Source organism: Empedobacter sp. GD03861 (assembly GCF_029840885.1).
Lineage (GTDB): Bacteria > Bacteroidota > Bacteroidia > Flavobacteriales > Weeksellaceae > Empedobacter > Empedobacter falsenii_B.
This window is the reverse complement of sequence record NZ_JAOCDJ010000004.1, coordinates 1-168,138: the sequence shown is the minus strand read 5'-3', so window position 1 is coordinate 168,138 and position 168,138 is coordinate 1. Positions and strand designations below refer to the sequence as shown.

General features: G+C 31.3%; 166 protein-coding genes, 1 tRNA gene and 1 pseudogene. 103 read left to right on the top strand and 65 right to left on the bottom strand.

Annotated features, from left to right (window positions below; all coding sequences use genetic code 11):
• On the top strand, nucleotides 1–374 hold a 374-nt coding region (locus N5D03_RS03820; RefSeq protein ID WP_347880912.1), incomplete at its 5' end, for an arsenate reductase family protein.
• A gap of 48 nt (nucleotides 375–422) precedes the next feature.
• The gene (locus tag N5D03_RS03815; protein ID WP_125350054.1) at nucleotides 423–650 is read left to right on the top strand and encodes a hypothetical protein; all 228 of its coding nucleotides are present in this window, start codon (nucleotides 423–425) and stop codon (nucleotides 648–650) included.
• Between the two features lie 32 nt (nucleotides 651–682).
• Here N5D03_RS03815 and N5D03_RS03810 read toward each other — a convergent pair whose 3' ends face one another.
• Nucleotides 683–1,489 carry a TerC family protein gene (locus N5D03_RS03810; RefSeq protein WP_125350055.1) on the bottom strand — a complete coding sequence of 269 codons (807 nt, stop codon included), beginning with the start codon at nucleotides 1,487–1,489 and terminating at the stop codon, nucleotides 683–685.
• 180 nt (nucleotides 1,490–1,669) lie between these two features.
• Here N5D03_RS03810 and N5D03_RS03805 point away from each other — a divergent pair, with 180 nt between their 5' ends.
• From N5D03_RS03805 to N5D03_RS03795, 3 genes are all read left to right on the top strand, one after another.
• Nucleotides 1,670–2,545: an EamA family transporter gene (locus N5D03_RS03805; RefSeq protein WP_280035784.1), complete on the top strand. Its 876-nt coding sequence runs from the start codon at nucleotides 1,670–1,672 to the stop codon at nucleotides 2,543–2,545.
• Between the two features lie 84 nt (nucleotides 2,546–2,629).
• The gene (locus N5D03_RS03800; protein WP_038331461.1) at nucleotides 2,630–3,643 is read left to right on the top strand and encodes a beta-ketoacyl-ACP synthase III; all 1,014 of its coding nucleotides are present in this window, start codon (nucleotides 2,630–2,632) and stop codon (nucleotides 3,641–3,643) included.
• Nucleotides 3,644–3,745: 102 nt separating this feature from the next.
• Nucleotides 3,746–4,399 (top strand): alpha/beta hydrolase, encoded by a 654-nt coding sequence (locus N5D03_RS03795; protein ID WP_125350057.1) that lies wholly within the window; start codon nucleotides 3,746–3,748, stop codon nucleotides 4,397–4,399.
• Between the two features lie 168 nt (nucleotides 4,400–4,567).
• Here N5D03_RS03795 and N5D03_RS03790 read toward each other — a convergent pair whose 3' ends face one another.
• From N5D03_RS03790 to N5D03_RS03755, 8 genes are all read right to left on the bottom strand, one after another.
• Nucleotides 4,568–6,202 (bottom strand): S8 family peptidase, encoded by a 1,635-nt coding sequence (locus N5D03_RS03790; protein ID WP_280050975.1) that lies wholly within the window; start codon nucleotides 6,200–6,202, stop codon nucleotides 4,568–4,570.
• A gap of 122 nt (nucleotides 6,203–6,324) precedes the next feature.
• Nucleotides 6,325–7,926, bottom strand: coding sequence for a S8 family serine peptidase (locus tag N5D03_RS03785; protein ID WP_038330569.1), 1,602 nt, complete (start codon nucleotides 7,924–7,926; stop codon nucleotides 6,325–6,327).
• 4 nt (nucleotides 7,927–7,930) lie between these two features.
• A complete protein-coding gene (locus tag N5D03_RS03780; RefSeq protein WP_038330572.1) occupies nucleotides 7,931–8,536 on the bottom strand; it encodes a WbqC family protein in 606 nt (201 codons plus the stop codon).
• Between the two features lie 100 nt (nucleotides 8,537–8,636).
• On the bottom strand, nucleotides 8,637–10,199 hold the full coding sequence (gene lepB, locus N5D03_RS03775) for a signal peptidase I (RefSeq protein ID WP_038330574.1): 1,563 nt from the start codon (nucleotides 10,197–10,199) through the stop codon (nucleotides 8,637–8,639).
• 26 nt (nucleotides 10,200–10,225) lie between these two features.
• Nucleotides 10,226–10,930, bottom strand: coding sequence for a 4-hydroxy-tetrahydrodipicolinate reductase (gene dapB, locus N5D03_RS03770; protein ID WP_115000386.1), 705 nt, complete (start codon nucleotides 10,928–10,930; stop codon nucleotides 10,226–10,228).
• Nucleotides 10,931–10,939: 9 nt separating this feature from the next.
• On the bottom strand, nucleotides 10,940–11,518 hold the full coding sequence (locus N5D03_RS03765) for a DUF5683 domain-containing protein (protein WP_115000384.1): 579 nt from the start codon (nucleotides 11,516–11,518) through the stop codon (nucleotides 10,940–10,942).
• Nucleotides 11,508–12,398, bottom strand: a complete 891-nt coding sequence (locus N5D03_RS03760; RefSeq protein WP_038330580.1) for a ParB/RepB/Spo0J family partition protein — start codon at nucleotides 12,396–12,398, stop codon at nucleotides 11,508–11,510. The genes N5D03_RS03765 and N5D03_RS03760 overlap by 11 nt, the downstream gene beginning before the upstream one ends.
• Nucleotides 12,399–12,403: 5 nt before the next feature.
• A complete protein-coding gene (locus N5D03_RS03755; protein WP_038330582.1) occupies nucleotides 12,404–13,177 on the bottom strand; it encodes an AAA family ATPase in 774 nt (257 codons plus the stop codon).
• Between the two features lie 415 nt (nucleotides 13,178–13,592).
• Here N5D03_RS03755 and N5D03_RS03750 point away from each other — a divergent pair, with 415 nt between their 5' ends.
• Both N5D03_RS03750 and N5D03_RS03745 read left to right on the top strand, forming a co-directional pair.
• The gene (locus N5D03_RS03750) at nucleotides 13,593–14,975 is read left to right on the top strand and encodes an arginine decarboxylase (protein ID WP_180904450.1); all 1,383 of its coding nucleotides are present in this window, start codon (nucleotides 13,593–13,595) and stop codon (nucleotides 14,973–14,975) included.
• Nucleotides 14,976–15,006: 31 nt separating this feature from the next.
• The gene (locus N5D03_RS03745; RefSeq protein ID WP_038330586.1) at nucleotides 15,007–15,981 is read left to right on the top strand and encodes a deoxyhypusine synthase family protein; all 975 of its coding nucleotides are present in this window, start codon (nucleotides 15,007–15,009) and stop codon (nucleotides 15,979–15,981) included.
• A 72-nt stretch (nucleotides 15,982–16,053) separates the two neighbouring features.
• Here N5D03_RS03745 and N5D03_RS03740 read toward each other — a convergent pair whose 3' ends face one another.
• Together N5D03_RS03740 and N5D03_RS03735 are read right to left on the bottom strand one after the other, a co-directional pair.
• Entirely contained in the window at nucleotides 16,054–16,500 is a 447-nt protein-coding gene (locus tag N5D03_RS03740) for a KTSC domain-containing protein (RefSeq protein WP_038330588.1), read from the bottom strand.
• A gap of 56 nt (nucleotides 16,501–16,556) precedes the next feature.
• Nucleotides 16,557–17,090, bottom strand: a complete 534-nt coding sequence (locus N5D03_RS03735) for a hypothetical protein (protein WP_115000382.1) — start codon at nucleotides 17,088–17,090, stop codon at nucleotides 16,557–16,559.
• Between the two features lie 192 nt (nucleotides 17,091–17,282).
• Between N5D03_RS03735 and N5D03_RS03730 the strand changes: the two genes are divergently transcribed.
• The 5 genes from N5D03_RS03730 to N5D03_RS03710 all read left to right on the top strand — a co-directional run bounded on the left by N5D03_RS03730 (nucleotide 17,283) and on the right by N5D03_RS03710 (nucleotide 24,393).
• On the top strand, nucleotides 17,283–17,843 hold the full coding sequence (locus tag N5D03_RS03730) for a hypothetical protein (RefSeq protein WP_280050974.1): 561 nt from the start codon (nucleotides 17,283–17,285) through the stop codon (nucleotides 17,841–17,843).
• Nucleotides 17,844–18,071: 228 nt separating this feature from the next.
• On the top strand, nucleotides 18,072–18,566 hold the full coding sequence (locus N5D03_RS03725) for a hypothetical protein (protein WP_280050973.1): 495 nt from the start codon (nucleotides 18,072–18,074) through the stop codon (nucleotides 18,564–18,566).
• A gap of 7 nt (nucleotides 18,567–18,573) precedes the next feature.
• A complete protein-coding gene (locus N5D03_RS03720) occupies nucleotides 18,574–19,815 on the top strand; it encodes an efflux RND transporter periplasmic adaptor subunit (protein WP_038330599.1) in 1,242 nt (413 codons plus the stop codon).
• Nucleotides 19,816–19,828: 13 nt separating this feature from the next.
• Entirely contained in the window at nucleotides 19,829–22,984 is a 3,156-nt protein-coding gene (locus N5D03_RS03715) for an efflux RND transporter permease subunit (RefSeq protein ID WP_280050972.1), read from the top strand.
• Between the two features lie 2 nt (nucleotides 22,985–22,986).
• Entirely contained in the window at nucleotides 22,987–24,393 is a 1,407-nt protein-coding gene (locus tag N5D03_RS03710) for a TolC family protein (protein ID WP_280050971.1), read from the top strand.
• Between the two features lie 57 nt (nucleotides 24,394–24,450).
• Here the strand turns inward: N5D03_RS03710 and N5D03_RS03705 are convergent, their stop codons facing one another.
• The 5 genes from N5D03_RS03705 to glsA all read right to left on the bottom strand — a co-directional run bounded on the left by N5D03_RS03705 (nucleotide 24,451) and on the right by glsA (nucleotide 29,851).
• Nucleotides 24,451–26,100, bottom strand: coding sequence for a B12-binding domain-containing radical SAM protein (locus tag N5D03_RS03705; RefSeq protein ID WP_280050970.1), 1,650 nt, complete (start codon nucleotides 26,098–26,100; stop codon nucleotides 24,451–24,453).
• A 29-nt stretch (nucleotides 26,101–26,129) separates the two neighbouring features.
• A complete protein-coding gene (locus N5D03_RS03700; protein ID WP_280050969.1) occupies nucleotides 26,130–26,837 on the bottom strand; it encodes a peptidylprolyl isomerase in 708 nt (235 codons plus the stop codon).
• A 52-nt stretch (nucleotides 26,838–26,889) separates the two neighbouring features.
• Nucleotides 26,890–27,849 (bottom strand): putative sulfate exporter family transporter, encoded by a 960-nt coding sequence (locus N5D03_RS03695; RefSeq protein ID WP_280050968.1) that lies wholly within the window; start codon nucleotides 27,847–27,849, stop codon nucleotides 26,890–26,892.
• A gap of 73 nt (nucleotides 27,850–27,922) precedes the next feature.
• Entirely contained in the window at nucleotides 27,923–28,816 is an 894-nt protein-coding gene (locus tag N5D03_RS03690) for a LysR family transcriptional regulator (RefSeq protein WP_280050967.1), read from the bottom strand.
• 6 nt (nucleotides 28,817–28,822) lie between these two features.
• A complete protein-coding gene (gene glsA / locus N5D03_RS03685) occupies nucleotides 28,823–29,851 on the bottom strand; it encodes a glutaminase A (RefSeq protein WP_280050966.1) in 1,029 nt (342 codons plus the stop codon).
• 97 nt (nucleotides 29,852–29,948) lie between these two features.
• Here glsA and N5D03_RS03680 point away from each other — a divergent pair, with 97 nt between their 5' ends.
• Entirely contained in the window at nucleotides 29,949–30,965 is a 1,017-nt protein-coding gene (locus N5D03_RS03680; protein WP_280050965.1) for a YCF48-related protein, read from the top strand.
• Nucleotides 30,966–31,212: 247 nt separating this feature from the next.
• Entirely contained in the window at nucleotides 31,213–31,629 is a 417-nt protein-coding gene (locus tag N5D03_RS03675; RefSeq protein ID WP_115000360.1) for an OsmC family peroxiredoxin, read from the top strand.
• 51 nt (nucleotides 31,630–31,680) lie between these two features.
• Here N5D03_RS03675 and N5D03_RS03670 read toward each other — a convergent pair whose 3' ends face one another.
• Nucleotides 31,681–33,531 carry a CocE/NonD family hydrolase gene (locus N5D03_RS03670; RefSeq protein WP_280045684.1) on the bottom strand — a complete coding sequence of 617 codons (1,851 nt, stop codon included), beginning with the start codon at nucleotides 33,529–33,531 and terminating at the stop codon, nucleotides 31,681–31,683.
• A gap of 173 nt (nucleotides 33,532–33,704) precedes the next feature.
• Between N5D03_RS03670 and N5D03_RS03665 the strand changes: the two genes are divergently transcribed.
• From N5D03_RS03665 to N5D03_RS03630, 8 genes are read left to right on the top strand one after another with little or no spacing between them, the layout of a single operon-like run.
• Nucleotides 33,705–34,151, top strand: coding sequence for an SRPBCC domain-containing protein (locus N5D03_RS03665; RefSeq protein WP_219033967.1), 447 nt, complete (start codon nucleotides 33,705–33,707; stop codon nucleotides 34,149–34,151).
• Between the two features lie 21 nt (nucleotides 34,152–34,172).
• On the top strand, nucleotides 34,173–34,580 hold the full coding sequence (locus N5D03_RS03660) for an SRPBCC family protein (protein ID WP_125350071.1): 408 nt from the start codon (nucleotides 34,173–34,175) through the stop codon (nucleotides 34,578–34,580).
• Nucleotides 34,581–34,592: 12 nt separating this feature from the next.
• Nucleotides 34,593–34,985: a VOC family protein gene (locus N5D03_RS03655; protein WP_125350072.1), complete on the top strand. Its 393-nt coding sequence runs from the start codon at nucleotides 34,593–34,595 to the stop codon at nucleotides 34,983–34,985.
• A gap of 3 nt (nucleotides 34,986–34,988) precedes the next feature.
• Complete coding sequence (locus N5D03_RS03650; RefSeq protein WP_280050964.1) at nucleotides 34,989–35,447, top strand: hypothetical protein; 459 nt, start codon at nucleotides 34,989–34,991, stop codon at nucleotides 35,445–35,447.
• Nucleotides 35,399–36,379: a DUF1801 domain-containing protein gene (locus N5D03_RS03645; RefSeq protein ID WP_280045680.1), complete on the top strand. Its 981-nt coding sequence runs from the start codon at nucleotides 35,399–35,401 to the stop codon at nucleotides 36,377–36,379. Before N5D03_RS03650 ends, N5D03_RS03645 begins: the two co-directional genes overlap by 49 nt.
• Nucleotides 36,379–36,843, top strand: a complete 465-nt coding sequence (locus tag N5D03_RS03640) for a DUF1801 domain-containing protein (protein WP_038330627.1) — start codon at nucleotides 36,379–36,381, stop codon at nucleotides 36,841–36,843. Before N5D03_RS03645 ends, N5D03_RS03640 begins: the two co-directional genes overlap by 1 nt.
• A 3-nt stretch (nucleotides 36,844–36,846) precedes the next feature.
• On the top strand, nucleotides 36,847–37,503 hold the full coding sequence (locus tag N5D03_RS03635; protein ID WP_280050963.1) for a DUF2461 domain-containing protein: 657 nt from the start codon (nucleotides 36,847–36,849) through the stop codon (nucleotides 37,501–37,503).
• Nucleotides 37,504–37,531: 28 nt separating this feature from the next.
• The gene (locus N5D03_RS03630; protein WP_280050962.1) at nucleotides 37,532–37,978 is read left to right on the top strand and encodes a VOC family protein; all 447 of its coding nucleotides are present in this window, start codon (nucleotides 37,532–37,534) and stop codon (nucleotides 37,976–37,978) included.
• 53 nt (nucleotides 37,979–38,031) lie between these two features.
• On the opposite strand, the gene N5D03_RS03625 is transcribed toward N5D03_RS03630, so the two are convergent.
• Nucleotides 38,032–38,613: a DUF6642 family protein gene (locus N5D03_RS03625; RefSeq protein ID WP_280050961.1), complete on the bottom strand. Its 582-nt coding sequence runs from the start codon at nucleotides 38,611–38,613 to the stop codon at nucleotides 38,032–38,034.
• A gap of 107 nt (nucleotides 38,614–38,720) precedes the next feature.
• On the opposite strand from N5D03_RS03625, the gene N5D03_RS03620 reads away from it, so the two are divergent.
• The gene (locus N5D03_RS03620) at nucleotides 38,721–39,374 is read left to right on the top strand and encodes a class I SAM-dependent methyltransferase (RefSeq protein ID WP_280050960.1); all 654 of its coding nucleotides are present in this window, start codon (nucleotides 38,721–38,723) and stop codon (nucleotides 39,372–39,374) included.
• A 105-nt stretch (nucleotides 39,375–39,479) separates the two neighbouring features.
• On the top strand, nucleotides 39,480–41,246 hold the full coding sequence (locus N5D03_RS03615; RefSeq protein WP_280050959.1) for a long-chain fatty acid--CoA ligase: 1,767 nt from the start codon (nucleotides 39,480–39,482) through the stop codon (nucleotides 41,244–41,246).
• Between the two features lie 36 nt (nucleotides 41,247–41,282).
• Here N5D03_RS03615 and N5D03_RS03610 read toward each other — a convergent pair whose 3' ends face one another.
• Nucleotides 41,283–41,669: a hypothetical protein gene (locus tag N5D03_RS03610; protein WP_125350079.1), complete on the bottom strand. Its 387-nt coding sequence runs from the start codon at nucleotides 41,667–41,669 to the stop codon at nucleotides 41,283–41,285.
• Between the two features lie 52 nt (nucleotides 41,670–41,721).
• Here N5D03_RS03610 and N5D03_RS03605 point away from each other — a divergent pair, with 52 nt between their 5' ends.
• From N5D03_RS03605 to N5D03_RS03560, 10 genes are all read left to right on the top strand, one after another.
• A complete protein-coding gene (locus tag N5D03_RS03605; protein WP_347880911.1) occupies nucleotides 41,722–43,554 on the top strand; it encodes a long-chain fatty acid--CoA ligase in 1,833 nt (610 codons plus the stop codon).
• Nucleotides 43,555–43,639: 85 nt separating this feature from the next.
• Nucleotides 43,640–44,173 carry an STM3941 family protein gene (locus tag N5D03_RS03600; protein ID WP_280050958.1) on the top strand — a complete coding sequence of 178 codons (534 nt, stop codon included), beginning with the start codon at nucleotides 43,640–43,642 and terminating at the stop codon, nucleotides 44,171–44,173.
• A 27-nt stretch (nucleotides 44,174–44,200) separates the two neighbouring features.
• The gene (locus N5D03_RS03595) at nucleotides 44,201–45,508 is read left to right on the top strand and encodes a DEAD/DEAH box helicase (RefSeq protein ID WP_280050957.1); all 1,308 of its coding nucleotides are present in this window, start codon (nucleotides 44,201–44,203) and stop codon (nucleotides 45,506–45,508) included.
• Between the two features lie 25 nt (nucleotides 45,509–45,533).
• Nucleotides 45,534–45,830, top strand: coding sequence for a Dabb family protein (locus tag N5D03_RS03590; protein WP_280048918.1), 297 nt, complete (start codon nucleotides 45,534–45,536; stop codon nucleotides 45,828–45,830).
• 200 nt (nucleotides 45,831–46,030) lie between these two features.
• Nucleotides 46,031–47,356 (top strand): hypothetical protein, encoded by a 1,326-nt coding sequence (locus tag N5D03_RS03585; RefSeq protein ID WP_280050956.1) that lies wholly within the window; start codon nucleotides 46,031–46,033, stop codon nucleotides 47,354–47,356.
• A gap of 218 nt (nucleotides 47,357–47,574) precedes the next feature.
• Nucleotides 47,575–48,336, top strand: a complete 762-nt coding sequence (gene map / locus N5D03_RS03580; RefSeq protein WP_280048916.1) for a type I methionyl aminopeptidase — start codon at nucleotides 47,575–47,577, stop codon at nucleotides 48,334–48,336.
• A gap of 6 nt (nucleotides 48,337–48,342) precedes the next feature.
• Complete coding sequence (locus tag N5D03_RS03575; RefSeq protein ID WP_125350083.1) at nucleotides 48,343–48,642, top strand: hypothetical protein; 300 nt, start codon at nucleotides 48,343–48,345, stop codon at nucleotides 48,640–48,642.
• A 217-nt stretch (nucleotides 48,643–48,859) separates the two neighbouring features.
• The gene (locus N5D03_RS03570; protein WP_038331667.1) at nucleotides 48,860–49,432 is read left to right on the top strand and encodes a YceI family protein; all 573 of its coding nucleotides are present in this window, start codon (nucleotides 48,860–48,862) and stop codon (nucleotides 49,430–49,432) included.
• Nucleotides 49,433–49,459: 27 nt separating this feature from the next.
• Complete coding sequence (gene ygiD, locus N5D03_RS03565) at nucleotides 49,460–50,278, top strand: 4,5-DOPA dioxygenase extradiol (RefSeq protein ID WP_280050955.1); 819 nt, start codon at nucleotides 49,460–49,462, stop codon at nucleotides 50,276–50,278.
• A gap of 37 nt (nucleotides 50,279–50,315) precedes the next feature.
• Nucleotides 50,316–50,834: a YceI family protein gene (locus N5D03_RS03560; protein WP_115000649.1), complete on the top strand. Its 519-nt coding sequence runs from the start codon at nucleotides 50,316–50,318 to the stop codon at nucleotides 50,832–50,834.
• 52 nt (nucleotides 50,835–50,886) lie between these two features.
• Here the strand turns inward: N5D03_RS03560 and N5D03_RS03555 are convergent, their stop codons facing one another.
• A complete protein-coding gene (locus N5D03_RS03555; RefSeq protein ID WP_280050954.1) occupies nucleotides 50,887–52,350 on the bottom strand; it encodes an alanine/glycine:cation symporter family protein in 1,464 nt (487 codons plus the stop codon).
• Nucleotides 52,351–52,581: 231 nt separating this feature from the next.
• Nucleotides 52,582–54,924 carry a UvrD-helicase domain-containing protein gene (locus tag N5D03_RS03550; RefSeq protein WP_280050953.1) on the bottom strand — a complete coding sequence of 781 codons (2,343 nt, stop codon included), beginning with the start codon at nucleotides 54,922–54,924 and terminating at the stop codon, nucleotides 52,582–52,584.
• Nucleotides 54,925–55,119: 195 nt separating this feature from the next.
• Between N5D03_RS03550 and N5D03_RS03545 the strand changes: the two genes are divergently transcribed.
• Nucleotides 55,120–55,572, top strand: a complete 453-nt coding sequence (locus N5D03_RS03545; RefSeq protein WP_038331681.1) for a transcriptional repressor — start codon at nucleotides 55,120–55,122, stop codon at nucleotides 55,570–55,572.
• 60 nt (nucleotides 55,573–55,632) lie between these two features.
• Here N5D03_RS03545 and N5D03_RS03540 read toward each other — a convergent pair whose 3' ends face one another.
• On the bottom strand, nucleotides 55,633–56,553 hold the full coding sequence (locus N5D03_RS03540) for a Dyp-type peroxidase (RefSeq protein ID WP_280050952.1): 921 nt from the start codon (nucleotides 56,551–56,553) through the stop codon (nucleotides 55,633–55,635).
• A gap of 244 nt (nucleotides 56,554–56,797) precedes the next feature.
• Between N5D03_RS03540 and N5D03_RS03535 the strand changes: the two genes are divergently transcribed.
• The 3 genes from N5D03_RS03535 to N5D03_RS03525 are packed head-to-tail and all read left to right on the top strand — an operon-like array spanning nucleotide 56,798 to nucleotide 60,257.
• Nucleotides 56,798–58,471 carry an OstA-like protein gene (locus N5D03_RS03535; RefSeq protein ID WP_236688166.1) on the top strand — a complete coding sequence of 558 codons (1,674 nt, stop codon included), beginning with the start codon at nucleotides 56,798–56,800 and terminating at the stop codon, nucleotides 58,469–58,471.
• Between the two features lie 39 nt (nucleotides 58,472–58,510).
• Nucleotides 58,511–59,068 (top strand): hypothetical protein, encoded by a 558-nt coding sequence (locus tag N5D03_RS03530; protein WP_152606083.1) that lies wholly within the window; start codon nucleotides 58,511–58,513, stop codon nucleotides 59,066–59,068.
• Between the two features lies 1 nt (nucleotide 59,069).
• Complete coding sequence (locus N5D03_RS03525; protein WP_280050951.1) at nucleotides 59,070–60,257, top strand: aspartate aminotransferase family protein; 1,188 nt, start codon at nucleotides 59,070–59,072, stop codon at nucleotides 60,255–60,257.
• Nucleotides 60,258–60,299: 42 nt separating this feature from the next.
• Here N5D03_RS03525 and N5D03_RS03520 read toward each other — a convergent pair whose 3' ends face one another.
• A complete protein-coding gene (locus N5D03_RS03520) occupies nucleotides 60,300–61,067 on the bottom strand; it encodes a methyltransferase domain-containing protein (RefSeq protein WP_280050950.1) in 768 nt (255 codons plus the stop codon).
• A 118-nt stretch (nucleotides 61,068–61,185) separates the two neighbouring features.
• On the opposite strand from N5D03_RS03520, the gene N5D03_RS03515 reads away from it, so the two are divergent.
• The 5 genes from N5D03_RS03515 (at nucleotide 61,186) to N5D03_RS03495 (ending at nucleotide 68,196) form a co-directional block, all read left to right on the top strand.
• Nucleotides 61,186–62,094, top strand: a complete 909-nt coding sequence (locus N5D03_RS03515) for a helix-turn-helix domain-containing protein (protein ID WP_280050949.1) — start codon at nucleotides 61,186–61,188, stop codon at nucleotides 62,092–62,094.
• A gap of 93 nt (nucleotides 62,095–62,187) precedes the next feature.
• Nucleotides 62,188–63,402 (top strand): MFS transporter, encoded by a 1,215-nt coding sequence (locus N5D03_RS03510; RefSeq protein WP_280050948.1) that lies wholly within the window; start codon nucleotides 62,188–62,190, stop codon nucleotides 63,400–63,402.
• A gap of 211 nt (nucleotides 63,403–63,613) precedes the next feature.
• A complete protein-coding gene (locus N5D03_RS03505; RefSeq protein ID WP_280050947.1) occupies nucleotides 63,614–66,769 on the top strand; it encodes a carboxypeptidase regulatory-like domain-containing protein in 3,156 nt (1,051 codons plus the stop codon).
• 11 nt (nucleotides 66,770–66,780) lie between these two features.
• Nucleotides 66,781–67,641, top strand: coding sequence for a glycerophosphodiester phosphodiesterase family protein (locus N5D03_RS03500; protein WP_280048907.1), 861 nt, complete (start codon nucleotides 66,781–66,783; stop codon nucleotides 67,639–67,641).
• A gap of 294 nt (nucleotides 67,642–67,935) precedes the next feature.
• On the top strand, nucleotides 67,936–68,196 hold the full coding sequence (locus tag N5D03_RS03495; RefSeq protein ID WP_125349469.1) for a helix-turn-helix domain-containing protein: 261 nt from the start codon (nucleotides 67,936–67,938) through the stop codon (nucleotides 68,194–68,196).
• 79 nt (nucleotides 68,197–68,275) lie between these two features.
• Here N5D03_RS03495 and N5D03_RS03490 read toward each other — a convergent pair whose 3' ends face one another.
• The 3 genes from N5D03_RS03490 to N5D03_RS03480 form a co-directional block, all read right to left on the bottom strand.
• Nucleotides 68,276–68,917: a DUF6266 family protein gene (locus tag N5D03_RS03490; protein ID WP_125349470.1), complete on the bottom strand. Its 642-nt coding sequence runs from the start codon at nucleotides 68,915–68,917 to the stop codon at nucleotides 68,276–68,278.
• A gap of 461 nt (nucleotides 68,918–69,378) precedes the next feature.
• A complete protein-coding gene (locus N5D03_RS03485) occupies nucleotides 69,379–70,428 on the bottom strand; it encodes a phytase (protein WP_280050946.1) in 1,050 nt (349 codons plus the stop codon).
• A gap of 6 nt (nucleotides 70,429–70,434) precedes the next feature.
• Entirely contained in the window at nucleotides 70,435–73,248 is a 2,814-nt protein-coding gene (locus N5D03_RS03480) for a TonB-dependent receptor (RefSeq protein ID WP_280050945.1), read from the bottom strand.
• A gap of 181 nt (nucleotides 73,249–73,429) precedes the next feature.
• On the opposite strand from N5D03_RS03480, the gene N5D03_RS03475 reads away from it, so the two are divergent.
• Entirely contained in the window at nucleotides 73,430–74,959 is a 1,530-nt protein-coding gene (locus N5D03_RS03475; protein WP_280050944.1) for a SulP family inorganic anion transporter, read from the top strand.
• 30 nt (nucleotides 74,960–74,989) lie between these two features.
• On the opposite strand, the gene N5D03_RS03470 is transcribed toward N5D03_RS03475, so the two are convergent.
• Nucleotides 74,990–75,481 carry a DinB family protein gene (locus N5D03_RS03470; RefSeq protein ID WP_115000407.1) on the bottom strand — a complete coding sequence of 164 codons (492 nt, stop codon included), beginning with the start codon at nucleotides 75,479–75,481 and terminating at the stop codon, nucleotides 74,990–74,992.
• 218 nt (nucleotides 75,482–75,699) lie between these two features.
• Between N5D03_RS03470 and N5D03_RS03465 the strand changes: the two genes are divergently transcribed.
• The 5 genes from N5D03_RS03465 (at nucleotide 75,700) to N5D03_RS03445 (ending at nucleotide 80,073) form a co-directional block, all read left to right on the top strand.
• Nucleotides 75,700–77,340 (top strand): AMP-binding protein, encoded by a 1,641-nt coding sequence (locus N5D03_RS03465; RefSeq protein WP_280050943.1) that lies wholly within the window; start codon nucleotides 75,700–75,702, stop codon nucleotides 77,338–77,340.
• Between the two features lie 98 nt (nucleotides 77,341–77,438).
• Nucleotides 77,439–78,608, top strand: coding sequence for a sigma-54 dependent transcriptional regulator (locus N5D03_RS03460; RefSeq protein WP_125349474.1), 1,170 nt, complete (start codon nucleotides 77,439–77,441; stop codon nucleotides 78,606–78,608).
• Nucleotides 78,609–78,618: 10 nt separating this feature from the next.
• Entirely contained in the window at nucleotides 78,619–79,047 is a 429-nt protein-coding gene (locus N5D03_RS03455; protein ID WP_038330520.1) for a hypothetical protein, read from the top strand.
• Nucleotides 79,044–79,562, top strand: coding sequence for a hypothetical protein (locus tag N5D03_RS03450; protein ID WP_038330521.1), 519 nt, complete (start codon nucleotides 79,044–79,046; stop codon nucleotides 79,560–79,562). Before N5D03_RS03455 ends, N5D03_RS03450 begins: the two co-directional genes overlap by 4 nt.
• 52 nt (nucleotides 79,563–79,614) lie before the next feature.
• Nucleotides 79,615–80,073, top strand: coding sequence for a GNAT family N-acetyltransferase (locus N5D03_RS03445; protein WP_038330524.1), 459 nt, complete (start codon nucleotides 79,615–79,617; stop codon nucleotides 80,071–80,073).
• A 36-nt stretch (nucleotides 80,074–80,109) separates the two neighbouring features.
• Here N5D03_RS03445 and N5D03_RS03440 read toward each other — a convergent pair whose 3' ends face one another.
• Nucleotides 80,110–81,159, bottom strand: coding sequence for a nucleoid-associated protein (locus N5D03_RS03440; protein WP_038330727.1), 1,050 nt, complete (start codon nucleotides 81,157–81,159; stop codon nucleotides 80,110–80,112).
• Nucleotides 81,160–81,390: 231 nt separating this feature from the next.
• On the opposite strand from N5D03_RS03440, the gene N5D03_RS03435 reads away from it, so the two are divergent.
• Both N5D03_RS03435 and N5D03_RS03430 read left to right on the top strand, forming a co-directional pair.
• Nucleotides 81,391–81,747: a hypothetical protein gene (locus N5D03_RS03435; RefSeq protein ID WP_280035867.1), complete on the top strand. Its 357-nt coding sequence runs from the start codon at nucleotides 81,391–81,393 to the stop codon at nucleotides 81,745–81,747.
• A 112-nt stretch (nucleotides 81,748–81,859) separates the two neighbouring features.
• Nucleotides 81,860–82,249 (top strand): DUF6515 family protein, encoded by a 390-nt coding sequence (locus N5D03_RS03430; RefSeq protein WP_280035869.1) that lies wholly within the window; start codon nucleotides 81,860–81,862, stop codon nucleotides 82,247–82,249.
• A 60-nt stretch (nucleotides 82,250–82,309) separates the two neighbouring features.
• On the opposite strand, the gene N5D03_RS03425 is transcribed toward N5D03_RS03430, so the two are convergent.
• Nucleotides 82,310–82,383 (bottom strand) — tRNA-Met (locus N5D03_RS03425).
• 115 nt (nucleotides 82,384–82,498) lie between these two features.
• On the opposite strand from N5D03_RS03425, the gene N5D03_RS03420 reads away from it, so the two are divergent.
• Both N5D03_RS03420 and N5D03_RS03415 read left to right on the top strand, forming a co-directional pair.
• Nucleotides 82,499–82,882, top strand: coding sequence for an START-like domain-containing protein (locus N5D03_RS03420; RefSeq protein ID WP_038330532.1), 384 nt, complete (start codon nucleotides 82,499–82,501; stop codon nucleotides 82,880–82,882).
• Nucleotides 82,883–82,893: 11 nt separating this feature from the next.
• Nucleotides 82,894–83,703, top strand: a complete 810-nt coding sequence (locus N5D03_RS03415; protein WP_280050942.1) for an aminotransferase class IV — start codon at nucleotides 82,894–82,896, stop codon at nucleotides 83,701–83,703.
• 4 nt (nucleotides 83,704–83,707) lie between these two features.
• On the opposite strand, the gene N5D03_RS03410 is transcribed toward N5D03_RS03415, so the two are convergent.
• Nucleotides 83,708–84,259, bottom strand: coding sequence for a YqgE/AlgH family protein (locus N5D03_RS03410; RefSeq protein WP_280050941.1), 552 nt, complete (start codon nucleotides 84,257–84,259; stop codon nucleotides 83,708–83,710).
• Between the two features lie 75 nt (nucleotides 84,260–84,334).
• Between N5D03_RS03410 and pdxH the strand changes: the two genes are divergently transcribed.
• From pdxH to N5D03_RS03390, 4 genes are all read left to right on the top strand, one after another.
• Nucleotides 84,335–84,982, top strand: a complete 648-nt coding sequence (gene pdxH / locus N5D03_RS03405; RefSeq protein WP_280048899.1) for a pyridoxamine 5'-phosphate oxidase — start codon at nucleotides 84,335–84,337, stop codon at nucleotides 84,980–84,982.
• 173 nt (nucleotides 84,983–85,155) lie between these two features.
• Nucleotides 85,156–85,422, top strand: coding sequence for a transposase (locus tag N5D03_RS03400; RefSeq protein WP_114998212.1), 267 nt, complete (start codon nucleotides 85,156–85,158; stop codon nucleotides 85,420–85,422).
• A 20-nt stretch (nucleotides 85,423–85,442) separates the two neighbouring features.
• The gene (locus tag N5D03_RS03395) at nucleotides 85,443–86,339 is read left to right on the top strand and encodes an IS3 family transposase (protein ID WP_114998210.1); all 897 of its coding nucleotides are present in this window, start codon (nucleotides 85,443–85,445) and stop codon (nucleotides 86,337–86,339) included.
• Entirely contained in the window at nucleotides 86,326–87,216 is an 891-nt protein-coding gene (locus tag N5D03_RS03390) for a hypothetical protein (protein ID WP_280050940.1), read from the top strand. The genes N5D03_RS03395 and N5D03_RS03390 overlap by 14 nt, the downstream gene beginning before the upstream one ends.
• A 497-nt stretch (nucleotides 87,217–87,713) precedes the next feature.
• Here N5D03_RS03390 and N5D03_RS03385 read toward each other — a convergent pair whose 3' ends face one another.
• From N5D03_RS03385 to hemW, 4 genes are all read right to left on the bottom strand, one after another.
• Nucleotides 87,714–88,292 carry a hypothetical protein gene (locus N5D03_RS03385; RefSeq protein ID WP_280035608.1) on the bottom strand — a complete coding sequence of 193 codons (579 nt, stop codon included), beginning with the start codon at nucleotides 88,290–88,292 and terminating at the stop codon, nucleotides 87,714–87,716.
• Nucleotides 88,293–88,369: 77 nt separating this feature from the next.
• Nucleotides 88,370–89,602: an ornithine--oxo-acid transaminase gene (gene rocD / locus N5D03_RS03380; protein ID WP_125349481.1), complete on the bottom strand. Its 1,233-nt coding sequence runs from the start codon at nucleotides 89,600–89,602 to the stop codon at nucleotides 88,370–88,372.
• Between the two features lie 63 nt (nucleotides 89,603–89,665).
• Nucleotides 89,666–90,475 carry a glutamate racemase gene (murI, locus tag N5D03_RS03375; protein ID WP_125349482.1) on the bottom strand — a complete coding sequence of 270 codons (810 nt, stop codon included), beginning with the start codon at nucleotides 90,473–90,475 and terminating at the stop codon, nucleotides 89,666–89,668.
• A 17-nt stretch (nucleotides 90,476–90,492) separates the two neighbouring features.
• Entirely contained in the window at nucleotides 90,493–91,620 is a 1,128-nt protein-coding gene (gene hemW, locus N5D03_RS03370) for a radical SAM family heme chaperone HemW (RefSeq protein WP_280050939.1), read from the bottom strand.
• 127 nt (nucleotides 91,621–91,747) lie between these two features.
• Here hemW and N5D03_RS03365 point away from each other — a divergent pair, with 127 nt between their 5' ends.
• Nucleotides 91,748–91,939 carry a cold shock domain-containing protein gene (locus tag N5D03_RS03365; RefSeq protein WP_038330556.1) on the top strand — a complete coding sequence of 64 codons (192 nt, stop codon included), beginning with the start codon at nucleotides 91,748–91,750 and terminating at the stop codon, nucleotides 91,937–91,939.
• 54 nt (nucleotides 91,940–91,993) lie between these two features.
• Here N5D03_RS03365 and N5D03_RS03360 read toward each other — a convergent pair whose 3' ends face one another.
• Nucleotides 91,994–92,539 carry a hypothetical protein gene (locus tag N5D03_RS03360; RefSeq protein WP_280050938.1) on the bottom strand — a complete coding sequence of 182 codons (546 nt, stop codon included), beginning with the start codon at nucleotides 92,537–92,539 and terminating at the stop codon, nucleotides 91,994–91,996.
• Nucleotides 92,540–92,580: 41 nt separating this feature from the next.
• Here N5D03_RS03360 and N5D03_RS03355 point away from each other — a divergent pair, with 41 nt between their 5' ends.
• Genes N5D03_RS03355 through N5D03_RS03345 form a run of 3 tightly spaced genes read left to right on the top strand, consistent with a single transcriptional unit; the run spans nucleotide 92,581 to nucleotide 95,236 of the window.
• Entirely contained in the window at nucleotides 92,581–92,913 is a 333-nt protein-coding gene (locus N5D03_RS03355; RefSeq protein ID WP_038330558.1) for an MGMT family protein, read from the top strand.
• A gap of 58 nt (nucleotides 92,914–92,971) precedes the next feature.
• Nucleotides 92,972–93,904, top strand: coding sequence for an ATP-binding cassette domain-containing protein (locus N5D03_RS03350; protein ID WP_038330560.1), 933 nt, complete (start codon nucleotides 92,972–92,974; stop codon nucleotides 93,902–93,904).
• A gap of 12 nt (nucleotides 93,905–93,916) precedes the next feature.
• Nucleotides 93,917–95,236, top strand: a complete 1,320-nt coding sequence (locus tag N5D03_RS03345) for an ABC transporter permease (protein ID WP_280050937.1) — start codon at nucleotides 93,917–93,919, stop codon at nucleotides 95,234–95,236.
• Between the two features lie 53 nt (nucleotides 95,237–95,289).
• Here N5D03_RS03345 and N5D03_RS03340 read toward each other — a convergent pair whose 3' ends face one another.
• The 4 genes from N5D03_RS03340 to N5D03_RS03325 form a co-directional block, all read right to left on the bottom strand.
• A complete protein-coding gene (locus N5D03_RS03340) occupies nucleotides 95,290–96,117 on the bottom strand; it encodes a hypothetical protein (RefSeq protein ID WP_260392442.1) in 828 nt (275 codons plus the stop codon).
• 105 nt (nucleotides 96,118–96,222) lie between these two features.
• Nucleotides 96,223–96,987 carry a hypothetical protein gene (locus N5D03_RS03335; protein ID WP_147279985.1) on the bottom strand — a complete coding sequence of 255 codons (765 nt, stop codon included), beginning with the start codon at nucleotides 96,985–96,987 and terminating at the stop codon, nucleotides 96,223–96,225.
• A 7-nt stretch (nucleotides 96,988–96,994) separates the two neighbouring features.
• Nucleotides 96,995–97,882 carry a glycosyltransferase family 2 protein gene (locus tag N5D03_RS03330; RefSeq protein ID WP_280050936.1) on the bottom strand — a complete coding sequence of 296 codons (888 nt, stop codon included), beginning with the start codon at nucleotides 97,880–97,882 and terminating at the stop codon, nucleotides 96,995–96,997.
• Entirely contained in the window at nucleotides 97,842–98,375 is a 534-nt protein-coding gene (locus N5D03_RS03325; protein ID WP_125349489.1) for a methyltransferase, read from the bottom strand. Before N5D03_RS03325 ends, N5D03_RS03330 begins: the two co-directional genes overlap by 41 nt.
• Before the next feature lie 89 nt (nucleotides 98,376–98,464).
• On the opposite strand from N5D03_RS03325, the gene N5D03_RS03320 reads away from it, so the two are divergent.
• The 9 genes from N5D03_RS03320 (at nucleotide 98,465) to N5D03_RS03280 (ending at nucleotide 112,564) form a co-directional block, all read left to right on the top strand.
• Nucleotides 98,465–98,857, top strand: coding sequence for a hypothetical protein (locus N5D03_RS03320; protein WP_125349490.1), 393 nt, complete (start codon nucleotides 98,465–98,467; stop codon nucleotides 98,855–98,857).
• 139 nt (nucleotides 98,858–98,996) lie between these two features.
• On the top strand, nucleotides 98,997–99,302 hold the full coding sequence (locus tag N5D03_RS03315) for a hypothetical protein (protein WP_125349491.1): 306 nt from the start codon (nucleotides 98,997–98,999) through the stop codon (nucleotides 99,300–99,302).
• Between the two features lie 98 nt (nucleotides 99,303–99,400).
• Nucleotides 99,401–103,729, top strand: coding sequence for a CusA/CzcA family heavy metal efflux RND transporter (locus tag N5D03_RS03310; RefSeq protein ID WP_280050935.1), 4,329 nt, complete (start codon nucleotides 99,401–99,403; stop codon nucleotides 103,727–103,729).
• 1 nt (nucleotide 103,730) lies between these two features.
• A complete protein-coding gene (locus N5D03_RS03305; protein ID WP_125349493.1) occupies nucleotides 103,731–104,867 on the top strand; it encodes an efflux RND transporter periplasmic adaptor subunit in 1,137 nt (378 codons plus the stop codon).
• A 148-nt stretch (nucleotides 104,868–105,015) separates the two neighbouring features.
• Entirely contained in the window at nucleotides 105,016–105,693 is a 678-nt protein-coding gene (locus N5D03_RS03300; protein WP_280050934.1) for a response regulator transcription factor, read from the top strand.
• A gap of 3 nt (nucleotides 105,694–105,696) precedes the next feature.
• Nucleotides 105,697–107,034, top strand: coding sequence for a HAMP domain-containing sensor histidine kinase (locus tag N5D03_RS03295; protein ID WP_280050933.1), 1,338 nt, complete (start codon nucleotides 105,697–105,699; stop codon nucleotides 107,032–107,034).
• 72 nt (nucleotides 107,035–107,106) lie between these two features.
• The gene (locus tag N5D03_RS03290; protein WP_115000065.1) at nucleotides 107,107–108,357 is read left to right on the top strand and encodes a TolC family protein; all 1,251 of its coding nucleotides are present in this window, start codon (nucleotides 107,107–107,109) and stop codon (nucleotides 108,355–108,357) included.
• Nucleotides 108,358–108,361: 4 nt separating this feature from the next.
• On the top strand, nucleotides 108,362–109,453 hold the full coding sequence (locus tag N5D03_RS03285; protein ID WP_280050932.1) for an efflux RND transporter periplasmic adaptor subunit: 1,092 nt from the start codon (nucleotides 108,362–108,364) through the stop codon (nucleotides 109,451–109,453).
• A gap of 3 nt (nucleotides 109,454–109,456) precedes the next feature.
• Nucleotides 109,457–112,564, top strand: coding sequence for a CusA/CzcA family heavy metal efflux RND transporter (locus N5D03_RS03280; protein WP_280050931.1), 3,108 nt, complete (start codon nucleotides 109,457–109,459; stop codon nucleotides 112,562–112,564).
• A gap of 91 nt (nucleotides 112,565–112,655) precedes the next feature.
• Here the strand turns inward: N5D03_RS03280 and N5D03_RS03275 are convergent, their stop codons facing one another.
• A complete protein-coding gene (locus tag N5D03_RS03275) occupies nucleotides 112,656–114,095 on the bottom strand; it encodes an NAD(P)/FAD-dependent oxidoreductase (protein ID WP_280050930.1) in 1,440 nt (479 codons plus the stop codon).
• Between the two features lie 254 nt (nucleotides 114,096–114,349).
• On the opposite strand from N5D03_RS03275, the gene N5D03_RS03270 reads away from it, so the two are divergent.
• The 10 genes and pseudogenes from N5D03_RS03270 (at nucleotide 114,350) to N5D03_RS03225 (ending at nucleotide 128,891) form a co-directional block, all read left to right on the top strand.
• The gene (locus N5D03_RS03270) at nucleotides 114,350–114,967 is read left to right on the top strand and encodes a hypothetical protein (protein ID WP_125349499.1); all 618 of its coding nucleotides are present in this window, start codon (nucleotides 114,350–114,352) and stop codon (nucleotides 114,965–114,967) included.
• Entirely contained in the window at nucleotides 114,951–116,060 is a 1,110-nt protein-coding gene (locus tag N5D03_RS03265) for a pyridoxal phosphate-dependent aminotransferase family protein (protein ID WP_280050929.1), read from the top strand. Before N5D03_RS03270 ends, N5D03_RS03265 begins: the two co-directional genes overlap by 17 nt.
• Entirely contained in the window at nucleotides 116,053–116,676 is a 624-nt protein-coding gene (gene bioD, locus N5D03_RS03260; protein WP_125349501.1) for a dethiobiotin synthase, read from the top strand. Before N5D03_RS03265 ends, bioD begins: the two co-directional genes overlap by 8 nt.
• 6 nt (nucleotides 116,677–116,682) lie before the next feature.
• On the top strand, nucleotides 116,683–117,678 hold the full coding sequence (gene bioB, locus N5D03_RS03255; RefSeq protein ID WP_125349502.1) for a biotin synthase BioB: 996 nt from the start codon (nucleotides 116,683–116,685) through the stop codon (nucleotides 117,676–117,678).
• Nucleotides 117,666–118,937 carry an adenosylmethionine--8-amino-7-oxononanoate transaminase gene (bioA, locus tag N5D03_RS03250; RefSeq protein ID WP_125349503.1) on the top strand — a complete coding sequence of 424 codons (1,272 nt, stop codon included), beginning with the start codon at nucleotides 117,666–117,668 and terminating at the stop codon, nucleotides 118,935–118,937. Before bioB ends, bioA begins: the two co-directional genes overlap by 13 nt.
• A gap of 325 nt (nucleotides 118,938–119,262) precedes the next feature.
• Nucleotides 119,263–120,732, top strand: a complete 1,470-nt coding sequence (locus N5D03_RS03245; protein WP_280050928.1) for a histidine kinase — start codon at nucleotides 119,263–119,265, stop codon at nucleotides 120,730–120,732.
• Between the two features lie 136 nt (nucleotides 120,733–120,868).
• Nucleotides 120,869–123,391 carry a zinc-dependent metalloprotease gene (locus N5D03_RS03240; RefSeq protein WP_052217814.1) on the top strand — a complete coding sequence of 841 codons (2,523 nt, stop codon included), beginning with the start codon at nucleotides 120,869–120,871 and terminating at the stop codon, nucleotides 123,389–123,391.
• Nucleotides 123,392–123,400: 9 nt separating this feature from the next.
• A pseudogene (locus tag N5D03_RS03235) lies at nucleotides 123,401–126,741 on the top strand (SusC/RagA family TonB-linked outer membrane protein).
• A gap of 12 nt (nucleotides 126,742–126,753) precedes the next feature.
• The gene (locus N5D03_RS03230; protein ID WP_219035281.1) at nucleotides 126,754–128,073 is read left to right on the top strand and encodes a RagB/SusD family nutrient uptake outer membrane protein; all 1,320 of its coding nucleotides are present in this window, start codon (nucleotides 126,754–126,756) and stop codon (nucleotides 128,071–128,073) included.
• A gap of 56 nt (nucleotides 128,074–128,129) precedes the next feature.
• A complete protein-coding gene (locus tag N5D03_RS03225; protein WP_280050927.1) occupies nucleotides 128,130–128,891 on the top strand; it encodes a LytTR family DNA-binding domain-containing protein in 762 nt (253 codons plus the stop codon).
• Between the two features lie 37 nt (nucleotides 128,892–128,928).
• Here the strand turns inward: N5D03_RS03225 and N5D03_RS03220 are convergent, their stop codons facing one another.
• From N5D03_RS03220 to N5D03_RS03210, 3 genes are all read right to left on the bottom strand, one after another.
• Nucleotides 128,929–129,192, bottom strand: a complete 264-nt coding sequence (locus N5D03_RS03220; RefSeq protein ID WP_280050926.1) for a hypothetical protein — start codon at nucleotides 129,190–129,192, stop codon at nucleotides 128,929–128,931.
• Nucleotides 129,180–130,274: a hypothetical protein gene (locus N5D03_RS03215; protein ID WP_280050925.1), complete on the bottom strand. Its 1,095-nt coding sequence runs from the start codon at nucleotides 130,272–130,274 to the stop codon at nucleotides 129,180–129,182. The genes N5D03_RS03220 and N5D03_RS03215 overlap by 13 nt, the downstream gene beginning before the upstream one ends.
• Before the next feature lie 121 nt (nucleotides 130,275–130,395).
• Nucleotides 130,396–131,235 (bottom strand): aldo/keto reductase, encoded by an 840-nt coding sequence (locus tag N5D03_RS03210; protein WP_280050924.1) that lies wholly within the window; start codon nucleotides 131,233–131,235, stop codon nucleotides 130,396–130,398.
• Between the two features lie 168 nt (nucleotides 131,236–131,403).
• Between N5D03_RS03210 and N5D03_RS03205 the strand changes: the two genes are divergently transcribed.
• From N5D03_RS03205 to N5D03_RS03180, 6 genes are all read left to right on the top strand, one after another.
• Nucleotides 131,404–131,706, top strand: a complete 303-nt coding sequence (locus N5D03_RS03205) for a hypothetical protein (RefSeq protein ID WP_125349511.1) — start codon at nucleotides 131,404–131,406, stop codon at nucleotides 131,704–131,706.
• A 16-nt stretch (nucleotides 131,707–131,722) separates the two neighbouring features.
• Complete coding sequence (locus N5D03_RS03200) at nucleotides 131,723–132,211, top strand: hypothetical protein (protein ID WP_125349512.1); 489 nt, start codon at nucleotides 131,723–131,725, stop codon at nucleotides 132,209–132,211.
• Nucleotides 132,189–132,527, top strand: coding sequence for a helix-turn-helix domain-containing protein (locus tag N5D03_RS03195; RefSeq protein WP_125349513.1), 339 nt, complete (start codon nucleotides 132,189–132,191; stop codon nucleotides 132,525–132,527). The genes N5D03_RS03200 and N5D03_RS03195 overlap by 23 nt, the downstream gene beginning before the upstream one ends.
• Before the next feature lie 62 nt (nucleotides 132,528–132,589).
• Nucleotides 132,590–134,242, top strand: coding sequence for an alpha/beta hydrolase-fold protein (locus tag N5D03_RS03190; RefSeq protein WP_125349514.1), 1,653 nt, complete (start codon nucleotides 132,590–132,592; stop codon nucleotides 134,240–134,242).
• Between the two features lie 25 nt (nucleotides 134,243–134,267).
• Nucleotides 134,268–134,576 (top strand): hypothetical protein, encoded by a 309-nt coding sequence (locus tag N5D03_RS03185; RefSeq protein WP_280050923.1) that lies wholly within the window; start codon nucleotides 134,268–134,270, stop codon nucleotides 134,574–134,576.
• 200 nt (nucleotides 134,577–134,776) lie between these two features.
• Nucleotides 134,777–135,355: a dienelactone hydrolase family protein gene (locus N5D03_RS03180; protein WP_185144145.1), complete on the top strand. Its 579-nt coding sequence runs from the start codon at nucleotides 134,777–134,779 to the stop codon at nucleotides 135,353–135,355.
• Between the two features lies 1 nt (nucleotide 135,356).
• Here N5D03_RS03180 and N5D03_RS03175 read toward each other — a convergent pair whose 3' ends face one another.
• Nucleotides 135,357–136,508, bottom strand: coding sequence for an FAD-dependent monooxygenase (locus N5D03_RS03175; RefSeq protein ID WP_280048884.1), 1,152 nt, complete (start codon nucleotides 136,506–136,508; stop codon nucleotides 135,357–135,359).
• A gap of 96 nt (nucleotides 136,509–136,604) precedes the next feature.
• On the bottom strand, nucleotides 136,605–137,987 hold the full coding sequence (locus N5D03_RS03170) for a dipeptidase (protein WP_038334410.1): 1,383 nt from the start codon (nucleotides 137,985–137,987) through the stop codon (nucleotides 136,605–136,607).
• 111 nt (nucleotides 137,988–138,098) lie between these two features.
• On the opposite strand from N5D03_RS03170, the gene N5D03_RS03165 reads away from it, so the two are divergent.
• The 3 genes from N5D03_RS03165 to N5D03_RS03155 all read left to right on the top strand — a co-directional run bounded on the left by N5D03_RS03165 (nucleotide 138,099) and on the right by N5D03_RS03155 (nucleotide 139,569).
• Nucleotides 138,099–138,413: a DUF4286 family protein gene (locus tag N5D03_RS03165; protein ID WP_280050922.1), complete on the top strand. Its 315-nt coding sequence runs from the start codon at nucleotides 138,099–138,101 to the stop codon at nucleotides 138,411–138,413.
• A 311-nt stretch (nucleotides 138,414–138,724) separates the two neighbouring features.
• Nucleotides 138,725–139,162 (top strand): hypothetical protein, encoded by a 438-nt coding sequence (locus N5D03_RS03160; protein ID WP_280048881.1) that lies wholly within the window; start codon nucleotides 138,725–138,727, stop codon nucleotides 139,160–139,162.
• The gene (locus N5D03_RS03155; RefSeq protein ID WP_280048879.1) at nucleotides 139,159–139,569 is read left to right on the top strand and encodes a hypothetical protein; all 411 of its coding nucleotides are present in this window, start codon (nucleotides 139,159–139,161) and stop codon (nucleotides 139,567–139,569) included. Before N5D03_RS03160 ends, N5D03_RS03155 begins: the two co-directional genes overlap by 4 nt.
• Before the next feature lie 41 nt (nucleotides 139,570–139,610).
• Here the strand turns inward: N5D03_RS03155 and hemL are convergent, their stop codons facing one another.
• The 4 genes from hemL to N5D03_RS03135 form a co-directional block, all read right to left on the bottom strand.
• Nucleotides 139,611–140,894 carry a glutamate-1-semialdehyde 2,1-aminomutase gene (gene hemL, locus N5D03_RS03150; RefSeq protein WP_280050921.1) on the bottom strand — a complete coding sequence of 428 codons (1,284 nt, stop codon included), beginning with the start codon at nucleotides 140,892–140,894 and terminating at the stop codon, nucleotides 139,611–139,613.
• 62 nt (nucleotides 140,895–140,956) lie between these two features.
• Nucleotides 140,957–144,424, bottom strand: a complete 3,468-nt coding sequence (locus N5D03_RS03145; protein ID WP_280050920.1) for an AAA domain-containing protein — start codon at nucleotides 144,422–144,424, stop codon at nucleotides 140,957–140,959.
• A gap of 51 nt (nucleotides 144,425–144,475) precedes the next feature.
• Entirely contained in the window at nucleotides 144,476–145,267 is a 792-nt protein-coding gene (locus N5D03_RS03140; RefSeq protein ID WP_260391973.1) for a DUF4846 domain-containing protein, read from the bottom strand.
• 25 nt (nucleotides 145,268–145,292) lie between these two features.
• Entirely contained in the window at nucleotides 145,293–145,670 is a 378-nt protein-coding gene (locus N5D03_RS03135) for a VOC family protein (RefSeq protein ID WP_125349524.1), read from the bottom strand.
• A 70-nt stretch (nucleotides 145,671–145,740) separates the two neighbouring features.
• On the opposite strand from N5D03_RS03135, the gene N5D03_RS03130 reads away from it, so the two are divergent.
• Together N5D03_RS03130 and N5D03_RS03125 are read left to right on the top strand one after the other, a co-directional pair.
• On the top strand, nucleotides 145,741–146,277 hold the full coding sequence (locus N5D03_RS03130; protein ID WP_280050919.1) for a hypothetical protein: 537 nt from the start codon (nucleotides 145,741–145,743) through the stop codon (nucleotides 146,275–146,277).
• A 204-nt stretch (nucleotides 146,278–146,481) separates the two neighbouring features.
• The gene (locus tag N5D03_RS03125) at nucleotides 146,482–146,955 is read left to right on the top strand and encodes a hypothetical protein (RefSeq protein WP_280050918.1); all 474 of its coding nucleotides are present in this window, start codon (nucleotides 146,482–146,484) and stop codon (nucleotides 146,953–146,955) included.
• 31 nt (nucleotides 146,956–146,986) lie between these two features.
• On the opposite strand, the gene N5D03_RS03120 is transcribed toward N5D03_RS03125, so the two are convergent.
• Nucleotides 146,987–147,544, bottom strand: coding sequence for a hypothetical protein (locus N5D03_RS03120; protein WP_280050917.1), 558 nt, complete (start codon nucleotides 147,542–147,544; stop codon nucleotides 146,987–146,989).
• On the bottom strand, nucleotides 147,544–149,538 hold the full coding sequence (ligA, locus tag N5D03_RS03115; RefSeq protein WP_280050916.1) for an NAD-dependent DNA ligase LigA: 1,995 nt from the start codon (nucleotides 149,536–149,538) through the stop codon (nucleotides 147,544–147,546). Before ligA ends, N5D03_RS03120 begins: the two co-directional genes overlap by 1 nt.
• Nucleotides 149,539–149,658: 120 nt before the next feature.
• On the opposite strand from ligA, the gene N5D03_RS03110 reads away from it, so the two are divergent.
• The 7 genes from N5D03_RS03110 (at nucleotide 149,659) to N5D03_RS03080 (ending at nucleotide 153,366) form a co-directional block, all read left to right on the top strand.
• Nucleotides 149,659–149,913, top strand: a complete 255-nt coding sequence (locus N5D03_RS03110) for a hypothetical protein (protein WP_280050915.1) — start codon at nucleotides 149,659–149,661, stop codon at nucleotides 149,911–149,913.
• Nucleotides 149,891–150,088, top strand: a complete 198-nt coding sequence (locus N5D03_RS03105) for a hypothetical protein (protein ID WP_280050914.1) — start codon at nucleotides 149,891–149,893, stop codon at nucleotides 150,086–150,088. The genes N5D03_RS03110 and N5D03_RS03105 overlap by 23 nt, the downstream gene beginning before the upstream one ends.
• 585 nt (nucleotides 150,089–150,673) lie before the next feature.
• Nucleotides 150,674–151,378: a phosphoadenylyl-sulfate reductase gene (locus N5D03_RS03100; RefSeq protein WP_280050913.1), complete on the top strand. Its 705-nt coding sequence runs from the start codon at nucleotides 150,674–150,676 to the stop codon at nucleotides 151,376–151,378.
• Between the two features lie 83 nt (nucleotides 151,379–151,461).
• Nucleotides 151,462–152,022, top strand: a complete 561-nt coding sequence (locus N5D03_RS03095) for a Crp/Fnr family transcriptional regulator (protein WP_280050912.1) — start codon at nucleotides 151,462–151,464, stop codon at nucleotides 152,020–152,022.
• Between the two features lie 74 nt (nucleotides 152,023–152,096).
• Entirely contained in the window at nucleotides 152,097–152,423 is a 327-nt protein-coding gene (locus tag N5D03_RS03090; RefSeq protein WP_125349392.1) for a multidrug efflux SMR transporter, read from the top strand.
• A complete protein-coding gene (locus tag N5D03_RS03085) occupies nucleotides 152,423–152,944 on the top strand; it encodes a GNAT family N-acetyltransferase (protein ID WP_280050911.1) in 522 nt (173 codons plus the stop codon). The genes N5D03_RS03090 and N5D03_RS03085 overlap by 1 nt, the downstream gene beginning before the upstream one ends.
• Before the next feature lie 95 nt (nucleotides 152,945–153,039).
• A complete protein-coding gene (locus N5D03_RS03080) occupies nucleotides 153,040–153,366 on the top strand; it encodes a DUF493 family protein (protein WP_038334352.1) in 327 nt (108 codons plus the stop codon).
• Between the two features lie 500 nt (nucleotides 153,367–153,866).
• Here the strand turns inward: N5D03_RS03080 and N5D03_RS03075 are convergent, their stop codons facing one another.
• The 6 genes from N5D03_RS03075 to N5D03_RS03050 form a co-directional block, all read right to left on the bottom strand.
• Complete coding sequence (locus N5D03_RS03075) at nucleotides 153,867–154,358, bottom strand: 3'-5' exonuclease (protein WP_038334348.1); 492 nt, start codon at nucleotides 154,356–154,358, stop codon at nucleotides 153,867–153,869.
• A gap of 3 nt (nucleotides 154,359–154,361) precedes the next feature.
• Entirely contained in the window at nucleotides 154,362–155,276 is a 915-nt protein-coding gene (miaA, locus tag N5D03_RS03070) for a tRNA (adenosine(37)-N6)-dimethylallyltransferase MiaA (RefSeq protein ID WP_280050910.1), read from the bottom strand.
• Between the two features lie 95 nt (nucleotides 155,277–155,371).
• Nucleotides 155,372–155,833, bottom strand: coding sequence for a MaoC family dehydratase (locus tag N5D03_RS03065; protein ID WP_038334338.1), 462 nt, complete (start codon nucleotides 155,831–155,833; stop codon nucleotides 155,372–155,374).
• Nucleotides 155,834–155,996: 163 nt separating this feature from the next.
• Nucleotides 155,997–156,350, bottom strand: coding sequence for a YkvA family protein (locus tag N5D03_RS03060; protein ID WP_115000587.1), 354 nt, complete (start codon nucleotides 156,348–156,350; stop codon nucleotides 155,997–155,999).
• A 101-nt stretch (nucleotides 156,351–156,451) separates the two neighbouring features.
• On the bottom strand, nucleotides 156,452–157,096 hold the full coding sequence (locus tag N5D03_RS03055) for a peptidylprolyl isomerase (protein WP_115000585.1): 645 nt from the start codon (nucleotides 157,094–157,096) through the stop codon (nucleotides 156,452–156,454).
• A 60-nt stretch (nucleotides 157,097–157,156) separates the two neighbouring features.
• On the bottom strand, nucleotides 157,157–157,372 hold the full coding sequence (locus N5D03_RS03050; protein ID WP_038334324.1) for a hypothetical protein: 216 nt from the start codon (nucleotides 157,370–157,372) through the stop codon (nucleotides 157,157–157,159).
• Nucleotides 157,373–157,483: 111 nt separating this feature from the next.
• Between N5D03_RS03050 and N5D03_RS03045 the strand changes: the two genes are divergently transcribed.
• From N5D03_RS03045 to N5D03_RS03025, 5 genes are all read left to right on the top strand, one after another.
• A complete protein-coding gene (locus N5D03_RS03045) occupies nucleotides 157,484–158,185 on the top strand; it encodes a DUF1826 domain-containing protein (protein WP_115000583.1) in 702 nt (233 codons plus the stop codon).
• Nucleotides 158,186–158,354: 169 nt separating this feature from the next.
• Nucleotides 158,355–158,594, top strand: coding sequence for a hypothetical protein (locus N5D03_RS03040; protein ID WP_038334320.1), 240 nt, complete (start codon nucleotides 158,355–158,357; stop codon nucleotides 158,592–158,594).
• Nucleotides 158,582–159,310, top strand: coding sequence for a hypothetical protein (locus tag N5D03_RS03035; RefSeq protein WP_115000581.1), 729 nt, complete (start codon nucleotides 158,582–158,584; stop codon nucleotides 159,308–159,310). The genes N5D03_RS03040 and N5D03_RS03035 overlap by 13 nt, the downstream gene beginning before the upstream one ends.
• Nucleotides 159,311–159,395: 85 nt before the next feature.
• The gene (locus tag N5D03_RS03030; protein WP_115002063.1) at nucleotides 159,396–159,725 is read left to right on the top strand and encodes a translation initiation factor; all 330 of its coding nucleotides are present in this window, start codon (nucleotides 159,396–159,398) and stop codon (nucleotides 159,723–159,725) included.
• Nucleotides 159,726–159,790: 65 nt separating this feature from the next.
• The gene (locus N5D03_RS03025) at nucleotides 159,791–160,663 is read left to right on the top strand and encodes a nucleoside phosphorylase (RefSeq protein ID WP_115000579.1); all 873 of its coding nucleotides are present in this window, start codon (nucleotides 159,791–159,793) and stop codon (nucleotides 160,661–160,663) included.
• 71 nt (nucleotides 160,664–160,734) lie between these two features.
• Here N5D03_RS03025 and recN read toward each other — a convergent pair whose 3' ends face one another.
• The 8 genes from recN to era form a co-directional block, all read right to left on the bottom strand.
• Nucleotides 160,735–162,393, bottom strand: a complete 1,659-nt coding sequence (gene recN, locus N5D03_RS03020) for a DNA repair protein RecN (RefSeq protein ID WP_280050909.1) — start codon at nucleotides 162,391–162,393, stop codon at nucleotides 160,735–160,737.
• Complete coding sequence (locus N5D03_RS03015) at nucleotides 162,394–163,302, bottom strand: DUF4835 family protein (RefSeq protein WP_280050908.1); 909 nt, start codon at nucleotides 163,300–163,302, stop codon at nucleotides 162,394–162,396.
• A gap of 8 nt (nucleotides 163,303–163,310) precedes the next feature.
• Nucleotides 163,311–164,510: a bifunctional phosphopantothenoylcysteine decarboxylase/phosphopantothenate--cysteine ligase CoaBC gene (gene coaBC / locus N5D03_RS03010; RefSeq protein ID WP_280050907.1), complete on the bottom strand. Its 1,200-nt coding sequence runs from the start codon at nucleotides 164,508–164,510 to the stop codon at nucleotides 163,311–163,313.
• A complete protein-coding gene (locus N5D03_RS03005; protein ID WP_019973784.1) occupies nucleotides 164,510–164,833 on the bottom strand; it encodes a DNA-directed RNA polymerase subunit omega in 324 nt (107 codons plus the stop codon). Before N5D03_RS03005 ends, coaBC begins: the two co-directional genes overlap by 1 nt.
• Nucleotides 164,834–164,860: 27 nt before the next feature.
• Nucleotides 164,861–165,742, bottom strand: a complete 882-nt coding sequence (bamD, locus tag N5D03_RS03000; protein ID WP_038334250.1) for an outer membrane protein assembly factor BamD — start codon at nucleotides 165,740–165,742, stop codon at nucleotides 164,861–164,863.
• A gap of 81 nt (nucleotides 165,743–165,823) precedes the next feature.
• Nucleotides 165,824–166,330 carry a ferritin gene (locus tag N5D03_RS02995; protein WP_280050906.1) on the bottom strand — a complete coding sequence of 169 codons (507 nt, stop codon included), beginning with the start codon at nucleotides 166,328–166,330 and terminating at the stop codon, nucleotides 165,824–165,826.
• 12 nt (nucleotides 166,331–166,342) lie between these two features.
• Nucleotides 166,343–167,221 carry a 4-hydroxy-tetrahydrodipicolinate synthase gene (gene dapA / locus N5D03_RS02990; RefSeq protein ID WP_280050905.1) on the bottom strand — a complete coding sequence of 293 codons (879 nt, stop codon included), beginning with the start codon at nucleotides 167,219–167,221 and terminating at the stop codon, nucleotides 166,343–166,345.
• Nucleotides 167,222–167,447: 226 nt separating this feature from the next.
• Nucleotides 167,448–168,113, bottom strand: a complete 666-nt coding sequence (gene era, locus N5D03_RS02985) for a GTPase Era (RefSeq protein ID WP_280050904.1) — start codon at nucleotides 168,111–168,113, stop codon at nucleotides 167,448–167,450.
• Nucleotides 168,114–168,138 lie beyond the last annotated feature (25 nt).

The following is a 168,138-nucleotide window of genomic DNA, read 5'->3' as shown; positions in this document are numbered from 1 at the left end:
AACTATATTTAATTTCTAAAAGAGTATTTATGTACACAATATTACATAATTCGCGTTGCGGAAAAAGTAGAGATGCAGTAAAGGTTTTGGAAGAGTCTGGAAAAGATTTTGAAATAAGAGAATATTTGAAAGAGCCTTTGACGAAAGATGAATTGAGAACTATTTTAACAAGACTAAATCTAAAACCAATTGATATAGTAAGGACAAATGAAGAAGATTGGAAAATAAATTTTAAAGGAAAAGAACTTTCTGATGATGAAGTTTTGAATGCTTTGGTTGAATATCCAAAATTGATTCAACGTCCAATAGTGACAGATGAAAAAAGTGGAGTAGTAGGTCGTCCAAAAGAATTGGTAGAAAATTTTATTAAATAAAAATGGTTTGATAATTGTAAGTATTTCTAAGACTAAACATAAAAAGCTATGAAAATTTTAGATGCATTAACAAAAAATCAAACGGAGAAAGGAACTAAAATAGGTTTATTAACAACAGCCGCTACAACGGGAGTAACGGTAGCTAAATTTTTAGGAAAACGTTCAATATATGGAATAATTGGTGGAGTAGCCGTAACATTGGCTGCAGAATATATCCGAAAAAAATATGAAAAGAAAGTTGAAGCTGAAAACGAAACTATTTTAGAGAATAAATAAAAAAAGAGTTTTGAAAAAAACTCTTTTTTGTATTATATATTTTTGTTTTGTTCTTCTGCATCACCAACCATATTTCGAACAATTCCTGGATTCGAATGTTTTTTCTTCATTTTCAAATTCAAGAATTCGACTAAAACAGAGAAGCCCATGGCAAAATAAATGTATCCTTTCGAAATGTGTTGATCAAACCCTTCTGCTAATAACGAAACGCCGATTAATAATAAGAATGATAAAGCCAACATTTTAACCGTTGGATGATCGTTCACAAATTTAGAAACCGCACTTGCTGAAAGCATCATAACTGCAACAGCAATAATTACAGCCGCAATCATAACTTCAATATGTTCTGCCATACCAACTGCTGTAATTACAGAATCTAATGAGAAAACAATATCTAAAATTAAGATTTGTACGATAGTTCCTGCAAAAGAATGGACTTTCACTTTTCCTCCAGTTTCTTCAACACCTTCTATTTTGTGGTGAATTTCTACAGTCGATTTATAAATCAAGAATAATCCTCCGATTAATAAAATCAAATCTCGACCAGAGATTGCTAATTTTTCTAACCATTCGGTTGAAGTAATGCCAATCCATTCGCCAATATTGAATAGAGGAGTGGTAAGACTCATGACCCAACTTAATGAGAATAAAAGGATCACACGTGTAAACATGGCTAAAAATAAACCAAGCTGTTGTGCTTTCTTTTGTTGATGTGCAGGCAATTTTCCTGACAAAATAGAAATAAAAACAATATTATCAATTCCTAAAACGATTTCTAACATTGTTAATGTAAATAATGCAACTAATGCATCTGGTTGTAAAAAAATACTAAAATCCATCGATTAATTTTGAAGTTTCGAAAATACAACGAAGAATAAGAATTAAAGTTTGAGTAATAATTATTTGATGTTAATTTAACATTAAAACTTTTACAAAATTATTTACAGATTAAAGATTAAATCAATCAAATCGTTTTAACAATATAGAATTAAACTTTACTTTTGCGAAAAAGACTTAGAATGATTTCAAAAGTTCAACTTCGGTTGCAGTTTCTCGTACTTCTTTGGGGATTTACAGGAGTTTTCGGAAAATTAGTTACAATGAGTGCGTTGCCAATGGTTTGGTATCGTGTTCTTATTGGGGCTATTGCTGTTTTTATATATATGAAATTCAGAAAAATGGATTTCAAAGTAACTAGAAACGAATTGTTGAGATTACTTGCTATCGGTGGAATTGTAGGAATACATTGGTTTACATTTTATTTGTCGATTAAACTTTCTAATATCTCAATTGCGTTGAGTACGTTGTCGATGGGCGCACTTTTTAGTGCGATTTTAGAACCTATTTTTTTTAAACGAAAAATTAATCTGCTCGAAATAATTCTTGCTATAATCGTTTCCACTTGTGTAGCTGTTATTTTTAATGCATCACCAGAAGATTATAAATTGGGAATTATCATTGGTATTTTGTGTAGTTTTCTATCGGCATTGTTTGCAGTGCTTAATTCGAGATTACCAAAGTCAATCAAACCAACTAAAGTTACTTTATACGAAATGATTGGTGGAGTTATCACACTTTCGATGGTAATGATTCTTTTTCAGCCAGAAGCTATTTCTGAAGTTGTAAATATAAGTTGGTCAAACTTAGGATGGTTGACTTTGCTTGGTGTCATTTTTACAGCTTTTGCACAAATAGAATCAGTTGATTTGCTGAAACATGTTAGTGCTTTTACGTTGATGTTGAACGTAAATTTAGAACCAGTTTATGGCATCATTTTGGCAAGTCTTATTTTTGGAGATTCAGAACATATGAATCCTATATTTTATATTGCTACAGGGGTAATGGTACTTTCTATCATTATGAACGGAATATTAAAAACAAGATTTTCTAAATAATTTATTGTCAAAAAGACGCATTTGTTTTAAAGAATGCTTATCATTTAATATCTTTGCTTCAATTGAAAAGTAAACCATAATCACATGATACACTCTATTATTACAGGTGTTGGGCATTATGTTCCCGAAAGAGTTGTTACAAACTTTGATTTAGCTGAAGTGATGGATACCAATGACGAATGGATTCAGGAACGTACAGGGATTGTCGAAAGAAGACATATCGAGCCAGGTTCTAAGATTTCGTCTACAGATTTGGGAGTTATTGCGGCTAAAAATGCGTTAGAAGATGCAGGAATCACTGCTCAAGATATTGATTTTATATTATTTGCGACTTTATCTCCCGATTATTATTTTCCTGGAAATGGTGTATTGGTGCAAAAAGAGTTAGGTTGTCGTACAATTGGGGCAATGGATATTCGTAACCAGTGTTCTGGCTTTGTATATGCGTTATCAACGGCTGATGCTTTTATAAAAGCAGGAGTTTACAAAAATATTTTGGTGATTGGAGCAGAAGTGCACTCATTCGGATTGGATATGTCGGATGAAGGTCGTGGCGTTTCAGTAATTTTTGGAGATGGAGCAGGAGCAGTAATTGTTTCTGCATCGGAAGAAGAAGGACGTGGAATTTTATCGACTAATTTACATTCAGAAGGAGAATTTGCCGAAGAGTTAGCAGTTACTTTCCCAGGAACAAAAACAGGTTGGTCGGATGAATTATTGAAAGAAGGTAATACGTTAACTAAAAAAGAGATTTATCCATATATGAATGGAAACTATGTTTTCAAGCATGCGGTAACTCGTTTTCCAGAATCAATTATCGAAGCTTTATCGGCTGCGAATAAAAAGCCAGAAGATTTAGATTTATTTATTCCACATCAAGCGAATTTGCGTATTTCTCAATTTGTACAAAAACAATTGGGATTACCAGATGAGAAAGTTTATAACAACATTATGCGTTACGGAAATACTACGGCAGCATCTATTCCGATTGCATTGAGTGAAGCAAAACAAGAAGGTAAAATCAAAAAAGGTGACTTAGTAATGATGACTGCTTTTGGAGCAGGATTTACATGGGGGTCTGTTTTGATGAACTGGTAAGTATAAGTTTGAATTTAGATTTACGAATTTAGAATATAGAAAAAACCTTCACTTTTTAGTGAGGGTTTTTTGGTTATATTTGATTGATTTAAAAAATTATTAATGAAATATTTATTGATTCTCATAATTGGTTTAATGAGTTGTTCGCAACATAAAATATCAAAAAATGTAAAGGATCAAGATTATATCTTTTTTCTCCATAATAAATATTTAGAAACGCATAACGATGGAGATTATGATACAGTCTATAAAACTAAAATTGAGTATTCTAAAGTTTTGAATTCATTCAAGAAAGACGGTTTTATTGTGATTAGTGAGAAAAGAAAGCCGAAAACAGACGGAATAAAATATGCAAAAAAGGTTGTTAATCAAATTGATAGTTTGATTAATACAGGTGTTAAACCTAATCATATTACGGTTGTAGGAACTTCGAAAGGTGGTTACATAGCGCAATATGTATCAACTTTTAAAAATAATCCTCAAATCAACTATGTATTTATTGGTTCGTTTCAAGAAAGTGATTTAGAAGAAATGCCTGATATAAAATTTTCTGGAAATGTTTTAACCATTTACGAGAAGTCTGATGTCTTTGGTGTTTCAGCTATAAAACGTAAAGAAAATTCAACCAATAAAATCAATCATTTCAAAGAAATTGAATTAAATAATGGCTTAAAACATGGTTTTCTTTATAAAGCTCTTGATGAATGGATTGAACCAAGTAAAAAATGGGCGAGGAGAAATTATGATTTTAAATAAATGATTCACTAATAATTTTCCCTAAAAATCAATCGAACTGACAATTTTTATTCAATCTGTATAAGAAATATCTTATACAAAAAAAGGTTAGACTCTAAAAAAATAGAATCTAACCCAAGTTTATTTTGTTACTTAAATACTATAAGAAATGGTGATATTAAGATTTCCTTACTTCAATTTTTTAGCAACATACATTTTTTCTGCTAATTGAACAGCTTTGTACGCATCAACAACACCGCCTGTTACAGAAATATCTGTTAAAGCAGGATTTTTGTTGACAGATTCTAACAATATTTGTTTGATATCTGTTGCAGTTAATTTAGGATAATGTGCCCAAACCAAAGCCGCAACTCCTGCTACAACTGGAGAAGCCATAGAAGTTCCACTTTCGTTTTTGTATTCCCCATCTTTATTAGGAACAGTAGAATATATTTCATTTCCTGGTGCAAAAACATCTACAGACTTTTTACCAAAATTAGAGAAACTTGCTCTTAAATTGTCATTATCCATTGTGTTTGCTCCAACTGTAATTACATTTTTAGAAACTTCTGCACCTTTGTTATCATAAACAGTAGGGAAGTGAATTTCGTCATCAATATTTACGTTTTCATTTCCTGCAGCTTTAATCAATAAAAGACCTTTTTTCTCAGCATATTTAAATGCATCCCAAACAATTTGTTTATCTGGAGAATAAGCTTTTCCAAAAGACATATTTAAGATTTTTGCTCCATTATCTGCTGCATAACGAATGGCATTCGCAACATCTTTATCGCGTTCGTCTCCATTTGGAACTGTACGAACTGACATGATTTTTACATAACCATTTCCTGCGATTCCATCCATTCCAATTCCGTTCCCAGATTTTGCCGCAATAATTCCAGAAACGTGCGTTCCGTGCATAGAATCAGGGCCGTCTACATCATTATTTCCGTAAAAACGTTCTGATTTATCAGCATAATTATCACCAACAATTGGACGAGGATCTAATTCTGTATTCAAGTTAATTTCAACTTGTTCTTTGTAATATTTTGTTCCTTCTGAAATTTCATTTCCAACTTCTGTTAAGAAATCTTTCATCGATTTTCCTTCCCAAGCTTCTTTCGGAACCATACCAAAAATAATCATCCCTTGTTGTGCTTCTTTAGAAACAGGTTTAAAAGACATCATATTTTTTTCATTCAAATCTTTTTCGCCCCATTCTTTAATCAAAGCAGGAAATGCAACAGAGAAAATATCATTCATCTGTACATATTGCGCAGCATTTTGTTTTGCTTCGGCTAATTTATTTTCGAACTCAGGTTTTATTTTTTGATATTCTTCAAATTCTTTTGGGAATTTTGTTTTGTTAGAAGCTGCATCTTTACTTTTTTCGAATAAATCGCGGTATTTTACAAAAAGACGTGTTAACTCTAATGTATCTCCATCAACATTTTTACCATCTTTTCCTCCAATAAAATTCCAACCGTGAATATCATCAACATAACCATTCTTGTCATCATCAATTCCATTTCCAGCAATTTCTTTGGTGTTTGTCCAAATATTATCTTTTAAATCTGGATGAGTAATCTCAACTCCAGAATCTAAAACACCAACAATTAACTGTGAAGGTTTACGTTTTTTTGATTCTAAAAATTGTAAAGCTTTTTGAGTATTTACACCATAAACACCACTTTCTTCGAAAGATTCGTGTTGCCAATATTTTTGATCAACTTTAGGCAATGGTAGAGCAGTTGTCGTTTCTTGTGCGAACGATGCCACACCAACAAACATGGCAACTGATATACTTAATAAGAATTTTTTCATAATTGATTTATCTATATGTCGAGAAACAACCGAAATTGTTACATCTAAAATTATCTCGAGTTTAAACGCAAAAAAGGCTCCAAAATTTGAAGCCTTTTTATAATGTTGTGTTAAATTTAAAATTATTTCAATTTACGTTGTTTGTAAATTTCTTCAGCTTTTTGTACAGCTTTGTAAGAATCTACAACACCTCCAGCAACAGAAATCTCTTTTAATTGCTCATTTTTATTAACTGTTTCCATTAAGATATTACGAATATCTTCTGCAGTTAATTTTGGATAATGTGACCAAACCAATGCTGCAACACCAGCAACAGCAGGTGAAGCCATAGAAGTTCCGTTTAAGAAACGATATTGATCAACCCCTGGATATGTTGCATAAATCTCTTGTCCTGGTCCAAAAACATCTACCGATTTTTTACCATAGTTAGAGAAACGAGCTTTTAAAGCATTTGGATCTTTAGTAGAAGCACCAACCGTAAGAACAGATTTAGAAACAACATTTCCATTTCTGAAATTAGTTGGATAATGTACATGAACATCAATATCTTCGTTGCTATTTCCAGCCGCTTTAACGATTAAAACACCTTTATCAGAAGCATATTTGAACGCATCCCAAACTAAATCTGCATCAGGAGAATAAGGTTTTCCGAAAGACATATTCAAGATTTTTGCTCCATTGTCAACTGCGTAGTAAATTGCATTTGCAACATCTTTATCGCGTTCGTCTCCATTTGGAACTGTACGAACCGACATAATTTTTACATTATTTCCTCCAGTCGTTCCTTCAGAACCGATATTATTTCCTCTTACAGCACCGATAATTCCAGCAACGTGAGTTCCGTGAGAAGACTCAGGTCCGTTAGAATCTCCGTTTCCATAAAAACGCTCTTTCTTATCATTTGGATTGTCAACATCTTTACGATCAACCAAATCTAAATTTAAGTGAGAAGATAAAGCATCTCCCTTCGCAGCACGACGAGCAGCTCCTAAATAGGTATTCGAAACTTCTTTCATCGTTTTCCCAACCCATTGCTCTTCTTTCAATTCACCAAAAATCCATAAAGCTTCTAAGATTTGAGAATCTGTTGGTTGGTAATTTTTTAAAATATCTTTAGTTAATTTAGTATCTCCAAATTCAAGAACCATTTTATTTACACCACCTTCAACTGCATTCAATTTAGATTGAGCAACTTGTTGGTTATATTTTGCTTTTCCTACAGCGCTTAAATATTCTTTTTCAATTTTTTGAAATTCAGCATATTCAGTAGGATTTTTTACAATAGCTTCATGATTTTTCTTTTGATCGAAAGTTGCGTATTTAGATGATAAAGCTTTGTAAACACGTGTTAATTCAGTGGTATCATCATTGTAATTGATTCCTTTTGCTGTTCCTAAAAAAGACCATCCATGTACGTCATCAATGTAACCATTTTTGTCATCATCGATTCCGTTTCCTGGAATTTCTTTTGGATTTGACCACATATTTGCTTTCAAATCTTCGTGGAAATTTTCAACACCACTGTCTAAAACTCCTACAATAATTGTATTAGCTTTTCTTTTGTTGTCTTTTAAGAATTGTAAAGCTTGATCAGTATTTACACCATAAACACCTGTTTGTTCTACACCTGCATGATACCATTTTTCTTTTGGTACCTCTGTTGTTTGTGCTTGAGCAAACCCTAATGTAAAGGCAAATCCTAAAGCAATAAATAATTTTCTCATGTTGTTATTTTATTAAGTTTTTTAAATATACTGCGGCACTTGGTCCTTCGCTAAAAAGTAAATCTAAGATACTCAAACCTTCTATAAACTCAAATTTATCATCAAAAACTTGTGCATATTCTGGTAAGTTATATTGAGGTGCTTTTTTAGCAGAAAATTGATTTCTGAAATCATTTTCAGGATTCAGATCTTGATAGGTTTCAGTTTTAGAAATATCCAAATCTAAGCTTAATTTCTTGTTGATGAAATCAATTGTTTTTAGATTAAAATCTAAAAGAAATTTCTCTTTTTGTTCTAAAATTGGAATAATTTCATCTTCATAATATTCAAAATATGGAGAACTTTGATAAGCTGATTTTAACGATTTGATGTGTTCTTTTTGCCAATCATATTCATAAGAAGGTTGCAAATCTTTGAACAAACGTGTTCCGTTGTGTAAAATTGGAATATTCAACATTAATTTACCATTTGCGCCCAAAATATACATGCGGTTACGGTAAGTTTGCTTTTGAAAATTTTCTTGAACTTCGATATCCAAAGTTTGGCTTTTTACCATTTCTGCATAGTAATCAATCGGTCCAAAATAAAAAGCTGCAAACGTATTTTTCATTCTATTATTTTATATGGAAATGTGCATTACAAGTAGCTTATAATGCACATTTATAGTGTTGTTAATTTTATAATTTAGAGGATTTTAATCACTCTTTTTATTAATATTTGTTCTTCTTTTTCTCTTTACGAGCTTTTACAATATCATATCCAATCCAACCAATTAAGGCAATTAGAACATAAATTCCGTAAGAAGTTTTGTCAGGATTATCATTATTAATTGATGTAAAGAAACGATTCCAAATAAATTTCTTAGGAGCAGCAGGCTCGAACATTCCGTTCATATTTGCCCAAATCATAATTGGACGACCAATAATATGATCTTCTCCAACATAACCAAAGAAACGTGCATCTAATGATTGATTTCTGTTATCACCAACCATAAAATAGTAATTTTGTTTGATTTCGTATTTATTTGTTTTTTGATCATTGATAAATACATCAAACTTACCGTTTGTAGAATCAACTCTTAATGTATTGTTTTCATAGCGACGAATAATGTTAATATATTGCGCTAAAGTCTCTTTGTTAACATCAACTACATCACCTTTTTTCGGAATGTATAAAGGTCCGTATTGATCAGGATTCCAGTTTTTGTTTACTGGAAAAATAGTGTTTGTACTATCAATTTTTCCATTTACAATATGTTCCGTTTTTTCACCTACAGGTTGTAAAATAGGTTCAACAGAAACTACATTTGCATTAGATTTCATTGCTGTAACATGAGCATCAGTCAAAGCTGCAAATTGATAAATAAATGTTCCGTCACCTTGTTTTGCAGCATTATAATCTGTACTTATGATTCCGAAATTATCGTATAATAATTTATCACTGAAAGGAGTTTTTACAACAACTGTATAAGCATGCTGAACTTGTGCATCTTTTTTCGGAATGAATTTTTTATCGTTTACATATAAAACTCCATTACGAATCTGTACAGTTTCTCCTGGTAAACCAACTAAACGTTTTACATAAGCATCTTTACGATCGATCGCATTGTAAATAGAATCTGTAGGATAGTTGAAGACAACAATATCATTCGATTTTAAATCTCTCCAACCTGGAATACGCATATAAGGTAGGCGAGCTTTGTCGATAAAACCATCTCGGTAAATAAATTCTGAGAATGGAATTCCGATTGGTGTCATAGGAACACGCGCTCCATGACTTACTTTTTCTACAAATAAAGCATCACCAATTTTGATTGTATTTTCCATCGATCCTGTTGGAACAATCATTGGTTGAATAAACCAGTTATGAACCAAAGTTGCTAAAACAAGGGCAAAAATTAAGGAAGAAACAAATGTTGGTTTGCGTTTTTCTGGACCTAAATATTTTGGATTATCAGAATAATTAACCGCAAAAATGTATAAACCTAAAGTCAAAACCATAATGACTTTGTCTTTTGTTTCAATTTTTCCGTAAGAATCTCCTAAATCAACAAAGAATACTAACCAAAAAATAGGACCAACAATTGGCAAATAAAATAGAATAATCCACCATTTTGGACGATGGATAATTTCTAAACCTTTCCAGATATTTAGAAAAGGAATATAAGCTTGAATTGCTTGCTTTCCAGCATTTTTATATAATTTCCAAGTTGCAGCTCCAAAGATTATATTGGCAATAATAAAACCAATTAACCAGTAAATTAGTACATGCATAAGTTTTTGATATTTAGTATTTTAATTTAGTTCAGTTCAAGTACATCTTTCATTGTGAAAACACCTTGTTTATTCCAAATCCATTCCGCAGCAATCACGGCACCTAAGGCAAAACCTTTGCGAGAATGCGCCGTATGAGAAATCTCAATAGTATCTACATCAGAGTTATATTGTACGATATGTGTTCCGGGAACATCCTCGATTCTTTTTGCTTCAACTGGAATAATGTCTTTTGCTTTTTCGTCCATCGACCAAGAATTATATGTTGAATTGTCAATAATTCCTTCTGCAATTGTAATCGCTGTTCCAGAAGGTGCATCAAGCTTTTGTGTATGATGAATTTCTTCTAGATTAATTTGGTATTCGTTACGATATTTATTCATCATTCGAGCTAAAATAGAATTTAATTCGAAGAATAAATTAACGCCCAAACTAAAGTTAGAAGCATATAAAAAAGCGGTGTTATTTGAAATTGCTAAATGATTAATTTCTTCTTGTTTATCTAACCATCCTGTTGTTCCACAAATTGTTGCGATTTTATTTTCAAGTAATACTTTAAGGTTGTCGTAAGCGAATTCTGGTCTCGAAAATTCTATTGCAACTTCAACATTATTTAATTCTTCCGCAAGTGGAGTACGAGATATTTTAAGTACAACTTCGTGTCCGCGTTGAATTAAAATTTCTTCAATGGCTTTTCCCATTTTTCCGTATCCTATTAATGCAATTTTCATCTGTACTTTCTAAAATTTTAAGTTAAATGCCAATCCTAAAACTGGCTCTAATGTCATTTCATCTTGAATGACTGTTGGTTTGAATGACATTTCTGTGTCATTACGAACTGTGAATAAATGCGCATCAACAGTAGCATCTACAATATTTAATAAATAAGCTAATGCAGTTAAAGCGACACTATAATCGCGTTTGCGTTTGTAATCATCTTGAATAACTGCCAATTGCTCCGCAGATAAAATTCCTGTGAATTCGTTTGGTGTTCCTTCTCTTACCGCAATATAAGCTTTTCGGTATTTTTTGTACAAATTATTGTAATAAATCGTGAAACCTGTTCCTGTACCTACTAAACCAAGCGCAATAGGTGCTTTTAACCATTTTTTGTTATACAATTGTCCAGCACCAGGTAAAATAGCCGAATACAAAGAGGCTCTAATTGGACTTTTCTCCATTAATGCTTCTTTAGTTACGCTCATTGTATCGTTTACAATAGCATTATTTTCGACAACGACTAAAGAGTCCGTTTTAACTTGACCGAAAGCAAACGTCGAAGAGATCGTTAATCCAAGTAAGAATGCTTTAATTTTCATTTAAAAATTTTCTTAATCGTTCAAACTCATCATCAGAAGTAAAATTCAAAATGATTTTACCTTTTCCATTATTTGCACGTTTTATTTCAACTTTCGTATTCAATGAATTTGAAATAGAACTTAATGCTTCTTTGTACTGAGAAGGTAATTCATTTGTTGCTTTTTTCTCAGGTTTACCTTCTTTTATCGATTTGATTAAACGTTCTGTATCGCGAACAGATAAATTGTTTTTGACAATTTTTTCGTAAATATCAAATTGTAAATCAGTATCATCAATAGCCATCAAAGCGCGACCGTGTCCCATTGAAATCATTCCGTCACGAATTCCTGTTTGGATAATTGGGTCTAATTTTAATAAACGCAAATAATTGGTAATAGACGTTCTGTCTTTCCCAACACGTTTACTTAATTCTTCTTGTGTTAACTTGATTTCATCAATCAATTGTTGGTAAGAAAGCGCAATCTCGATCGCATCTAAATCTTGACGCTGAATATTTTCGACCAATGCCATTTCCAGCATTTCTTGGTCATTTGCTAAACGTACATAAGCTGGAATTGTTTTTTTACCAGCTAATTGTGAAGCGCGAAAACGTCTTTCACCAGAAATCAATTCATATTCACCAGTTGGTTTTTTACGAATCGTAATCGGTTGAATAACGCCTAATGTTTGAATAGACGAAACCAATTCCTCTAAAGCTTTTTTATCGAAATTAGTTCGTGGCTGCCAAGGATTCGCGGTGATTTTTTCTAAATCTATTTCCAAAATGTTTCCAACCAATTTCTTTGCACCTTCATCTTGTGCTGTTTTTACAGTTGGTTCATCCTTTAATAGAGCAGATAATCCACGTCCTAAGCGATTATTTTTGTTTGGCTTTGCCATTTTATTTAAACTGTATCGTTGTTGTTAATTAAAAATTCACGCGCTAAATTTAAGTAATTTTCTGCACCTTTACTTGCTGCGTCGTACTGAATAATTGTTTCGCCAAAACTTGGTGCTTCTGACAAACGTACATTTCGAGTAATAATTGTTTTGAAAACCATTTGCGGAAAATGATTGTTCACTTCGTCTAATACTTGATTAGAAAGGCGTAAACGCGAATCATACATCGTCAACAATAAACCTTCAATATCCAGTTCTTTGTTGTGATGTTGTTGAATTCCTTTTATCGTATTTAATAATTTTCCTAAACCTTCTAATGCAAAATATTCGCACTGAATAGGAATAATCACAGAATCTGCAGCTGTAAGCGCATTCAAAGTAATTAAACCAAGTGAAGGCGCGCAATCTATAATAATATAATCATATTGATCTTTGATTTCTGATAGCGCGTTTTTTAACATGTATTCGCGGTTCTCGTAATCTACAATCTCAATCTCGGCAGCAACTAAATCTAAATGAGCAGGCATCAAGTCTAGGTTTGGCGATTCTGATTGTAAAATAGCTTTGCTCGCAAGCACTTCATTTTCCAATACTTCATAGGTTCCAGCTTCGATTTCATCCAAATCAAAACCCAAACCAGATGTTGCATTTGCTTGCGGATCTGCGTCAATTAATAAAACTTTTTTCTCTAAAACACCTAATGAAGCGGCAAGGTTTAACGAAGTTGTCGTTTTACCAACACCACCTTTTTGGTTAGCAATAGCAATAATTTTACCCATAATTTACGTTCAAAACGATTTCAAAAATACAATATTTAACCTTGCTAAACCTTAAAGAAAAAATAAATTTTTGAATAATTGTTGAATATTTGTTTTACATCATAAAACATCAGTTCTGTAAAGCTAAATTTTAATATTATTTTATCTTTTTAACAGAATTAAAAAACTTATATTTGCGACAAGTATTTTTATAATTTTTTTAATAAAAAAAGTTGATGAGTTTTAACCTTTTATTCGAAAGCGTTGAGAATAGAAAGAGCTTTAACGCAGTAGTTTTAATGAATAGAAACGAATTTAAGAATTATTCTTTCCCCTTATTGCTTCGCAATGTATATTATGCGATACGTCTGTAATACCCTAATTTTTTTGCAAAATTTTTAGAATTATTAAACACACGTAACATTTATAAAGCATAATGAAAACTAAATACATAGATTTAATCACGCAATCATTTGACTTTCCACAAGATGAATTTGAATTAGATGGAGAGTACTTAAAATTTAATGGAATTGACCTAAAAGCTTTGGTCGAAGAACATGGAACACCATTAAAATTCACATATTTGCCTAAAATTTCGCAAAACATTCAGAAAGCGAAAGGTTGGTTCGAAAAAGCGCGTGAAGAGTTAAACTATGAGGGAACTTACAATTATTGTTATTGTACAAAAAGTTCTCACTTTCGCCACATTTTAGGCGAAGCATTAAAAAACGATATTCATATCGAGACATCTTCTGCATTTGACATTAATATTGTCGAAAATTTGATTGGAGAAGGTTTGATTACAGACGATCAGTATGTTGTTTGTAACGGTTTCAAGCGTGAGGAATATGTAGAAAATATTGCTCGTTTGGTAAATAGCGGACATCGTAAAACAATCACAGTGATTGATAATTACGAAGAAGTTGATTTGTTTTCAGAAGCAATTGAAGGTGATTTTGAAATCGGAATTCGTATTGCATCTGAAGAAGAGCCAAAATTTGAGTTTTATACCTCTCGTTTAGGAATTGGGTACAAGGATATTGTACCGTTTTATCAAACAATGGTAAAACCAAATGAACGCATTAAACTGAAAATGCTTCATTTCTTTATCAATACAGGAATTAAAGACAATTCATATTATTGGAATGAGTTGACAAAATGTTTGAGAGTTTATGTAAACCTTAAAAAAGTTTGTCCAGAATTAGATAGTTTGAATATTGGTGGTGGATTCCCAATCAAAAATTCGTTGAATTTCGAATATGATTACGAATACATGGCGAAAGAAATCTTGTTGCAAATTAAAATGATTTGTGATGAAGAAGGAATTCCCGTTCCAAATATTTTTACAGAATTTGGTTCGTTTACAGTAGGAGAAAGTGGAGGAGTGGTGTACAAAATTCTTTATCAAAAGAAACAAAATGATAAGGAATATTGGGATATGATCGATTCTTCTTTTATGACAACTTTGCCAGATGCTTGGGCAATTTCGAAACGATTTGTAATGTTGCCAATTAACCGTTGGTACGATAAGTATGAACGTGTATTATTAGGAGGTTTAACATGTGATTCTGATGATTATTATAACTCAGAACAGCATGTAAATGCCATTTATCTTCCGAAATATGATCAAGCAAAACCATTGTATATCGGTTTCTTTAATACAGGAGCTTACCAAGATAATATTAGTGGTTTTGGTGGAATTAATCACTGTTTAATTCCTCAGCCCAAATATATTTTGATTGACGAAAATTATGAAGCAAAAGTATATTCTGAAGAACAAACGCATCAAGATGTGTTGAATACTTTGGGATACAAATAATTGAATTTTAAATAAATAAAATACAAATAAAATGAGTAAAGGACCAATCAGTCAGTTTATAGAACATAACTATAGACACTTTAATGCAGCTGCTTTAGTTGACGCTGCAAAAGGATATGAGCAACACTTGTTAGAAGGTGGTAAAATGTTAATTTCTTTGGGTGGAGCAATGTCTACTGCTGAATTAGGAATTTCATTAGCTGAAATGATTCGCCAAGATAAAGTGCACATCATTTCTTGTACAGGAGCAAATTTAGAAGAAGACGTAATGAATTTAGTTGCGCATTCACACTATAAAAGAATTCCAAATTACCGTGATTTAACGCCAGAGGAAGAGCGCGAATTGTTAGATACGCACTTCAATCGTGTTACAGATACTTGTATTCCAGAAGAGGAGGCTTTTCGTCGTTTACAAGAGCATTTAGAGAATGTTTGGCATGCTGCTGAAGAAAAAGGTGAGCGTTATTTACCACACGAATTTTTATATCAAGTTGTAAATTCTGGAGTTTTAGAGCAATACTACGAAATTGATCCGAAAGATTCTTGGATTGTTGCTGCAGCTGAGAAAAATTTACCTATCGTTTGTCCAGGTTGGGAAGACTCTACAACAGGAAACATTTTTGCGTCTAACGTAATCAAAGGTAATTTAAAAGCGTCTACAGTAAAATCTGGAATTGAATACATGATTTACTTAACAGAGTGGTATCGTGCTAATTCTGATGGTAAAGGTGTAGGTTTCTTCCAAATTGCTGGTGGTATCTCTGGAGATTTCCCAATTTGTGTTGTTCCAATGATGTACCAAGATTTAGAGTGGACAGATGTTCCTTTCTGGGCATATTTCTGTCAAATTTCTGATTCTACAACATCTTACGGATCTTATTCTGGAGCAGTTCCAAATGAGAAAATTACATGGGGTAAATTAGATGTTGATACACCAAAATATATGATAGAATCTGATGCGACTATTGTTGCTCCATTGATTTTCAACTATATTTTAGGAAACTAATCAATAGAATATATTAAGCATAAAAAAACCACTTCTTGCGAAGTGGTTTTTGGTTTTATATTGTTCAGATAATTAATCTTTCATTGCTTCACCAGCTTTTCTATGTGTAAATTTTCCATAGATATGTCTTCTAGCAAAACGGCTTGGAGAGTCAGAATTTACCATTTTGATGTACGTGTTTTTAGGAACACCAAAATACTCGTAATGATTTCCATCTAAATGTTCTACTTTCAAAATTTGTTCATCCATATAAAAATCATGAATGTTAGATTTTGCAGTTGTAATCGTATATTCTTCTTTGTTTTTTTCGTGCGTTTCAGGATTAATACTTACTAAAAAGTGGTATGCTTCGATCACAACTTTACTTTTTTCTTCAGCTTCTATTTTACCTGCTTCGTCGTTGATAAATTTATCAGGATGCGCATCTTTCATCGTATTTCTGTAAATTGTTTTCAACTCTTTTAGAGTTACATTTTTATCAACTCCAAGTAATTTTCTGTGTTCTACAACGCTTTTCATAATTATAATCCTTTTTTCGGAGTGCAAAAGTACGGATTATAAATCACGAAATGCGCTTAATATCCATAAGTTTCGTTAAGGTTATGATAAATAATTTTCTTTTTGTTGAGAATTTGATATTCAATTCCAATACTATCCTTGTTTATAGAAATCAGTTTAGCTTGCTGAATAGGTTCGTTTTCGTATTCATATAGCTTTGGATCATCAGAATTAATATTTAATGTTTCAGAAACAATATCACTATAATCTGGTCTCGCGATATTGTTTGATTTTTCTAAAATAGGAAATTTAGATTCAGAATTATAGATATAAGCACGTTTCATTGCCATAACTTTTTTCGTAACTACTATTTTATATTCATCGTTTACTTTAATGGTTTGAATTGTATTCATATTGAATAAAAAACTAACGATAGATAGAAACAGAATTGCCATTGGTAAAATGCTCAATCCAACTAAAGCAAAAAGTAAAAAACCATAAATTTTGATATAGATAATTTTCCAAAATTTAATAACGATGTAAAAGGTGAAGATAATCGAAGTCCAAGCAAGAATATGATAGGTATATTCTCCTTTTAAATTCAAACCCATAAGGTTTAAACTCAATAAAAATAAAATGAGAACAACTGAAGAAATGATGTAGATTTTGAGTGATTTTGGCATTTAGGTTATGATTTATTTTTTCGAATATACATTATTTATATGATTTAATCGTTTTGTGTAAAATGAATTATCTCGAATATTTTTGTAATTTTAAACAAGCTAACAACAAACAAAATAAGTATGAAATTGAAAGACGTTCCTGAATTGAAAAATTCTATTTTAGATCTTCCTTCAAAAGAAAAAGATAAACTTCTTTTGCGTCTTATCAATAAAGATGAAACTTTAGTAGAACATTTGCATTTTCAATTATTAGAGAATGAAAATGATTTGCAAGATCGTGTAAAAAATATTTATGAAAAGATTGATTTTCAGTTTGAAAAGTCTCATCACTTAATTAATCAGATTAACATAAATAGAAGTCATCGTCAATTGTTGTTGACGTTAAAAACATTGAGTGGAATTGTGAACTATCATGTTCAAATTACGAAAGATAAAGTGTCAGAATTTGAATTGAGAAAATATATCATTCAAGAATCTTTTAGTCGTTATCCTTATCTTTTTGAAACTTATACAACAGGAGATAATGCAGAAAAATTATACAACTATCAACTTGGGAGATTGAAATTGATTTTTTCTATTTTTGAAAAGTTTCATGAAGATTTAAAATTTGATTACCAGAACGATGTTGATGAAATTAATAATTTTTTAACAAAAACTCCTATAAATTTTAAATCTCAATAGCTCTTTTAAACAAAAGGTTGTTTATATAATATTGTGTAAAATAATAATTAATTATGCTATAATAGCTTTATTTTTAATTTGTTTGGTCTATTTTTTGTTAGGATTTTAGATATGAATTAACAAATTATTAATTTAATTAATTGTTAAATATCGAAAAAAGTATAGTTAGTTCTGTGTAAACCGAACTAACTATTTTATATTTGCATGGTTTTGTAGATTATACACATTATGAATATAAAAAATCAAGCATGTAATTCGGATCTTTTTTGCAGCTTTAGTGCTTTTTTGGAGAGAACTTACAGTTTTCCTCCATTGACAGCTAAGTTGCAAGCATACATGATTTTAGAGTCTGATGAGGAAGGATTCACGTTTGAAGAACTTCTTGAGATTTTTAATGTTAGTAAAAGTTCCTTATCAAACTCTATTAACTACTTACTATCGATGAAACACATCGAGTACATAAATAAAATTAACTCTAGAAAAAGATATTTTAGATTAAATTTTAATTTTTTGACAGAGAAATTAGATTTTTTGTTTGAAATGATTTCTCAAGATATAGGTTATACAAATCGAATAAAAGAACATAAACTAGCGAATAATACGCTTTCTAAAAATGTTGAAAATAGAGTAGTTGATATCTATTTGGAACATCTTAATCAAACAAAAGTGATATTAGACGAAACAATACAAAAAATAAATAAAATTCAACTAGAAAATAAGTAAAAGTAATATGAAAAACGTTAACGTTATAATGGTTGGTGCTTTGGCAATAGCTTTGAGTTCTTGTGGAAAGAAAGACAATGCTGCTGCTCAACAAGCACAAGGTCCAACGCCTTATCCGGTGGTTGATGTGCCAACGAAAGTGGTAACGAGTTATGATGAATACCCTGCAAATATTCAAGGTATTGTAAATAATGATGTTCGTGCAAAAATACAAGGATATATTACAGAAGTTTATGTTGATGAAGGTCAATATGTACAAGCTGGTCAACCTTTGTTCAAATTAGAGACAAATGTTTTAACTCAGAATGCGGATGCTTTGAAATCAGGTGTTGGTGCAGCGCAAGCTAATGTAAAAGCGGCTCAGGCTAATGTAAGTGCAGCGCAGGCGGCAGTGCAAGCAGCTCAGGTAGAGGTAAACAAATTAACTCCTTTGGTACAAAAAAACATTATTAGTAATGTACAATTAGAAACTGCAAAAGCTAATCTAGCAAAAGCGCAAGCGAGTTATAATCAAGCTGTAGCTGCTAAGTCTCAAGCGCAGGCTGGTGTTACTCAAGCGCAAGCAAGTTACAAAGGAGCTCAAGCAAATGTAGATTATTCTGTTGTTAGAGCACCTATTAGTGGAGTGGTTGGTTCTATTAATTCTCGTCAAGGGACATTAGTTGGTCCTACGGATCAAACTCCAATTACTACAGTTTCAAATACAAGTAGAGTATATGCTTATTTCTCTATGAATGAGAAAGAATATTTAAACTTTATTTCTAAATCTGAAGGAGCTAGTTTAAAAGATAAATTAAACAAAATTCCAGCAGTAGAATTAGTATTAGCTAATGGAGATGTTTATCCTGAAAAAGGTAAAATACAAACTGTAACTGGTCAAATTAATCCAACAACAGGTACAATTGATTTCCGTGTTACGTTCAATAATGAAGCTAAGCTTTTGGCAAATGGTAACTCAGGACGTATTCGTGTTCCAAAAACTTATGTTGATGTATTGGTTGTGCCAGAAGCTGCAACATTTGAACAGCAAGGTATGACTTATGTTTACAAAGTAACAAAAGATACAGCTTATGCAACTCCAATTACTGTTGTAGAGAGAGCAAATAACATGGCAGTTGTAAAAGACGGAGTAAAAAAAGGTGATAAAGTTGTTGCACAAGGTGTAGGTAAATTACGTGATAAAACAGCTGTTAAACCAACTCCAGCAAACTTTGATCAAATCGTAGAATCTACAAAAACGGTATTCTAAATTGTAAATAGATATGTTAAAAAAGTTTATTGAAAGACCCGTATTATCTACGGTAATTTCTATCCTTATATTGATATTGGGGATACTGGGGCTTATATCGCTTCCGGTAACACAATATCCAGATATTGCACCCTCTACTGTAAAAATTTCAGCTTCGTATCCCGGAGCGAATGCAAAGACAGTAATGGAGTCTGTAATTATTCCGATAGAGGAACAGGTGAACGGGGTTGAAGGAATGGATTATATTTCTTCTACTGCCTCTAATAACGGTTCTGCTTCTATCGATGTTGTATTTAAACCAGGTGTAGATGGAGATATCGCACAGGTAAACGTACAAAACCGTGTGGCACGTGCTACACCATTATTACCTTCGGAGGTAACTCGTTCTGGGGTTGTGACACAAAAACAACAGACATCAGCATTGATGTATGCTTCGTTTAGTTCAACAAACCCTAAATATGATGAGATTTATCTTCAGAATTATTTGAACATCAACATTATTCCAGCCTTAAAACGTGTAAACGGTGTAGGGGATGCAACTGTATTTGGTGCGATGACTTATTCTATGCGTATTTGGTTAGATCCTTCTCGTATGGCAAGTTATGGTTTAGTTCCTTCTGAAGTTTCTGCAGCTTTATCACAAGAATCTTTAGAGGCTGCAGCTGGAGCTTTAGGGCAAAATGCTGGACAATCTTTTGAGTATGCAATTACATATTCTGGACGTTATAAAACAGAAGATCAATATCGTAATATTGTTATTAAATCTTTACCAAACGGACAGGTTCTTAGATTAAAAGATGTAGCGAATGTAGAATTTGGTGCTCAATCTTATGCAGGACGTTCTGCAATGGATGGAGATCCTTCTGCTGTATTTGCTGTTTATCAAACGCCAGGATCTAATGCACAAGAAATTATTGTAAACTTAAGAGCTGAGTTAGAAAAAGCTTCTAAATTATTACCAGAAGGAGTTTCTTACACTATCTTAATGGATACAAATACATTCTTAGATGCGTCTATTTCTAAAGTTGTTCACACAATGATAGAGGCGTTTATCTTAGTATTTATTGTTGTATATATTTTCTTACAAGATCTCCGTTCTACATTAGTACCATTGATTGCGGTACCAGTGTCTATTATTGGTACATTCTTTTTCCTTAATTTGGCAGGATTCTCGTTAAACTTATTAACGTTATTTGCCTTAGTACTCGCCATTGGTATTGTGGTGGATGATGCCATTGTTGTTGTGGAAGCCGTGCATGCTCGAATGGAGTCTCATCACGAAGCTCCTATGGATGCAACGAAAAATGCGATGGATGAAATTTCTGGAGCGATTATCTCAATTACATTAGTAATGTGTGCGGTGTTCGTACCAGTAACATTTATCTCAGGACCTACCGGAGTATTCTACAAACAATTTGGTATTACTTTAATTGTTGCCATTTTAATTTCGGCATTAAATGCCTTGACATTATCTCCAGCATTGTGTGCTTTATTCTTAAAACCACATCAAGAAGGAGAGCAAAAACGTAACTTTATTCAACGATTCTTTGATGCTTTCAATGCTTCATTTGATCGTATGACACATAAATATGGTAATTCATTCAAATTTTTAATTAAACACAAATGGATTTCATTCTTATTAATTATTCTTAGTGGAGTAGGAATTTGGGGTATTGGAAAAATGATGCCAACAGGTTTCGTACCAACTGAAGATAACGGATTTATTATTGGTAATATCGAATTACCAGCAGGTGCTTCTATGGACCGTGTGTATGAGGTTGAAAAAGAATTCCAGAAAAAAATTGAAAAAATTCCTGGATTAGATAAAGCAACAATTATCTCAGGTAACTCTTTAATTTCTGGAGCTGGTTCTAACTATGGTATGATGTTCATTAAATTGAAACCATTCGAAGAACGTACAACAGATGCTTTATCAGTACAATCAATTATTGGACAATTATTTGGTGCTGCAGCTCAAATTCCTGATGCTCAAATGATTTTCTTCCAACAACCAGCAATTCCAGGTTTTGGTATGTCTTCTGGTTTCGAATTAAAATTATTAGATAAAACAGGTGGAGATATTGCTGATTTTGATAAAGTTGCAAAAGAATACATTGGAGCATTAATGCAACGTCCAGAAATTCAGTATGCACAAACTTCATTCAATACGAACTTCCCTCAATATGAAATTGATGTTAATATTGAAAGAGCAAAACAATCAGGTGTTTCTGTAAGTTCAATTTTCTCAACTTTACAAGGATATATTGGAGGATTATATGCAGCTGACTTTACACGTTTTGGTAAACAATACCGTGTGTACATTCAAGCTTCGCCAGATGATCGTATCAATGAAACAAGTTTAAATAAAATGTTCGTGAAAACGGATGCAGGTTCAATGACACCAGTTTCACAATTTGTGACTTTAAAACGTGTATATGGTCCTAACTCTGTTAACCGTTTCAACTTATTTACATCAGCTAATATTACAGGAGCTGTAAAACCAGGATTCTCTACAGGGGATGCAATTACAGCAATTAATCAAGTTTCTGAACAAACATTATCTACTTCTTACGGAACTGACTTTACAGGTCTTACTCGTGAGGAGATTAATTCAGGTTCTCAAACAGCAATGATTTTTGCTTTATGTATCGTATTCGTGTACTTTATTTTATCTGCACAATATGAATCTTATGTTTTACCATTCGCAGTATTATTATCTGTTCCTTGTGGTATGATGGGTGCATATTTATCTCAATGGTTAGCTGGATTAGAAAATAATATCTATTTCCAAATTGCCTTAATCATGTTGGTTGGTTTATTAGCCAAGAATGCCATTCTGATTGTAGAGTTCGCTTTACAAAGACGTGCGCATGGAATGACAATTGTACAAGCGGCAATTGATGGAGCGAAAGCTCGTTTACGTCCAATTTTGATGACATCTTTTGCCTTCATTTTAGGATTAATGCCATTAGTATTTGCAACAGGTGTATCATCTACTGGTAACCGTTCTGTAGCAACAGGAGCAGCATTTGGTTTATTAGTAGGTACAATTTTAGGTTTATTTGTTATTCCAGTATTGTTTGTTATTTTCCAAACATTACAAGAAAAAGTTAAACCAATTAAATTTGATCGTCCACAAGAAGAAATTGAACATAATAATTCAATCTAAAAATGAAAAAGTACAGAATATTTAATATTACTTTAATCGCAGCTGGATTGTTTGCTGTTCAGTCTTGTTTCGTAGCAAAAGATTATCATCGTCCTGAAGCTGTTGTAAATGAAGCAAATTTCAGAACAGATGTTATTGCAAAAGACAGTGCTAGTGTTGCAACTGTTTCTTGGAAACAAATTTTTACAGACACTCAATTACAAGCTTTGATTAATCAAGGTTTACAAAATAATTTAGATATACGTTCGGCACTGCAAAATATTGCAGTCGCTGAAGCGTATGCTAAACAAGGTAAAGCAGGTTATTTACCAACTTTATCTGTAGGTCCAAAATATACGTTTACAGAAAACTCTCGTAACACTCAGATTGGAGCGTTAATGTCAAAACGTGGACAAAGTCAATACGAGCTTTCAGGTAACTTAAGTTGGGAAGCGGATATTTGGGGTAAAATTAGAAGTAATCAACGTGCATCTGCAGCAACTTATTTGCAAACTGTAGAAGCACACAAAGCGGTAAAAACGCAAATTGTTGCATCTATTGCAAATGCATATTACAACTTATTGGCTTTAGATGAGCAAAAAAGAATTTTAGATAAAACTTTAATCAACCGCGAGCAAAGTTTAGAAACAACGAAAGCTTTGAAAGAAGCTGGGAATGTAACAGAAGTTGCAGTTAACCAAACAGAAGCGCAATTGTTCAATGTGAAATCATTATTGGTTGACGTTGAAAATGGAATTAAGATGAATGAAAATGTGATGAGTATTTTGTTAGGAACAAATCCTCAATCTATTAATCGTACAAACTTAGCTTCTCAAAAAATTGACGAAAAATTATCTGTTGGTGTTCCAGCTCAATTATTAGAAAATCGTCCTGATATCAAAGCTGCAGAGTTTGGATTGATGAACGCTTTTGAGAATGTTAACGTTGCGAATGCAAGTTTTTATCCTTCTCTTTCTATTACTGCAACAGGTGGTGTACAAGGAATTGATATTGATAAATTATTTAGTGCGCAATCTTTATTTGCAACGGTGATCGGTAGCTTAACTCAACCTTTGTTACAACAACGTAAATTGCGTACGCAAAAAGAAGTTGCTTTAGCAAATCAAGAAAATGCTTTGATTAATTATAAAAGCAAAATCTTAAATGCAAGTAAAGAGGTTTCTGATGCGTTATACACATACGATGCAGCAACGAAGAAAGCTGAATATAAACAAAAAGAATATCAATTATACAATCAAGCAATTACCTATTCTGAAGAATTGTTAAACTACGGTATGGCAAACTATTTAGAAGTAATTACAGCAAGAGACAATGGGTTGAATGCTGAATTGAATGTTGTTGATGCGAAATTATCATCTTTATCATCAATGGTCGAATTATATCGCGCTGTTGGAGGTGGATGGCAATAAGCAATTCTAATCTTAAGAAAAAAACCTCTCAAATATTTGAGAGGTTTTTTTATACTTCTATTTCTCTAAAACTTCGCAATGAATAATATTGTGAGAAGTTCCTACAAATTCTATTAACCAATTTTCAGTAGATTCTTCGATTCGATTTTCATCTTTCCAAATTTGATAATCAAATGAAATTGGAATTGAAACGAATTTACTCTTCGGATGCGAGGCAAGTTCACTCAAATCTTCTTCTATTTTTTGTTCCATTTCAAACAAATCTTTTGGTTTCGATTTATGGAAACTATAATAATCAATTGCGATTAATTCCAATACAATTTTATCGTTTGTAAATGTTTTCGCAAAATCAAATATCGTATGGAAAACATCATTCAATGTATGTTTATGGAACAAATGATGTTGCTCAAAATATTGTCCTAATCCCATCAAAAAATCAAAAATCGAATACTTTTGTGCAATATATTTCAGCGTTTCTGGCGTTCTTGGTTTGTTCCAATAAATCTCCAAAGCATTTTCTAAAGCCGTAATATTTTCTAAATCTTTTTCACTTAAAAAATCACTTTTGATAATTTGATAAGGCGGCATTGGATCAAAATGATAACCATAGTTTTCATATTTTTGACGAACTGGAGTCCCTTTCAGAAATTTCAGAAAACCTAATTGCAATTCAGGTGGATAAAGTTTGAAGGTTTCTTCGAAACTAAATTTCAAATCATCAATATATTCCAAAGGTAAACCAACAATCAAATCCAAATGCATCTCGATTCGATCTTTTAATTGATTGATAACATTTGACGTTTTTTCAAAATTTTGCTTGCGCGAAACTTCTCGATTACTTTGTTGATTAACGGTTTGAATTCCGATTTCGAAACGGAAAAGATTTTTTGGCACTTTTTCGTTGATGAATTTTATAATATCAGGATGAACAATATCTGCTGTAATCTCGAACTGAAAAACATTTCCTTCACGATAATGATCCAAAATAAATTGAAACAATTCAATCGTAAAATCTCGTTTTATGTTAAATGTACGATCCAGAAACTTGATTGTTTTCCCGTGTTTCATCAAATACAACAAATTTTCTTTGATGGTTTCCATCGGCAAATAGCGCATTTTATTGTCTAAACTTGCCAAACAAAACTCACATTTATAAGGACATCCACGAGAAGTTTCGATGTAACAAACCTTCTTTTCCAAATCCGCTGGATTATCGTATTGATAAGGATTTCGACCTTTTAATCGATTAATATCAAATTGAATATTTTGTACATTGTAAACAACTTCGTTCTCTTTTTTGTAAACTAAATTCGGTACATTTTCTATTGCGGGATAATTTGCTGCAAATTCCTCGAACGGAATTTCTCCTTCACCTACAATGATATAGTCGATATAATCATTTGCAATCACATCATCATATTCGTAACTAACTTCTGGTCCACCCAACAAAATTTTAGTTTCAGGAGAAATTTGTTTGATTCGTTTACAAACCTCTAACGTCTGCGTAATATTCCAAATGTAGCAACTAAAACAGATAATATTGTATTTAATGCATTTTTCTGCAACTTCATCAAAGTCAGATTTAATCGTAAATTCTTTCCAAAAAATATTTCCACGATGATGATTCAAATCGTACAAAATACGAATTGCCAAATTGAGGTGAATATATTTTGCGTTTAAAGTCGTTAATAAAATTGATGGTTGCATAATTTGTAATTGATTTGCAAAAATAATAATTAAAAACCAATCGCTGTGCCGCCCAAAGAAACACTTGTTTTGTTATATTTTGTAGGCGTTTTTTTCTTTTTCACTTTGATTGAAAAAATAACAGGTTCTAATGGTAATTCGTTCTTTGTTTCAACTTCACTAATTTTCATGACTTTGTCTAAACCTTTTGTAATTTCTCCAAAAACTGTAAAATCATGATCTAAACGAGGCTGTCCGCCATTTTTTAAATATTCAGCGCGTTGTTCTGCTGTAAATTTGATTCCTTTTTTAGTTTCCAAATCATCTAATTCTTTCGCTGTAATTTTTTTTCCTACAACAAAATAAATTTGATTGTAATAAGAAGCTTTTTCTTTATTTCCATCTCGACCAGCACCTAAAGCTCCCATTTTATGAAAAGCTTTCGGATTAAATTCTGGTGCTAAACGAATCGGTTTTTGCTCTGGATGTTCGGCTTCTCGCGCCAAAATAGGGTCATCTAATTCTCCTCCTTGAATCACAAAATCTTTCACAACTCTGTTAAATTGCGCATTTGTATAAGTTCCTTTGTTAATTTCACTCAAAATCAAATCGCGATGTTTTGGTGTGAAATCGTATAACTTCACATCAAATTTTCCGTAATTCGTTTTGAATTTTAAAGTATAGGTTTGTGCAGAAACAAAACTCGAAATTGAAAATCCAATTCCGAGTGCAATATTTTTTAATAATCGATGATTCATTGTAAATTTTCTTGTTCTAAAGATAGCAACAAATATAGAAATCTGAATGATTTTAAGCTAAATTCATAATCATAATTAAGCTTCCAACTCCAATAATTACCCACAAAATAATAGCCATTAATAGAGGTTTGTAACCAATATTTTTCATCATTTTAAATGATAAACTTGTTCCGATTAAGAATAATGTAAGCGTAAGTGCAGCTTTTGATAAATCGATAATAATTGGGCTAAATTGATGAACAAAAGGTATATAGGTATTCACACAAATGGCAATTAAAAACAATCCAATAAACCACGGAATATTAATTTTTGATGTGGTGTTTTTGAAAAACAATAAGGTTAAAAACGACAATGGAATAATCCAAAGTGCACGTGCTAATTTTACTGTTGTAGCGACTTGTAAAGCTTCTTCTCCGTATTTATTTGCTGCTCCAACGACTGAACTTGTATCGTGAATGGCGATGGCGCACCACAAACCGAATTCGTGTTGAGATAAGTTGAATAAATGTCCAAGTGGTGGAAAAATCAATAAGGCAATCGAGTTTAAAGTAAAAACAACAGCTAATGCGACCGAAATTTGATTGGGTTTTGCTTTTGTAATCGGAGCGATTGCTGCGATTGCACTTCCTCCGCAAATTGCTGTTCCCGCTGATATTAAGTATCCTGTTGCTTTTTCAATTTTGAAGAGTTTGGTAAATAAAAATCCTAAAATCATTAACGTAGAAATACTTACAACAGTGAATAGAATTCCTTCTTTTCCAGCTTGTATAGCCGAAAAGAGATTCATTCCGAATCCTAAACCTACCACAGCAACTTTCAATAAAGTGCTTGATACTTTTCGTGATTGTACTTCGTATGGATTTCCAAATATTTGAGCAACAGCAAATCCTAAAACTAATGCGATAGGAGAGCTTATAAAAGGCATTAAACATAGAAATGCACATATTAAAAAGATAACTTTTTGTGTAGTGAATTGTTGAAATAAGCCTTTTTCTGAATGTATAATTTTCATGATTTGAATAATTTTATGGTACAAATTTCTTGTACTTATTATTCAAAAAGAAATGATAAAAAGTAATCTATTATTACTTTAAGTTATAACTATTGCAAAAATTAATAAACAAATTCACCAATTTAGATTGATCACCTTCTGGAATGATAAAATTGAAATTACGTTCTATCACAAGGTTTTTAATGTCAATAATAGTTAAAGTTTGATTTTTAAGTTCTTGTAAAATGGATTGAATTGATAAAAACGCTAAAGCATCAGAATGTAACACATACGATTTTATACTTTCTGTACTTCCCAATTGAATTTCGATATTGAGTTCATTTAGCTTTATATTTTTCGATTTTAAAGCTAAATCAATGGTTTCTAAAGTTCCAGAACCAGGTTCCCGAAAAACCAACGGAATGTTCTTTAAATCATCTAATTTGATATTATTTTTGGTAAAAATAGAATGATTTTGACGAGAAACTAACACAATTTCATCTTTCATAAACGGAAAATAATGAAACGTTCTATTTTTGATTTGAGCTTCAATTAATCCAATATCAATTTTTTGATTTGCTAATAAATCTTCAATTTTTTCAGAATTTTGAATCACTAAACTCAACTGAATTTCTGGAAATCTTTTTCGAAATTCTGCCAAAATAGGTGGTAACACATATTGCGCAATTGTAGTGCTCGCACCCAAACGCAAAGTTCCCTTTTGTTTTTCTTGCAATTGTCCAATTTCAAATTCCATTTTTTGATAAACAGAAAAAATTTCCTCTGTATATTTTAATAGAATTTCGCCAGCTTTTGTCAATTTTATTTTCGTTCCATTTCGCTCGAATAACTTAATGTTAAGATTTAATTCGATTTCTTTAATATGTTTCGTAACAGCTGGTTGTGTTATGTTTAATTCGTTTGCTGCTTTCGTGAAATTCAATCGTTTAGCAACCGTATCAAAAACTTTTAATCTAAAATCGAACATAAGAAATTATTGAAATAAACTTAAATTGTATTGCTTTACCAAATCCAAAATCATATGATAACCAGCCGCAGAATTTCCGTGTTTGTCGAGTGCAGGACTGAAAACGCCAATACCAATTTTGTTTGGAACGGAAACGGTAATTCCTCCACCAACGCCAGATTTACTTGGTAAACCAATGGTGCGAGAATATTCGCCACTAAATTCGTACATTCCGGCAGTCAACATTTGTGATTGAATTAATTGTGAGATTTCTGGATTTCTATATGTTGTATCACTGTCAAAACGTGTGCATTGATGCGCAAAGAAATAACCAATTTTAGCTAAATCTTCGGCAGTTGCTTCAATAGAACATTGTTTGAAATAGTTGTTCAACTTTTCTTCATTACCTTCAATTAAGCCATTATTTTTCATCAAATAAAACATTCCACGATTTTTGTGTCCCGTTTCTTTTTCAGAATTATAAACCGATTTACTGTAATCTATCGAATTATTTTTGGTGATGTAACGAACCATTTCAAGGATTTTTTTGAAAGGAATTTCTCCTTCGCCATCAATCATAGAAGTTGTTAAAATCGCACCTGCATTCATCATCGGATTAAGAGGTTTTCCTGTTGTTTCAAGATTTGCGTAATGATTAAATGGTTTATCTGTTCCGAAATAACCCATTTTAGAAAATACATTTTTTTCCCCTTTTTCCGTAACAGCAATCATCAACGCAATGATTTTAGAAATACTTTGAATCGTAAATTTTTGGTTGACATCGCCAATATTTATCACTTTACCATTCTCATTAACCACAGAAAAAGCAATTTTATCGGCTTGCATTTTTCCTAATTCTGGAATATAATCGGCAACTTTTCCTTCTTTGTAAAAAGCTTTATTTTTCTCAAGAATATCGCTTAATGTTTTTTCATTAATCTGTAAACTTTTCGAACTATTTTTTGACGTATTTTGCCCATAAACCGTTTGATTGATTGGATTAAAACACGTTAAGGTAAGACTTAAAAGTAATGTTGAGAATGTATATCGTTTCATTTTATTTGATGTAAAACACAAACTTAAAAAATATTTGGTTGATTCGCCGAGATAAAATAGTTTTATATAAAATGTAGAATCTAAAATTTATATAAAAATGAAATATTTCGTCCTATTGTTATCGAGTTTGTCTTTTGCGCAAACCTATCAAGTGATTAATGAGGAAAATTCGTCTGTTAGTTACCGAGGTTTGGCTTTTCAGGATGCAAAAACGTTTATTGTTTCGGGTTCAAAAAATACAATTGGTAAAACGACAGATGGCGGAAAAACATTTAGTTGGATTAATCCCAAAGTTGTAGAAAATAGAGATTTTAGAGATGTAGAGGTTTTAGGAAAAGATAATTATTTGGCTTTAGGAATTGATTCTCCTGCTTATATTTTGCAATCGAAAGATGGCGGAAAATCGTGGAATAAAGTGTATGAAAATAATGAAAAAGGTATTTTTTTAGATGCAATTTATGTGGATAAAACTTCGAAGAAAATTACTGTTTTAGGCGATCCAATGTCACCAGATAAACCATTTGTATTAACGTCTTCGATTACTGATCCTACAAAATGGGAAGTTGCTAAATCGCTTCACGGTCAACCTTTACGTCTAAAAAATCCGAAAGAAGCTTTTTTTGCGTCAAGTGGAAGTAATTTGTATGTAGATGCGAAGCAAACCTTGATTGTGACAGGAGGAGAGCTATCGAATTTATACTATTATACGCCAAAAGGTGGTCAAATGTATGCGTTAGAGAAAACGAAAAGTTCTACTTCTGGAATTAATGGAATGGCTTATGACGCGACAAATAATGTTGGATACTTGGTTGGTGGAGATTTTACAAAACCAGAAGATTCGAGCTATAATTTCTATAAATTTAAGTTGGCAAATGGAAAAATTACCTTTCAAGATTCTTGGAAATATCCAATGGGATATAAATCTGGTGTAACAATTATTTCAAAAGATAAAGTCTTGGTTTGTGGCTATTCTGGAGTGGATTATTCAGCGGATGGAGGACATAATTGGACTACTATTACAGAAGATAGTTACAATACTTGCACAGTTTCGCCAGATAAAAAATATGTGATTTTGGTGGGAAATAAAGGAAAGATTGGAAAAGTTACGTTGTAAAAGATTTCTAACATTAAAATTAGATTAGAAATTGATTTTCAATTTTATAAATAATCATTTTCTTAGTAAATTTGAATAACCTAATACAATTCATAGTAAAGGGTGGTTAGTAGTTTTTTTAGTAAAAGTTCAGATATTTTTTATCTGAACTTTTTTCGTTAAAATTATTCTTAAAGTTGAGAATTAATTCTTCTTATGATTTCATAATCTTTAACTTTAATAAAATTCAATCTAAAAAATATTCAAAATGAAAAGAAGTGCAAAAGCAGTTTGGAATGGTTCGGTTACAGAAGGATCAGGAACATTAACCACACAAAGTACAGTATTAGATAATACGCAATATTCGTTCAAAAGTCGATTTGAAGAAGGAGTAGGAACAAACCCAGAAGAACTTCTGGCAGCGGCTCATGCAGGTTGTTTTACAATGAAAACTTCTGCATTACTTGGAGACGCAGGTTATACAGCAGAAAAATTAGAAACCGATTGTAAAATTGTTTTTGAAGGAGGAAAAGTTGTTCGATCAGAATTAAGTTTAACAGCAAGTATTCCTTCGATTACAGATGAAGAATTTCAGAAAATAGCAAAAGAGGCAGAAGAAACCTGTCCGATTAGTGTTTCATTTAGTTTCGAAAAAGTGTTGATTTCTGCAGTTTTAGTTGAATAAATTGATAGAATCAAAATAGAAAATCCAACAAATTACTTGTTGGATTTTTTGTTATTTCAAAACTGGAATTTCGATGTAAGAATCGTGATAAATTCGTTGTGTTTGTTTCAAGAAATCTTTCGCGGTTGCTTCATAAACATTCATAAATTGTTGCGGATTGCGGTCTGCTAAAGGAAACCATGTATTTTGAACTTGAATCATAATACGATGTCCTTTCTTGAAAGTATGTCCAACATCTGGCATAGAATACGTTACATTTGTTTTCAGATTAGGAACCATTGCTTCGGGTTTTTCAAAACTATTGCGGTATTTTCCTCGCATAATTTCGGCACGAATCAAATTTTGATATCCAGCCATCAATTTCCCATTATATTTTGGTGTATCTTCAGGAAAAACATCAATCAATTTTATTACATAATCAGCATCTGTTCCAGTTGATGAAACAAATAAATGATTTATAATTGGACCTGTAATCGTTACATCTTCCGTTAAAATATCGGTTTGATAAACCATAACATCAGGACGAGTTGACGCAAATCGTTGATCATCGACCATATATTCTCGCGGACGACTTTCTAAAACACCACCTTGATATGGAACAGGATTATTTGGATCTGCTATATATTCATCAAAACTTGTATTATTAGTCTGTTGAAAAGATATTTTTCCGTTGGCTTGCAAATACATTTTCTGAGTTGTCACATTCTTTGGTGGCCAAGTATCAAACTGTTTCCATTCGTTAGAACCTGTGATAAAGATTTGCGCTTCTGTCGGTTTGAAATTTCCTTTATCTTTTAAATAATAATTGAAAAAAGGTAATTCAATTTGTTGCTGATAATATTCACCTGTTGGCGTTCCAAACTGCATATCGCCAAACGTATCGGCTTTAGAGCGAACCCAACCACCATGAAACCATGGTCCAGCGACCAAAATATTTGTCGCATTCGGATTTTGCTTTTCAATTGCTTTATAAGTTTCAAAAGCACCATAAACATCCTCTGCGTCAAAGAAACCACCAACCGTCATCACAGCAGGTTTCACATTGGTAAGATGTGGCAAAGGATTTCTATCTTGCCAAAATTGATCATAATCAGGATGTGCAAACAAATCATTGTAGAATTTGATATTATCTTGAAAATATTTATCCTTCAATTCCTTTACAGATCCACCTTCTAAATAAAAACGGTAATTATCTTTGATTGGATATTCTAATGATTTTGGACCTTTATCTGGCGTAATTGGTTGCGGACGTTTTACACCAAATGACGACATAAATTTGAAAGAATCATTCAGAAATAATACACCATTGTGATGAAAATCGTCGCCTAAAAACCAATTCGTAACTGGTGCTTGTGGCGAAACAGCTTTCAAGGTTGGATGCGAATTAACTAAACTCATTGTTGAATAAAAACCAGGATAAGAAATTCCATAGATTCCAGCTTTTTGGTTGTAATTTTTCATGTTTTTTGCCAACCATTCCAATGTGTCGTACGTATCTGTACTTTCGTCAATCGCTTTTTTATTTTTCGTTTTATTAACAGGTCGTACATCTTCAAATTCACCCTCGCTCATCCATTTTCCTCTCACATCTTGGTAAACGAAAATAAAACCTTCGCGCATTTCTGCAGGGAAATTTCCAAGTGATTTTTTATACTCATCTGCTCCATAAGGCGCTACGGTATAAGGTGTTCGATTAAGTAAAACAGGATATTTTTTGGTTTGATCTTTTGGCGTATAAATAGCCGTGAACAATTTCGTTCCATCTCGCATCGGAATCAATTGTTCGGTCTTTTCATAATGCTCTCTAACATAGGCAGAATCTGCTTTTGCATCTTGCGCATAGCTAATTCCACTTGTCAAAATAAGACTAAGTAGAGTTGCTTTTTGAGTAAATTTTTTCACGTGTTTATCAATTTTACAATACTATAAATGTAAAAAACTTTTAAATTTTACACTTATAAATCGAATTATTTTCTACAAATGATTTCAATATCGATAAAGTTTTAATTATTTTTTATGAATTCGAAAATTCGAACACTTTTTTTGACTAAATTAGTTAGCCAAAATCAATTGAAATGAAGTTAACTGCAAAAGCAACAATTCAAATTCAGAAACCTAAAAATGAAGTTTTTGATGCGATTGTTAATCCAAATAAGATGAATCAATATTTTATCGCTTCTTCTACGGGTGCTATCGAAACTGGAAAAATTGTTGAATGGAAATTCCCTGAGTTTGATGATATTTTTCCTGTAATGGGAGGCGATTTAAAACAAGATGAATACATTTCGTTTGATTGGAGTGGCGGTGTTGATGATATGTTGGTGGAAATTTTTCTTGAAAAAGGAGAAAATGATTCGACAATTGTCAAAGTCATTGAACATGAAATGAATGATGATGAAGCTGGAATTAAGCAATTGATGGGACAAACAGAAGGTTGGGCTAATTTCTTGGCTTGTTTGAAAGCTTATCTCGAATATGGAATTAATTTGCGCAAAGGTGCTTTTGATTTTATGAAACCTTAAAAATGAACAAAAGACATACGTATGATCACAATCGAAACAATAATAAATGCTCCAATAGATCAAGTTTGGAAAGCTTTTAATTCTCCTGAAGATATTGTAAAATGGAATCAAGCTTCTGATGATTGGCATTGTCCGAAAGCAGAAAATGATTTGCAAGTTGGTGGAAAATTAAAGAGTACGATGGCTGCGAAAGATGGCAGTTTTCAATTCGAATTTGAAGCTAAATATGATGAAATCATTCCAAATAAATTTATTCGTTATTACATTGCAGATGGTCGTAAGGTTGAAATTAATTTTCATGAAGAAAATAATTTAACCAAAATCACAGAAAAATTTGAACCAGAAAGTCAAAATCCTACTGAAATGCAACAACAAGGTTGGCAAGCTATTTTGAATAGTTTCAAAAATTATGTTGAATCAAATCGATAAAAATAGTAGAAGATGGAAGAAAATAAATCGAAAATTGGTCAAATGGTTTGGGCTGATTTAACTGTTGAAAATTCGACTGAATTAAAAGATTTTTACAAAGAAGTGATTGGTTGGGAAGTCAAAAATGTTGCGATGAAAGATGGCGAAGAAGAATACAATGATTATGCAATGATGTCTTCTCCAGAAAATGCGGCTGGTGGAGTTTGTACGAAACGTGGTATGAATAAAGGAATTCCTTCGCAATGGATTATGTACATTAGTGTAGAAAATGTTGCGGAAAGTTTACAAAAAGCGTTGGAAATGGGAGGGAAATCTATTCATGAGATTAAAAATAAAGAAGGAAATCTTCAATTTGCAATTGTAGAAGATCCTGCTGGAGCTGTTTTTGGATTAGCAAATGCTTAAAATATGAAAAAAGTATCGTTTACAGAAGTAATTTATGCGCAGCCTAAACATGTGCATAAAGTAATGATTGCGCCAGATTCGTATAAAATTTGGACGAAATCGTTTAGTGAAACTTCAGATTTTAAAGGAGATTGGTCCGAAGGTTCTCATGTTTATTTCACTTATGATACCGAGAAAGGTTCGGCAGCGATGATTGCTACAATAGATGAAAATATTATTGGAAAATCAATCAAAATGCGTCATATAGGAAAGCTGAATGAAGAAGGTCAAGAAATTTTTGATGGACCAGAAATTGATGCGTGGAAAAATACAGAAGAAACCTATAAAATGGAAGATGTAGAAGGTCATACACGATTAACTTGTTCGGTGGAGATAGATGATCAGGTCTTTCCAGAAACTCAAGTCAGAGAAATGTGGATAAATGCACTACGCAAGCTGAAAGAGATTTGCGAGGATTATTGATGATGACAAATAATTTTACAACTATTGATGAATATATTCTTGGGTTTGATCAAGCCAAACAAGATATTTTAGAAAACGTAAGAAAAACTATTCACGAAGCTGTACCACAAGCAACAGAAAAGATTAATTATAAAATGCCTACTTTCCGATTAAATGGAAATGTAATTCATTTTGCGATGTTCAAAAATCATGTAGGAATTTATCCTGGAGCAGAAACAATCGAACATTTTAAAAATGATTTAACCGATTATAAAACATCAAAAGGTACAATACAACTTCCTTTGGATAAAGTTTTACCGAAGAAATTATTGAGAGAAATTGTGTTGTATAAAGTTAGTTTGATGAAAGATCAGAAAGCTGAAGAATGGACGAAATACAATGGTAATTGGGCAGAAGCGAATGAGAAAATTCAACAAGTTGTAAATGAAACGGAACTTGTAAAAGAGTTTAAATGGGGTGGAGATATTTATACGTTTAACAAGAAAAATGTGTTGGCATTTAGTGGTTTCAAAAATCATTTTGCGTTGTGGTTTCACAATGGCGTTTTCTTGAAAGATCAATATAAAGTTTTGGTGAATGCGAATGAAGAAAAAACGAAAGCTTTGCGTCAATGGAGATTTAATTCTGCCGATGAAATTGATGTCGAAAAAGTAAGAGAATATGTCTTAGAAGCGATTCAATTGGTGAAAGACGGAAAGGAAATAAAACCTCAAAAATCTGTACCAAAAGAAGTTGATGGGATTTTGAAAGAAACTCTAAATCAAAACAATAAATTATTTACTTCATTTAAAGCTTTAACTTCAGGAAGACAAAAAGAATACATCGAATATATTGATGAAGCAAAACAAGAGAAAACGAAAATTTCTCGCATCGAAAAAATAAAACCTATGATTTTAGAAGGAAAAGGTTTGAATGATAAATATCGAAAATAATGCAATATGAAGTCGCAAATTTAGAAGAATATTTAACGTCAATTCCAGTAGAAAGAAAAGAAGCTGTTGAGAAATTAATTAAAATTTTGGCAGATAAATTACCCACTGGTTTCGAGTTGCAGTTGAGCTATGGTCATCTTGGGTTTGTTGTACCGTTTTCACTTTATCCGAATGGTTATCATTGCGATCCGAAATCACCGTTGCCGTTTATCAATATTGCTTCTCAAAAGAATTTCATTGCGTTATATCACATGGGAATTTATATGGACAATAAATTGCTGAATTGGTTTGTTGATGAATATCCAAAATACTCAAAACGTAAATTAGATATGGGAAAAAGTTGTATTCGTTTCAAAAAAGTAGAGGATATTCCGTTTGAATTAATCGGAGAATTAGCGCAAAAAATTACGCCACAACAATGGATAGAAAATTATGAAAAAGTACTACTTAATCGAAAAAAATAAATCATGTCACAAATCGATAAATTTTTAAAAAAATTAGAAAAAAATAATAACCGCGAATGGTTTACAGAACATAAAGTTGAATTTGATACAGCGAAAGCTGAAGCAGATTCAATTTTCAATGTGATTTACCAAGAATTAAGTAAAAAGGAAGAATTAGAACCGCTTAAAATTTATAGAATTTATAGAGATGTTCGTTTTTCTCATGATAAAACTCCTTATAAAACTCATTTTTCTGCGCAAACAGGTCGCAAAAAGCCACTTAATAGAGGTGGGTATTATTTCCATATTCAACCGAATCATAATTTTATAGGTGTTGGTTTTTGGGGACCAGAGCGCGATGATTTGCTTCGTATTAGAAAAGATATTGAAGTTTCGGATGAATTAGCAAAGATTTTGCAATCAAAAATGATTCAGAAAGAATTTGGAGAAATGCAAGGAGATGAAGTGAAATCTGCGCCAAAAGGTTTTTCTAAAGATCATGAACGAATTGAATTATTACGTAAAAAGCAATATTTATTTATCAAGAATTTCACGGATGAAGAAGTTTTAGCAAAAGATTTTCCGCAGAAAGTGGCGAAATCAATTCAGGTTCTTCAACCATTTTTGAATTATATGACAGAGGTTTTAACAACCGATGAAAATGGTCAACCATTATATTAAAAAAATAATCACAAAAAAACACTATATTATGGCTAAAGTACACGCTTACTTAAATTTTAACGGAGATTGCGAAAAGGCATTTCAGTTTTATGAAACTGTTTTTGAAACGCAAAATATTGGGATGTATAAAATGGTAGATATGCCGCCAAATCCAGAATTTCAGATTCCAGAAAGTGCAAAGGATAAAGTTTCGCATGTGGCATTGTTTATTAATGAAACAACAATGTTAATGGGTTCTGATATTATTGAAGAATTTGGACATCAATACAAAGCTGGAAATAATAATTACATTATGCTTGATGTTGATAATCCCGCAGAAGCGCATCAATTATATGATCGTCTTTCGGTAAATGCAAAATCGTTAGAAATGCCTTTGGCTGAGCAGTTTTTTGCTGAGCTTTATGCGTCTTTTATTGATCAATTTGGAACACCTTGGATGATTCATTTCGAAGGAAATAAAGCGCATTCGATGTAAAATATAGTTTAAGAATAAAACATAAAACCTCTCAACTTGAGAGGTTTTATGTTTTAATGATATAATCTAAATCCTAATTTTAGGCATATATTGGCATGTCTATCAAACAATGCATGTACAAGCTCTTCTTCGTCATCAATTTCTTTGGCTAAACAAAAATAATATTGATCTAAAATTGTACTCAAAATTGGAGAAGGGTTTACATATCCAGATAAGGCTTTTGCTCCTGTAACATCAATAAAATATTGAAAACTTTCGTCTTCCAAATTTAAACTCATTGTATTTGCAAAATGAACAATTTTATCGGTTAGTTTTCCTTGAAAAATTTCTGCTACTTCTTCCAAACTATAGTAATAATCATCAATTTGAATTTGATTTCCTTCGCCTTCAAAAACTAAATAAATGATTTTATAATCTCTAAAATATTTATCATGATAAAGAAGATTGGTCAAACTTTCTTCGAAACCTTCAAAGCTATCAGTCGTTTTATAAACATTTGTAATCTGAAATTCTCGAGCCAAATGTTCCAAAAATTCCAATAATTGCGAATCATTTTGCTCTTCAATATCTGCTACAGATTCCAAACAAAACAATTTGAAATCATCTTCGTCTTCAGTTCGTATAATATCCTTCATCTATTTTACTATTTTTCAAAGGTAAGATGTAATTTTTAAATGATTAAAATCACGCGAACAATGATTAATATTTAATAATTTAGAATTATTCTATATAAATAAATTTAATGAAAAATAATATTGATTTACAAAGTCTTGCGGAACAATTGAGTTGTCCAAATGGAGACGAAGGGATTGAAGTTGGTGAGCAAATGAATGAAAGTAATTTTGGCATGACGAAAACGACAATAGATCATTTACAATTACAAAATCAAGAACAAATTTTGGAGTTAGGTCATGGAAATTGTAAGCATTTACCTTATGTATTAAATCAAGCAAAGGATTTAGAATATATTGGTTTAGAACTTTCACAGGTCATGAAAAATAGTGCTATCACGAACAATTCTGATTATTTGAATGCAAATATTAGATTTGAAATAATTATGGATGAAAGAATTCATTTTTATGAAAAACGTTTTGATAAAATTTTCACAGTGAATACAATCTATTTTTGGAAAAATCCTAAATTTTTCTTGAGTGAAATTTATAGAGTCTTGAAATTCAATGGGGAATTTGCTCTTACTTTTGCTAAAAAGGAATTTATGGAAACTTTACCTTTTACTCAATTTGGCTTCAATTTATACACAGAAGACGAAGTGATAAAACTATTGAAATCAGCTAAATTTTCTATTGAAAATAGAAAAACATTTTCAGAAAGTGTAATTAGCAAAGCTGGCGAAAAAGTTGAAAGAGAGTATAGTATAATTATTGCAAAAAAATAAAATGATTTTTATTGATAATAAACTTAATTTTTTTGAGAAAAGAATGAGTAAATAATTTCTAAAGTAGAAAGAATTAGCAGAAATTTGTATCCTTATTTCAAGAATATGAAACAACCACAAAGAGTATTCGATTTATCTCGATTTCAAGAAAAAAATACACCTAACATTTCGATTTTTAATTACAAAGAAAAAGGAGAATGGAAGGGAATTTCTACAACAGATTTTATCAATCGAGTAAATAATATTTCGAAAGGTTTGATTGCAAATGGTGTTCAACAAAATGATAAAGTTGCGTTAATCAGCGAAAATCGTTTAGAATGGAATTTAGTAGATTTTGCAATTCAGCAAATTGGAGCTGTTGTTGTGGCAATTTATCCCAATATTTCGGATAATGATTACGAATTTATTCTAAATGATGCCGAAATCAAACTTTGTTTTGTGAGCAATGATGCGTTGTATCAACGATTATTAGGAATCAAAGATCGTATTCCAAATCTTGAACAAGTTTATACATTTAATACTTATCCGCATACACCAAATTGGATTGAGCTAATTTCGAAAGGAATTTCTATTGCTGATGAGGTTTTACAAACAAATATGGACAATGTAAAACCAACTGATTTAGCAACTCTTATTTATACTTCTGGAACAACAGGAAACCCGAAAGGCGTTATGCTTTCTCACGAAAATTTATTGGCTGATGTCAATAGTTCCGAATATTCTTTTCCTGTAAAAGCGTATGATAAAGCGTTGTCTTTTTTACCTGCTTGTCATGCGTATGAACGCGTCTTTCAATACGTGTACATCAAAATGGGATTACCAATCTATTTTGCACAATCAATGGATACGATTGGGCAAGATATGAAAGAAGTTCAACCACATATTTTTTCGGCTGTTCCACGTGTTTTAGAGAAAGTTTACGATAAAATAATGGCGACTGGAGAACAATTGACAGGAGTAAAAAGAGCTTTATTCTTTTGGGCAATTTCGTTAGGAGAACAGTATGATTTAGATGAATCAAAGCTTTCGGCTTGGTATAAATTTCAATTAAACATTGCTCGAAAATTAATTTTTTCGAAATGGAAAGCGGCGCTTGGCGGTAATGTCAAAGGAATTGCATCGGGAAGTGCAACTTTACAAACTCGTTTATTAAAATTGTATTTAGCAGCCGGAATTCCAATTTACGAAGGTTATGGTTTAACAGAAGCTGGACCTTGTTTATCTGTAAATTGTATCAAACGTGGAATGAAAATCGGAACTGTAGGTATTCCTTTGATTGATATTGAAATTAAATTAGCTGAAGATGGAGAAATCTTAGCAAAAGGTAAAAATATCATGCAAGGATATTATAAAAATTCTGAGGCGACGGCTGAGGTTTTGAAAGATGGTTGGTTGTATACGGGCGATATTGGTGAATGGGTTGATGATAAATTCTTAAAAATTATCGATCGTAAAAAAGAAATGTTCAAAACTTCTGGAGGAAAATATGTTGTGCCACAACAAATTGAGAAAATTCTTTCCGAATCTAATTATATCGAACAAATTATGGTAGTTGGAGAAGGACGAAAATTCCCAGCAGCTTTGGTTATTCCTTCTTATGAAAACTGTATTGATTGGGCAAAAACAAATGAACCTTCATTGATTAATTTACCTCGTGAAGAGTTTTTAACGCATCCAAAAATTTATGAATTGATAGGAAATGAAATCAATAAATTAAATGTCAATTTTGGAAATTGGGAAAAAATTAAAAAATTTCATTTACTGCCCTATGAATTTACAATTGAAGCTGGAGAATTAACGCCAACTTTGAAAATGAAACGTAAAATCATTTCAGAAAAATATAAAAAAGAAATTGACGAAATTTATCAATAAAAAAAAACCTCAATTCATGATGAATTGAGGTTTTTTTTATGGATTCATTCTTCCATTGGAATATCCTCGAATCACAGTATAATTTACTTTACTTATACTATCACTAAAAGAAGCGTTATCGGTATATAGAATAAAATCTACTTTCTCTTTGATATTTCCATGAGTTTCAAATTCATTATAAAGTGAATTAACTTGAAGTTTTCCTTTATTCTCCTTTAAGAATAATTCAAAAAATGAATCATTTCCACCTTTTGGAATAAAATAATTAGTTGGTAAATATTTACAATCACAATTATCAGTGCTCAAATAATAGTGTCCAGAACATTGTAATTCATATAATTTAATATCTCTAATTTTATAAGACTTTTTAAAATCAGAGCTGCAAGAGTAAAATAATAGTAGAAATAAAATTAGATATTTCATAATTGTAATATTTATGACGAAAATAATTCTTTTTAAGTTGAAGATAAAATTTATGAAAAACTCATCATTTTATGCTATTTTCGACGAATTCTTTTCAAAATTACAAAACTATAAGTGCGCTATGGAAGCAACCAGAATTTTTGATTTACCAAAACGTCAGCTGGAGAAGTTTCCTGATTTATCCATGTTTGTATCCAAACAAAATGGAGAATGGAAACCGATGAAAACCACAACTTTTTTAGAACATGTTAATGCAATCTCAAAAGGATTGATCGCTTGTGGAGTTCAGCCAGGTGAAAAAGTGGGATTAATCTCAGAAAATCGTGTCGAATGGAATATAATAGATTATGCGATACAACAAATCGGAGCTGTTGTGGTAGCGATTTATCCGAATATTTCTGACAACGATTACGAATATATTTTTAGCGATTCGGCTATAAAATTGTGTTTTACAAGTAATCTCGATTTGTACACGCGAATCAATCAACTAAAAACAAAATTGCCTTCATTAGAGCAATTGTACTCGATTGATGAGTTTGAAAATACCGAAAGTTGGAATGTTTTAATCGAAAAAGGAAAAACAATTCAACAAGAAGAAATAGATAAACGTGCCGCAAATGTAAAGCACGAAGATTTAGCTTTTTTAATCTATACGTCAGGAACAACAGGAAATCCGAAAGGTGTGATGTTGTCGCATAAAAACATTATTGCAGATGTTATTGCTTGCGAATATTCAACACCACTTGATCCTTACGATCGTGCTTTGACCTTTCTTCCAGCTTGTCATGCGTATGAGCGAACAATTCAGTACTTGTATGTGTACATGGGAATTTCGATATATTTTGCAGAATCGATGGAGAAGATTGGCGATAATTTAAAAGAAATCAAACCGCATATGATTACGGCTGTTCCTCGTGTGATTGAAAAAGTGTATGAGAAAATCATGCAAACGGGAGCGCAATTATCAGGTTTTAAGAAATCTATTTTTGATTGGGCTGTAAAAATTGGCGATGAGTTTGTGTTAGAAGACGATCAGCGTTCGGCAATTTATAATTTGAAATTAGCAATTGCTAGAAAATTAGTTTTACACAAATGGTACGAAGGACTTGGAGGCGAATTAAAAGCAATTGTAACGGGAAGTGCAGCGATTCAACAACGAATTGTTCGCGTATTTTTAGCCGCTGAAATCCCAATTTATGAAGGTTATGGATTGACAGAAGCTTCACCAGTAATTGCGGTGAATTGTTTTCGTCGAGGAAAAAAGATTGGAACTGTTGGACCTCCGCTGAAAGGTGTTGAAGTAAAATTGGCTGATGATGGCGAAATTTTAGTAAAAGGTGATATTGTGATGATGGGTTATCATAATTTGCCAGAAAAAACTGCCGAAGAAATCAGAGATGGTTGGTTATATACGGGGGATATTGGCGAATGGGTTGACAATAAATTCTTGAAAATTGTTGACCGTAAAAAAGAAATGTACAAAACTTCGGGAGGAAAATATATTGTTCCACAACAAATCGAAATGAAAATGGTAGAATCGCCATTCATCGAGCAATTGATGGTTGTTGGAGAAGGCGAGAAGTTTCCTGGAGCTTTTGTGGTTCCGAGTTATACAAATCTCAAAAAATGGGCGCAGTCAAATGCTTCTGAAATTGTAAATCTTCCTCATGATGAATTTCAGAAAAGTGATGTTGTCAAAAAGAAATTAGAAGATGAAATCAATCAACTGAATAATCATTTCGGACATTGGGAGCAAATCAAAAAGATTGCAACTATTCCAAATGAAATGACTGTAGAAGGAGGAGAGTTGACGCCAACGTTAAAGTTTAAACGTAAAATCATTTTAGAAAAATACAAGAAACAATACCAAGAAATTTTTGGATAATTAGAAAGAGTCTCAGTTTTTGAGGCTCTTTTTTTATAACCTTTAATTAAGATTAAAATCTATATTTTTGTAAAAACAAAATCAGTTGAATTCAGTTAAAGTTTATGCAAAACAGACAAGCAATTGGGGATTATTATTCGGTAGTCTTTTATTTTTTGCTTGTTCAATTTATTTATTTCTAAATGCCAATCAAGTTAATTCTTCGCAAACTGCAAAAGTTTTAAGTGGAATTTTATTTGTTCCAAGTTTACTATTCATCATCGTTTCAATCAAAAAGTTGATGAAAAAACAATTGATTTTATTGATTGATAAAAAAGGAATTGTTTACAAACCTACGGATCATTTGAATTATATTGAATGGGGAAAAATTTTAGAAATTGAAGAACTGAAATTGCCTCGCCAACGTGTCATTAATATAAAAGTTATTGATGCAGATGATTTTATCCATAACGAAACGCAGAAATTCTTACAAGCACGCATGAGATTTTGGAATAAAATGTATGGTGCTGTTATTTCGTTTGATGCAAATACATTAGATAAAAATCACTTCGAAATCATGAATCTTTTTGATGAATTTATGGAAGATTATAAGATTTCTACAGCTTCAAAAAATGATTAATTCGAAAGAATAGACTATTTTTGCAGCATGCAAATCGATTTACTTTATAAAAATTTGGGCATCAAAGATATGAATGCAATGCAACGTTCAGCATTCAAAATGTCCGAAAATCAACGAGATTTAATTCTATTATCACCAACAGGTTCTGGTAAAACATTGGCGTTTTTATTTCCGACTTTAAGAGATTTAAATCCAGATGTAAAAGGTGTTCAAACCTTAATTTTAGTTCCTGCGCGTGAGTTAGCTTTACAAATCGAAACAGTTTTCAAATCGATGAAATCTGATTATAAAGTAACATGTTGTTATGGTGGACACAATACAAAAGTTGAGCAAAATACTTTGTTAGAAGCTCCGGCTGTATTAATAGGGACTCCAGGACGTATTGCGTATCATTTACGTAACGAAAATTTTGATCCTTCAACTGTTCAGACTTTAATTTTAGACGAGTTTGATAAAGCGTTAGAATTAGGTTTTCAAGAAGATATGAGCTTTATTGTTGAGCAACTTTCTGGCTTGAAACAACGTATTTTGACTTCTGCAACAGAAATGGAAAGCATTCCAGAATTTGTCGGATTGAATGACGAAAAAATCGTGAGTTATCTAAAACAAATCGAGGTTAAACCTGATTTACATATGAAAGTGGTGAATACCATTTCGGAAGAAAAATTGGATACATTATTCAATTTGATTTGTAAAATTGGAAGCAAACGCATGTTGATTTTCTGTAATCACCGCGATGCTGTTGACCGTATAAGTAATTTGTTGCATGAAAAAGGAATTGCGCGCGAAAGTTTTCATGGAGGAATGGAACAAGACGAACGTGAACGTGCGTTACTGAAATTTAGAAATGATTCGGTTCGAGTTTTAATTACAACAGATTTGGCTGCGCGTGGTTTGGATATTCCAGAAGTAGATTCGATTATTCATTATCAATTACCTGCAAAAGAAGCTGCTTTTATTCACCGTAATGGGCGTACAGCGCGTATGAATGCGAAAGGTTTTGTGTATTTAATTATCAGTAATGAAGAGCATTTTCCTTTTGTTAAAGAAAATTTACCTGTCGAAAATGTAGGAGGAACTTATAAAATTCCAGAACGTACTCCTTACCAAACGATTTATATTTCTGCAGGAAAAAAAGATAAAGTAAACAAGGTTGATATCGTGGGATTTTTATTTAAAAAAGGAAACCTAGAAAAAAACGATGTCGGAATTATTGAGGTAAAAGATACCACTTCGTATGTTGCGATTAACCGTAAAAAAGTTCCGGACTTATTGAAAAAATTGAACGGTCAAAAAGTAAAAAATAAGAAAGTAAAAATGCAAATCGCATATTAATCAATAACTTATAAAATATAGTTTTATGCTAGCCCACCATGTGTTTTTTTGGTTGAAAGATGATGTAACAAAAGAAGAAATGAATACATTTCACCAAGCTTTGAAAGATTTAAAACCAATTGCTGATTCAACTTTTTTTCATGTAGGAACACCTGCAAATATTGAAAGAGATGTGATAGATACTTCTTATTCATTCTCGTTGTTCTTAGCTTTTGAAACAATGGAGCAATTTGAAGCATATCAAAAACATCCGCAACATCTCGAATTTTTGAATGGACCAAATAAATTAGCAAAGAGAGTTTTAATCTATGATGCAGATTAAAAGCTCTTTTTGAAATGATTTAGAGAATAATTCGTAAAAACATGATTTTTCTCTTAATATTTATTGTTTAGAAGTTTTCTTAGAAAGAAATCCGTAAAGGAGAAAAAAACTAAATTTTTCATTTTTTTTTGTAGTTTGCAACTCAAAATTGATGGGATAAAATTATCAATTTGTTTTGTTAATGAACTAAACTCTTTATTATGAAAAACCTGCCTTTTAAATATGCGATTATTCTTTCTGTAGTTGCTTCGTTCGAATGTGTTAATGCTCAAGTCGGAATAGGAACGGATAACCCCAATCCTTCTTCATCTTTAGATATTTCCAGCCAAAATACAGGTGTTTTAATTCCTAGAATTAATTTGACTGCCACCGATTTATCGACTCCTATAAATAATCCTGAAAATTCTTTGTTAATTTTCAATACAGCTCAAAATGGTTCTGGAAAAAATGCTGTATTTCCAGGATATTATTATTGGTTGAAAAAAGATGGACAAACGGGAGAATGGATTAGATTAAGTCTAAGTCAAGAAGAGCCTTGGCGTATACAAAATACCACCAATGTTGCAACTGCCAATGACCAGAATATTTACCAACAAGGTAAGGTAGCAGTCGGTTTTACAGAAACGGATGCTGTATCTGGTAAACAAATGGAGATAAAAGGAGATTTTAAGACAGCTTATGAACGAGTGGCGCAAAGTGTAGGAATCGAAACATCTGGTGCAGTATCAGGTTCCCAATCTGTAAATTTATATAATAGAAATACTCAGGTATCGGGGCGTGGAACAACTCTTGACATGACCACAAGTAATATTACGCTGAGAAGTGGACGCAGTTCTGTTTTGGACTCTTCTATAAGTATTTTGGATAATCGTCTGAATATAGGAGCTCGTAATGATGTAGCAAGTCCATCTAGATCACTTCTGAATATTGATTTTAATCCATCGAGTAAGGAAATGACATTATATTCGATTGCTTCAAGTTCTCCAATCCTGACCGGAAATCATTTTAAATCAGAGATTATTTTGGATGGAGCAAGAGGCATCAAATTTAATTTTAATACAAATGGAGCAACTGGTAATGAAGTGAATACAGACAGTTATATGTTTCCTCGTACAATTGGAACAAAAGGTCAAGTACTTGTTGTGGGTGATATCCCATCAGGAGCTTCTTACACCCAGTTAGAATGGAAAAATATCGCGGACTTAAAAAGTGACAGCCACAATAAAATAAACTATTCGAATCAAATTCAAGAGACAGGAAAAAAATGGATGAATGGGGCATCTATTCAAGAACTAACAACTGAAATTATATTAGATAATTCTAAGAATAGTATTGTTCTTCCAAAAGAGCTTGAGCTATCACCTGTTTCAAAAATAATTAATGTCCGATTAATTCACCAAGAAAGTACACGCATAGCAAACAATGTTTTAAGTTATAATATGAATGCACGCGAGGTGATTATGGAAGGAGAAACTCTTCCGAAAGGAAAATATTACCTTATACTTGAATTTTTTGAAAATAAATAAAATACTACAATAGGAAGCAAATATTACTTTTTTATATAATCTCAGATTTAATAGTAATTTTTCAATTGATTTAAACGCTTTCGTTAGGTGAAAAATTATTCGTTTATCCTGTTTTTACTATCATCGTAAAATTCAATCCGAACTCTTTTCAAATCTATTCAAAGAAATTGTACTTTTGCATACGATTTCAGAGTTTTGAGATCAATAGAATATAAGCAATGATTATAGAGACAGAAGAAGAGTTAATCGGAATGAAAAAAGTCAGCGAAGCTGTAGCGGTAACTCTGAAAGAGATGAAAGATTATGTGAAACCAGGAATGTCAACCAAAGAATTGGATGATTTTGGAGCGGCAATCATGAAGAAATTTGGATGTAAATCTGCACCGTATGAGTCGTATCAATTTCCTGGTTATACTTGCTTAAGTGTCAATGAAGAAATTTGTCACGGAATTCCAAGAGCCGATAAAATTTTGAAAGACGGAGATGTGATTAATATTGATGTTTCTGGAGAATTAGGTGGTTTTTGGGCTGATAATGGAGGTTCTATTGTTGTTGGAGAAGATGTGAATGGTTATCAAAAAATTGTTGATGCATCTATTTCTGCGCTTCAAAAAGCAATTGCGGCTGTAAAATCTGGAGTTAAAATCGCTGATATTGGTGGAATTATTGAGAAAGAAGCAAAAAAACATCATTATCATGTGATTGAGAATTTAACTGGTCATGGAGTAGGGCGTTCGTTGCACGAAGAACCGTTAGATTTGATGAATTTCAGAGACCCTGATGATAAACGTCGATTCCGTAAAAATTCAGTTATTGCATTGGAAACTTTTATTTCAGAAAATTCTTACGAAGCAATTGAGCAAGCGGATGGTTGGACAATGATAGGAAATGCACCTGGCGTTTTTGCACAACACGAACATACTGTTTTGGTTACTTCTGAAGGTCCTATGATTTTAACGCACATGAATGGTAATTGGTAAAATTATATGAAGAGAAACGAATATATTAAAGTAGACCGCGAAGTGGTCAAAAAAATGAGCGAAGATATTCAGGCTTATTTAACAGAAAATAAGTTGGAACGTGTAAAAACTAAGGATATGATGCCTTTCTTAATTGAAAAAGGATATTTTCCTCACGACCGTAAAAAAGGATATCCTTTGCGTCAGATTCTAACAGATTTGAAAAAATCGGAAGAATTACATTTATTACCGCAAGCATTTCCAGAATATTTGGAAATCGAGAATAAAAAAACATCTACCTACTGGTATTTTAGTCCAGTAAAATAATATTAAACACTTCTATTGAAGTGTTTTTTTTATTGCTAACAAATTCAAAATCTTTACTTTTTGGAATATTAATTGAAACAATCTTATTGTTTTTTAGTTGAAAAAAACAAGTTTTCTAATTTCTTATCTTATGTCAATGAAATCTCGCTGATGACTGAGCTAAATTTGTCCTATCAAAATAAATAATTAATTAAAAACAATCAAATAATCATTCGTTATGAAAAAATTATTATTCACGTTAATGTTATCAGCAGCTTCAATGTCTGCATTTGCTCAAAATTATACAAATGATAAAGCGCACTCAAAATTAGGCTTTTCTGTTTCTCACATGACAATTTCTGATGTTGAAGGACAATTCCAAAATTTTGATGTTCATTTAAACTTTACAAAAGAAGATTTAAGCGATGCAAAATTTCATGTAGTTGCAGATATCAATTCAATCAATACAGGAGTTGAGGCACGTGATAATCATTTAAAATCAGCAGATTTTTTCAATGCAGCAAAAAATTCAAAACTAGAATTCTCTTCAAAAGGAATTACACGTGTTAAAGGAAATCAATTTAAAATGGTTGGTGATTTAACATTAAATGGAGTAACAAAACCAGTTGCGTTAAAATTAGTTTACAACGGAAGTATTAACAATAACGGAGTTAAAACGTACGGATTTACAGTAAAAGGAAATGTAAAAAGAAGTGATTTTAATATCGGTGGTAATTTCCCAGAAGCTGTTGTAGGTGATGTTGTTACCTTAACATCTAACTTAGAATTTGCAGCTCCAAAAGCTAAATAATAATAAATAAAATATACTGTAAAAATCGTGAATTTCAATACGTTAAAATCTATAACTTCAAGTTTTTCTACAACTGATAAAATGCCAGTTTTATTTTTAGGACATGGCTCTCCGATGAACGCAATCGAAGAAAATATTTTTGTAGAAGGTTGGAAGAATATTGGAAAAACAATCCCAAAACCAAATGCGATTATTTGTATTTCGGCACATTGGGAAACGAAAGGGACTAAAGTTATGGCTTTAGAACAACCGAAAACGATTCACGATTTTTATGGTTTTCCACAAGCTTTATTCGATGTTGAATATCCAGCACCAGGAAGTCCTGAATTAGCAACAGAGGTCAAAAATTTAATTAAAACAACAGATGTCGATTTAGACAAAATGTGGGGATTTGACCACGGCTCTTGGAGTGTGATTAAATTTTTGTATCCAGAAGCAGATGTTCCGATGATAGAACTGAGTTTGGATGTTTATAAAACGCCAAAAGAGCATTACGAATTAGCGAAGGAATTAGACGCTTTGCGTAGTAAAGGGATATTAATAGTAGGAAGTGGGAATGTTGTACACAATTTGAGAGCATTAAATTGGAGCGAGCCAAATGCTGGTTATGATTGGGCTTATGAAGTGAATGATACATTCAAGAATATTGTTCAAACAGGTAATCACGACGAATTGTTCAATTTTGTACAAAAAGGTAGCGCATTTAATCTCGCCGTACCATCTATGGAACATTATTTGCCATCTATTTACGCATTAGCATTACAAGGAAAAGAAGAGGAAGTAACACTTTTTAATGACAAATTAATTTACGGATCATTAGGAATGTTATCATTCAAAATAGGATAAATAAATCAATTTAAATAACAAATAAAAACAAAACATTATGGCAACAAAATGGAATTTAGACCCTTCTCATTCAGAAGTTCAATTTAAAGTAAAACACATGGTAATTTCTACAGTAACAGGAAATTTTGATCATTTCAATGCTGGTGTAGAAAGTAATAGTAACGATTTTTCTGATGCAAAATTTGAATTTGATGCAAAAGTAGATTCAATCAATACAAAAAATTCAGATCGTGATGGACATTTAAAATCAGCTGATTTTTTCGCTGCTGAACAATTTCCAGAAATGAAATTTGAAAGTACTTCAGGTATTCAAAACGGAAAAATTGAGGGAACTTTAGAAATCCGTGGAGAGAAAAAACCAATCACTTTAAATGCAGATTTTGGTGGAGTTATTACTGATCCTTGGGGATTAGAAAGAGCTGGTTTCGAATTCTCAGGCGAAATCAATCGTAAAGATTACGGATTAGGATGGAGCCAAGTAACAGAAGCAGGAGGATTAGTAGTTTCTGATAAAGTAAAATTATTGGTGAATTTAGAGTTTACTCAAGCCCAATAATCATAATTTTTAATAGCAAAAAAGCCACTTCCAACGAAGTGGCTTTTTTGTATTATTTATTTTTGTTCTCCCAAAAAGTAGCATTTTTAATTCCGATTTCTAACGGATTGAAATCAGGATTTTTAATTCCTTTTTTACGTTTGTCTTTATAATCTTTCCAGACTTTAAGCCCAACTCCGCTCAATAATAAAATAGCGATAACATTTACCCATGCCATTAAACCTACACCAATATCACCAATTGCCCAAGCAGTTTCAGCAGTTTTGATTGTTCCGTAATACGTAGCGCCCAAGAAACAAAAACGTAAAATCCATACATAAACTTTTGTATTTTTTCCTTTGAAAATGTATGTAATATTCGTTTCCGCATAATAGTAATAAGCCATAATTGTTGTAAAAGCAAAGAAAAACAAAGCAATTGCAACAAAACTATTTCCGAATGAAGGAAAATGACTCGAAACAGCTGCTTGTGTAAAACCTGTATAATCTACACCAGGAAGATTTTGAGTAATGAAACTTCCCGCTTTTTCTGGGTGATTTACATTGTATTTTCCCGTAAATAAAATCATAAAAGCAGTTGCTGTACACACAAATAATGTATCGATGTAAACAGAAAAAGCTTGTACCAAACCTTGTTGTGCAGGATGGTTTACTTCCGCAGCCGCAGCCGCATGAGGAGCAGTTCCTTGACCAGCTTCGTTAGAATAAATTCCACGTTTTATTCCCCAAGCAATTGCAGATCCAAAAACACCACTATAAAGTGATTCTTGATTGAAAGCTGATGAAAAAATTAATCGTAAAACTGATGGAACTTGATGAATATTCATTCCAATAATAATGATTGCCATCAAGATGTAAGCACCTGCCATAAAGGGAACGATGAATTCAGAAGCTTGTCCTAAACGTTTTACACCTCCAAAAATAATTAAAGCTAATAATCCAATAATGATGAATCCTACAATGTTGATTGGAATTCCGACAAAATTGTAAATAGGAATATCAAACGCATTGTTTAAAGCTGATGAAATACTATTCGATTGTACGCCTGGTAATAACAATCCGCAGCTCATAATTGTAATGATTGCAAACAAAACTGCGTACCATTTGATTCCTAAACCTTTTTCGATGTAGTATGATGGTCCACCACGATATTCTCCATCGATTTCTTGCTTATAGACTTGTCCCAATGCAGATTCGATAAAGGCAGATGCACTTCCTAAAAATGCGATAAACCACATCCAGAAAATTGCTCCAGGTCCTCCCATTGCGATTGCGGTAGCAACTCCAACAATATTTCCTGTCCCTACACGACCAGAGATAGCTAAAGAAAATGCTTGGAAAGGAGTGATTCCTTTGTCCGATTTTTCGCCACTAAATAGCAAGCGAACCATGTCTTTTATGTAAACGATTTGTAAAAATCCGGTGCGAATAGAGAAGTAAATTCCTGTTAAAGCGCAAAGTCCAATTAATGCATATGACCAAACATATCCACTTATGATATTGACGATATCATCCATTTGAGTATAAAATTTTTGTTCTTGTGTTTATTTGTGGTGCTAAAATGCTAAAAAAATCTTAATTATAAGATTTAATCTGTTTATTTATTCGAAAAAATAAATACAAGCAAGAATTTTATTCTAAATTTTGAAGATATCTTATTTAAACCTTTAGTTTGATAAAAGGTATGTAATTAGTTAAATATAAATAAAAAAGGTTACAAATTACTGTAACCTTTTTCTGTTTTTTTATTATGATCGAATGATTTTTAGTTTTGCAAAATTTAAGAGTAATTTTTTTTCTCCTGCATTATCAAAATGAATAATTGCTTTCATATCTGATGGTTCTCCTTGCAAATCTTTCACAATTCCTCGTCCAAAACGATCGTGAACAACAACTTGACCAACTTGCAAACCTTGTGCATTTGCTGTTGATGAAGCGTTACTTTTTGTTTGATTTAGTGGTTTGAAATTTGACCTTGGTTGAGCTGGTTCTACACGAGCTCTTGGATTTGGTCTTGCAACTGATTTTTCTCGTTGTTGATAGTTTTGTGGTGTTGGTTCATCTCCAAATAAATCAGCCGATAATCCACTATTATTAGAAGCTCTTGCAGAAATATTCAGATTTTTCCATTCTAAGAAACTATCATCAATTTCTTCTAAGAAACGAGATGGTTCACAATCGATAATTTTTCCCCAACGAAAACGTGAAACAGAATAGGTCATATAAGCCACTTTCTCAGCGCGCGTTAAGGCAACATAAAATAAGCGACGTTCTTCTTCTAACTCAGCGCGCGTGTTAACACTCATCATAGAAGGGAAAAGATTTTCTTCTAAACCTGCAATAAATACAACAGGGAATTCTAAACCTTTTGCTAAGTGGACCGTCATCAAATTGACCTTGTTATCGTCATCTTCCTCGTTATCCGCATCAGTTGCTAAAGCAATATTTTCTAAGAAACCTCCTAAAGAAGCATCTCCTTCGTCTAATTGTTGTTGTTCTTCGACATAACCTTGGATCGAATTTAACAACTCTTGAACGTTCTCTAAGCGAGAAACACCTTCTGGTGTAGAATCTTCTTTCAACGCATTCAACAATTGTGTTGTTTTAGCCATTTCCATTGTTACTTCATATACATCATGTGATTTTAGCATCACTTGGAAACGCTTAATCATCAACACAAAATCATTCAATTTGTTTGATGTTCCTGCATTTATTCCAATGGTTGGAGCATACATCGCAATATTTTCAATCAAAGAAAATAAACTAATTTGATGTTGATCTGCTGCGACCAAAAGTTTAGAAATTGTTGTTTGACCAATTCCACGTGCTGGATAATTGATTGTTCGCAATAAAGCTTCTTCATCATTTTGATTAATCAATAACCTCATATAGCTAACCATATCCTTAATCTCTTTGCGCTGATAGAAAGAAGTTCCGCCATAAACACGGTACTGAATTCCTCTTTTTCTCAAGGCTTCTTCTAAAGCACGAGATTGCGCATTGGTACGATAAAGAATAGCAAAATCTTTTGGTTGAAGATGTTTATTGATCTGTCTTTCCCAAATCTGAGTTGCAATATAACGTGCTTCATCAGCATCAGAAAGTCCACGATAAACGGCTATTTTCTCACCAGTTTCATTTGCTGTCCAAACATTTTTTTCTAATTGATCTTGATTTTGTTTGATAATCTGATTCGCAGCTTCCACAATCATTTGTGTCGAACGATAATTTTGTTCTAATGGATATAATTTCGCATCAGGATAATCAGATTTGAATGATAAAATATTTCGAATATTTGCACCACGGAAAGCATAGATAGATTGCGCATCATCACCAACCACACAAAGGTTTTCGTAACGAGAAGCCAATGCTTTTACAATCAAATATTGCGAATGATTGGTATCTTGGTACTCATCAACCATAATGTATTTGAAACGTTCTTGATATTTTGCTAAAACCTCAGGAAAACGCGTCAAAATTTCATTGGTACGTAACAATAAATCATCAAAATCCATTGCGCCAGATTTGAAACAACGATCTACATAAGCTCTGTAAATATCGCCCATTCGAGGTCGCATTGCTTCATTATCGGCTTCAATTAAAGCTTGATTGTTATGATAAGCTCTAACTGTAATCAAGTTATTTTTGTATTGAGAAATTCTTCCCAAAACTTGTTTTACTTTGTAAATATCTTTATCCAAATGCATTTCGTTAATAATCTTTGTCATTACCGAAACTGCATCTTGTTGATCGTAAATTGTAAAATCTGATGGATAACCTAAAAGCGGAGCTTCAACACGTAGAATACGCGCAAAAACAGAGTGGAAAGTACCCATCCAAAGAGCTTTTGCATTCGCTTCACCAACCACATGTCCGATACGTTCTTTCATTTCTCGGGCAGCTTTATTGGTAAATGTTAAAGACAATATATTGAAAGCATCAACTCCTTTATTTAGTAAATGAGCAATGCGATAAGTTAACACTCTCGTCTTTCCAGAACCCGCACCTGCAATCACCATTACTGGACCTTCGGTAGCTTCTACAGCCAAACGCTGTGGTTCGTTCAGTTTTTCTAAATAATTTTCTTCCATCGTGTGCAAAGTTAACCTTTGTGGTGTAAAGGATAAAATAATTTTGAAAGATTATATGTTTTCTTATATAGATATATTGTTAATTATACGCTGTTATAAAGATTTATTATCAAGAGATAGAAAAAACGTACGAATTGAAAGCTGTTTCGTTACATTGATAAGGAAATATTCTGTATATTTACACAAATTTTTTATATGACAGACGAATCAGTAAAATCAAGTAATTACGAAATAGTAAAGCAAGTGTTTACGAATTTCTTGGAAGACAATGGACATCGTAAGACACCTGAACGTTATGCTATTTTAGAGGAAATTTATTTTACAGATGATCATTTTGATATTGATATGTTGTATATCAAAATGAAAAATAAGAAATACCGCGTTAGTCGTGCTACTTTATACAATACTATCGAGCTTTTGATGGAAGCAAAATTGGTGCGTAAACATCAGTTTGGAGATCAACAAGCGCATTACGAAAAATCATATTTCGACAAAAATCATGACCATATTATTTTGTCTGATACAGGAGAAGTATTGGAGTTTTGTGATCCAAGAATTCAATCTATTAAACAAACGATAGAAGATATTTTTGATATCAAAATTGATAATCATTCATTGTATTTTTACGGAACTCGTAAGAATAAATAACCTTGATTTTATAAAACCAAAAGACCTTTTACAATTTCGTAAAAGGTCTTTTTTGTTATTTTAATTAGAAAATTGGTCTAACAAATCAAAAGAAGGAACAAAAAATAAAGTTCCAGTTTTGGCTTTACTAAAATCTAATATTCGATCATAGTTTCCGACAGGTTCACCAACAAACATGCGTTCTAACATTTCTTCTACAATGCTAAATTTTCTGGCATAAGCAATAAAATAGGTTCCCATTTCATTTGTCGACATATTTCCAAAAGGCATATTATCACGAACAATTTTTTTGTCATCTCCAACATTTGCTAATGCAGAATGCGAATTCGAAGGTTTTTCATCATCATTCATTTCGATATCATCAACTTTAGATCGTCCAATTACTTTTTCTTGTTCAGAGATTGGTAAATTTTTCCAAGCTTGCATATCATGAATGTATTTTTGCACAAATAAGTAACTTCCATTTGTATAAGCAGAATCTTCATTGCCAATCAAACCAAAATTTGTTCTCTCGTCACCTTGTGGATTTTCAGTTCCGTCGACAAAACCTAAAATACTACGACCATCCCAATATCTAAAACCATGAATTTCTTCTTGACAAGTCGCAACATCATTTAATAAATCAGTTAGATTAGAAACAATATCAATGCAATAACTTTGTTGCGTAGAACGGATATGAAAATGAATATCAGCTTTTGTAGAAACAGCTTCATGCTTTTCTCCTTTAATAGCAACAAAAGGTTTTAATTCTTTCGGTAAAGGTTTAGGTAAATCTAATTTTATCCAAGCTTCGTAGCTAATTCCTAAAATAACGCTCGATTGCGTTTTCGGAAAACGTGTATTGGCTGAATGATTGAGATTGATAATTAAAGCGCAAAGCTTTTTGAAAGCATCTTTGTAAGCAGTATTTTCCTTAAAATTCCAAACCATAAAAATAGTATTGGTGTTTGGACTGTCTAATACATTTTGATATTGAGGCATTTAATAGATTTATAAAATTGAATATGAAGTTAAGAATTTTAAAATTGAATTTTATGAATAATAGTTATTTTTTTAATCAAATTAAGACTTAAAAATCTATCATATTGATTAAAACATTATGAAAATTTTAAGTATTCAAGCACGTTTTAACGTAATAATTAATTTTTAGGACTAAAAAAATAATACTAATTTTGGCTAACACTTTTTTGAAGTGAAATAGAGATTAAATAAAAACATTAAGTAATTGTTAATTAATTATATAAATAAAAATAAAACAGGTTTGAAAGTTGCTTTTTTACTTTCATGTTTTATGACGATAAGTGCTTTTGCGCAACAGAAACCTAAAAAAGAAAAAGTTGTGTTGAAGAATGCTGATTTAGTTGAGCGTTATCCAGATCGTTTTGAAGGGAATCAGATTTTAACAGGTAATGTTGTTATTGAATATAAAGGTGATGTAATTACAGCTGATAGTGCGGTTTTATATCGTGATAAAAACTTGGCTGTTGTTTGGTCGAATGCACGTTTGGTGAGTAAAGACAAAACAATTACGGCGCATAAAATGGAGTATGACGGAAACACAACAATTGCAAAAGCTTTCAAAGATGTGGTGTTGACTGATCCAAGTTCTCGTATTACGGCAGATTATATGGATTATAATCGTACAACTGAGATTGCGACTGGTATTGGGAAAGTAGAAGTGAAGACGCCTACGCAACAAATCAGTTCTGAAAAAATGATTTACGAGCGATTGACTGGAAATATTATTGTAAATGATACTTACAAAACAATTGGTTCTGATGGAACTTTGGTCGAAGGACGAAATGTTGTGTATAATGTAAAGTCTAAATCGGCAAATTTTGGTTCAGAAGTTTTTATTACGAATAAAGATTATACGATTTATTCAAGAAAAATGACGACGAATGATATTACGGGAATTACTACTTTCCGTGATTATTCTAAAATTACACGTCGAAATGATCCATCACAATATATCATTACTTCGGATGGAGATTTTAATAAAAAAACGGGTGAAGCTTGGTTAAGAGGAAATTCAAAAGTTTATTATCAAAACAAAACGTTGACGGCTAAAAAACTTTATTTCAACGATAAAACAGGTTTTGGTAAAGGTGAAGGGGATGTTTTTTTGGATGATCCATTAGAAAAAAGATTTTTGAAAGGTGATTACGGAGAAGCTTTTAAATACTTAGATTCGGCTTTTGTAACGAAGAACGCGTATGCTGTGAAAGCGTTTGATAAAGATTCGCTTTACATTAGTGCGGATACTTTGTTGGCGGTAAAACGTCACGATGTTGATTCGACTTCATTGGTGAAAGCATTTCATAAAGCGCGTTTTTACAAATCGAATGCGAACGGAAAAGCAGATTCTTTGGTGTACAATCAAACTAAAGGATTGATGCAATTTTATAAAGATCCAATTTTGTTTTCTGGCGATAATCAAGTGACAGGAGATTATATCGAAGCGTATACAAATGCGAAAACAGAAAAATTAGACTCGATGAAAGTGTTCAATAATGCTTTTGTGATTGCTAAAGTGGATTCGCTTGTGGAAAATGAATATCATCAAATCAAAGGAAAATATTTGACTGTTCTTTTTCAAGATGATAAAATTGATTTTATAAATGTAGAAGAAAATGCTGTTGCGTTGACGTACATGGATGATACGGATCAAAAAACGAAAGTGAAAGAACGTTATGGAGTTAATATTTCTTATTGCGGAATTATAGAAGTTGATGTTGTAGGAAAAGATGTTGAATTGGTTGCATGTCGCATAAAATCGGACGGAAAAATGTATCCATTGTCAAAATTTCCAGAAGAAATGCGTTATTTACCCGATTTTAAATGGCGAATTTCTGAACGATTAAACACTTGGCGAGATATTTTTATCGATTCGAAATAATCTTTTCATAAATTAATCGTTTAATTTCTAAAACTATAAATGAAAACTACATCTATCATATTATCTATTCTGCTATTGTCTAGTTGTTATACATACAAAGCTTTTGATCCTGAGGAGTATGCATTGGAAATGTCTAAAGGTAATAATCAAAATCAAACGACTAACTCTAATGAAAGAAGTCGTTCTAGAGCTGATATTGCTGAATTGAGAAGAGAACGCAAAAGTCCGAATGAAAATGCAATTAGTTCATCTCTTTCAGAAAGTCAAGAAGAATTAGCTGCATTAAAAGCAAAGAAACAAGAGAATAAAGAAGAGAAAGTAGCGATAGATCCTTCTACAATTAAAATTTCGGATGTTATCAAACCCGATCAATTTTATAAAGTAGATGCACAAGGAAAAGAATATACAATAGAGGCGAAGCAATGGAAAGCTGATACTTTATATGCTGTTGTAAAAGGAACAGAAAAAGAATTGAAGTTTCATAAAAATGATATTTCATCGTTCAAAATAAGAAAATTTTCGAAAGGTAAATCAGATGCTCTTACTGTTGCAGCTTATGCAATGGGCGGTGCAGCTGTACTTTTTTTATTAAAATAAAATGGGAACATTAAAAGAAGGATTTTTCAAATATCAGGCGCAAACAACAAATTTTGCATCTGGTTTTGAAGTCGATTACGCAAAGGGCTCTTATATCTATGGAAAGGATGGAAGAGCCTATCTTGATTTTGTGGCTGGCGTTTCGGTGAATACACTTGGACATAGCCATCCGCGCATCAATCAAGCGATTATAGATCAGGTAAACAAATATATGCATGTCGCTGTTTATGGTGAATATGCGCAAGAAAAACCAGTTGAATTATGTAAGCGACTGGTTGATTTAACACCAGAAGGATTGGATCAAGTTTATTTGGTGAATTCTGGAACAGAAGCGATTGAAGCTTCGCTTAAATTAGCGAAACGTTTTACAGGTCGTCGTCAATTGATTTCTTTTCGTAATGCCTATCATGGGAACACACATGGTTCATTAAGTGTTTCGGGTGATGAACGTAAGAAAGCTGCTTTCCGACCATTGTTACCAGAAGTTTATTTCATCGATTTTAATAACGAAGAAGATTTACAAAAAATTACCAAAGAAACGGCTGGTGTTATTGTAGAAAGTATTCGTGGTGCTTCTGGTTTTAGATTACCAGAAAATGATTTCTTTATCAAGTTGAAAAAGTGTTGCGAAGAAGTTGGTGCATTATTGATTATGGACGAAATTCAGCCAGGATTTGGACGTACAGGGAAATTGTTTGGTTTCGAGCATTTTGGAGTTGTACCAGATATTGTGGCAATGGGAAAAGGCATGGCAAGCGGTTTACCTGTTGGTGCGTTTATGACTTCTGATAAAATTATGAGTTCTCTTAAGCAAAATCCTCAATTGGGACATATTACGACTTTCGGAGGAAATCCTGTGATTGCAGCAGCGGCTTTGGAGTTACTAAATGTTATAGAAGATGAAAAATTAATGGATGATATTGATCGAAAAGAGCAATTATTCAGAGAAAATCTTCAGCATCCAAAAATTAAGAAAATTCATGGTAAAGGTTTGATGTTAGCTCCTGAGTTATCATCGCCAGAATATACGTTGCGCGTTCAGCAAGAATGTATGAACAGAGGTTTGATTATTTTCTTTTTGATGTATAGCATCGAGAATTTACGAATTACACCACCGATTAATATTTCGGATGAAGATATTATAAAAGGTTGTAATATCTTAAAATCTGTATTAGACGATTTAGATTAAATTTTAATAAACAAAAGAGAATCATAATTGATTCTCTTTTGTTTAACTTTTTCTTCCATATAACAATATTCTCTTAAAGGAATAAATTGCAGGAAAAGTCTTATAATATTTCTTAATTCTCGTTTTAAATTCTGTCGTAAATAATTCTTGTTGTTCAGTCGTTAAACGTTCCATATAAGGAATCAAGGCAGAACCAGAAATGAAATTATAAAATTCTGTTTCGTCATTTCCGTAAATTGGATAAACTTTCATGCTGATGTTCAAATCCTTCAATCCATTATCAAACATGATTTTCGCATAATCATCTATCGCTAACAAAGGCGAGTCTCGATGAAAATTATTCAAATAATCTGCAAAAGGTTTTTCTCGTGCTAAATCACTCAAAATAACATTCAATACATTATCTTTTTGACAAGGCATTTGCACTGCAAATTGTCCATTAACATTCAGTTTTGAGATTAATTTAGGAAACAATTCTTCATGATTATCCGACCATTGTAACGCTGCATTACTAAAAATTAAATCCCAATTTGTATTAGAATTTGCAAAACCTTCAATTGTTTGTTGTTGAAATGTAAGATTGGCTAAATCAAATTCTTTTGACTTTTCAAGCATTTCCTTAGAAGAATCAATTCCTAAAAAATTAGCATGTTCAAATTTATTAGCGAGAATTGCTGTTTGTTCGCCAGTTCCACAACCTACATCTATGCAATTTTTCAAATTATTAGTAGAAATTAAATCCGCTAAATCATAAAAAGGTTGATAACGAATATTTTTGAATTGATTATATCGTTCGGGATTCCAAGGCATTTTATTAAGTTTTGAATGTGATTAAAGTTAATGAAATTTTATAATATTTATGATTAATATAGATTTTAACATGTAATTATTCTAAAATGTTGTTTATTTGAATTTTGTAAGAATAGAGATGAGCCAAGAATTAGAAACTATTGCAGATTATTATAATAAAATTAGTTTAGAGCAAGCCGAATTGATGAATTCTGCTAATTTTGAACACGATAAAGCGCATTTTAATATTTCTTTGCGCAAGTATTGTAGTTTTAAAAGTCCATATAGTCGACGAGATTATTACAAAATTAGTCTGTTGATTGGTGAAGGAATTTTTAAATATGGAAATAATGAACGGTATATTTCTAAACCGGTTTTATTTCTTCCATCTCCGCATATTTCTTACACTTGGGAATGTAAATCGAGTTTACAAGAAGGTTATTTTTGTTTGTTCAATCAACAATTTTTTTCTGAAAATAAAGAGTTTGATGTATTCAAAAAAACATCTTTGTTTAAAGATTGGAGTTCTCCTTTCATTGAGATTTCTGAAGAGCAATTGCCTTTGATTTTGTCTTATTTTCAGGAAATGTATCGTCTTAATCAATCCAATTACCAATTGAGATATTTTAGTATTCGTAATCATTTATCTGCTATTTTTCATTATGTTTTAGAACAAAAAGTTGATGAAATACATGCGGTTGAATTGCCTTCGAATGTGAGATTGTATAAGAAGTTTGATGAATTATTAAATAAACAATTTCCGTTAGATTCTCCTGCTCATCCACTTATTTTGAAAACACCAGCTGATTTTGCAACGAAATTAAATATTCATGTAAATCATCTCAACTCATCTGTGAAATCTGTAACAAAACAAACAACGACACAAATTATTAAACAGAAAATAGTTGAAGAAGCTAAAAACCTGTTGTTGTACACTGATTGGGATATTGCGCAAGTTGGTTATACATTAGGTTTTGAGGAACCTGCTCATTTTAATAATTTTTTTAAAAAACATACTTTAACTTCTCCATTAAAATTTAAACAATAAAATTAATTTATTTGATTTTTGTAATTTTTTATTTGTCTTTTTTAATTCCTCAATTTCACATTCATTTTACTTTTGCATAGTAAAAAATGATTTATGTTGAGAGAAGCATCAGAAAAAAGGAAAAAAATTATAAGTATACTTGGTTTCTTTTCGATTCCAATTTCGGGATTTGTAACAGATATCTATTTGCCGTCATTTCCGTCGATGGCAAAATCGTTGATAGTTCCAGAAAGTAGTATTCAATTAACTCTGACTTGTTTTTTATTGAGTTATGGTTTATCTCAATTGTTTATTGGAAGTATTTTGGATGCAATTGGACGATATTATCCAAAAATTGTAGCATTATTTGTCGTATTAATCACAAGTTTAGTTATCGCGAGTACAGATAGCATTTTGTTGATTTGTTTTCTTCGAATTATTCAAGGAATTTCAGTTGCGATTATTGTTATTGCAACTCGAGCACTTTTTATTGATATTCATACACCAGAAAAGGCGAAACATTATTTAGGTTATTTCACGATTGTTTGGTCATGCGGACCTATTTTGGCTCCATTTTTAGGTGGATATTTAGAAAAGTTGTTCAATTGGCATGCGAATTTTTATTTTTTAGCTATTTACGCTGCTTTAATTTTAATTTTTGAATTGATTTTTAGTGGGGAAAGTATTGTTGAAAAGACTAAATTGAATTTGAAAAACGTTATTGATACTTATAGAATGATGCTTAGCAATCAATTATTTATAGTTGGAATTATGATACAGGCTGTTGCTTATTCTATTGTAATGATTTTCAATATTATTGGTCCGTTTTTAATTGAAAATACCTATCATTTTAATTCTGTTGTGATTGGTTATTCAACTTTAATTTTAGGTTTTTCGTGGATGATTGGCGGATTTGTCGGAAAGAAAAGAATGCATCTTGACTTTAAAGAAAGTATAGCTTTACCTATTATTGTTCAATTAGTTTTGATTTCACTATTGATTATCACAGGTTTCTTTGTTCAAAATCTATTTGTTTTATTATTCTTTGCGTTTTTCATTCATATTTGTTCGGGAATTTTATTCACATCATTCTTTACTTCAAATATGATGGCTTTTCCTAAAAATGCTGGTGTTGCTGGTGGTTTGATGGGAGGAATGACGTATATTATTACTTCGCTTACAAGTTTTATTATCTCAAGTACTGGTAAAGTTGATACTCAAAATGGGTTAGCAATCCGATACTTTATTTTTTCATTTCTATTATCTCTAATTATTTACCTTATGTATAGAATGAAGAAATCAACACGAAAAAAAGCCATAATTGTATAATTAAATCCGAGCGAATGCTCGGATTTTTAACATATTATTTTCTTTAAATACTCTTTTAAATCTTAAAACCAAATTCTTAAGGTTTATTAAACGTTTAAATTTCTTGTAACTGTTAACTTTTTTATGACTTTTAGTTAAAGCTTTCTTAATTATTAAGTAACACCATATTGTGAGGTAAAAAATAATTTTGGGTTTCAAATAAAACATATACTTGAAACTTAATTTATTTCAACTATCAGCAGTTGTTTTTGTGATGGGAGCAACTACTGCAGTTTATGCACAGGGAGATTTAGCAGGTATATCGGGAAAAATTACTGATGTTAATGGATTCGATTTGCACAATGTAACCATTGTTGTGAAAAATGAATCGACAGGATTTACAGCTTCTACGAAAACGAATGAAAAAGGAGAGTATAACTTAAAGCAGTTGCCATTAGGTTCTCCTTATACAGTTACTATTATTTCGGAAGAACATGGTGAGGAGATCTTAGAAGGATATAGTTTGAATCAAGGAGATTTAATTTGGGTTCCGTTCAAATTTACAAATGGAACGACTGAATTGAATGAAGTGATGGTAAGTGGGCAAACTTTAAAAAGTTCTATTAAACAAGTTGGTGCGTCTACTTCTGTATCGGCAAAAGATTTACAAACTTTACCTGTAAATGGACGAAATTTCACTTCTTTAATAGATTTATCTCCGTTGAGCAATGGAACAAGTATTGGTGGTCAATTATCTTCGTCTGTTGATTATACGATAGATGGAATGTCTAATAGAGGTACTATTGCAGGAGGTTCTACTTCGTCTTCTTATTCTATTTCGATGGAAGCGATTCGTGAGTTTAAAGTGGTAACAAATGAATATGATGTAACAAACGGGCGTGCTGGTGGTGGAACAATTAGTACTGTTACAAAGTCTGGGACGAATAAAATGCAAGGAAGTGCATTTTTGTATGGTCGTACAGATTGGCTTTCGAGTCCGTATGATATTCGTGGAAATAAACGAGATAATGAGTTCTCTACTTATCAATATGGTTTTTCTTTGGGAGGACCAATTAAGAAAGATAAAGCACACTTTTTTGTTGCTTGGGATCGACAAGTTGATAAACGTCCATTATTCATTGCAAATATTAATAATGAAAGTGACGAAGCTTTATTTAATGTAACACAATCTACTTTAGATCAATTTTTGAGTATTGCGCGTGAAAAATATGGCGTTTCAAATAATCCTCAATTTGGATCATTTAACAAGAATAAAGATACAAATGCTGCATTTTTACGTTTAGATTGGCAGATTAATGCAAGAAATTTATTAACGCTTCGTAATAATTTTGTACACGAAAAAGATTTATTATCAGAAGGTGATAATACAAGAATCAATATGTACGAATCGTATATTGATCGTAAGAAAACTGATAATAGTTTGATGTTATCGTTGAGAACTGATATTAATGATGATATTACAAATGAATTAAAAGTTCAGTATTTTTTAGAGAACCAATCTGTATTAGCATCAAAGGAATTACCAACTGCATCTATTCCGCGTGCGATTGTAGAAGGAATTAGTTCTACGATTAATGGTAAAAATCAGTTTACAAATATTCAGTTAGGTGGACAACGCTTTTCTCCAGAATGGTTTAAAGGAGATGTTGTGCAATTGGTGAATAATATTTATATCAACCGAAATAATATCAAATATACTTTTGGTGGAGATTTCTCGTATTACAGAATGGTAAATGTGTATGGTAGTGAAATGAACGGACGTTTTTATTTTACTGGTATGGACAATTTTAAGAACATGACACCTTATCGTTATGCAAGAGAGATTAGATTGACGGATGATCCTTCTACAGTTATTAATCAACTAAGTTCTGCGGTTTATGGACAAATGGAAACAGAGCTTTCTCCTGGTTTAGACTTAATGGCTGGTTTGCGTGTAGAGAATATGCAATACTTGAATGGTGCAAACTACAATGAAATTGCTGATAAACAATTGGGTGTTAGAACTGATAATAAGATTAATACGTGGCAAATTCAACCTCGTTTTCAATTGACTTGGGATGTTAATCAAAATAGAAAAGATTTCGTAAAATTTGGTGGAGGTATTTTTGGTTCTTCACTTAATCCTTATTCTATGATTAATAATATGTTGTTTGATGGAACAAAGGTTGCTGCGGTAGATATTGAAGGTGCTTTAGTGCCAACGCCAGATTTTATTGGTTATAGACAAAATCCTGATACTGCTCCAGGAAAAGATTTGTTCAATAATCCTAATATTGAAAAATTAATCACAATAAATGCGAATAGTAAAGATGCGAAAGTGCCAACGGTGTATAAGTTAAATGCTTCTTATAACCATTTTTTTAGTGATCGTTTGCGTGTAGGAATTAGTGCTTATGCTAACTGGGCGCGTAACAACTATATGTATGTGGATCGTAATATGGTTGATGAACCATTTTTTAGAATTGCAGAAGAGGCGAATCGTGGTGTTTATGTGCCAGCGTCAACAATAAACCCTACAAATGGAGCTGCCAATTGGGTAAATGGACGTAAAACGAAAGACTTGGGTCGTGTTTTAGAATTAATTAGTGATGGTAAAAAAGATCAATATGCATTTGTGTTAGATGGTATGTATCGTTATTTCAAGGATGGACAGATTTCTGTTTCATATACTTGGAATGATTCGAAAGATAATACTTCTTATAATGGTAATGTTGCGAATACAGCGACGTTGAGTTTGATGGTTGCTGAAGATCCTCGAAATTTAAGTAAAATGAATTATTCTGATACACATTTCCGTCATAAACTGGTTGTGTATGGACAATCACCAACTTTTTGGGGAATGACTGCTGGTATTCGTTTTAGTGGAATAGGAGGAACTCGTTATTCGTTGGCAGTGAATGGTAACATGAATGGAGATTTTGTGAATTCGAATGATTTGGCTTATATCTATGATCCAAATAGTGCATCAACACCAGATTATTTAAAGAAAGGAATTCAGGCAATTTTAGATAATCCAGAAGTAGAAAAACATACAAAAGATTATATCCGCAAAAGTTTTGGAAAAATAGCAGAAAGAAATGGAGGTATTAATGGGTTTGCTGGAACGTTTGATTTGCGTTTAACAAAGAAGTTCAATATTGTTGAGAAGCATAAATTTGAAGTTGGTTTTGATATTTTCAATGTAGCGAATTTATTGAGTAAAGATTGGGGTGTTGGTCCTCGTATTGGAAAGCAAAATATTTATTCAATTAAAAGTTTTGATGCGACAGAGAAGCATTTTGTATATAATGTAAATACTAATACAGGAAAAACAAGTTATGCGTTTAGTCCTTATCAAATTCAGATAGGATTTAGATATAGTTTTTAATTATCATTTTTATGAAAAGAATAATTAGTTTATTGAGTGTTTTAGCCACAGTTGCTGTGGCTAATGCTCAGTTGCATACGGTTGATATTAAGAATTTTGATGAGTTGAAATCATATTTTGAACAAGATCAAAATAAACCTATTATAATTTCGGGGCATAGAGGAGGAATGATGCCTGGTTATCCAGAAAATAGTATTGAGGCTTTTGAGAAAACCTTGTCTATTATGCCTTCTTTTTTTGAGATAGATCCTCAACTTACAAAAGATTCTGTTCTTATTTTGATGCACGATGATACCTTGAATCGTACGACAAATATGCAAGGAAAGGTAAAAGATTATACCTATGCTGAAATAAAACATGCGAAATTAAAAGATAGGGAAGGAAAGTTGACTGATTTTAAAATTCCGACACTAAAAGAAGCTTTGGATTGGAGTCAAGGAAAAACTATTTTTCAATTGGATAATAAAGGTGTTCCGTATGCAACTTATGTGAAATTTCTGAAAGAAAATCCTTATCCTAATGTAGTTTTAGGTTTGCGAAAAGATGATGAGGTTGCTTATTATGCAAAACATCTTGAGTATGTAATGTTTATGAAACCTTTTCATTCGATGAAAGATGTTGAAAGTTTTGAGAAACTAAATGTTTCGTATGATAGAATGATTGCTTGGATTGGTTTGGAAGTGAAAGAAGAACAAAAAGAAATGATAGCTTATTTGCGTAAAAAAGGTGTTATGGTGATGATTGCCATTGCGCCTTCTACGGATAAATTGCCAACCGATATAGAAAGGGCAAGGGGTTATATTCAGCATTTAATTTCTCGACCAGATATTATTGAAACAGATTATCCTTCGCAATTCATTAACTACAAGTAATTTTATTAAAATATTTAGCAGAATACATCCTATTTGTTTCGAATAGGATTTTTTTTTGGTTAACTAAATTTATTTCAGTTGTGCATTTTTCATGTAAAAAGATTCTTTTCATTTTGTGATTTTAGAGTCTTGGATGATTACAGCCTTATTATCTTCTTGAGAGGCTATTTTCTTCATTTATACAACAAGCTTTGTGAGTTAAATGCTTAATATATGGTATTATATTTTATTTATTTGTAAATTAGTCATTATTAAATAATTACCAATGTGTATTGTTTTTATAAAAGCTGTAGTATGAAGGAAACAGAATTTACATTTTTGGAACTTCAGCAAATCTATGCGGAGTTTGTAGAACGTTATAGTACAAAGGATTTTAAATTGACTAAAGATGAGTTGATGACGGATCAAGAGGTTGCTGAATTGTTTGGTATATCTGAAAAGACTCTGGATAGGTGTCGCAAAAAAGGTGAGATTAAGTTTTTTAGATTAGGTTCTAAGAACTACTATTTGAGGAGTTTATTGTTTTTGGATATTTTGAAGAGGTATAATGATTGACAATTTTATGTGGGTCATTTAACTTTAATATTCCTAAGGCTAAATATGATTAGATTATTTTAGCCTTAGGAATATGTTTTTAAGTACTAATGGCACCTAAATAAACTGAGTTTGACACTTGGTCTTCTGTTTGTGAACGGAAGGCAATCCAAAAGTGTAGGGTTTTACCTATTTGAAAGTTGGATAGGCTTAAAGTGTAAGTTTCGTTCATTCGTTCTGTTGCATTTTCAATAAAAAATGTATTGTTTTCGTTTTCTACTGCTACTAATATTTGCAACATATCTGTAGCTGTGTCTGATGTGGGTGAAGCATTGTTCTGCCAGTTTATCTCGACCATTGCGGCTGATACTAAAGTAATAGATAATGGAATGGCGGCTAATAATGCACCTTTGGAGAAACAAATATTTTGGTAATTTGGTGTTATAGTGGCTGTTGAATAGTCTATTACAAGGTTTGTTGTGATGTTGGTAAACGCTTGATTGTAAGAAGATCGCATGCCTGTACGATAACCATAGTGTTTGCAAGCATAGGCTCTGTATGAGGTCATAAAGTCTATGGCAAGTTTCATTCTTTGCTGAACGAGTAATTGTTTTTCTGATGGTGCTTTGGTTCTTTTTTTAGGTCTGATTCTTGAAATCTCGTGACCATTTACATTTGCTACAACTATACGCCCTGTGCGTCCTGAAGAGCCTGCTAAAAGTGAATCATAAATTTTTCCCATTGTTTTATTTTTTTAGGGGTTATTATGCTAAAGTTCAGCAATATATATTGACAAAAATTCTATTTTCTTAAAATTTCTCTAATTGTCAGGTTTTTTCCTTATTTTTCTTTCTTTTTCCTTGGTTATCTGTTTTTGTCTTTTCTATTAATTGATTATCAATTGATTATAAGTTATGTACTGTTTTTATGTGTTTGTTTTTTCGATGATTCTTCGATAGTTCTTCGATGGTTTTATATCTATTCTATATTTGTTCTTCGATGTTTGTTCGATGTTTGTTCGATGAAGTGGAGTAGAAGTTTTTATGTAGAAAATATGTAGAAAATTTTCATAAAGTTTGTTTTGATTGGCTTTGTTTACAAAAAAATATAAGTGCAAATGATGTTATATTGACAAAAAAGGTGCTGCTATATAACTAAAAAATCCGAGCTATGAGCTCGGATTTTTTATGTGTGAATGTATAATTATTTTGCTTGTTTATCAATTTCGTTTTGAATTATTTGCCAATCATAGATTTGGAATGTTTTTCCATTGCTCATAGCAACAAAGAAACCTTTTGGGAATTTAGTTCCAAAATTGAAGTTTATAGCATCAGCTCCGTCACATTCGATAGTAGAAACTGGGATTTTAGCAATCAATTTGTGTTCATTCGGATTTGAAGCTTCACCTTGTCGTTTGTATACATTAAAATAATTTGCTTGTTGATCCGAAATTAAGATATAGCCATCTGTTGCATTGGTTTTATAAATTGCAATTCCTTCGTGGTCGCGTTTAAAATCTTTTTGCCCAAAAAATGCAATTTCTTCGTTTCCTTTTTCTGGATCAGCATAATATTTTCTAATTCCTGCTGTTTCGTCAGCATAATAAATAAAGCCTAATTCTTCGTCAACTGCAATGGCTTCAATCTCTTTATTACCCGAATAATTTCCAAATTTGCGTACTAAAGTTGCTTCTATTTTTCCGTTCTTGTTTTCTAATGCATATTGATGTAGGTATTCGCCACTTACACCGTCTTTACGACCAACGATTGCATAAAACTTGTTGTTTTTGCTTTTGTAGAGCGCAATTCCCATTGGGTCTCGTAATGTTTCGTCTTTGAAAACTTCGACTCCGCCATCGTCAATCAATTTAAAATCTGGAAGCGAAACAATTCTAATTTTATTGTTTGCACGTTCGGTAAGTACTGCAATGTCTACGTTTTTTCCATTCAGAGGAAAACCGTACATAACATCTACATTATTTGGACGATTAAGTGGAACGATTTGGTTTACGATTTTACCATTCAAATCATAGGCATATAAACCGCCCGTTTCTTCTTGTTTGTCTGTTCCAATAATAAGTGATTTTTCAGGATTCTGATAATTGATCCAAATTGCAGGATCATCAGTATCATTTGGTGTTTGCTGTGTTGTAACAGTTGGTTTTACTGCATTTGTAGGAATTGGAGCCAGTTTAGAGGATTCACAAGAAAATAGAATAGTGAAGAGTGATAATGTGATGAATATTTTTTTCATAATTGTTTAGAAATCAAATTTTAGGCCCATGTTAAATCGAGGTTGATAATACTCAACTTGTTTCAAACGATCAGAAACACCTTGATAATAACGTAATGGCTGATTTGTTAAATTATTTGCTTCAACAAAAATACGTAAATATTTATTGAATTTATAAGAAGCATTAGCATCAACAAATAATTGTTTATCATAATATGTGTCTTCATCAGCATTTCCTCCAACCTCATCAAGATAAGCAGAAGTATAGTTCATAGAAACACGAGCAGTAAAGTTTTTATTCTCCCAAGCCAATGATGCATTAAACATATGAGGTGCAGCTTTTGGTAAATTTAAATCATTTCGAACCTCTCCATCTTCATTTGTAATTCCTTTGGCTTTAGATTTTGTGTAAGTATAATTAAGGTAAACACCAAGATGTTTAAAAAATTCTCCTGGTATAAAGTCTAATTGTCTTTGAAAAGCAACTTCGAATCCCCAAACATTCACGTGATCTCCATTTCTAGCTTGTTTATATTGCCAAGTTTCACCTTCAGGAATTGGATTAGCTAAATTTGGATGTAATTGAGCAAAATCATTTGATGAAAAATTATTATTTCTATATGTATAAATAAAATTATTCAATCTTTTATAAAAGAAACCTCCAGAAACAATTCCAATTTTATCGAAATAATTTTCAGCCATAATATCATAATTATAAGCATAAGTTGCTTTTAAATCTGGATTACCTTCAGCTATTTCATAGTTTTCTTGTACAACGTTTACATAAGGAACCAATGCATAATAATTAGGACGGGCAATTCCTGTTGTAAAAGCTGCTCTTAGAATAAAATCTTTTGTAAAATTATGTTTTAAAGTGATACTAGGTAAAACATTCAAATAATCATTTTTATTAGAAATTTGACTTACTAGTTCTTCTTCATTCTCTACATAATTTCCTGTATAATCAATATTTGTATTTTCAAATCTAACACCAGTAATAATAGATGTATTTTCTGATAGGTCTTGATCCCAACGTATATAACCTGCTGTAATTCTTTCTTTGGCTTTATAATTACCAGATAAATATTCTGAAGGATCTAAAGTTGCTTTAAATAAAGATGAATTAGTTAAATCCAAACTTCCTAGATAAGTATTAGAAACAAATGTTCCTGGAATATATTTAGAACCCGGATTATATCCATTCCCACTATAATATGATGTAGGTGTGTTTGCTAAATTACCTAAACTGTTAACTGGTTTATATGAATAAAAAATATCATTTCTTTCTTTTTCTTTTATACGTAAACGTCCTCCAAATCTCAATCTACCTTTTTGATTAGATATAATACTAAATGGAACTCTAAAATTAATTTTTGCTCCAAATTCAGATTCATCAGTATATCTTTTACTTTCTGTTATTTTCCCTAATGAATAATTGGCTGGATTATCATCTCCTACAGTAGTAACTAAAGGATAATTTCCGTCTGATAAATCTTCATTTAAATTTACATTTTTCTGACGATAATCAATATAACGTTCATGTGGTCTATCTTCACTTGCCTTAGAATAAGATACTCCCCAATCCATATCAAGAGAAGAAGAAAGTAAATGTTCTCCTCTTAAAGAAAGATTATAAACTCTTTGATCTTCTAAACGAGCATTTTTATTTCTGCTATTATCAATACCTCCTTTAGTCTCTCTACGAATTTCTCCTGTATAACCTACAACATTACCATTATCATCAAATACTTGTTTTATTCCATTATATCGTGTTCTATATCTATTTTCTCTATCATCTCTCCAATTATACATTGCAGTAAAATCAATACGATTATTTTTATTAAATTTATAATCAGAAGATAAAGAAACACTTCTTCTTATACGTTGTACATCATATTTACGTACATCCATTTGTGATACATAGAAATCATTATTATCACCTTTTTTCCAAACAGATTCTATATTATCAGAACCATAATTCTGTTGCTGATAACTTCCAGAAGCTACAATACCAAGTTTATTATTAAAAAATCGATTTCCATATATAAATGCAGTATTATATAAACCTTTATTTCTAATTGGGGCAAATCCTCCAGATGCTGTTAAAGAAATACGTTCTTTATTTGGTACAGCACGAGTAATTAAATTTACAGCTCCTCCAATTGCATCACCATCCATATCTGGAGTTAATGTTTTATTTACTTCTATCGTAGAAATCATATCAGAAGGAATCAAATCCATTTGTACGTTACGATTATCTCCTTCTGCAGAAGGAATACGATCTCCGTTTAACATAACAGAATTTAATTCAGGAGATAAACCTCTAATAATTATATTTCTTGCTTCACCTTGATCATTTTGCATAGTAATTCCAGGAACACGCTTTAAAGCATCACCTACATTAGCATCTGGAAAACGACCTACTTGATCAGAAGATATTATATTTGTAATATTGCCATTACTCTTTTGTTGATTTAATGCTTTAGCTTGTCCTTTTAAATAATCACCTAAAATAACAACTTCATTTAACTCTTGTAAACCACTCGAAAGAGAAAAATCGATAACAGTATTATTATGTTCAGTAACTTCTATTTGTTGTGATGTTGTTTCGTAACCTAAGTAATCAATATATACAGTATATACACCAGGTTTCAAATCCAAAAACTGATAATTACCATTTTTATCAGATACTGTATATTTATTAGAATTTTCTATACGTAATGTAGCTCCTGGTAACGAAAATTGATCGTTAGAATCTACAACTTTTCCTGAGATAACACCGCTTTGAGCCAAAACGAATGGACCTAGAATGAATAAGGAGAGTTTTAAAAGATGTTTCATTAAAAATTAATTTCGTCAAAAATACATTTGCTATATATCCTAATTGTTAAATATTTATTAAGAAATATTTAACAATTATAAAATTTCTTCAATGATTAGTAAGTAATTTGATATTTAATCTAGCTTTTTACTAATTTTAGATGCGTAGTAATTGTTACTTTTGCATGAAATAAAACTTCTGATGTCGATTGCTGAATATTTAAAATTCAATCAAAAAATAAATTATAAAAACGAAATATTAGCCGGCTTAACTGTTGCTATGACAATGATTCCTGAATCGCTTTCGTTTGCAATTTTAGCTGGTTTATCACCTTTAATTGGTTTGTATGGTGCATTTATCATGGGAATTGTAACGGCGGTTTTTGGAGGAAGACCAGCGATGGTTGCGGGTGGAGCAGGTGCTACCGTTATCACTTTAATCGCGTTGAATGCTACGTATGGTGAGCAATATATTTTTGCTGCGGTTGCTTTAGCAGGAGTTTTCCAGATAGTAGTTGGTGTTTTCAAATTAGGAAGATTTGTTCGTTTAATTCCTCAACCTGTTATGTATGGCTTTCTAAATGGTTTGGCGGTTGTTATTTTTATGTCACAAATAGAACAATTCAAATCAACTACGAATGGAATAACGAGTTGGTTGAGTGGTACACCTTTTTATACGATGGCTGGATTGACGCTAATTACAGTTCTGATAGTTTATTTCTTTCCGAAATTAACGAAAATTATTCCAGCTTCTTTGGTTGCAATTCTTGTGACTTTTCTATTGGTAATCGGATTTCATATTGATACAAAGACTGTTGGTGATATTGCGAGTATCAAAGGAGAACTGCCAAGTTTTCATATTCCGAGTGTTCCGTTTACGTTAGAAACCTTGAAAATTATTTTGCCTTATTCAATTATTATGGGTTCGGTTGGATTAATCGAAACTTTGCTAACGCTTACGTTGGTAGATGAAGTGACTGAAACGAAAGGTTCGTCGAATAAAGAATGTTTGGCGCAAGGTGCTGCAAATATTACAAATGGATTTTTCGGTGGAATGGGAGGTTGTGCAATGATTGCTCAGACGTTTGTTAATTTAGATGCAGGATCTCGCTCGAGATTAGGACCAGCAATTGGCGCAATAACAATCTTGATTATTATTCTAATTGGCGCTCCAGTGATTGAGAAAATCCCAATGGCAGCACTTGTTGGTGTAATGATGATGGTTGCAATTTCGACTTTTAAATGGGGCTTTTTTAAATTAATAACAAAAATGCCAAAATCGGATGTGTTTGTGAGTATTTTGGTGGCGATTATCACGATTGTGTTACATAATCTTGCTTTGGCTGTTTTTGTTGGTGTTATCGTTTCAGCTTTGGTTTTTGCTTGGGATAATGCAAAACGTATTCGAGCACGAAAAACTGTGGATGAAAATGGACGAAAAATATATGAGATTTATGGACCACTTTTCTTTGGTTCGACTTCTACTTTTTTAGAGAAATTTGAAATTAATTCTGATCCAAGAATAATTGTTATAGATTTGAAAGAGAGTAGAATAGTTGATATGAGTGCAATTGAATCTTTACATATTATTACATCTAAATATGCACAACAAGATAAAATTGTAATTTTGCGACATTTGAGTAAAGATTCTATTCGATTATTAGAAAATGCAAAAAGCGTTATTGAGGTAAATATCGAAGAAGATCCAACTTATAATGTGATGCCGAAATAAAAAAGTCAGCTTTTTAGAAGCTGACTTTTTTTATAAATATCGTTCATTAATTACATTCATATGATGGATGGAATGACCAGCCATTACATAACCGATTTTCTCAACAGAATACTCTCGATTACCAACTTTTCCTATTTTGTTTAAAGTTTGATCATTAAAAGATTCAAACTGAAAGTAAGTTGCTTTCATCAAATTAGTCCATTCTTTTATCAACTCTTCAGGCTTTCTTTCATTTGCGTTCGAATTCAACACATAGGCATTTTTATCAAAGAAATTCAACGTTTGAGAATCTTCTCTCGCAATATGTTGCGCACGATAAGAAAAAATACGTTCACAATCTATACAATGTTGTATCATTTCTTTGATCGTCCATTTACCTTCTGCATATGCATAATCCCATTTATCTAATTCTGTTACAATTATTAATGTTTTCTTGATGTCAGCAATACGTGTCTGTAAAGCATCTACAACTTCTATTCCATCGTAAATAGAAGTATAATTGTCGTGGTTTATTGTATTCATTTTTCAGTAATTTTTTACAATTTAAGGATAATTTGATGGAGTTATTTTAAGTATTTGTTAAAAATAAACCTTCATTTTTTTGAATTCATTTTTGATTTTAATAAAAAAATACGATTCTTTTAGAAATCATAAATCTTGTATTTGATAAATTTATTTTCCTGAAAATCGTTGTTAAGTTTGAGTTGGAAAGTAATTTTAAAAACATAGAATATAAGCGCATGATTTCTAACTTATCATACTCAAGTGGTGCATCACAATATCCTCTTTTAGGAGAAACAATTGGCGAAAATTTACGAAATACAGTTGCAAAATATCCGCAACAAGAGGCTTTGGTTTGCGTAGATCAAAATTATAGAGCGACGTATACAGAATTTTATTCACAAACCGAACAAATAGCAAAATCATTGATTGCAATTGGTTTGCAAAAAGGAGATCGCGTAGGTATTTGGGCGCCAAATCGTGCGGAATGGACATTGTTACAATATGCAACGGCCCGTGGGGGAATGATTTTGGTTAATTTGAATCCTGCTTATCGTGAAAATGAACTCGAATTTGTATTAAATCAAGCTGAAATTTCTGCAGTTTTTGCTTCTTTAAGCTTCAAAACAAGTGAGTATAAAGTGATGTTGAATAATGTAAAAGAGAATGCGAAATTACTAAAACATATCATTATTTTTGAAGAAAATTGGGATGATTTTTTGATTAAAGGAGAAGAAATTTCGACTTCAGAAGTGCATCAAATAGAGCAATCTGTTCAGTTTGATGATGCTGTAAATATTCAATATACATCTGGAACAACAGGCTTTCCAAAAGGAGTAACTTTAACGCATCATAATTTATTGAACAATGGTTTTTTTATTGGTGTTCGATTAAATTATACGCATCGTGATCGTGTTTGTATTCCTGTTCCATTTTATCATTGTTTCGGAATGGTAATTGGTAATATGGCGTGTACTTCGCATGGCGCTTGTATGGTAATTCCTTCGGATAGTTTTGATCCAGCAAAAACATTGAATGCAGTCGAAATGGAAAAATGTACATCGCTTTATGGAGTTCCGACTATGTTTATTGCGGAATTAGAATTACCAAATTTTGATCGTTTCGATTTAACATCTTTGAGAACTGGTGTAATGGCTGGTTCGCCTTGTCCGATTGAAATTATGAAGAAAGTGCAAGCTAAAATGAATATGAAAGAAGTTTCGATTTGTTATGGGATGACAGAAACTTCGCCAGTTTCTACTCAAACCATTATAGGAACACCTTTAGAAAAGCAAGTTTCGACAGTTGGAACGGTTCAAGATCATTTAGAAATTAAAATTATAGATCCGCAAACAGGAGATATTTTACCTCGTGGAATTGCTGGTGAATTTTGTACAAGAGGTTATTCCGTCATGCAAAAATATTGGAACAATCCGGAAGCAACTGCGCAAGTTATTGACGAAAATAATTGGTTGCATACTGGTGATTTAGCGACTATGGATGTTGATGGTTATATTAATATTACTGGACGAATTAAAGATATTATTATCAGAGGAGGAGAAAATATTTCACCAAAAGAGATTGAAGATTTTTTGTACGAACATGAATCAATTTCTGATGTTCAAATTATTGGCGTTCCAAGTATCAAATATGGAGAAGAAGTAATGGCTTGGGTGAAAGTGAAAGATGGTATTAGTGTAACAGAAGACGAATTGAAGGCTTATTGTTTATCCATTGCTCATTTCAAACGTCCTAAATATTGGAAGTTTGTACAAGAATTCCCTATGACTATCTCAGGGAAAATTCGAAAAATAGAAATGAGAGAAGTTTCTATAAAAGAATTAGGTTTAGAAAATGCACGAAAAGTGAAAACATCTTAAAAAAAGTATTAAAATCTATATCAAAAGTAGACTCAAAAATAATAATTTCAATTATCTTTGAGTCTATTTTAATTTTACAAAAATAAACGATCTAAACGATGTCAAATATCTTATTAATCGAAGATGAACAGGCAATTCGCAACGTTTTGAAAAGCATTTTAATGGACGAAAATCCAAAATGGAATGTGGATGAAGCTGAAAACGGAGCTATAGGGCTTGAAAAAATAAAAGAAAAAGAATACGACTTAATTATAAGTGATATAAAAATGCCGTTGAAAGATGGGATGGAAGTTTTATCGGAAGCGATGGAATACAATCCTGATTTAACAATGGTGATGATAACGGGGCACGGAGATGTTGATTTGGCTGTAGATGCGATCAAAAAAGGTGCGTACGATTTTATTTCAAAACCACCAGATCTTAATAAATTATTGACGACTGTTCGTAATGCTTTAGACCGTAAATCGTTGCTGTCTTCGAATAAAGAATTGAAGAAAGAAAATAAAGCTTTAAAGAAAAAAGTTGCTAAAAAATATGAAATGATTGGTGATGCTCCTGCAATTGCAGAAGTAAAACAAATTATAGATAAAGTGGCTGCTACAGACGCTCGTGTATTGATTCTTGGTCCAAATGGAACAGGTAAAGAGTTGGTTGCTCATCATTTACACGAGAAAAGTAATCGTAATGTAAAACCTTTGGTTGAAGTGAATTGTGCGGCAATTCCAGCGGAATTAATTGAAAGTGAATTATTTGGTCACGTGAAAGGGTCGTTTACCGGAGCTGTGAAAGACAAACAAGGTAAGTTTGAATTAGCAAATGGAGGAACAATTTTCTTAGATGAAATAGGGGATATGAGTCTTTCTGCTCAAGCAAAAGTTTTGCGTGCGCTACAAGAAGGAAAAGTTTCGCCAGTTGGTTCTGAGAAAGAGATTAATGTAAATGTTCGTGTAATTGCTGCAACAAATAAAGACTTACGAAAAGAGATTGAGGAAGGTCGTTTTCGCGAGGATTTATACCATCGTTTAGCGGTAATTATCATTAATGTTCCAGCACTTAATGATCGTAAGGATGATATTCCTGCTTTGGTTGAACATTTTATTACTGATACAACAAGTCAAAAATCTTTTGATAATTCAGCGTATGATGCTTTGAAAGAATTAGATTGGTCAGGAAATATTCGTGAGTTAAGAAATGTTGTTGAACGTTTATTGATTTTGGGTGATGATCCAATTTCGAGAAAAGATGTTGAACAATTCGTGAAAAAATAATTCATCTCAGATGAAAAAGATTTTCTTTTTGCTATTTATCAGTCAACTCTTTTTATTTTCTTGTAAAAAGGACAATGTAGAAGTGGATAAAAGTTCAGATAGCTTATCGCATGAAGATGTATTGTCTTTAGAAAAAAATTCTGTTTTTACAAATGAAACGCTTGTTTATAAGGGTGTTTTTGAAGGAAAATATTTTGGGGATAAAATTGTTTTGAAATTAGCAGATGATAAATTTACTGCTGAATACAAAGGTCAATCTTATAACGGAGAATTATTCAAAAAAGATGATGGATCGTTGATGGAGATTGATTCAAAAAAGAAAAAATTACCTTTTCAATTTTTACGTTGGTCGGACAATTCGGAGATTATGATTCTCAATGAAGATGGAATGGCTGATGATAATGGTGAAAATTATTTAACAAGAATTTCAGACAAATGAAAATAAAATTTACATGGATTTTAAGTCTTATTGCAATTACTTTTTTAGTAAGTTGTAATTCTTCTTCAGCCAGTAAAAATGATGAATTAGGAAAACGTTTTTTCGAAAATTATTCATCTCGAAAAGATTACAAGAAAATGTTGTCTTTTTACAATGATAGTTTGGTATATGAAAATGTAGCACAATATTCGGGAGGTTCTACGGTAGATCCGCGTTATTTATTGAATGATATTATTCGTTGGAGTGATCAAACGATGCAATATGAAAATAATAAATTATTGAAAGTAAATGAATTATTTTCTAACGATTCGATGATTATTGCAAACGGAGAATTTTCGCCTTATACCTATAATGGAATGAAGTTTCCAGCGATGAAATTCACGACATATTTGTATTTAGATCAAAATTCGAAAATCAAAAAACAAGTTGATTGGTTTAATTATCCAATTGAGGATATTATAGAGTTGTATCAATTGCAACAAGGTCAAGACAAAATAAAACTAGATAAACAATAGTTTTTAGTAAATCCAGTTAGAGTTTTTTAACTGGATTTTTTTATTTTTAGATATGATAAGAATTGCCGTAGAAAATGATATTCCTGAACTGAAAAGAATGATGATAAAATTGTTACAACATCATCAAGAGTTTAATGCATTGTATCAAATAGATTTGACCTACAAACATGATATTGATGATTTTTTCAAGGGAATTTTACATCAACAGAATATAAAAATATTTGTAGCCGAAATAGAAAATCAGTTGACGGGATATATTATTTGTTCGAAACATCTTCGTCCGAAATATTTTGTGATTAAATCAAAAGGAAGAATAGATTCGTTGTATGTTGATGCAAATTATCGCAATCAAAACATCGCTTCTAAATTGGTTAAAGAAGCGATAAATTTCTTGAACGATCAAGCATATATTGAATTAGAATTTACAGCTGAAAATCAATTTGCAAAAGGTTTTTGGCTGAAAAATGGTTTTGAGATTTTGAATCATCAATGTATTTTGAAATTGAATTAATATCAAAAAAAAAGCTCCAAAATAGGAGCCTTTAATTTATTGTTCAGAATTGAAATAGACTTTATAATAATACATTTTCTTTTCTTCGTCAAAACCACGCTCCAAATATTCTTCAGCTGCATCAGGATTTGTCAAATCTAATTTGATGTTAATCTTTGTATCTAATTTAATTTCACTTTTAATTTTCTTAGATTCTTTCATCAAAGTTGGAACTGAAACTTCGAAAGCTTCCACAAATTCAACACGATTATTTTCGCTATAATCTTTCTTATATTCTTTGAATTCATCAATAATTTCGAAAGGTTTCAAAACTTGATCTTCAAAAATTTCATTCGTTACAACTTCATTCGAATTCAACACATTTATCGAATTTGAGATAAATTCTGCTTGTTGTTTTTTGTCTGTTTTATCCAAAAGAAAATCATTCGAGAAATCTGTAATCAACTCCATATATTTCTTCGTATGGTAATTGTTATCCTTAATCAAATCAATTTCCAAGAAATTTTTCTTCCAATATTCTGACTCCACATTTTTATCATCGATAGAGTAGACGCGGAAACCTTCGTCGCGATAAGCATCAAGAATAAGACAGGCTTTGTCGATTCCTTCTAGCTTATAACCTTTCCAAATGTTGTAATCTAAACCACGTGATTCGTCAAAACGCAAGAATTTCTTCTTATTCTCTAATTTATAAATTCCAATTCCACGGCAAGGAATTCCGTCGAACATCATATTTTCGAAAAGGGCAATAAAAACTTCACCACTTTTGATCTGCGGATGTAATGATTTCTCGTATAAATGACTTAAAACTTCTTGCGAAAAATCGATAAAATCTATTTCTTCATCAAACATTTGCTTGCATTGATTGTACAAAACATTAAATTCTAATTTTTCTGTATAATGCGTGAAACGATTAATTTCGAGTGTTTTTTTGAACGGACTTAATAAGAAAGGAACCAATTGTTCTTCCTTAGATTCATCGTATTCTAGTGTTTTATCGGCAAAAATGTTAGCTTCTTCTCGAACTTTATGTCCAACTTTTTGTAAACTAATAAAGGCGATGTAAGCATTTTTAACGTCAATCATTTTATATAATTTCTTAAAAACAAAAGTAATCAATTCAGAAATCAATACAAACGATGTCAGGAATAAAAATATTTAACAAAATTGTCAAACAAAATTGTTAATGCAATTCATTGAATTTGAATGGCTTATAAATTATTTTGATTGTTATAACATTTTCTATGGTTTAAACTTATAATTATGGCACGGAAATAGTATTAGGAGAAATGTCTTAATTTATTAAAAAGTTGGGTGATGAAAAAAATTAAATTTACACTTTTAGGAGTAGCTTTTACAGCCATGTTAGCTGTTGGTGTAAATGCTCAAGATAGAGGTCAAAGAGGTGGTGAGAGAAGTTCTTCTTCAAGAGAAGCAACTTCAAGAAGTCAAGGGAATGGACGCTCTGAAATGGCTAGAACAGAAAATAGAACTAGCCGTATTGAAGGAAATAGAACAGAAAGAATAGGTCGTGGAAATTCTACGAATGAATCTTGGAAAAATTCTACAAATAGAACAGAACGTGAAACTAGTACACGTATAGATAGAAATAATACTGCTATTGTAGGTAGCAGACCAAGTTCTAATAAAGATTGGAATAATAGTAAAAAATAGCCAAGGAAATCAAGGCAATAGATCTGAGAGTTTAAAAAACAGAGATTTCTACAACAATCCAGTTCGTATAAATTCTAGCTCATACAACAGAGGAAACCGACCAGTTTCTAATGTGAATGTAAGAAACTATAACAAGTATTCGTATAACAGTTATAACTTCTACGGAAACAATGGTATTTACTATCGTCCTTATAACAATGGATATGTGAGATATATGCCATATGTAGGATTTAGAATTAATATTTTACCAGTAGGTTATGTAACAATTAATATTGGTAATAGAAATCCATATTATTTCTACGAAGGTGTTTATTACAGCCCAAATAGAAATTATTATGAAGTAGTTCAAGCTCCACTAGGTGCTATCGTATATGCGTTACCAGCAGGATATGAAAGAGTAGATTATGGAGGAGAATATCTGTATGAATTTGGAGGTGTTTTGTACCAAAAAATTTACAATAGAGGAACAAGAGCTTATCAAGTAGTAGGTTATTTAGATTAGTATAGGTTTTAGTAGTTAAGTAAAAGCCCAAACAGATTGTCTGTTTGGGCTTTTTATTTGTAGCGAAGAGCAGAATCGAACTGCCGACCTCAGGGTTATGAATCCTGCGCTCTAACCATCTGAGCTACCTCGCCTAAATTTTAATTTTTGCAAAGGTAATTTTTTTTAGATTTTATAACAAAACTTATTTTGATTTTCTTTGGTAGATACAATTCATTTTATATCTTGCGACTTCAATAAAATAGAATTATGCCAAAAAAGAAATATCAAGTAGAATTTTCAATCAAGTCTTCACCGTCTTTGCTATATAACTATATTTCAAACCCTTCAGGTTTATCAGAATGGTTTGCAGATAACGTAAATTCTCGTGGAGAAAAATATACTTTTATTTGGGATGGACACGAAGAATCTGCATTTTTGATGAAATCTAAGCAAGATGGATACGTGCGCTTTCAATGGGAATATGATGAAGATACAAAATATTTCTTCGAATTAACAATTGTAGAAGACGATTTAACGAACGATGTATCATTAGTTATTACAGATTTTGCTGATGAAGACGAAGTAGAAGAATCAAAACAATTGTGGGAAAGTCAAATTGAAGATCTAAAAAAAATCTTAGGATCTGTTTAAAATCTATTATTTTGAAAATTAACTTAGGTGGCGTTATTGTCGAAAAAGCAAATGCAGAAATAGGAATTCAGAACAGAGCTTTTCGTAATGGTGATGCTGTAAAAGAAATTTTGCGATTTGTAAATGGTGAAATTATTGATTGGGAAGATCATTATTTCAATTTAATGGCTTCTATGCGTATTTACCGCATGAATATTCCGTTAGATTTTACACCAGAATTTTTTCAAGAACAAATCAATTTATTAGCAGAAGCAAATCAGACCAAATCAGGGAAAGTAGAATTTTTTGCGTTCAGAAATGATGAGGAAGATTATCTAAAAGCATCCATCAATTATTTGATTTCTATCGAAAATAGTGAAAATGATTGGGAGTTTTTACAAGCTGAAAACGAGATTGATGTGTACAAAGATTATGCAATCAATACTGCATTTTACTCACTTGTGAATACGTATCGTCCAGAAGAAAATATTGCAGAAATCTATCGTTTAGAGAATGATTATGCTGATATTATTTTGCTAAATGCAAACAAAAAAATGGCACGTTCTTTACGAGGAAATATTTTTGTGGTGAATGGAGAAACGATTCGTACGCCGAAAAAAGAAGAAGGTGTTATTACAAGTGTTTTGAGAAATAATTTCATTACAAAAATTAATAAAGCCGAAGAATTTAAAGTAGAAGAAGTAGAAATTTTTCCATTCGAAATTCAGAAAGCAGAAGAAGTTTTTATTTTGATTGATGGAGTTGGAATTTTACCAATTACCAAAAATCGTAAAAAAGAATACACTTTAAATAAAACAAAATCGATTTTTAAGTATTTATAATCGATTAATTCATAGAAGGATCAGCGGGGGTGTTTAGCCAAATCAAGTTTTCACCTCCAAGCTGTTTCATTAATTTTTTCCACAAATCAGCATCCCAACGCTCAAAAATATCAAAATCCAAATCTGTTACAGCCCACGAATTATCGTTTAATTCATCTTTGATTTGCTTTGGTGCCCAACCACAATATCCAATAAAAAACTTGATTTCATCTTGACTAATCAAATTCTGATTTACTGCATCACGCACATCTTCATATACGCCAGACCAATATAAATTTTCAGTAATTTTTTCACTATTTCTGATTAAATCAGGTCGTTTGTGAATATAATAGATGTTTTCTTTATCGACAGGTCCACCTTCAAAAACAATAGATGCAGACTCCATTTCAGATACAAAAATACTAATCGGAATATGAGAAGAATGATTAAGAATAAAACCAATACTTCCAGATTCTAAGTGTTCTGTAATTAAAATTACACTTCTCTGAAAAATATCGTTACTTAATGTTGGTTTTGCGACCAAAATAACTCCTTTTTTTATACTTTTGATAGACATTTTTGTTTCGGTTTTGTTACGTGAAATCTTAACGAAATATACAATTAGCTGTTTAAAAATATAAAATAATCATTAATGAAACAAGATTTAAGTTATAAAAGAAAAGTTTACGAAAAACAGTCGATGAATTTTGATTCGTTAAGAGAAAATCCGATCGAACAATTTCGTGATTGGTTTCTGCAAGCTGAAGAATCGGATGGAGTGGATGAAGCAAATGCGATGTCTGTTGCAACGATTGGTGAAGATGGATTTCCGAGAACGCGTGTTGTTTTATTGAAAAGATATACGGACGAAGGTTTTATTTTTTATACGAATTATAACAGTCAGAAAGGAAAAGCTTTATTAGAAAATCCGAAAGTTTGTTTGTCATTTTTTTGGCCATTTCTAGAAAGACAGATTATTATAAAAGGTGTGGCTGAAAAAACTTCGGATAATAATTCGGATGGATATTTCGAAACACGTCCAAGAAGTAGCCAGTTAGGTGCTTGGATTTCGGCGCAAAGTTCTGTGATTGATGAGCACGAAGATTTGACGGCAGAGGAATTGGAATTAGAAAAAAAATACGAAGGAAAAGAAATTCCTCGTCCAGCACATTGGGGAGGTTTCTTGATTCGCCCAACTGAGATAGAGTTTTGGCAAGGACGTCCAAGTCGTTTACACGATAGAGTTCGTTATGTTTTACAAGACGATTTTGATTGGAAAAAAGAGCGTTTAGCACCTTAAGATATAAAACAAAAGCCTCTAATTAAGAGGCTTTTGTTTTTGATGTATAGTCTAATAATGGTTCGTATTCTTTTAGGAAAGCAGCTTTTTTTTGAAACAATAAGTTATTTGAAACTGTAAGCTTCCCCAAAATTAGAGTCATTTATAATTATAGTTTATAAATTTATAAAACTATGAAGAACAGTAAATATTCGGAAGTTCAGATTATCAAGATCTTATCTGAACAAAATTTTGGAAAAACGGTCAATGAAATTTGTCGTGATCATGGAATTAGTCAACCTACTTTTTATAATTGGAAGAGTAAATATGGTGGATTGGACGTTCAACACCTCACTAAAATGAAGGAAATGGAGAAAGAACTCTCTCAGTACAAAAAGATTGTAGCAGAACTAACGCTAGAAAATGTTGTGATGAAAGATGTGATTTCAAAAAAGCTTTAACGCCTTCTGAGAAACGAGAACTGGTCACTTATTGCAGCTCACAATACGCAATGAGTACTCGTAAGGCGTGTAAAGTTTTCCTCATTTCCAGTTCGGTTTATTTTTATAAAAAGAAACCCAATAATGAGGATGATAAAATTAGGGAAGAATTAGTTTTGCTTTCAGAGCAGCACTACACATGGGGATTTTGGATGATGTATCACAGGCTGAGAAATCGTGGATTTGGATGGAATCATAAACGAGTTTACAGAATATATACCTCTCTGAAATTAAATCTTAGAAGTAAACGTAAAAAACGTCTTCCAGCAAGAGTAAAAGAGCCTTTATTGCGACCAATTTACCCAAATGTAACTTGGAGTATGGATTTTATGCACGACACCTTAGAGTGTGGTAAAAAAGTAAGAAGTTTGAATATTATAGATGACTTTAATAGAGAAATTTTAACCATTACAATTGACACTAGTTTACCTTCATCAAAGGTCATTTCACAGCTAAAGCAACTTGTAGAATGGCGAGGAAAACCTGATAAAATAAGAGTAGATAATGGACCAGAATTTATTGCAGAAAAATTAAAAATTTGGTGTCTATCAAATCAGATTGTTCTACAATATATTCAACCAGGAAAACCAACACAAAACTCATTAGTAGAAAGATTTAACAGAACTTTTCGAACAGAATTTTTAAACGTTTATCTCTTTGAGAATATCAAACAGATGAAAAATTATGCTGAAATTTGGATGTGGATGTATAATAATGAGCGACCTCATAGTGCGCTACAATACCTTACTCCCAGAGATTTTTTGTTGAAATATGGAAAAATAAATAATGAAAAAAAACAAGATTTTCCTACATTCAAACAAAATTATAATAAAAATAATCAATTATTAAATAAAAACTCTATTTTTGAATGTACCTAACAAAGGGAAGAGTACAGAGTTAATTATGAAAAAATGTCCGTATTGTGCTGAATTAATAAATGATGAAGCTATAAAATGTAGATATTGTCAAGAGAAGTTTGACGATTCAATGAATAAATCTTTATTAAATATTCTTAATTCTTCTAAAGATAAATTGTTTAAAAAGTATTCAGAATACAAAGAAAACAAGATGAGCCATTTAGTGTTACCTACAGATGAAGAATATTGGCTTATAGGAGATACTTATTTTTTTTTAAATGATTTATCTATTAAAAATGTAGGCGAGTTAAAATATGATGAAATAATTTCAGTTTATTTTAAAGCAGAATCTACTACAAGAAATTTTATAACTGATAGAAATATATTTTTCGGGGTTATTATTTATGCTATTGACGAACAAGATAATAAGACTAATGAGGTAATAGAAGTACCTTTAATCAGTAGAAAATTCGAATTTCATAAACTTGATAAAAAGGCATTTGAAACAGTTATTTTAATATATCATCATATTGCTAAAATCACTTTTAAAAACCGATTAAATTTTTATAATAAACAATTATTAGATAAACAATATTTTGCTTATTTAGGTTTTAGATTTCAGGTTGATGGTAAAGTTTATAACAATAAGAATAAATTAGTAGCTGATTTATCAACTATAAGTTTAGATGATGTAAGTTTTTCTAGTGAATGGTCTGGTTTAAAATCTTCTCAAGAAAATCCGTACGAATTTAAAATACTTAACGGACTTCCTCAGGTAAATATATTATTTGGTTTATTTCAGTCTGGACATAGTTTTAAATTGGATACCATTCAAGATAATGATATTATCAATTTAATAATCTATAATTTTATTATAAATAAAAAATATATAGAATAATCAACTGAAAACTTAAGATTTTGTTTTTCAAAACATTAATAGCAAATTAATATTTTTGTTTATATAAAAAAAAAGCTTTAGCTTTGAGTAAAGCTCTTTGAGAAGTATTTCTCGAGGGGCTTTTTTTATGTATTTTATTTTGGGTACAAATGAAGTATAATAATAGAAAAGAAAATAGGCAAAGCGTAAAAAATAGTAACGCTGGGTATAAAATATTGTTTAACAAAAAAAGTGTTGATCTGTCGGCAAACGTTCCAACACTTTTCTAAAATTTCAAAATTATGAAACATGTACTACCTTTTTTAGAGGAATATTACTTTCTAATTATGATAGGATTTGGGTTAGTAAAAGTGATTTGTACTATCATTAGAACTACCAAATCTTGTAAAGATTGTAAGTAATGGAATGAACCGAGTTATTATAAGTAACTCGGTTTTATTTTACCAAAGTTATAGATTTTTTTGCTGGTTCTGGAGGTGTAGCTGAAAAAATAATATTTAAATTATAGTCGGAATAGAATACTTAACATAAACAAAATTATACACCAAAACAATTCGGGTTAAATTATTGATTTTAAAGTAGTGCCGTTTTGAATAAATACCTTCACACAAACCAACGCCAATGGATAAGTTTTTTCTTGTTGGAAAAACTAAACTTTGCAAATTGTTCGAATAGGAAACATATGCATTTACATCATCAATAATAAATACTTTTTTGGGATGTTTTGTGCCAACTTTATCTGCGGTTGCTTTTATTAATTTGAATAATTCTGGTTGATCCGTTTCAAAAATTTCAATTCCATTTGTAGCTGTTTTTTTGAAAATATTTAGAATAAATTTAATATTATAGTAAACGATTAAACCTCCTAAAGCCAACAGTCCCAAACCTAAAAAAATGGTAATCCACATTGGTTTAGCAATGACGATAGCGATTCCTCCACAAACACAAATTATGAAAATGATGATGCTCAAAATTGTAGAAAAGAAGAGAGTAATCAAGAAAAGAGCAATCCATACTGCCGATTTTTTTTGCGCCTTTTTGTACGTTTCGGAAACGTTTATTTTAAAAGAATTCATAGTGTTAATTAAAGTTTCGAATATAAAAAAACCTGATGAAATTTCATCAGGTTTTTTCTATATCATTTTATTGTTGATTATTTATTAAACTCTTGTGCAGTTTTACGAATAATCGCTAAACATTCGTGTAATTGTTCTTCGTTCATCACTAAAGGAGGAGCGAAACGAATGATGTTTCCGTGTGTAGGTTTGGCTAATAATCCGTTGTCTTTCATTGCAACACAGAAATTCCATGCTGTTTCAGATTCTGGTGTATCGTTGATTAAAATTGCATTTAATAAACCTTTTCCACGAACTGATTTGAATAATGGAAATTCTTCAGCCATTTTCGTGATTTCTGTTCTAAAAATTTGTCCTAATTTTTCAGAATTTTCAGCTAATTTTTCGTCCAAAACAACTTGCAAAGCTTCTGTAGCAACAGCCGCAGCTAATGGATTACCTCCATAAGTAGAACCGTGTTGTCCTGGTTTGATGACATTCATTATTTCATCATTTGCTAAAACTGCAGATACTGGATAAGCTCCACCTGAAACGGCTTTACCTAAGATTAAAACATCAGCATCAATATTTTCGTGATCGATTGCTAACATTTTTCCTGTACGTGCGATTCCTGTTTGAATTTCGTCCGCGATAAATAAAACATTATGTTGTTTACATAATTCTTCACAAGCTTTCAAATATCCTTCAGAAGGTACATTAACACCAGCTTCTCCTTGAATTGGTTCTACTAAGAATCCACAAATTTTATCTGCTTTTTCTTCTAAAATTTGTTTCAAAGCTTCAACATCATTGTATTCTACAGCTTCGAAACCACTTGTGTAAGGATTGAAATTTTTACGTGCATCTTCATCATTCGAGAAAGAAATAATAGTAGTTGTACGACCATGGAAATTGTCTTTACATACTACAATAATCGCTTCACCAGTTGGAATTCCTTTCTTTTCGTAACCCCATTTACGAGCAATTTTTAGCGCTGTTTCTACAGCTTCTGCACCCGTATTCATTGGCAATACTTGATCGAAACCGAATAATTCTGTGATAAATTTTTCGTATTTTCCTAATTCCGCATTATAAAAAGCACGAGAAGTTAACGTTAATTTTTCGGCTTGATCTTTCAACGCTTTAATAATTCTAGGATGACAGTGACCTTGATTAACAGCTGAATAAGCTGATAAAAAGTCGAAATATTTTTTTCCATCAACATCCCAAACGTAAACACCTTCACCTTTTTCCAATACAACTGGAAGTGGGTGATAGTTATGCGCTCCGTATTTTTCTTCTAATGCAATTAATTCTGCTGATTTTTCCATGTAATGATTTGTTTTTGTTTGTTCGTAATATTTTATAAAAAAACCGACAAATAATGGTCGGTTCTATTTCGTTTCTAAATTTTTCTCAATTAATTGAATATCTTTTCCAAAGAATTTTTTTGCCACTTTTATAATATTATCTGTATTGTCAGAAATATAAAATGTATAGTTTGCAACAGTATCTTTCGCAGCCAATTTTCCTTCTTTTGCCAATTGATAAATTACTTGATTCACGACAATTAAAGGTGAATTTACGATATCAACTTTTCCTTCAAATACTTGATTGATTTCTTTTTCCAGATGTGTATAATGCGTACATCCTAAAATAATCGAATCAATTCCTTCTAATTTTTTGTTCAATAAATACGTTTCTAAAACTGCTTTAGAAATCGTAGAATTTGTAAAACCCTCTTCGATAACAGGTACTAAGAGAGGAGTAGCCATTTCAATAACCGTAATATGTTTATTTCGACGACGAATTGCTTTCTTGTACGCGCCCGAATTTACAGTTGCTTTTGTTGCAATAACACCTATCTTTTCTCTTAATTCGAACGAAACTTTCTCCGCAACAGGCGAAATAACATCGATAACAGGAACATCTTTTCCAGCAGCTTCTCTAATTTCTTTCAACGAATTAGCGGTTGCAGAATTACATGCAACTAAAATCGCTTTACAATTATTGTCTATTAAAAAATTAGTAATGTCTACCGAAAATTGTGTAATCGCTTCTTTCGATTTTTCTCCATAAGGCAAATTTTGAGTATCGCCAAAATAGATCAAACTTTCGTTTGGTAGCAGACGTTTTATTTCTTTTGCAAACGTCAAACCACCAACTCCAGAGTCGAAAACACCAATTGGTCTGTTATCATTCATATCGCAAATTTAACAAATTAATTGATGTAAAATAATCTAGAAGCAATTCCGTCTGCGAAAAATTTTGCTTCGGGTTTCAAAATAATTTTATTTTCTTTCTTTTCGACTAAATTTTCGTTGATTAATTGATTGAGTTCTTGATGAAAAGAATTAACTAAAGGTTGAGAAAATTCTGAATTAATTCGATTTAAATCTATTCCATAAATTGTTCTCAATCCTATCATTATCATTTCATTAAATTTTTCTACTTCATTTAAAACTTCAATTTCTTGAGGTAGATTATTTTCGTTGATAGCTTGTATGTATTTAGAATTATTTGCAATGTTCCAAGCACGAGTTTTTCCGTTATAAGAATGCGCAGAAGGTCCAATTCCTAAATAATGAATTCCTTTCCAATAATTAGAATTGTGTAAAGAAAAATACTCTTCTTTTCCGAAATTAGAGATTTCATATTGAATAAAATCATTCGAAGTTAAAGTGTCAACTAAAAGTTGAAATTGTTCGTTTTGACGATCTTCATCAACCGGTTTTGTGATTCCTTTTTTGATTTGATGATTTAAAATTGTTTTTTCTTCGACTGTTAATGCATAAGAAGAAATATGTGGAACATTCAGCTCAATTGCTTTTTGCAAATTTTGCTTCCACATTTCGTTGGTTGTGGTCGTAGAACCATAAATCAAATCAATAGTGATATTTTCGAAACCAAAATCTTGCGCCAATTTTATCGAAGTTTCAGCTTCTTGTGCATTATGTGCGCGATTCATTAATTTCAAATCTTCTTCAAAAAATGATTGAACACCAATCGAAAAACGATTAATCGGAGTTGATTTTAAGAAATTAAGTTTTTCTTTATTCAAATCATCAGGATTTGCTTCTAGTGTAATTTCTTTTAAATTTTTGGTCGAATAATTTTTATAAATCGTTTCGAAAATACTTTCTAACTCAATTTCAGATAGGATAGAAGGTGTTCCTCCTCCAAAATAAATCGTTTCTAAAGGTGTTGAAATTTCATTTTTTCTGATCTCAAGTTCTTTATTAATTGCTTGAATTAAATTTGGTTTATGTTGAAGATTGGTTGAAAAATGAAAGTCGCAATAGCTGCATTTTTGTTTACAAAACGGGATATGAATATAAATTCCTGCCAAAATATTATGATTTGAAGCAAAATTATAATGAAATTATAGGCTAAAAAAATTGTTATAAAAAAAAACTAAAAATTAATATTGGTTTTGTAAATAAATCTTATATCTTTATCAACGAAAATAAAATACTATGAATAAAGGAACTGTAAAATTCTTTAATGAAGAAAAAGGATACGGATTTATTAAAGATGACGAATCAGGAAAAGAGTACTTCGTACACGTTTCTGGTTTAACAGACAAAGTAGCTCAAAACGATAAAGTATCTTTTGACTTAGAACAAGGAAAAAAAGGCATCAACGCCGTTAATGTGAAAGTAATCTAATTAATATATTATCTCAACATATTTCTTGTAAGCGACCTGTTTAGGTCGCTTTTTTTATTCTTTGATTTCGTCACTATTTTGATAAAACTCTGCATCACGAAGCAATTCATTCACGAAATGATATAATCTTCCCAATTGATATTTTGCCAAATAATGACCATATAAACTTGCTAAATAAGTACCTAAAGCCATTAATAATGCAATAGGAATACTCCAAATCCATACACTATTTCCCTGTACAATATATTCGGAAACCGCATAAGAGCCTAAGGTGATAAAAATAGCTCCGCTCAAACCATACAAAAATGCGAAAAATGTCCAAACATTAGAAGGCGGACCAATAATTCCTCTAACAACCAAATAGTCAGGATTATCGTCATCATCTTCAATTCTGATTTGCAATTGCGGATGCCAATATTTATCCTTGTCTTTTCTGACACGAATCATCGCAACTTCCTGATTCGCATAACCTCCATATTCGGTAGAATTAGTTTCGAGATGTTTTTTGATTAAATCAATAAATTCTTGTTTTGATAAATGTGTAAAAACCTTAAATCGTGGTCGGCTTAAAAGAGATTTAATTGGAACTTTTTGGCTCATATTCTATTACTTTCTTTAAATTTACAATAAATGTTTAGATTATGACAAAAATCATTTCTGATACTTATGAGAAAATTTATGAAATAGTTCGTCAAATTCCCGAAGGGCGTGTTTCTACTTATGGATTGATTGCAAAATATATAGGCGAAAAATTTTCGGCTCGCGTGGTTGGTTATGCAATGAATCATGCACATAATAGAGAAGATGTTCCTGCGCATCGTGTTGTAAACAGAAATGGTTTGTTAACTGGAAAACATCATTTTAATCCTTCGAGTTTGATGCAAAAATTGTTAGAGAATGAAGGAGTGGAGATTATAAATGATAAAGTGGTTAATTTTAAAGAAATTGTATGGGATCCGAACGAATCTCATTAAAATCTGTAACAAAATTTACTTTCTTCTTACTAATTTTACAAATCAAATGATATAGAAAATGGAATTTTTATTGCAAGCTCAAGGCTTAACAAGAAAATATAAAGATAAAGTTGCGCTTAATAATTTTAGTATCAATATTCCACAAGGTTCTATTTATGGACTTTTGGGACCAAATGGTGCTGGAAAAACAACTTTTATTCGTATTGTCAATCAAATTACGGCGCCAGATAGTGGAACGATTTTGCTAAATGGTGAACCTTTGACGAAAAAATCAATCGGACAAGTTGGTTATATGCCAGAAGAACGTGGTTTGTACAAGAATATGAAAGTTGGAGAACAGGCACTGTATTTTGCAAAACTGAAAGGTCTTTCTTCTGCTGAAGCTAAAAAACGTACCGAATATTGGTTCGAGAAACTTGATATGATGTCTTGGTGGAACAAGAAATTGAGTGAGTTGTCGAAAGGAATGGGACAAAAAGTTCAGTTTGTGATTACAGTTATTCATAATCCTTCTTTGCTGATTTTCGATGAACCTTTTAGTGGTTTTGATCCTGTAAACGCACAAATTATTGCGAATGAAATTCTTGAATTAAGAGACAAAGGAACAACAATTATTTTCTCAACACATCGTATGGAATCTGTTGAAGAAATGTGTGATCATGTGGCATTGATTAATCAATCGAATAAAGTGTTAGATGGAACGATTGAAGAAGTTAGAAATCAATTTAAGACAGGAAAGTTTTCGATTCAATTGAATGAAATTCCCGCTGATTCTCTTCAAAATTTAGCGAATGAATTTGAGATTTCGGATGTACGAAACATTAATCAACGAACTGAATTTAATTTGTTATACAATAAAGAAACACCAACTAATGTGATTTTAGATAAATTGATGCAAGTGGGGCAAGTTCATCAATTCAAAGAAATTATTCCTTCGATGAATGATGTGTTTTTGGAAGCCGTTAAACAAAGTTCAATTCCTAATCTTTAAGCTAATTATCAAATGAAAAATATATTTTTAGTTGCACAACGCGAGTTCTTTTCTCAAGTAAAAAACAAAGCGTTTATTGTTATGACTTTTCTTTCGCCTTTGTTGATTGTTGGGGCAGGAGCGGTGATTTTCTTTTTGAGTTCTGCGAATAATTCGGAAGTGAAAAATATTGCAATTGTAGATGAAAGTACAGAGTTTGTAACCTCGTTTAAATCGACTAAACAAATGATGTTTAGTATTTACACGCCTCAAGAGTTGAAATCTATCAAAGATACTTTGAAAGGAAGCGAATATTTGAATGCGATTCTTCATATTCCGAAAAATACAGATGGAAATTATGAAAATATCGAGAAAAATACTGAATTAATCACAAATGGAAATCTTGGAATTACTGATCGTGAAAAACTTTCGAGAACGATTAGTGATAAAATAGAAAAAGAAAAACAGGCAAAATCTGGTATTGACAAAGCGGCTTTAGAAGCTTCTAAGGCACGTGTTAACCTGAATGTTTTTAACGTTACAGACGGAAAAGAAGATAAAGGAATGGAGTTGAAAATCGGATTATCGATGTTTTTAACTTACATTATTTTCATGTTTGTGATGATTTATGGTGTAAAAGTAATGCGTTCTGTGGTTGAAGAAAAAAATAATCGCGTTGTAGAAATTATCATTTCTTCTGTAAAACCTTTCGAATTAATGATGGGTAAAATCTTAGGAACGACAATGGTTGCAGTCACGCAATTTGCAATATGGATTGGAATGACAATGGGGTTATTGATTTTATTTCCAACAATTGCTGCTTCAAGAATGGATATGTCGCAACAAATGATGAATCAAGCACAATTAGCCGAGACTAATCCAGATATGATGCAAAAAGTAACAGAAATTAGCGAAGTATTGTTAACGTTTAATTATCCGTTAATCATTTTTGCTTTTATTTCTTATTTTATCTTAGGATATTTGTTCTACAGCTCTGTTTTCGCGGCAATTGGTTCTGCGGTTGACAATGATACAGATACGCAACAATTTACATATTTTCCTTTAGTTCCGATGATGATTGGACTTTACGGAAGTATGACAACTTTCGAAAATCCTGATGGTCCAGTTGCTTTTTGGTTATCAATGATTCCATTGACTTCTCCCATCTCAATGATTACTCGAATTCCGTTCGATGTTCCGATTTGGCAATTAGCTTTATCCTTATTTTTGCTGTTAATCAGTACAATATTTATGGTTTATATTGCTGGAAAAATCTATAGGATTGGGATTTTAATTTATGGTAAAAAACCAACTGTGAAAGAAATGATTAAATGGGTTTCTTATAAAAACTAATTTTACACAACTTATAAAACTAAAAAAAGAGCTTGATTTATCAAGCTCTTTTTTTAATCGTCTATCGTATCTTTTTTGATGACTTTGGTGTTATTTGGGACTTTCCCGTATAAAAAGTCGAGGTATATTTTACTGTACGAATTAAATAATTGGAGTAATTTGAAATAATTTACATCATTCAATTCTATTTTAGATTCGGTATTCGTTAATGCATTATCAATGAAATCTCTGATTTTGAATTTCGGAATTTTTAAATCGTTAGTGAAATAATCATCACCAAAATAATTTTTGATTTTTGTAATTTTGTCATACTTATCTTCATAATCAAGCAATGCTTTTCGTTGTTTTGCTTTACCAGAAAAAACATCATAAATACGTCCAATATCCAATCTCGTCAACGTAATATCTCCACTCAAAAATCCAGCTTTCAACGAAGATGTGTCTTTTATAGGTTTGATATCAGGATTAACGCCAAGACTTTTATAAAGTTTTGTTACAACATCAGCTTTTTTTCCATTTTTGACATCTTTTTCAAGAATTCCTGTCAATTTTTGACCAATATATGCGGTATTCAATTGAATTGTCTGCACAGCTAAATGCACTACAATTGTTTGTTTATTGAACAAATTTGGTCTTAAGATAATTAGTCGATTTTCGTACCAATCAGATTGTATTTTTAGCGTGTCATTTACTTTTGCTTGAATAAGAAAAGTTCCTGTAAAATTAGAAATTGTTGTATGATTTGTTCTCAGATTTGTAACGTAAACTCCTTCTGCTGTATCGTCAGAATCATCAATGATAATGTTTCCCTGAATCCATTTTTCTTGTGCGAAAATAAAATTCGACAACAGCAATATTAGAATGGTAAATAGTGATTTCAATTGTTCGTGATTATACGTTTAATTATTTGTACGAAGATAAGTCTTAATAAATTAGCATCAATTTTGTTAACGTTTATTGGCTAAATTTTAAAAATCTATTAAGAATTATTGATTTTTGTTTTGATTTAATTCATTCAAATAATCTTTCGCATAAGATTCTAAATCAATCATTATCGTACCAAATTGTCTGCTCAAAACTTTTTCTTGAAGCGGATAACGCGCATTAACATAATATAAAAATTCTTCTATTTTATATTCAGGAATTTGTAATTGATTTGTATAAAAATCTGTAGGATAATAATGTTTAACTTCTTGAACGAGAGAAAGTTTTGTTTCGTAATTACGTACACGACGTTGCTCACGATAAAATCCATTCATATGACCAATCAATCGAACAGGATTTAAAACATCCATTGGCTTGAATTTTGCAATATCTCTTTTAGGTTCTAAATCTCGTAAACGTTGATCAAGTCCCATTTTATCGTACAAATCTGTTTTATTATCCTTGTGATATTTAGGTTGTAAAGGACCTTTACCAATTGTAGCACCACTCAATTCAATTGTTTCAATATCCAAATGTGCTTGTAAAAAACCTTTGTTGTAAATATTTTGGTTGATTACAATTTTTCTAGGAATCAAAAAATCTGCTTCAAACAAAATCGTGTCGCCAACATTTGCTTGGATAGAATAATAACCCGAAGGGCTTGTATATGTCTTACTTTCTGACGTCAGATTTTCTATACGAGCACCAGAAACTGAGGAAATATAATCGTTTCCTTCGTCTACAACCACAGAACCAGTAATCAACTTATTTTGCGCAAAGCTGATGAATGGAAAGATAAATAATGTGTATGTTAACCAATATCGCATGTTAGATTTAACCTTTTATTTTTTGTTTCATTTTCGACCAACGATAATCTCGGATGAATTTCTCTTGATCTCGATTTACCATTTTTTTTGTACCATTGGTTTTAGCTTCAAAAAAACCTTTCAAATAATACAAAATATAGGTGGGTTTCTTTTTACGTAAAGCCAATTTTGTGCCAGCAATTAATGTAATCCAAAATCCGTAACCTAATGCATAATAAGCTGCACCTTGTTTGTAAAGTGCCGATTTATTGTAACTAGCACCAGTTGGTTTTAGATGTTTGATGTGTAAAGATTCGTCTGTAACAACTTTCCAACCATAATATTTACACAACAATTCGTCTACTGTATCCCAACCCATATGTGCGCGTAATCCACCAATTTTTTCGTAACAATTTTTTCGATAAGCCTTAAATGCGCCACGAATATGGTCTTTATCTGTCAGATTTTCAAGAATCCATTTTCCGTCTTTGTCAATATACGCAAAACCACCAACCATTGCAATATCTTCATCTTGATTAAAATGAGTTAAAATAGTCTCAAAATAATTAAACGGAATATCTAAATCTGCATCCAATTTAACAATAATATCATAATTAGGATCAATGATTTCGTAACCTTTCAAGAAAGCTTGTATCACTTTGCTTCCTGGCTGATGTTCACCTTTTGATAAGATATTTCTTAATTTGATGAACGGATATTTAGCTGTAAGTTCTTCTACAATTTGTTGTGTTTTATCGGTTGAATGATCATTTACAACAATCACTTCATATGGTAAAACAGTTTGATTAACGAGAGAATTTAGCGTAATCGCAATAAAATCTTCTTCGTTATGTGCAGGTATAACAATAGAGTATTTAGTAAGTAAAGTCTTTTTTTCGTTCTGCGTAGACAGCATAATATCTTGGTGTAATTCTTCTTAATAAGGGTCTTATTCCCAGTTTGTTTGATGGATGCGTCCATTTGTGACGATGTATTACATTCCATCCAGCTTTTTCCATTAACATGTCAAATTGCCAATCTTCAAATTCGTGATAATGTACATCTCGCGCATCATTTTGATTACGATAAGCAGGCGAAAACCACAAACGCATCGGAATTGAAGCTAATAATTTATCTCCAGGCAAATTTCTTAGCACTTCCATTGGATTTACCAAATGTTCTAAAATTTCTAAAGCCGTTACAAAGTTAGCATCATAATTTTGCAAATCCTTATAATAATAGTCCAAATCGTCGCCATTTGTATTTTTTACATCAAAACCATTTTCCAACATCACATCTGTAAAAGGATTTTTGATTCCTAAATCAAGAATTTTATCAGTAGGTTGAGCAAATTGTTTCAGCAAAGCTAAGGTTTCATTGTATCTTTTTTGTGGATATATTTTGTACATTGTGTTAGTTGTTTTCGGATGATAAATTTAATCATCTATTTTAATATTGCTCGTTTCTATTTTAAATTTTTTTATTGCAAATTTGCCAGATGAAAACGATTGGATATTATCGATTACGAAACAAAAATAAAGTAGAAGGTTTTGCGAAGGAGATAGATGGAGTGACCTATTTTAAAGGTTATAACGAGTTTTCTTGGCACGAAAATGCTTTACAATTTGATACCATAGATATTGGAATAGATATATTGGATAAACGAAATCGACGATTATTTACCAATGATATTGTGTTGTATAAAGTCTCTAAAAAACCATTCTTGCGTACAGGTTTTGTCGTTTACGAACCAAAACTGAAAGAATTTGGAATCGTAGATCAACAAAGTTTTCATTTTACACCTTTCTATGTTGAAGGTTTGTGTTTATTCGATCATGATAAACTCGAAGTAATTTCTCATTTATTTACGAAGAAAGAGGTTTCTAAGTAAGTTTAACGAGATTTTTCCATTAATTAAATTTGAAAGAAAGCAAAATTGACTGTACATTTGGGTCGTGAAACTATGGGCAACTAAAATTTTTATTTTTTTTTATATAACGACTTCAACTCAATTTTGTCAGTTATATAAATTGCCTGTGTTTATTTCTCATTTTATTGAACATGATAAAGGAGGAGATTTTTTGGATGAAATGAAAACTTTTTTAGTTCATCATTATGGAGGACATGAGGTTGATGCGGATTGGGAAACTGACCAAAAATTACCTTTCATGAAAGTTGAGTTTGTTCATATCGACTTTTTTTTCTCTCCTATAAAACTCTTTGATATTTTACACTTAGATAAAGAAATTTCTACCACTTCAATCAAAATATTTGATGAAGATTTTTTACATACTTATTATTTAGATTCTATCTGGCAACCGCCAAAACAAGCGTGATTTTTTTTAGATTTATGATAGATTGATTCTTTCAATTTATCCAATTTCAGCTATTTACAACTTGTATTTAGCACATTTTTAATCTATACAATTTTACGATGTTAAATAAAATTATTGATTTTTCAATCAAGAATAAATTTATCGTGGGTTTGTTTACGTTGGCTTTGTTGATATTTGGTATTTACGATGCGACAAAATTACCCATTGATGCACAACCTGATATTACATCTAATCAGGTTCAAATTATCACTGTAGCGCCTTCTTTTAGTGCAGAAGATATTGAGCGTTTAGTGACTTTTCCTATCGAACAAGCTAATTCTAATATTGGTGGGATTACCGAAATTCGTAGTTTTTCTCGTTTTGGATTATCATTGGTAACCATTGTTTTTGATGACAATACAGATGTTTATTGGGCGCGACAACAAGTAAGTGAACGATTGATTCAGGTTCAAAATGAGATTCCCGAAGGTATTGGAGAACCACAACTTGGTCCAATTTCGACAGGTTTGGGCGAAATCTATCAATATGTTGTTCGTCCCGCCGAAGGTTACGAAGATCAATATGATGAAACTGAATTAAGAACAATTCAAGACTGGATTGTTCGTCGTCAACTTTTAGGCGTTCCTGGTGTGGCAGATGTGAGTAGTTTCGGAGGAAAATTGAAGCAATACGAAATTGCAATTGATCCGCAACGTTTACAATCTTTTAGTCTGACAATTAATGATTTATTTGATGCACTGAGTGAGAATAATCAAAATACAGGTGGAGCTTATATCGAAAAAGGTCCTACTTCTTTATTCATCCGTTCTGAAGGTTTAATTGGTAACATCGAAGATATCGAAAATATTTTGGTCAAACGTTCGCAAAGTGGAACACCTATTTTATTGAGAGATGTTGCAGATGTAAAAACTGGTTTTGCTACACGCTATGGTGCAATGACATATAACGATACAGGTGAGGTTTCTGGTGCAATTGTTATGATGTTGAAAGGAGCGAATAGTAACGAAGTGGTGAAGAATGTACAACAACGTATCGAAGAGATCAAAAAGACGTTACCTGAAGGAGTTGTTATTGAACCTTTCTTAGACCGTAAAAAAATGGTTGACAATACGATTCATACGGTTGAAACAAATCTACTTGAAGGAGCCTTAATCGTTGTCTTTATTTTAGTGCTTTTCTTAGGAAATTTACGTGCTGGTTTTATTGTAGCTTCTGTTATTCCTCTAGCCTTATTATTCGCGATTATTATGATGAATATTTTTGGTGTAGGTGGAAACTTGATGAGTCTAGGCGCATTAGATTTCGGATTAATTGTTGACGGAGCTGTGATTATTGTAGAAGCGGCGATGCATCAGTTAGCGCACAACAAAAAGTTTGGGTTGAAGAATAAATTAACGCAAACTGAAATGGATCAAACAGTTGGTTCTTCAGCTAAAAAAATGGTGAATTCGGCTGTTTTTGGTCAAATTATTATTCTAATCGTTTATTTACCAATTTTTACTTTACAAGGAATAGAAGGAAAGATGTTCAAACCAATGGCGCAAACAGTTGCTTTTGCTCTGATTGGTGCATTTATTCTTTCGTTGACTTATGTTCCGATGATGACCAGCTTATTCTTAAGTAAAAAGAAGAAAGTGAAACCAAATTTATCGGATCGTGTAATGGCTAAAATTGAGATTTTCCATCAGAAATATTTAATCAAAGCCTTAAAAGTTCGTACTATTATTTTAGCAATTGTGCTTTCTCTATTTGCTATTGCTGTTTTTGTGATGTCTCGTTTAGGTGGAGAATTTATTCCAGCTTTAGAAGAAGGCGATTTTGCTGTGGAAGCACGTATTTTACCAGGAAGTAATATTACGACAACAATAGAATACACAAATAAAGCAGCTAAAATACTGAAAGATCGTTTCCCTGAAGTTGAAATGGTTGTGACAAAAATTGGGAGTGGAGAGATTCCTACCGAGCCAATGCCAATGGATGCAGGAGATATGATTATTGTACTGAAACCTAAAAAAGAATGGACTTCTGCCACAACTTTTCCAGAATTATCGAATAAAATGAGTAAAGCTTTGGAAGATGTTCCAGGACTTTCAACGGGATTTCAATTTCCTGTTCAGATGCGTTTTAACGAATTAATGACAGGAGCACGACAAGATGTGGTGGTGAAAATATTTGGTGAAAATTTAGATAGTTTAGCTAATAATGCAGATAAATTAGGAAAAATAATCAATACTGTAAAAGGAGCGCAAGACTTATATATCGAACCAATTAATGGAATTCCACAAGTTGTGATTGAATTTGATCGTGCTTTATTAGCGCAATATGGATTGAGTATTGGAGAAGCAAATCGAATTATTAATATGGCTTTTGCAGGACAATCTACTGGAATGGTTTTCGAAGGTGAAAAACGTTTTGATATGGTGGTTCGTTTAGCAGAAGACAAACGCGAGAATATCGAAGATATTCGAAATTTATTGATTCCTACTGCTTCTGGAATTCAGATTCCATTGAATCAATTAGCAAAAGTAGATTATAAAAATACGCCAAATCAAATTCAGCGCGAAGATGCAAAACGTAGAATTGTTGTTGGATTTAACGTAAAAGGACGCGACATAGAAAGTGTTGTACAAGAATTACAACAAAAAGTTGATGCTCAAATAAAACTTCCTACAGGTTATTATACAACCTATGGTGGAGCTTTCGAAAATTTGAATCATGCTAAAGCTCGTTTAGGTATCGCTGTTCCAGTCGCCTTGGTTTTGATTTTTGTCTTGTTATTTTTTGCATTCAAATCAATCAAAGAAAGTTTATTAATTTATACAGCCATTCCGCTTTCTTCAATCGGTGGAATACTATTCTTAGCTGCGCGAGATATGCCTTTTAGTATTAGTGCTGGAGTTGGATTTATCGCACTTTTTGGAATTGCCGTTCTAAACGGAATTGTATTAATATCAGAATACAATCGTCTACGTGATAACGGAATTAAAAATACAACTCGAATTGTTATTATGGGAACACGAACTCGTCTTCGTCCCGTTCTAATGACAGCTGCCGTAGCCTCTTTAGGTTTCTTACCAATGGCTCTTAGTAATGGTTCGGGCGCAGAAGTTCAACGTCCATTAGCAACTGTTGTTATTGGAGGATTAATGGGCGCGACTTTCCTTACTTTATTTGTTTTACCAATTTTATATGTTATGTTCGAAAATATTCATTTTAAAAAGAAATCAACTCGTCATAAATCAATTCCTACAGCTATTTTATTAGTTCTAGCTTTGTTTGGAACAACTGCTAATGCGCAAGAACGTATGAGTTTTGATGAAGTTGTCAAGTTAGCTGACGCGAATAACCTCGAAATTAAACAAGCAGAATTGACTACTGTTTATCACGAGAAAAATGTGTTTGCCAATCGTTCGCTTTCACCTTTAGATATAGCTGCGGAATTTGGACAAGTGAATTCAGGTGAATTTGATAACAAGTTTACTATTTCGCAATCGTTTCAATTTCCTGTGGTTTTTAAACGTCAAAAAGCTTTGAACGAACAAATGATCAGTACTTCTAAAGCAAATGAACAATTGACGAAAGTTGAAATTAAACAACGATTAGCTAATCTGTATGTCAATATGCAAAATACAGAATATCAACAAGATTTATTGAAAGAAAATGAATTGATTTACCAAGAGTTTTTGAAGAAAGCAAATTTACGTTTGAAGAAAGGTGAATCAAACCGAAGTGAGGTTTCAACGGCTATTATTCAGTTGAAATCGATTCAAAATCAATTGAAATTAGTCGAAAATGAATTAGAAAATGAATCAAGACAAATTCAATTTTTAACCAATTCATCATTCAAAATTTATCCAACAAAAGATGGTGTAAATTGGAGTGAAATTGCAGGATTATCTGTTTCAAATGTACATCCAATGTTAAAATTAGCTGAAGAAAATATTCAGACTTCTACTTTAGAAACTGAAGTTGAAAAATCGAAAAAAGTTCCAGTTTTAACAGTTGGATATTCAAATCAAAGCTTTTCTGACTTGGATCAAAATCGATACAATTCTTTTCAAGTAGGAGTTGGCTTACCTTTGTTTAATAGAGGAATTAATTCGTCAATTGAAGCCTCAAAAGTTAAAACTGATCTTGCAAAACAAGCGTATACTTTACAACAATCGAAGTTGCAACAAGATTTTGATGTTTTAAAAAATAAAGTAAACGCTTACGAAGAAATAGTAGGAGATTTTGAGCAAACTCAACTTCCTGCTGCGAATGATTTACAAAAAACAATTAATCGTCAATTACTAGAAGGAGAGATTAATTTTTTGGATTGGGTGATTCTGAATAATCAAATCATCGAAGTGAAAACAAAGTTTCTAGAAGCAAAGAATCTACGTAATCAGGCTTATGCCGCAATGACTTTTTATACTGCACAATAATATGAAAAAATATATCTTAATGCTTTGTACATCTTTTGTTGTGATGAGTTGTAACAAAGAAGAAACAAAACCTGAAGTAGAGCAAAAAGCAACTATTTCTACTTCAATTTTAAAGTTGACAGATGCTCAATTAAAGAATTTTGAAATTGATACAACCTCTTTACGTCATCAGAATTTACCTACAACTATTCGGCTAAATGCAAAGACGGCAGTAACCCCAGAAAATACTATTTCTATCACCAATGCCTTTGGTGGTTATGTGAAACGAATTGCACTAATTCCAGGAAATTATGTCAATAAAGGACAAGTTTTGGTGGTTTTAGAAGATCCGCAGTATATCCAAATGCAAGAAGATTATCTCACAACAAAAGCTTTGTTAGAGCAGGCTAGTGCAGATTATGTTCGTCAAAAGGATTTGAATGCAGAGCAAGCAGCAAGTGACAAAGTGATGCAACAAGCGAAAGCAACACGTCAATCGTTGATGGTAAAGAAAAGTTCCTTGGAACAGAAACTAAGATTAATGAATATCAATCCTTCCTCAGTTTCGTTGAGTAATATCCGACGTACCATCAATGTTTATGCACCGATTAGCGGAATGGTGAGTCAGGTTTTTGCGAATACAGGACAATATATTTCGCCAGCAGATGCGATGTTAGAAATTATTAATCCAGATCGTTCTTTGTTGAATGTAAAAGTATTTGAAAAGGATCTGAGTAACATTCAGATTGGTCAATTTTTGAAAGCTTATACCAATGCAAAACCAGATCAAAAGTTAGATGCGCAAATCACCTCAATTTCAAATCAAGTGAATGAAGATGGAACGGTTGATGTTTTTGCACGAATTACGAATGCGAATGGTACGCGATTAACAGCGAATATGTATTTCAATATCGAATTGCAAGTGAATTCGCTTGACGCGAATGTTTTACCAGAAGAAGCTGTAATTCAGTTTGAAGGAAAAGACTATGTGTTCGAAAGACAAACTAAAAATCAGTTTCGATTAGTTCTTGTAGAAATAGGAGGTTCTGCGAATAAAATGATTGAAATAAAATCTCCTCAAAATTCAGGAAAAGTCTATGTTTCGAAAGGAGCATATAATCTTTTGACTGCGATGAAAAATAGTGGAGAAGGAGATTAGACTTCGAATTATTGAATATAAAAAACGAGCAATTTATTGCTCGTTTTTTATTGAATTTTGTTCTTTTTAAATTAAAATCCAATTAGAAAATTTGCTATATTCATCTCATCTTGATCAATTTCATTAATTTTGGAAAAATGGAAAGTATATGCAAATTTTAGTAATCGAAGATGATAAGCGAATTAGCGATTTTTTAACCAAAGGATTAGAAGAAAATGGACATTTGGTTACGCTTTGTAAAGATGCGGAAACTGTTTTAGATGAATTTCTTACGATTCAGTTTGATTTGATTATTTGTGACATTATGTTACCAAAAATGGATGGAATTCAGCTTGTACAGACACTTCGTTACAAAAAAATATTCACTCCAATTTTGATGTTAAGTGCATTAAATACAGTTCAAGATAAAGTTTCGGCTTTGGACTATGGTGCAGATGATTACATTACAAAACCATTTCATTTCGACGAATTATTATCGCGAATCAAAGCTTTAACGCGTCGTAATCAGTTTCGTTCGCAAGAAGTTCCTGAAAATAAATTAATTTTTGATGCCTTAGAAATCGATTTGGATCAATATAAAGTTTTTGTCAATCAAGAAGAAACAGAACTTTCTCCTCGTGAATTTAAGTTGCTGAATTATTTAATCGAAAATATAGATAAAACCGTTACTCGTATCCAAATTTTAAATGCTGTTTGGGGAATAACATTCGATAATCACACCAATGTTGTGGATGTTTACATTTCGTATTTGCGTAATAAAATAGAGAAAAATGGTATGAAATATATTCATACAGTAAAAGGCGTTGGTTATATGTTTAAAGCTTAAATTATGAAGTTAAAACATCGATTAGCGCTTTATTCAGTCATTATTTTTAGTATCATTATTTTGATTGTTTCTACAATTATTTATTTTTCTTTTTATACCGAAATGGAGAAAAAAGAGATCAAATCATTGCAGAATAAGACACTTTTGGCTTCTATTTATTATTTAGAAAAGGACGAATTACCTGTTTTAGAACATAATAATATCAAAAGTCAATTAGAGAAGACGATTTCCCGAAAAAATATTTTAATTGTTGATCATAACAACAAAAAATACAATGGAAATATGTCGTCTAATAAAGATATTTCAACCAATTTTATAGAAAATATTCGTGCCAATAAATCAGATTTTTTTACAAGTAAAGATTTCTTTTATAACGGAATTTTTTATCGTGATAATGAAGGTGATTTTGTTGTAATCACGCGTGAATCTAAACAAGAATTTAACGAACAAATGCAATCGTTACTTCAAATTTTGATTTCGGTTTCATTGGTTGGGTTGATTTTTATTTATCTATTTTCTAATTTTTTAGGAGTAATTGCTTATGAACCGATTACAAAAATTATTGAGCAAATAAAAGAGCGTGATGCAAAGAATTTTACTGAACCTTTAAAGCTCAATAAATCGTATGCGGAGATTGAAGATTTAATCAAAACCTACAATCATTTTATTGATCGAATAGCGCAAACTTTTAATGTACAAAAGAATTTTATCGATTATGTTTCGCACGAATTACGAACTCCAATTACAGCATTATTAGGGACTTTAGAGGTAACTAATCATAAAAAAAGAACGCTCGAAGAATACGAAAACGTGATTGTACAACTGAAACAATATACCAATGATTTGCAAGAAACGTTAGACCAAATGATGTTGCTTTCGGGTGCAAAAACGAGTTTTGAATTTAATCAAATTCGAATTGATGAAGTAGTTTGGCAAGTGATTGAAAATGCTATTTTGTATCATCAAGCACGTATAAATGTGGATTTACAAGTCGAAAATAATCAATTGTTAACCATTCAAGGAAACGAAAAATTACTAGAAGTTGCGTTGAATAATTTAGTAAGTAATGCAATAAAATATTCGAACAATCAACCGATTTTAGTACAGTTTTTGGAAATTAATCATCGTTTGCAAATTCATATTTCCGATTTAGGAATTGGTATTTTAGAAACTGATATCAAACAAATTAAACAAAACTTTTTTCGAGGAAAAAACACGCAAGATTTTCAAGGAAAAGGTATTGGGCTTTCGATGGCGAATATTATTCTTACACTTCATCAAATTGATATAGAAATTGTTCCGAATAAACCTAAAGGAACGATTGTTAAACTCATTTTCTAATCTACTTTTAATCTAACTTAAAACTTACCTTAATCTTACACTTTTACTTTTGAATTTTCAAAAAGAGTAGAAGTGAAGAAGATCTATTATACAGTAATTCCAATTGTTCTTGCGATACAAACACAGGCGCAGAATGTAACGTTGGACAATTTAGAAGCCGCGTTTTTACAAAAAAATTATGCGCTTATTGCGAATAAATTCAATGTAGACAGAATTGATGCTGAAATTATTCAGGAGAAATTATGGCAAAATCCAACGTTGAGTATTTCTGAGGTTAATCTTTGGAAAACTTATAATGTAGAAGAACAGCCTTATTTATTCGGTAAATACGGGAAAAATCAACAAATTTCTGTCGAATTAGAGCAATTAATTGAAACCGCTGGTAAACGAAAAAAGCGTGTTGCGATTAAAGAATTAGAGAAGAATTCGGCACTTTTTGAGTATGAGGAATTGTTGCGTGAGCTGAAAAAGGAATTAAGACAAACATATTTTTCGTTGGCGCGTATTCAATCTGAAAAAAAAGAATTGCAAAATAGCGTTGATTTATTTGAACAGATGATGACACAATATCAGCGACAAGCTGATTTAAAAAATGTTCCGAAAGCTGATTTTTACAGACTTCAAACCGAATTAATTGGTTTACAAAAAGATCAAATTGAGCTAGAAAATCAAGAAATTGAATACATCAATAAACTTCGATTGTTAACGCAAAACTCAGATTTAAATGTAAATGAAATCGATTTTTCAAGATTCAATTCTCACTCCAAATCAATTCCATTTAATGCTAAACAATTAGCGAAAGAGCAAAATATAGCGTTAAAAAAACAAGAGAATGAAATCAATTTAGCTGAAAAACAATTGATTTTAGAAAAAGCACAACGTACACCAGATTTGGCTTTTCAAGTAATTTATGATCGAGGTGGAAATATTATGCGCGATTTTGTTGGTGTTGGAGTAAGCATTGATTTACCGATTTTTAATACGAATAAAGGAAACATCAAAGCTTCTGAAATTGTACTGAATCAACAACAAATCACCAAAAATGCCTTGAATTCTGAATTAGATATTTCGATTGATCGACTTCAAAATCAAATTAGTCAATTGGATAAAGCACTTATTCAATGGAAAAAATTGAACAATCAAGAGCAATTAACTATGATTGACAATTATAAAAAACATCTCCAAAATAAACAAATCACTTTATTAGAATTTATTGATTTTACGCAGGCTTATCGCGAATCTCAAAAAGCTTATTTGGATTTATTGGAAAATTACCAAAACACATTCGAAGAACTAAATTATATCGTTGGACAAGATTTATAAAATGATGAAAAAAACTTTTTATTTTTTAGCTGCTTTTACTTTGGTTTTAAGTAGTTGTAACAAGCAAGAAACCGAGAAAGAAGTGGTAAAAGAAAACAAATTTTGTTTGAACGAGCAATTGAAAAAGTCAACCGAAATTGTACCAGTTTTGCAGCAACCAATTCACGAACAATTAACCTTGTCAGGAAAAATTGAATATAACGAAAATGATTTAGTTGGCTTTAAAAGTTTGCTACAAGGAGTGGTAGATAAAGTGAACTTTGAATTAGGCGATTATGTGCGTCAAGGTCAAGTTTTGGCAGTTGTAAAATCGAACGAAGTACTAGATTTGGTACAGCAAAAGCGTTATCATCAAAATCAAATGGATTTGATTCGAAAACAAATTAAGTCGAAAAAAGAATTGTTGAATGATGGAATGGCTTCTCAGCCCGAAGTTACAGAGGCAGAACACGAATTACAATCAGCGCAAATTGAAATTGATAAAATCAATGCTACCTTGAAGATGTATCGTGCAGTTGGCAATGGTCAATTCCAGATTTTATCACCTAAAAATGGTTATATCGTTCAGAAAAACATGAGCGTTGGTCAGTCTATTATTTCTGATTCAGATGAAAATCTTTTCTCTATTTCAAATCTAAAACAGGTTTGGGTAATGGTAAATATTTACGCAAATAATCTGCAATATGTAAAAAAAGGTGATGCTGTAAAAGTGAAATCTATGGCGTATCCTGACCGCATTTATGTTGGGAAAATTGATAAAATATACAATGTGTTTGATGAAAATGAACACGTTTTGAAAGCACGTGTTGTATTGGAAAATCAAGATTTGAACTTGATGCCAGGTTTGAGTGCAGATATTATTATCGATAAACAAAATATTGTTGGAAATGCATTTGCGATACCAAACAAAGCCAAAGTTTTTGAGAACAACAAGGAATATGTGGTGGTATATAAAAATGATTGTACAATGGAAATCCGAAAAATTACGACGATTGGTCAGAATGAGGAATACACATTTGTTAGCGAAAAGTTTGCACCAAATGAGAAAGTTATTTCTCGAAACGCCCTAATGATATTTGAGGAATTAAATAAATAATAAATGAAAAAGTTAGTACAATCAGTCGTAACTTTTTCGTTACGAAATACAACCTTTGTTTTATTTGCTGTATTTGCATTACTCTTTGCAGGTATATTTTCTTTAAAACATACACCAATAGAAGCATTTCCAGATGTAACGAATACTAGAGCTCGTATCATAACACAATGGCCAGGAAGAAGTGCTGAGGAAATGGAAAAATTGGTGACTTTACCAGTTTCAAAAGTAATGAATAGTATTCCGCATAAATCAAATATTCGTTCTATTTCACTTTTTGGATTGTCTGTGGTAACGGTTCAGTTCGAAGATGGTGTAGATGATTTTTATGCACAACAATATGTATCGAATAAGTTGAACGGCGTTGATTTGCCCGAAGGTGCAGATGCCGATATCGAGCCGCCTTCTGGGGCAACAGGAGAGATTTTTCGTTATGTGATCAAAAGTGATTTGCCGATTAAGGAAGTGACAGCGATACAAGATTGGGTAATAGAGCGTGAATTGCTTTCTGTGCCTGGTGTTGCTGATATTGTGAGTTTTGGTGGAGAAGAAAAAACATATGAAATAAAGATAAATCCAACCGAATTAAAAAACTACGATTTATCGCCTTTGGATGTCTATGAAGCTGTTTCGAAATCCAATGTAAATGTTGGTGGAGATGTGATTCAGCAAGGAGATCAAGCTTATGTAGTTCGTGGTGTTGGTTTACTAGATAAGATAGAGGATATCGGAAATATTACTGTCGCTCTAAATGGTTCTACACCAATTTTGATCAAAAATGTGGCAGATGTTGTCATTTCGAATAAACCACGTTTGGGGCAAGTTGGTTACAATAAGCATGATGATATGGTAGAAGGAATTGTTATTATGCTACGAGGAGAAAATCCATCAGAAGTCATTGGAAATCTGAAAGCAAAGATTGAAGAATTAAATACAAGAACTTTACCAGATAATGTAAAAATTGAAACAGTTGTAGATCGTACCAAATTGGTGGATAATACAGTACATACGGTTTCTAAAAATATTATTGAAGGTATTTTATTGGTTTCATTAATTGTTTTTGTTTTTTTATATAATTGGAAATCAACATTTATTGTAGCTTCGGTTATTCCGCTTTCTTTTTTGTTCGCAATTATTATGTTGAAAATTCAAGGTTTACCAGCGAATTTAATTTCAATGGGGTCACTGGATTTTGGATTGTTGTTAGAAGGAACTTTGGTAATTGTAGAAACAGTTTTTGTTGCTTTAGCTACAATGCAACATAAAGTAGGAGCAGAACGTTACGCGAAAATGAGTAAAATGGGCGTTATAAAGAAAAGTGCAGGAAGTGTAGCTTCTTATATTTTCTTTGCTTTACTTATTCTTATTGTTGCTTTATTACCGATATTTTCATTTCAAAAAGTGGAAGGTAAAATGTTCTCTCCTTTAGCATTTACATTAGGATATGCATTATTAGGATCTTTAATATTAAGTTTAACTTATGTTCCTGCAATGTGTAAGTTGCTTTTTAAGAAAAATATGGAAGAGAAAGAGAACTTTATTACTCGATTTTTTCAGAAAACTATTTTCGGATTATATGAAACCGCATTTCGTTATAAAAAAGCAACAATAGGAATCTTTTTAGGAATTTTAGCTCTTTGTTTGTTTAAATTCTCACATTATGGATCAGAATTTCTTCCGAAATTGAATGAAGGAGCAATTTACATTCGTGCAACTTTACCAAATAGTGTCAATTTACAAGAATCAACTCGATTAACAAAAGAGATGAAAGAGTTGATGCAGAAAGATTGTGATGAAATTGATTTTATTTTAACACAAACAGGTCGTCCAAATGATGGAACAGATCCAACAGGATTCTTTAATATTGAGTTTAATGTTCAATTAAAAGATGAAAAAGATTGGAAGCGCAAGATTTCAAAAGAAGAGATTATTCAAGAGATGCGAGATAAACTAAATCATTATCCAGGAATTGTATTTGGATTTTCACAACCTATTCAAGATAATGTCGAAGAATATGTAGCTGGTGTAAAAAGTTCATTAGTTATTAAGATTTTTGGTGATGATTTGTATGATTTAGAAAAATATGCAAATAAGGTAGCATCATCTATCGAAAAAGTAAATGGAATAACAGATATCAATGTTTACAAAAATATTGGATTACCCGAACTTAGAATAGAATTGAGTGATTCAAAAATGGCGAAATATGGTATTAGTACAGCGGATGTTCAGGCAGTAATTGAAATGACAATTGGTGGACAAGCAGCTACTAAGTTTTATGAAAATGATCGACAGTTTGATGTTATTCTTCGTTTTCAGGAAGCTTATAGAGATACTCCTGAGAAAATTGGAAATATTTTGATTCCAACAAGTAATGGGAACAATGTTCCTTTGCAGGAAATAGCTACAATTGGTTATCAAACAGGACCTGCTTTTATTTATCGAGAAGGAAATAGTCGATATATCGGTGTAGGATTCAGTATAGAAGGTCGTGATTTAGGAAGTACAATCGATGAAGCGAAGAAAGTAGTGACGAAAGAAGTTAAATTACCGAAAGAAAATTACATGGAATGGGCTGGTGAATTCGAAAGTAAAGAGCGCGCAGCAAAACAATTAGCAATGGTCGTTCCGATTTCGTTAGTTTTGATTTTATTATTATTGTATACCAATTTCGGAAATGTAAAAGACACAGCGATAGCTGCATTAACACTGCCTTTTGCTTTTATTGGAGGATTTATTTCGCTTTGGGTAACAGGAACCATTTTTGGTATATCTGCGGGAATAGGTTTTATTATTCTTTTTGGAGTAGCAACGATTGATGGAATTGTTCTAATTGGTGTTATTCGAGATAATTTAAAGCATAAAATGCAATTAAAAGAAGCAATAGTTAATGGTGTTAAAAGTAGAATACGCCCTGTTGTGATGATTGCGCTTATGGGATCGATGGGATTATTACCAGCAGCACTTTCTACCGGAATGGGATCAGAAATTCAAAAGCCTTTGGCAATTATGATTGTAGGAGGATTAATTATTTGTTTAATCTTATCCTTTACAATTCTTCCAGTTGTATTTTATTATGCATATAGAAAAGAATATCAACAGAAATTCCTGAAATAATTTGTGTAGTTGTTTTATATAAAGGAGTTTTTATCAAAAGGTAAAAACTCCTTTTTTATTGATTATGAATGAGTAAATCTAGAATAATTAATTATAAAGTAGAAGACCACTTAGAACCAAACGTTACGTTACCTTCTTGAAGTACAATATCTGAATGTAGAAATTTGGCTGCATCTGCTGACTTTTTCACTTTAACGCTACTTCGTTCCATCATTTCTTTTTCATACTGTTGTAAAACTTCTTCACGCAAATTAATCTGTTTATTTTGAATATTGTTATAAACTGAAATAATTTTTTGCGCCAATAACAAAGCATCTAACAAAGCTTGATTTGCACCTTGTCCTTTAAAAGGACTCATAGGATGAGCCGCATCGCCTATTAAAGTAACTGGACCAGCTTTTTCTAATAAGTTTGACTTTAATAAATCTCGATCATAAACGGGGTATCCAGTGATTTGTTTGGGTTCTGTAGCTGCAATAATTTCAGGAATAGGAGAGTGCCAATGCGTTCTTTTAGCAACTTCTATTTTTAAAGCCTCTGAACCTTTTTTACTCAAAGCTATCGCTTCATTTTCTAACATTGGAAAACTAAATTGCCACATAACCGAATCTTTATCATAAGGCATCATATACATTCGTTCCGTTCCATTTGCGGTCTGAAACACTGTTGCACCATCTAACAAATGATTATCTAAATTTGCTAAAGCATCCAGTTTACAAATGCCTAAAATAACAATACAACCCAAATAACGTAATGGACTATTTTCCTCATTTATAACCAATCGACGAACTGTACTTCGTATGCCATCTGCACCAATAAGTAAATCAGCTTTAAAGTGTTTTTGAATTCCATCAACATCAAATGTTAATTCTATTTTATCATCAACTTTAAAATCGACTAATTGATGATTCCATAAAACTTGATTATTGCCACCTAATTGATTTAAAAAAGCTAAGCGTAAAGATTGCCTCGCAATGTGAATATTGGTATGTTTATTCTTGTTTTTAGCTTCAATCGCTTCTTTATCTTGCAATTTTCTTATTCCCCATTCGCCAATCACATTTCCTTCTATAGTATGTGCTAAATGCAATGTAGAAACGATTCCTTCCTCTAAAGTTTGGATTCCAAATTTTTTTAATTCTTTACTAGCTTGCTGTAACGTTAGTCCATAACCTTGGGAACGATCGTTGAAAGCTCGATCACGTTCAAAAAGTGTAAAAGGAATTTGACGATGTAAACACGCTAATGCCAATGCAATTCCACCAATTCCAGCTCCGACAATTGCAATATGAGGATATTTTTTTTCGTTGGGTGATGGATGTTCATTTGTAGTTGTCAAACCGGTTCCTGAGCAGACAGTACAGATCTGCATCGAACTTTTTGGTTTATTTGGAGTAATAAAATTTTCATTCTTTTTAGATTGAGCAACAGCTAATTCATAACGCGATAGTTTCCTTTTCGAAACTCCTTGACTTTTTTTTCCAAGTCCATTACAATTCTTGCAACTTATCCAATTTTCTCGAGTACTCAATTTAAAAATTTTTGCAAAAATAAGATTAAAGTAGCTATTTAGAAAAATCTAATCGTAAAAGATAGAATTAATAGATGAATAATGAATTTTTCTGTAATAATAGTTTTCATCATTCAACTTCTTTATAGTGATGATTTAAAACTTTTTGCAGAGATTCTAAAATAGGTTTAATATAACCGGACTATTATTTATTATAAAAGTGGAGTGTATATATGATCCGTTGGACTTATAATTTTGGTCAAAAATAAAATCAATTGAAAAAATTATTAAATCATATTGTTTTAGAACCAAAATTACATGTAAAGTGGCTTAATACACTTTCGTATATGGAAAATGCAGGAGCAAGAAAAATTTCGGCATGTGAACACAAAACTTTTGTCAATCTTATCCAATTGAAACATGCAGCTGAGGAACATCGCCATGCTTATTATTTGAAAAAGCAAATTATAAAATTAATTCCAGATGCTTGTGTCAATTATGAGCCTATTTATCTTTTAGCACCAAAAGCAACAATGTATTATTTACATCAATTAGATATTCAGGTTTGTCGTTTATTGAAGAAAGAATTTAATCTTGATGGGGAAGATTTAAAATACGCAGCTTATTTGTTTGTGACTTACGCTATAGAAGTGAGGGCAGATGAATTGTATCCAATATATCAAGATATTTTGACGGCGCATCAACAAAAAGTGATGGTAAAATCTATTATTGTTGAAGAAGAAGGTCATCTTGAAGAAATGATTTCACAATTAAAAGAATTTCATAGTGAATGGAATATCTATGCAAATCAAGTGAAACAACTAGAAGAAGTGTTATTTATGAATTGGATTTCTGCAATTGAAAATGAATTGAATAATGTCGAAATTTTTTAATTCATTGCAATTATCTCTATTCGAAAGAGAACAAAAAGGAATTAAAAGAACATTAAAAGTTCGTTCTTCTGGAATTGATTTTTATAGTAATGATTATTTGGGATTAGCTAAAAATGAAATCTTACATCAGCAGATTTTAAATGAGTTTATAGCACAACCATCTTTACTTTATGGTTCTACTGGAGCACGTTTGATTAGTGGGAATTCCAATTACCTAAGAGAAACGGAACAGATAATAGCAAATGAACATAAAGTGGAAGCTGCATTACTTTTTTCATCTGGATATAATGCCAATTTAGCACTTTTTTCTGCACTTTTAACTCGACATGATGTTGTTTTAGTTGATGAAAATATACATCGATCAGTACATGACGGGATTAAATTATCCAACGCAAAAAAAATAAAGTTTAAACATAACGATTTAGATCATTTAGAGAAACTATTGCAAAGAGTAAAAGAGCGTTGTTTTATCGCGGTAGAAAGTTTGTATTCGATGGATGGTGATTGTGCTCCATTAATTGAACTGGTTGAATTAGCCAATAAATACAATGCAGCATTAGTGGTAGATGAAGCTCATGCTTTTGGTGTTTTTGGTTACGGATTGGTTCATCAATTCGGTTTACAATGCAAAGTGTTTGCAACGGTTGTAACTTATGGAAAAGCGATGGGAATGAGCGGTGCCACGATTTTAGCTAATCAGTTAGTGATTGATTATCTCATTAATTATGCTTCACCTTTTATTTACACCACAGCTATTGCTGATTTTCATGTGACAGGTTTACGAAAAGGTTATCAGTTTATCAAAGAAAATAAATCGCTTCAAGAAAGTTTACAATATAATATCTCACATTTTAGAAATAGTGGCTTAACGAGTTCTTCAAATAAAAATAGTCCAATTCAAATTCTAAAGTTTGAGTCTAGGAGTCAATTAACCAAAATCAAAAATCTATTGGAAGAGGTTGAAATAAACACTTTTGCAGTTTTTCCACCTACAGTAGTAGAAGGAGGAGAGCGATTAAGAATCTGTTTGCATGCTTTTAACACACAAGAAGAAATTAATCAATTAATAGAAAAGATAAAAGAAAATGTCTAAACAATTATTTGTTACAGGAATAGGAACAGGAGTTGGGAAAACGATGGTTTCAGCAATATTAACTGAAGCTTTACAAGCTGATTATTGGAAACCAATACAATCGGGAGATTTAGATTCATCAGATAGTTTGTTGGTAAAATCGTTAACTTCTCCAGAACTGAAAATTCATCAAGAACGTTATTGTTTGCAAAAAGCCGCTTCGCCACATCAATCTGCAAAGGAAGAAGCAATTGAAATCAATTTAAATGATTTTGAATTTCCCAAAACAACCAATTCTCTTATTGTTGAAGGAGCAGGAGGATTATTTGTTCCTATTAATGAAGAAGATTTTATGATTGATCTTATTCAGCAGTTTAATCTTCCAGTAGTTATGGTTGCAACGAATTATTTGGGTTGTATTAATCATACATTATTAACGATTGAAATACTGAAATTAAGAAATATCGCTATCGAATATTTTGTGTTTAATGGAGAGTTTGATGAAGACACTTCTCGTGTTATAAAAAATCATTTGTCTCCGGATATTTCTATCATCATTATACCAAAACTCAATTCAATAAATTCAAGCGAAGTGAGAAATATAGCAGAAACAATTAAGCATCAATTTAATATTTAAAATACAATGAAAGTATCAAACGAAACACGCCATGATTGGACGAAAGAAGAAATCGAAAAAATCTATCATCAACCATTATTAGATTTAGTATATCACGCATCCAAAAAACATCGAGAATGGCACAATGCAAGAGAAGTACAAGTATGCACCTTGTTATCTGTAAAAACAGGTGGTTGTCCCGAAGATTGCTCATATTGCGGACAAGCAGCGCGTTATCATACCGATATTAAAGTAGAAGCTTTGTTGCCAACTGCAACAGTATTAGCACATGCAAAGAAAGCAAAAGAAGCGGGCTCATCACGTTTTTGCATGGCAGCTGCTTGGCGAGAAGTACGAAATAATCGAGATTTTGATCGAATAATCCAAATGGTTAAAGGTGTAAATGAATTGGGATTAGAAGTATGTTGTACATTAGGAATGTTGACAGAAGAGCAGGCAATTCGTTTGCAAGAAGCAGGTTTACATGCTTATAATCATAATTTAGATACTTCCGAAGCTTATTACGATGAGATTATTTCTACTCGTAAATTTGATAATCGAATCAATACGATACAAAATGTGCGAAAGGCTGGGATTACAGTTTGTTCGGGTGGAATTATTGGCTTAGGAGAAACGCATCAAGATCGAATTTCTATGCTATTAACTTTGGCAACAATGTCAAAACATCCAGAATCTGTACCTGTAAATGCTTTAGCAAGAGTAAAAGGAACACCTTTAGAAAATAATCCGAAAGTAGATATTTGGGATATGGTTCGTATGATTGCTACAGCTCGTATTGTGATGCCTTCTTCGATTGTGCGTTTAAGTGCTGGTCGAATAGAAATGACAGAAGTTGAGCAAGCTTGGTGTTTTATGGCTGGAGCGAATTCGATTTTTACAGGAGAGCGTGAAACCTTACTGGTAACGCCTAATCCTGGGGTAACAGAGGATATGAAAATGTTTGAAAATTTAGGTTTAATACCAATGGTTAAACAAGAAACAACTCAGACATGTACACATTAAAAGAACGCGATCAGTTGGTGAATTGGCATCCTTATACGCAGATGAAAAAAGCCAATAATATTATTCCAATTGTAAGAGGAGAAGGAAGTTATATTTACGATGAAAATAACAAACAATATATTGACGCTGTTTCATCGTGGTGGGTAACGCTGCATGGACATGCGCATCCGTATATTGCACAAAAAATGCACGAACAGCTAACAACTTTGGAACATGTTATTTTTGCAGGATTTACGCATCGACCTGCAATTGAATTGTCTGAACGTTTGTTGGCTCTTTTACCTCAAAATCAAAAGAAAGCATTTTATAGCGACAATGGATCAACAGCGATTGAGGTAGCATTAAAAATGTGTTTACAATATCATTTCAATAAAAAAGAAGATAGACCTGTGATTTTAGCGTTCAAAAATGCCTATCATGGTGATACTTTTGGCGCGATGTCTGTAAGTGGAAGAGGAATTTGGACAGAACCTTTTAGTGAAAAGCTTTTTGATGTTATATTTATTGATACGCCGAATGCAGAAAATATAGAAGCGATTAAATCGCAAATAAAAGAAGTTGCAACTAAAGTAGCGTGTTTTATTTACGAACCTTTGGTTCAAGGAGCTTCGGGGATGTTGATGCATGAGGCTGAATATTTAGATCAATTGATGAGTTGCTGTAGAGCATATCATATTTTAATGATTCAAGATGAGATTTTTGTAGGATTTGGTCGTACAGGTAAATTATTTGCAGTAAATCATTTGACAGAAGTTCCAGATATTATGTGTTTTTCGAAAGGTTTAACAGGTGGTACTTTGCCTTTGGGCGTTACAACTTGTACAGATAGAATTTACCAAGCCTTTTATGCTGATGATTTGAATAAGACGTTATTTCACGGGCATTCTTTTACGGCAAGTCCATTAGCGTGTACCGCTGCGTTAGCAAGTCTTGATTTGTTATTACAGACTTCTATACAACAGCAAATAGCAAATATTGTACATCAACATCAACATTTTGTTGTGTCTATTCAAGATCATCCTAAAGTAAAAGTGATAAGACAATGCGGCACTATTTTGGCGTTGGAATGGAATACAAATGAAGAAACATCTTATTTTAGTGATATACACGAAAAGCTATATCCTTACTTTTTAGAGAAAGGTATATTATTGCGTCCTTTAGGGAATATTATTTATTTAGTTCCTCCTTATTGTATTTCGACTGATGATCTAAATTATATTTATGATACGATTCGTCAAGCTTTAATCGAATTGTTTTAATGTTAAGTTCTAAATGACGCTTATAAGATTAAAAAGATAAAAAAATCTCCCTTTTGGGAGATTTTAGTTTATATCATATTGTCAATTGTTTGAAAATTATCATTTTATGATAAATGTTCTCTTATTTTTTTGATTAAAAAGCTTCCCTTAGTTTTGCAAAAAAAATAGTTTGTCTTTTCGATTTCGAGTCCATTTATCTAATAAATCCATTTATGTTATAGCGCTTATTGTAAGTGTTATTGCTGTTTTTGCTCTTGTTATATTGAGTTTTTTAATTAATAAAGAAAGTCAAAAAAATAATGATGAGTTTGTCAAAAAAAGTTTTTTGAGGAAATATGAAGCAGTTGAATTTGAGTTTAAAAACATCGAAGAATATCAAGAAGTTTTAAAAAAAGTTGTTAAAAAGACAAATGAAAAAAATGTAGCAGATCATTTTTTGGTTTTGAATGAATTAAATTCAAATCGAAAGTTAATTCGCCATGATTGGTTTTCTATTCATTCTCCAGAAACAAATTATTTTCCTGATGAATCAATCCTTTCAAAAGCTATCAATCAACCAAATATTAAAGAATTTCAATCGATATATACTACAAAAAATCAACAGATTGATAATTTTTTATTGGATTATAAAGACACGTTGTATTGGGTAAATTACGATTCTATTAAGTTGTCTAATGGACAAAATATGTATTACGGTTCGACGATTAATCTGTTTGATTTGTATAATTTTTTTACGACAGTTGATGCAACTTCGTCCAATTATATGTATGTTTTCAATAAAGATGGAATTTGTATTACGCATCCTGATGAAAAATTTATTGGGAAAAATGTTTTCGATTTTACAGATATCCAGCCAAACGATACGATAACGAGCACAATTAATTCTAATTTTTCACAAGATTTATATACGTTGAATGATGCTTCGTCCGAATTTATAAAGGATACGGATATTAAGCGTTATATAAAACCTTTACACACCAAAAATTTTGATGGATATATTGTCGTGAATCATTTGAGTTATATCATTGATGAAAATGTAGAACGAACTAAATTTTATATAGGTTTTATTTTCTTAGGGACTGTTTTTTTAATTATCATTATCTTTTTGTTATTCAATAAAATAACATCTAAAACATACAAGGAAAAAGCGTTTGTAATCGAAGAAAAAAATAGGTTGTTAATTGAAAATGAGAAGATTAAAAACGCTAATACTCTAACGCAATTACAACAATTAAAGAATCAAATTAATCCACATTTTTTATTCAATTCCTTGAATTCTCTTTATATGTTAATTGGTTTGAACAAAGAGAATGCGCAGAAATTCACGATGAATCTTTCTAAAATTTACCGATATCTTATTGTTCCGCCTAAGGAAAATGTTGTACTTGTAAAAAAAGAATTAGATTTTATTGCACAATACATGGATTTGCATAAAAGTAGATTTTCGGAAGAATTGATTTTTGATTTACAAATCGAAGATTCGAAAAGCTTAGAAAAAAACATTCCATATTTGGCATTACAGATTGTTGTAGAAAATGCAATAAAACATAATATTGCTACAATTGATCAACCTTTGACTATAAATATTGTTGTAAAATCTGATTTGATTATCGTCAAAAATACTTTTCAGAAAAAAAATAAAGCGACAGAAAATGAGAAATTTGGTTTAAACTATTTACAAAAAATCTATCATTTTTATCAAGTTGATAATTTCTCAACAAAAGTAGAAAATGAAGAATTTATTTGTTTTTTACCTTATATCGAACCAAAATATCCATTCACTCCAAAAAACTAACCACTCACTCCAAAAAACTATTATTATAAGAAAACTGCGCTTAAGTTTATGCCATAATTAATGATAATTTAATGTTCGAATGAGTCATAATAAGGAAAGAAAGAATTATAAATTAGCACTATATCTTGGTTTGGCAATGTCTTCGGCTGTTGTTTATGGACAAAAGAAAGAGGATAAAAAAGCTGAAAAAGATAAAACAGAGAAAAAGGATTCTACTGTAACGAAAGTTAAAAAAATAGATGAATTAATCAAGAAAGGAAGCTACAAGAAAGGTTTGTTTAATACCATTCAAGTAAAAACTGATATCTATTTCGAAATTCCAGATAGTTTATTTGGACGCCAATTTTTGGTTGTGAATAAATTGTCTCAAGTTCCAATGGAAGTTAACGAAGCGGGCTTGAACAAAGGAATGAATTACGAAAACAAAGTGATTTCTTTTTATCATGATAAAGTAGCTAAAAAAGTGTGGGTAAAAACAATTGTTCCACAAGTTTCTTCGCCTAAAAATGACGCAATCACAGCTTCTGTAAAGGATAATTTCTCAGAATCGATTATTGAGGTTTTTGATATAGAAGCTCAAAATAATGATTCTACAGCTGTTGCGATTAAAGTGAACAAAATTTTTGATGGAAATCAAAAAAGTTTTAATGATGTATTAACGAACATAGGTTTAGGAGGTTCGGTAAAGGCAAATCTATCGTATGTGGAAAATGTGAAAACGTTTCCAGAAAACATTGTGGTTAAGTCTCAGTTAACGACAAGTGTAAATGAAGGAGGGGTAGATTTGGCCGTTACCTTAGGTGTTACAAGTAATATTGTTTTACTTTCGACAACTCCTATGCAACCTAGGTTAGCAGATAATCGTGTGGGATATTTCACAGAAAAACATTGGTTTTTTAATGATGCTCAACACAAAATGGAAGATCAACGCTTTATTACAAAATGGCGTTTGGAACCAAAAGACGAGGATAAGGAAAAATATCTAAAAGGTGAATTAGTAGAACCTAAGAAACCAATTATTTATTACATCGATCCTTCGACACCAAAACAATGGCGCCAAAAAATTATTGCTGGTGTACACGATTGGCAAGTTGCTTTTGAGCAAGCTGGTTTCAAAAATGCGATTATAGCAAAAGAACCAACTGCTGATGACAAAGATTTTGATATTGATGATGTACGTTACTCAGTAATTACGTATGCAGCTTCACCAAAGTCAAATGCAATGGGACCTTCTGTGGTTGATCCGCGTAGTGGTGAAATTTTAGAGGCGGATATTATTTGGTGGCACAATGTAATGACTTCTTTGCATGATTGGATGCGTATTCAAACAGGTCCAATTGATCCAAAAGCAAGAGGAAATAAATTTAGTGATGAACATATGGGAGAAGCAATTCGTTTTGTGTCTTCTCATGAAGTAGGACATACATTTGGTCTGAAACATAATATGGGCGCTTCTTTTTCTTATCCAGTAGAATCTTTACGTTCGAAAGAATTTACAGATAAAATGGGTGGAACTGCACCGTCTATTATGGATTATGCGCGTTATAATTATGTGGCACAGCCAGAAGATGGTGTTACAGCAATTACGCCAAAAATCGGTTTGTATGATAAATATGCAATCGAATGGGGATATCGTTGGTTTCCAAATCAAGAAACAGAAAAAGCATCGCTTCGTAAAATGATTGAAAAGCACGAAGATGATCCAATGTATTTTTATGGTGAACAACAAAGCTATTTAAGTACAATTGATCCGCGTTCTCAATCAGAAGATTTAGGTGATGATGCTGTTTTGGCAAGTGAATATGGAATGAAAAATCTAAAACGTGTTTCAGAAAATATCTTGAAATGGACGTACGAAGATGGAAAAAGCTATATCAACACAGGGAAACTTTATTACCAAACAATAGGGCAGTGGGATTTATATTCTAATCATGTTTTAGCAAATGTTGGTGGGATTTATTTAAACAACACTTATTTCGGAATTGATAAAAAAGCATACGAACCAGTTCCTGCAGATATGCAACGTAAAGCAGTTAATTATTTAAACGAAAATGTGATTCAATTACCAAAATGGTTATTCTTTAATGATATTTTAGATAAAACGTATGCAATCAAAAATTCGCCAATGGGACCTTACGAGCAAACGCCGTATACATTAGCGAGAGAAATGCAATATGGATTGATTTATAATTTATTTACTGACGATCGCTTATTGCGCATGTTAGAAAATGAATTGAAACACCAAGAATTAAAATCTAATGAAAAAATTTATACAGTTGAAAATTTATTTGATCAAGTAAGAAGTGCAGCTTTTGATAAAAAATCAAACTTAACTATTCTTGAAAAAATGACTCAAAAAAATTACGTTGATGCCTTAATCGTTTCAACAAACAAATTATTTGAGAAAACAACTGTTGCGGGACTTACAATTGACCAAAACCTACAAGTACCAACTATCTGTAATTATTTAGACGAAGAAAAAATGGCGCGTAATATCAACTATTCTTCTATGAAAAGAGTGTCGGAAGTGACAACCTATAAAAGAGCAGAATTACAACGCGTGTTGACTTTGTTAAACAAGAAAAAGAATAATGGAGATGCGTCTACAAAAGCGCATTATGCTGATTTAATCATCCGTATTAAAGAAGCTTTAAAGTAAGATATAGAAATGAAAAAGACACTCATTCTTTTGCCACTTTTTGCGGCAAGTATTGCGTTTTCTCAAGAAAAGAGAGTGATTACAGGTTCGGTTCAAGACGAAAAATCGTTGGTTGGAATTGCTGGTGCGTCTGTTAAAATTGAAGCTCAATCAATTTCGACAAAAACAGATCAAAAAGGAATTATAGAAAGTGTAACGGTTGGTACTGTTACAGATGAAGATGGTTTCTTTTCATTAGAAGTTCCTGCAGGTACAAAATCTGTATTGATTAGTTATTTAGGCTATGATTCTAAATTAGTTGAACTTTCTACAGATTTAGCAACATATCATGTAAGCTTAAAATCAACTTCAGGTGAAGTTCTTCCAGAAAATAATGATCTAAAAGAAGTTGTTGTTACAGGTTATCAAAAAATTGAAAAACGTAAACTAACATCGGCAGTATCAACTGTAAAAATGGATGACATTCAACAAGCTGGTGTTGCTAGTGTTGACCAATTGTTAAGCGGACAAATTGCTGGTGTAGCTGTTTCTACAGAAACTGGTTCGCCTGGTTCGCCAAGTAAAATTAGGATTCGCGGTACTGCTTCTCTTTCAGGTCCACAAGATCCGTTATGGGTGATTGATGGTTTACCATTAGAAGGAAATGATGTACCAAACTTTAGTGATAAAGATAACATCGATCAATTGCAAAACTTTTCTATCGCTGGTTTAAATCCAAACGATATCGAAGATATTACAATCCTTAAAGATGCTGCTGCAACGGCTATTTATGGAGCAAGAGCTGCAAATGGTGTAATTTCGATTACAACAAAACGTGGTAAAAAAGGCGCTATGACGGTTAATTTTTCTGCGAATACATTTGTGACAGCTCGTCCAGATTTTGGTCGTTTAAATTTATTAAATGCTTCTCAGAAAGTTGATCTTGAATTAATGCTTGCTAGTCGCGATGATTTAACGTATCGTACTGATAAAGGCGAAGTAATGCGAATTTTGCAAAAGAATGGTCAATTAAATGCTTTACGAAATGGAGGTTTTAATTCTTTAGATCTTATCACGCAAAATCAAATTAATTCTTTACGAAATAACACAACCGATTGGGGAAAATTATTGTATCGTAATGCAATTAATACACAATATGGTTTAAGTATTTCTGGAGGAAATGATCGTTCTGATTATTACTTCTCATTAGGATATTATGATGAGCAAGGAACTACGATCGGAACAGGTTTTGAACGTTATAATCTTACTTTAAAAAACAATTATAAACTTAACGATAAATTAGATGTAGGGATTTCTATTTTTGCAACTTCAAGTGATAAAAAATCTTTTGTAACAGATGCAGATGCGTTATCAATCCGATTAATTATTCACGAAATGCGAATCCATATCTATCTCCATTTAATGCAGATGGTTCTTATCGTTATGACAACGATATTGATGGATTTGAAGATCGTTCTGTTCCATTTAATTTTATCGAAGAAAGAGAAAACACAAATTATACATTAAAAAACCGTTCGTTAAAAGGTATTATTGATCTTAATTATCAATTAGCAAAAGGTTTAAAACTAACATCTCAATTCGGAATTCAGTACGATAGTAACAAAACAGAAAAATACGCTGAGCAAGAAACTTATTTTACGCGTAAAATGAAAGAAGGAACGCGTTATTATAAATCTGGACAATATTTGTATTTCTTACCTGACGGAGGAGTTAAACAAAATTGGGATAACGAATTTTTTCAATATAACTGGAAGTTACAAGGAACATATAGTACTACGATTAACAATCGTCACGAAATTGATTTGATGGCTGGGACAGAAATTCGTCATACACAAAATGAAACGACTTTAACACGTGCTTTTGGTTACAATAAAACGACGAAAACAGGAACGCCAATCGTTTTCCCAAATTCAAGTTTTGCTGCAGATAAACGTTACGAAACGTACAGAGAGATGCCAACGGAAGAAAATGCTTATGTATCTACATTTGCAACAGCTTCGTATACATTAGACAGAAAATATACAGTTTTTGGTAGTGTTCGTTATGATGGAACAAATTTATTCGGAGTTAATAAAAAATATAAATACTTACCAATTTGGGCAGTTTCTGCTTCTTGGTTAGTTTCAAAAGAATCGTTTATGGAGAACATCGATTTTATTTCGAATCTTCGTTTACGTGCTTCTTATGGTTTACAAGGAAATATTGATCGTAATACTTCACCTTTCTTTATTGGTGAATATAATGATGCAACAATTTTACCAGGTAATAAAGAAGATATTATCAATGCGATTAATTTACCGAATGATTTGTTACGTTGGGAAAAAACAACGAATACAAATGTTGGGTTAGATTTAGGTCTTTTCAAAAATCGTATCAACCTTGCTGTTGATGTGTATAATCGTAAAGGAACAGATATGATTAGTATGCGCGAAACACCATTAGAAACAGGTTTTGAATATACAATGGTGAATTGGGGAGAATTGACAAACAAAGGTTTTGAGATTGCTTTAACAACACGCAACATTGATAAGAAAAACTTTAAATGGTCGACAACAATTAATTTTGCGCACAACAAAAGTAAAGTTCTTAAAGAGCAACAACGTGAAAATAGTTTAATTCCATCTCGAGAAGGTTTACCTGTAAATGCAATTTTTGCTTTAAAAACAGCTGGATTTGATGAACACGGAAATCCAATGTTTTGGAAAGGAGATGAAAAAGTTTCTGCAAAAGAATTCTTTGCTTTATATGACTTATATGAAGATTTTTTACCAGGAGAAATTGTGGATTCTAAATTAACAAGCGAAGAAAAACGTAAATTATTTACTTATATCGGAGATCGCGATCCTAAATTTACAGGAGGTATTATCAATAATTTCAAAATTCACAATTTTGATTTAACGATTTCTGCAGCATTCAATTTAAAACAAACGGTGATGAAAACACCTTCTTATCGTGGAATGGAATTGGATCCAGGTCGTAATTATACGCAAGATATTTTCGAGGCAGGTTCTACACTTCCAGGAATTACAAGCCCAATTAAAGGAGATAACGATAGTTGGATGGCGAACAAATGGTTTGCAGGAAACAATGCAAACGCGTACAATTTATTAGACATTTGGGCGAAAGAAATTAGTTATATGCGAATCAGTAGTATTCGTGTAGGTTATACTTTACCAAATAAATATGCTGAGGTTGTCGGTTTCAAAAGCGCTCGTTTTAGCTTAGAAGGACGTAATTTATTTGTATTTAGTAATGGATACAAAGGTTATTTTGATCCAGAAACTTACGGAAATATTTATGCACAACCAATTGCTAAATCTGTAACAGTAGGCCTTAATGTTTCTTTCTAAATTTTAAATCAAATGAAAAAAATATTTTTATTATTAAGCATAGTTGCTGTTAGCTTTACAGTAGTTAGTTGTGACAATTATTTGGATATTGAACCAGATGGAAAAGTGATTCCAAAAACGGTAGAAGATTACCGTATGGTTTTAACGAATGCTTATTCAAAATATCCAACACACAAGTCTTTGACAGCTTTACGCACCGATGAGGTTACATTGAATGAATATTCAAATGACTTTATTTCGTACCGAGAAATTGCACAATGGAAGGATACAAATCCAGATCAAATATCAATTCAATTTCCTTGGGTTAGTTTTTATACGGTGATTTTTTATGCCAATCAAATCATCAACGAAGGGCCAAAAACAATGGAAAATTCTGCTGAAAAAGATCAATTATTAGCAGAAGCTTATGCGTTACGTGCGTATGCGTATTTTGATTTGGTGAATTTATACGGAAAACCATATAATTCAGCAACAGCAAGTACAGACAAAGGAGTTCCTCTAAATTTAAAAGTAGATTTAGAAGCAACGCTTAAGCCATCATCTGTTCAAGAAGTTTATAATCATATTGAGTCTGATTTAGAAGAAGCTACTAAATTGATGAAAATGGATTCGCAGTTAGCTGGATTAAATTATAGATTCTCAAATGCAGCTTTAAATGCTTTAGAAGCAAGAATCGCTTTGTATAAAAATGAATGGCAAAAAGCAATTGATTTTTCTGATTCTACATTAAAAATCAAAGGTGATTTAGTGAATCTGAACACAACAAAACAAGTTCCAAATCATTATACATCTGCCGAATCTATTTTAGCTTTAGACAATACATTGAATCCTGCAATTCAGTATATGTCATATGCTTCACCAGAATTGTTAAGTAGTTATGATACAGAAAATGATCTACGTTTTCCGCTTTATTTTGAGAAAAGTGGATCAAAATATAAAGTTATCAAAGGTGGAAATTCAGAGTTCAAAACGTCTTTCCGCGTAGCTGAATTATATTTTATCAAAGCTGAATCATATTTGAAATTAAATAAGTTAGATCAAGCAAAAGCAACTTTATTTTCAGTTTTACAAAATCGTTATACAGCAACTGGTTTTGCAAAATTACAAACAGAAATTTCTGCGATGAATTCTACTGAATTGATGAAGTTTATTTTAGATGAACGTTTTAGAGAATTTGCGTTAGAAGGACAACGTTGGTACGATTTACGTCGAGCAAATCAAAAACAAATTATACATCAAATTTCAGGTAAAGAGTATATTTTACAAGAAAATGATGTTCGTTATACAATAGAAATTCCACAAGCAGCTAAGCTCAATAATCCTCATTTATAACATTTTTAGACCGTCTTTATTCATCATTTAGACGGTTTTTTTATACTTTTGCATTCATGAAAATTGCAATTGTAGAGGACGAATTATTGGCGGTTACTTATCTAAAAAATCTGTTAGAGGAGCAATCGATTGTTGATATTTCTTCAATTACAATTTTGCGCTCAACAAAGCAAGCAACGGAGTTTTTTAGAGATAATTCGGTTGATTTAATCTTCATGGATATTCATTTGGGTGATGGGAAAAGTTTCGAGATTTTTCAGGAAGTTGAGATTCTAACGCCAATTATTTTTATCACTGCTTATGATGAATATGCGATGAAAGTTTTCAAGCATTTTACGATAGATTATATTCTGAAACCCTTTGAAGTAGAGGAGTTGCATATTGCATTGCAAAAATTCAAGACTATTCGAACTAGTTTTGATATTTCACCAACATTACAATCGATAGCTGTTTTAGAAAATTCACCGTCCGAGATTATGCATCGTTTTTTGGTAACGAATGGTAACAAATTACGTTCGGTAGAAGAACACGAAATTGCTTATTTTTTTGCTTCGGGAAAACATCTTTTTATAAAAACGAAAGATGAACAAACCTATATTTATGATGATACAATAAAGGATATTATAAATAAATTGGATGAAACTATTTTCTTCAAAATCAATCGAAAATTTATTGTTCACATTGATGCAATTACTGAAATAATAAGACATTCAAGTCAAAAAATTGAAATTCATCTTCAACCAAAATCAGAAGCTGAACAAGCTATTTTTATTAGCAAAACGCAGATTAATAGTTGGATGGATTGGATGAATAGATAAAAAAAATCTCACAAATGTGAGATTTTAAAATATTAGTTTATAAATTTTCCAACATCAAGATAATTTCACTTTCGATGCGTTGCATCATTTCAAGCGAAATTTCTATTTGATGTTTTGCATTTTCGATGGTATTGTACGTCAATTCTCCCGTTTTCAAATTCAAATTATATTCAATTTGTCCTTCCCAAGAATTACTCGATTCGTAAAATGAAACCATTTCAAAAGGTAATCTTGGCAAAAGTTCACCAAAATGTTCTTCTAATTTGATTCGATTTTCTTGATTAATTGTTAGTTTTTCCATGATTTAATAATCATTGCATTAGCAGAAGTTTCGTAGAAAATAATCGCTAATAATTGTAAAAATTCAGCATGATTTAGCTTTCCTGCAACCACTTCATCAATATCTGCCTCGTAATATTCTTCAATTGTTTTAGTCATCAAGGCTTTAAAATTCTCCAACGGAATATTTTGATCTTTCAATTCATTTAATAAATAATTATCCGAAGCTAAAAAGTCTGCACGAGTTCCGAAAATTGGAGATTTACGAATATTTAATGCATTATGAAAAGTTTGCGAAATCAAAACGCCACGTTCCAATTCTTCAAATTCCCAACCTTTACGAACTCTTCTCGGATTATTTTCATAAAAAATATGGTTGTGAAAAGCGTGAATATGTTTCGCAATATCCGTGTTGGTATGTAAATAAAGGAACTGCAAAATTGAACTAAACAAATGATTTGCGTTCAGATTTGCTGGATAATATGTATACAATAATGGATAATGAAACAATGTTGTGTACAACGGTGAAAAACTATCAATAATGTTTAAATTCAACACATTTATTCCTTCAAAATCTACTTTCTGATTCGTTTGATAATAATTAATTCCAGCCAAATAAATATCCTCATAACTCAATTCAAACTGATTAAGATACGCTCCAATTTGTTTGAAAAAAGAAGTATTTAAATTATGATTTGTAACTAATTTATATTGTTTATTTTCAAATTCTTTAATAAAATCTAATTTAAACTCAGACTTTAAATTATCATTGATAACTTTTTCAAAATCAAATGCTTTCTTTCTAATTACATTAACATAAATTTCGTTGTATGTATAAATAATTTGCTTAATTGGTGCTGTGTCTAAAGCTTCAAAAGGATTGATGTCAGCATTTGGCGTAGCATACAACGTAAACAAACGACGAAATTCTTGCTGAATCTTTTCTTCTTCCGCAAACATATTCATCAACTGATTGGTGTTCGCAGCAATAATACTTTCACCTAAAAAAAATAAAATACCAGCTTTCAAATCTTCATCAAAACCACATCTTTCAAGGGTTTGATCAAAATAAGTTTTGAATGGATTTTCAGGATTTTGGCTCATATCGAATAATTTTTTTTATCATTTAAAAAGTAAAAGTATTGATTTTTTGAAGATTTAAAACGAAAAAACCTCTGCAAAACAGAGGTTTTTAAAATTTATTTTAGTGAATTTGTTTAACTTGTTAAAATTCAACCATTGAAGGATTCAATCCAGAAAAACCATCAGCTGGCATTTCATCTATCGCTTTTACATCTTCTACACTTAATTTAAAATTATTTGAAGTTAAATTCGCTTCAATATTTTTTTCTGAAGAGGAGCGAGGAAGTGGTAAAATTTCTTTCGCCAAACAATAATTAATACAAATCTGACCAACTGAAACATTGTATTTATCAGCCAAAGAAACAATTAATTCGTTCTCCAAAATTCTTCCCGAACCTAGTGGACTCCATGCTTCAACTAACAAATCGTTTTGTCTACAAAAATCGACTAATTCTGGTTGCGAATGTCCTGGATGAATCTCAATTTGATTAACCATTGGTTTGATTTCAGCCGTTTCAAATAAAGCTTCTAAATGATTGATATTGAAATTACTTACACCAATCGCTTTTGCTTTTCCAGATTTGTAAATTTCCTCAAAAGCTCGCCAAGTTCCAGCATTCAATTCTGCCCAATTATCAGGAAATTGCGTTTCATTTGCTGGCCAATGAATCAAATATAAATCCAAATAATCTGTCTGTAAATCCGTTAATGTTTGCTGAAATGCAGCCATTGCTTTTTCGTATCCACGCTCAGAATTCCAACATTTAGATGTAATGAATAATTTGCTACGATCTACATTTTCAGCTTTCAAAACTGTTCCAATTTCTTTTTCATTTTTGTAGATTGCTGCCGTGTCAATATGTGTATATCCTTTTGTTAATGCTATTTTTAGAGGTTCTATAACTTTTTCACCTTCTAATAACCATGTTCCAAATCCAATTGCAGGAATTTCGATCCCGTTTGATAGTTTAAAGTTTTCCATTTTTTCAATATTTATATATTCAAATTTATCTCAAAACAACCAATTTCAATAATTAGTAGACGTTAATTCTTATGTTAAAACTCATTTATAGAAATCTTAAATTTAATTGTTTGTTAATAAAATAGTTCTATATTTATTCTCGAAAAGTGATAGGAAAAAATATTAAAAATGACACAATTTACAGGTACGATTGAGGATTTTATGAATACACATGAAGAATTTATTAATACTTTGATTCTTAGAAAAATTAATCAACAAGTTGTATTAGATAAGAAAGATGCAGAAGATATTCAGCAAAATGAATTTATTCAACAAAAATTAGATGATTTAAAAGAACATATGACTGATTTGTTCGAAAATGAATTTGGTGATTGGGAAATTACAATGGATTTAGAATCTTTTGAACAAGAATTTGATAAACATTTTCAGATTTCGAAGCAAGAATTAGAAGATAATGTGCTGTTGATGTAGGGGATTATTTAAAATAATGTTCAGAACTTTTAAACCTAATAACAAACTACTAAAAAAGTATATTGATTATTATTATGTTGATATTAAACATGATAATACATTAACTGTATATGATTGTTTTCCACATTTTAATAATACGATTTCTGTTTACAAATCACATCAATATATAAACGGGAATTCTGTTTACAAACAAAATGGAATTCCTCTTCAAATTTTTACTCCATTAAGATCAGATGTTTTACAGATTCAACAAATTGGTTCTGTTGAACGTTTTGTAATTGTTTTTAAACCTTTTGGAATCAATCAATTTCTGATTAATATAGATTTCTCAAGTATTATAGATGATTTAGATTTTTTCAATGAAGAAGAGTGTAATCATTTGTTTAATTACATAAAATCTGAAGAATTTATTTCAATAATTGAGCCTATTTTATTGAATAAAATAACTAGAATTGAAAATGTAATTATAGAAAATTCAATAGATTATATTTTTAAAACATTATGATGATTTTACAGTTAATCAACTTGCTGATTATTTAGGTTTTAGTCGAAAACATATCAATAGGGTTTTCAAAGAAAATATTGGAGTTTCCATTAAAAATTTTCATGAAATCGTTTTATTTAGAAAAACGGTTGAAGAGAAATTGTTACATAATCCTGATGAAACATTTACGTCGATTGCGCATAAATTAAATTTTACGGATCAATCTCATTTTAATCGTTTGTATAAAAAATTTGTTTCTGAATCACCCAATCAATTTTATAAAAATGGAGAATTAATAGGAGAGGAAGATACTTTTTGGAGATTTTATAAAGATTAAAATGTCCCAATTTTACAAGTTTATTAGGGGTGTTGATGGTATTTTTACACAAAATTCAACCCATGAAAAATTATATCTTTATACTTATCTTATTTCTATCCACACAAATTTTTAGTCAAGAAACATATTCTAGTTTAATTTCAAAAGCTGAAAAGTTAGTTGAAGAAGACAAGAAGGAATTAGCTTTAGATTATTATACAAAAGCATTCAATCTACATAAAGACAGTATCAATAATTTTGATTTATATGATGCGGCTGAACTTTCTAACATAATTGGTCAAGCAAATCAAACATTTTATTTTTTAGAAAAGTTAATTCAGAGAAATCCGAAACTATACCCAGGTTGGTATTTTATTTTAGATAAAGATTCGAAAGTGAAATTCAAAAATCTATTAAATGATAAACGTTGGCAGAATTTAGAAGTAACCTCAAATAAAAAATCTAAAAGATTTTATGACAGTATTCAATTGACAAATGATGAGTTTTTTAGAATTAAGAAATCAACAAATTTAGAGATTAAAGATAAGAAAAAACTTTATAAAAGTTTGAAAAATTCTTCATCTTATTTACCGAAAAAAGAACAAAATTATTCTATTTTCTTTCCAATTAATGATACTTTAAAGTCATCTTATTTTATTCATTTACCTAAAAATTATAACCCAGAAAGAAAATATCCTATGCTTATCTTCCTTCATGGAGCTGTATTTTTCAGTGAATTTGAAAAATTTTCTACTGATGAAGATTTGAAAGGTTGGAATAGATTTTATACTAAATATGCGGATCAGAATGATTTTATTTTAGTTTTTCCTAAAGCTGATAAACGTTATAATTGGATGACAGAAAAAGGATTTTATATGGTTCCAGAAATTGTTCGACAAATAAAATCAACAATTAATGTAGATGATAATAAAATGTTTTTAACGGGACATTCTAATGGAGCAACTGGTTCGTTTAATTATTTAGTAAAACAACCAACTTATTTTGCAGGTTTTTATGGCTTTAATACGCAGCCAATTGTAAGAACAGGAGGAACATTTATTCAAAATGCATTGAATCGTTCTTATATAAATTTCTCTACTGATTTAGATTATTATTTTCCACCACAAGCTAATGATGATTTAACTGCATTGATGCAATCATTACATATTGATTATAAAGATTATCGATACAATGGTTATCCGCATTGGTTTCCAGAATTTAATGGTTCAGAGCCTGCGTATAAAATTTTGTTTGATGATTTGTTGAATAGAAAAAGAAATCCATTTCCGAATAAATTAATTTGGGAAACAGATGATGTGAAATACGGAAAAGTTGATTGGATAGAAATCACAAAACTGGATACAATTTCATCTAAAAAAGAGTGGCAAAAAAACTATAATTTCAAAATAACTAAATGGTTAGAATATGATGATAATGATAGTCTACAAATAAAAGATGTGGATAAAATGGCTTTTAATTTTCCTCGTGAATCAGGTTTAATCAAAGTAAATTATTCCAAAAATAGATTTGATATTGAAACATCTTCTGTAAAATCATTTCGATTATATATTTCTCCTGAAATGATTAATCTGAACAAAAAATTAAAAGTCTATGCTAATAATAAATTGATATACAGTCAAAAAGTAGATTACAATCCATCTTTTATGAAAGAAAATTTCAATAAAAATATGGATAAAGTACAAGTTTGGATTAATTATATTGATTTTGAATTATAATTAACATCACTAAAAAAACATGATTATGAAAAAAATATTCTTACTAATTATATTCTTTTTGTTTACTTTTATTAATGCTCAATCTTATGAGGAAAAAACAATTATACTTCAAGAATTGTTAAAAGATAAAAAATATTGTGAAGCACATAAAATTTTTGAACAAATTCTGAATAATGAAAATCGAAACCCTTATGATTTTTATTATGGAGCAATCTCGTCAGTAAATTGTAATAAACCAAATCAAGCATTAGATTGGTTAGAAATGGGAGTTCAAAAAGGTTTAGGTTCTACCAAAGAAGAAGTTGATTATCTTTCTAATGATGAATTTTTCTAAGATTTATTCTGATCCTAAATGGAATAATTTAGTTTCTGTGATGAAAGAGAAGTTAAAAGAAAAAGAACTTCGTGAAGAAAAATTAAATGTAGATTGGTTAAAAAGTATAAGTAACAATAGAGTAAAAAATAAAAACAGATCAGCCAAATGCAGGATTTGCTTTATATACAAACAATGTAGATTCTATCAAAGTTCCTTATTTGGTTTTAATTCCTAAAAGTTATTCGTCTAAAAAGCCTTCAAGAATGATTGTTTATTTGCATGGAGGAGTGGTGAGTACAGAAAATTTTACTCATAATAATTATCAAATAGAGCAAGAATCTATATTTTCTTTGGCAGATGAATACAATGCTATTATTCTGTATCCATTTGGAAAAAAAGCTTTTGAAAATGTCTTATCGATTGTAAAAGAAGTTGAAAAAAAATATTCTATAAACAAGAAAGAAATTTATCTTGGAGGAATGTCAAATGGCGGTTCAGCAACTTTTTGGTTTGCAACAAATCATTCGAATTTGTTTAAAGGTTTTTATGCTTTTTCTGCAGATCCAAAATTAAAAATTGAAGAGATTGACTTTTCTAAAATCAAAAAACCTTTTTATATGTTGAATGCTAAAGATGACAACGTTTTTAAATTTGAGGAAGTGGAATCAATTTATTTAAAAAAACATAACAAAAATTGGCATTTAGAATCATTAGAAAAGGGTAATCATGGTTTTGTTTACCAAGAAAACGGAACAGAAATAATGAAAAACTTATTAGATAAATTAATAATGGAATAAACTAAATCTTCATAAAATCTTCTTCCAATAAGTCTTCTAAAGGACTTTGCATCAAAGATTGTGGTAAATTTCGGAAAGCAAAATTTCGTATATTCATCAAAAATTTATTGTCTACTTGAGCAACTTTTCCAGCCAAACGAGAAGTATCGATAATATAATGTGTTCGTTTCAAACGACGTAAATTATAATGTTCAAAAGCTAACAAAATATCAGTATCTTTTTTGATTAATTCATCATACAAAACGCAAACATCTTCAACCGCCATGCATGCGCCTTGCCCCATGTTTGGTGTGGTTGCATGTGCTGCATCTCCAATTAATAAAACACGATTAAATGCATAATTATTAATCGGTTTTATATCCATAATTGGCGTAGCAATTATACTTTCTGGATTCGTTTTTTGTAAAGTATTTCTGATTTGTCCCGAATAATCTTTGAACTGATTTTTAATATCACTTAAAGCGTAGTTGTAAACTTCAGAATTTAGTTTTGTATTGACACAAGCGTACCAATATATTTGATGATTGATAAGAGGAGTCAAACCAAATCGACCATTTGGTCCCCATGTTTCGATACTTTTCTTTGAGTTATACGATTTATCTTCCACAATGGCACGCCAACAAATATATCCCGCATAACGAGGTGTCGACTGTTTTAACAATTGTTGACGAATTGTAGAATTTATCCCATCAGCACCAATTAAATAATCACCTTCTGTAGAAGTTCCATCTTCAAAATGAAGGACAACTTTCTCAAAACTTTGTTCAAATAATTTTATTTTTTTTGACGTTTTAATTTTATTCGAATCAATTTTCGAGACTAGATAATGATGTAAATCTGCACGATGAATGGCAAAATTTTCGTTGTTGTAATTTTTTCTTAATCGTTCTGTATCGGCTTTCAGAATCGTTTTTTCTTTCCAATCTTGAATTTCAAAATCTTCTAACATATGCCCCAAAGGAGCAACTTCTTCTGCTAAACCTAGAATTTCAAATGCTTTCATTGCATTAGAAGCCAAACCAAAACCAGCCCCAATTCCACGAACTTCTGACGAAGCCTCGAAGATTTCGTAATCATAATTTAAGTCTTGCAAAGCTTTTGCTAAAGTTAAACCCGCAATTCCTGCACCCGCAATTAAGAATTTTTTACTCATTGATAAAAATAAAGTTCAAAATTAATCATTCTACTATAAACCAAAAAGAAAAGCGAATCAATTTGATTCGCTTTTCAGAAGTTATTTTGTCGAAAATTATTGTTCGTTAAAATATTTGTAGAAATATGGAATAGTTTCGATTCCTTTGTAGAAATTGAATAAACCATAATGTTCGTTTGGAGAGTGGATAACGTCAGAGTTTAATCCGAATCCCATTAAAACAGATTTTGTTCCTAATTCTTCTTCGAATAAAGCAACAATTGGAATAGATCCACCAGCTCTTTCGGCTAACGCTTCTTTCTCAAAAGTTTCAGCTAACGCTTTTTTAGCAGCGATAAAACCAGGATGATTTGTTGGTAAAATATAAGGTTTACCTCCATGATGTGGTTTTACTTTAACTTCTACAGAAGAAGGCGCTAAAGTTGGGAAATAATCTGCAAATTGTTTTGTTACAACTTCTGGATCTTGTCCAGGAACCAATCGCATTGAAATTTTAGCATACGCATGAGAAGGAATAACTGTTTTAGCACCTTCGCCAATATATCCTCCCCAAATTCCGTTTACATCTAACGTAGGACGAATAGACGCTCTTTCGATTGTAGAAAAACCTTCTTCTCCTTGGATATCAGCAATACCAATAGATTTCTTGTATTCTTCTACATCAAATGGAATTTTAGCTAAATCAGCTCTTTCATCTTCTGTTAATTCAAGAATTGGTTCATAGAAACCTGGAATTGTAATGTGACCTTTTTCATTGATTAATTTTCCAATCATTGTTGCTAAAACATTAATCGGATTAGGAACAGCCCCACCATAAACACCAGAGTGCATATCGCGATTAGCTCCTTTTACCTCAACTTCTACATAAGATAAACCACGTAAACCAACTGAAATAGAAGGTTGTTCGTTTGAAATCATAGAAGTATCAGAAATCAAAATCACATCATTTTTTAATTTCTCTTTATTGTTTTTAACGAAATTTACTAATGAAGGAGAACCAACTTCTTCTTCACCTTCGATCATAAATTTAACGTTACAAGGTAATTCGTTTGATTTGTTTAACGCCTCAAAAGCTTTAACGTGCATAAACATTTGACCTTTATCATCAGCAGAACCACGTGCGAAAATTGCTCCGTCAGGATGAATTTCTGTCTTTTTGATTACTGGTTCGTATGGTCCAGATTCCCATAATTCTAAAGGATCAGCTGGTTGTACATCGTAATGTCCGTAAACTAAAACAGTTGGTTTTGAAGCATCAACTATTTTTTCTCCGTAAACAACAGGAAATCCTTCTGTTTCGCATACTTCAACATTATCAGCACCTGCTTCTTTTAAATATTTTGCAACCATTTCGGCAGCATCATTTACGTCTTGTGTGTAGGCTGGATCAGCACTAACTGAAGGAATTTTAAGTAATTCGATTAATTCATCAAGAAAACGTTGTTTATTCTCTTGTATAAATTGTTGCGTATTGTTCATCTTTGTTTGTTATGAATAATAGGTAAATTTAAAAATAAAATCTTGATTAGACTTTCTTTTTCAAGAAAAATATAATGCGAAAACCTTTGTATCTTTGCAAAAAATTAGAGAATGATATTATATAATACAACTTTTATTGTTGAACAAGAGGTGCATGACGACTGGTTTGAGTGGATTCAGAAAGAGCATATTAATGATTATTTGAAATCAAATTGTTTTATAGGAGCTCGTTTAGGAAAAATAACTTCTCATGTTGAACCAGGAGCGGTTTCTTATTCGTTGCAATTATTTGTGAATGATGAATTGACTTTAGATAAATTCAAGAATAATTTTTTATCAGAAATTAAGCAAAAAAGTTTGCAAAAATATGCCACTAAAGTGCTAAGTTTCGAAAGTGAAATGGAACATATAGGAGATTTTAGTTGATAAAAAACTGTCTAAATTGACAGTTTTTATCAATAATCATATTCTGCTTCTTTTTTTTTCTTTTTTCTAAATTCAAGATACTTCTTTCTCAACTCTCCTTTTTGTAATAAATATTGAGCATATTCAATCAAAATATTTTTTCTGTAATTTTCTTTAAATTTTTAAGACAGATTTCTATTATATCTTCATGATACAGTCAATAGAGTAAATTGATGAAAACCAATAAGTAAAAATACTTCATTTGAGGTATTTTATTTCATTTATAATTGAAAGAAATTTACTTCAAATAAACTGGTTATAAATATTTCGTTATGAAAAAAATAATTATACTATTTGTGTTCGTTTTAGGAGTTGGAAGTGCGAAAGCACAAGATTTAAGCTTAAAAGAGAAGATTAAAATTTTGACTGAAAATAATTGGCGGCTTATTCGGTTAGAAGATCAAAATGGTAAAATGTACAGTCTGCCTGATGATTTGAGAAATAAAACACTAGTTTTAAATCCTCATAATAAAACCGCTTTTTTTTATCTTCCAAACTCGAACGAAGAGGTTTATATCTATGATGGTTATAAAATTACAGATGATAAAATTTTTATTGGAAAGGATTTTGTTTTGCAATATAAACTTGACAATTTGATTGGTGTTAAAATAAGAATTTGGGATCCTGACTATGAAGCTGATTGGGTTTGGATGGATATTCCGAAAGAAACAGATGCTGCATATTTAAAAAGTATAAATTATATCAAATGAAAAATTTATTGATATTAATTCTTTTGTTTTTCAGCTTTGTATGGGTAAATGCTCAAACAGAAGAACAAACACTCGAATGGTTGAATACAAAAAAAGCGGAAGTTTATGACGTTAGTTCTATCACAGTTCAGGAAGGAGCAAGGAGATTAGAAATTAACGGTGATATAATTCATGCTTATTCCGACAATGGAGCATATACGAAAATTAATTGGAGTGGAATAAAAGATGTATCCAAAAAAGATACAAAAAATCAAATTGTTGTTATTTCAAATACAATGTATAACGGGCTGAATACTTGTATATTTTTCAAAATAGATAATCCTGAATTAATAGAAAAATACATCAAAGCACTTCGTTATATGGCAACCTTAAAAGGAGCTAAAATGATCGATGATGATTTATTTTAATAAAAAATGCAGTAGAAAACTACTGCATTTTTTGTTTATTATTAACCTTCGAAGCTTCTCACAGCATCTAATGTTTTATTGATTTCTGTATCTTTAATTGCATCAGAAATAAACCAAGTTTCGTATCCAGAAGGAGCAATGTAAACTTCATTTGTCAACAAATGATGGAAAAATTTATTGAATCTTTCGTGATTACATTTCGTTACATCTGTAAAGTTTTTGATTTCTGTTTGTTCTGTAAAGAACACAGACATCATCGAACCTAAACGATTGATATGATTTGGAATTCCTTTTTCTGCAAAGATTTTAGAAATCTCTTTATCTAAAGTTTCAGTTGCGTTATCAATACGATTAAATAATTCTCTATCATTATTAATAATATTCAACGTTGTGATACCAGCACGCATCGCAATTGGATTTCCAGATAAAGTTCCAGCTTGATAAACAGGACCAAGAGGAGCAAGGTGATTCATGATTTCGCGACGAGCAGCAAAAGCTCCAACAGGGAAACCACCACCAATTACTTTACCAAATGTTACGATATCCGCATTGATGTTTAAACGCTCTTGCGAACCTCCCATCGCTTGACGGAAACCTGTCATTACCTCATCAAAAATTAATAAAGCACCGTTTTCATCACAAATTTGTCTCAAACCTTCTAAGAAACCTTTTTCTGGAACAATACACCCCATGTTTCCTGCGATTGGCTCAACAATAATGGCTGCAATTTCATCTTTATTTTGTTCGAATAAAGCTTTTACATCTTCCAAATTATTGTATTCTGCCAACAACGTATCTTTCGCTGTTCCTTGCGTTACACCTGGAGAATTTGGATTTCCAAAAGTTGCAGCACCAGAACCAGCTTTAATCAAAAATGAATCTGAATGTCCGTGGTAACAACCTTCAAATTTTACAATTTTATCACGATTTGTATAACCTCTTGCCAAACGAATTGCAGACATACACGCTTCTGTACCAGAGTTCACCATACGAACCATGTCGATATTTGGAACAACGGATGTGATTAACTTAGCAATTTCAGTTTCCAATTCAGTTGGTGTACCAAAAGAAAAACCATTTTTCATTTGTTCAACAGTCGCATTCAAAACACGCGGATCTGTATGCCCAATAATCATTGGTCCCCAAGAATTGATGTAATCCACGTAAGCACGTCCATCTTCATCATAAATATAGGCACCTTCGGCTTTTTTGATAAAAATTGGCGTTCCTCCAACAGATTTAAATGCACGAACAGGAGAATTTACACCTCCCGGAATATATTCTTGCGCGTCTTTGAATAATGCGCTACTTCTTTGATACAACATAATTTTCTACAAATAGTTGCACAAATTTACTGAATCTTAAACGAATTAAGAAGTGATTTTAATTAGATTGTTAGTTTATAGGTAGATTTATTTTCTAAATAATCAATTAAGGTTTTAATCAATTGATTTTCTTTCAAAATGGCTTGATTTCCAATTAAAAATAATTGTTCTTTTGCGCGCGTTAAGGCAACATTCAGCTTTCTATCTACATTTCCTTGATCGTTCATATTCACCAAGGCATTCAATTGCGAATGATACGTCACAGCAAAACTATACAGAATAATATCGCGCTGACTTCCTTGATAGCGTTCCACTGTATCAACTGTAATTTGTTCATGATTTGGAATATTTGCTAATTCTAATTTCTGTTTAATTAATGCAATTTGATTTCTAAAAGGGGCAATAATTCCAATTGTTTTCTTTGGATCAAATGGTTTTTGATTGATTTCATATAAATGAATAATTTCTTGCACAAACTTCACAATCAAATCGGCTTCTTGTACATTCGTTGAAGGCAAATAAGGATTTTCGTCAACATTGATAAATGCAAAACGATGATTCGTGATAAAGTTTTGTAAATTATTTGATTGATTATAATGTTCAAAATGTAAATCTGCACGTTGACGATTTAAACTTTGTTTTATTTCATCATTTAAATTTGGAATATCAAAGGCTACGTTTAATTTTCCATCATAAAAATAATTGTTCGGAAAATCTGCGATTTCAGCGTGCATTCTTCCTTGATAAGTCAATTGGTCAAACGCATTTTCGTAATTATTTCGTTCACAAAATTCATACAAACGCTCGAAAATAGAATTTTTACGATTAATTAAACCAATATTTTCTAATAATTCGTTATTTGTTTTCGCTAATTTAGGATTTTGTAAAACGATTGCAGGCAATTGTTTGTGATCACCAATCATGATAAAACGTTCTGCTTTTGGTAGAATCCCAACAATTTGTGGTTCTAAAATTTGCGAAGCTTCATCAATAATAATGGTATCAAACTTCTTCAACTTCAGAATATCATTTTTACTCGAAATTGAAGCAACCGTCGAAACAAAAATGCGTTGTTTACGAATAATATCTTGAATCGTTTTTCTCGAAAATTTTTCTCCTTTTTGCTCTAAATCAGCATCTTTTTGCTCTAAATCAGCATCTTTTTGCTCAATAATTTTATTCAATAAGTTTGGATGAAATTCAGGAGAAGTAGATAATTCATTCCCAATTCTGATGAATTTTTGTTCAATTTGATCAGAAATAGCCGAATAGATCGATTCACATAATTCATCAACCGCGCGATTGGTATACGCCAAGAGCAAAATATTACAATCTTGTTTCTCGTAGATTTCTTTCACCAATTCTTTGATGATAATCGATGTTTTTCCTGTTCCTGGAGGTCCATTCAACAAGAAATAATCTTTTGCGGAAAGTGCTTTTTTCAGAATTCGATTTTGTTCATCCGAAAGATTTGAGTTAAAATACGCATAATCCATTTGATTTCTTGGAATAGATTGCGTTAAAATCAAATCTTTCTTTGCTTTCGAAGAATGAATTAATCCATACAGATTTCGGTACATCGAAACAAAAGAAGAATCCATAAAATCGCGCTCCAAAGCCCATTTTCCTGATGAATCAAACGAATCAAAAAAGCGTGTATTAGGTTGTTGATAACGAAAACGTAACACAATAAATTCTCTCGAAATACTTTTAATTGTACATTTAAAAACCTGATTTGTTAAAACTGAATCTTTGAAATTATTTCTTGGATAAAGAATGCAAATATCACCTTCGCGAATCGAAATAAAATCATTCGCAGGATTGGTTCTTTTTAACTTGATTTCACGTTTTGGATCAGAAATATGATTTTCTATAATTTCTAAATCATAAATAATCTCGAAATTATTGTTTTTTTCTTCGAAAGTATTCAGCCATAAACTCGCCAAACCGTTGTTAGAAGTTGATTGTCCCAAACCAAGTTTCGCCATATATTGCTCTTTCGCAATGAAATTCGTAAACGAATAAAAATAAGCTTTTTCTAACGGTGAACTATTTTTGATCGGATAGATAAATTTATCCAACTGTTCTTCTAAAATTTCTTTGAAACGAGGATTAATTTTTCGTTTGATAAAATTGGCAGGTTTAATCGAATAAATAGTTGATTCAATATCGGTTAATGTATGATTTGCTAACCGATTTTCATTGATAATTATTCGATTTCGTAAATCAAAAATACGTTGAACTCGCGCTAAAGTTGGCACATCAAAACGTAAATTTCCTTGATATACTTTCGAATAGAAGATATAACCTTCGGTGTTTTTTGTGACATCTTTAAACTCTAAATCATACAAAACACCAATAATTTGGTAATATAAAAAGAGTTGCGTCGCATGATTTGGCTTGACACTTTTTCCATCATCAGGAAAAGGTGCGCCACCAGATTTCAGTTCGATAATTTTATTTTTTCCTTCGGGATTAATGTCCAATAAATCCAAACGACCTTGAATTCCGTATTGTTCGCACAAAAATGAAGGCTCTATTAATGCACGATCCAACGAAATATCATATTGCGGAAAATCCTCCGTCAGCACTTTTTGAATACGATCAAAATGACCTTTCGCTTCCAAATAATAATCTTTCAAATCTTGTGGATTCGTCAAATCATTGCAAGCCGTATATTCTAATGGATAATTTTTGAAATCATTCTTGAAAATCTCATTAAAGTCAGTGTTTTCAATGTTTTCCGTCGAAAAATGATCGACAACCGAATTGGCAAAATTTCCTAATCGAATGTGTTTGCTGTTTGGCGCTTCTTCAAATTTTTTCTGAATATAATGCAATTCAGAAGTTCCATAATCTTGAAAACATTCAGCAATTGCAGAAATATCAACCAAATAATCTGGTTCGAGAATAATGAAACGTGGATGATAAATTCCTTCTTCATCAATCGTCGAATTGACTAAATTTAATTGTGCACCAACCCAAAAATCCTGAACAGAAGTAAAATTTTCATTGACGCCATCTTCATCAATTTGAACTGTAATATTTTCATCAGTTTCATTATCTTCATGATCGCAAATCAAACAATCACGCTTGATTTCAATCACTTGAACACGCAATTTTTTAACCCGATTTCGAGTAAGAATTTTGATGGTATAAAATTCTTTTTCAGGAAAATAGTAGATAATTTCTGCTGGAATCATTACTTCATAAATCGAAGAAATAAAATCTGCAATATATTTATAATGTGTAAAATATTCGTGTTCTGTCGGTTCGTATTTCTCGCTCAGAATTCGTTGAGCAGTTTTACGAAACGAATGAATTTTAGTAGAAACTTGGTATTGATTACAGATAAAAGATAGCTTCGAGAAAAAGTTAGAAAACTGTAAAGCTTCGTTTTTTGTTAACTCAAATGCAATATTTTCAACCAAACGTTTTAAATCTAAATATTTAGAATTGATTGGTTTATTGGCAAGTTGAATTTGTAAAACTTCATTTAGCAGTTGATTTCCTATTTCTTCTCGATTCACGGCGATTAATTTGGTGTAAAATTAAGACTAAATATTGTATTAAAAAGACGTTTAATCCCACGTTTTCCAATCATCACTTGTAAACAACCATTCTGGAGTTTTAATTTTACCTTGTTGTAATTTATACCAAGGATTTAATTTTTTATCCATTGGATTATTAAGAATTTGAATTTCTTGAGCTGGCATATAACTTTGGGCGAGTAAAACAATTTTTTCGCCTTGTTCATTTTTTGCTAAATCAACTACCATAACAGCATGTCCATAAGGATTTCCTTGTTGTAAAAGAATATCTCCAATTTTTACTTGATTATATTTTACCGACTCTAATTGATTTTTTAGAGAAGCTGTATTCGCATAACTGAAAACATATTCCAAATACTTCCAATAATTTTCTGGTGAATAATCTCCATTTGCAAAATCTGTAAATTTGCGTGGTTTTCCGTCTGATAAAAAGTTGAAAGAGATTTCATCATAACGCTTTTGTTGGTAGAGATAATCGGCTCTCAAACGCATTGTTGCATCTGCACATTGATGTAAATCTTTGTTTCCAATTGGTAAATCAATCACTGCATTGTATACATTATTTACAGATTTTTCTTTTCCATTATAATATTTCACAAGTGTTCCAAAGTCTTTCAATTTCAGATGTTGTAGATAATAACCAAATTCATTTTGACTATAATTTTCTCTTTGAAAACCTTTCGGTACGGAATATCGATGAATTATTTTATCTTCTTTTTCGTTTATAAAGCTTTCTTTCTCAATAATTTTTGGATTTGAATCATTATGAGTTTTAGAATTCGTAGAATTTTCATTTTTGCAACTAAAGATGAAAAATGGCAATATGAAGCAGATGTATTTTTTCAAATTATTTAATTCTCAAAGGTGAAACAATGATAACAAATCCATCAGGATCTAAGAAAGAAATTCCATTTTCATTCCAATACGGATTTTTCGATTTTATTGGTTTGATATGATGAATTTCTAAACGCTCAATGAGTTTGTTATATTTTTGTTGCGTTGTTGGATAAAATACCAAACAATCGTCTTCATCAAAGTGATGATTGATATTTTCGTGAGTTGTTGTAAATTCTAGATGCCAGTCTAAATCTGGTTTTCCAATAAAAATACCATCATATCCATTATGATTTTGAAACTCTCCAAGGATTTCAAAATTTAAAACTTTAGTATAGAATTTTTTTATTTCGTTGATTTGATTGGTATGACGAGTGACTCTAAATTGCATAAAATTCACTATTATTATTGATTGAAAATTAGTATATTTTATTGAATTTTATGGAAATAATTTTAGTACAATGAAGAAAACTCTTTTATTAATTTCGTTTATTATTTTTAGTTCATTTAATGTATTTGCTCAAAAACAAAAAGATTATAAAAGTTCTGAAGTTATTATTTCAAAAGATTTTGAAAATAAATTAGATCCAATTAAATCAAATTTTAATCGAATTAATTCAATTAAAATTTGGTCAAAAATAAAAGAAGTTGAAACAGATGACTCTACTGAAGGAGGTTTTATAAATTATTACTTTTTAAATGATAAATTAGAAAAAATTATAGTACGAAAGTTTGGAGAATCTGGACAGTATTTGGCTGAATATTATTTGTTGAATGATAAATTATCTTTCGTTTTTGAACAAGATACAACTTATAATTTTCCTTTGTATTGGAAAGAATTTGATGATAAAAAATCGATAATAGAAGAATCTCGTTATTATTTTGAAGATAGAAAATTGATTCATTTTATAGGAAAATCTAAAAATTACAAAACTGAAAGTAAAGATACTTTGGACGAATTTGATGAGATAATTAAGATGGAAAATAATTATAAATAAATGATTTATAATAGCTATATTACAATTTGATTAACTTGTTTTATGTTCAAACTATATCCATTTCATTTTTGTTCTTTAGTATTATTGTTTCTATTAATTAATACACAACATTTTTGGATTCATGAAACTGGAATTTTCGCGATTGTTTTATATTTAATAGAGCTTATTTTATTCATAGGATTAATTATTTCTACAATACTAAAGTTGTATAAATATTTTGATGATGATGAAAGAAATTTCAAAAAAGGAATACCTGTTTTTATTAGCATTGTTGTTTTGACTTTAGTTTTTCTATATCCATCAGGAATAATAACAGATAAAACAATATATGGAAAAGATAAATTAGTCGCTTATAGTATTGGAACTGCGGATTGCAGTACAACTTATTATTTTAAATCTAATGATATTTATATTGTAAATTCGTTTTGCTTTTTCCCATCACGAGAAGTTGGTAAATACTATCTGAAAAATGACACAATATATTTTGATACTATTACTAATAAACAATATAAATTCGGAACAATAAATAGAAAAGATTCCATTTTAGAATTATATTATTTAGAACCTCGAACATTCAATTTTGACACATTGAAAGTAGATTCCACTATTATTAAAAGGAAAATTGAAAATTCAAAAAGTCATAGTTTTAATATCTCAGAAATAAATAATCTTGAATAAAAAAATCCGTCAATTGACGGATTTTATCTTTTTAATACACTTCTTCTTTTTTGAAGAAAACTGTGTCATTTCCTTTTCTAAATTTCAGTTCCGAATATCGAATCGTGTAATCATCAGACATTCCGTAAGTTTCTAAAATAAAATTATCTTTGAAACGATAATTTCTATTGGTTTTATGTTTTGCATTCGAGCCTAATTCTTCTTTCAAACTCAGTGTTTCTGGAGAAATTTTGAAGCGAGGATCAGTTTCTATTCGATTAATAATGGTATTGACATCGGCTGAATCCATTATCAAAACTGTTTCTTGTTTCATATTTTTAATTCCAGAAATATCTGTCGAAACAATTTTTAAATTTCCTTTAAACCCAATTCCTGCTTGGTGTAAATCAGTTTTCAAATCATCGTTGGAATACATTTGACTTCTGTAACCATATTTCACCATCGGAATCATCACAATAAAAAAAATCGCAAGCGAAACAATCATCGCGGCTTTGTTGTAGCCTGCCATTCGCAATCCATAATAGATAAATGGAATCAAAATCAATAATACAATTCCGAATATAATGACTGCAATTAATCCTGATTCCATTAGCCGTTAATCATATTTAAAAATTCGTCTTCCGTTAAAACAACAACTGTTCCTATTTCTTCTGCTTTTTTCAGTTTACTTCCAGCTTTATCGCCAGCAACCAAGAAATTTAAGTTTTTAGAAACTGCAGAAATATTTTTCCCGCCATGATCTTCCACCATTTTTTGTGCATCAGTACGATTGAATTTTGTCAAAGTTCCTGTAAACAAAAACGTTTTGCCTTCCAAAGAATCTGACAAAGGTTTTGCTTCTTCACCAATCTCGAAATTCAATCCATAATCACGTAAACGTTGAATCAAAATCTGATGTTGTTCTTCTTTAAAATATTCCTTAATCGAAATTGCAATTTTTTCTCCAACATCCGTCACAGAAACTAATTCTTCCATTGTTGCATTCATCAAACGATCAATAGTTTGAAAATGTTTGACTAATTTTTTTGCAACCGTTTCACCAACATGACGAATTCCAATTGCATACAATACCTTTTCGAAAGGTTGCTCTTTGGATTTTTCGACAGAATTAATAATATTTTGAGCAGATTTTTCAGCCATTCTTTCCAAAGGCAAAATATCTTCTTTTTGTAAAGTATAAAAATCAGCAATGTTATTAAGCAAATTTGCTTTGTGTAACAAAACCGCTGTTTCACCACCAATACTTTCAATATCCATTGCTTTTCGAGAAACAAAATGTTCTAATTTTCCAATAATTTGCGGTTCGCAACCATTCTCATTTGGACAATAATGCTGCGCTTCACCTTCATTACGAATTAATTCTGTTCCGCAAGAAGGACAATTTTTAATGAATTCGATTTCTTCGGTTCCAGGTTGGCGAACATCAGTATTGACACCAATAATTTTCGGAATAATTTCGCCTCCTTTTTCCACATAAACCATATCACCAATGCGGATATCCAACTTTTTAATAATATCTTCGTTGTGGACAGAAGCACGTTTTACGATCGTTCCAGCCAAAGAAACAGGCGCAAGATTTGCAACAGGCGTAATCGCTCCAGTTCGACCAACTTGATAATCAATACTCAATAATTCGGTTTCGGCAGCTTCAGCTTTGAATTTATATGCCATTGCCCAACGTGGAGATTTTGCTGTATAACCTAATTCGTCTTGTTGTGAAAAAGAATTCACTTTGATCACAATTCCGTCCGTTTCGTAAGGTAAATTTTTACGTTCGATATCCCAATGATCTACAAAAGCTAAAACTTCTTCCAAAGAAGTACATAATTTTGACGTATGCGGAATCTTAAAACCTAATTCATCAGCGGCTTGTAGCATTTCCCATTGCGTAGAATAAGGCAAATTATTTCCAATAAAATAATATGGGAAACATTGTAAACCACGTTTAGCAACTTCGGTATTATCTTGTAATTTCAATGATCCAGAAGCAGTATTTCGAGGATTTGCATACAATTCTAAACCATTATTAGCGCGTTCTTCATTAATTGAAGCAAATTTATTGAGCGGAATTGTAATTTCGCCACGCATATAAAATCGTTCAGGATAATTTCCTTTCAATTTCAATGGAACAGATTGTATTGTACGAATATTATTCGTGATTTCATCACCTTGTGTTCCATCTCCACGCGTTACAGCCTGCATCAATTCGCCGTTTTCGTACAAAATAGAAATGGAAGCGCCATCATATTTCAATTCACAAACAAATTCTACTTTTTCACCTAACGTTTTCTCAATTCGTTTTTCCCAATCTTGCAAATCTTCAACTGAATATGAATTGTCTAACGAATACATTCTAAATTCGTGTGTAATCGTCGGGAAATTTTTTGTAACCATTCCACCAACGCGTTGTGTAGGTGAATTGACATCAAAAAAGATAGGATTTTCGTCTTCTAATCGTTTTAATTCTTTCAATTTCAAATCAAATTCGAAATCAGAAATTGTCGGATTATCTAAAACGTAATAATTGTAATTATGCTGAGTAAGCTCTTCTCGAAGCGCTAAAATTTTGTCTTGTATTTCCATTCTAAAAATGTTACCGAACAAAGATAAACACTTGAATTAATACGAACAATTTTTAAAATAATTTGGAATGATTTATATTTAGGAATATTTATTGCAACTATTAAAAAAAAATAATCAACTATGAATAATTTATTAGAGGTTTTGGACACAAAATCAAAAGGTTTTGAAAATACAGTTTCTATCGTAACAACTGGAGCAGCTGCAGGAATTGCAATTTCGAAAGCAATTAATAAGAACGAAAAAGTTGGCGCTGTTGTGGGAGTAGGAGTAGGTTTGCTGGTTTATGCAATGTTTAGTCCTCAAAACAAATTGGAAAAAGAGAATAAAAAATTGGAAAAGCAAATAGAAGAGTTTGAAGCTAAATTGGAAAAATAATCTGTTTTTATATGTAAGTATTTTAACTTATTTGGTGAGTTTGATTTTACCTGTGCATTTCATTTTTGACAATCCCGAAGAATATTCAGGATATATATACGCTTATGTCGGATGGATGACTTTTCCTTATTTGGACTTTTTTTGTTGGTTAGGAAATATTACATTATTATTTTAATGGATATTTTACCGAAAAAATGTAGGTTTTTATATTTCAATTCTAACTATAGTTTTAATGTCTTTTTATGGAATTAATCATTTGACAAGATTAAATATTTTGCAAGTGCATGAGTATGATTTACTCTTTTCGGTTATTGGGTTTGGTTATTTTCATCCATTTTTGTCCTAATTTATCATTACAAAAAATATAAATTAAAAAGTCAAACATTGTAAAGTTTGACTTTTTAGTTTTGCGATATTCATAATTTGTTCTCGAAGATGATTAGATAGAATTTATTTTTATGGTATTTTAAATATTTTTATCCTAATAATTATATTGATTTTTGAGTTAATTAATAATTTAAACTCTTCGAAAACCTCTGTTTAGTGGCAATTTGGACTAATTTTGTTCTTTTTTATGAATATGATAATTAACTATCGAAAATGATTAAAGTATAAATAAAATTAGCTTATATAATTTATTGATTCTATATTGCATTATATCTATAAAATTAGTCGAGATTAGTTTTGTTTACAAAGTTGGAATTGATACATTTGTTAAAAATAATTACTCTATAAAAACTATAGAGATTATATATGCAAAATGAATCAACTGAAAGAAATATTAGAGGAAGTAATAGAACAAACTAGTTTAGAAGAAAAATTATTGTTTTTGAATAACAACGTTAAAGAAAAGATAGTTTTTTCGACAAGTTTTGGTTTCGAAGATCAAGTTATTTCTCATGCTATTTTGAGTCAAAAATTAGACAATATTGAAATTTTTACTTTAGATACAGGACGTGTTTTTCAGGAAACGTATAATACGTGGAACAAAACTGAATTGAAATATCAAGCGAAGATTAAACCATTTTATCCACCAACAGAGGAGTTAGAAAATTTTGTTGAAGAAAATGGGATTAATCCTTTTTACGATTCGGTTGATTTAAGAAAACAATGTTGCTATATCAGAAAAGTAATTCCTTTGAATCGTGCATTAAAAGAAGCATCAGTTTGGATTACAGGTTTGCGTGCGGAGCAATCGAATAATCGACATGATATGCACGAAATAGAGTTTGACGAAGAAAAACAATTATTCAAATTCAATCCATTGATTGATTTTACAACAGGGGATTGTTTCGAATATTTGAAAGAAAATAGAGTTCCTTACAACCCGTTACACGACAAGGGTTTTATAAGTATTGGTTGTGCTCCTTGCACACGTGCTATAAACGAAGGTGAAGATTTTCGTGCCGGAAGATGGTGGTGGGAAGACAATAGTAAAAAAGAATGCGGTCTACATGCAAAGTAGATTTCAGGTGTTAATTTAATTTGAATGACTCAGCCTATTTTAGGTTGAGTTTTTTGTTTACTTTTACTAGATATGTTTCAATAATGGAAATAGAACTAATATTAGATCAAATTTCACCACTTTCCTCGCAGTCTATTCAATTGATTGCAGATAAAATTCAACTAATTCGATTATCAAAAAACACGACGCTTATTGATGCCGATAAAGTTGAGAAAAAGTTATATTTCATCAAAAAAGGAATTGTTCGTGCGTATACGATAGACGATGGAAAAGAAATTACGTTTTGGTTTGGGAAAGAAGGCGATTTGATTTTATCGATGCGAAGTTATGTCGAAAATAAAATTGGCTACGAAACAATCGAATTAATGGAAGATTGTGAGTTATATGAAATTAAATCTTCAGACATACAATTGTTTTATGCGACAAATTTAGAAATTGCAAATTGGGGAAGAAAACTTGCTGAAATTGAATTGATAAAAACTGAAGAGCGTTTTATTTCTAGGCAACTAGGAACGGCGATTGATCGTTATAAAAAATTGTTAGAAGAAAATCCAAGTTTGATTAATCGTGTGCAATTAGGTTATATCGCGTCTTATTTAGGAATTTCTCAAGTGACATTAAGTAGGATTCGCACAGAAATTTAAGCGAATAATTTTTTTACAAATGTAAAAAAAATCTATTTTTTTCTAATTCATCTTTGCATCAAAATATTAACAAAATGAATTGGATTTTATTGATTTTAGGAGGATTATTCGAGATTGGATTTACATCATCTTTAGGAAAAGCCAAAGAAACAACAGGCTCAGAAATGTATATGTGGTACGGTGCTTTTGCAGTGTGTTTGGTCGCAAGTATGGCGTTATTAATCAAAGCAACACAAACTTTACCTTTGGGAACTGCTTATGCTGTTTGGACTGGAATTGGCGCTGTTGGAACAGTTTTAATTGGAATTTTTGTATTCAAAGAACCTGCTAATTTTTGGAGAATATTCTTTATTTTTATATTAATTAGTTCAATTGTAGGATTAAAATTTGTTTCGCATTAATGAACGAAGAAATTACAATAAAAAGAGTTGAAGAAAAAGATATTTTAAAACTTCAAGAAATCTCTAAAAAGACATTTGCAGATACATTTTCTTCTTCTAATTCAGAAGAGGATATGCAAAAATATTTGACCGAAAGTTTTTCAGAAGATCAATTATTAAAAGAATTAAAGAATCAAAATTCGTTGTTCTTTTTTGCAATGATTAATCAAGAAATTGTCGGTTATCTGAAATTGAATATTGGTGATGCTCAAACAGAAGTTTATGATATGAATTCTTTAGAAATTGAAAGAATTTATGTGTTAGAATCGTTTCAAGGAAAGAAAATTGGACAAATTCTTTTTAATAAAGCTGTAGAAATAACGAAGAATCTCAACCTACATACAATTTGGCTGGGAGTTTGGGAAAAGAATATTTCAGCGATTAATTTCTATTTAAAGAATGGTTTCGAAAAATTCGATCAACATATTTTCAGACTTGGTGATGATGAACAAATAGATTATATGATGAGATTGAAATTATAAGATTTATAATATGTCAAAATGTCTTATTAATTCTATATTTTATCAATAATGTGAAGTGGTATTGTTTTTGACATTGTAACAAAAAAATAATAGATATGGACACAAATAGAGATTATACATTCGAAGAAATACCAGATAGCTCTCACAATGAGCAAGATTTTTATGCAAAATTCAAAGAAAGATTAGATGATGTACAAAAATTTCCAACAGATTATTTGTTCAAATTCATTTATCCTTCAAGTGAAGAAACGATGAAAAAAATCAAAGATATTTTTGCAGGAACGAATGCTGAATTTGATTACAAAGCTTCAAAAAATAGAAAATATACATCTATTTCGATTAAACTTTATGTGATTGATGCGGATACAGTAATCAATTATTACAAAGAAGTTTCGAAGATAGAAGGCGTTATTATGTTATAAGAAAAGGTTGCAAATGCAACCTTTTTTTATGTTTTTAAAAAGAGTAGGGGAGGAATCAATTTTTCAATTTTGAAATTAATGTTCCCAGAGTAACCCTCTTTATTATGTTAAATACATAATGTGATTATTTTACTTCTTCGATAAAAATCCAATTGAAATCAATTTTTTAAATTTTTAATTTTTTTTTCAACTTGTAAAGGTTTATCAGAACTAAATTTCAGTTTAAACTTCATTTTATAAAATTTTGAAAGTTAATTTTCAAAATTTTGCATTCTCAATTCATTTCATAAAATCAACTTATTTAGAATAGAATTTTTGCTTTATTAAATTTTCTTAGAAAAGTGAATTATTAAAGTTGTTATTAATCAATTTTAAATACTTGTAAATAATTGTAAATACTTACAAATATTTGTAAATGGTTATATTACTGAATGTGAATTTATTGTAATTTTTGTAAAAATTATTTTTAAATGATTAATCAGATAAATTTTTAGTAAAAACTATTTTAATAAGTATAATTGAGCACAAACTTTTGCATCAGATAAAGCTTCATGATGGTTGAGTTGAAGATTAAATCGGCGAGCACAATCGGATAATTTTGTAGGAACAATTCCTTTCTGTTTGAAAATTCTGTATGTACATTCCCACTTTTCGGCAAGGTTAAGTTGAGAGTAATTGAGGCTATAAAACTCCATTGTATTCTTCAAAACAGAACGATCAAACGATTCGTTATGTGCAACAACAAGCTGATTTTGTAAACGATGTTTGATTTCAAAATAGACGTCTTCAAAACTTGGTGCATCAATTGTGTCTTCGGGACGAATTCCATGAACCAAAATATTATGATAATTATATTGATTTTGTGGTGGTTGAATTAACGTGTAATACTCGTCTGTAATCACATTATCTGTCACAGTTACAATTCCAACCGCGCAAGCAGAATTACGATAATTGTTTGCAGTTTCGAAATCGATGGCAACAAAATTTTCCATAATTTATATTTTGTTCGATATAAAATTAATGATATTTTCTTGTTCGAAAGGAGAAAACCAATTGACAGTTTCATCTTTTTTGAACCATGTCATTTGACGTTTTGCAAAACGTCTTGTATTCTTTTTGATTTCTTCTATTGCAAAATCCAATGTAATTTTTTCCTCAAAAAAATCAAACAATTCTCGATAACCAACAGTTTGCAAAGCATTCAAATCTTTTAGCGAAAATAAATTTTTGGCTTCATTTAATAAGCCTTCGTTCATCATCATATCAACTCGACGATTGATACGGTCATACATTTCTTCGCGAGGAAGTTCTAAACCTATCTTAATTATGTTAAATGGACGTTTGTTCAAATCTTGATTTCTGAAGTGAGAGAAAGGTAAACCCGAAGCTCGGTAAATCTCTAAAGCACGTGTTACACGTTGTTTATTAAAAACATCAACTTCTTTAAAATACTTTGGATCGACTTCTTGCAATTCTTCTTGCAATTTTTCAATTCCAAATTCTGCAAGCTCATTATTTAAATCTTCTCTGATTTTAGGATCAACATCAGGAAATTCGTCAAAGCCAACTGTGATCGCTTTTTCATATAAACCAGAGCCACCAACCATGACGCAAATGTCATTTGTTTTGAAATAATTATTCAAAAAAGCTAAGCTATCACGCTCAAAATCACCAACCGAATATTTTTCGTGAATAGAAATATTTTGAATAAAATGATGCTTCACTTCAGTCAATTCTTCCTCAGAAGGAACAGCAGTTCCTATCTTCATTTCTTTGAAAAATTGACGACTATCACAAGAAATAATTTCGGATTGAAAATGTTTTGCAACTTCTATTGCCAAATTTGTTTTACCAATTGCAGTTGGTCCAACAATAGAAATTAAGGTTTTATTATTTTGAATTTTTTGCATGTTATATAAAATCGAGCGCAAGATACTTCGATATTTTATGAAAAGAAAAAGCTTCTATAAAAAATAGAAGCTTTGTAAATTATATTGATCTTTAATTAATCATTAAAGTGGTAAAGGAAAACCACATCTGCCGTATATGCAGGTTTTGGATTATCTTTAATTTCTAAATTTGCTTCGATGACAACTTTTGCAATTCCTCTCAAATTAGTAATAGATTTCAATTTTGCAGTTAATCTTACCTCACTATCAACCAAAACAGCTTGTCCAAATCTCAAATTTTCAATTCCATAATTGATTAACATTTTGATGTTGCGCACTTCCGCAATTTGATCCCACAAATGTGGAATTAAAGATAGCGTTAAATAACCATGCGCTATTGTTTTTTTGAAAGGTCCTTCGTTAGCTGCTTTTTCAGGATCTGTATGAATCCATTGATGATCTAAAGTTGCATCAGCAAAGCGATTGATTTGTTCTTGATTTATTATATGCCAGTCAGATTTACCGATTTCTTTACCTTCGAAAGCTTTGTATTCATCGAAATTATTAATAATTACCATTATTCAGGTGTTTTAGTTTTTAGTATTGTATTGCTCAAATCTAATGAATAATCGTCAGATAATAAATTTTATTTATGAGAAAGAGAGCATTTTTTGAATAATCTAAAAATAAAAAATCCGACTGAAAATTCAATCGGATTTTTTATAGCTATTTAATTTATAGCTACTCAATAATTTTTGCATCTTCAACATTTGCATAGGCTCTTTGCGTATCTCTCCATGCAAGATATTTAATAATTTCTTTGTTGAAATATTTCATTCCAAAAAGTAAAATCCCAAAATCATCTATCAAACCAAAAGGTCCAAATAGCGCTTCTGGAATAATATCAATAGGAGAAATAATGTATAAAGTTGCTACAAATCCAAGAAATAAATTCATGTTGTCAGGTTTATAACTTCCTTTTTTGTAATCACCTAACATATTGAAAAAAGCCTTTACTTTTTCAAAAAAAGATTTGTCTTTTTGAGCTGCCATTGCTGCTTCTCCAGCGACTTTAAAGAATTTTGATTTTTTCATTTCACAAAATATGTTTTAAAAACGTATTATGTATTACAAAGTACATGCCAAAACATTTAAATTGATTTTTGTGTCATGTTAAAACTTTATGTTACATTGTTTTACTTGTTTTTCTTTTTCAGTTTAATGATTTTTGCATTCAATATTCTGTCAAGCTTTGGATATCTTTCGCGCATTAATTTTGTGCTGTTAAAAATTTCTTCATCTTCCATTGTTTGTCCAGCGTAACCATCATACAAACTTTCTACAACATTCATTCCGTTCACCACTTTTCCAAAACTTGGAAAACCTACTACATCATTGGAATTGATTGTATCCAAACGATGATTATCTTTCAGATTAATAAACAAATCCAAATCTCTTGAGTTTTTTCCTGCGCGCGCAAAACTCAAAGCTCCTTTACTATTTCCAGCAATAACAGGTTCATCTTCTACAATAAACTTTTTCCATTGATTAGAAACAATTGTGTCTGTATTTCCAAATTGGGCGACAAAATTCGGAACAACACGATAAAAAGTTCCATCTTCGAAAAAATTGTATTTAACCAATTGATAAAAACGATCAACAGCTTTTGGCGATAACTTTCTTTCAACTTCGATATCAATATTTCCTTTTGTTGTTTCAAATCGAGCAACAAAATTTTCTGGCGCTTGTTTTGTTGTCCATTTTTTATGAAAAACCGTTTTGCTAGAAGTACAAGCCGAAAGCGTAATAAGTGTAAATAATGTTAAAGTAATTTGTTTCATGTTTTAATTTTGTGGATTAAACTTAAACAAAAAACGACACTTAGCGTAAGTGTCGTTTCATTATTTTTGCAATTCTTGTTCAATTTTAAAAAACCATTCTGTTTTCTGGTTATAAACTTCCGCTTCGGCAAGCATATAATGTGCTTCTTTGGTTTCTTCATATTTCACGCGATCCATCGTTTCTGGGTTGAAAGGCGGTAAAGGTTGCACTTCTGCACTAAAAGTTTTGGTGTGGCCTTTATATGTAAATGTTTTGGTGATAATTTCTTTTTCCATTGTCTTTTAATCTTTGGTAAAAATACAACTTTTGCAACGGAGAATTTACATTCGGAATAATTTAATTTTTAGGCTGAATTATTTTTTGATAAATAGTAATTTTGCAGCTATATGATTACTCAAAATAATTCTAATCAACAACAAGTTCTTGTCGTTTCTTCGTTTGATGAACTTGTACATACAGCTTTTTCTGGGAAAAATAATGCGATAAATTGGCGGCGAAATTTAGAAGGTGATTTTGAGGAAATTGTGAATCAATTGATTTTAAAGGATGATATTACTGTTATTTCTATTGCTGATTTGAATGATTTAGATTTATCTAATGAAGGAATTAAAGCGAGAAATATTTTGATCAATGATTTACAACAATTAACTGTTTTTGGCGCTTCGCCAACTTTAAACTTACTGAAATGTTATGAACGCGATACTGAATTTGATTTTATTTCGACAGATGTTTATTCATTTCACGTTGATCGTTCGCTAATTCCTACGGATACTTTTTTGTGCACTTACTATGGCGCTTCCAGTGATATTGTTGCAAATGAAGATGTGGAACAAAAAATTTTGATTCCAGAAATTAGAGAAAAACTATTCGAATTATATGATGGATACATTGATGGTTTTGAAGATTTTTTGAAAGAATATTTCTTTGATTTGCATTATCAAATTCGTCCAGGTGTTGAACCAATTAATTTAGGATTAGGAAATCTTTGGCGATTGGCAGTTGATCATCCAGAACAAAAAGTTTTGCCTTGTGTACATCGCGCGCCGAAAGAAAATAAAGATGAATATCGATTATTGTTAATCTGTTAGCAATAAATTATCAAATAATTATTTTATCGTTTTTTAAATAAAAATTATATGATTTAGATTCAAAAAATTGGGTTTTTGAATGAAGTCAAGCTTTTATTATTACAATGGTTTCACTAAATTTGCGTATATTTATTGGTGAATAATTATTGTTAATTTAATTTCTATCATTATGAACAAAGAATCAGATATACTAAAATTAGAAGAAGCAGGAGCGTTAAATCGTTTAGCTAAATCTGCATCGCAAGCTGCAATTAGAGTTTCAGAAGCATTAGATTTATCAGTTCAATATGTTCAAGGAAATCGAATCATCGAGAGAAAACCTAATGGAGAAATTAAGGTGATTAAAACAATAGATCGAATAAAAGTTCCAGCTGAATTGAAAAAAGGAGCTAAATTATGTCTAAAATAAAACGTTTACGCGTTTTTGCTGGTCCAAATGGATCTGGAAAGTCTACTTTATTCGATTCAATCTCATCAAAATTTAATGCTGGATATTTTATTAATTCAGATTTGATTGAAAAAGAAATTTCTTTAAAAGGTTTTATTGATTTGGATCGATATGAACTAAAACTTACCGAAAAAGATTTTGAAGATTTTAAAACTGAACCTGCTTCAATTTCATTATTCGAAAAAGCAAATAATGAAGGAAAAGCAATTGATGTGCAGTTTCGAAATAATGTTTTGGTTGATAAATCTAAGTCTACACATAGTTACGAAGCGTCTTTTATTACTTCATTTATTCGAAAACACTTATTGATTAAAGGTAAATCTTATTCATTTGAAACGGTAATGAGTCATCCTTCTAAAATTGATGAAATAGTGGATGCTAAAAATCGTGGTTTCAAAACATATATGTATTTTGTCTGTATTGAAGATCCTTTGATTAATATTTCTCGAATTGAAAATAGAGTAGAAAAAGGTGGTCACGCTGTACCAGATGAAAAGGTGATTAAACGATATCATTCTACTTTAATGAATTTATTTCCAGCTTTAAAAATTGTAGATAAAGGCTATATTTTTGATAATTCAACTCAAGAAATGAGATTATTTGCACAAGTTAAGAGAAATGAACTTGAAATAGTTTCGGATAAAGTTCCAAATTGGTTTATAAAACAACTGCAATAAAAATTTTATCTTTGTAATTATAATGGTACAAATGGACGAATTCCAATTTAAAACGCCATTTATTACAAAGATTACATCAAATACTATGGATTTACAAGATCAATTAAAAAATCTTTTTCCTGATCATATACCTGAGCCAGAAGAAGTATCAAATGAAGAACAACATGAGTTATGGATTCAGAAAGAACCCTTAATTTGTAAGTTTGAGAAACGAAAAGGGAAAATAAATACAATTATAGAAGGTTACGAAGGAGAAACAGAAGATTTCAAACTTTTAGCAAAAGAAATTAAGCAATTTTTGGGTGTTGGAGGTAGTTTTAAAGACGAACAAATCATCATTCAAGGAGATTATCGCGATAAGATTATGGCTTTCCTGAAAGATAAAGGATTTAAAGTGAAAAGAGTAGGTGGTTAATAATTTCTTTACAATTATTACTGATAAAAATTGTATATTGTTCTCTTATTTTTAATTATAAAATCATGAGTAAAGCAGCATCAGAATTAGTTTTAAATGCAGACGGAAGTGTTTACCATTGTAATATAAGACCAGAGCATTTAGCAGATACTATTATAACTGTTGGTGATCCAAATCGTGTCGAAAAAGTTTCAAGACATTTTGATACAATCGAGCAGACAGCAAGCAAAAGAGAAATTGTGACGCATACAGGAACGTTGAATGGTAAACGTTTAACAGTTATTTCGACTGGTATGGGAACGGATAATATTGATATTGTTTTATCTGAGTTAGACGCTTTGGCTAACATCGATTTAGAAACTGGTGAGATCAAAAAAGATTTCAGAAAATTATCATTTGTTCGTATGGGAACTTCTGGAGCTTTGCAAGCGGATATTCCTGTTGATAGTTTCGTTATTGGTTCTCACGGTTTAGGTTTAGATGGACTTTTGCATTATTATGTTGGGAGTGAAGCGGTGATGAATAAAGAGGTAGAAGATGCTTTTATTAAACATGTTGATTGGTCGCCGAATAAAGCGCGTCCATATTTAGTAAAAGGATCTGATTTGTTATTAGATAAATTAGCTTCTGAAAAAACAATTCAAGGAGTAACAGCTACAGCTTGTGGTTTTTACGGACCTCAGGGACGTTATTTGAGATTGCAACCAAATCCAGCTGATATTAATGAGCGTTTAACAACTTTTAATTACGAAGGTTTAAGAATCTCTAATTTTGAGATGGAAACTTCTGCAATTTATGGATTATCAGCAATGATGGGACATGAAGCATTGTCGATAAATGCAATTGTTGCAAATAGAATTTTAGGTGAATTTAGTGCTGATTCTTACAAAGCAGTTGATGCAATGATTGAATATTCGTTAGAAAGATTAACAAAATAATTTCGGAATCATATAAAACAAAAGCTCGAGAATTTTCTCGAGCTTTTTTGATTTTATATAATTTAAGAATTTTAATTCAAATTCATTAATTCTTTTGCTTGATTGATTGCTGCATCTGTCAATTCTGAACCAGAAATCATTTGTGCAATTTCTTCTAAACGTTGTTGTTGAGATAATTCAATAACGTTTGTTTGCGTTGTTTCGTTTACGACTTCTTTGTAAACTTTTAGCTGATAATTTCCTTTTGAAGCGACTTGTGGCAAATGCGTAATCACTAAAAGCTGCATATTTTCTGCCATTGTTTGCATTACTTTTCCTGTTTCATTTGCAACTTTTCCAGAAATTCCTGTATCTATTTCATCTAAAATCAACGTTGGTAAATGTTGATGAGTTGCCAATAATTTTTTAATCGCTAACATCAATCGAGACCGTTCTCCACCAGAAACAGATTTTTCAAAAATACGCGGTTCCATTCCTTTATTTGCTGAGAATAGAAACAAAACTTCATCTTTTCCAGTTGCTGTAAAATCTGTTGTTTCGTTTAATTGAATGGTTAATTGAGAATTTTCCATTCCCAATTGTGACAACGTATTCAAGATATTTTTTCGGATAATTTCGATAGAAGAAATTCTATTTTTTCTAATTTTAATTACTTGTTTTTCAAGTTTTTCTGAAATTGAATTCAATTCTTTATTTAAGTGAATAATTAAATCACTCAAATTATCAAAACCAGAAGTTTGACTTTCTAATTCGTCACGTTTTGCAATTAATTCTTCAACAGAAATCACATTATGTTTACGCAATAATTTATGAATCAAATCGTAACGATCTGTAATTTCTTGTAATCTTTCAGGATTAATTTCAGTCGAATCTATCAAACTACTCATTTCACCAGAAATATCTTGCAATTCTATTTTAGAAGAAATTAATCGTTCGTAAATAGAATTGTATTGCGAATTATAATCCGAAATTTTATTCAATTTATTGCTTGCTTCATTCAATTGAGAAATGATTCCCATCTCTGGATGTTCCAAAAATTGGTAAGTTTCATTCAAAGTCGAAATAATTTCTTCTACGTTTGACAAAGATTTTATTTCGATTTCCAATTCCTCTAATTCTTCATTTTTTAGCGAAGCATTGTTCAATTCTTCCCATAAATGCAATTTATATTCTAAATCTTGCGATTGATTTTCTAAAGAATTTTGAGCATCTTTTATCTTTTTCTTTGTTAAAATATAGTGGTTAAAATCTTTCTTATATTCTTTCAACAAGTCTTTATTTTCTCCGTAAATATCCAACATCGAAAGTTGAAAATCAGCTTCAAAAATTTTAGGGGTATTAAATTGAGAATGAATATCAATCAATAACTCTGATAATTCCTGTAAAATAGAGACTTTAACAGGTGTATCATTGATAAAAGCACGCGATTTCCCAGAAGGTAATAATTCTCTTCTCAAAATAGATTCGTCTTCGTAATCCAAATCATTTTCTTCGAAAAAATCATTTAATTCAAGATTTTTAATCTCAAAAACAGCTTCAATAATACATTTTTCATCAATATTTTTCAAGGCTTTTAAATCGGCACGTTCGCCTAAAACTAATTTTAAAGCACCTAACAAAATCGATTTTCCAGCACCAGTTTCACCAGTAATTGTGGTCATACCTTGATGAAAATCAATCTCCAATTGATCGATAATGGCAAAATTATTAACGCGAAGAGTTTTTAACATTTACTTTTTCAATTTATTCCAATAATTGTCGTTGTATTTTGGCGCGATTGAATTTAAAATTCCTTTTAGTTTTTCGATATTCACCGTAGAAACCTGTCCGCCTGAAAATACTTGACTAATTTCGCTATTTTTTGCTGTTAAGAAAAGTTCTAGCGGATAAAATTGAGAATAATTTCCTCTTTGGTAAAATTCTAATTGCAATAAAGTATTTCCAATCGCATTTTTACCACGAACTTCGTTCTCAGACATAATGTCTAAACCGTTTCTATGATATTGATAGATGATATTTCGAAGTGTAGAATTATCCGATTTTAGAATATTGTTAATTAACGCAGAACGCGATTTTATTCCATCTAATTCGCTCCAACCAGAGAAATTATTATTCACTTGACCAAAATCTGCAATTTTCTTCGCCATTTTGAAATACTCAGTTCCGCCTTCTTTCGCAAATGTATCTGCATCATATCCCAAAACTAAATAAATATAATACGTTAATACATCTGTCAAATTTTTTCCACTGAATTTACGATCATTGAAAATTAATTCTTCAGATTCTTGGTATTGAAACGTAAAATTATCGTCAGATAAATTAAGAACAGGCGTGTAGTATGTTGAGTTGAAAACAGGACGACGAGATTGTACTAAAATCGTACCTTTCATTCTGTTCCCCTCACGTTCAATTATATTAATGACGAAACTAGCTTCAATTCTTTCGTATGTTTTTAAACGATCATTTGTCCATTTTGTTGAATTAATAAACGTTTTTAATGATCTTTCTAAAGTTTGATAAACCTGTGTATTAGATCCTTGAACTTGAGAATAATCGACTTTTACATCTGCAATAATATTTTGTGAGAAAGCCGAAATAGCTAAACACGACGAAAAGAAAATTGAGGCTAATTTCTTCATAATAAATTTTATAACTTATTTAAAATGACATTCAAAATATCTTTTGCGACATCTGTTTTTGATTTAGCATCAAATTGTTGCATTGATAAATCTTTGTCAATAATTGTAATTTTGTTTGTATTCTTCTGAAAACCAGCTTCTTTATCTTGCATCGAATTAAGAACAATAAAATCAAGATTCTTTTTGGCTAATTTTTTCTTTGCATATTCTTCTTCGTTATTCGTTTCTAACGCAAAACCAACCAATAATTGATGTGTTTTGATTTCGCCTAACGATTTTAGAATATCAGGATTTTTCACCAATTCGATAATTAAATTATCATCGTTTTCTTTCTTAATTTTTTGCTCAGCCATTTCTTTTGGACGATAATCTGCAACAGCCGCCGACATTACAACAACATCAGCATGAGCAAAATTAGCGTGCATCGCTTCGTACATATCACGAGCAGAAACAACATTTATTCGATCGATAGGAAAACCTGTAACAGATTCGTGACTTGGACCACTGACCAAGGTAACTTTTGCACCCAAATTAGCAGCAGTTTTCGCAATCTCGAATCCCATTTTTCCCGAAGAATAATTACCTATAAAACGAACAGGATCTAAGTTTTCGTATGTAGGACCAGCAGAAACCACTACTTTTTTTCCGTGAAGTGGGAGAGTAGCTTCGATTGTACTTTCCAAAAACGCAATAATGCTTTCAGGTTCAGCCATTCTGCCTTCTCCAATCAATCCACTTGCTAATTCACCCGCTTCGGCAGGAATGCAAATATTTCCGAAAGATTCTAATTTAGCAATATTTTCTAAAGTTGATGGATGTTTGTACATATCCAAATCCATTGCAGGAGCAAAATATACAGAACACTTAGCTGAAAGATAAGTAGCTAAAACCAAATTATCACACGTTCCGTCTGCCATATGAGACAATGTATTGGCTGTGCAAGGTGCAATAATCATATAATCTGCCCAAAGAGCATATTCCACATGATTATTCCAATCTCCTTTATCACCGAAAAATTCCCATTCAACTGGATGTTTGGAAAGCGTGGAAAGTGTAAGTGGAGTAACGAAGTTTTGAGCTTCTGGCGTCATAATAACTTTGACATCTGCTCCTTTTTTGATAAGCCCTCTAACAAGAAAAGCGGCTTTGTAGGCCGCTATTCCGGCAGAAACTGCCAAAAGAATTTTTTTACTATGTAAAACAGACATTATTTATCCTCATTTGGATTTCTGTAATATACGTCATTGTCTAACCATTCCTTAACCGCAATAGAAGTCGGTTTAGGTAATCTTTCGTAGAATTTTGAAACTTCGATTTGCTCTCTATTTTCAAAAACTTCTTCTAAAGAATCTGTATGTGCAGCAAACTCATCCAATTTCTGAATTAATTCAGTTTTCATTTCTTGGTTGATTTGTTCTGCTCTTTTACCCATAATTACAATCGATTCGTATAAGTTTCCTGTTTTCTCATCGATTTTATTACGATCATAAGTTTGTGTTGTTGGTGCTGCACCGATATCCTTGAAATTCATAATGAAAGAATTTTATATATTTTACTATTATTTATTATTTTGCTCTTTGCTTAATTCAGCTTGATCAGCTTCAAATTTCTTTTTAGCTACTTCTATATCAGCTAATTGTTTTTTAGTCTCAACCATATCTTTGTCGATTTTCTCCATCAATTTATCAGCTTCTGCTTTAAATTTTGTTTGCGGATAATATCTTGTTAACAAAAGATATTGCGTTCTGGCATCTTGTAAACGTAAATCTTTGTTCTCGATACGAGAGAAATTTAATGCCAATTCTGTTTTAGAACGTAATGAATACATCATTGCTTCTTCACGAAATTTAGAATCTGGATATTCATCAACCATATTGTCAAAAGAAACTCCAGCAGCCTTGTATTTCATTGTTTTGTAATAAACTTTAGAAATTTCGAAAGACTTTAACTCTAATTTTTGTCTAAGTTCTGTAATATAATTATTTGCTTCTGCAACGTGTGCTGATTCTGGATACGAATTGATAAATCCTTGTAACTCACTGATTGCTGTATATGTACTTGTTTGATCCAAGTCATATTTTGGCGAATCTTTGTAATAAGAAAATGCCGATTTGAACAAAGCTTCTTCTGCGCGGCTATCCATAGGATAAGCTCCTGCAAAGCTTTTGAATTGATGTCCTGCTAAACGGAAACTTTTTTCGTTAAAGTTACCTTGTGCCATATTATAGGCAATGTCCGCAGATTTTTCTGTTCCTACAAATGAGGTAGAAATTTTTTCATACAATTCGTTTGCCAAATCATATTTACCATCTTGATACAATTGTGTAGCCAATGTAAAGATTTCGTCTTTATCCGTACTTTTCATCGCTTTGTTATAGGTCTTGTTACAAGACACTAAAGAAGCGCCAATTAAAACTACTAAGCTTAGTTTTTTAAACATTCTGCAAATTTAATAAAATTTGAGGACTAAAGTATAAAATATTTTTTTCTTATCCTCTTAATAAAATCTCAAAGTTTTGATTTATTCCGCTGTTGTGTCTGCGCTTAATGTAACTACATCACGATCAAATAGATATAAACCTCCCTTGTCAGATCCGATCATTTCTAACTTATCTAAGATATTTCTTGCTAATTTTTCTTCTTCAATTTGCTCAGAAACATACCATTGCAAGAAATTGTGAGTAGAATAATCTCTTTCTTCTAATGTTAAGCCTACAATGTCGTTAATTGATTCTGAGACAAAGCATTCGTGATTTAAAATTGCAGTAAAAACTTCTTTCAATGTTGTGAAATCTTGTTTTGGTTCTTCAATTTGTGGAACAAACGCTTTTCCGCCTCTTTCGTTAATAAATTTAATTAATTTTAACATATGCATACGTTCTTCGTCTGCATGCGAGTACAAGAAATTTGCAGTTCCTTCCAAACCTTTCACTTCTGCCCAAGAAGCCATAGCTAAATATAATTGAGAAGAATCTCCTTCTAATTTGATTTGTTTGTTTAATGCGTCTAATATTGTATCTTTTATCATAGCTTTATTTTTTTAGATGTTTGATAATAATTGGTTAATTTTTGTTGTCAAGTTAGCTGATGCAGCAACTAAAGGTAATCTTGTAAATGGTTTACAAACACCTTTGTTATCTAAAACAGCTTTTATTCCGCAAGGATTTCCTTCCTCGAAAATAGCACGTGTAATTTCTACAACTTTGTAATGACCTTCGTACGCAGCAACAACTTCTTTGTTGATTGCTTTGCGAATCATATCTGTAAAAACAGTTGGAACACCTTGTCCGATAACAGAAATAACACCAGAACCTCCAGCTAAAGTCATTGGAACAGCGAATTCATCATCACCAGAAATAATATTGAAATCTTCGCGTGTATTTTTACGGATAATATCTGTTGATTGTAAGAAATCTGGTGAAGCTTCTTTAATCGCAACAATATTTTTGAATTCATTTGCTAAACGAATTGTTGTAACTGCTGAGATATTAGAACCCGTTCTACCAGGAACATTATACAAAATAATGTTGGCGTCTGTACTTTCTGCAATCGCTTTATAATGTTGATAAATCCCTTCTTGATTTGGCTTATTATAATAAGGAGAAACCGTAAGAACTGCGATATAATCACTCAAATCTGTTTCTTGATATCCATTAATAACTTCTGCCGTATTGTTACCTCCAATACCCAAAACCATCGGAACACGATTAGCATTCGCCTTCTTTATTGTTTCGATTACCTGTTTCTTTTCATCTTTTGTAAGTGTTGCTGCTTCTGCAGTAGTTCCTAAAATAACTAAATACTCAACACCGCCATCGATACTATAGTTTACTAAATTTTCTAATGCAGTATAATCTACGGTACCATCTTGTTGAAAAGGCGTAACCAAAGCAACTCCTGTCCCAATTAATTGTTTCATCTTTTATAAATGTTATTAAATCTAATACTAAGTTAAAATTCGGAATTATATCTTGAATAATCAAATAATAGTGCTAATCTATAATTGGTCTTAGATAAAATCCAAAATCTTTCAAAAATAGCGATTAATTTATAGGAATAAAATTAATTTAAGCCAATGTTTTATGATTTTACTTATAAAAAAAAGCCACTCAAAACGAGTGGCTTATTATATTTTTAACGTTTGATTAGTTAAATGTGTATTTAAATCCTAAAGAAAAACGACCAGCTTCGAAGTTAGAATCGTTTGTTAAGTTCCACCATGGTTTCCAATCAAAATGTAAAGCCAATGGAACAGAAGGAATTTTGTATTCTAAACCAGCTTGCGGACCTTCTGGAATAATTGCTTTGATCTTATTAATCAACAAATCTACATTCACGTTTTCTTTTGCCGAAATAGGTAAAATCTCTGCTTTTGGTAATAATTCGTGCCAATATTCTACTGCTTCATTTAATCGATCTGGCGTAGCTGTATCAATTTTATTCAATAATAAAATAATTGGTGTAGATGTTTTTTGCAGACGTTCGAAAACTTGTTCATTTTTCAATCGTTTTTCTCCAATTTCTACAACATAAAGAATCACATCAGCATCCACCAACGATTCATTTACTGCATCCATCATTTTTGTTTGCAGTTCATAAGCAGGATCCAAAACACCAGGCGTATCCGAAAATACAATCTGATAATCTTCTCCTGTTAAAATACCTTTGATACGATGACGTGTAGTTTGCGCTTTGTGTGTTGCGATAACCAAACGCTCTTTCATCAACATATTCATCAAAGTAGATTTTCCAACATTTGGATTTCCTATGATATTTACAAAACCGGATTTAAATTTCTTTTCGTCTGACATTCTGCAAATTTAGTGATTTCTATAA

What these genes read in the sequence shown, in the direction of transcription:
- N5D03_RS03540 (WP_280050952.1), bottom strand. Translation starts at nt 56,553, where the DNA reads ATGCCTCAATATCAAAATGTATTAGACAGTCCAAACACCAATACTATT.
- N5D03_RS03065 (WP_038334338.1), bottom strand. Translation starts at nt 155,833, where the DNA reads ATGGTAATTATTAATAATTTCGATGAATACAAAGCTTTCGAAGGTAAA.
- N5D03_RS03800 (WP_038331461.1), top strand. Translation starts at nt 2,630, where the DNA reads ATGATACACTCTATTATTACAGGTGTTGGGCATTATGTTCCCGAAAGA.
- glsA (WP_280050966.1), bottom strand. Translation starts at nt 29,851, where the DNA reads ATGAAACGATATACATTCTCAACATTACTTTTAAGTCTTACCTTAACG.
- N5D03_RS03360 (WP_280050938.1), bottom strand. Translation starts at nt 92,539, where the DNA reads ATGAGCCAAAAAGTTCCAATTAAATCTCTTTTAAGCCGACCACGATTT.
- N5D03_RS03205 (WP_125349511.1), top strand. Translation starts at nt 131,404, where the DNA reads ATGACACAATTTACAGGTACGATTGAGGATTTTATGAATACACATGAA.
- N5D03_RS03085 (WP_280050911.1), top strand. Translation starts at nt 152,423, where the DNA reads ATGAACGAAGAAATTACAATAAAAAGAGTTGAAGAAAAAGATATTTTA.
- N5D03_RS03135 (WP_125349524.1), bottom strand. Translation starts at nt 145,670, where the DNA reads ATGCAATTTAGAGTCACTCGTCATACCAATCAAATCAACGAAATAAAA.
- N5D03_RS03610 (WP_125350079.1), bottom strand. Translation starts at nt 41,669, where the DNA reads ATGAAATATCTAATTTTATTTCTACTATTATTTTACTCTTGCAGCTCT.
- dapA (WP_280050905.1), bottom strand. Translation starts at nt 167,221, where the DNA reads ATGAAACAATTAATTGGGACAGGAGTTGCTTTGGTTACGCCTTTTCAA.
- hemL (WP_280050921.1), bottom strand. Translation starts at nt 140,894, where the DNA reads ATGTTGTATCAAAGAAGTAGCGCATTATTCAAAGACGCGCAAGAATAT.
- N5D03_RS03295 (WP_280050933.1), top strand. Translation starts at nt 105,697, where the DNA reads ATGAAGTTAAAACATCGATTAGCGCTTTATTCAGTCATTATTTTTAGT.
- N5D03_RS03730 (WP_280050974.1), top strand. Translation starts at nt 17,283, where the DNA reads ATGAAATTGAAAGACGTTCCTGAATTGAAAAATTCTATTTTAGATCTT.
- N5D03_RS03455 (WP_038330520.1), top strand. Translation starts at nt 78,619, where the DNA reads ATGAAAAAGATTTTCTTTTTGCTATTTATCAGTCAACTCTTTTTATTT.
- N5D03_RS03100 (WP_280050913.1), top strand. Translation starts at nt 150,674, where the DNA reads ATGAATCAACTGAAAGAAATATTAGAGGAAGTAATAGAACAAACTAGT.
- N5D03_RS03510 (WP_280050948.1), top strand. Translation starts at nt 62,188, where the DNA reads ATGTTGAGAGAAGCATCAGAAAAAAGGAAAAAAATTATAAGTATACTT.
- miaA (WP_280050910.1), bottom strand. Translation starts at nt 155,276, where the DNA reads ATGCAAAAAATTCAAAATAATAAAACCTTAATTTCTATTGTTGGACCA.
- N5D03_RS03470 (WP_115000407.1), bottom strand. Translation starts at nt 75,481, where the DNA reads ATGAATACAATAAACCACGACAATTATACTTCTATTTACGATGGAATA.
- N5D03_RS03285 (WP_280050932.1), top strand. Translation starts at nt 108,362, where the DNA reads ATGAAAAAAACTTTTTATTTTTTAGCTGCTTTTACTTTGGTTTTAAGT.
- N5D03_RS03650 (WP_280050964.1), top strand. Translation starts at nt 34,989, where the DNA reads ATGAAAAAAGTATCGTTTACAGAAGTAATTTATGCGCAGCCTAAACAT.
- N5D03_RS03120 (WP_280050917.1), bottom strand. Translation starts at nt 147,544, where the DNA reads ATGGAATCAGGATTAATTGCAGTCATTATATTCGGAATTGTATTATTG.
- N5D03_RS03660 (WP_125350071.1), top strand. Translation starts at nt 34,173, where the DNA reads ATGATCACAATCGAAACAATAATAAATGCTCCAATAGATCAAGTTTGG.
- N5D03_RS03745 (WP_038330586.1), top strand. Translation starts at nt 15,007, where the DNA reads ATGAGTAAAGGACCAATCAGTCAGTTTATAGAACATAACTATAGACAC.
- N5D03_RS03225 (WP_280050927.1), top strand. Translation starts at nt 128,130, where the DNA reads ATGAAAATTGCAATTGTAGAGGACGAATTATTGGCGGTTACTTATCTA.
- N5D03_RS03160 (WP_280048881.1), top strand. Translation starts at nt 138,725, where the DNA reads ATGAAAAAAATAATTATACTATTTGTGTTCGTTTTAGGAGTTGGAAGT.
- N5D03_RS03400 (WP_114998212.1), top strand. Translation starts at nt 85,156, where the DNA reads ATGAAGAACAGTAAATATTCGGAAGTTCAGATTATCAAGATCTTATCT.
- N5D03_RS03810 (WP_125350055.1), bottom strand. Translation starts at nt 1,489, where the DNA reads ATGGATTTTAGTATTTTTTTACAACCAGATGCATTAGTTGCATTATTT.
- N5D03_RS03735 (WP_115000382.1), bottom strand. Translation starts at nt 17,090, where the DNA reads ATGGGTTTGAATTTAAAAGGAGAATATACCTATCATATTCTTGCTTGG.
- N5D03_RS03595 (WP_280050957.1), top strand. Translation starts at nt 44,201, where the DNA reads ATGCAAATCGATTTACTTTATAAAAATTTGGGCATCAAAGATATGAAT.
- N5D03_RS03530 (WP_152606083.1), top strand. Translation starts at nt 58,511, where the DNA reads ATGAAAACTACATCTATCATATTATCTATTCTGCTATTGTCTAGTTGT.
- N5D03_RS03720 (WP_038330599.1), top strand. Translation starts at nt 18,574, where the DNA reads ATGAAAAACGTTAACGTTATAATGGTTGGTGCTTTGGCAATAGCTTTG.
- ligA (WP_280050916.1), bottom strand. Translation starts at nt 149,538, where the DNA reads ATGGAAATACAAGACAAAATTTTAGCGCTTCGAGAAGAGCTTACTCAG.
- N5D03_RS03635 (WP_280050963.1), top strand. Translation starts at nt 36,847, where the DNA reads ATGTCACAAATCGATAAATTTTTAAAAAAATTAGAAAAAAATAATAAC.
- N5D03_RS03495 (WP_125349469.1), top strand. Translation starts at nt 67,936, where the DNA reads ATGAAGGAAACAGAATTTACATTTTTGGAACTTCAGCAAATCTATGCG.
- N5D03_RS03435 (WP_280035867.1), top strand. Translation starts at nt 81,391, where the DNA reads ATGAAAAAAATTAAATTTACACTTTTAGGAGTAGCTTTTACAGCCATG.
- recN (WP_280050909.1), bottom strand. Translation starts at nt 162,393, where the DNA reads ATGTTAAAAACTCTTCGCGTTAATAATTTTGCCATTATCGATCAATTG.
- N5D03_RS03015 (WP_280050908.1), bottom strand. Translation starts at nt 163,302, where the DNA reads ATGAAGAAATTAGCCTCAATTTTCTTTTCGTCGTGTTTAGCTATTTCG.
- N5D03_RS03060 (WP_115000587.1), bottom strand. Translation starts at nt 156,350, where the DNA reads ATGAAAAAATCAAAATTCTTTAAAGTCGCTGGAGAAGCAGCAATGGCA.
- N5D03_RS03185 (WP_280050923.1), top strand. Translation starts at nt 134,268, where the DNA reads ATGAAAAAAATATTCTTACTAATTATATTCTTTTTGTTTACTTTTATT.
- N5D03_RS03655 (WP_125350072.1), top strand. Translation starts at nt 34,593, where the DNA reads ATGGAAGAAAATAAATCGAAAATTGGTCAAATGGTTTGGGCTGATTTA.
- N5D03_RS03265 (WP_280050929.1), top strand. Translation starts at nt 114,951, where the DNA reads ATGTCGAAATTTTTTAATTCATTGCAATTATCTCTATTCGAAAGAGAA.
- N5D03_RS03585 (WP_280050956.1), top strand. Translation starts at nt 46,031, where the DNA reads ATGAAAAACCTGCCTTTTAAATATGCGATTATTCTTTCTGTAGTTGCT.
- N5D03_RS03760 (WP_038330580.1), bottom strand. Translation starts at nt 12,398, where the DNA reads ATGGCAAAGCCAAACAAAAATAATCGCTTAGGACGTGGATTATCTGCT.
- N5D03_RS03310 (WP_280050935.1), top strand. Translation starts at nt 99,401, where the DNA reads ATGTTAAATAAAATTATTGATTTTTCAATCAAGAATAAATTTATCGTG.
- N5D03_RS03155 (WP_280048879.1), top strand. Translation starts at nt 139,159, where the DNA reads ATGAAAAATTTATTGATATTAATTCTTTTGTTTTTCAGCTTTGTATGG.
- N5D03_RS03350 (WP_038330560.1), top strand. Translation starts at nt 92,972, where the DNA reads ATGGAATTTTTATTGCAAGCTCAAGGCTTAACAAGAAAATATAAAGAT.
- bioA (WP_125349503.1), top strand. Translation starts at nt 117,666, where the DNA reads ATGTACACATTAAAAGAACGCGATCAGTTGGTGAATTGGCATCCTTAT.
- bamD (WP_038334250.1), bottom strand. Translation starts at nt 165,742, where the DNA reads ATGTTTAAAAAACTAAGCTTAGTAGTTTTAATTGGCGCTTCTTTAGTG.
- N5D03_RS03680 (WP_280050965.1), top strand. Translation starts at nt 29,949, where the DNA reads ATGAAATATTTCGTCCTATTGTTATCGAGTTTGTCTTTTGCGCAAACC.
- N5D03_RS03320 (WP_125349490.1), top strand. Translation starts at nt 98,465, where the DNA reads ATGAAAACGATTGGATATTATCGATTACGAAACAAAAATAAAGTAGAA.
- N5D03_RS03280 (WP_280050931.1), top strand. Translation starts at nt 109,457, where the DNA reads ATGAAAAAGTTAGTACAATCAGTCGTAACTTTTTCGTTACGAAATACA.
- N5D03_RS03515 (WP_280050949.1), top strand. Translation starts at nt 61,186, where the DNA reads ATGAGCCAAGAATTAGAAACTATTGCAGATTATTATAATAAAATTAGT.
- N5D03_RS03790 (WP_280050975.1), bottom strand. Translation starts at nt 6,202, where the DNA reads ATGAAAAAATTCTTATTAAGTATATCAGTTGCCATGTTTGTTGGTGTG.
- N5D03_RS03485 (WP_280050946.1), bottom strand. Translation starts at nt 70,428, where the DNA reads ATGAAAAAAATATTCATCACATTATCACTCTTCACTATTCTATTTTCT.
- N5D03_RS03355 (WP_038330558.1), top strand. Translation starts at nt 92,581, where the DNA reads ATGACAAAAATCATTTCTGATACTTATGAGAAAATTTATGAAATAGTT.
- N5D03_RS03725 (WP_280050973.1), top strand. Translation starts at nt 18,072, where the DNA reads ATGAATATAAAAAATCAAGCATGTAATTCGGATCTTTTTTGCAGCTTT.
- N5D03_RS03230 (WP_219035281.1), top strand. Translation starts at nt 126,754, where the DNA reads ATGAAAAAAATATTTTTATTATTAAGCATAGTTGCTGTTAGCTTTACA.
- N5D03_RS03130 (WP_280050919.1), top strand. Translation starts at nt 145,741, where the DNA reads ATGAAGAAAACTCTTTTATTAATTTCGTTTATTATTTTTAGTTCATTT.
- N5D03_RS03550 (WP_280050953.1), bottom strand. Translation starts at nt 54,924, where the DNA reads ATGGAAGAAAATTATTTAGAAAAACTGAACGAACCACAGCGTTTGGCT.
- N5D03_RS03780 (WP_038330572.1), bottom strand. Translation starts at nt 8,536, where the DNA reads ATGAAAAATACGTTTGCAGCTTTTTATTTTGGACCGATTGATTACTAT.
- N5D03_RS03175 (WP_280048884.1), bottom strand. Translation starts at nt 136,508, where the DNA reads ATGAGTAAAAAATTCTTAATTGCGGGTGCAGGAATTGCGGGTTTAACT.
- N5D03_RS03615 (WP_280050959.1), top strand. Translation starts at nt 39,480, where the DNA reads ATGAAACAACCACAAAGAGTATTCGATTTATCTCGATTTCAAGAAAAA.
- N5D03_RS03300 (WP_280050934.1), top strand. Translation starts at nt 105,016, where the DNA reads ATGCAAATTTTAGTAATCGAAGATGATAAGCGAATTAGCGATTTTTTA.
- N5D03_RS03190 (WP_125349514.1), top strand. Translation starts at nt 132,590, where the DNA reads ATGAAAAATTATATCTTTATACTTATCTTATTTCTATCCACACAAATT.
- N5D03_RS03095 (WP_280050912.1), top strand. Translation starts at nt 151,462, where the DNA reads ATGGAAATAGAACTAATATTAGATCAAATTTCACCACTTTCCTCGCAG.
- N5D03_RS03755 (WP_038330582.1), bottom strand. Translation starts at nt 13,177, where the DNA reads ATGGGTAAAATTATTGCTATTGCTAACCAAAAAGGTGGTGTTGGTAAA.
- N5D03_RS03055 (WP_115000585.1), bottom strand. Translation starts at nt 157,096, where the DNA reads ATGAAACAAATTACTTTAACATTATTTACACTTATTACGCTTTCGGCT.
- coaBC (WP_280050907.1), bottom strand. Translation starts at nt 164,510, where the DNA reads ATGTCTGTTTTACATAGTAAAAAAATTCTTTTGGCAGTTTCTGCCGGA.
- N5D03_RS03045 (WP_115000583.1), top strand. Translation starts at nt 157,484, where the DNA reads ATGATTACTCAAAATAATTCTAATCAACAACAAGTTCTTGTCGTTTCT.
- N5D03_RS03620 (WP_280050960.1), top strand. Translation starts at nt 38,721, where the DNA reads ATGAAAAATAATATTGATTTACAAAGTCTTGCGGAACAATTGAGTTGT.
- N5D03_RS03480 (WP_280050945.1), bottom strand. Translation starts at nt 73,248, where the DNA reads ATGAAACATCTTTTAAAACTCTCCTTATTCATTCTAGGTCCATTCGTT.
- N5D03_RS03630 (WP_280050962.1), top strand. Translation starts at nt 37,532, where the DNA reads ATGGCTAAAGTACACGCTTACTTAAATTTTAACGGAGATTGCGAAAAG.
- N5D03_RS03365 (WP_038330556.1), top strand. Translation starts at nt 91,748, where the DNA reads ATGAATAAAGGAACTGTAAAATTCTTTAATGAAGAAAAAGGATACGGA.
- N5D03_RS03640 (WP_038330627.1), top strand. Translation starts at nt 36,379, where the DNA reads ATGCAATATGAAGTCGCAAATTTAGAAGAATATTTAACGTCAATTCCA.
- N5D03_RS03215 (WP_280050925.1), bottom strand. Translation starts at nt 130,274, where the DNA reads ATGAGCCAAAATCCTGAAAATCCATTCAAAACTTATTTTGATCAAACC.
- lepB (WP_038330574.1), bottom strand. Translation starts at nt 10,199, where the DNA reads ATGCATGTACTAATTTACTGGTTAATTGGTTTTATTATTGCCAATATA.
- N5D03_RS03030 (WP_115002063.1), top strand. Translation starts at nt 159,396, where the DNA reads ATGGATTTACAAGATCAATTAAAAAATCTTTTTCCTGATCATATACCT.
- N5D03_RS03050 (WP_038334324.1), bottom strand. Translation starts at nt 157,372, where the DNA reads ATGGAAAAAGAAATTATCACCAAAACATTTACATATAAAGGCCACACC.
- N5D03_RS03385 (WP_280035608.1), bottom strand. Translation starts at nt 88,292, where the DNA reads ATGAATTCTTTTAAAATAAACGTTTCCGAAACGTACAAAAAGGCGCAA.
- dapB (WP_115000386.1), bottom strand. Translation starts at nt 10,930, where the DNA reads ATGAAAATTGCATTAATAGGATACGGAAAAATGGGAAAAGCCATTGAA.
- N5D03_RS03560 (WP_115000649.1), top strand. Translation starts at nt 50,316, where the DNA reads ATGGCAACAAAATGGAATTTAGACCCTTCTCATTCAGAAGTTCAATTT.
- N5D03_RS03450 (WP_038330521.1), top strand. Translation starts at nt 79,044, where the DNA reads ATGAAAATAAAATTTACATGGATTTTAAGTCTTATTGCAATTACTTTT.
- N5D03_RS03465 (WP_280050943.1), top strand. Translation starts at nt 75,700, where the DNA reads ATGATTTCTAACTTATCATACTCAAGTGGTGCATCACAATATCCTCTT.
- N5D03_RS03345 (WP_280050937.1), top strand. Translation starts at nt 93,917, where the DNA reads ATGAAAAATATATTTTTAGTTGCACAACGCGAGTTCTTTTCTCAAGTA.
- N5D03_RS03700 (WP_280050969.1), bottom strand. Translation starts at nt 26,837, where the DNA reads ATGAATCATCGATTATTAAAAAATATTGCACTCGGAATTGGATTTTCA.
- N5D03_RS03525 (WP_280050951.1), top strand. Translation starts at nt 59,070, where the DNA reads ATGGGAACATTAAAAGAAGGATTTTTCAAATATCAGGCGCAAACAACA.
- N5D03_RS03695 (WP_280050968.1), bottom strand. Translation starts at nt 27,849, where the DNA reads ATGAAAATTATACATTCAGAAAAAGGCTTATTTCAACAATTCACTACA.
- N5D03_RS03605 (WP_347880911.1), top strand. Translation starts at nt 41,722, where the DNA reads ATGAAAAACTCATCATTTTATGCTATTTTCGACGAATTCTTTTCAAAA.
- N5D03_RS03625 (WP_280050961.1), bottom strand. Translation starts at nt 38,613, where the DNA reads ATGAAGGATATTATACGAACTGAAGACGAAGATGATTTCAAATTGTTT.
- N5D03_RS03005 (WP_019973784.1), bottom strand. Translation starts at nt 164,833, where the DNA reads ATGAATTTCAAGGATATCGGTGCAGCACCAACAACACAAACTTATGAT.
- N5D03_RS03815 (WP_125350054.1), top strand. Translation starts at nt 423, where the DNA reads ATGAAAATTTTAGATGCATTAACAAAAAATCAAACGGAGAAAGGAACT.
- bioB (WP_125349502.1), top strand. Translation starts at nt 116,683, where the DNA reads ATGAAAGTATCAAACGAAACACGCCATGATTGGACGAAAGAAGAAATC.
- N5D03_RS03080 (WP_038334352.1), top strand. Translation starts at nt 153,040, where the DNA reads ATGGACACAAATAGAGATTATACATTCGAAGAAATACCAGATAGCTCT.
- N5D03_RS03035 (WP_115000581.1), top strand. Translation starts at nt 158,582, where the DNA reads ATGTCTAAAATAAAACGTTTACGCGTTTTTGCTGGTCCAAATGGATCT.
- N5D03_RS03785 (WP_038330569.1), bottom strand. Translation starts at nt 7,926, where the DNA reads ATGAGAAAATTATTTATTGCTTTAGGATTTGCCTTTACATTAGGGTTT.
- N5D03_RS03545 (WP_038331681.1), top strand. Translation starts at nt 55,120, where the DNA reads ATGACAGACGAATCAGTAAAATCAAGTAATTACGAAATAGTAAAGCAA.
- N5D03_RS03520 (WP_280050950.1), bottom strand. Translation starts at nt 61,067, where the DNA reads ATGCCTTGGAATCCCGAACGATATAATCAATTCAAAAATATTCGTTAT.
- N5D03_RS03675 (WP_115000360.1), top strand. Translation starts at nt 31,213, where the DNA reads ATGAAAAGAAGTGCAAAAGCAGTTTGGAATGGTTCGGTTACAGAAGGA.
- murI (WP_125349482.1), bottom strand. Translation starts at nt 90,475, where the DNA reads ATGAATGATAACAGACCAATTGGTGTTTTCGACTCTGGAGTTGGTGGT.
- N5D03_RS03335 (WP_147279985.1), bottom strand. Translation starts at nt 96,987, where the DNA reads ATGCGATATTGGTTAACATACACATTATTTATCTTTCCATTCATCAGC.
- N5D03_RS03200 (WP_125349512.1), top strand. Translation starts at nt 131,723, where the DNA reads ATGTTCAGAACTTTTAAACCTAATAACAAACTACTAAAAAAGTATATT.
- N5D03_RS03475 (WP_280050944.1), top strand. Translation starts at nt 73,430, where the DNA reads ATGTCGATTGCTGAATATTTAAAATTCAATCAAAAAATAAATTATAAA.
- N5D03_RS03040 (WP_038334320.1), top strand. Translation starts at nt 158,355, where the DNA reads ATGAACAAAGAATCAGATATACTAAAATTAGAAGAAGCAGGAGCGTTA.
- N5D03_RS03590 (WP_280048918.1), top strand. Translation starts at nt 45,534, where the DNA reads ATGCTAGCCCACCATGTGTTTTTTTGGTTGAAAGATGATGTAACAAAA.
- N5D03_RS03420 (WP_038330532.1), top strand. Translation starts at nt 82,499, where the DNA reads ATGCCAAAAAAGAAATATCAAGTAGAATTTTCAATCAAGTCTTCACCG.
- N5D03_RS03555 (WP_280050954.1), bottom strand. Translation starts at nt 52,350, where the DNA reads ATGGATGATATCGTCAATATCATAAGTGGATATGTTTGGTCATATGCA.
- bioD (WP_125349501.1), top strand. Translation starts at nt 116,053, where the DNA reads ATGTCTAAACAATTATTTGTTACAGGAATAGGAACAGGAGTTGGGAAA.
- N5D03_RS03665 (WP_219033967.1), top strand. Translation starts at nt 33,705, where the DNA reads ATGAAGTTAACTGCAAAAGCAACAATTCAAATTCAGAAACCTAAAAAT.
- N5D03_RS03795 (WP_125350057.1), top strand. Translation starts at nt 3,746, where the DNA reads ATGAAATATTTATTGATTCTCATAATTGGTTTAATGAGTTGTTCGCAA.
- N5D03_RS03410 (WP_280050941.1), bottom strand. Translation starts at nt 84,259, where the DNA reads ATGTCTATCAAAAGTATAAAAAAAGGAGTTATTTTGGTCGCAAAACCA.
- N5D03_RS03330 (WP_280050936.1), bottom strand. Translation starts at nt 97,882, where the DNA reads ATGCTGTCTACGCAGAACGAAAAAAAGACTTTACTTACTAAATACTCT.
- N5D03_RS03715 (WP_280050972.1), top strand. Translation starts at nt 19,829, where the DNA reads ATGTTAAAAAAGTTTATTGAAAGACCCGTATTATCTACGGTAATTTCT.
- N5D03_RS03750 (WP_180904450.1), top strand. Translation starts at nt 13,593, where the DNA reads ATGAAAACTAAATACATAGATTTAATCACGCAATCATTTGACTTTCCA.
- N5D03_RS03325 (WP_125349489.1), bottom strand. Translation starts at nt 98,375, where the DNA reads ATGTACAAAATATATCCACAAAAAAGATACAATGAAACCTTAGCTTTG.
- N5D03_RS03460 (WP_125349474.1), top strand. Translation starts at nt 77,439, where the DNA reads ATGTCAAATATCTTATTAATCGAAGATGAACAGGCAATTCGCAACGTT.
- pdxH (WP_280048899.1), top strand. Translation starts at nt 84,335, where the DNA reads ATGAAACAAGATTTAAGTTATAAAAGAAAAGTTTACGAAAAACAGTCG.
- N5D03_RS03570 (WP_038331667.1), top strand. Translation starts at nt 48,860, where the DNA reads ATGAAAAAATTATTATTCACGTTAATGTTATCAGCAGCTTCAATGTCT.
- N5D03_RS03710 (WP_280050971.1), top strand. Translation starts at nt 22,987, where the DNA reads ATGAAAAAGTACAGAATATTTAATATTACTTTAATCGCAGCTGGATTG.
- N5D03_RS03440 (WP_038330727.1), bottom strand. Translation starts at nt 81,159, where the DNA reads ATGATTGACGTTAAAAATGCTTACATCGCCTTTATTAGTTTACAAAAA.
- N5D03_RS03210 (WP_280050924.1), bottom strand. Translation starts at nt 131,235, where the DNA reads ATGGAAAACTTTAAACTATCAAACGGGATCGAAATTCCTGCAATTGGA.
- N5D03_RS03305 (WP_125349493.1), top strand. Translation starts at nt 103,731, where the DNA reads ATGAAAAAATATATCTTAATGCTTTGTACATCTTTTGTTGTGATGAGT.
- N5D03_RS03090 (WP_125349392.1), top strand. Translation starts at nt 152,097, where the DNA reads ATGAATTGGATTTTATTGATTTTAGGAGGATTATTCGAGATTGGATTT.
- N5D03_RS03075 (WP_038334348.1), bottom strand. Translation starts at nt 154,358, where the DNA reads ATGGAAAATTTTGTTGCCATCGATTTCGAAACTGCAAACAATTATCGT.
- N5D03_RS02995 (WP_280050906.1), bottom strand. Translation starts at nt 166,330, where the DNA reads ATGATAAAAGATACAATATTAGACGCATTAAACAAACAAATCAAATTA.
- N5D03_RS03705 (WP_280050970.1), bottom strand. Translation starts at nt 26,100, where the DNA reads ATGCAACCATCAATTTTATTAACGACTTTAAACGCAAAATATATTCAC.
- rocD (WP_125349481.1), bottom strand. Translation starts at nt 89,602, where the DNA reads ATGGAAAAATCAGCAGAATTAATTGCATTAGAAGAAAAATACGGAGCG.
- N5D03_RS03690 (WP_280050967.1), bottom strand. Translation starts at nt 28,816, where the DNA reads ATGTTCGATTTTAGATTAAAAGTTTTTGATACGGTTGCTAAACGATTG.
- map (WP_280048916.1), top strand. Translation starts at nt 47,575, where the DNA reads ATGATTATAGAGACAGAAGAAGAGTTAATCGGAATGAAAAAAGTCAGC.
- era (WP_280050904.1), bottom strand. Translation starts at nt 168,113, where the DNA reads ATGTCAGACGAAAAGAAATTTAAATCCGGTTTTGTAAATATCATAGGA.
- N5D03_RS03170 (WP_038334410.1), bottom strand. Translation starts at nt 137,987, where the DNA reads ATGAACAATACGCAACAATTTATACAAGAGAATAAACAACGTTTTCTT.
- N5D03_RS03220 (WP_280050926.1), bottom strand. Translation starts at nt 129,192, where the DNA reads ATGGAAAAACTAACAATTAATCAAGAAAATCGAATCAAATTAGAAGAA.
- N5D03_RS03805 (WP_280035784.1), top strand. Translation starts at nt 1,670, where the DNA reads ATGATTTCAAAAGTTCAACTTCGGTTGCAGTTTCTCGTACTTCTTTGG.
- N5D03_RS03025 (WP_115000579.1), top strand. Translation starts at nt 159,791, where the DNA reads ATGAGTAAAGCAGCATCAGAATTAGTTTTAAATGCAGACGGAAGTGTT.
- N5D03_RS03765 (WP_115000384.1), bottom strand. Translation starts at nt 11,518, where the DNA reads ATGAAAATTAAAGCATTCTTACTTGGATTAACGATCTCTTCGACGTTT.
- N5D03_RS03240 (WP_052217814.1), top strand. Translation starts at nt 120,869, where the DNA reads ATGTCTTCGGCTGTTGTTTATGGACAAAAGAAAGAGGATAAAAAAGCT.
- N5D03_RS03490 (WP_125349470.1), bottom strand. Translation starts at nt 68,917, where the DNA reads ATGGGAAAAATTTATGATTCACTTTTAGCAGGCTCTTCAGGACGCACA.
- N5D03_RS03165 (WP_280050922.1), top strand. Translation starts at nt 138,099, where the DNA reads ATGATATTATATAATACAACTTTTATTGTTGAACAAGAGGTGCATGAC.
- N5D03_RS03110 (WP_280050915.1), top strand. Translation starts at nt 149,659, where the DNA reads ATGAATAATTTATTAGAGGTTTTGGACACAAAATCAAAAGGTTTTGAA.
- N5D03_RS03445 (WP_038330524.1), top strand. Translation starts at nt 79,615, where the DNA reads ATGATAAGAATTGCCGTAGAAAATGATATTCCTGAACTGAAAAGAATG.
- N5D03_RS03500 (WP_280048907.1), top strand. Translation starts at nt 66,781, where the DNA reads ATGAAAAGAATAATTAGTTTATTGAGTGTTTTAGCCACAGTTGCTGTG.
- N5D03_RS03575 (WP_125350083.1), top strand. Translation starts at nt 48,343, where the DNA reads ATGAAGAGAAACGAATATATTAAAGTAGACCGCGAAGTGGTCAAAAAA.
- N5D03_RS03740 (WP_038330588.1), bottom strand. Translation starts at nt 16,500, where the DNA reads ATGAAAAGCGTTGTAGAACACAGAAAATTACTTGGAGTTGATAAAAAT.